This is a genomic window from Pediococcus acidilactici (assembly GCA_024970065.1).
GTDB classification, from domain to species: domain Bacteria; phylum Bacillota; class Bacilli; order Lactobacillales; family Lactobacillaceae; genus Pediococcus; species Pediococcus acidilactici_A.
Genome location: CP103908.1, coordinates 461,372 through 692,057, shown reverse-complemented (window position 1 = coordinate 692,057; position 230,686 = coordinate 461,372). Strand labels below are relative to the sequence as shown.

At 41.3% G+C, this 230,686-nt stretch carries 194 protein-coding genes, 24 tRNA genes, 3 rRNA genes, 1 other RNA gene, 4 pseudogenes, 3 riboswitches and 2 other annotated features (2 of these 231 cut by a window edge); of the genes and pseudogenes, 49 read left to right on the top strand and 177 right to left on the bottom strand.

Annotated elements, in window-relative coordinates; translation table 11 throughout:
* The 12 genes from NYR25_03230 to NYR25_03175 all read right to left on the bottom strand — a co-directional run.
* Positions 1 to 475, bottom strand: partial view of an alpha/beta hydrolase gene (locus tag NYR25_03230; GenBank protein UWF34415.1) — the 5' portion only. The gene continues 281 nt to the left of window position 1, outside the view; 475 of the gene's 756 nt are visible here — the first part of the coding sequence; it begins with the start codon at positions 473 to 475; its stop codon lies beyond the left edge, outside the window.
* 17 nt (positions 476 to 492) lie between these two features.
* Entirely contained in the window at positions 493 to 717 is a 225-nt protein-coding gene (locus NYR25_03225; GenBank protein ID UWF34414.1) for a hypothetical protein, read from the bottom strand.
* A 35-nt stretch (positions 718 to 752) separates the two neighbouring features.
* Complete coding sequence (locus NYR25_03220; protein ID UWF34413.1) at positions 753 to 2,462, bottom strand: DUF4091 domain-containing protein; 1,710 nt, start codon at positions 2,460 to 2,462, stop codon at positions 753 to 755.
* 2 nt (positions 2,463 to 2,464) lie between these two features.
* Positions 2,465 to 3,436, bottom strand: a complete 972-nt coding sequence (locus NYR25_03215) for an alpha/beta hydrolase (protein UWF34412.1) — start codon at positions 3,434 to 3,436, stop codon at positions 2,465 to 2,467.
* Positions 3,429 to 4,796 (bottom strand): glycoside hydrolase family 1 protein, encoded by a 1,368-nt coding sequence (locus tag NYR25_03210; protein UWF34411.1) that lies wholly within the window; start codon positions 4,794 to 4,796, stop codon positions 3,429 to 3,431. Before NYR25_03210 ends, NYR25_03215 begins: the two co-directional genes overlap by 8 nt.
* Positions 4,789 to 5,673: an ROK family protein gene (locus NYR25_03205; protein UWF34410.1), complete on the bottom strand. Its 885-nt coding sequence runs from the start codon at positions 5,671 to 5,673 to the stop codon at positions 4,789 to 4,791. The genes NYR25_03210 and NYR25_03205 overlap by 8 nt, the downstream gene beginning before the upstream one ends.
* 22 nt (positions 5,674 to 5,695) lie before the next feature.
* Positions 5,696 to 7,051, bottom strand: coding sequence for a PTS transporter subunit EIIC (locus NYR25_03200; protein UWF34409.1), 1,356 nt, complete (start codon positions 7,049 to 7,051; stop codon positions 5,696 to 5,698).
* Between the two features lie 23 nt (positions 7,052 to 7,074).
* The gene (locus NYR25_03195) at positions 7,075 to 9,282 is read right to left on the bottom strand and encodes a glycoside hydrolase family 3 C-terminal domain-containing protein (GenBank protein UWF34408.1); all 2,208 of its coding nucleotides are present in this window, start codon (positions 9,280 to 9,282) and stop codon (positions 7,075 to 7,077) included.
* A 242-nt stretch (positions 9,283 to 9,524) separates the two neighbouring features.
* A complete protein-coding gene (locus NYR25_03190; protein ID UWF34407.1) occupies positions 9,525 to 10,442 on the bottom strand; it encodes a dihydrodipicolinate synthase family protein in 918 nt (305 codons plus the stop codon).
* 14 nt (positions 10,443 to 10,456) lie between these two features.
* On the bottom strand, positions 10,457 to 11,965 hold the full coding sequence (locus NYR25_03185; protein UWF34406.1) for a sodium:solute symporter: 1,509 nt from the start codon (positions 11,963 to 11,965) through the stop codon (positions 10,457 to 10,459).
* 251 nt (positions 11,966 to 12,216) lie between these two features.
* Positions 12,217 to 12,948, bottom strand: a complete 732-nt coding sequence (locus NYR25_03180; GenBank protein UWF34405.1) for a sugar phosphate isomerase/epimerase — start codon at positions 12,946 to 12,948, stop codon at positions 12,217 to 12,219.
* An 11-nt stretch (positions 12,949 to 12,959) separates the two neighbouring features.
* Positions 12,960 to 13,823, bottom strand: coding sequence for an ROK family protein (locus NYR25_03175; protein UWF34404.1), 864 nt, complete (start codon positions 13,821 to 13,823; stop codon positions 12,960 to 12,962).
* A gap of 303 nt (positions 13,824 to 14,126) precedes the next feature.
* On the opposite strand from NYR25_03175, the gene NYR25_03170 reads away from it, so the two are divergent.
* Positions 14,127 to 14,816 carry an N-acetylmannosamine-6-phosphate 2-epimerase gene (locus NYR25_03170; GenBank protein ID UWF34403.1) on the top strand — a complete coding sequence of 230 codons (690 nt, stop codon included), beginning with the start codon at positions 14,127 to 14,129 and terminating at the stop codon, positions 14,814 to 14,816.
* A gap of 124 nt (positions 14,817 to 14,940) precedes the next feature.
* Here NYR25_03170 and NYR25_03165 read toward each other — a convergent pair whose 3' ends face one another.
* Positions 14,941 to 22,194, bottom strand: coding sequence for a bacterial Ig-like domain-containing protein (locus NYR25_03165; GenBank protein ID UWF34402.1), 7,254 nt, complete (start codon positions 22,192 to 22,194; stop codon positions 14,941 to 14,943).
* 171 nt (positions 22,195 to 22,365) lie between these two features.
* Positions 22,366 to 22,527: a KxYKxGKxW signal peptide domain-containing protein gene (locus NYR25_03160; protein ID UWF34401.1), complete on the bottom strand. Its 162-nt coding sequence runs from the start codon at positions 22,525 to 22,527 to the stop codon at positions 22,366 to 22,368.
* A gap of 563 nt (positions 22,528 to 23,090) precedes the next feature.
* Between NYR25_03160 and NYR25_03155 the strand changes: the two genes are divergently transcribed.
* Positions 23,091 to 23,903 (top strand): MurR/RpiR family transcriptional regulator, encoded by an 813-nt coding sequence (locus NYR25_03155; protein UWF34400.1) that lies wholly within the window; start codon positions 23,091 to 23,093, stop codon positions 23,901 to 23,903.
* 91 nt (positions 23,904 to 23,994) lie between these two features.
* On the opposite strand, the gene NYR25_03150 is transcribed toward NYR25_03155, so the two are convergent.
* From NYR25_03150 to NYR25_03125, 6 genes are all read right to left on the bottom strand, one after another.
* Positions 23,995 to 24,804, bottom strand: coding sequence for a DNA/RNA non-specific endonuclease (locus tag NYR25_03150; GenBank protein ID UWF34399.1), 810 nt, complete (start codon positions 24,802 to 24,804; stop codon positions 23,995 to 23,997).
* Positions 24,805 to 24,894: 90 nt separating this feature from the next.
* Entirely contained in the window at positions 24,895 to 25,602 is a 708-nt protein-coding gene (locus NYR25_03145; protein UWF34398.1) for an amino acid racemase, read from the bottom strand.
* Positions 25,603 to 25,607: 5 nt separating this feature from the next.
* Positions 25,608 to 26,864 carry a carboxylate--amine ligase gene (locus tag NYR25_03140; GenBank protein UWF34397.1) on the bottom strand — a complete coding sequence of 419 codons (1,257 nt, stop codon included), beginning with the start codon at positions 26,862 to 26,864 and terminating at the stop codon, positions 25,608 to 25,610.
* A complete protein-coding gene (locus NYR25_03135) occupies positions 26,864 to 28,387 on the bottom strand; it encodes a UDP-N-acetylmuramoyl-L-alanyl-D-glutamate--2,6-diaminopimelate ligase (GenBank protein ID UWF34396.1) in 1,524 nt (507 codons plus the stop codon). Before NYR25_03135 ends, NYR25_03140 begins: the two co-directional genes overlap by 1 nt.
* Before the next feature lie 18 nt (positions 28,388 to 28,405).
* Positions 28,406 to 30,286: an asparagine synthase (glutamine-hydrolyzing) gene (asnB, locus tag NYR25_03130; GenBank protein UWF34395.1), complete on the bottom strand. Its 1,881-nt coding sequence runs from the start codon at positions 30,284 to 30,286 to the stop codon at positions 28,406 to 28,408.
* Between the two features lie 327 nt (positions 30,287 to 30,613).
* Positions 30,614 to 30,697, bottom strand: a tRNA-Leu gene (locus NYR25_03125).
* A 239-nt stretch (positions 30,698 to 30,936) separates the two neighbouring features.
* Between NYR25_03125 and NYR25_03120 the strand changes: the two genes are divergently transcribed.
* Positions 30,937 to 31,101, top strand: a complete 165-nt coding sequence (locus NYR25_03120) for a hypothetical protein (GenBank protein ID UWF34394.1) — start codon at positions 30,937 to 30,939, stop codon at positions 31,099 to 31,101.
* Between the two features lie 115 nt (positions 31,102 to 31,216).
* Here the strand turns inward: NYR25_03120 and NYR25_03115 are convergent, their stop codons facing one another.
* From NYR25_03115 to NYR25_03100, 4 genes are read right to left on the bottom strand one after another with little or no spacing between them, the layout of a single operon-like run.
* A complete protein-coding gene (locus NYR25_03115) occupies positions 31,217 to 31,495 on the bottom strand; it encodes a heavy metal-binding domain-containing protein (GenBank protein UWF34393.1) in 279 nt (92 codons plus the stop codon).
* On the bottom strand, positions 31,495 to 31,713 hold the full coding sequence (locus tag NYR25_03110) for an AbrB protein (protein UWF34392.1): 219 nt from the start codon (positions 31,711 to 31,713) through the stop codon (positions 31,495 to 31,497). The genes NYR25_03115 and NYR25_03110 overlap by 1 nt, the downstream gene beginning before the upstream one ends.
* Entirely contained in the window at positions 31,710 to 31,913 is a 204-nt protein-coding gene (locus NYR25_03105; protein UWF34391.1) for a cytochrome aa3 quinol oxidase, subunit IV, qoxD, read from the bottom strand. The genes NYR25_03110 and NYR25_03105 overlap by 4 nt, the downstream gene beginning before the upstream one ends.
* A 1-nt stretch (position 31,914) precedes the next feature.
* Positions 31,915 to 32,733, bottom strand: a complete 819-nt coding sequence (locus NYR25_03100; protein ID UWF34390.1) for a Cof-type HAD-IIB family hydrolase — start codon at positions 32,731 to 32,733, stop codon at positions 31,915 to 31,917.
* Positions 32,734 to 33,215: 482 nt separating this feature from the next.
* Here NYR25_03100 and NYR25_03095 point away from each other — a divergent pair, with 482 nt between their 5' ends.
* Positions 33,216 to 33,875 carry a deoxynucleoside kinase gene (locus NYR25_03095; protein ID UWF34389.1) on the top strand — a complete coding sequence of 220 codons (660 nt, stop codon included), beginning with the start codon at positions 33,216 to 33,218 and terminating at the stop codon, positions 33,873 to 33,875.
* A 235-nt stretch (positions 33,876 to 34,110) separates the two neighbouring features.
* Entirely contained in the window at positions 34,111 to 35,820 is a 1,710-nt protein-coding gene (locus tag NYR25_03090; protein UWF34388.1) for an amidase family protein, read from the top strand.
* Positions 35,821 to 36,137: 317 nt separating this feature from the next.
* Here the strand turns inward: NYR25_03090 and NYR25_03085 are convergent, their stop codons facing one another.
* Together NYR25_03085 and NYR25_03080 are read right to left on the bottom strand one after the other, a co-directional pair.
* On the bottom strand, positions 36,138 to 36,494 hold the full coding sequence (locus tag NYR25_03085; GenBank protein ID UWF34387.1) for a DUF2089 domain-containing protein: 357 nt from the start codon (positions 36,492 to 36,494) through the stop codon (positions 36,138 to 36,140).
* A gap of 326 nt (positions 36,495 to 36,820) precedes the next feature.
* Positions 36,821 to 37,282, bottom strand: coding sequence for a universal stress protein (locus NYR25_03080; GenBank protein ID UWF34386.1), 462 nt, complete (start codon positions 37,280 to 37,282; stop codon positions 36,821 to 36,823).
* Positions 37,283 to 37,407: 125 nt separating this feature from the next.
* Between NYR25_03080 and NYR25_03075 the strand changes: the two genes are divergently transcribed.
* Positions 37,408 to 38,238 (top strand): NAD(P)H-hydrate dehydratase, encoded by an 831-nt coding sequence (locus tag NYR25_03075; GenBank protein ID UWF34385.1) that lies wholly within the window; start codon positions 37,408 to 37,410, stop codon positions 38,236 to 38,238.
* A 104-nt stretch (positions 38,239 to 38,342) separates the two neighbouring features.
* On the opposite strand, the gene NYR25_03070 is transcribed toward NYR25_03075, so the two are convergent.
* From NYR25_03070 to leuS, 8 genes are all read right to left on the bottom strand, one after another.
* Positions 38,343 to 39,062, bottom strand: a complete 720-nt coding sequence (locus tag NYR25_03070; protein UWF34384.1) for a 16S rRNA pseudouridine(516) synthase — start codon at positions 39,060 to 39,062, stop codon at positions 38,343 to 38,345.
* A gap of 10 nt (positions 39,063 to 39,072) precedes the next feature.
* Positions 39,073 to 40,755, bottom strand: a complete 1,683-nt coding sequence (locus NYR25_03065; GenBank protein UWF34383.1) for a polysaccharide biosynthesis protein — start codon at positions 40,753 to 40,755, stop codon at positions 39,073 to 39,075.
* Positions 40,756 to 41,114: 359 nt separating this feature from the next.
* Positions 41,115 to 42,422: a PTS cellobiose transporter subunit IIC gene (gene celB / locus NYR25_03060; GenBank protein ID UWF34382.1), complete on the bottom strand. Its 1,308-nt coding sequence runs from the start codon at positions 42,420 to 42,422 to the stop codon at positions 41,115 to 41,117.
* A 14-nt stretch (positions 42,423 to 42,436) separates the two neighbouring features.
* Positions 42,437 to 42,745 carry a PTS lactose/cellobiose transporter subunit IIA gene (locus NYR25_03055; protein UWF34381.1) on the bottom strand — a complete coding sequence of 103 codons (309 nt, stop codon included), beginning with the start codon at positions 42,743 to 42,745 and terminating at the stop codon, positions 42,437 to 42,439.
* A gap of 14 nt (positions 42,746 to 42,759) precedes the next feature.
* The gene (locus NYR25_03050) at positions 42,760 to 43,065 is read right to left on the bottom strand and encodes a PTS sugar transporter subunit IIB (GenBank protein UWF34380.1); all 306 of its coding nucleotides are present in this window, start codon (positions 43,063 to 43,065) and stop codon (positions 42,760 to 42,762) included.
* Positions 43,066 to 43,079: 14 nt separating this feature from the next.
* Positions 43,080 to 44,483, bottom strand: a complete 1,404-nt coding sequence (locus NYR25_03045; GenBank protein UWF34379.1) for a 6-phospho-beta-glucosidase — start codon at positions 44,481 to 44,483, stop codon at positions 43,080 to 43,082.
* Positions 44,484 to 44,596: 113 nt separating this feature from the next.
* Positions 44,597 to 45,490 (bottom strand): MurR/RpiR family transcriptional regulator, encoded by an 894-nt coding sequence (locus NYR25_03040; protein ID UWF34378.1) that lies wholly within the window; start codon positions 45,488 to 45,490, stop codon positions 44,597 to 44,599.
* Positions 45,491 to 45,769: 279 nt separating this feature from the next.
* Positions 45,770 to 48,184, bottom strand: coding sequence for a leucine--tRNA ligase (gene leuS, locus NYR25_03035; GenBank protein UWF34377.1), 2,415 nt, complete (start codon positions 48,182 to 48,184; stop codon positions 45,770 to 45,772).
* A 123-nt stretch (positions 48,185 to 48,307) separates the two neighbouring features.
* Positions 48,308 to 48,510: a binding site (T-box leader), on the bottom strand.
* A gap of 81 nt (positions 48,511 to 48,591) precedes the next feature.
* On the opposite strand from leuS, the gene NYR25_03030 reads away from it, so the two are divergent.
* A complete protein-coding gene (locus NYR25_03030) occupies positions 48,592 to 49,227 on the top strand; it encodes a phosphatase PAP2 family protein (protein UWF34376.1) in 636 nt (211 codons plus the stop codon).
* Positions 49,220 to 49,783 (top strand): methyltransferase domain-containing protein, encoded by a 564-nt coding sequence (locus NYR25_03025; protein ID UWF34375.1) that lies wholly within the window; start codon positions 49,220 to 49,222, stop codon positions 49,781 to 49,783. The genes NYR25_03030 and NYR25_03025 overlap by 8 nt, the downstream gene beginning before the upstream one ends.
* 83 nt (positions 49,784 to 49,866) lie before the next feature.
* Here NYR25_03025 and NYR25_03020 read toward each other — a convergent pair whose 3' ends face one another.
* Both NYR25_03020 and metK read right to left on the bottom strand, forming a co-directional pair.
* A complete protein-coding gene (locus tag NYR25_03020; GenBank protein ID UWF34374.1) occupies positions 49,867 to 51,336 on the bottom strand; it encodes an MFS transporter in 1,470 nt (489 codons plus the stop codon).
* Positions 51,337 to 51,511: 175 nt separating this feature from the next.
* Positions 51,512 to 52,702, bottom strand: a complete 1,191-nt coding sequence (gene metK, locus NYR25_03015) for a methionine adenosyltransferase (protein ID UWF34373.1) — start codon at positions 52,700 to 52,702, stop codon at positions 51,512 to 51,514.
* Positions 52,700 to 52,779, bottom strand: a riboswitch (SMK box riboswitch). It overlaps the preceding gene by 3 nt.
* Before the next feature lie 94 nt (positions 52,780 to 52,873).
* Between metK and NYR25_03010 the strand changes: the two genes are divergently transcribed.
* Positions 52,874 to 53,605 carry a hypothetical protein gene (locus NYR25_03010; protein UWF34372.1) on the top strand — a complete coding sequence of 244 codons (732 nt, stop codon included), beginning with the start codon at positions 52,874 to 52,876 and terminating at the stop codon, positions 53,603 to 53,605.
* 300 nt (positions 53,606 to 53,905) lie between these two features.
* On the opposite strand, the gene NYR25_03005 is transcribed toward NYR25_03010, so the two are convergent.
* The 31 genes from NYR25_03005 to NYR25_02855 all read right to left on the bottom strand — a co-directional run bounded on the left by NYR25_03005 (position 53,906) and on the right by NYR25_02855 (position 67,782).
* A tRNA-Asp gene (locus tag NYR25_03005) sits at positions 53,906 to 53,979 on the bottom strand.
* Between the two features lie 6 nt (positions 53,980 to 53,985).
* Positions 53,986 to 54,059 (bottom strand) — tRNA-Met (locus NYR25_03000).
* Positions 54,060 to 54,087: 28 nt separating this feature from the next.
* A tRNA-Glu gene (locus tag NYR25_02995) sits at positions 54,088 to 54,159 on the bottom strand.
* Between the two features lie 20 nt (positions 54,160 to 54,179).
* Positions 54,180 to 54,267 (bottom strand) — tRNA-Ser (locus NYR25_02990).
* Between the two features lie 3 nt (positions 54,268 to 54,270).
* Positions 54,271 to 54,344 (bottom strand) — tRNA-Ile (locus NYR25_02985).
* Positions 54,345 to 54,352: 8 nt separating this feature from the next.
* Positions 54,353 to 54,423: transfer RNA gene (locus tag NYR25_02980), tRNA-Gly, on the bottom strand.
* 22 nt (positions 54,424 to 54,445) lie between these two features.
* Positions 54,446 to 54,518 (bottom strand) — tRNA-Phe (locus tag NYR25_02975).
* A 4-nt stretch (positions 54,519 to 54,522) separates the two neighbouring features.
* Positions 54,523 to 54,596: transfer RNA gene (locus NYR25_02970), tRNA-Asp, on the bottom strand.
* A gap of 4 nt (positions 54,597 to 54,600) precedes the next feature.
* Positions 54,601 to 54,674: transfer RNA gene (locus NYR25_02965), tRNA-Met, on the bottom strand.
* Positions 54,675 to 54,683: 9 nt separating this feature from the next.
* A tRNA-Ser gene (locus NYR25_02960) sits at positions 54,684 to 54,773 on the bottom strand.
* 47 nt (positions 54,774 to 54,820) lie between these two features.
* Positions 54,821 to 54,894 (bottom strand) — tRNA-Ile (locus tag NYR25_02955).
* Between the two features lie 20 nt (positions 54,895 to 54,914).
* Positions 54,915 to 54,988, bottom strand: a tRNA-Met gene (locus NYR25_02950).
* Positions 54,989 to 55,024: 36 nt separating this feature from the next.
* Positions 55,025 to 55,098: transfer RNA gene (locus NYR25_02945), tRNA-Pro, on the bottom strand.
* 10 nt (positions 55,099 to 55,108) lie between these two features.
* Positions 55,109 to 55,182 (bottom strand) — tRNA-Arg (locus NYR25_02940).
* A gap of 8 nt (positions 55,183 to 55,190) precedes the next feature.
* Positions 55,191 to 55,276, bottom strand: a tRNA-Leu gene (locus NYR25_02935).
* 31 nt (positions 55,277 to 55,307) lie between these two features.
* Positions 55,308 to 55,379, bottom strand: a tRNA-Gly gene (locus NYR25_02930).
* 10 nt (positions 55,380 to 55,389) lie between these two features.
* Positions 55,390 to 55,462, bottom strand: a tRNA-Thr gene (locus tag NYR25_02925).
* Between the two features lie 56 nt (positions 55,463 to 55,518).
* Positions 55,519 to 55,591 (bottom strand) — tRNA-Lys (locus NYR25_02920).
* Between the two features lie 7 nt (positions 55,592 to 55,598).
* Positions 55,599 to 55,671, bottom strand: a tRNA-Val gene (locus tag NYR25_02915).
* Between the two features lie 7 nt (positions 55,672 to 55,678).
* A 5S ribosomal RNA gene (gene rrf / locus NYR25_02910) occupies positions 55,679 to 55,795 on the bottom strand.
* A 96-nt stretch (positions 55,796 to 55,891) separates the two neighbouring features.
* A 23S ribosomal RNA gene (locus NYR25_02905) occupies positions 55,892 to 58,814 on the bottom strand.
* Between the two features lie 178 nt (positions 58,815 to 58,992).
* Positions 58,993 to 59,065 (bottom strand) — tRNA-Ala (locus NYR25_02900).
* A 5-nt stretch (positions 59,066 to 59,070) separates the two neighbouring features.
* Positions 59,071 to 59,144 (bottom strand) — tRNA-Ile (locus NYR25_02895).
* A gap of 80 nt (positions 59,145 to 59,224) precedes the next feature.
* Positions 59,225 to 60,801, bottom strand: a 16S ribosomal RNA gene (locus tag NYR25_02890).
* The 16S, 23S and 5S rRNA genes sit together here with 21 tRNA genes alongside, the layout of an rRNA operon.
* 439 nt (positions 60,802 to 61,240) lie before the next feature.
* A complete protein-coding gene (locus NYR25_02885; GenBank protein UWF34711.1) occupies positions 61,241 to 62,245 on the bottom strand; it encodes a flippase-like domain-containing protein in 1,005 nt (334 codons plus the stop codon).
* A 45-nt stretch (positions 62,246 to 62,290) separates the two neighbouring features.
* Complete coding sequence (locus NYR25_02880; protein ID UWF34371.1) at positions 62,291 to 63,307, bottom strand: glycosyltransferase family 4 protein; 1,017 nt, start codon at positions 63,305 to 63,307, stop codon at positions 62,291 to 62,293.
* 30 nt (positions 63,308 to 63,337) lie between these two features.
* Positions 63,338 to 64,525 (bottom strand): glycosyltransferase family 4 protein, encoded by a 1,188-nt coding sequence (locus NYR25_02875; GenBank protein UWF34370.1) that lies wholly within the window; start codon positions 64,523 to 64,525, stop codon positions 63,338 to 63,340.
* Between the two features lie 85 nt (positions 64,526 to 64,610).
* On the bottom strand, positions 64,611 to 65,384 hold the full coding sequence (locus tag NYR25_02870) for an alpha/beta hydrolase (protein UWF34369.1): 774 nt from the start codon (positions 65,382 to 65,384) through the stop codon (positions 64,611 to 64,613).
* Positions 65,385 to 65,460: 76 nt separating this feature from the next.
* On the bottom strand, positions 65,461 to 67,185 hold the full coding sequence (ptsP, locus tag NYR25_02865) for a phosphoenolpyruvate--protein phosphotransferase (protein UWF34368.1): 1,725 nt from the start codon (positions 67,183 to 67,185) through the stop codon (positions 65,461 to 65,463).
* Complete coding sequence (locus tag NYR25_02860) at positions 67,185 to 67,451, bottom strand: phosphocarrier protein HPr (protein ID UWF34367.1); 267 nt, start codon at positions 67,449 to 67,451, stop codon at positions 67,185 to 67,187. Before NYR25_02860 ends, ptsP begins: the two co-directional genes overlap by 1 nt.
* A gap of 142 nt (positions 67,452 to 67,593) precedes the next feature.
* Positions 67,594 to 67,782 (bottom strand): hypothetical protein, encoded by a 189-nt coding sequence (locus tag NYR25_02855; GenBank protein UWF34366.1) that lies wholly within the window; start codon positions 67,780 to 67,782, stop codon positions 67,594 to 67,596.
* A 215-nt stretch (positions 67,783 to 67,997) separates the two neighbouring features.
* Between NYR25_02855 and NYR25_02850 the strand changes: the two genes are divergently transcribed.
* Positions 67,998 to 70,208: an AAA family ATPase gene (locus NYR25_02850; GenBank protein UWF34365.1), complete on the top strand. Its 2,211-nt coding sequence runs from the start codon at positions 67,998 to 68,000 to the stop codon at positions 70,206 to 70,208.
* 300 nt (positions 70,209 to 70,508) lie between these two features.
* On the opposite strand, the gene NYR25_02845 is transcribed toward NYR25_02850, so the two are convergent.
* The 7 genes from NYR25_02845 to NYR25_02815 all read right to left on the bottom strand — a co-directional run bounded on the left by NYR25_02845 (position 70,509) and on the right by NYR25_02815 (position 76,349).
* The gene (locus NYR25_02845) at positions 70,509 to 71,486 is read right to left on the bottom strand and encodes a GMP reductase (GenBank protein ID UWF34364.1); all 978 of its coding nucleotides are present in this window, start codon (positions 71,484 to 71,486) and stop codon (positions 70,509 to 70,511) included.
* Positions 71,487 to 71,799: 313 nt separating this feature from the next.
* Positions 71,800 to 71,873, bottom strand: a tRNA-Arg gene (locus NYR25_02840).
* 234 nt (positions 71,874 to 72,107) lie between these two features.
* Complete coding sequence (locus tag NYR25_02835) at positions 72,108 to 72,362, bottom strand: helix-turn-helix domain-containing protein (GenBank protein ID UWF34363.1); 255 nt, start codon at positions 72,360 to 72,362, stop codon at positions 72,108 to 72,110.
* Between the two features lie 283 nt (positions 72,363 to 72,645).
* On the bottom strand, positions 72,646 to 72,882 hold the full coding sequence (locus NYR25_02830; protein ID UWF34362.1) for a preprotein translocase, YajC subunit, yajC: 237 nt from the start codon (positions 72,880 to 72,882) through the stop codon (positions 72,646 to 72,648).
* 11 nt (positions 72,883 to 72,893) lie between these two features.
* Positions 72,894 to 73,925 (bottom strand): LCP family protein, encoded by a 1,032-nt coding sequence (locus tag NYR25_02825; GenBank protein UWF34361.1) that lies wholly within the window; start codon positions 73,923 to 73,925, stop codon positions 72,894 to 72,896.
* 93 nt (positions 73,926 to 74,018) lie between these two features.
* A complete protein-coding gene (locus tag NYR25_02820; GenBank protein UWF34360.1) occupies positions 74,019 to 75,335 on the bottom strand; it encodes a DEAD/DEAH box helicase in 1,317 nt (438 codons plus the stop codon).
* A 6-nt stretch (positions 75,336 to 75,341) separates the two neighbouring features.
* Entirely contained in the window at positions 75,342 to 76,349 is a 1,008-nt protein-coding gene (locus NYR25_02815) for a Gfo/Idh/MocA family oxidoreductase (GenBank protein ID UWF34359.1), read from the bottom strand.
* A gap of 312 nt (positions 76,350 to 76,661) precedes the next feature.
* Here NYR25_02815 and NYR25_02810 point away from each other — a divergent pair, with 312 nt between their 5' ends.
* Complete coding sequence (locus NYR25_02810; protein ID UWF34358.1) at positions 76,662 to 77,042, top strand: DUF4828 domain-containing protein; 381 nt, start codon at positions 76,662 to 76,664, stop codon at positions 77,040 to 77,042.
* A gap of 24 nt (positions 77,043 to 77,066) precedes the next feature.
* Here NYR25_02810 and NYR25_02805 read toward each other — a convergent pair whose 3' ends face one another.
* A complete protein-coding gene (locus tag NYR25_02805) occupies positions 77,067 to 77,834 on the bottom strand; it encodes a 1,4-beta-N-acetylmuramidase (protein UWF34357.1) in 768 nt (255 codons plus the stop codon).
* 118 nt (positions 77,835 to 77,952) lie between these two features.
* Between NYR25_02805 and NYR25_02800 the strand changes: the two genes are divergently transcribed.
* Both NYR25_02800 and NYR25_02795 read left to right on the top strand, forming a co-directional pair.
* Positions 77,953 to 79,275, top strand: a complete 1,323-nt coding sequence (locus NYR25_02800) for an amino acid permease (protein ID UWF34356.1) — start codon at positions 77,953 to 77,955, stop codon at positions 79,273 to 79,275.
* 33 nt (positions 79,276 to 79,308) lie between these two features.
* The gene (locus NYR25_02795; GenBank protein UWF34355.1) at positions 79,309 to 79,836 is read left to right on the top strand and encodes a VanZ family protein; all 528 of its coding nucleotides are present in this window, start codon (positions 79,309 to 79,311) and stop codon (positions 79,834 to 79,836) included.
* A 191-nt stretch (positions 79,837 to 80,027) separates the two neighbouring features.
* Here NYR25_02795 and NYR25_02790 read toward each other — a convergent pair whose 3' ends face one another.
* From NYR25_02790 to NYR25_02775, 4 genes are read right to left on the bottom strand one after another with little or no spacing between them, the layout of a single operon-like run.
* Positions 80,028 to 81,953 (bottom strand): copper-translocating P-type ATPase, encoded by a 1,926-nt coding sequence (locus NYR25_02790; protein UWF34354.1) that lies wholly within the window; start codon positions 81,951 to 81,953, stop codon positions 80,028 to 80,030.
* Entirely contained in the window at positions 81,953 to 82,225 is a 273-nt protein-coding gene (locus tag NYR25_02785; protein ID UWF34353.1) for a cupredoxin domain-containing protein, read from the bottom strand. The genes NYR25_02790 and NYR25_02785 overlap by 1 nt, the downstream gene beginning before the upstream one ends.
* Positions 82,226 to 82,243: 18 nt before the next feature.
* Positions 82,244 to 82,618: a cupredoxin domain-containing protein gene (locus NYR25_02780; GenBank protein ID UWF34352.1), complete on the bottom strand. Its 375-nt coding sequence runs from the start codon at positions 82,616 to 82,618 to the stop codon at positions 82,244 to 82,246.
* A complete protein-coding gene (locus NYR25_02775) occupies positions 82,619 to 83,074 on the bottom strand; it encodes a CopY/TcrY family copper transport repressor (GenBank protein UWF34351.1) in 456 nt (151 codons plus the stop codon).
* A 152-nt stretch (positions 83,075 to 83,226) separates the two neighbouring features.
* On the opposite strand from NYR25_02775, the gene NYR25_02770 reads away from it, so the two are divergent.
* The 3 genes from NYR25_02770 to NYR25_02760 all read left to right on the top strand — a co-directional run bounded on the left by NYR25_02770 (position 83,227) and on the right by NYR25_02760 (position 86,501).
* Positions 83,227 to 84,138: an exopolysaccharide biosynthesis polyprenyl glycosylphosphotransferase gene (locus NYR25_02770; GenBank protein ID UWF34350.1), complete on the top strand. Its 912-nt coding sequence runs from the start codon at positions 83,227 to 83,229 to the stop codon at positions 84,136 to 84,138.
* Positions 84,138 to 84,983, top strand: a complete 846-nt coding sequence (locus NYR25_02765; protein ID UWF34349.1) for a DNA/RNA non-specific endonuclease — start codon at positions 84,138 to 84,140, stop codon at positions 84,981 to 84,983. Before NYR25_02770 ends, NYR25_02765 begins: the two co-directional genes overlap by 1 nt.
* A 1,245-nt stretch (positions 84,984 to 86,228) precedes the next feature.
* Positions 86,229 to 86,501, top strand: coding sequence for a hypothetical protein (locus tag NYR25_02760; protein UWF34348.1), 273 nt, complete (start codon positions 86,229 to 86,231; stop codon positions 86,499 to 86,501).
* Between the two features lie 116 nt (positions 86,502 to 86,617).
* Here the strand turns inward: NYR25_02760 and NYR25_02755 are convergent, their stop codons facing one another.
* The 29 genes from NYR25_02755 to thiM form a co-directional block, all read right to left on the bottom strand.
* Positions 86,618 to 88,495 (bottom strand): PRD domain-containing protein, encoded by a 1,878-nt coding sequence (locus NYR25_02755; GenBank protein ID UWF34347.1) that lies wholly within the window; start codon positions 88,493 to 88,495, stop codon positions 86,618 to 86,620.
* Positions 88,496 to 88,625: 130 nt separating this feature from the next.
* Complete coding sequence (locus NYR25_02750; protein UWF34346.1) at positions 88,626 to 90,080, bottom strand: glycoside hydrolase family 1 protein; 1,455 nt, start codon at positions 90,078 to 90,080, stop codon at positions 88,626 to 88,628.
* Positions 90,081 to 90,095: 15 nt separating this feature from the next.
* Positions 90,096 to 90,431 carry a PTS lactose/cellobiose transporter subunit IIA gene (locus tag NYR25_02745; protein UWF34345.1) on the bottom strand — a complete coding sequence of 112 codons (336 nt, stop codon included), beginning with the start codon at positions 90,429 to 90,431 and terminating at the stop codon, positions 90,096 to 90,098.
* A 27-nt stretch (positions 90,432 to 90,458) separates the two neighbouring features.
* Entirely contained in the window at positions 90,459 to 91,685 is a 1,227-nt protein-coding gene (locus NYR25_02740) for a PTS transporter subunit EIIC (GenBank protein ID UWF34344.1), read from the bottom strand.
* Between the two features lie 18 nt (positions 91,686 to 91,703).
* Positions 91,704 to 92,006, bottom strand: coding sequence for a PTS sugar transporter subunit IIB (locus tag NYR25_02735; GenBank protein UWF34343.1), 303 nt, complete (start codon positions 92,004 to 92,006; stop codon positions 91,704 to 91,706).
* A gap of 407 nt (positions 92,007 to 92,413) precedes the next feature.
* Positions 92,414 to 94,336 (bottom strand): fructose-specific PTS transporter subunit EIIC, encoded by a 1,923-nt coding sequence (locus tag NYR25_02730; GenBank protein ID UWF34342.1) that lies wholly within the window; start codon positions 94,334 to 94,336, stop codon positions 92,414 to 92,416.
* A gap of 32 nt (positions 94,337 to 94,368) precedes the next feature.
* Positions 94,369 to 95,241 carry a ketose-bisphosphate aldolase gene (locus tag NYR25_02725; GenBank protein ID UWF34341.1) on the bottom strand — a complete coding sequence of 291 codons (873 nt, stop codon included), beginning with the start codon at positions 95,239 to 95,241 and terminating at the stop codon, positions 94,369 to 94,371.
* A 6-nt stretch (positions 95,242 to 95,247) separates the two neighbouring features.
* A complete protein-coding gene (locus NYR25_02720) occupies positions 95,248 to 97,089 on the bottom strand; it encodes a PRD domain-containing protein (GenBank protein ID UWF34340.1) in 1,842 nt (613 codons plus the stop codon).
* 332 nt (positions 97,090 to 97,421) lie between these two features.
* Complete coding sequence (gene ygjK, locus NYR25_02715; GenBank protein ID UWF34339.1) at positions 97,422 to 99,746, bottom strand: alpha-glucosidase; 2,325 nt, start codon at positions 99,744 to 99,746, stop codon at positions 97,422 to 97,424.
* A 454-nt stretch (positions 99,747 to 100,200) separates the two neighbouring features.
* Positions 100,201 to 101,616 (bottom strand): polysaccharide biosynthesis C-terminal domain-containing protein, encoded by a 1,416-nt coding sequence (locus NYR25_02710; GenBank protein UWF34338.1) that lies wholly within the window; start codon positions 101,614 to 101,616, stop codon positions 100,201 to 100,203.
* A 2-nt stretch (positions 101,617 to 101,618) separates the two neighbouring features.
* Entirely contained in the window at positions 101,619 to 102,737 is a 1,119-nt protein-coding gene (gene glf / locus NYR25_02705; protein UWF34337.1) for a UDP-galactopyranose mutase, read from the bottom strand.
* A 22-nt stretch (positions 102,738 to 102,759) separates the two neighbouring features.
* The gene (locus NYR25_02700; GenBank protein UWF34336.1) at positions 102,760 to 103,803 is read right to left on the bottom strand and encodes a glycosyltransferase; all 1,044 of its coding nucleotides are present in this window, start codon (positions 103,801 to 103,803) and stop codon (positions 102,760 to 102,762) included.
* Positions 103,804 to 103,812: 9 nt separating this feature from the next.
* Positions 103,813 to 104,805, bottom strand: coding sequence for a glycosyltransferase (locus tag NYR25_02695; GenBank protein ID UWF34335.1), 993 nt, complete (start codon positions 104,803 to 104,805; stop codon positions 103,813 to 103,815).
* Positions 104,802 to 106,001 (bottom strand): hypothetical protein, encoded by a 1,200-nt coding sequence (locus NYR25_02690; protein UWF34334.1) that lies wholly within the window; start codon positions 105,999 to 106,001, stop codon positions 104,802 to 104,804. The genes NYR25_02695 and NYR25_02690 overlap by 4 nt, the downstream gene beginning before the upstream one ends.
* A 27-nt stretch (positions 106,002 to 106,028) precedes the next feature.
* Positions 106,029 to 107,012: a hypothetical protein gene (locus tag NYR25_02685; GenBank protein UWF34333.1), complete on the bottom strand. Its 984-nt coding sequence runs from the start codon at positions 107,010 to 107,012 to the stop codon at positions 106,029 to 106,031.
* A gap of 45 nt (positions 107,013 to 107,057) precedes the next feature.
* A complete protein-coding gene (locus NYR25_02680) occupies positions 107,058 to 107,861 on the bottom strand; it encodes a LicD family protein (protein UWF34332.1) in 804 nt (267 codons plus the stop codon).
* Positions 107,848 to 108,972, bottom strand: a complete 1,125-nt coding sequence (gene wecB, locus NYR25_02675) for a UDP-N-acetylglucosamine 2-epimerase (non-hydrolyzing) (protein UWF34331.1) — start codon at positions 108,970 to 108,972, stop codon at positions 107,848 to 107,850. The genes NYR25_02680 and wecB overlap by 14 nt, the downstream gene beginning before the upstream one ends.
* Positions 108,959 to 109,705, bottom strand: coding sequence for a WecB/TagA/CpsF family glycosyltransferase (locus tag NYR25_02670; protein ID UWF34330.1), 747 nt, complete (start codon positions 109,703 to 109,705; stop codon positions 108,959 to 108,961). Before NYR25_02670 ends, wecB begins: the two co-directional genes overlap by 14 nt.
* 5 nt (positions 109,706 to 109,710) lie before the next feature.
* Positions 109,711 to 110,376, bottom strand: coding sequence for a sugar transferase (locus tag NYR25_02665; GenBank protein ID UWF34329.1), 666 nt, complete (start codon positions 110,374 to 110,376; stop codon positions 109,711 to 109,713).
* Between the two features lies 1 nt (position 110,377).
* Complete coding sequence (locus tag NYR25_02660; GenBank protein ID UWF34328.1) at positions 110,378 to 111,166, bottom strand: tyrosine protein phosphatase; 789 nt, start codon at positions 111,164 to 111,166, stop codon at positions 110,378 to 110,380.
* A 2-nt stretch (positions 111,167 to 111,168) separates the two neighbouring features.
* Positions 111,169 to 111,915 carry a CpsD/CapB family tyrosine-protein kinase gene (locus tag NYR25_02655; GenBank protein ID UWF34327.1) on the bottom strand — a complete coding sequence of 249 codons (747 nt, stop codon included), beginning with the start codon at positions 111,913 to 111,915 and terminating at the stop codon, positions 111,169 to 111,171.
* 9 nt (positions 111,916 to 111,924) lie between these two features.
* A complete protein-coding gene (locus tag NYR25_02650; GenBank protein UWF34326.1) occupies positions 111,925 to 112,707 on the bottom strand; it encodes a Wzz/FepE/Etk N-terminal domain-containing protein in 783 nt (260 codons plus the stop codon).
* A 15-nt stretch (positions 112,708 to 112,722) separates the two neighbouring features.
* Positions 112,723 to 113,841, bottom strand: coding sequence for a beta-lactamase family protein (locus NYR25_02645; GenBank protein ID UWF34325.1), 1,119 nt, complete (start codon positions 113,839 to 113,841; stop codon positions 112,723 to 112,725).
* A 327-nt stretch (positions 113,842 to 114,168) separates the two neighbouring features.
* Positions 114,169 to 114,882 (bottom strand): matrixin family metalloprotease, encoded by a 714-nt coding sequence (locus NYR25_02640; GenBank protein UWF34324.1) that lies wholly within the window; start codon positions 114,880 to 114,882, stop codon positions 114,169 to 114,171.
* A 136-nt stretch (positions 114,883 to 115,018) separates the two neighbouring features.
* A complete protein-coding gene (gene recQ, locus NYR25_02635) occupies positions 115,019 to 116,773 on the bottom strand; it encodes a DNA helicase RecQ (protein ID UWF34323.1) in 1,755 nt (584 codons plus the stop codon).
* A gap of 522 nt (positions 116,774 to 117,295) precedes the next feature.
* Positions 117,296 to 117,973: a thiaminase II gene (gene tenA, locus NYR25_02630; GenBank protein UWF34322.1), complete on the bottom strand. Its 678-nt coding sequence runs from the start codon at positions 117,971 to 117,973 to the stop codon at positions 117,296 to 117,298.
* The gene (gene thiE, locus NYR25_02625) at positions 117,955 to 118,635 is read right to left on the bottom strand and encodes a thiamine phosphate synthase (protein ID UWF34321.1); all 681 of its coding nucleotides are present in this window, start codon (positions 118,633 to 118,635) and stop codon (positions 117,955 to 117,957) included. Before thiE ends, tenA begins: the two co-directional genes overlap by 19 nt.
* The gene (gene thiD / locus NYR25_02620; protein UWF34320.1) at positions 118,625 to 119,446 is read right to left on the bottom strand and encodes a bifunctional hydroxymethylpyrimidine kinase/phosphomethylpyrimidine kinase; all 822 of its coding nucleotides are present in this window, start codon (positions 119,444 to 119,446) and stop codon (positions 118,625 to 118,627) included. Before thiD ends, thiE begins: the two co-directional genes overlap by 11 nt.
* A gap of 5 nt (positions 119,447 to 119,451) precedes the next feature.
* Complete coding sequence (thiM, locus tag NYR25_02615) at positions 119,452 to 120,246, bottom strand: hydroxyethylthiazole kinase (protein ID UWF34319.1); 795 nt, start codon at positions 120,244 to 120,246, stop codon at positions 119,452 to 119,454.
* 146 nt (positions 120,247 to 120,392) lie between these two features.
* A riboswitch (TPP riboswitch) is annotated at positions 120,393 to 120,498 on the bottom strand.
* 144 nt (positions 120,499 to 120,642) lie between these two features.
* On the opposite strand from thiM, the gene NYR25_02610 reads away from it, so the two are divergent.
* On the top strand, positions 120,643 to 120,867 hold the full coding sequence (locus tag NYR25_02610) for a CsbD family protein (protein UWF34318.1): 225 nt from the start codon (positions 120,643 to 120,645) through the stop codon (positions 120,865 to 120,867).
* A gap of 325 nt (positions 120,868 to 121,192) precedes the next feature.
* On the opposite strand, the gene NYR25_02605 is transcribed toward NYR25_02610, so the two are convergent.
* From NYR25_02605 to NYR25_02595, 3 genes are all read right to left on the bottom strand, one after another.
* Positions 121,193 to 121,792 (bottom strand): lytic polysaccharide monooxygenase, encoded by a 600-nt coding sequence (locus NYR25_02605; protein UWF34317.1) that lies wholly within the window; start codon positions 121,790 to 121,792, stop codon positions 121,193 to 121,195.
* 149 nt (positions 121,793 to 121,941) lie between these two features.
* Positions 121,942 to 122,736 carry a TMEM175 family protein gene (locus NYR25_02600; GenBank protein ID UWF34316.1) on the bottom strand — a complete coding sequence of 265 codons (795 nt, stop codon included), beginning with the start codon at positions 122,734 to 122,736 and terminating at the stop codon, positions 121,942 to 121,944.
* A gap of 15 nt (positions 122,737 to 122,751) precedes the next feature.
* On the bottom strand, positions 122,752 to 123,564 hold the full coding sequence (locus NYR25_02595; GenBank protein UWF34315.1) for a LicD family protein: 813 nt from the start codon (positions 123,562 to 123,564) through the stop codon (positions 122,752 to 122,754).
* Between the two features lie 123 nt (positions 123,565 to 123,687).
* Here NYR25_02595 and NYR25_02590 point away from each other — a divergent pair, with 123 nt between their 5' ends.
* Entirely contained in the window at positions 123,688 to 123,834 is a 147-nt protein-coding gene (locus NYR25_02590; GenBank protein UWF34314.1) for a hypothetical protein, read from the top strand.
* Between the two features lie 39 nt (positions 123,835 to 123,873).
* Positions 123,874 to 124,242, top strand: a transfer-messenger RNA (tmRNA) gene (gene ssrA / locus NYR25_02585).
* 214 nt (positions 124,243 to 124,456) lie between these two features.
* On the opposite strand, the gene NYR25_02580 is transcribed toward ssrA, so the two are convergent.
* Entirely contained in the window at positions 124,457 to 125,611 is a 1,155-nt protein-coding gene (locus tag NYR25_02580) for a site-specific integrase (GenBank protein UWF34313.1), read from the bottom strand.
* A gap of 648 nt (positions 125,612 to 126,259) precedes the next feature.
* On the opposite strand from NYR25_02580, the gene NYR25_02575 reads away from it, so the two are divergent.
* The 4 genes and pseudogenes from NYR25_02575 to NYR25_02560 all read left to right on the top strand — a co-directional run bounded on the left by NYR25_02575 (position 126,260) and on the right by NYR25_02560 (position 131,038).
* Positions 126,260 to 126,490, top strand: a complete 231-nt coding sequence (locus NYR25_02575; GenBank protein UWF34312.1) for a helix-turn-helix domain-containing protein — start codon at positions 126,260 to 126,262, stop codon at positions 126,488 to 126,490.
* 154 nt (positions 126,491 to 126,644) lie between these two features.
* Entirely contained in the window at positions 126,645 to 127,010 is a 366-nt protein-coding gene (locus tag NYR25_02570; GenBank protein UWF34311.1) for a hypothetical protein, read from the top strand.
* A 438-nt stretch (positions 127,011 to 127,448) separates the two neighbouring features.
* Entirely contained in the window at positions 127,449 to 129,014 is a 1,566-nt protein-coding gene (locus NYR25_02565; GenBank protein UWF34310.1) for an AAA family ATPase, read from the top strand.
* Between the two features lie 848 nt (positions 129,015 to 129,862).
* Positions 129,863 to 131,038, top strand: a pseudogene (locus tag NYR25_02560) (IS256 family transposase).
* Positions 131,039 to 131,141: 103 nt separating this feature from the next.
* On the opposite strand, the gene NYR25_02555 reads toward NYR25_02560, so the two are convergent.
* Positions 131,142 to 131,642, bottom strand: coding sequence for an AlwI family type II restriction endonuclease (locus NYR25_02555; protein UWF34710.1), 501 nt, complete (start codon positions 131,640 to 131,642; stop codon positions 131,142 to 131,144).
* Between the two features lie 92 nt (positions 131,643 to 131,734).
* On the opposite strand from NYR25_02555, the gene NYR25_02550 reads away from it, so the two are divergent.
* The gene (locus NYR25_02550) at positions 131,735 to 132,235 is read left to right on the top strand and encodes a recombinase family protein (GenBank protein ID UWF34309.1); all 501 of its coding nucleotides are present in this window, start codon (positions 131,735 to 131,737) and stop codon (positions 132,233 to 132,235) included.
* On the opposite strand, the gene NYR25_02545 is transcribed toward NYR25_02550, so the two are convergent.
* Positions 132,151 to 133,101: a magnesium transporter CorA family protein gene (locus NYR25_02545; GenBank protein UWF34308.1), complete on the bottom strand. Its 951-nt coding sequence runs from the start codon at positions 133,099 to 133,101 to the stop codon at positions 132,151 to 132,153. The genes NYR25_02550 and NYR25_02545 overlap by 85 nt on opposite strands.
* A gap of 845 nt (positions 133,102 to 133,946) precedes the next feature.
* Between NYR25_02545 and NYR25_02540 the strand changes: the two genes are divergently transcribed.
* Together NYR25_02540 and NYR25_02535 are read left to right on the top strand one after the other, a co-directional pair.
* On the top strand, positions 133,947 to 134,477 hold the full coding sequence (locus NYR25_02540) for an MFS transporter (protein ID UWF34307.1): 531 nt from the start codon (positions 133,947 to 133,949) through the stop codon (positions 134,475 to 134,477).
* A 152-nt stretch (positions 134,478 to 134,629) separates the two neighbouring features.
* Positions 134,630 to 135,964 (top strand): NAD(P)/FAD-dependent oxidoreductase, encoded by a 1,335-nt coding sequence (locus NYR25_02535; GenBank protein ID UWF34306.1) that lies wholly within the window; start codon positions 134,630 to 134,632, stop codon positions 135,962 to 135,964.
* 42 nt (positions 135,965 to 136,006) lie between these two features.
* Here NYR25_02535 and NYR25_02530 read toward each other — a convergent pair whose 3' ends face one another.
* From NYR25_02530 to NYR25_02510, 5 genes and pseudogenes are all read right to left on the bottom strand, one after another.
* On the bottom strand, positions 136,007 to 136,618 hold the full coding sequence (locus NYR25_02530) for a dihydrodipicolinate synthase family protein (protein UWF34305.1): 612 nt from the start codon (positions 136,616 to 136,618) through the stop codon (positions 136,007 to 136,009).
* Between the two features lie 234 nt (positions 136,619 to 136,852).
* Positions 136,853 to 137,467, bottom strand: a complete 615-nt coding sequence (locus NYR25_02525) for a repA (protein ID UWF34304.1) — start codon at positions 137,465 to 137,467, stop codon at positions 136,853 to 136,855.
* A gap of 35 nt (positions 137,468 to 137,502) precedes the next feature.
* Complete coding sequence (locus NYR25_02520) at positions 137,503 to 137,667, bottom strand: replication initiator protein A (GenBank protein ID UWF34303.1); 165 nt, start codon at positions 137,665 to 137,667, stop codon at positions 137,503 to 137,505.
* 54 nt (positions 137,668 to 137,721) lie between these two features.
* Positions 137,722 to 138,570 (bottom strand): IS3 family transposase, encoded by an 849-nt coding sequence (locus NYR25_02515; protein ID UWF34302.1) that lies wholly within the window; start codon positions 138,568 to 138,570, stop codon positions 137,722 to 137,724.
* A gap of 67 nt (positions 138,571 to 138,637) precedes the next feature.
* Positions 138,638 to 139,567 (bottom strand): annotated as a pseudogene (locus NYR25_02510) (IS30 family transposase).
* A 221-nt stretch (positions 139,568 to 139,788) separates the two neighbouring features.
* On the opposite strand from NYR25_02510, the gene NYR25_02505 reads away from it, so the two are divergent.
* The gene (locus tag NYR25_02505) at positions 139,789 to 141,453 is read left to right on the top strand and encodes a glycosyltransferase family 8 protein (GenBank protein ID UWF34301.1); all 1,665 of its coding nucleotides are present in this window, start codon (positions 139,789 to 139,791) and stop codon (positions 141,451 to 141,453) included.
* A 608-nt stretch (positions 141,454 to 142,061) separates the two neighbouring features.
* Here NYR25_02505 and NYR25_02500 read toward each other — a convergent pair.
* A pseudogene (locus NYR25_02500) lies at positions 142,062 to 142,991 on the bottom strand (IS30 family transposase).
* A 118-nt stretch (positions 142,992 to 143,109) separates the two neighbouring features.
* Between NYR25_02500 and NYR25_02495 the strand changes: the two are divergent.
* The 4 genes and pseudogenes from NYR25_02495 (at position 143,110) to NYR25_02480 (ending at position 146,247) form a co-directional block, all read left to right on the top strand.
* Positions 143,110 to 144,279 (top strand): metallophosphoesterase, encoded by a 1,170-nt coding sequence (locus NYR25_02495; GenBank protein UWF34300.1) that lies wholly within the window; start codon positions 143,110 to 143,112, stop codon positions 144,277 to 144,279.
* A gap of 11 nt (positions 144,280 to 144,290) precedes the next feature.
* Positions 144,291 to 144,527, top strand: a pseudogene (locus NYR25_02490) (asparagine synthetase B).
* Positions 144,528 to 145,154: 627 nt separating this feature from the next.
* Positions 145,155 to 145,736 carry a transposase gene (locus tag NYR25_02485; GenBank protein UWF34299.1) on the top strand — a complete coding sequence of 194 codons (582 nt, stop codon included), beginning with the start codon at positions 145,155 to 145,157 and terminating at the stop codon, positions 145,734 to 145,736.
* Between the two features lie 316 nt (positions 145,737 to 146,052).
* The gene (locus NYR25_02480; GenBank protein UWF34709.1) at positions 146,053 to 146,247 is read left to right on the top strand and encodes a transposase; all 195 of its coding nucleotides are present in this window, start codon (positions 146,053 to 146,055) and stop codon (positions 146,245 to 146,247) included.
* Between the two features lie 449 nt (positions 146,248 to 146,696).
* Here NYR25_02480 and NYR25_02475 read toward each other — a convergent pair whose 3' ends face one another.
* A complete protein-coding gene (locus NYR25_02475; GenBank protein UWF34298.1) occupies positions 146,697 to 147,527 on the bottom strand; it encodes an AraC family transcriptional regulator in 831 nt (276 codons plus the stop codon).
* A 224-nt stretch (positions 147,528 to 147,751) separates the two neighbouring features.
* Here NYR25_02475 and NYR25_02470 point away from each other — a divergent pair, with 224 nt between their 5' ends.
* The 4 genes from NYR25_02470 (at position 147,752) to NYR25_02455 (ending at position 152,043) form a co-directional block, all read left to right on the top strand.
* Positions 147,752 to 149,026: a PTS transporter subunit EIIC gene (locus NYR25_02470; protein ID UWF34297.1), complete on the top strand. Its 1,275-nt coding sequence runs from the start codon at positions 147,752 to 147,754 to the stop codon at positions 149,024 to 149,026.
* 14 nt (positions 149,027 to 149,040) lie between these two features.
* Positions 149,041 to 150,540, top strand: a complete 1,500-nt coding sequence (locus NYR25_02465) for a glycoside hydrolase family 43 protein (GenBank protein UWF34296.1) — start codon at positions 149,041 to 149,043, stop codon at positions 150,538 to 150,540.
* Between the two features lie 199 nt (positions 150,541 to 150,739).
* Complete coding sequence (locus NYR25_02460; protein ID UWF34295.1) at positions 150,740 to 151,486, top strand: transposase family protein; 747 nt, start codon at positions 150,740 to 150,742, stop codon at positions 151,484 to 151,486.
* Positions 151,480 to 152,043, top strand: a complete 564-nt coding sequence (locus NYR25_02455; GenBank protein ID UWF34294.1) for a transposase — start codon at positions 151,480 to 151,482, stop codon at positions 152,041 to 152,043. The genes NYR25_02460 and NYR25_02455 overlap by 7 nt, the downstream gene beginning before the upstream one ends.
* 58 nt (positions 152,044 to 152,101) lie before the next feature.
* Here NYR25_02455 and NYR25_02450 read toward each other — a convergent pair whose 3' ends face one another.
* From NYR25_02450 to NYR25_02435, 4 genes are all read right to left on the bottom strand, one after another.
* Positions 152,102 to 152,650 carry an RloB domain-containing protein gene (locus tag NYR25_02450; protein UWF34293.1) on the bottom strand — a complete coding sequence of 183 codons (549 nt, stop codon included), beginning with the start codon at positions 152,648 to 152,650 and terminating at the stop codon, positions 152,102 to 152,104.
* 128 nt (positions 152,651 to 152,778) lie between these two features.
* The gene (locus NYR25_02445) at positions 152,779 to 154,170 is read right to left on the bottom strand and encodes an ATP-binding protein (GenBank protein ID UWF34292.1); all 1,392 of its coding nucleotides are present in this window, start codon (positions 154,168 to 154,170) and stop codon (positions 152,779 to 152,781) included.
* Positions 154,171 to 154,829: 659 nt separating this feature from the next.
* On the bottom strand, positions 154,830 to 155,765 hold the full coding sequence (locus NYR25_02440) for an NADP-dependent oxidoreductase (GenBank protein UWF34291.1): 936 nt from the start codon (positions 155,763 to 155,765) through the stop codon (positions 154,830 to 154,832).
* Positions 155,766 to 155,940: 175 nt separating this feature from the next.
* Entirely contained in the window at positions 155,941 to 156,552 is a 612-nt protein-coding gene (locus NYR25_02435; GenBank protein ID UWF34290.1) for a hypothetical protein, read from the bottom strand.
* A gap of 759 nt (positions 156,553 to 157,311) precedes the next feature.
* Here NYR25_02435 and NYR25_02430 point away from each other — a divergent pair.
* Positions 157,312 to 158,454 (top strand): ArgE/DapE family deacylase, encoded by a 1,143-nt coding sequence (locus NYR25_02430; protein ID UWF34289.1) that lies wholly within the window; start codon positions 157,312 to 157,314, stop codon positions 158,452 to 158,454.
* 83 nt (positions 158,455 to 158,537) lie between these two features.
* On the opposite strand, the gene NYR25_02425 is transcribed toward NYR25_02430, so the two are convergent.
* On the bottom strand, positions 158,538 to 158,870 hold the full coding sequence (locus NYR25_02425) for a hypothetical protein (protein UWF34288.1): 333 nt from the start codon (positions 158,868 to 158,870) through the stop codon (positions 158,538 to 158,540).
* 100 nt (positions 158,871 to 158,970) lie between these two features.
* Positions 158,971 to 159,105: a hypothetical protein gene (locus NYR25_02420; GenBank protein ID UWF34287.1), complete on the bottom strand. Its 135-nt coding sequence runs from the start codon at positions 159,103 to 159,105 to the stop codon at positions 158,971 to 158,973.
* Positions 159,106 to 159,658: 553 nt separating this feature from the next.
* On the opposite strand from NYR25_02420, the gene NYR25_02415 reads away from it, so the two are divergent.
* A complete protein-coding gene (locus tag NYR25_02415) occupies positions 159,659 to 160,282 on the top strand; it encodes a MarC family protein (GenBank protein ID UWF34286.1) in 624 nt (207 codons plus the stop codon).
* Between the two features lie 204 nt (positions 160,283 to 160,486).
* On the opposite strand, the gene NYR25_02410 is transcribed toward NYR25_02415, so the two are convergent.
* The 9 genes from NYR25_02410 to NYR25_02370 form a co-directional block, all read right to left on the bottom strand.
* On the bottom strand, positions 160,487 to 160,960 hold the full coding sequence (locus tag NYR25_02410) for a hypothetical protein (protein ID UWF34285.1): 474 nt from the start codon (positions 160,958 to 160,960) through the stop codon (positions 160,487 to 160,489).
* Positions 160,961 to 161,011: 51 nt separating this feature from the next.
* Positions 161,012 to 162,418, bottom strand: coding sequence for a Fe-S cluster assembly protein SufB (gene sufB, locus NYR25_02405; protein UWF34284.1), 1,407 nt, complete (start codon positions 162,416 to 162,418; stop codon positions 161,012 to 161,014).
* A complete protein-coding gene (locus NYR25_02400) occupies positions 162,411 to 162,851 on the bottom strand; it encodes an SUF system NifU family Fe-S cluster assembly protein (GenBank protein UWF34283.1) in 441 nt (146 codons plus the stop codon). Before NYR25_02400 ends, sufB begins: the two co-directional genes overlap by 8 nt.
* The gene (locus tag NYR25_02395; GenBank protein UWF34282.1) at positions 162,848 to 164,023 is read right to left on the bottom strand and encodes a cysteine desulfurase; all 1,176 of its coding nucleotides are present in this window, start codon (positions 164,021 to 164,023) and stop codon (positions 162,848 to 162,850) included. Before NYR25_02395 ends, NYR25_02400 begins: the two co-directional genes overlap by 4 nt.
* A 1-nt stretch (position 164,024) precedes the next feature.
* Entirely contained in the window at positions 164,025 to 165,098 is a 1,074-nt protein-coding gene (locus tag NYR25_02390) for a SufD family Fe-S cluster assembly protein (protein ID UWF34281.1), read from the bottom strand.
* Entirely contained in the window at positions 165,067 to 165,843 is a 777-nt protein-coding gene (gene sufC, locus NYR25_02385) for a Fe-S cluster assembly ATPase SufC (protein UWF34280.1), read from the bottom strand. The genes NYR25_02390 and sufC overlap by 32 nt, the downstream gene beginning before the upstream one ends.
* Positions 165,844 to 165,857: 14 nt before the next feature.
* Positions 165,858 to 166,445: an anaerobic ribonucleoside-triphosphate reductase activating protein gene (nrdG, locus tag NYR25_02380; protein UWF34279.1), complete on the bottom strand. Its 588-nt coding sequence runs from the start codon at positions 166,443 to 166,445 to the stop codon at positions 165,858 to 165,860.
* A gap of 10 nt (positions 166,446 to 166,455) precedes the next feature.
* Positions 166,456 to 168,606, bottom strand: coding sequence for an anaerobic ribonucleoside-triphosphate reductase (gene nrdD / locus NYR25_02375; protein UWF34278.1), 2,151 nt, complete (start codon positions 168,604 to 168,606; stop codon positions 166,456 to 166,458).
* A gap of 520 nt (positions 168,607 to 169,126) precedes the next feature.
* Positions 169,127 to 169,867, bottom strand: coding sequence for a glucose 1-dehydrogenase (locus NYR25_02370; protein ID UWF34277.1), 741 nt, complete (start codon positions 169,865 to 169,867; stop codon positions 169,127 to 169,129).
* Between the two features lie 268 nt (positions 169,868 to 170,135).
* Positions 170,136 to 170,227, top strand: a riboswitch (TPP riboswitch).
* A gap of 88 nt (positions 170,228 to 170,315) precedes the next feature.
* On the opposite strand from NYR25_02370, the gene NYR25_02365 reads away from it, so the two are divergent.
* From NYR25_02365 to NYR25_02355, 3 genes are read left to right on the top strand one after another with little or no spacing between them, the layout of a single operon-like run.
* Positions 170,316 to 170,891 (top strand): ECF transporter S component, encoded by a 576-nt coding sequence (locus NYR25_02365; GenBank protein ID UWF34276.1) that lies wholly within the window; start codon positions 170,316 to 170,318, stop codon positions 170,889 to 170,891.
* Between the two features lie 11 nt (positions 170,892 to 170,902).
* Entirely contained in the window at positions 170,903 to 172,330 is a 1,428-nt protein-coding gene (locus NYR25_02360; protein ID UWF34275.1) for an energy-coupling factor ABC transporter ATP-binding protein, read from the top strand.
* A complete protein-coding gene (locus NYR25_02355; protein ID UWF34274.1) occupies positions 172,314 to 172,967 on the top strand; it encodes an energy-coupling factor transporter transmembrane protein EcfT in 654 nt (217 codons plus the stop codon). Before NYR25_02360 ends, NYR25_02355 begins: the two co-directional genes overlap by 17 nt.
* 158 nt (positions 172,968 to 173,125) lie before the next feature.
* Here the strand turns inward: NYR25_02355 and NYR25_02350 are convergent, their stop codons facing one another.
* A complete protein-coding gene (locus NYR25_02350) occupies positions 173,126 to 173,428 on the bottom strand; it encodes a rhodanese-like domain-containing protein (GenBank protein UWF34273.1) in 303 nt (100 codons plus the stop codon).
* 132 nt (positions 173,429 to 173,560) lie between these two features.
* On the opposite strand from NYR25_02350, the gene NYR25_02345 reads away from it, so the two are divergent.
* Complete coding sequence (locus NYR25_02345; protein UWF34272.1) at positions 173,561 to 174,940, top strand: C69 family dipeptidase; 1,380 nt, start codon at positions 173,561 to 173,563, stop codon at positions 174,938 to 174,940.
* A 109-nt stretch (positions 174,941 to 175,049) separates the two neighbouring features.
* Here the strand turns inward: NYR25_02345 and asnS are convergent, their stop codons facing one another.
* Positions 175,050 to 176,441 carry an asparagine--tRNA ligase gene (gene asnS, locus NYR25_02340; GenBank protein UWF34271.1) on the bottom strand — a complete coding sequence of 464 codons (1,392 nt, stop codon included), beginning with the start codon at positions 176,439 to 176,441 and terminating at the stop codon, positions 175,050 to 175,052.
* Between the two features lie 59 nt (positions 176,442 to 176,500).
* Positions 176,501 to 176,748 (bottom strand) — a binding site (T-box leader).
* A 567-nt stretch (positions 176,749 to 177,315) separates the two neighbouring features.
* On the opposite strand from asnS, the gene NYR25_02335 reads away from it, so the two are divergent.
* Entirely contained in the window at positions 177,316 to 178,104 is a 789-nt protein-coding gene (locus tag NYR25_02335; protein UWF34270.1) for a glucose-1-dehydrogenase, read from the top strand.
* Between the two features lie 191 nt (positions 178,105 to 178,295).
* Here NYR25_02335 and NYR25_02330 read toward each other — a convergent pair whose 3' ends face one another.
* The 3 genes from NYR25_02330 to NYR25_02320 form a co-directional block, all read right to left on the bottom strand.
* The gene (locus tag NYR25_02330) at positions 178,296 to 178,820 is read right to left on the bottom strand and encodes a PadR family transcriptional regulator (GenBank protein ID UWF34269.1); all 525 of its coding nucleotides are present in this window, start codon (positions 178,818 to 178,820) and stop codon (positions 178,296 to 178,298) included.
* Between the two features lie 21 nt (positions 178,821 to 178,841).
* Positions 178,842 to 179,378 carry a phenolic acid decarboxylase gene (locus NYR25_02325; protein UWF34268.1) on the bottom strand — a complete coding sequence of 179 codons (537 nt, stop codon included), beginning with the start codon at positions 179,376 to 179,378 and terminating at the stop codon, positions 178,842 to 178,844.
* Between the two features lie 807 nt (positions 179,379 to 180,185).
* Complete coding sequence (locus NYR25_02320) at positions 180,186 to 180,866, bottom strand: YjjG family noncanonical pyrimidine nucleotidase (GenBank protein ID UWF34267.1); 681 nt, start codon at positions 180,864 to 180,866, stop codon at positions 180,186 to 180,188.
* A gap of 162 nt (positions 180,867 to 181,028) precedes the next feature.
* Here NYR25_02320 and NYR25_02315 point away from each other — a divergent pair, with 162 nt between their 5' ends.
* Entirely contained in the window at positions 181,029 to 181,568 is a 540-nt protein-coding gene (locus NYR25_02315) for a hypothetical protein (GenBank protein UWF34266.1), read from the top strand.
* Between the two features lie 221 nt (positions 181,569 to 181,789).
* Here NYR25_02315 and NYR25_02310 read toward each other — a convergent pair whose 3' ends face one another.
* From NYR25_02310 to NYR25_02275, 8 genes are all read right to left on the bottom strand, one after another.
* Positions 181,790 to 183,469 carry an oleate hydratase gene (locus NYR25_02310; protein ID UWF34265.1) on the bottom strand — a complete coding sequence of 560 codons (1,680 nt, stop codon included), beginning with the start codon at positions 183,467 to 183,469 and terminating at the stop codon, positions 181,790 to 181,792.
* Positions 183,470 to 183,702: 233 nt separating this feature from the next.
* Entirely contained in the window at positions 183,703 to 184,023 is a 321-nt protein-coding gene (locus NYR25_02305; GenBank protein ID UWF34264.1) for a hypothetical protein, read from the bottom strand.
* 245 nt (positions 184,024 to 184,268) lie between these two features.
* Positions 184,269 to 186,086: a glutamine--fructose-6-phosphate transaminase (isomerizing) gene (gene glmS, locus NYR25_02300; protein UWF34263.1), complete on the bottom strand. Its 1,818-nt coding sequence runs from the start codon at positions 186,084 to 186,086 to the stop codon at positions 184,269 to 184,271.
* A gap of 255 nt (positions 186,087 to 186,341) precedes the next feature.
* Positions 186,342 to 187,703 (bottom strand): phosphoglucosamine mutase, encoded by a 1,362-nt coding sequence (gene glmM, locus NYR25_02295; GenBank protein ID UWF34262.1) that lies wholly within the window; start codon positions 187,701 to 187,703, stop codon positions 186,342 to 186,344.
* Between the two features lie 102 nt (positions 187,704 to 187,805).
* Complete coding sequence (locus NYR25_02290; protein ID UWF34261.1) at positions 187,806 to 188,702, bottom strand: CdaR family protein; 897 nt, start codon at positions 188,700 to 188,702, stop codon at positions 187,806 to 187,808.
* Complete coding sequence (gene cdaA, locus NYR25_02285; GenBank protein ID UWF34260.1) at positions 188,703 to 189,554, bottom strand: diadenylate cyclase CdaA; 852 nt, start codon at positions 189,552 to 189,554, stop codon at positions 188,703 to 188,705. It abuts the gene before it with no gap.
* A gap of 167 nt (positions 189,555 to 189,721) precedes the next feature.
* Positions 189,722 to 190,621, bottom strand: a complete 900-nt coding sequence (gene murB / locus NYR25_02280; protein UWF34259.1) for a UDP-N-acetylmuramate dehydrogenase — start codon at positions 190,619 to 190,621, stop codon at positions 189,722 to 189,724.
* Between the two features lie 66 nt (positions 190,622 to 190,687).
* Complete coding sequence (locus NYR25_02275) at positions 190,688 to 191,605, bottom strand: Gfo/Idh/MocA family oxidoreductase (protein UWF34258.1); 918 nt, start codon at positions 191,603 to 191,605, stop codon at positions 190,688 to 190,690.
* Positions 191,606 to 191,678: 73 nt separating this feature from the next.
* Here NYR25_02275 and NYR25_02270 point away from each other — a divergent pair, with 73 nt between their 5' ends.
* Positions 191,679 to 192,215, top strand: coding sequence for a 3'-5' exonuclease (locus NYR25_02270; GenBank protein UWF34257.1), 537 nt, complete (start codon positions 191,679 to 191,681; stop codon positions 192,213 to 192,215).
* Here NYR25_02270 and NYR25_02265 read toward each other — a convergent pair.
* The 7 genes from NYR25_02265 to NYR25_02235 all read right to left on the bottom strand — a co-directional run bounded on the left by NYR25_02265 (position 192,208) and on the right by NYR25_02235 (position 198,797).
* Positions 192,208 to 192,714, bottom strand: coding sequence for a GNAT family N-acetyltransferase (locus tag NYR25_02265; protein UWF34256.1), 507 nt, complete (start codon positions 192,712 to 192,714; stop codon positions 192,208 to 192,210). The genes NYR25_02270 and NYR25_02265 overlap by 8 nt on opposite strands.
* Entirely contained in the window at positions 192,704 to 193,177 is a 474-nt protein-coding gene (gene tsaE / locus NYR25_02260) for a tRNA (adenosine(37)-N6)-threonylcarbamoyltransferase complex ATPase subunit type 1 TsaE (protein UWF34255.1), read from the bottom strand. Before tsaE ends, NYR25_02265 begins: the two co-directional genes overlap by 11 nt.
* Positions 193,178 to 193,870: a uracil-DNA glycosylase gene (locus NYR25_02255; protein UWF34254.1), complete on the bottom strand. Its 693-nt coding sequence runs from the start codon at positions 193,868 to 193,870 to the stop codon at positions 193,178 to 193,180.
* A gap of 416 nt (positions 193,871 to 194,286) precedes the next feature.
* Complete coding sequence (locus NYR25_02250; protein UWF34253.1) at positions 194,287 to 194,931, bottom strand: hypothetical protein; 645 nt, start codon at positions 194,929 to 194,931, stop codon at positions 194,287 to 194,289.
* On the bottom strand, positions 194,921 to 196,237 hold the full coding sequence (locus NYR25_02245; GenBank protein ID UWF34252.1) for a HAMP domain-containing histidine kinase: 1,317 nt from the start codon (positions 196,235 to 196,237) through the stop codon (positions 194,921 to 194,923). Before NYR25_02245 ends, NYR25_02250 begins: the two co-directional genes overlap by 11 nt.
* Positions 196,238 to 196,318: 81 nt before the next feature.
* Entirely contained in the window at positions 196,319 to 196,969 is a 651-nt protein-coding gene (locus NYR25_02240; protein ID UWF34251.1) for a response regulator transcription factor, read from the bottom strand.
* Between the two features lie 37 nt (positions 196,970 to 197,006).
* A complete protein-coding gene (locus tag NYR25_02235; protein UWF34250.1) occupies positions 197,007 to 198,797 on the bottom strand; it encodes an acetyltransferase in 1,791 nt (596 codons plus the stop codon).
* A gap of 407 nt (positions 198,798 to 199,204) precedes the next feature.
* Here NYR25_02235 and NYR25_02230 point away from each other — a divergent pair, with 407 nt between their 5' ends.
* From NYR25_02230 to NYR25_02220, 3 genes are read left to right on the top strand one after another with little or no spacing between them, the layout of a single operon-like run.
* Positions 199,205 to 200,077: a Cof-type HAD-IIB family hydrolase gene (locus NYR25_02230; protein ID UWF34249.1), complete on the top strand. Its 873-nt coding sequence runs from the start codon at positions 199,205 to 199,207 to the stop codon at positions 200,075 to 200,077.
* 19 nt (positions 200,078 to 200,096) lie between these two features.
* Positions 200,097 to 200,666 (top strand): hypothetical protein, encoded by a 570-nt coding sequence (locus NYR25_02225; protein ID UWF34248.1) that lies wholly within the window; start codon positions 200,097 to 200,099, stop codon positions 200,664 to 200,666.
* On the top strand, positions 200,653 to 201,213 hold the full coding sequence (locus NYR25_02220; protein UWF34247.1) for a GNAT family N-acetyltransferase: 561 nt from the start codon (positions 200,653 to 200,655) through the stop codon (positions 201,211 to 201,213). The genes NYR25_02225 and NYR25_02220 overlap by 14 nt, the downstream gene beginning before the upstream one ends.
* 333 nt (positions 201,214 to 201,546) lie before the next feature.
* Here NYR25_02220 and smpB read toward each other — a convergent pair whose 3' ends face one another.
* The 9 genes from smpB to rpoN all read right to left on the bottom strand — a co-directional run bounded on the left by smpB (position 201,547) and on the right by rpoN (position 212,088).
* The gene (smpB, locus tag NYR25_02215) at positions 201,547 to 202,014 is read right to left on the bottom strand and encodes an SsrA-binding protein SmpB (GenBank protein UWF34246.1); all 468 of its coding nucleotides are present in this window, start codon (positions 202,012 to 202,014) and stop codon (positions 201,547 to 201,549) included.
* A 15-nt stretch (positions 202,015 to 202,029) separates the two neighbouring features.
* The gene (gene rnr / locus NYR25_02210; protein UWF34245.1) at positions 202,030 to 204,381 is read right to left on the bottom strand and encodes a ribonuclease R; all 2,352 of its coding nucleotides are present in this window, start codon (positions 204,379 to 204,381) and stop codon (positions 202,030 to 202,032) included.
* Positions 204,382 to 204,526: 145 nt separating this feature from the next.
* Positions 204,527 to 204,763 carry a preprotein translocase subunit SecG gene (gene secG / locus NYR25_02205; GenBank protein UWF34244.1) on the bottom strand — a complete coding sequence of 79 codons (237 nt, stop codon included), beginning with the start codon at positions 204,761 to 204,763 and terminating at the stop codon, positions 204,527 to 204,529.
* A gap of 130 nt (positions 204,764 to 204,893) precedes the next feature.
* Complete coding sequence (gene eno / locus NYR25_02200; GenBank protein UWF34243.1) at positions 204,894 to 206,216, bottom strand: phosphopyruvate hydratase; 1,323 nt, start codon at positions 206,214 to 206,216, stop codon at positions 204,894 to 204,896.
* Between the two features lie 68 nt (positions 206,217 to 206,284).
* On the bottom strand, positions 206,285 to 207,040 hold the full coding sequence (gene tpiA / locus NYR25_02195; protein ID UWF34242.1) for a triose-phosphate isomerase: 756 nt from the start codon (positions 207,038 to 207,040) through the stop codon (positions 206,285 to 206,287).
* Between the two features lie 84 nt (positions 207,041 to 207,124).
* A complete protein-coding gene (locus tag NYR25_02190) occupies positions 207,125 to 208,327 on the bottom strand; it encodes a phosphoglycerate kinase (GenBank protein UWF34241.1) in 1,203 nt (400 codons plus the stop codon).
* A gap of 128 nt (positions 208,328 to 208,455) precedes the next feature.
* Complete coding sequence (gap, locus tag NYR25_02185) at positions 208,456 to 209,478, bottom strand: type I glyceraldehyde-3-phosphate dehydrogenase (protein ID UWF34240.1); 1,023 nt, start codon at positions 209,476 to 209,478, stop codon at positions 208,456 to 208,458.
* A gap of 67 nt (positions 209,479 to 209,545) precedes the next feature.
* On the bottom strand, positions 209,546 to 210,577 hold the full coding sequence (locus NYR25_02180) for a sugar-binding domain-containing protein (GenBank protein UWF34239.1): 1,032 nt from the start codon (positions 210,575 to 210,577) through the stop codon (positions 209,546 to 209,548).
* A 185-nt stretch (positions 210,578 to 210,762) separates the two neighbouring features.
* On the bottom strand, positions 210,763 to 212,088 hold the full coding sequence (gene rpoN / locus NYR25_02175; protein ID UWF34238.1) for an RNA polymerase factor sigma-54: 1,326 nt from the start codon (positions 212,086 to 212,088) through the stop codon (positions 210,763 to 210,765).
* Positions 212,089 to 212,162: 74 nt separating this feature from the next.
* Here rpoN and NYR25_02170 point away from each other — a divergent pair.
* Both NYR25_02170 and clpP read left to right on the top strand, forming a co-directional pair.
* Positions 212,163 to 212,234, top strand: a tRNA-Arg gene (locus NYR25_02170).
* Positions 212,235 to 212,625: 391 nt separating this feature from the next.
* Positions 212,626 to 213,228 (top strand): ATP-dependent Clp endopeptidase proteolytic subunit ClpP, encoded by a 603-nt coding sequence (gene clpP / locus NYR25_02165; GenBank protein ID UWF34237.1) that lies wholly within the window; start codon positions 212,626 to 212,628, stop codon positions 213,226 to 213,228.
* Positions 213,229 to 213,294: 66 nt separating this feature from the next.
* On the opposite strand, the gene NYR25_02160 is transcribed toward clpP, so the two are convergent.
* From NYR25_02160 to NYR25_02105, 12 genes are all read right to left on the bottom strand, one after another.
* The gene (locus NYR25_02160) at positions 213,295 to 213,570 is read right to left on the bottom strand and encodes a hypothetical protein (protein ID UWF34236.1); all 276 of its coding nucleotides are present in this window, start codon (positions 213,568 to 213,570) and stop codon (positions 213,295 to 213,297) included.
* Positions 213,571 to 213,666: 96 nt separating this feature from the next.
* On the bottom strand, positions 213,667 to 216,495 hold the full coding sequence (locus NYR25_02155) for a glucosaminidase domain-containing protein (protein ID UWF34235.1): 2,829 nt from the start codon (positions 216,493 to 216,495) through the stop codon (positions 213,667 to 213,669).
* 268 nt (positions 216,496 to 216,763) lie between these two features.
* Entirely contained in the window at positions 216,764 to 217,693 is a 930-nt protein-coding gene (gene whiA, locus NYR25_02150; protein ID UWF34234.1) for a DNA-binding protein WhiA, read from the bottom strand.
* Positions 217,694 to 217,704: 11 nt separating this feature from the next.
* The gene (locus tag NYR25_02145) at positions 217,705 to 218,706 is read right to left on the bottom strand and encodes a YvcK family protein (GenBank protein UWF34233.1); all 1,002 of its coding nucleotides are present in this window, start codon (positions 218,704 to 218,706) and stop codon (positions 217,705 to 217,707) included.
* On the bottom strand, positions 218,703 to 219,590 hold the full coding sequence (rapZ, locus tag NYR25_02140) for an RNase adapter RapZ (GenBank protein UWF34232.1): 888 nt from the start codon (positions 219,588 to 219,590) through the stop codon (positions 218,703 to 218,705). The genes NYR25_02145 and rapZ overlap by 4 nt, the downstream gene beginning before the upstream one ends.
* 186 nt (positions 219,591 to 219,776) lie before the next feature.
* Positions 219,777 to 222,620: an excinuclease ABC subunit UvrA gene (gene uvrA, locus NYR25_02135; GenBank protein ID UWF34231.1), complete on the bottom strand. Its 2,844-nt coding sequence runs from the start codon at positions 222,618 to 222,620 to the stop codon at positions 219,777 to 219,779.
* A gap of 12 nt (positions 222,621 to 222,632) precedes the next feature.
* Positions 222,633 to 224,636, bottom strand: a complete 2,004-nt coding sequence (gene uvrB / locus NYR25_02130) for an excinuclease ABC subunit UvrB (GenBank protein ID UWF34230.1) — start codon at positions 224,634 to 224,636, stop codon at positions 222,633 to 222,635.
* A 131-nt stretch (positions 224,637 to 224,767) separates the two neighbouring features.
* Complete coding sequence (locus tag NYR25_02125; GenBank protein ID UWF34229.1) at positions 224,768 to 225,397, bottom strand: HD domain-containing protein; 630 nt, start codon at positions 225,395 to 225,397, stop codon at positions 224,768 to 224,770.
* A gap of 644 nt (positions 225,398 to 226,041) precedes the next feature.
* The gene (locus NYR25_02120; GenBank protein UWF34228.1) at positions 226,042 to 227,766 is read right to left on the bottom strand and encodes a phospho-sugar mutase; all 1,725 of its coding nucleotides are present in this window, start codon (positions 227,764 to 227,766) and stop codon (positions 226,042 to 226,044) included.
* Positions 227,767 to 228,010: 244 nt separating this feature from the next.
* Positions 228,011 to 228,934 carry a thioredoxin-disulfide reductase gene (gene trxB, locus NYR25_02115; GenBank protein UWF34227.1) on the bottom strand — a complete coding sequence of 308 codons (924 nt, stop codon included), beginning with the start codon at positions 228,932 to 228,934 and terminating at the stop codon, positions 228,011 to 228,013.
* Between the two features lie 192 nt (positions 228,935 to 229,126).
* On the bottom strand, positions 229,127 to 230,002 hold the full coding sequence (galU, locus tag NYR25_02110) for a UTP--glucose-1-phosphate uridylyltransferase GalU (protein ID UWF34226.1): 876 nt from the start codon (positions 230,000 to 230,002) through the stop codon (positions 229,127 to 229,129).
* A 22-nt stretch (positions 230,003 to 230,024) separates the two neighbouring features.
* Positions 230,025 to 230,686: the 3' portion of an NAD(P)H-dependent glycerol-3-phosphate dehydrogenase gene (locus tag NYR25_02105; protein ID UWF34225.1), read on the bottom strand. The gene runs 355 nt beyond the window's last position; 662 of the gene's 1,017 nt are visible here — the last part of the coding sequence; its start codon lies off the right edge, out of view — the gene reads right to left on this strand; its stop codon occupies positions 230,025 to 230,027.

Genomic DNA, 230,686 nt, shown 5'->3' with positions numbered 1-230,686 from the left:
CAAAATACGCCCAGCCGCATTTAGCGTATAGGAAGCTAGATGTGCGATCACTAACTTGGGTAAACTTTTGGGGTTCTAGCAATCCCGATAACGACACAAACTTTTTAACTTGCTGCTTTTTTAAAACCGGCTGCACTTGATCCATCTTACGAATCTTTTTATTTTGCAAAGTTAAAACATATTCACTGCTTATTTGCGCCCCAGCTGAATCTCCGCCAATGGTGACCTTGGACCAATCAATTTGTTTTCCGTATTTTTGCTTGGTTGTCTGAACAGCTTGGTTGATCTGTCTAACTGGTGTCGCATGATGACTTTCTGGTGCAAGAGCGTAGTTAATATTCACCACGACTTGGTTAGTATCCGCGCTCAAAAGTTTTAGATAATCCTGACAATCGCGTTTATCCCCGCCGACATAGGCACCACCGTGCATCCAGAAAAGCACGGGCCTTTTACTAGCATTGGGCGGTAAGTACACGTCCATGGCGCTCCTGTTCAAGTGCTTTCCGTACTTAACGTTTTTTGCACCGTTAGCTCAGCCGTTTTTTGCTTGAACCTTTTGGGCCGGGGGTACACTTGATGTTTTTTGGACGTATCAAATTGTTGCCGGGTTAATAAACTAATTGGTCGGGGCGTTAACGCGTTAATTAGCATTGCTCCGCCAATTAATAAAATTAACAAAGCTGGTATTATGATTAACAGTCGTTTTATCCATCGCATAATTGGTATCTTCCATTTTCACTAGGATTATTTTCTTAAACGTCGTTATTGATTACCGCAATTAATTCATCCCTCATTTGCTTAAAATCGTCCGCAGTTTGCCTAAACAATTTTGGCGCTGCACAATGGCTATCTTCCATCCATTTCCGAGAATCCGCTTCCCCAAAAAAATGTTCTAATATTGCCGTGGTCCTTGTTTCATCCTTAGCCTTTGCAGACTTGATTAAACTAAAGTCCTCGACCGCCCGTTCCAACTGCTTATAGCGCAACGATAATAATAAATGACCGTTTTCCCCGGGATATACCAAACAATTGTCCCCAATCGGCAACGAACTGGTGTTGTAACGAATATCTTCGCGGGCGTTGCTTGGCCAGCAGTTAAACGCCCACCGTAACAAGCCATTTACCGGTAAGAATGCCGTCAACGTACCTTGCAACCGGGTTTCCAATAACGGGCTGTGCAAGAAGGTGTTGGGGTGGTCTGGGTAATTGCAAATATAATACTGGACTTCCCCAGGATGACTGGCCTGCAATTGACTGCCGAATTGACTAGTACAATAAAACGAAGTTGCCAAGGTATCTACTAGCGGAGCTAATTCGTTTAGGATCGGCTCCTTATCAAAAGCAACCTTAACCTTGAGATCTGGCACCATTTGCTTCAACGCAGATAACGCATCCTTAAATTCTTTTAACTGTGCTTGTTTAGGTTCGTCCGCAATTAGCCGAACTTTTTTCCAAACTTGCAAGTCCTTTAAATGATCACAAAGTGTTATAACATAGTTCGTTAAATCTGCTACGTTATCGATAAATTGCATTGTTCCCGTAACTTCGTCTAGATAACGAACCACTAAATTTTCTGGGTAATCTTTAATGGTTACCTGTGGAAAGAACGGTGGTTTCCAAACTCCTAGTAAGCCAAAAATTTCAATCTCTTGGTCAACACCCCATTTAGCAAAGCTAGCAAGGTAACGATCCAAAACGGTAAAGTCACATTTCAATTTACCTGCGGAGTCTTTGCTGACCTGGATCATCGAATATTCGTACAGGTTTGCGGGGTAGTCCTTGACAATGTAGTTAAACCATCCCTTCCAAGGAATTTCACCCGCAATCACCGTTACTGTTTTTTGTCCAATTTGCGCTAGTTTTTCGGCCATTTCATCAATTAACGCAAAGTGCTGGTCGCCCCACATGGGTACGTGGAACGTGCGGGCTAAATTAGAGGGCTGCTGCCAGACATCGAGATGAAAGTCCTTTGCCGGATTGGGTGATAAGGCAAAATTAGCCACCACGATTTGGAGTTTACTTTCGACTACCAAAACTTCTGATCCAGTTAGGCTAGTTTGGTATACTTTAATTTTTACGGGATAGTTTCCTGCTTTTAAATCTCGGTTAATCGGAATTTCTACATAAATCGGGGCCCACTGGTTTCCTGGATAGGTATGACTGGCCTCGCTTAAAAGTTTATCGGCATAGGCGACGTCATCCTTCCCCAAATAATATTCCACAAAATTAGATATCAAAGGTAACTCAGTTTCAAACGCAATACGGTACATCGGAGTTTCCAAATCGTCTGGAATTGAAAACTGGGTGCCTAACGTATAGTGATTACGGTGTCCGTCGTTAAGCAACAGCATAAATGCTGCTTTACTGTTTTTGAAACTATGCACTTGTGCAATGGACGGCGGAAGTGGTTGGTTAAGCGCAGTCGTCGGCCGCCAACTTTCGTCGGTGATGATACTTTTCATTATTAATTTGCTCCTTCCCCCATTGTTAATTTACTTTGTAGTCGTTGCAGAATCGTTGCATTAAAAATTTGCGGCGCCACCTCGTGAAGTTCCGTAAGGTTAAACTTACGAACGATTTTATACCGGCTACGATCTTGCCAAACTGGAAAATACTCTAAGAGAATTTTTTTATTAGCTACGTTACGCATTAGTTCGCCGACCGGCATGGTTAAAACATCCGGATACTCCGCCGGCTTAGACGTCTTCTGCCAATTAATTTCCATCCACTCGCAGCATAAGTCAAACCACCGGGCAAACCGCGGGTCATTTTTTTCCACTGCCGCTGTCCCCAACGAAAGTCCATGCTTACCTTCTTGAAAAACGTGGGCCTCAAACAAAACGTCGTGTTCCTCTAAAGCTCGCAGGTACAACAACGAATTTTCCACCGGTACCACATTATCTTGAAAGGTGGTAAATAAAAAGGTTGGCGGAGTCGTTGCGGTAACTTGCTGGTCTAAGGAAGGGGCTTGCACCTGCATTACCTCGACAAACGAATCTAAAATTGCCGGATAGCCTAAAACACATAGGCTAGGCTTTTCGCTTAGCATTGTCGACGTTGCCGCCGCTAAATGCCCACCTGCAGAAAAGCCCACTACCGCGATTTTATCCACATCAATTGCAGCGTCCGAAGCAATTTGTTTAATCTGTCGTAAAGCCAGTTGGCCATCATTTAAAGCTGCTTGAAAATTGCGAAATTCTCCCACGTGATAACGTAATACTGCGGCATGGTAGCCTTTTGCCAAAAAAGCTAAAGCCACCGGTTCAGCTTCCCGTTCACTGCAAAAACTGTAACCGCCTCCCGGAATTATTAAAATTAGCGGCTGGGGAGCACTTAAATTCGTTTGTAAATACACCGTCATTCCCGTATTGGCTGACTCGTCAAATACGTAATTACTTTTTTTGATAATCGGAACCCCCTTCCTTAAATTAATCAACTATTCCGTTATGTTCAATTACCCGTTGGTACCAATTAAAGCTATCCTTTTTATAACGCGCTAAATCTTTAAGCTCGTCGTCGGTCCGGTTAACGTAAATAAAGCCGTAACGTTTCTGCATCCCTTCGTGCGTGCTAATTAAATCAATTGCACTCCATGGACAATATCTGATCACTTCAACGCCGTCTTGTATAGCTAATTCCATTTGTTGAATGTGCTGTTTTAGGTAATCAATTCGATACTGATCATGGATTTGATGGTCTTCCGTAAGTTCATCATGCGCGCCGATCCCATTTTCGGTAATTAACACTGGCAAATGGTAGCGGGAGTAGATTTCGTTCAGGGTAAACCGGAATCCTTGAGGATCGATTGGCCAGCCAAATTCAGTCGATGGTAAATGCTCGTTGGTGACCGTTTGGAAAAACCCTGGAATCCCAAACCCCGATTGTTGGTCAATTTTATTTTCTTTAGCAAAGTATGCCGCAACCGTCATGGTGTTGTAGTAGTTAAAGGCAATGTAGTCGCACGTCCCCGCCGCTAAAATCTCCCGGTCGGTTTCCGTAACCACTGGCGCAGCTCCAATGCTTTCTAAAATATGCCAAGCATTGTGGTTATAGCGCCCGTAAACTGCCACGTCTAAGAACAGCCAATTGCGTAGTGCACTCATGTTGAGCGCTGCTAACTGGTCTGCCGGACGGTCAGAAGCAGCGTAAACACTAGCGATGTTGGGTGCTGGACCAATTTTTCCTGGGTAACCGTGTTCGTGATAATGTTTGGTTACTAATGCCTGAGCAACAAGCATGTGATGATTTTCCTGGAATTTTTCACGCATGCTTTTTTGGCTAGTCCCAATTACCGAACCAGCAAGTGCCATTACGTTTTGCTCGTTTATCGTCTGCCAGTACTTAACGTCTTGACCAAAGTTTTCAAATAAGACGTCACAGTAGTCCGCAAATTGCTGAATGGTCTTCCGATTTTCCCATCCGCCAGCTTGGTCAATTTCCGCAGGTAAGTCAAAATGAAATACCGTAACAATTGGTTCAATCTGATTTTCCTTAAGCAAATTAATTAGGTTACGGTAAAATTTAACGCCTTCTGGGTTCACTTTTCCGTTAGGCATGACCCGACTCCAGGCGATTGAAAAGCGGTAGGCCTTTAAACCTAATTCTTTGAAAAGCTTTACGTCTTCAGCAAACCGGTGGTAGTGGTCTACTGCAACCTTGAAATCAGTGGTCCCTGCTGGAATGTCCTTTACATCTTGGACGGAGGGTCCCTTTCCGTCAGCGTTCCAACCGCCTTCAACTTGGTAAGCACTGGTGGAAGCTCCCCACAAGAAATTTTCTGGAAATGTTTTAGCCATAATTAATTACCTCCGCAGCCCCAATTAAATTGGCATCCGCCTTAAAAAAAGCGTCCGCGATGTCAATTTGTTTAACCGTCTTCTTAATAATTGGGGACGTATTTAAGATTTGCTGGTATGCTTCCTGAACTTTTTCGATTAATAGGGGCTGACTGCTAATGCCGCCACCAATCACAATTTTTTCTAAATCCAATACGGTTTGTAAATTAAAACAGATTTGCGCAACCCCAAAACAATACTCAGCAAATCGTTGGTGCGCATCCGCATTAGTTTGCTGGTTTAGCTTAGCAAATACGGCAGGTCCGTCCGGCTCGATATTTAAAATTTCTGCAAGGTCCTCAACCAAGTTAACGGCGGATAAGCCAATCCCAACAAAAGAGTCCCCTGATTGAACGCGTCGATCCCGCATCATGAAACTTAATTCACCTGCTTGGTGATGGCTCCCTTTGTACAAGGAGCCGTTCAAACAAATGCCTAATCCAACCCCGGTCCCCAAAATGAGTGCAGCTCCGTTATGGATTCCACGTAAGTTGCCGTGCCACATTTCTCCCAAAGTTGCCGCCTTAGCGTCATTTTCCACAACGACCGGCAAATCCGCCATCTTACTTACGACGTTTTTCAAGTTGATTTGGTCAAGATATGGAATTGCCCCGCCAAATCGCACGGTGCCATCATTTTCGACGGTACCCGGGACGGCAAGCGCAATTTGCTCAAGATTGGTTGAAACTCGATAACGTTTGATTAAATCTTCAAGTAAAATTTTTAACTCTAAATAAGTATTGGGAGTCGGGAATTTGTGTCGGTCACTAACCGTACCGTCGGCTACAATCCCCGCTTTAATACTGGATCCCCCAATATCAATACTTAACTTTTTCATCTGTCTTCTCCACGCTTTTAAACTATTCGGTAACTGCTTCCGCTGCTTCCGCTTCTTTTTCTGCTTCAGTTTCAGTTTGTTCTTTTTTTGCGAGTTCCATTTCTAAGCGGTATTCTTTGTTGTCCGCAACCTTAATGAATGGGTACCACATTAAAATTCCAATCGCCATACAAATCACCATTAGGATGGTGTAGTTTAGACCCCCTGAAAATGGCATCTTAACGAAAGTTGGTGTAGTCCATGGGAGTAGCGACATCGTTGGGTTAAGTGAAATTGGTAAAATAGTGGTCGTTAAGCCCCAGGTTACAAAGCCCGCAATTAATTGCGTAAATACTTGCGGAATAAAGAAGAGCGGGTTCAAAATAATTGGCATCCCGAACATAATCGGTTCTGAAATATTAAAAAGTGATGGAATAAATGCTAATTTACCTAATTGCTTCATCTTGGTTGACTTACTGCGAATCATTACAAAAGTAACTAAGCCCATGAATCCCGCTGCGTACATTCCCATGTAAATTACGGAAGGTAACAAGTACGGTAATTTTTGACCATGTTGGAAAGCCGTGATGTTACCAACGATCATGGTCATGCTAACTGCGCCTAAAGGTCCTTGTAAAACAGCGTTGTGGATTCCGAAGAACCAGAAAATTGCTAAGAGTTCCATTATCAAGATAATTGAAAGCGGGCTAGCAACTAAGGAGTTCAACGGAGCGTTAATTGCGTCAACGAAGAATTGGAAGATGGTTCCTGATGGCGTCAACCCAAACAATACCCGAACGATGAATACTAGTACGAAGATGATGGTAACAACGAACACTGGGGATAAAGATTGGGTAACCATTGGCGGAACGCTTTCGGGAAGCTTGATCATCAAGTTCTTTTTGGAAAGGGCTGCGTAAAGTCGGGTGATTACCAATGCTAAAATCATTCCGATAAATAGCCCCTGTCCGCCTAAGTAATCAAGTTTTAATGCTCCAATTGCTTGACTAGTCGCGTGGCCGCTCTTCATTACCGTGGTGGTAACCGATTGCGGCATTAACATGATGAAACTGGCTAACGAAATTAATGAAGCATTCCGTTCGTTAGTTTTCAATTGCTTCGCGTAAGAAAAGGCTAAACTGTACACTACGTATAGCGAGAAAACTCCGGTAGCCCCATTAGTAATCGCTTCGACATGTTGGAAAATCCCAATCTTAGTTAAAAATTGAGTCCAACCCGGAACCGGAAAGTTCCCGATAATGGTGATTAACGCAATTCCCAACGTGATTGGACTGGTCCGAATAAATCCTTCCATTAGGGCCGCCAGGACTTTATTCTTTTGTAATTTTTCCGAAATTGGTAGTAGCTTGTCGTTTAAAAACTTCTCTAAATTGTTCATTTTTGATACTCCTTTACTTAAGTTTAGTTTAATTTCAAGTCAATATCTGCGGTTTCTCCTAAAATATCAAGTTGGAACTGGTATTGGACGTGTTCAAGGTGTTTTTGGCCTTGGTTGTCAAAGTAAGCTAACTCCTCTACTGGCAATTCAAAATCAACCACCTGTTTACCAGAGCCTGAAAACTGAATTTTAACGGTTTTAATTAATCGTTTGACCGGCTGAACAATTTCTGCAGGAAATTGCTTAAGGTAAATCTGGGCAACCACATCCGCAGTTCGTTCACTAAGATTTTTTACCTCAAATTGGCCTTTTAAATTACCCGCCTCGTAAGATAAATTCCGCCATTTACCGACAAATTTTGCGTAACTAAGCCCGCTACCAAATGGATATAGGGGTTCGTTACTTTCATCAATATATTTGGATACAAACCGTTCTGAATGATTAGTTTTACCTAACGGACGACCAGTAGGAGTTCTTGCTAGATAAATCGGAAGTTGGCCTTCGCTCCGCGGAAAAGTCATTGATAATCGAGCTGAAGGACTTGCTTTACCAGATAGTAAATTAGCAATCCCCACGCCTCCCATAATTCCGGGATACCAAGCTAATAGCAAACTATCAAAATATGGTTCAACGTCAGTTAAAACGAGTGGGCGTCCAGTATAAATGATTCCAACAATCGGTTTGCCTAGCTTAGCAAGCGCTTGAATGAGTTGCTTTTGTTTCGCTGGTAAAGTCAAATGAGCTTTAGCGGCACCCTCCCCACTTTCCAAAAAGTTTTCACCAATGGTTAGCACTACAACGTCCGCCGTGGCTGCTTGTTTTTCGGCTTGCTTTAAAAGCATTGCTTCATCTTCAATTGGTCCATTCACCAGTTCAAGGCCCTTTTTCAAGGGTCCAAAGGGCGCATAAGAGTCAAATAGGTTAAATCCGCGGCTAAATGATAGCTGTTCGGGCTTAAATACTTGTTGAAGCCCTTCTTTTAAAGAAACTACGTCAGTAGCTTTGCCACTTACCGAGGCCCAAAAGCCAAGGGTCAGTTTGCTTTCCGCGTACGGCCCAATCACCGCAATTTTTTGATCTTGTCGTAGTGGTAAAGCGCTTTTATTTTTTAATAAAACACAGCTTTCCTCAACTAGTTTGGTGGCCAGCGCGCGATCTTGTTGGGCAAGTACTTCACCAGTAGTAGGTTCATCCAGCCCCCGGAAAGGATTCTCAAATAAGCCTAATTTGTTTTTCAAAACCAAAATTCGCCAAACTGCTTCATCTAATAGCTTTCGCATCTCTGGATTCTTGAGGAGTTTTGGTAATCCATTAGCGTAAGTTGCAGTCATCATGTCTAAATCGACTCCCGCACGTAGCGCTTTTTGTGCGGCATCTTCGGAATCTGTTGCATAACCATGAGCCACCAATTCTGCAACTGCTGCATAATCAGCGTCAAGTACTCCATTAAATCCAAACCGTTTTCGTAAAATTTTTCGATTTAACCACTGGTTACCAGTCGCGGGTACCCCATTTAATAGGTTAAAGGCAGTCATTACCACCTGGGCCCGGGCTTCAATTGCGGCTTGGTAAGCTTGTAAATATTCGTTGTAAAGTTTTTGTTCGGAAAGCTCAACGGAATTATATTCTCGACCGCTCTCTGGTGCACCGTATGCCGCAAAATGTTTGATACAGGCGGCAACGTGGTTTGGTCCAATTTTTCCGCCGTTCATATCTCCCTGGTATCCATGAACAACGCTGCGTCCAAATTCTTTAGCTGTGTAAACGTCTTCCCCAGGCGATTCCATTACCCTTCCCCAACGCGGATCCCGAACCAAATCTAGCATGGGCGAAAAAACAACGTGAAGACCATTTTGGTAACTTTCTTTTGCAGTTACCGCTGCCGCTCGTTGAATTAAATCAAAGTTATACGAGCCTGCTTGTGCTAACGGCATCGGAAAAATCGTCCGAAATCCATAAATAATATCTGACATAAATAATAGCGGTATCCGATGACGACTCTTTTCCAATACTTCCGTTTGCAACTGTTTTAGTTTTTGGTGGTCGTTGACGTTGTAAATCGAGCCAATCTCGTAATAATTAAAATTGACAGGAAATCCTAAATCAGTTTTAGGGCCGGTACTCATCACCCCACTTTCCACAAATAAATCACCGTTTAACTGGACGGTTTGACTAACCTTTTCTTCATCGCTTAAATCATTGAATAATTTTTTTAATTCTGCTTCCTTCAAATGACTGCCTCCCATAAGTAATCGTTTTCAATCCTCTTATAGTTGCAGTATAGTTGATTTTATTTTCAAAATATATCAGTAAAGTAGCGTTTATATCAAAAAAGTTCATCATAAATAAAAACCCCCTATATTTTTAGATTCCGCTCCTTTAACCACTTTATTAACCTATCCTTCGTTTAGCCAAAACAAAAAGAGTTAGGAATTTTTCCCTAACTCTTTTATACAAAAACCTCGATTAGCTTCTAGCCAACGTATTTTTCAATCGCCTTATCAATATTTTCCCGTACTTGGGTAACTCGATCCATTTCGCTTTCTTCAACGTGTGGTAATGGATAACGGGCGCGGCCCACAGCAACCCCTCTTTGCGCCAGAATTAACTTCATTACGTCGTAAAGATTTCCTTTAAATGAAGTTAATTGTGAAATTAAATCATTGACGCATAACTGAATTTCCAACGCCTTATCTAATTCGCCTTCTCGTACACAGCGGTCAGCTTCTAAAAGTAACTCTGGATAAACGCCGTACGTTCCGCCAATTCCAGCATCTGCGCCCATTACACGACCGCCAACGAATTGTTCATCAGGGCCGTTAAAAATGATATTTTCTTTTGGAGCACGTAGTTTCCACATGTTGATGTCCATTACCGGCATGGAAGAATTCTTAACCCCGATTACCTGTTCCTTAGCCATCATCTTCTTAAATAGGTTCTCAGACAGTGCGTATCCAGTTGTTTGGGGAATGTTATAAATGATGAAATCAAGGTTGGTTGCCTCCATAATACTTGTCCAGTACGCTTCGATTGCGGGTTCTGGTAGTACAAAGTAAATTGGTGGAATAGCTGCCAACGCATCAACGCCCAATTGTTCCGCATGTTTAGCCAACTCAATGCTATCCCGGGTTGAAGGAGCGGCAACGTGGGCAATGATCGTCATTTGCCCGCCAACTGCTTCCATTACGTTTTCCAAAACTAGCTTCCGTTCTTCCACCGTTTGATAAATACATTCTCCCGAAGAACCGCCCACGTAAAGTCCCTTCACTCCCTTTGCCAAATAATATTTAGCAAGCTTTTGCACCCGTTCTGGGCTAACGTTGCCTTCATCGTCATAACATGCGTAAAATGCTGGAATGATTCCTTTATATTTATCAAGATTTTTTGTCATTTTAATTACTCCTTTTAATTTTTGAGATTAACTTTTTGATCAATCGTTTTAAACGTCAAGCCGGTAATGTCATGTTGATGTCCCGGTTTAAGAAAACTGAAAAGATATCCTAAAATCATCGCACCTAGGAAACCAACTACACTAACAAAGAGGGCGTTGATTCCATGGGTTTGAATAAAGTAGCAAATTGCCGTAGTGACAATCATGCCAAGGGTTGCACCAAAGCCGTTTGCCCGTTGACTGACGATACCTAGAGCAAAGATTCCGGCAATTGGTACGCCGAAGAGACCGAAGAGCGATAAGTAAGTATCGATCATGTCCGAGCTATGAAGCTTAATCAGTACTAGCGTTACTAACAACCCAAAAATTCCACAAATTAGGATACTTAGCCGTGTGATCCGCATACTCATTCGGTCACTTTTATCTTTCATGAACCGTTTTTGGATATCGGTTACCAGACAAGCCGCAGTACTATTCAAACTGGAAGCAATCGTGGCTTGCGAAGCCGCAAAAATCGCCGCAATAATTAATCCAGCAACTCCCGCTGGAATTTCAGTTAATACAAAATATGGCACCAATGCGGAAGTATTAAATCCGGTCGGTAAACTGCCTCCGTGTTGGTAAAAACTGTAAATCACGGTTCCCATTCCGTAGAAGAGTGGAATGGTGATTAACGATAGCAATGCGTTAGTCCAGATTGACTTAGCAATGTGCTTATTATCAGTCGAAGTAGTGTACCGCTGAACTACGTCTTGACTGGCCGTATATTGGTACAAAGTGTTGAAGATCTGACCCAACAGGATGATTGGCACTGTCGACTTAGTAACGCTCCATACAAAATCAGCCTTAGTTAGGATTTTCCCTTTATTGACGGCATCTTGCGCAACGGTTTGCAGTCCCCCGTGGGTTCCATGAACCGCGAAGAAAATAATTAAAACCGCGCCCACTAGTAGGAGAATTCCTTGAATCACGTCGCTCCAAATTACCCCTTCCATTCCGCCATGGTATGTATAAACGATACACAGGATGGTGATCAAAGAGGCGATCAGGTACGGGTTAATGTTGATAATGGATTGCAATGCCACGGTCGGTAAATAAATTACGATTGCAATCCGTCCAATATGGAATAACACAAACAAAATGCTGCTAAACACCCGTAAAAACGGGTTAAACCGAAATTCCAAATATTCGTAAGCCGTGGTCACCCGCAACTTTGAAAAGAATGGAATATAATACTTAATTAATACCGGAGTGATCAAAAAAATCGCTAAATTTCCAAAAGCATAAGCCCAGTTGGTCAAAAATGACTTTTCTGGCGTTGACATGTAGGTAATCGCACTTAAAGTTGTCGCGAAAATACTAAATCCCACCGCCCATGCCGGCACGTTGCTGGTACTTGCCTTGAAAAACTCTTCTGAATTCTTTGAACTTTTCTTACTGAAACTTAAACCAATTACTAACATAATGATTAAATAAGCAATTAAAACCAGCCAATTTAAAACACCGAATCCTTGTTTAACCATATTACGCAGTACCTACTTTCTACGAATTCCAAATTAAAAATTTTCACGTAGTTTAAGTAGCGGCATCCATTAGTCAGTAAGTCTGGTCCCCTCCAGAATTAACGACCAATCTTTTCTAATTGCAATAAAAAATGCCACAAAAACTCGCACTACATGATGTGGTAGTGTGAAACCTTTGCGGCAGTTGAATTCGCATTAATAACTATTACAGGTAGTGATTATAAACTGTTTCCCGTTAAATGTAAACCCTTTCAAAGAATTAAATTTACTTTTTGGATTTCTTCATCTAATTCTTCTTCATTAGCAATTGCGTACTCCAGAAATACCGGCACTTCAGGAGTTAATGCTTGTATCATAGGCTGCCAATCGGTGGTCCCTTCCCCCAACCGAACCGTCGTTAAATTGGCAACGTCCTTCAGATGAAACACAGTAATCCACTTTTTCAATGAATCGAATGCCAGATGCGGAGTCTCCTTTATCCAATACCAGTTTCCCGAATCAAACGTATAACCCAGTTCAGGAACTAGCGCCAACAATTTAATCAGGTTGGCTTCAAAAACATTTAACTGCCCATCCTGATTTGGTTGATTTTCTACCGTTAACACTCCTGAATAGGCGCGCAAAGCTTTTTGCAGCTTCGCCAAGCTTGGAGCCGCCGTATTCTGACAATTTCCTAAACTGATTTTTAACCCTTGAATTTGAAATTCATTTGCCAACGCTATGTAATCAAAAATATTTTCGTTTAACTTTCCTTCCGTAAATAACGCTTCCGGGATTGAATAGTAAAATTGCCAATGATTTTCTTCACATAGCCGCTGAATCGCAGCTAGCTCCTGATCACGGCCATCTTCTTTAAAAAATTCGCCCCGAACTTCAATCGCGTCAATTGGTTTACCCACCAGTTGTTTTAAACATTCGAATTGGGAATTTCCATTTTCAAGTTGGTTCAAAAATACTGCGGTATTAATCGATACTTTTTTCATTTGTTTTCTCCTTATTTGTCTCTAAAAAATGGAACAACTGCTCCAATTAGTTGTGCTTGGTTCCCTCGTTGTGCAATTTTTAACGTGGTCTGGTTGAAATCCGTTGGCAACAACGTTGGTAATTGAGCGTTAAGTAAATCAATCAAGTATTGTCCTTGCGCAGAAACTGCGCCACCAATTATAATTTCTTCCGGGTCAAATAAGACGATTACTTCCGCAATTCCTCTCGCCACTTCTTTAGCCCACCGTTCAATAATTGATACATAAGGTACCTGCCCCTGCTTAGCTTTTTCAAAAGCCTCAATTACCGTTATTCCTTTATCTGCTAATTGCCGTTCTAAAACCAAGGTCGAAGCCCTTTGTTCATAATTCGTGTTAGTCTGTGGATCAAATAACGTATAACCAATTGAATTGCCCTGCCCATGGGCTCCGCTAATAATTTTTCCGTTACGATAATGTGCCCCACCAATTCCCGTACCTAACGCCATACAGTAGACATCATGATCCGCTAAGTTTCCGGTAAAGACTTCTCCTAAAAGAGCGGCATCAACGTCATTAACTACGCTGACTGGTAAATCAGTTTGGGCAGCCAGGCTTGCTCTGATAGGAGTGCCAATGTAGTTAGGAATGGTTGGTCCCGCATATTGAATACCGCCATCCTTACCAACAATCCCCGCTGTACTAACGCCAATTCCTGCAAGCGAGACGCGATTCTGAATTGCTTTACTAACTTGTAGTAGCGTTTTTAAAATATGCCCGTCCCGATTTTGTTCTGTATTAACTTTACCTGAATCTGCAAAATTTAAGCGTTCGTCAAGTACCGCATATTTAATAGTGGTTCCCCCCACATCAAATGCTAAAAATTTTTTGTCCATCTCGGGTTCCTCCAATTTATTCAACACTCTTGATAACGATTTCATATTACCACCCGTTTATAATTTTCACAATTAAAAAAAGTGAAAATATTTTTAATTACCATAACAACAGCATTCATAGCTCTTTTTGAAAACAATTATCACATTTATCTATTGCAATATTTTTTAACTCGCGCTATATTTACTGCGGTGGTTGAATTAGCAATTAACTATTACAAATTAATTTTTATTCCAAACCCCATCATTTATAATTAGCGGTATATTTTAGGAAATTAAATTTGATAGAAGTGAAGTGTCAGTATAATGAAAAATAGATTTTTAGATGCTGTCAAAGGACAGTTAATTGTTTCTTGTCAAGCGTTACCAGCAGAACCGCTCCATAGTTCCTTTATTATGGCACGGATGGCGCGAGCTGCTAAGATGGCTGGTGCCGCCGGTATCCGAGCAAATTCGGTAGTGGATATCCAAGCAATCCAGGATGAAACTGGTTTGCCAATGATCGGGATTGCCAAGACAGACTATCCAGATTCTCCAGTATTTATTACCCCCACCATGAAAGAAATGCGGGCAGTTGCGGCTACTGGGGTTGAAGTTGTCGCTTGCCAAGTCACTGGACAACCCCGTCCACACGGCGAAAAGCTTGCTGACATCGTCAAACAATTTCGGGCTGAATTTCCAAACACCCTTTTGATGGCCGATACTGACATTATGGAAAACGCCCTGCTGGCTGATGAATTAGGTTTTGATATTATTGGGACCACGATGCGCGGTTATACCCCGGCTTCAAAGGGTTTGAACATTGCCGACGACGATTTTGCCTATCTCAAAGAACTCTTACAAAAGGTGCACCATCCGGTGGTTGCTGAAGGAAAAATCGACACTCCAGCAAAACTAAAACGATGCATTGAATTAGGTTGTCATTCGGTAGTGGTCGGTGGCGCCATTACTCGTCCGTTAGAAATTGCGAGTCGTTTTGTAGATGCAATCAATTAATTAGTTTTAAAGAAGATTATTTTAACGTTAAAAGAGACGGGATTCCCCGCCTCTTTTTTTAATAAAAAATGATGAACCGTGATTTTGTAAGACCACGATTCATCATTTTTTGTCTACCCACGAGTTATCCCCGGGGCTTTTTCCTTTTAATTCCAAATGCTAAGCCCATCAAACCAACTAATAAGCCTAAGATGCCTACTAGGCTGAGTTCATCCTTTACCTCACCTGTTTGAGGCAATTTTCGAGCAGTCGTTTTATTTGCCGGTTCACTTTGAGCAACCGACCTCTTTGGTAAAAATTTAGTTTCTGTAGGCTTATTATTATTTCGTCCTTGTTTAACAGCTGGATTTGCTGGCGTTTCCGGAACGTTTGGCGTTGGAACAAAATTATCATCAGTTTCTGAATTGTTATCCGCAGTATCGTTAGAAGCATTACTTGAAGAATCACTTGAAGTATTGTCTTCTGGATCATCATTTGATTTTGGCGTGTCCGGCGTTGGTTGATCGTTATCAGATCCCTTTCCAGCAATCACGTGGACCACGACCTGTTTGCTTACCACGTTGCCATAAGCATCTGTATAAGTGTACGTTACTACGTAATCACCGGCTACGTTTGGATTTACTTTCCCTTCAACCGTTACCTCACTAAAATCAACTAAATTACCATTTGCATCCGTTGCCCCGTCAAAATTGTCTTCCGCCTTCCAGCTCGCATTAGCATCGCCAACTATCGTACTATCATGAGCCGCAACACTTGCTTGACTGTCAACCACGTGAACAACTACGGTCTTATCAACTTGGTTGCCATACGCATCAGTATAACTGTAGGTTACTTCATAATCGCCTGGTGTGTGCGGATCTACATTACCTTTGACCGTCACGTCCTTTAGGCTAATTGGATTACCTTCCGCGTCTTTTGCGCCATCAAAATCTTCTAACGGATTCCACGTACTATTGGGACCCGCAATAATGGTAGTATCGTGGCCGTCCACCGTTTCTTGACTAGCAGTTACGTGGACCGTCACCGTCTTGCTGACTGTGTTGCCGTACGCATCGGTGTAACTGTAAGTTACTTCGTAATCTCCAGGTGTTTGTGGATCTACATTGCCTTTGACCGTAACATCTTTTAAGTCAACCGAATGTCCTGCAGCATCCGTCGCTCCGTCGAAATCTTCTGCTGGATCCCACGTACTATTGGGACCCGCAACAACGGTTATATCGTGGCCGTCCACCGTTTCTTGACTAGCAGTTACGTGGACCGTAATCGTCTTGTTAACTGTGTTGCCGTAAGCATCCGTGTAGCTGTAAGTTACTTCGTAGTCTCCAGGTGTTTGTGGATCTACATTGCCTTTGACCGTAACGTCCTTCAAGTCAATTGGGTTACCTTCGGCATCCGTTGCTCCATCGAAATTATCCGCAGGATTCCACTTACTGTCTGGTCCGGCAATTAATGTACTATCATGATCGTCTACACTAGCTTGGCTGGCGTTTACGTGCACCGTCACCGTCTTGCTAACTGTGTTACCGTAAGCATCCGTGTAACTGTAGGTTACCTCGTAGTCTCCAGGGACTTGCGGGTTCACGCTACCTTTGACCGTAACGTCCTTCAAGTCAACCGGATTTCCTTCAGTATCGGTTGCTCCATCAAAGTTGTCTGCTGGATTCCACTTACTGTCTGGTCCGGCAATTAATGTACTATCATGACCGTCTACACTAGCTTGGCTGGCTTTTACGTGCACCGTCACCGTCTTGCTAACTGTGTTGCCGTACGCATCCGTGTAACTGTAAGTTACTTCGTAGTCTCCAGGGACTTGCGGGTTCACGCTACCTTTGACCGTAACGTCTTTTAAGTCAACTGGGTTACCTTCGGCATCCCTTGCTCCGTCAAAATTATCCGCTGCAGTCCATTTGCTATTTGGACCAGCGATTAGGGTACTATCATGACCGTCTACACTAGCTTGGCTGGCGTTTACGTGCACCGTAATCGTCTTGTTAACTGTGTTACCGTAAGCATCCGTGTAGCTGTAAGTTACTTCGTAGTCTCCAGGGACTTGCGGGTTCACGCTACCTTTGACCGTAACGTCCTTCAAGTCAACCGGGTTACCTTCGGCATCCGTTGCTCCATCAAAGTTGTCTGCTGGATTCCATTTACTGTCTGGTCCGGCAATCACCGTACTATCATGACCATCTACGTTAACTTGGCTAGCAATCACGTGGACCGTAATCGTCTTGCTAACCGTGTTACCGTACACATCGGTGTAACTGTAAGTTACTTCGTAGTCTCCAGGGACTTGCGGGTTCACGCTGCCTTTGACCGTGACGTCCTTCAAGTCAACCGGGTTACCTTCGGCATCCGTTGCTCCATCAAAGTTGTCTGCTGGATTCCATTTACTGTCTGGTCCGGCAATTAATGTACTATCATGACCGCCTACGTTAACTTGACTGGCGATCACGTGGATCGTAATCGTCTTGTTAATTGTGTTGCCGTAAGCATCCGTGTAGCTGTAAGTTACTTCGTAGTCTCCAGGGACTTGCGGGTTCACGCTACCTTTGACCGTAACGTCCTTCAAGTCAACCGGGTTACCTTCGGCATCCGTTGCTCCATCGAAATTATCCGAGGCAGTCCATTTGCTATTTGGACCAGCGATTAAAGTACTGTCATGACCATTTATACTTGCTTCAGACTTAACCACGTGGACCGTAATCGTCTTGCTGACTGTGTTGCCGTAAGCATCCGTGTAACTATAGGTTACCTCATAGTTTCCCGGCACTTGCGGGTTCACGTTGCCTTTGACCGTGACGTCCTTCAAGTCAACCGGGTTACCTTCGGCATCCGTTGCTCCATCGAAATTATCCGTAGGATTCCACTTACTGTCTGGTCCGGCAATCACCGTACTATCATGACCGTCTACGTTAACTTGGCTGGCGTTTACGTGCACCGTAATCGTCTTGCTGACTGTGTTGCCGTACATATCGGTGTAACTGTAGGTTACTTCGTAGTCTCCAGGTGTTTGTGGATCTACATTACCTTTAACCGTTACGTCCTTTAAGTCAACCGAATTTCCTGCGGCATCCGTTGCTCCATTAAAATTATCTGCGGGGTTCCATTTACTGTCTGGTCCCGCAATCAATGTACTATCATGACTGTCTACACTAGCTTGGCTGGCGTTTACGTGCACCGTAATCGTTTTGCTAACTGTGTTGCCGTACATATCGGTGTAGCTGTAGGTTACTTCGTAGTCTCCAGGAACTTGCGGGTTCACGCTACCTTTGACCGTAACGTCTTTTAAGTCAACCGGATTTCCTTCGGCATCCGTTGCTCCATCAAAGTTGTCTGCGGGGTTCCATTTACTGTCTGGTCCCGCAATTAGCGTACTATCATGACCGTCTATATTAACTTGGCTGGCGATCACGTGCACCGTAATCGTCTTGCTAACTACATTGCCATATGCATCCGTATAACTATACGTAATTTCGTAATCGCCGGGCACCTGCGAATTTACGCTACCTTTGACCGTAACGTCCTTCAAGTCAACCGAATTTCCTTCGGCATCCGTTGCCCCGTCAAAGTTGTCTGCTGGATCCCACTTACTATTTGGTCCTGCAATCAACGTACTATCATGACCATCTACATTAACTTGGCTAGCAATTACGTGAACCGTAATCGTCTTGCTAACTGTGTTGCCATATGCATCCGTGTAACTGTAGGTTACTTCATAATCGCCAGGAACTTGCGGGTTCACGTTGCCTTTAACCGTGACATCCTTCAAGTCAACCGGATTACTTTCAGCATCGGTTGCTCCATCGAAGTTATCCGCAGGATTCCACTTACTGTCTGGTCCCGCAATTAACGTACTATCATGGCCATCTACACTAGCTTGGCTGGTAATTACGTGGACCGTCACCGTCTTGCTAACTGTGTTGCCATAAGCATCTGTATAACTGTATGTTATCTCGTAATCTCCAGGTGTTTGTGGATCTACACTACCTTTAACCGTGACGTCCTTTAAGTCAACCGGATTTCCTTCGGCATCCGTTGCTCCATCGAAATTATCCGCGGCATTCCACTTACTGTCTGGTCCAGCAATCACCGTACTATCATGACCGTCTACGCTAACTTGGCTAGCAATCACGTGGACCGTCACCATCTTGCTAACTTCATTACCACAAGCATCGGTATAACTATAGGTAATTTCATAATCACCTGGAACTTGCGGATTTACGGTTCCCTTTACCACAACATCAGAAAGAGAAGCCCCACCTTTAAATTCATTGGTCGCTCCATCAAAATTGTCTGCGGGATTCCACTTACTATTTGGTCCTGCAATGATGGTACTATCGTGAGCGTCTATGCTCGCTTGACTTTCGTTTACGTGTACAATGACTGTTTTACTAGCCACGTTGCCATAAGCATCCGTGTAACTGTAGGTTACTTCGTAATCTCCAGGTGTTTGCGGGTCCACATTACCTTTGACCGTAACGTCTTTTATGTCAACTGGGTTACCTTCGGCATCCTTTGCTCCGTCGAAATTATCTGCGGCAGTCCATTTGCTATTTGGTCCAGCGATTAAAGTACTGTCATGACCATTTATACTTGCTTCAGACTTAATCACGTGAACCGTAATCGTCTTGCTAACTGTGTTGCCATACGCATCCGTATAACTGTAGGTTACTTCGTAGTCTCCCGGCACTTGCGGGTTCACGCTACCTTTGACCGTAACGTCTTTTAAGTCAACTGGGTTACCTTCGGCATCCTTTGCTCCATCGAAATTATCCGCGGCGGTCCATTTGCTATTTGGTCCAGCAATCACCGTACTATCATGACCGTCTACGTTAGCTTGGCTGGCTTTTACGTGAACCGTAATCGTCTTGCTAACTGTGTTGCCATACGCATCCGTATAACTGTAAGTTACTTCGTAGTCACCAGGGACTTGGGGGTTCACATTACCTTTGACCGTGACGTCCTTCAAGTCAACCGGATTTCCTTCGGCATCCGTTGCTCCATCAAAGTTGTCTGCTGCGGTCCATTTGCTATTTGGACCAGCAATTAGCGTACTATCATGACCATTTACGTTAACTTGGCTGGCTTTTACGTGAACCGTAATCGTCTTGCTAACTGTGTTGCCATACGCATCCGTATAACTGTAGGTTACTTCGTAGTCTCCCGGCGCTTGGGGGTTCACATTACCTTTGACCGTAACGTCCTTCAAGTCAACCGGGTTACCTTCGGCATCGGTTGCTCCATCAAAGTTGTCTGCTGCGGTCCACTTACTGTTGGGCCCCGCAATTAGCGTACTATCATGACCGTCTATATTAACTTGGCTAGCAATCACGTGGACCGTAATCGTCTTGTTAACTGTGTTGCCATACGCATCCGTATAACTGTAGGTTACTTCGTAGTCTCCCGGCACTTGGGAGTTCACATTACCTTTGACCGTGACGTCCTTCAAGTCAACCGGATCGCCTTCGGCATCCTTTGCCCCGTCAAAGTTGTCTGCTGAATTCCACTTACTGTTGGGTCCTGCAATTAGGGTACTATCATGACCATCTACGCTAGCTTGACTGGCAATTACGTGGGCCGTAATTGTTTTACTAACTATGTTACCTGAAACGTCTGTATAACTGTAGGTAACTTCATAGTCTCCTGGGGTATGAGGATCTACTTTGCCTTGGACCGTGACGTTTTTTAAGTCAACCGGGTTACCTTCAGCGTCGGTTGCCTCGTCAAAATTATCCGCTGCAGTCCACTTACTATTTGGACCAGCAATTAATGTACTGTCATGACCATTTATACTTGCTTCAGACTTAACCACGTGGACCGTAATCGTTTTACTACCATGGCGACCGTACGCATCCGTATAGCTATACGTGATATCATAATCACCCGGTGTTTGCGGATCCACCGTGCCCGTAACCGTAATGTCTTTAAGGTCAACCGGTGCCCCAGTCCCATCCGATGCTTCGTCGAAGTTATCCGCTGGGCTCCATTTACTATTTGGCCCTGCAATGATGGTACTATCGTGGCCATCAATAATTACTTGTTCTGAAATAACGTAGGTATCCGGTGAAGAAGGTCCTTTAAAATCAAGATTATGAGATGTATAAAGCGTGTTTCCGTGCGGGTCCTTTTCAGTTCCCCCATTTACCGCTACCCACTTATTACGAGTTCCGGGAAAATTGGGTTCTGATAAATCAGCATCGATAAGGCGATTTTTTGAGCCAATGATAATAACGCGTAGGTTACTCATCTCATTTAACATTTTCGTTGAATTCCGCACTTTAGTCATATCAAAGCTAGAGATGTCTAATCGCTCAACTCCCACAAGGTAAAACATTCTTTCCATGTTGGTCACTTTTGACGTATTCCAACCAGAAGTGTTTAACTCTTGCAATCCGCTACAACCATAAAACAAAGTCGACATATCGGTTACGTTTGCGGTGTTCCAGCCAACAAGATTAAGACTTTGCAATGAAGCGCATCTATAGAATACACCCTTCATGCTAGTTACCTTAGAGGTGTTCCAATTGGATACATCTAAATTCTTTAACTTGGATACTTTGCCATCACCACTCAACATAGCAAACATTGACGACAAATCCGTTACTTGTGATGTATCCCAGTTAGAGACGTCTAGAGTAACTAATTCCGTACAACCTTTAAACATTGCACTCATGTTCGTAACCCGCGAAGTATCCCAATTATGGACGTCAATTTTTTCTAGCGCGCTATCCCCTTCAAACATGTAATTCATGTTTTCGACTTTGCTCACGTCAAAATTCTGCGCATTTTCTACGGTTTGTAATTTAGTTAGCTCATTAAAAAGCGCTCTACAATTGCTTCCAGCAACCACTTTTCCATCGAAAACAATCGACTTAATTAGCCGTTGATAATTGAACCATGGATTTTGGTTAAAACTGGTAACACTCTGCGTATCCGCAAAGGTTCCGGCACTGAAATGCAGTACCCCATTTTCGTCGATATACCAAGTACTTGTCCCAAATTGGCCACTTGGGGTTTGACTTTTTACCCGTGTTTTAGTCTTGGTAACGTCGCTTGATTGTTTTACATTCTTAGCATCGTCATTTTTTGTCGAACTTTTTTCCTTCCCATCGGAAGTTGTTAAATCGTTTTCAACATTTGATGAATCGACCGCCTTTGAAGTTGAACTTTCATTTTCCTTAGTCGACGGGTTTTCTTTATGATTTTCCGTAGTCGAACGGTCCGTCGTTGAAACCATTGGATTATCATCATTATTAGTTTTATTCCGGTTGTCGTTAACGTACGACTGGCCAGCTTGTTCGTTGTCCGTAGTTTTAGCTGCATTCGAGTTCGGAGTAGTTGTTGCCGTACTTTTATTTTCGGTAGTGCCTTCGTTCACATTACGCTTATTATCAGCATTTGCGGTTGTTGCCGTTTGCGTGGTTGCGGACTGGTCTGGATTATTTACTACATTAGCCTGTTCAACCGGTTTTTTCGCTGATGTAGCATCCTCAACTGGAGTCGGCTTTGCTTCCGGCGCATTCGTTGTAGTTGATTTTGCACTAGTACTCTAGCTTGGCATTTCGGTAGTAGTTTTATTTACCGTATCGGCTGCCGCATGAGTACTCACCAAACCTGTGCCAAGTGCCACGCTTATAACCGTTAAACTGCAAAAAATCCACTTCTTACCATCTTTGTACATTTTGTAATGTTCTTTGCGTTCCTTATTCATTTCGTTCCTCCAAAAAGACTTTTCAATGCTGTTTTAACTAGTGCTTAACCTACTCTCTTTGTATTCCATTTTAATAGCCCAAATCTTTTACACGGTTGGGGTCATCCATACCTCGATTCACCAACTAAATAAAAAATTTCAGTAACTTGTTTTCGCTTATCAACCCAGTCTTTTCACTAGTTTTTCCTAAACATACTATTTAAAATGGCAAACTTAAATATTTACTAAGAATATACACTACACCCGTTAAATTGTATATAGTGTAAAAATATTAAATAAGTTTTTTTGTACCCCTTTTGTAGTTTATATTTTATAATTTTAATTCGAGTATTAATTTTACCCGCTAGAGATAGGCTTCGGTTAAAAATCGCCAAAAATATTTATGCGTATCATTAATATTTCATTAAAGATAAAAAAATGGTACAAATATTAGCTTTTTGCAAACTCGTCATAGTTATCTTCAAAAACATTTTTCTGTTTTCTATAAAGAACTAGCCTTTTATCATCATGAAATAAAAGCGTATAATTAAAGCTATTAGCAAAGATCCATGAGGAGGTTCTCAATGAATATTCTTGAGACGGTGGAACAAAAATATCCTTCGTTATCGCGCCAAGAGCGTAAAATTGCGTTAAAAGTAATCCAACACCCTTCCCAAGTAAAAAAGATGAACATTGGCATTCTCGCCAAAAAAGCTGAAGTTAGTACCGCTACCGTGACCCGTTTTGTCAAGAAAATGGGGTGCCAAGATTTTAGTGAGTTTAAACTAGGTTTGGCAGAGGCAACCTCCACAATTACGGAGGACGTAAACAATGCCCCCTTGCCTGATCAAGTAACCAACTTTTATAACCAAATGATCACCGGAACGTGGAAAAAAATTGACCAATCTGCTTTAGACGAAGCTGTACAATTGATCAAAAATGCCCCCCGAATTTTCGTTTTCGGTTTGGGCAGCTCGGGATATAACGCTCAAGAATTATCACAGCGGCTCTTGCGTATGGGAATTAACGCATTTGCTCCGGCCGATAGCCATACAATGTACATTACCAGCAGTATTATGCAAAGTGATGACTTAGTAATCGTGCTTTCAGTTTCCGGAAACTCGGCAGAAGTCAACGAGGCCACTAAGCTAGCTAAGGAGCACAATCTTAAAGTCATTGCGATTACCGCGTTTGATGATAGCCCCCTAGCATCCATGAGCGATTGTAAATTATTTGTTCAATACAGTGATTTTGTGGACAATACCCGCTTTATTAACTCTCAACTAGGAATTGTCTATGTGATTGACGTCTTATCGACCATGCTCTTGCACGACCCAGACTACAAGCAGCATTACCAACAAACCGTAGAAGCAATTTTAAGTCGTAAGTTACGTTAATTCGCCAATTAATTTAGCTTAAACAAAAAAGGTAAGGAACTAGAATTCGGTTATGAATTCAATTCCTTACCTTTTTAAATATCAGCTAGTTTTAATTTTGGCTAACCGTCATGCTTCGGTCAACCCGGGAACGCCCGGTCGTGTAGTCAAACCGGACTCCCGGTTGAACGTTCCAAATGAAAACGTTGAAATTAAGGCTACCATCCGTCGAGATTGCTTCAGAATGGTAACCGATCGGCATTAAGTCGTTGCCTTTAAATACCGTAGAAACCCGATAAATTACCCGTTTATTTTTCGCTAAAGCGTCGCGTACTCGCTCTTCAAAAATCTGCATTGTTTGTTGGTTGCTGAAGGCAGTCTGCGTAGCTAAGTTCTTTGGATTATCTAGGGAACCAAATTTACGGGGATTAAAATTACCGTTTTGGTCAAACTTACCTGTTACCGAATAGGCTAATAGGTGGCCCCGGTTTTGAATTTCAACGCTACGTCCGTTGATTCGAACCCGTTTTTGGTGCCAACCGGTTGGATTCCAGGTTTGGCTAGTTCGGGTGTTCGACTTTACTAAATTAGCCCGGCTTAGATATCCAGTTGCTTGGGTCGTCCGGTTCAAACGGTCCAAATTACCATAATCAATCCGGTTGGTCTTCCAATCTTTCGGATTTAACGTACTCCGGTTATGGTTGACATATATGTAAGCCGGGTCCCCTGATTTAAACGTTAATTGTGATAGCTGGCTATCGGTCACACTTTTGGTTGTCTGCGCATTTTGGGGCATTACTTGGTTAAGCAAGTTGTTCGTTACTTGATGAACGTCATTGCCCTTTAAAAACATCCCCAAGATAGCCACAATTAAAACTAGCCACCAGTTATTAGAATTTCTTCTTTTCTTTCGTTTACTCATAATTCCCCCATTAATTTCAAAACAAAAAAAGTTGGGGTTGGACATCTTAATCTTCCAGCCTCAACTTATTTTATTAAATTACTTTTTGGTTTACTTTCGCAACTTCAAGGCTAATTCGATTGAACGATCCACCAGCACTGACTGTGAATCGACTACCGGATAAGAATGGTTATGGGCCATTTCTTGCGCGTAAGAAAGTTCCGTGCAACCTAAGATAACTACTTGGGCGCCCTGTTCTTCCGTCATTAACCGTAAAATCTGGTAGAACAGTTGGGCATCCACTTTATTTTGGGCCTTGATATCATCAAAAATTAACTTGCTTGTTAAATCCTGAATTGCAGCGGTTGGTTTAATGACTTCGTAGCCTTCCGCAAGTAATTCCCGGTCGTAAATCCCGTCCGTCGTGGTACCCGGGGTGCCAATAATACCGATCCGTTTAGCAGCCGGAAACTCCTTTTTAATTTGCTTAACCGTTTCACGCGGCATGTGCACAATTGGAATTGTAGTAGCCTTTTGCAACTCGTCATAAAAATAATGGGCTGTGTTGCAAGTAATCACGAAAAAGGCGGGATTCAACTGACTTTGTTGTTGAATATCTTCCAGCAAGTCGGGATACGGGTTGGGCTGCGAATGGTCCATTAAATAAGTGGAGCGATCCGGAACCGTAGCGTGATTAACTAAAATGTAGTTTAAGTAATCCTGATCCCGGTGCGCCGGTGTGCGGGCGTTCAGCAACCGGATGTAGCTTTCGGTTGCGGGCGTGCCCATTCCCCCAATAATTGTGAAAAAGTCCTTCATTCCACTTACCCCTTGTTTTCTTTAAAATACTTTCGGAAATTCTTGACGTAGTTATGGTTCATCCACCAAATTAAAAGACTGCGTTTGAAATTCATGTCTTCGTCATAAACCGCGGTAAATCCATACTGGTCGCGATTAATCAAATCAAGTGCCGCCTTTTTTTCTTCATTATCCTTAGCATATTTCTTGAAAACCTTAACTGGCACCCCTAGCCATAGTTTCCGATTTTCAATGACGTCGTTAGCGTAAACTGGCTCCATGTCTGCCAAAGTGTTGTTAGCATAATCGTCAACCACCCAGCGAGCCAAGTTATAGCCATTTAAAGTAACGAAGAAACTACTCCGTCCTTGGCGAATGTTGATTTCAAATAGCTTAAACTTACCATCACGATGGTCATACTTCATATCAAAGTTCGCGTACCCCACGTAGTCAATGCTTTCCAAGAAGTTTTTAACGGTGTCGTAAATTTCTTGGTTGAATTCGGGCAAAATGGCCACGTAATTACCAATTGCGGATGGCGCCGGATCTTCTAGCAACGGATGTCCTAAGCACATCATCTTTACGTGATGGTTTTGGTCAACGTAGGCGTTGAGCACCCGCATGTTGCTATCATCTCCCGGGATAAAATCTTGCAAAATCAAATCGGAAGTGTAGCCATTGTCGTAAATTTTAGCAATCACGTCGTCTAACTCGGCCTGAGATTGAATCCGGAAGGCTTTCTTTCGGCCTTCAAAATGAATATCTAACCATTCAACACTATCGGCCGGTTTTAAAGCCACTGGGAAACCAAATGGTGAAGTGAACGTTTCGCCGCTTTCGTATTGGGCCTTCGTGATGAACTTGGTTGCTGGATAAGGCAGATCATATTGATCACAAATTGAATAAAAACGTTCCTTATTATTCAACTGTTTCAATAAGTCATAATCAATGTATGGGCAAACAAAGGTCTGCGAAAGTTCTTCCTTATGTTTAGAAATTAATTCCGCGTAACCGTCGCCCATCCCTAGTAGGATCACCTTTTCATCCGAATCTTGGTATTTTTTTGCAATTTTTCGCATTGATTCGATAAATACCGGATCTTCAGAAAAACCAGGAATAATTTCAACGTTCACAATGTTAGTAAACCGGGTCGGTGCTAGCGTAGCACTAGCATAAGCCTGCACCCGTCTTCCCGTGATTTCATAAAAAGCACGAGCCATTCCGTAGGCGTTAAAGTCACTCCCTAAAAGAATTGGTGTAAAGTTGTTTACTGGTCTTTCCATTAACTGATTCCCCTTTTCACTTCTTGTGCAACGCCCATATCCGTTGGCCAAGGTGTGTCAACTCCCCGCACTTTTTGGTACGGATCTTCGCCCTTTCCAGCTAGCACGACGATGTCATGAGGGCCGCTTTCTACAATTGCTTGACGGATCGCTTCACGACGGTCCAGCACTTGATGAACTTCAACCGTTCCAGGCTCAATATGGTCCATGATTTGGGCAATGATGTCTTGCGGATCTTCGAAGCCCGGATCATCGGTCGTCAAATAAGCTACGTCAGCCTGTTCACTAAGAGCTTTACCAAATCCAGCTCGACGTGAAATCCCCTTATCGCCAGGGCTTCCAACTACCACGATAGCTTTTCCGTCGTGGTATTGGTGTTTAACGAATTTAAGTAACGCCCGTAAGCTCGCGTAGTTGTGCGCATAGTCGACAAAAACGACGCCATGTCCCGGAATTGCCAAATACTCCATGCGACCCGGAATCACAATTTCGCTTAACGGTGTTAGCGCCGCGTCACGGTCCGCACCCGCAAGTGCAGCAGCGATAATGGCGGCCGTCGCGTTGCTTTGATTATAATCTCCCGCCACGTTCAAGTCGTATTCTCCCGTAATTGGCAGAACTTGTTTAGTAGAATTTGTGGCTGAAATGGTAAATCGATTATTAGTTAAATCGTCTTCCGCATTCTTAATGGTGTAATCGACCCCGCCATTGGCAGGATCTGCACTAAATAAGTAAATCTGCTTCGGATCCGTAGTAGCTTTTGCAGCTCCATATACGTCCTCAAAGCGGTTGGTATCCGCATCAATAATGCACCTTTTAGAGTTCACCATCAACTGTAATTTGCAGTGGAGGTAATCTTCAAAATCCTTATGCTCATTGCGGCCAATATGGTCTGGCGTGATGTTGAGAAAAATTCCACAATCATACTTTAACCCGTAAACCCGATCACGCAAGTACGCTTGTGAAGAAACTTCCATGACAAGGTACTTCATTCCATTATCCACGGCCTGACGCATATCGTGGAATAAATCCATCGATTCTGGCGTCGTTAAGTCTGACTTGAATTGATCCTCTGGACGAGGACCGACAATTCGATCAATGGTCGAAAATAGGGCCACTTGTTGCGGATACTGCTGGTTCAAAATTGCGTGGGCAAAATATGCCGAACTGGTCTTCCCCTTCGTTCCGGTAATCCCAATGATAAACAAATCATTTTGCGGGAATCCGTAGTAAGTAGCCGAAAGAACCGCCATGGCTCTCGTAACGTTGGTTACAATAATTGCAGTCATGCCGGTTCCTTCAGGATATTCGCGTTCCGCTACGTACGTGGTGGCACCAGCTTTTCGGGCAGCTTTCAAATACGCTGGTTTAAAGTTTCCCTTACAAAAGAACATGTCTCCAGGTTCTACTTTTCGCGAATCATAAGTAATTCCTGAATTGACAGTCGTCGTTGATGATTCAATTTTTTTCAATAGGTGATGTTCCGCAAGTACAGTTCTTACGGTACCTAACTCTAACTTCATCTGCTCATCCCCAACTAACTATTCTTGCGTCTTGTGTACTAATTCCACGGTCTTCGCAGTGGTATCTTCTGGGAAGTAAACTTCATACCAGAGGATGAACGTATAAATCGTGAAGATCTTTTGCATACTTGATTTACCGTTAACGTGTTCTTCTAAAATGTGCATTAACGCTTCTGGTTTGAAGAACTTCTTCGCAACGTCGGAATTAAAGGCTTCTTCAATCCGTTTACGGTACTTGTCTTCCTTGATCCAGTTAGCAATTGGGGATGGGAAACCAAGTTTTTCCTTCTTTGCAACTCGTTCTGGTAGTTCAGCTTCAGCAGCCCGACGAAGGGAAACCTTGGTTTCATCCTTATGAATCCGGGTTTTAATTGGCATAGTTGCGGCAAATTTAGCGACTTCCCGATCAACCAACGGAGTCCGAACTTCAAGCGAGTTCGCCATACTCATCCGGTCAGCCTTATGCAAGATATCAAATGGCAACCATGTATTGATATCGAAGTACTGCATTTGGGTCATTTCGTCCTTACCCCGCACTTCATCGAAGATGTGTTGGGTGTAAGCACCTGAATCGACGTTAAGTTCAGGTTTAGCTAAGATTTCACTACGTTCTTGTTGGTTAAAGACGTAGTTAACCCGGTAGTAGCGTTCACTTAGTGGTTGTGCTCCCCGCATTAAGAAGCGCCGACCGTGGAAACGCGGTAATCCTGAAACCATCTTAGCCAAGCCCGTCCGAATAAATTGCGGAACTAGCTTTTGATAGCGTTCGAAGGTGAAAGCTTCTAGGTAAGTGTTGTAACCACCAAAGAATTCATCGGCACCTTCCCCAGACAAGGCAACCTTAACGTTCTCACGAGTTCCCTTGGAAAGGTAGAACAGTTGCATTGCTGATGGATTAGATAGTGGTTCATCCATGTAGTACATGATGGTTGGCAAGATATCAAAGTAATCGTCACCATCCATGTACAACGGCGTATTCTTTTGGTGAATTTCTTTCGCAAATTCGGTAGAGTAGCTCAATTCACTGTATTTGGAATCTTTAAACCCTAGCGAGAACGATTGAATTGGTTTTAATTTAGCAGCTTCCGCTAAAACATAACTTGAATCAATTCCGCTGGAAAGAAAACTCCCTACTTCTACATCGGCAATCATGTGCGCGTCAACCGAATCCTTAACGATTTGACGAATCTTCTTCGCGTCGCCTTCTACCGTTTGGCTTTCGTCAATGTGATCGTAATTAAATTTGAAGTAAGTGTGCGTTTCCGTCTTACCATTCTTGTGTAAGAAGTAAGTTCCTGGCAACAACTTATAAACGTTGCGGAACATGGTTTCCTTAGAAGGAATAAATTCAAAGCTCAAATGAATTGGTAACAATTCTTCGTTAAATTCTTTTTTGAAATTAGGATGGTCCAAAAAGGCCTTGATTTCAGAAGCCCATAGGAAAGCATCGCCATCATCGTAATAGTAAAGGGGTTTAATCCCAAAATGATCGCGCGCGCCAAAAACTTCTTGTTTTTCTGCATCATAAATTACAAAAGCAAACATCCCGCGGAGCTTTTGCAAAAGTTCTGGGCCCCAAGCGTCGTAACCATGAATCAACACTTCGGAGTCTACGTCAGTTTTGAATTCGTAACCCAAGTCCTTTAGTTCTTGTCGAACCGTCTTGTAGTTATAAATTTCGCCGTTAAAAGTCAATACTTTAGTTTTAGTGTTATTTTGCATTGGTTGACGTCCGTGGGCGAGGTCGATAATTGATAATCGCCGAAAACCCATCGAAACGTGTTCATCTTGAAAATAAGCTTCATCATCCGGACCACGGTGTTTGATCCGGTCCGCCATTGATTTAATTGTGTCTTTATTGACATTAGTTTGGTTAACGTACCCAACAAATCCGCACATTTTGCAATCCCCTTTTATTCTTCAATCTGTCTATGTACTTATTTCCCTGTGTTTTGATATACCCATTAATGCCTATTTGGAAGGCGAAATATTACAGTTATATCGCTTCTCGGTAATATATAACATTTTAGCAAAAATTGCATACCAATACTACTATCGTTAACTTTTCTTAACCGGCGGCCTGCTTTCTTTGTCACTTGAATTTTTAGTCAAAAAAATAAAGTGTTTTAGTCAGCTCATGCATCGACCAAAACACTTTAATTTAAATTATTTTGCACAAAATTTGCACATCCGTCACTTTAACACCTACAAAATAAGGTTTATTTATGCCCGGAACAAGATTCGAACTTGCACATAGTTACCTATACAGCGACCTGAACGCTGCGCGTCTGCCAATTCCGCCATCCGGGCTTAACAAATTAATTCTACACTAAAGAACTCCAAAAGTGAATATCCGATTTGAATCATTTAGTAGTTATCGTTTGATAAGAATTATATTATTTTCAACGGGTATATCATTAACTGTTCTAATCACTTTTCATGTATAATACAAATAAGCAAAAAGATAAGGTAGGTAATTGCTTATGGGGGAAATCCATCTTAACTGCATTGTCCGTTGCCGGTGTTCCACAGACTTAAAGCAGCCTTTTGTGGGGAAAGTTATCAAAATGGATAACGATGAGGCCGTCGTAACGATTCTTGAATACGATCCTTGCGAACGCTATGTGGCGTACGAAATCAACTACACCACCCGGGTAAAACCGTGTGACTTACGCCCCGTATCCATTAAAGTACACCGCCCGAAGCCGAATTAATTTGGCTCTTGCAAAATTAAAAAGTGAGGCCCATTTCGTTCTCTGCGAAATCACCTCACTTTTTAACGTTTTACCAGGTTAATTAATTTCTTAAGCAACTTTGATTAAGCTATTCCTACTTATCAATCACAACTACCGTGCCGTAAGCGTGCACCACTAAAAATTTAGGGGCACCGTTTAATTCCACCACTTCGCTATTATATTTCAAGCCAATGATACCATCGCCACCACTTAATTCTGCTTTTTTCTTAATCTTTTCCTTGGATTCATCAAACAGTTGGTCAAACATGTTGTACTTATCGATATCTTCTGAAGCAAGCATCAGGCTAGCCGTTGCTTCAACGACATCTTTAATCGTGTAACCCGCATTAATTCCCGTTGTGGTAATAAACATTATGGTTCCTCCCGTCTTTTAGCTGCTTCCTTTTTTTGCTCTTCTACAAATTTTTTCATTCGGAGCCGAACTTCGATAACTGTCGTAGTGATCATTGAAAACAGGAATCCCACTACCCAGCTAATTACCAAAGGCGCACCGCTTAAATGAAAAAACTCGGTTGCAATAACTAAAATTACCGCCACCGCTAATGGTAACGTAATTCTTAAAGACTTCATTTTTTTCTCTCCTTGCGTTGTTTACCATCCGTCAGGTGTTTGGCAAAGTACTGCACGTACCAGGATAAAATTATCCCGACCACCACAATGATAATTAATTTATTAGTCTGACTCAAATCAGATAACCAAGTTAATATCATAATTATTGTTGATAGAACCAATAAAACTAAAGAAGTTCGATAATACGTTTTTTTCGGCATTTTAATCCCCCAAAATAAATTGATGAATGGCTTCCGCAACTCCGCTAGTAAAGTCCCCTTGAGTAACGTGTTTAGCCACTCGCCGAGCATCTGCAGTAGCATTGGCAACCACCACTGGCAGTCCTACCTGGCTTAGCATGGCGATATCGTTGTTATTATCACCTAGGGCCATAATTTCATCCTTTTGGATTCCTAAGCGTTTAGCCAAGGCCAAGGTTGCCTTTCCCTTATCAACACCCCCGAGGTTAAATTCCGTATACCGGTTTGAAGAAAAGGTGGCGTTTAAATCAAAATCTACGTTTGCTAACACTTCTTTGCGGATTGCTTCCCGCTTCTCAGGATCGTGATTCATCGTAATAATTTTGACGATTGGTTGGTTTTCCAATGGTGCCAGTGTTTTATACGGATATTCTTCAACCTTGACGCCCCGGCCCGTCATATATGCATTATCTTCAGGGTCAGGATTATATACGTAAACGTGGTCCAAGGTGTAGATATGAGTAGTGTAATCCAGCCGTTGCTTAACCACGTCAAAGATTTGGGTAGCTTGCTCCATGGATAATGCGTTAACTTGTAACACCTGACAACCTCTATTTTCAACAATTGCCCCGCCATTATAAGAAATTACGTATTCATCTGGTTGATCGCGCAACCCTAGCTGTTCCAGTAGTGGTTGTACCGATTGAAATCCACGTCCCGTGTTAGGCACAAATTTCACTCCCAACGCAGCGGCCTTTTTAATTGCTTGAATATTAACTTCTGAAACGCCTGTGGGTCCCACCAACGTTTCGTCTAAATCACTAACGACTAATTTTATCATAGTTCATCCTTCAATCCATTCGTTTACCTTAGATGCACCAGCACCTAATCACATTTTTTTGCTTTACAGCGTCACTTACTAGCTAAGTTAGAACGGTAGCCAAAAAGCAGCTTGGCTTCCTTAATTGATTTGATTGCTACTTAGCCTAAACGGGCGAAAAGCCTCAGTCTTCTCCGGTTAGCCAAGCATGAAGACGAATCCCTAACCCGGATCCATCTCCATACTCAGTTAATCCTCAAAGACTAACCAAGGCTTTTCGCCCTCTCCATCATATCCCACCTTGGTAGCGCTTTTCAAACCTTTCTTTAAATGGTCGACGGGGTTTATTTTTCACCCAGAACATAACCAGCAAGCAGTTTTTTTGCCAAAATTCAAGCTTGTTTTGCACCAAAATTCTTTATACAATATGTTGTGGCTATCTGGAAATCTAGCATTATTTAATACTAGATTTCGGCGGCAAAAAACAAAAAGAGGGGCATTTTATGGTGATAATTACAGCAGGAATGATTGGCGTTGGTAAGACTACATTGACAGGAAAAATTGCCGAACATTACGGAACACAAGCATTTTACGAACCAGTTGGCGATAATCCAGTTTTACCGCTCTATTATTCAGACCCAAAAAGTTACGGATTCTTACTCCAAATCTACTTTTTGAACAAACGTTTTCAAATGATCAAGAAAGCGTTGGCTGATGACAATAACGTCTTGGATCGCTCGATTTATGAAGACGCCTTGTTTACTCGTGAAAATAACAAGGAAGGTAACATTACTGACACCGAATTCGAAGTTTACATGAACCTTCTTGATAATATGATGAGCGAGTTGCAAGAGCTCCCCAAAAAAGCGCCCGATTTAATGGTTTACGCGGAAACCGACTTTGACACCATCCTCTACCGGATTCGTAAACGTGGCCGGGATTATGAACAATTCGACAACAATCCGGAATTAGAGTCTTACTACTACAAAATGTGGTCAGCATACAAGGATTGGTACGAAGAATATGACGCAAGTCCAAAGATGAAGATCGACTTACAAAAATACGATTTATCAAACGACGACAACACTAAAATTATTCTTAGCCAAATCGACCGTAAACTAAAAGAAATCCGGGTTGACGAGCCTATTCATAAGGCGATTTAAACCGGCAACCATATCACATATATACCATTATTGTGAAACATATTTTTCAACTAACAAGCGTGGTTTTATTAAAAGCTAGAAAAGCTCCTAAGCCTATTTAGGATACTTTTCTAGCTTTTATTTTTTGGTTATTTGTTTGTGAAAAATGTTCTATACCATTTTATGAATCCGCCATTGTAAACGCTACCAAATGTGTTTATAATTTAACCGTACTAAAATCAAAGGAGGAATCACCATGTCTAAACCACGCACCCGCTGGTACACCACCATTAGCATTATCGTTTTATTTTTGTTTTCCCTCACCACTACTTCGGTAAAGGCCCAAGCAAACTCTGCCGACTTAGATGGTCAATCTGCCACCAATATTACGAAGCAGCTTAAAAATCACCAGTATGATGAACAATCGCTAATCCAGTATACATATCAAAAAATTAACCAACAAAATCCCAGTCTTAATAACGTCATTTACCAAAATCCTTCCGACGCACTAAAACAACTACAGTCTTTGAAAAAAACTAATCATCAACAGCCTTTCTATGGGGTCCCCCTCTTGATTAAGGGGCTGGGTCAAGCATATCAAGGCTATCCCAACACTGACGGCCTTCCTTTCTTAAAAAAAGAAACTTACCCTACTACCAAAGCGTTCGTTAAAAAACTGCAAAAGATGGGCTTTGTAATCCTTGGTGAGACCAACTATCCAGAAATGGGCTTAATTAACATCACCAATTCTAATTTAAACGGGGTCGCCCACAACCCGTGGAACTTACTATTTAATACCGGTGGCTCTTCCGGAGGTGCAACGGCAAGTGTGGCTGCTAACGAAGTTCCGATTGCGACTGGAAATGATGCCGGTGGTTCTTTACGAATTCCAGCTTCCTGGTCAGGTGTAATTGGTTTGAAACCTACCCAAGGCTTAATTATTGGAGATTCAACCACTCCTTCAGTCGTTAACTTTGCGGATACTCGGGATATTACTGATACCCAGACCCTTTTAAAAGGTCTCACGAATCCCAAACAAATCCAAATGCTACAAAAAGTTCCTAAGAATTTGAAAGACTTGACGATTGCCTACTCCCTAAAATCTCCGGTAGGAACCCCGGTCAGCCAAGACGCTATTAATGCGGTTCAACAAGCGGTCAATTTCTTACGGCAACAAGGTTTTAAAGTTGTCCAAAAAGATAGTCCGGTTGACGGAGTGAAAATGATGCAGACCTACTATTTAGGCGCACTTGAAGACGGAGCTAACGCTAGTGAAAAATTAGGCCGACCACTGACTAGCCAAGACGTTAAGGATAAACTCGTCAGTCCGATGACGTACGCCCTTTACGAAGCAAGTCAGAAAGCTCCTAAGTCCACTACCAATACTTTCATGAAGGAATTAGCCCTCGTTCATCGCCAAATGACCGCGTTCCACAAGCAGTACCCAATTTACTTAACTCCGACAACGGCTACCACTGCGCCACTGAATAGCGATCCAGCCTACCTTCCTAAGTACGTTGATCAAATGATGAATATTAAGGATCTGCCGTTCCAGCAACAAATGCAATTGATTTACGATTCTTGGCTCCATGGCTTAACTAAGACGCCGTTTACTCAATTAGCTAACCTTGCTGGTGAACCCGCACTCAGTTTGCCAACCTACGTGAGCCCGTCTGGTTTACCATTAGGAATCCAATTACAAGGTAGCCAAGGTAGTGACGCCACGTTACTCGCAATTGGCAAAATTTTTGAAAAAGAGCACCAATTTAAGTTCTTAAACGCTAACTACCCAACTAGCGGCGCGCAATCACAGCAAACGACCACTACTAAGTCTTCTGCCACCAATTCAATGAAGCAGTTGCCCCAAACTAGTGAAGCATCCGCTAACTGGTTGATATTCGGGGGACTCGTCCTTTTAAGTAGTGGAATCATAATTAGCTACCGGGTTTATCGCCCGCGTCGTTAGTTTGCCTTAGAAAACTGAATTCTAAGTGAAAATTTAGTGCAAAATTAACGTTAAAGCTATTTGTTATAAATCAAGTACTATCACCATAGTGCTTGATTTTTTATTTACTATTTTGAGCCTTGATTTTATCAAATTCCTTTTTTGTCTTAACCTTTGTTTCTTTGAATTGCTCATCCCATATCTCTAATAATAAGCTTTCACCAACAATCATTATGATTAAAAATCCCCAAATATCTTTGGTACCCCCTGAAGTCAGATATTGGTAAAACATAAATACTGCAAAGGCTATCGGTAAGATAGCACCTAAGTACTTTCTTTTAATGTTCCTGCTTAAAATATACTGAGCAGCTACTATAAGTAACGGGATAATGACATCTAATGTCTCTGAACTCATTTTTTAATTCCTCTTCTCTTAACGCTAATATTTTTTCTGCAGCCTGTAATGATATTTCGTCTTCAATAACCAAATTCATTATTTGTTCTTTAAAGCCTTTTTTATTCTCATTATCATCAAGCATTTTTATCTTTTCTATTAACTGATCAGTTTTGGCTCGAATTGTGGGATATGAAACGTGATAATAGTGTGCCATTCTTTTTAATGATCCAGAATTTAAAATAAAAACTTTGATAAAAGCCAATTCTTCGTCACTCAAATTGCTAACCCATTTTTCCATAGACCGTTCCCCCTTTTACAGCCATTTTAATCCGCTTTATAAAAAAGTTCAAATTTTGTTTAATAAAATTAATTTATAAATAAATAAAATTAAACATTAAATTAATTTTTGATAATTAGTTGTTTTCTCCAAACAGCTTTATTCTGCTTACCACTCAACCAAGACGTAATTTCTTACCAAATACTCTACTTAGGCAGAGTAAAAAAGCTACTTTCTGGCTAATAAGATGCTGAAAGCTGGTGTTTTACTACCGAAAGAGTTTTTATTTTTAGCATATTAAAAAGCAGTGGCGAAAAATTACTTTTCCATCCCCTGCTTTGTTTTACTTAATTATTTTTTACAATGACCACGTCTGGTGCGGCATTTTCCACTACGTAACTAGCTGTGGAACCCAAAATTACTTGAGCAACCGTGCCCATCCCCGTAGCACCTAACACAATCAAATCAACGTCATATTCTTTAGGTAGCGTGTAACTTAACATTGATTTAGGACTCCCCTGTTTAAAGACGACTTCAATATCTTCTGCAGGTAACCCCTGTTGTTGGGCATCTTGTTTCAATTTTTCGAGGGTGGTTTTCCATTGATCTAGCGTATTTTGTAAATCAATTCCTGTTTCAATAACGCCAAAGCCTAGAGAAACACTTGCGGTGTTAGCATGTTGCTTTTTCATTACACTTGCAATAATTAGTTTTGCATGATTTGACTTAGCAATCTCCACCGCCCGGTTAAATGCAGCCATCGATTCTGGAGAGCCATCATAGCCGAATAAAATTTTCTTATAATCCATAATACACACCAACCTTTCAAAGTCTATTATACCAATTTAGCGCTTTCAGCATAGTTTTTTATTTGAGTTTTCCCGAATTATTTCTAAAGTACTTTGCGTTATACTAAAACCACGAGGTGATTACAATGCTTAAAATCAACCAACAAACTTTGAAAGGCCACTGGCCCGTGCGCCAGAACCAAAGCCATAAGGGAACTTACGGCCATTTGTTATTAATCGCTGGAAACGCGCAATACGGCGGTGCGGGAATTCTCGCTGCTTCAGCTGCCGTTTACGCAGGAGGCGGTTTAGTAACCTTAGCGACTGCTAAAAATAACTTTACCGCGGTTCGCGCAACTTTAGCAGAAATCATGTTGATCGATTTTACCGACTTTGATCAACTTAGCAAATCGCTGGCAAACGCAACTGGAGTTGTAATTGGTCCAGGTCTGGGAACTGATTCAACTAGCTTGAACGTTCTCAATTTCACTCTAGCCCATATTGCAGAAGGAGTACCGTTGATTATTGACGGCTCGGCAATCGATTTAGTAGCCCAACACGATTTGCAAGTTGCCCACCACCCGACAATTTACACGCCTCATCAAATGGAATGGCAACGCCTATCGGGAATTAAAATCGCGGACCAATCGGTGGATCGAAATCAAACCGTGGTAGATCAATTAAACGCCACCGTCGTTTTAAAGCATTACCATACCGAAATCTACACACCCAACGCGCCGGTTGCCCAAATAATGGCTGGTAACCCCGGGATGGCAACTGGGGGCTCGGGCGATTCCTTAACCGGTATTTTGCTTGCCTTAATTGCTCAAGCTAACTCGGTAAATGAAGGGGTTCGCTTGGGAACCTTCTTGCATAGTTATACAGCGGACCTCATTTACGAACACGAAGCAGTGGTGCTACCCCATCGGTTAATTCGCCAGCTCCCTGCCGTTTTAAAACAGTTGACGCACCAATAACTTTTCCTAAATAAAATACCAGTGGACAGATACTTCTGCACGCCATTTCCAACATTTCTTCAATTAGTTGGTTTAACGTCAGGTTCCTGAACACTGGTATTTTATTATTCTGCAATTAATTTTTCGATTTCTTCGTCATTTAGTTCCCGGTAGGTTCCTGGTAATAGTCCGTCATCTAACCGAAGCGGGCCAAAACTAATTCGTTTTAGACTAACGACCCGCTCACCAAGACTACCAAACATTCGCCGAACTTGATGATACTTACCCTCCTTCAAGCTCACGTGAACGAGAGTTTGTTCATCCAATGCGGAATAATTAAGGATGGTTAACTCCGCTGGTTTTAATTGGGTACCGTCTTTTAAGACGATTCCTTCGGCAAACTGCTTAACTGCCGCATCGGTGATTTGGCCGGTCACCACGGCTTCGTAAGTTTTTTGGACGTGTCGTTCGGGTGCTAACAGTTGGTGAGCTAACGGACCGTTATTGGTAATCAGTAATAACCCTTCAGTATCCTTATCAAGGCGGCCCACTGGAAAGAGATCCTTCCGAAAATCAACTTTATTAAATAAATCCATCACCGTCTTTTGCTTGCGGTCTTCCGTAGCGGTCACCACGCCAAGGGGTTTATTCATCATAAAGTAGAAGTACTGCTGATAAGTAATCACTTGTTCTCCCAAGCGAACTTGGTCGACTACGGGGTCAACCTTCACACGCCCGGATTTAGCCACCACGTCATTAACAAAAACGGCCTTTTCCTTAATTAATTTCCGAATCTGACTTCGAGTACCTACATTCATATCGTGCAAAAACTTATCAACTCGCACAGGATCCCCCCTACTTAATTTTAAGCATTCTTCGTAAGCCCGCGGCGCGCCCGCCGATAATTTCATCAGCTAAGCGACTTTTAAGGACACAGACTACGTAAAAGAGCCCGCCTAACGCAGCCGCCACTAAAATCACAATCAGCGCTTGAACCTTATTAGCCGGATTCATCACTAGATACAACCCGTTGGTCACTACAAACGCAATGAAAAAGGTCCCAAAAGAATAAGTAATAATTTTCCCGATAAAGCCATTGATCTTATCATAATCTAACCCGTATTCCCGGTTAATATGGCGTAAGATCAACCAATTAACTACGGCAAAACCAATTGCGGTCGAAATTAACGAACCCACCGCTGAAAAAATGGCTACCATTGGGAATTGAAAAATAAATTTAACGATCATCCCCACCACAAAATATTTCACGGCTAAGACGTTTTCGCCAATCCCCTGCATCACGGCAGAAATTACCGTAAACAATCCCAAAACGATTGCCACGTAAGAGTTGAACTGTAGAATTGCGGTGCCTACGTCACTAAGATGATAAAACAAAGTGTAGGCCGGTTGGGCAACTGCCGCCATTCCTAGAGCGGACGGAATCATCAAAAAGGCAAACAGTAAAATCGAATCCGCCACTTGCCGACTAATTTCCGCCCGGTCTCCCCGGGTCTTGGCTTCCGATAAAATTGGCACCGACGTAACTGCTAGCGCAGATGCCAGCGAAATTACAATCATTACTAATTTGTTAGCGTTAAAGGCAAAAATCGCAAACATATTATTTAAAACGGTGGCCGAATAGTCGCTGACCGACCGCATAATCCGAAAGAAGGTGTATTGGTCAATCAATTGGAAAATTGTAATTGCTGAACCAATGATAATAAACGGAACTGCCTGCGCGATAATTTCTTTGTACAAACTAGTTGTCGAAATTGCCAAGCCATTCACACTATGCTGGGATAAATATCTTAACCGCTTGCGATACTTAACAAAGTACCCAATCAACACAAGCAAACCGCCCAATGCACCAATAAAGGCGGCAAACGTGGATTGGGCCACTCCGTAAACCCAATCACCATGATTTTTGTACATAATTAAGTACGCGGTTACCAACATGTAGGCTACCCGCGCTAGTTGCTCAATAAATTGAGATACCGCCGACGGACCCATTTCCTGATACCCCTGGAAAAATCCCCGGGTCAAACTCATCGTGGGAATTACCAAAACGGCCCACGCCAAGGCATGGAGCACGGTAGTTACGTTTGGGTCCCCATCATTTAAAAAGGGCGCCCCAAAGAACAAAATTGCCGCGCAAACAACACCGGTTCCTACCGATAGTAGTAACCCCCTCTTATACAAACGCTGACCTAGCGCAAACTCGTTAATTGCGTTGTAGTGGGCCACCTGTTTGGAAATTGCGGACGGGATTCCGGCAATCGCCGCAATCAAAAAGAAGCTATATATATTGTAGCCCTTGGTATACAGAGCATTTGCTTGATCACTATAGACCCCGAACCAAATTACCCACGGGATAATATAAATCGCACCTAAAATCCGCGAAAAAATGCTGCCCGCCGTCATCCAAGCCGATCCTTCCAGCATCTTGGCTTTGGAAGAAGAATTGCCACTATTCTCCCTTAACGGTTGCGAGCCTAAATATTGGGATTCCGCGGTATCAAATTCAGATGGTTTATCCATTTTAAAACCTACTTTCACTAGTCAATCTACATTATTTTAATACACTTAGCGACCACCGACAATTAAATTTCAAAGACAATTACCTTTTGAATAGGAATACAAACTGAAGACAAAATCTACGTTTCATTTTCCTGAATTAAAAATGTCCCTGTCCTTATTTTTTACATCCAAATTCTGTACTAAGAATCTGTTTCAGAGTTATCCAACTTTTTCCAAAAGAAAAAGATTCTAAAGAAAAAATATTTCCTTTAGAATCTAAATCGTATGATATATCATACTCATACTTAGTCTGAAAAATTTATTATCAATATTAATTTGATTTCTTTAGTTCTAGATAAATTTTCGTAAAATTAAAAGTACTATCTACTCAACAAGTTATTTTCAGTAGCAGCGAGTTCTTCTTTTACCTTTTGTGCATCTGCTAATTTGAAAAATGGAAAATATATTGCGAAGGAAAGCACTAAAATTACCAACTGTAAGATTGCTCCCGAGATATTTCCCGTCATTAAATATCCAGAAATTATTGGGGGTGTGGTTCCAGGTGGAAGGACACCAATAGGCTTTGCTACTATTCCCATTTGCATGGACAGATATGTTATTAAAACTGTCACTATCGGCATAATTAAAAATGGTATCCACATTATCGGATTAAATACAATTGGAAACCCAAATAGTACAGGCTCGTTTATTCCAAAAAAACCTGGACCAATACTCAAACGCCCCAATTGTTTTAATTGTTTGCTTTTCGCAAAAAACACCATAGCAATTACTAAACCTAATGTTGCTCCAGATCCACCAACAAAAATCAGATAACGGAATTCTGCTGAAACAATATTCTTAACTGGTTCTCCGGCCGCTAAAGCTGTTGCATTCTCAGACGTTAATTGTAACCAAATCGGTAACATAACTGAATTAGCAATAATTGAACCATGGAGACCTATACACCATAGTAAATTAATTATCAAAAACACAACAATTGTTCCACCAAGACTTGTCCCTAAATGCGTCAATGGTTGCTCTAAGATGGTTTGAATAATACTATGAATGCTGTCAAACTCTGTAAAGTTTTCTATCAAAAGACGAATGATCCAAATAATTAGAACAACCAAAAAACCTGGAATAACTGCGGTAAAAGACTTCGCAACCGTTGGTGGCACGCCATCTGGCATTTTTATAGTTAAATTTTTTTGAACTATAATTCGGTAAATTTCAGTAGAAACGATTGCTACTAACAAACCAACAAAAAGGCCTTGGCTTGTAAAATAATTTGTGTTAATACCATTAACCACTACTTTATTAATTGTAGTAGAAAAACTAGGTGTTACTAAGAAATATGATGCTAAAGCAATGCAGCCCGACGCCAAGGGATCAACATTATAACTTTCAGCCAAACGGTAACCTAGCCCAAAAGTTACTATCAAAGCAACAATATTGAAAGTTGCATTAAAGGGTAGCATGAGCGCATTTTTTATTTCTTCATGTTGACTCAAAAAATTCGTATAAGCGGGAATAGGAAAACTTGCTAAAATCAGAAATATTGAGCCTATAATTATAAAAGGAAGCGTCAAGACCATTGCATCACGAAGTGCAGCTAAATGTCGTTCATTAGATATCTTATTTGCTCTGGGCATGATCTTCTCTTGCAAAAACACAGTAACTTTGTTCATGATTAAGTTCCTCCTTACGATTTAGTTTTATGCAAATCAATAATTTCTTTTGCAAGAATTGTAATAGTTTCTACACTCATTAGCTGGTCTTCTGCATGCATAAAAATCATTGTATAGACTAATTTTTCTCCATTTGCTTCTTTTTTTACAAAATCATTGTGGTATTTATGTCCCTTTACAAAAAATTTATTTGACTCGGCTAATTTTTGTTTAGCTAAATCAAATTTCTTTTCTTTAGCTGCATACATAGCCTCTACTGCTAAACTTTTCGCCATTCCGACATTGCTAATTATTTGAAATGCGGCTTCATAATATTCTTCCATCCTGTTCACCTTTCTTAACTCTTCAGTGCTTGTTTTAATACCTTTTCCCCGTCCATCATCCCATAAGCAGTCATATCAATCGTTTCTACTGGTATTCCTAATTTTTCCAACTTCTTACGTAATTCGCTTTGCATAAAACTAACTTGAGGACCGAGTAACAAGCAGTCAACTTTTCTATCTTTCAAAGTTAAATCAATTTCTGAGACAGGTTTTGCAAAAATATCTACGTCAATCTTCATTTCCTTTGCTGCATTCTCCATTTTAGTTACTAATAAACTAGTACTCATTCCTGCTGCACAAGCTAACATAATCGTTTTCATTTTTTAACCTCCTATTACTTAACAATTTCTCCGTTGGTAGCAATAACATCTTTGTACCAATAAAATGAATCTTTTTTCGTTCTATTTAGGCTTCCGTGCCCTTCATCATCTTTGTCTACATAAATGAAACCATACCTTTTTTTCATCTCTCCAGTTCCAACTGATACAATGTCAATGCATCCCCAAGTCGTGTAACCGATCACATCTACATGATCAACTTCTACTGCTTTAATCATTTCTTTGATATGCTCTTTCAAAAATTCAATTCGATAGGTGTCTTTTATTCGTCCATTTTTGTCAGGTTGATCAACTGCTCCCAGCCCATTTTCTACGATAAATAATGGCAATTGATATCGATCGTACAGTTCATTCAAGGATAATCTCAGTCCCACTGGATCAATAGTCCAATCCCAATCAGTCTTTGGAAGAAAGGGATTCTTTCCCGCTATCTTAGGTCTTCCATTAGGATTTAAAGTAACAACGCTAGAAAAATAATAACTGAATGAAATGTAGTCAACCCTACCTTTAAAAAGTATTTCTTTATCTTCAGCAGAAACATCCAACTTCTCATTCATTCGTTGCCATTGAGCAGTACATGTATTTGTATAGCATCCTTTGCACATCACATCCCCATAGTAAAAATCAGGCATCATGAATAATTTCTTAGCTAATTGGTCCTTAGGACTACAAGTCTTTCCGTAAGTCATAGGGTACTGAAGCATACATCCAATTTTAAAATCAGGATTAATTTTATGCCCTAAAATTACTGCTTTAGCGCTTGCAATCATCATATTATGACTTACTTGTAAAATTGTTTTAGAACGATTTTCACCCTTTTCGAAAAGGATTCCTGCTTGGTGATAAGGTTCTTTTTGATTCATAGTTTCATTAATTTCATTAAATGTAATCCAATACTTTACCTTGTTTTTATAGCGTTCAAAAACAACTTGACAATACTTTTCGAAAAAGGAAATCAATTTTTTGTTTCGCCAAGAACCGTACTCTTTCACTAAATGTAGTGGGGTCTCGTAATGAGATAACGTAACAATGGGCTCAATATTATATTTTTCTAATTCTGCAAATATTTTGTCGTAAAAATCCAATCCAGCTTCGTTTGGTGTTTCTTCATCTCCATTAGGGAATATTCTTGGCCAAGATATTGATAATCTAAAGCATTTAAAGCCCATTTCAGCAAACAATTTAATATCTTCTTTATATCGATGATAAAAATCAACTGCTTCATGGCTCGGATAAAATTCTCCTTCTTCAATTTTTGGATGAATTTTTCTTGTTTTTCCGTGGGCTGCTCCTTTTTCAACATCAGCTATGCTTAATCCTTTACCGTCCTCTAGGTAACCGCCTTCATATTGATTGGCAGCTGTAGCTCCACCCCACAAAAAATTCTTTCTTAATTTCAAACGAAATCGCCTCCTTGATTTAAAGATACAATCAAGGAGGCGACTATGAAATGCATTTCACTTCACTTATAACAGCGTTTTATATTTTGCTATTTTTTTTTATAGAAAAACCGTTACATTGTTTCATCATTTTCCATTAGTAAAGAATTCGACGACTTTCTTTTGCTTTCTAATATTTTAGAATAAAATTGTTTGTGAGAAAAATTTTCTTCAAAATCGTTTTGGAAAACTAAAGAATACATAATATCTAGAATTAAATTTACCGATACATGAACACTATAATCAGCTATATTATTAAATAGATTTCCTTTTGAAGATATATACAGTACTGCGTTAGATTGTTTACTTAAACTATTTTCTCCGACAGAAGTAAGTGATAATATTGGGATATTTTTTTGCTCGCAAATATCGGCTATTTTTAAAGCTCTTTCCGTCTCACCTGAATATGAAATTATAATAGCAAGATCGTTTTCTTTCATACAACTTGCTTCGTACAACTGATAATTTAAATTTGTTGAAATAAATACGCGTTTACCAATTTTCATCATTTTCTCTTTGAAAGATTCGGCTTGATTTAAAGCAGTTCCGAAAGAGTATACATATATTGCGTTTGCTTTGCTAATCATCTTTTTCGCTTGAGCTGTATTATCATGAGATAGTAATGATAATGTATCATTAACTGTTTCATGATATAATGACCCGATTCGATTACTAATTGACATCATGCTATCTTTTTTATCAAAAGGAAAATTAACATTTATTTTTCCATATTGTTTTTCTATATATTCAAGTTCTTTTAAGAATTGCAATTTAAAACTGTCAAAACCAGTAAATCCTAACCTTTTGCAAAGACGGATAACAGTAGCGGGTGAAGAAAAGGTCTTCTCAGCAACCCAACGAGTGGATTTTCCATCCATTTGTTCTCCTAAAGAAAGCAAAAAATCAGCGATTTTTTTTTCAGTGTCTGATAAATTCTTGTGTTTTTTTATTTTATCAACTATGAGCATATTTTTATCCTCCAAGCGTCTTCAAAAGGCTGAAGTCTTTTTCTGTCAAAACACCTAATAACTTTTTATTCACTAAAATATACTATATACTTTTATAACTTATATGTGGAAAAAAATAAACCGCTTTAGTTATTGTGACTCGAATATATAAAGTTAATACTAAAAACCAATACATTCTAAAATTTATATATATATATATCAAAAAAGGGCTAGAATTTATTGCAATTCTAGCCCTTTTTCGATTCAATTGGTTTATCACAAAAGCAATGGTACTTTCCTTTATTTTGCAACGATGTTAACGATCTTATTTGGAATGACAATTACCTTTTTGATGTCCTTTTCCGCAGTCCATTGTTGGATACGTTCATCTGCTAAGGCAATTTTCTCTAATTCAGCTTGGTCAAGGTCCTTTTCAACCTCCACCTTACTCCGTACTTTTCCGTTAACTTGTAGAATTACTTGTACGGTGTCTTGTACTAACTTACTTTCATCGTAAGTTGGCCATGCTTCGTAAGTGATCGTTTCGTCATGACCCATGATTTGCCAAATTTCTTCGGCAACGTGCGGGATAATCGGCGAAAGTAACTTCACAAGACCTTCCATATATACCATTGGTAACGCGTCTGCCTTGTAAGCTTCGTTAACGAAGACCATCATTTGCGAAATTGCGGTGTTAAAGCGCATGTTTTCGTAGTCTTCCGTAACCTTCTTAACCGTTTGGTTGTAAACCATGTCCAATTTGTGGTCGTTGATCATGGTAATCCGGTCCCGCAAATGATTATTTTCGTCAATCATTAGCCGCCAAACCCGTTCGATCCACTTCCGACTACCGTTTAAGCCTTCTTCACTCCAAGCCACGGATTCGGTCAACGGTCCCATGAACATTTCATAAAGTCGTAAAGTATCTGCACCAAACCGTTCTACGATATCATCTGGGTTAACCACGTTGCCTTTGGACTTAGACATTTTTTCGTGGTTGCTTCCCAAAATCATCCCTTGGTTAACTAGTTTTTGGAACGGTTCCTTAGTTGGTACTACCCCAAGATCATAAAGGACCTTGTGCCAGAACCGTGCGTATAGCAAGTGAAGTACTGCATGTTCTGCACCACCAACGTACAAGTCTACCGGCAACCATTCCTTAAGCAAATCTTCGTCGGCAATCTTGTTTTGGTTCTTAGGGTCCACGTAACGTAAGAAATACCAAGAACTACCTGCCCATTGTGGCATGGTGTTGGTTTCCCGCCGGCCTTTTCGCCCATTTTCGTCAACCACGTTCAACCAATCCTCTAGGTTAGCAAGTGGGCTTTCACCCGTACCAGAAGGTTTGATGTTGTCCGTAGCTGGTAACCGTAACGGAAGTTCATCTTCAGGAACCAGCGTAGTTTCGCCGTCTTCCCAATGAATTACCGGAATTGGTTCTCCCCAGTAACGTTGCCGAGAAAAGACCCAGTCGCGTAACCGGTAGTTAACCTTTTTATGACCAGCTCCGTGTTCTTCTAACCAATCCAACATTTTATCGATGGCTTCTTGTTTGTTTAAACCATCTAAGAAACCAGAATTAATGTGTGGGCCATCGCCGGTATACAGTTCCCCATCCGAACCACCTTCAATAACTGAGATGATGTCAATTTTAAACTTCTTTGCAAATTCATAATCCCGAGGATCGTGAGCAGGAACCGCCATCACCGCTCCAGTACCGTACGAAGCCAATACGTAGTCCGCAATCCAAATTGGAATCTTCTTGCCGTTAACTGGGTTAACTGCGTAACTACCAGTGAAGACCCCGGTTTTATCCTTATTCAAATCGGTCCGTTCCAAGTCGGATTTAGTCGCGACCGCTTGCTTGTATTCTTCAACCGCTGCCTTGCTTTCCAGCGTAGTCAATTGGTCAACTAGCGGATGTTCTGGTGAGATAACTAAGTAAGTTGCCCCATACAAAGTGTCGGCACGGGTGGTAAAGATTTCGATCTTTTGGTCACTATCTTCAACATCAAAGAAAACGCTGGCCCCAATCGAACGACCAATCCAGTTTTTTTGCATTTCTTTGATGCTGTCAGGCCAATCTACTAAATCTAGGTCATCGATCAGCCGGTCTGCGTAAGCCGTAATTTTTAAGATCCATTGTTTCATTGGTTTCCGGTAAACTGGGAAACCACCGCGTTCAGTCTTTCCGTTTACCACTTCTTCGTTAGCAACGACCGTACCACCCATTAAATCGGGAGCCCAGTTAACCAACGTTTCTTTTTCGTAGGCTAATCCCTTTTTATAAAGTTGTTCAAAAATCCATTGGGTCCACTTGTAATATTCAGGATCGGTCGTGTTAACTTCCCGGGACCAATCGTATGAAAAGCCAAGGGACTGGATTTGGCGTTTAAAGTTCTTAATATTGTGTGCGGTAAAGTCCTTCGGATTGTTCCCCGTCTTCATTGCGTATTGTTCAGCCGGTAATCCAAAGGCATCCCAACCCATTGGATGTAATACCTTGTATCCTTGCATCCGCTTCATCCGGGACATAATATCTGTAGCAGTATAGCCTTCAGGATGGCCCACGTGCAGTCCTTGTCCAGATGGGTATGGGAACATATCTAAAGCGTAGTACTTCGGCTTTTGTTCACTTTCAACCGTTTTAAAAGTCTCGTGTTTTTGCCAATAGTGTTGCCACTTAGGTTCAATTTCTTTATGATTGTAAGCCATGTTTTCCTCCATTATTATTTACTGGTTGCTTCCGGATTAATTTAACCGTGCTTGGTAGCCGTTGCTAGGTGAATTAGCGAATTTTTTAAAATAAAAAAAGCCTAAAGACTCTCAAATAAGAATCTTTAGGACGAAAATTTCCGCGGTACCACCTAGTTTTGCTAACGCACACTCAAATCCATAACGCGGAACACGCCATCCCCTACTTAAAGTTCAAGGACAGATTTACAAAGACGAGTTCACTAAAAGTTACTCCGGATTCGCACCAACCATCCGTTCTCTGACAGTAAACTTTTAGCTACTACTTCTTTAACCAGTAATATTTAGATAGCATTATCATAACAGTAACCACCAACGATTACAACCAGATATGGTAAAATTAATCTTAATTGTTAAAGGAGAAGGAAATGCGATTTAAAAAGTTTGGTTGGTTAATTTTAAACTGGTTACCTCTACTAGGCCTGCTGACCTTAGTCATCTCGGTCAGCAACCATTGGGGTTGGATACATACATACGACCGTTACCTACAAAAAATCATTCACGGATGGCAAAGTTCGGGGTTAACCCCCTTAGTTAAAATCTATACCCAATTGGGGAACGCAAAACCCTTTATTTTTATCAGTATCGTAATCTTAGGAATGCTGCTATGGCGGGGATATGACCGCTTAGCCGCCTTCTTCCTTGCGAACGTGGTGCTCGGCAACGCAATCAACCACCTGATTAAACTCTGGATCCAACGCCCCCGACCACATTTTCGTTTAATCACGATTGGGGGGTATAGTTTTCCTAGTGGGCATTCGGTGGCCGCGATGTTGCTATTTGGCAGTTTGGTTTTCATCACTAGCCAAACGGTTCGTTCCACTAAGTGGCGAATTGTTTGGAGCTTACTTTGCATAATTATGATGCTTCTTTTGGGACTGTCACGAGTTTACCTGAACGTCCATTACCCTAGCGACGTAACGGCTGGATTATTACTAGGGTTGGTGATTTTACAAGCCACCCACTGGATATTTTATCGAAAGAAGGAATCCCAATATGCTTGATAACGCAATGCAATACAGCCACCGGTTGTTGGCAGAAATTGTGCAACCTGGCGATCAAGTCGTTGACGCAACCATGGGCAACGGCCATGACACCCTCTTTTTGGCTAACTTAGTAAAGCCACAAGGAAAGGTGTTTAGCTTTGACATCCAAGCAGCAGCCCTATCAGCGACGAAAGCGCGGTTAGAAGAACAGTTACCTGACCACCAACACGTACAACTGATCCAGGATAGTCACGACCAACTAACACAATACGTGGAGGGATCGATTTCCGGTGCCATCTTTAACCTCGGCTACCTCCCCGGTGGCGACAAGCAAATTATCACCCACTCGGCTTCTACCATTGCGGCGGTGCAACAGTGCTTACAATTGCTGAAAGTGGGTGGACGAGTAGTCTTAGTTTGTTACTACGGCCATCCCGGGGGCGCCGCTGAGTTAACTAAGCTCCTTGATTTCACTACTAATTTAGACCAACACCAGTTCACCTGTTTGCGCTACGAGTTTATCAATCAAGTGCACCAACCGCCAATTTTATTGGCAATTGAACGCCGAAAATAAATTATTTGTATAAAAAGTGGGAAAGCATCCCTCCGGCAACTTTAAAACTGTTGCAAGATACGGAATGCTTTCCCACTTTTTAGTTATTTATTTTTTAATGTACGTGGCCGACTAAATGCGTTAATTACAATTGCGATAATAATCAAAATAAAGCCGCAAATGTAGATGTTGTGCAACGCACTGTATAAAATGTCGCGCAACGTCGGTAACAAATCAGCTGGCAACCGCTTGGCAGTTTGCGGATTAATTACCTGATTCATCATCGCCATGTTAATCCGGGAATGGTGCGCAATCCCCATGTTGATCGTGCCGTTCATGATGATTCCGAATACGGACATCATGATGGTTTGGCCCAACGTTTTTGCCAAGGTATTAAACGAGGTCGCCACCCCGATTCGATCCTTCGAAACTAGTTGCTGGGAGATTACCAAAGTCGAGGTAATCGTAATCCCAAACCCAACTCCTAAAATGGCTGCGATAAAGAAGAAGGCGACGAACGGTGTCGAAGCAGGGATTACCGCTAATAAAAAGCTCCCGACGGCCAAGATGCTTAAACTAATTCGCAAAATTTGGTTAGCCTTTAGTTTAACCAACATCTTGCCAGCTAAAAAGGAACCAAAGATCCATAACACGGAGCTAGGCGTCACCGCAAATCCGGCTAGCGAAGCAGGTAATCCCAAAATTCCCTGCGTCCAAGTTGGTAAGTAGACTTCAAATCCAATCAATAATCCCGATACCAGCATAGTTGCAACGTTTTGAATAACAAACGTCCGGTCGTTGAACAAGTCGAGGAAAATGATTGGATCTTCCGCACGCCGTTCCTGCCGAATAAAGAGCGCGCCGGCCACCACGAAGATGATAAATGACAATCCCAAAATCAATTTAGAAGCGGCGCTTTCACCTAACAATTGGAAGCCGTACATTAAGCCCAATAGTGATAACATTAACCATACGCTGCCCCAATAGTCGATCTTTTTACGGTGCACACTAACTTCTTCTTTTAGGTAAAGCTGGATTAGGATAATTGTGATGATTCCAATCGGCACGTTAATAAAGAATATCCAGTGCCAACTAAGGTTATCAACGATAAAGCCCCCTAATAGCGGGGCAATGATCGAAGCGATTCCCCAAGCAGAACCGTTAAGTCCCATTACCTTCGCGCGCTTTTCCAAAGAATAAATATCCGCGATGATCGTGTTGGAAACCGGCATGATTGAACCAGCCCCAATCCCCTGTAAAGCTCGCCAAATAATTAACGTAGTCATCGAGTGGGCTAACCCACTTAACATTGAACCAATTAAAAAAATGATAATTCCAATTATAAAAACGCGTTTGCGTCCAAAAATATCAGATAATTTCCCGTAGATGGGGGTAAAGATTGCGTTCGTCAATAAGAAGATTGAAATTACCCAATTCATCAAATTAACTCCGTGCAAGTCCCCCACAATGGTTGGCATCGCGGTTGAAACGATCGTTCCTTCAATTGCCGACATAAAAGTGGCAACAAAAATCGCGACCGTGACCAACGCAACGTTTGTTTGCTTTTTCTTCATCATAACCTCACGTTTAAAATGTTCATTTTTATTTATAGTAATAATATAAAACAAGGCTGGGAAAAATTCCCAGCCTCTCCACAAATTTTTGTGCACCTTTTTAAACGATTACTTTAAAGAAACGCCATTTTAAAGTCCGTGATGCACCGGGTTTTTTCCCGTTTAAATTATTGATTTATTTTTGGAAAAATTCTTTTAATTCAGCAACCTTATCAGTCTTTTCCCATGGAAGATCCACGTCGGTCCGTCCAAAGTGACCGTAAGCAGCCGTTTGTTTGTAAATTGGCCGTTTTAAGTCAAGCATTTCAATAATGCCGGCTGGACGAAGATCGAAGATTTGCCGTACTGCCTTAGTAAGGGCTTCTTCAGAAACTTTGCCAGTTCCAAACGTATCCACCATTACTGAAACAGGTTCCGCAACCCCGATTGCGTAGGCGATTTGAACTTCCGCCTTCTTAGCTAAGCCCGCTGCCACAATGTTTTTAGCAATGTAACGAGCTGCGTAACTTGCGGAACGGTCCACCTTGGTTGCGTCCTTTCCAGAGAAAGCGCCCCCGCCGTGGTGAGCTGCCCCACCATACGTATCAACGATGATTTTACGTCCGGTTAATCCCGCATCTCCTTGGGGACCACCAATTACGAAGCGGCCGGTAGGGTTAATGTAGAAGTTGGTTTTTTCATCGAGCAATTCAGCTGGAATAACTTCCTTAATAACCTTTTCGATAACGTCTTTACGAATTTGTTCTAAAGTTACGTCAGGGTCGTGTTGGGTACTTAAGACCACTGTATCAACCCGTACCGGTTGGTCATTATCGTCGTATTCAACGGTAACTTCGGCCTTGGCATCGGGACGAAGGTAACTAATAACCTGTTCTTTACGTAACTTAGCAATCCGTTGCATCAAATGATGGCTAAGCATGATTGGCAACGGCATTAATTCCTTAGTTTCGTCAGTAGCGTAACCAAACATGAGTCCTTGGTCACCGGCACCAATCCGGTTAAGCCGGTCTTCGTGACCTTCGCGAGTTTCAAGCGAATCGTCCACCCCTTGGGCAATATCTGGTGATTGTTCATCAATGGCAACGATTACCGCACAGTTTTCCCCGTCAAAGCCGTATTCGCCACCAACGTAGCCAATGTCCTTAATTGTTTTCCGTACGACCTTTTGAATATCAATGTAAGCAGTCGTGGAGATTTCACCAACCACCACTACCAAACCCGTGGTTACGGTCGTTTCACAGGCAACCCGAGCATCTGGATCATTTTTCAATAGTTCGTCTAAAATTGCATCACTAATTTGATCCGCAATTTTATCTGGATGTCCTTCAGAAACGGATTCTGAAGTAAATAAATGTCTTTCTGACATGTTAATTCCCCCTAAATTAATTTCGGTTACAAGGATCTTTTGGATATCGAATCCTATCGGGAACACTAGTAACTTATTAAGTTTAGCATAATCGTTCTTTCTTTTAAAGTTAGGTTGACGCTTCAGGTTGTTTTGGATACGATTAAACACAGAGAAGATAAGGAGTTTTTCATGAATAAGATAAAATTACCTAAAATCAATTATCACGTTGACCGGAAAAGTTATTTACCGGCAATCTTAGCGATTATTTTAACCAGTGTTATTTGGTACTTTAGTGGTCATTTTAGCTCGGAACCTTTCAAGCATAATCTAACGGTCCAAATCATCTTTTTCTTAGCAAGTTTCATGGTCAATTTCATTACCTTTGATCAACTGACTAATAAAACTAACTTGCGCTTAATTGCTCCACTGGCCGTAATTCCAATTGCGTTCTTTATCATTTTATTAGTCAGTAAGGAGCGTTACGTTTCTCTTTTAGGATTACTAACTTTGGTGCCGTTTATTTCCGTCTTTTTACCTTTTCAGGGCAAAAACGGAGTGGGACTAATTAGTTTTGCGTTTAGCATCAGTGTTTTAAGTCCCCTCGCTTTTTTCTACATTCGAAACGCCTTTGTTAGTAGCATCTTTTTAAAAACTTGTTTGTTACTGTGCCTAGTCTTTCTAATGATTCTATTTTCTGTTTTTGTGGCCCATCCAGAACGGTTTGTCTACTTAGAAATCGGGTTACTTGTAGTAATCACCATTTTTGGCTTTGTACTATTCAAACAATGGAGCGCGTTAATCTACCCAATAATTGGTTTATTGGGCTGGTACCTCCCCCGGGTTAAGCTTCCGCGCAACTTCATTTTGTTAGTTTTAATCATTTTGATTTGTGCCACCCTTTTATTTACGGCGGGTCATTAATTTAATTAACCATTAGTAATCACAATTCTGGTTGCTAATGGTTTTTTTGTACCGTAAAACCTGCAATGGCATTTCTAAATTCAAGGTGAGTAGTTCTCTTTTATAGAACAAGTACCATAATAATATGGAAATGCTTTGCATACTAAAAAGGCGACAGCCTGCCATCGCAAAAAGGATTCTTGATTACAGTTTTACCGTTCAAACGGCGCCCAGTGTTTTTCTTTCCTGATTAGCTAACAATACACAAAAAAAGCCATTCGTTTAATAACGAATGGCTTCTTCTTAAGTCTCTTTCAAAGACGGTCCTAACGAGACTCGAACTCGTGATCTCCTGCGTGACAGGCAGGCGTCCTAACCAACTAGACCATAGGACCAATTAATTGCGGGAGCAGGATTTGAACCTACGACCTTCGGGTTATGAGCCCGACGAGCTACCAGACTGCTCCATCCCGCGATAATATTAATATAAATATGACAAAAAATGACCCGTACGGGATTCGAACCCATGTTACTGCCGTGAAAGGGCAGTGTCTTAACCACTTGACCAACGGGTCATACTTATAATAAGAACTAACGGAGAAGGAGGGATTCGAACCCTCGCGCCGCTTGCGCGACCTACACCCTTAGCAGGGGCGCCTCTTCAGCCACTTGAGTACTTCTCCAAATGGGCCTAAATGGACTCGAACCATCGACCTCACGCTTATCAGGCGTGCGCTCTAACCAGCTGAGCTATAGGCCCATACTTAAAGCGGGTGACGAGAATCGAACTCGCGACAACAGCTTGGAAGGCTGTGGTTTTACCACTAAACTACACCCGCAAAATAAATATTAAATTGTCAATGGCGCGGGACAGAATCGAACTGCCGACACATGGAGCTTCAATCCATTGCTCTACCGACTGAGCTACCGAGCCATTACGGTCCTAACGAGACTCGAACTCGTGATCTCCTGCGTGACAGGCAGGCGTCCTAACCAACTAGACCATAGGACCATAATTGCGGGAGCAGGATTTGAACCTACGACCTTCGGGTTATGAGCCCGACGAGCTACCAGACTGCTCCATCCCGCGATAATCAAAAGGAGGATGAGAGATTCGAACTCTCGCGTGGTTTGACCCACCTGACGGTTTTCAAGACCGTTCCCTTCAGCCAGACTTGGGTAATCCTCCATAATACAAATATACGTTTTACTGCCCTTACTAACAAAAATGCTAGATGGACCTTGTAGGACTCGAACCTACGACCGAACGGTTATGAGCCGTTTGCTCTAACCAACTGAGCTAAAGGTCCAAGTTCGTATATTAACCCTATCGCGGCGGAGGGGATCGAACCCCCGACCTCCCGGGTATGAACCGGACGCTCTAGCCAGCTGAGCTACACCGCGATCTATTTAATTAATAAATGTTTAAGCAACATTTAATCGGGAAGACAGGATTCGAACCTGCGACCCCCTGGTCCCAAACCAGGTGCTCTACCAAGCTGAGCTACTTCCCGTTTAAAACAATGCACCCAGTAGGAGTCGAACCTACAACCTTCTGATTCGTAGTCAGACACTCTATCCAGTTGCGCTATGGGTGCAATACAAATGCCGAGGACCGGGATCGAACCGGTACGGTCATCACTGACCGCAGGATTTTAAGTCCTGTGCGTCTGCCAATTCCGCCACCCCGGCATTTTATAAAAGTAGTAAATACTTACTACGAAGCGGAAGACGGGATTCGAACCCGCGACCCCCACCATGGCAAGGTGATGTTCTACCACTGAACTACTTCCGCATGATCGATATGCCGACTAGAGGATTCGAACCTCCGACCCTCTGTTTACAAGACAGATGCTCTGCCAACTGAGCTAAGTCGGCATTACCTTTATATAATGCCATATATTCAATTATATATCACAGCACTTTTAGTGCTATGAGCCGTGACAGGCTCGAACTGTCGACCCTCTGATTAAAAGTCAGATGCTCTACCAACTGAGCTAACGGCTCAAGATAATGGAGGATACAGGGCTCGAACCTGTGACCTCCTGCTTGTAAGGCAGATGCTCTCCCAACTGAGCTAATCCTCCATAATTAGCATGGCAACGTCCTACCCTCGCAGGGGGCGATCCCCCAACTACTCTTGGCGTTAAGAAGCTTGACTTCTGTGTTCGACATGGGAACAGGTATATCCTTCTCACTATCGTCACCACACTCTGTGCTAACTTGCGTTATCACTTGAGAAAACTTTTGTCCTCTCAAAACTGAATAATATCTACATTTTCTTTCGAGTTACTTGCCACGTTCTACTTGGTTAAGTCCTCGACCGATTAGTACTAGTCCGCTCCATGTATCGCTACACTTCCACTCCTAGCCTATCTACCTGATCATCTCTCAGGGGTCTTACTTGCCCGAAGGCAATGGGAAATCTCATCTTGAGGCGAGTTTCACACTTAGATGCTTTCAGCGTTTATCTCATCCACACATAGCTACCCAGCGATGCTCCTGGCGGAACAACTGGTACACCAGCGGTGTGTCCATCCCGGTCCTCTCGTACTAAGGACAGCTCCTCTCAAATTTCCTACGCCCGCGACGGATAGGGACCGAACTGTCTCACGACGTTCTGAACCCAGCTCGCGTACCGCTTTAATGGGCGAACAGCCCAACCCTTGGGACCGACTACAGCCCCAGGATGCGATGAGCCGACATCGAGGTGCCAAACCTCCCCGTCGATGTGAACTCTTGGGGGAGATAAGCCTGTTATCCCCAGGGTAGCTTTTATCCGTTGAGCGATGGCCCTTCCATACGGAACCACCGGATCACTAAGCCCGACTTTCGTCCCTGCTCGACCTGTCTGCCTCGCAGTCAAGCTCCCTTCTGCCTTTACACTCTGCGAATGATTTCCAACCATTCTGAGGGAACCTTTGGGCGCCTCCGTTACCTTTTAGGAGGCGACCGCCCCAGTCAAACTGCCCACCAGACACTGTCTCCCGCCACGATTAGTGGCGCGGGTTAGAGGGTTCATACAACGAGGGTAGTATCCCACTTGCGCCTCCTCCGAAACTAGCGTTCCGGATTCTACGGCTCCTACCTATCCTGTACAAGCTGTACAAACACTCAATATCAAGTTACAGTAAAGCTCCATGGGGTCTTTCCGTCCTGTCGCGGGTAACCCGCATCTTCACGGGTATTATAATTTCACCGAGTCTCTCGTTGAGACAGTGCCCAGATCGTTACGCCTTTCGTGCGGGTCGGAACTTACCCGACAAGGAATTTCGCTACCTTAGGACCGTTATAGTTACGGCCGCCGTTTACTGGGGCTTCAGTTCAAAGCTTCGCTTACGCTAACTCATCCCCTTAACCTTCCAGCACCGGGCAGGCGTCAGCCCCTATACGTCATCTTACGATTTTGCAGAAACCTGTGTTTTTGATAAACAGTCGCCTGGGCCTTTTCACTGCGGCTGATCTTGCGATCAGCACCCCTTCTCCCGAAGTTACGGGGTCATTTTGCCGAGTTCCTTAACGAGAGTTCTCTCGCTCACCTTAGGATACTCTCCTCGACTACCTGTGTCGGTTTGCGGTACGGGTAGTTAAACTCTAACTAGAAGCTTTTCTCGGCAGCGTGACGTCAGGAACTTCGTTACTTAAATTTCACTCCCCATCACCGCTTGTCCTTAAGAAATCAAGCATTTGACTCGACTTCAGACTCACGGCTTGGACACCCACTTCCAATCGGGTGCATTCCTTAGCCTCCTGCGTCCCTCCATTGTTCAAACAAGTTTAACTAGTACAGGAATCTCAACCTGTTATCCATCGCCTACGCCTCTCGGCCTCGGCTTAGGTCCCGACTAACCCTGGGAGGACGAGCCTTCCCCAGGAAACCTTAGTCATACGGTGGATAGGATTCTCACCTATCTTTCGCTACTCATACCGGCATTCTCACTTCTAAGCGCTCCAACAGTCCTCACGGTCTGCCTTCGTCGCCCTTAGAACGCTCTCCTATCACGCCACCTAATGGTGGCATCCACAGTCTCGGTAATATGTTTAAGCCCCGGTACATTTTCGGCGCAGGATCACTCGACTAGTGAGCTATTACGCACTCTTTAAATGGTGGCTGCTTCTGAGCCAACATCCTAGTTGTCTATGCAACTCCACATCCTTTTCCACTTAACATATATTTAGGGACCTTAACTGGTGGTCTGGGCTGTTCCCCTTTCGACGATGGATCTTATCACTCACCGTCTGACTCCCGGACATAAATCGATGGCATTCGGAGTTTATCTGAATTCGGTAACCCATGACGGGCCCCTAGTCCAAACAGTGGCTCTACCTCCACGATCCTAATTCCGAGGCTAGCCCTAAAGCTATTTCGGAGAGAACCAGCTATCTCCAAGTTCGTTTGGAATTTCACCGCTACCCACACCTCATCTCAGCACTTTTCAACGTACACGAGTTCGGTCCTCCAGTGCGTTTTACCGCACCTTCAACCTGGACATGGGTAGGTCACTTGGTTTCGGGTCTACATCCGCATACTAATTCGCCCTCTTCAGACTCGCTTTCGCTTCGGCTCCGTCTCTTCAACTTAACCTGGCATACGAACGTAACTCGCCGGTTCATTCTACAAAAGGCACGCCATCACCCATTAACGGGCTCTGACTTCTTGTAGGCACATGGTTTCAAGAACTATTTCACTCCCCTTCCGGGGTGCTTTTCACCTTTCCCTCACGGTACTGGTTCACTATCGGTCACTAGGTAGTATTTAGCCTTGGGAGATGGTCCTCCCGGATTCCGACGGAATTTCACGTGCTCCGCCGTACTCAGGATCCTGAACTGAGGGAGTTTGATTTAACTTACGGGGCTATCACCCTCTCTGGCTGGCCTTCCCAGGCCCTTCAGCTATCAAGCTCTTTGGTAACTCAAATGTTCAGTCCTACAACCCCAAGAAGCAAGCTTCTTGGTTTGGGCTGTTCCCGTTTCGCTCGCCGCTACTCAGGGAATCGAATTTTCTTTCTGTTCCTGTGGGTACTGAGATGTTTCAGTTCCCCACGTTTACCTTCACACATCCTATGAATTCAGATGCGGATAATAGTCGATTAAAACTATTGGGTTGCCCCATTCGGAAATCCCCGGATCAAAGCTTACTTACAGCTCCCCGAGGCATATCGGTGTTAGTCCCGTCCTTCATCGGCTCCTAGTACCAAGGCATCCACCATGCGCCCTTCCTAACTTAACCTAACTTTACCTACGGTAAAGCGATTAATTGAGTATTGCGATTATTTTGAACTAATCTTGTTTAACTCTTTAAAATTACGCGGTTTTCTCTCGGTTTAATTATGATTAATTAAAATTAGAAAATTATAGATATTATTCAGTTTTCAAAGAACAAAAGCAGAACAACAAACGTTGTTCAATGGAGAATAGCGGGATCGAACCGCTGACCTCCTGCGTGCAAGGCAGGCGCTCTCCCAGCTGAGCTAATTCCCCATGTATGGGCCTAAATGGACTCGAACCATCGACCTCACGCTTATCAGGCGTGCGCTCTAACCAGCTGAGCTATAGGCCCGATACGCATGTGTTTTGAGAGTAGACCTCTCAAAACTAAACAAAACTTTGACTCGTGTGCGGTTCCGTATTATTCCTTAGAAAGGAGGTGATCCAGCCGCAGGTTCTCCTACGGCTACCTTGTTACGACTTCACCCTAATCATCTGTCCCACCTTAGACGGCTAGCTCCTAAAAGGTTACCCCACCGGCTTTGGGTGTTACAAACTCTCATGGTGTGACGGGCGGTGTGTACAAGGCCCGGGAACGTATTCACCGCGGCATGCTGATCCGCGATTACTAGCGATTCCGACTTCGTGTAGGCGAGTTGCAGCCTACAGTCCGAACTGAGAATGGTTTTAAGAGATTAGCTAAACCTCGCGGTTTCGCGACTCGTTGTACCATCCATTGTAGCACGTGTGTAGCCCAGGTCATAAGGGGCATGATGATTTGACGTCGTCCCCACCTTCCTCCGGTTTATCACCGGCAGTCTCACTAGAGTGCCCAACTGAATGCTGGCAACTAGTAATAAGGGTTGCGCTCGTTGCGGGACTTAACCCAACATCTCACGACACGAGCTGACGACAACCATGCACCACCTGTCATTCTGTCCCCGAAGGGAACGCCTAATCTCTTAGGTTGGCAGAAGATGTCAAGACCTGGTAAGGTTCTTCGCGTAGCTTCGAATTAAACCACATGCTCCACCGCTTGTGCGGGCCCCCGTCAATTCTTTTGAGTTTCAACCTTGCGGTCGTACTCCCCAGGCGGATTACTTAATGCGTTAGCTGCAGCACTGAAGGGCGGAAACCCTCCAACACTTAGTAATCATCGTTTACGGCATGGACTACCAGGGTATCTAATCCTGTTCGCTACCCATGCTTTCGAGCCTCAGCGTCAGTTACAGACCAGACAGCCGCCTTCGCCACTGGTGTTCTTCCATATATCTACGCATTTCACCGCTACACATGGAGTTCCACTGTCCTCTTCTGCACTCAAGTCTCCCAGTTTCCAATGCACTTCTTCGGTTGAGCCGAAGGCTTTCACATTAGACTTAAAAGACCGCCTGCGCTCGCTTTACGCCCAATAAATCCGGATAACGCTTGCCACCTACGTATTACCGCGGCTGCTGGCACGTAGTTAGCCGTGGCTTTCTGGTTAAATACCGTCACTGGGTGAACAGTTACTCTCACCCACGTTCTTCTTTAACAACAGAGCTTTACGAGCCGAAACCCTTCTTCACTCACGCGGCGTTGCTCCATCAGACTTGCGTCCATTGTGGAAGATTCCCTACTGCTGCCTCCCGTAGGAGTCTGGGCCGTGTCTCAGTCCCAATGTGGCCGATTACCCTCTCAGGTCGGCTACGCATCATCGCCTTGGTGAGCCGTTACCTCACCAACTAGCTAATGCGCCGCGGGTCCATCCAGAAGTGATAGCAGAGCCATCTTTTAAAAGAAAACCAGGCGGTTTTCTCTGTTATACGGTATTAGCATCTGTTTCCAGGTGTTATCCCCTGCTTCTGGGCAGGTTACCCACGTGTTACTCACCCGTCCGCCACTCACTTCGTGTTAAAATCTCATTCAGTGCAAGCACGTCCTGATCAATTAACGGAAGTTCGTTCGACTTGCATGTATTAGGCACGCCGCCAGCGTTCATCCTGAGCCAAGATCAAACTCTCATATTAAAATGATGAGTCTTTTTCAAGCTCATTAATTGTTTGTTTTTGCGAATTGACTTCGCATGTTTGTTCTCACTAAATCATATTGATTTGCGAGTCCTCACACGATTGTTTGTCAAAATTTTGTTCAGTTTTCAAAGGTCTACCATCGTTGTCAGGTCAACGTTTGTAACGTTTTTGACAACTATTTAAATATATCATCATGAGAATCAATTGTCAACAACTTTTTTTAAATTGTTTTATTTGAAATCTCACTCGCCGGTCAAAAACACCAGCTCATATATCTTAACATTAAGCATCAAACCTTGTCAACAACTTTTTTGAATCGAGATTTTTATCGAATCGCTCAATGCCTTGATGCGCCCTTACCGAAGAGCACTTAAATATAGTATCAAGATTACCAAAACAGGTCAAGACTTTTTTTAAAAAAAATAAAAAAACGAGCTTATTCGCTCGTTTCTTTAGGCATTATTCGATTAATTCGGTTAGGTTTGGTTACTGTCGCAAACATCCCTGCAAACATTCCAAAATAGTAAGTCAACAATCGCCAGATCATCATTGCTAAGACAAGCTTACTACTATTACCTACAAATTGGGCAAAGATGACGCTAAAGCCGTACTCTGCACCTCCTGCACCTCCAGGAATGGGAAATAGCGAGATTACCATGAAGATTAATACGTGTAAGCACGTTACCATAATTATATGCACGTGCGTCTTCCCTAACGCTAGTAAAATGAAGTACGGGATTAGGTAGTAAAACAGTAACTGGAAGAAGGTCAATAAAGCTACTTTGGCCAATAAACGCCATTGGGACTTCATCCGGACACTCTCTAAATAGAAAGTATCCACCTTCGCATCAATTGAGGTCTTCCACCTTAGATATCGTTCAGGTCTAGCAAAACGTTTAATAGGTATAAAAATCAGATCAACCATCTTTTTGGTAAAGTTGTGCCAGTACATGACTAATAACAGCCCCACAATTACCGCTAAATGGATTAAAAAGCCAAATAACACGAACCAAGAAAGAAACTTAATCTTATCTTCCAAATATTGGAACCCAATCAATAGGCTGAAAAGAAAGTTCAATACAACCATGGTCTGAAAAACGACGAACTTCATTAATAGAACTGAGCTTGCACGGCCACCTTCAATCCCGCTTTGCATAAGGGCCACCAATTGTGCTGGTTGCCCGCCGGAAGAAAATGGCGTTAACCCGTTAAATAGCTGTTCAATTAACGGAATACGAATTGCGTCTTTCCAAGACAGTCGGTCGCCATTGCTTTCTACCAATACTTTGGTTGCTACGGCTTCAAAGCCTAAATACAAAATAATACATAAGAGGGCGACCAAGAGCCAGCCCAAATTTAGATTTAAAATATCATGCGAGACTTGGTGCAAATTAACCCCACGCAACGAATAGCCAAAAATTACCAATCCGGCCAAAATCATCACGACAAGGACAATTTTGTTTTTCCTTGTAATAATGATTCCCCCCTATTTAAGCAAAGATGAGTAGTATTTAAGCCAAATCTCTGCCAAATGATCTTCTGAATACTCTGCCGAAGCTTGGTCTGCACGCCGTTGGTATTCCCGCAGTTGTGCCGAATCCTGAACTAACGCGCTCAATTTTTGGTCCATTTCGGCGTAATCAGCCGCTGCGATATAGTATCCCTTAATAATTGAGTGGTATAAATCCAAATCTCGTAACATCACCGGTGTTCCACAGCTAAAGGCCTCAAGTACCGACATTGGAAACAGTTCATTAAAGGAAGGCAATAAAAATAAGTCTGCGGCGTTATAGTATTCCACCAACTTATTTCGATCCACAATCCCGGTAAACTTCAGGTTTGCTGGTGGATTGTCGACCACCTTTTTCAAATCCGCGTAACCGTCCGTCAATCTGCCAAACGAAAAACCACCTGCCCAAATAAAGTACATCTCCGGATGTTGTTGAGCAAGTTTGATAAAGTCTTTAACACCCTTGCGCTCTTGAACTTGGCCAATACCTAAAATCGTAAAACGATCCTGCACCCCTAACTGCTGCCGAATTTGTTGCCGTTGTTCAGCATCGTATTGGTAGAATTCATCCTTACGAACAAAATTAGGTATGTAGGTGATTATTTCCCGACTAATCCCGTACTTAACCAACTGGTCAATAAAGGTGGGGTTCACTACGACAATCTGGTCCATTCGTTTATAAAACGCGATGATGTACTTATAAAATAGCCAACGAAAGGGTTGGGGAATCTTTAAACTTCCCTCGATGGTCTCCGGAAGGAAATGGACGTACCCCACTTTGACGCCCCTCTTCTTAGAAAAGGTCGACACAAAAAAACGGGGATCAATCGTGTGATAATGACTAATGTCCGCTTGTGTAAAATGATTAATTGATAAATCAATTTCTTTTGGAAAATGCGTCTTCAACAAACGAATCAATTCTTCATACGCACTACCAACTCCCTGTCCTTTAACCTTACTGGCGGACGAAAACATGTTCACCTTAATTGGCATAACCTAACTAACCCCTAACGTTAAACAAAATTATTCCAGTTCAGACTCCTTCTTTGAGCCATGTTCTAAATCGGCATGAGCGCTGATTGCACTATTATAGTAGTCCACAATCTGCTTACCAAAGTAATCTGCAGAAATTTCGTAAAGTTTCTTTTCCCGTGGACGCGGATCATTAAATTCATCCGGGTGTTCGATATATTGTTTAATTGCTTGTACCAACTGTCCCTCTGTATCGAACACTTTCCCTAATGATGGATCATCTAATAGCTCATCCGTATATGGCCCTGATTTAGCCACCACTTTTAAGTGTGAAGCCATTGCTTCGATATACGTCAAACCTTGGGATTCCGAGTCAGAAGCTGAAACGAATAAATCAGCCGCTTGGTAATAACGGTACACCTGGTCGTTATTAATTTCTCCCGTAAATTTGACGTGCTTTTCGAGTCCTAAATCGTGAACTTGATTTTCTAAACTCGTCCGTGCAGGACCATCCCCCACAATCAATAGTTGTGCGGCGGGTACTTCTTTTAAAATTGCTGGGAAGCAATCAATCACTTCTTGAATATTTTTTTCGTACGCTAACCGACTCAACGACAGTAAAACTGGTGTCTTAGCATCATACCCTAACGCTTCCCGACACTGTTGGGGATCACTGTCTTTTTGGTACTGCTCTAAATTAACCCCTGTCGGAATGATGCGTGTAGGCACTTGGATTCCATAACGTTGGATTGTTCGCTGAACCCGTTCACTAGGGGCAACGATGCCGTCAATGTGATAGCAAAACGCCCGGGTCATCTGTTTAACGTGGTACGGCTTAAGCAATTTTCCGTTAGCTACGTAATGCAGATAGTCTTCATACATGGTGTGATAAGTATGAATTACCGGAATTTTTAACGCCTTGGCAACGAATTTTCCCATCCAACCTAAGGAAAATTCCGTCTGGGTGTGGACAATATCCAAGTTTAGCTCCTTGGCAATCTGAGTAGCGCGAATAAACCCGCTGATTGCGATCCGACGGTCAGTAAACGAAACAAACGGAATACTAGTAAAGCGAAAAACGTTACGTTCATAAACGTTTGTATCGACTTTTGGATCCGTCGTCGTGAAAATATATACTTGATGTCCCTGTTTTTCTAACTGATCACGTAACGTTTTAATTGACGTTGCTACCCCACTAACTTGTGGAAAATAGGTGTCAGTAAACAGTCCAATATTCACAGCGAATCTCCCTCTTTGTCCTAATTAAACTACTTTCTCTAATTATATTGGTTTAAAAAGCGATATGCAAACAGCTACCATTACCTTATAAAAAACGTAAGACTAGCTGATTAAACTGGGCTGGCTCTTCTGCCATTGGAATGTGTCCCACATTAGGCATTATCTCTACTTCTATCCGAGAATTGAGTTGCTTGAGTGCCGCTCCCATTGCGGGATTAAAGAAGGGACTCTTTTCTCCCAAAATGAACAATACTGGTTTAGTCGCAGCTTTTAACACTGGCCGCCAATCCCTTCTAGCGTGTCCCTTCACTAAGGAACGATTTTTAGGCTGTGAAAAAGGATACTTAGAATCAATCGCTTTAGAGTTTTTATAAACGTATCCTTCAATTCGTCGGTATGCTGGCCGCAAAATTGGCTCACTCATTAATTGTTCAAAATTAGCTTCACTTAGATTTTTAAAACCATAGGGCCATTGATTGTCGTTCATCATCTTAGGTGATTGGTCAACAAAGATAGCCTTGCTAACAAAATCCCATCCTCGAATCGATAAAATATTCCACAATACGGCTGCTCCCATCGAGTTACCAATACATATTGGTTCCTTAATTTCTAACGCATCCACTAACTGAAGTACTTCATCGGCCAAATCGCCAATCTTTAAGTCGTAATCCACCCGGTCTGAACGTCCGTGATTAAGATAGTCTAGCCGGATAACCCGGTAACCATGTTGCAAAAAGAAGTTCACTTGGCCCGACCAAATTTCCGTATTGCCACCAAATCCTGTTAAAAACAGGATGGGAATCCCTTCTCCTTGATCTTCATAATAGATGGTTTCCCCAGTTTTTAATGTAAATTCCATACGTTACTCCTTATCCTATATAAACAAAAAGGAACCGCGACCCAATGGTCAACGGTTCCCAGTTAACTTATTCAGCTTACTTGTTATTAACAGTTTCTTCAACTAACTTAATTACATCTTCGTTAGTTTCCGCTTCTGTGATAGCCTTTTCAGCTAACTTCTTCATATCGGTCGTGCTTAACTTCTTCATCAATGAACGAGTCTTCAAAATTGAAGTAGCACTCATTGAGAATTCATCCAAACCAAGACCCATTAGAATTGGTACAGCGATTTGATCGCCAGCCATTTCACCACACATCCCGGTCCACTTGCCTTCCGCATGGGAAGCATCGATCGTTTGCTTGATCAAACGAAGAAGGGATGGGTTATATGGTTGATAAAGATAAGAAACCTTTTCGTTGCCACGGTCTGCAGCAAATGAATATTGAATCAAATCATTCGTACCGATACTGAAGAAATCAACGTACTTAGCGAGCTTATCAGCGATCATTGCAGCAGCTGGGATTTCCATCATCATTCCGACTTGGATTTCACCAACCTTAGTACCTGCATCGATCATCTTTTGCCGCTCGTCGTCGTAAATTGCCCGTGCCTTCTTGAATTCAGCTACTGTAGCAATCATTGGGAACATAATTGCTAACTTACCGTATGCTGAAGCCCGAAGAAGAGCCCGCAATTGGGTCCGGAATAAATCAGTTCGGTCTAAGCTAATCCGAATTGCCCGGTAACCTAAGAACGGATTCATTTCTTCAGGAAGTGGTAAGTAAGGAAGGTCCTTATCTCCACCAATATCCATCGTCCGGACTACAACTTGCTTACCGTTCATTCCTTCAACAACTTTTTTGTAAGCTTCAAATTGTTGATCTTCAGAAGGTAATTCAGAAGCGTTCATGTACAAGAATTCCGAACGGAACAAACCAACTGCTTCACCGCCGTTGTCTAGTACTCCTTGTAAATCATCCGGAGTACCAACGTTAGCAGCTAAGTCGAAATGAACCCCGTCTTTAGAAACGGTCCGTTCATTCTTCAATTTTTCCCATTCAGCTTTTTGTGCCTTGAAATCTGCACTCTTTTGTTCGTATTCTTTGATTTCATCATCGGAAGGATTGATCAGCGCATCCCCAGTTAAACCATCGACAATCATCATGTCACCTTGCTTAACGCTGCTAGTAGCCTTTTCAGAGCCCACTACGGCAGGGATTTCCAAGGTCCGCGACATAATGGCCGAATGTGAAGTCCGTCCACCAATATCAGTGATGAAACCTTTAACGTAACGACGATCCAATTGGGCCGTGTCACTAGGTGTTAAATCGTGAGCAACAATGATGACTTCGGAGTCGATCAAAGCTGGGTTTGGTAATTCAACACCAAGCAAGTGACTCATCAACCGTTTAGTAACGTCACGAATATCTGCCGCCCGTTCTTGCATATAAGCATTGTCGGTCATTGCTTCAAACATCGTGATGAAGTTGTCAGTCACTTCTTTAGTAGCTTCTTCAGCGTTGATAGTATCATTTTTGATCTTATCTTCAATGTTACCGATCAACTCTGGATCTGAAAGAATCGTTAGATGAGCTTCAAAAACTTCTGCTTCTTCAGCTCCAAGATTTTCAGCAGCTTTAGCTTTAATAAGGGTTAGTTCCTTTTTAGACTGTTCTAAAGCATCATGGAGACGATTAATTTCAGCATCGACATCCGTAATAGTCTTCTTTTCGAAAGAAAGATCGGGATCCACCATTAAGTAAGCTTTAGCGATGGCAATCCCATCGCTAGCTGCTATACCCTTTAATGTCCCAGTCATTATTCGGAAAGTCCTTCTTTCTTCATTGTGTCTTCAAGTGCGGCGATTGCTTCAGCTTCGTCGTCACCATCAGCAGAAATTGTAACGTCTGCGCCTTGGCCAACACCAAGTGACATTACACCCATGATTGACTTCAAGTTAACAGACTTGTCTTTGTATGTTAATTGAATGTCTGAGTTGAATTTACTTGCTGCTTGTACCAACAATGTTGCTGGACGAGCATGAATACCTGTTTCTGCAATTACATGAAAGTCGCGTTTTTCCATAATATATTTCTCTCCTTAGTAACACTAAATTTTGCTATAAATGAAGTTGCTTATCGCGTCATCCATTTACAAGCCTTTGACAAGATAATATCAATTTACGAGCTTTAAAGCAAGCCCTTACATAAAACAAAAATCAACTACCTTACTGATTTTTGTTATTCTCGTAGCGGTAAGTAATTGTCCCGCCACGTTGGGCTTCACCGATCAACTGCTTTCGTTCCGGAAAATCCATAAAAACCGGTTGGAATTCTTGGAACTCTTCGGCCGTGATCGTTAGCTCATCGAGTACCCCATCTTTTAAATCATTTAAAAGCTTCAAATAATCACGCATTTCAACACCTCATTTAGCTTATTTATTCTATACCTTTAATCTAATTTTTACAATACTGGCGCCTCTAGAATAAGTTTTTTCATTTTTGAGGCAAACGTCTTGCACAATTTAATAGAGCGTGTATAATTTAGTTATGGTCAATATTGGTCAAACATTTTTTGACGTACTGGCTGACTAGTTTCTTTCATGACTTCATTATAGAAGGGAGACAGCACATGCTTTGTCAAAATTGTCATAAGAACGAAGCAACCATTCATTTATATACTAACATGAATGGTCGAAGGACAGAGGTTAACCTTTGTCAGAATTGCTATCAACTTTTGAAGAACCAACAGCTTAATAACAATAATAATGGAAATGGAGGTGCGCGTATGGCACAAGATCCATTTGGATTTGGTAACTTAGACGACATTTTCCGTGCAATGCAAGGTGGTAACGTAAGTCGTCCAGAAGATATGTATGGACAACAAGTTCCCCCTACTCAAGCAGGCCGCGGCGGTGGAAACAACCCCAACGGCGGTAACGGAAGCTCTCTTCTAGGCCAATACGGTTTAAACTTAACAGATTTAGCAAAACAAGGAAAGATCGACCCCGTAATCGGTCGTGACAAAGAAATTGAACGCGTTATTGAAATCCTAAATCGACGGACCAAGAACAACCCGGTTTTAATTGGTGAAGCTGGGGTTGGTAAAACTGCGGTAGTTGAAGGACTTGCACAACGAATCGTGGAAGGTTCTGTTCCACAAAAATTAATGAATAAGCAAATTATTCGTTTGGACGTCGTTTCATTAGTTCAAGGCACCGGAATTCGTGGTCAATTCGAACAACGGATGCAGGAATTAATGAAGGAAGTTCAAAATAATCCGGACTTAATCGTCTTCATTGATGAAATTCACGAAATTGTGGGTGCCGGAAACGCGGAAGGTGGCATGGACGCCGGAAACGTTTTGAAGCCTGCCCTTGCCCGGGGTGACTTCCAGTTAGTCGGTGCCACCACTTTGAAAGAATTCCGGGATATTGAAAAGGATGCGGCGCTTGCTCGGCGGTTGCAACCCGTTCAAGTCGACGAACCTAGTGAAGAAGAAGCCATCAAGATTTTGAAAGGTATCCAAAAGAAGTACGAAGATTACCACCACGTTCACTACACTGACGACGCGATCGTGGCGGCGGTTAAGTTGTCTAAACGGTATATTCAAGATCGTTACCTGCCTGATAAGGCAATCGACCTTCTTGACGAAGCCGGTTCAAAGAAGAACTTAACCATCAACGTAGCGGATCCGGAAACCATTCAAAAGAAGATTGACGAAGCCGAAGCGGAAAAGAAGAAGGCGCTGGAATCGGAAGACTACGAAAAAGCAGCCTACTACCGTGACCAAGTTTCTAAGCTAGAAAAGAACAAGGATGGCGCAACCAATAAGGAAGATGAGCCAACCATTACCGAAGAGGATATGGAAAAGATCATCGAATCAAAGACGGACATTCCGGTTGGCGACTTGCAAAAGCAAGAGCAAGAACAATTGCAAAACCTTGCTAGCAACTTAAAGGCGCACGTCATTGGTCAAGACGAAGCGGTTGATAAAATTTCCCGGGCAATCCGGCGGAACCGGATCGGGCTTAACGGAACCGGGCGGCCAATTGGTTCGTTCCTCTTCGTTGGCCCTACCGGAGTTGGTAAGACTGAATTAGCTAAACAATTAGCTGACCAACTCTTTGGATCCAAGGATGCCATGATTCGTTTTGACATGAGTGAATATATGGAGCCACATTCAATATCTAAATTGATCGGTTCGCCTCCAGGGTACGTGGGCTACGAAGAAGCTGGCCAACTAACTGAACAAGTTCGGCGGCACCCTTACAGCTTGATTCTGCTTGATGAAGTAGAAAAAGCTCATCCAGACGTGATGCACATGTTCTTACAAATTCTTGACGACGGTCGTTTGACTGATTCACAAGGTCGGACGGTCAGCTTCAAGGATACGATCATCATCATGACTTCTAACGCTGGATCAGGCGACGTTGAAGCCGACGTTGGTTTTGGTGCGGCAATGCAAGGTAAGACCCATTCCGTGCTCGACAAACTTGGCAACTACTTCAAGCCGGAATTCCTTAACCGGTTTGACGACATCGTCGAATTCCACGCGTTGACTAAGGATAACCTAATGCAAATCGTGGACTTGATGATTGCCGACGTTAACAAGATGCTAGCAACCCAAGGATTACACGTCAACGTCACTAAACCAGTTGAAGAACGCCTTGTGGAACTTGGATACGATCCTAAGATGGGTGCTCGGCCATTGCGGCGGGTCATCCAAGAACAAATTGAAGACCGCATCGCGGACTACTACCTCGACCATCCAAGTGAAAAACAATTAATTGCTCGCATTAAGGACGACAAAATCGAAGTTGCCCCTGACGATAAAAAGTAATTTGTAATAACAGTTAAAAATGGGACTAGAATTTCACTAATGAAATTCTGGCCCCATTTTTTGTTGGTTTGTTCGAAACGTGCTTCCTGCCCCAGCTTCTTCCAGTTAACTAAAATAGGGCATCAATCGCTAAAAACGCGATTAATGCCCTAATTCCTCACTTTTCTGCTGCATAGTCGAAACGTGCTATGAAACCCAACTTTCTCCGGTTAACCAAATTAAGGCGCCGATTGCCTAAACCGCAATCAACGCCTTCACTTCGTTAATCCTCAAAAGCTGCCCGGGTTTCAGAGCACTCTTTTATAATATATCCCCATTAAAAATCGAATTCTTCACAATTACGTAGTCGACCTTTCTAATTGATTCCAAATCGCGGCCTCCCGCGTATGAAATCGCCGACTGCAAATCTTCACGCATTGCCTTCAGCGTGTCCGCTAAATGTCCGCGTTGGTGAATCCAAATCTTCTTTCCTTCGACATTTTTAGCTTCACCCTTTTGGTATTGGGAAGCACTACCGAAGTATTCCTTGTAGGTAACGCCGTCTTCCACCTTGGTCTCCCCTGGTGATTCGATGTGTCCTGCAAACAACGAACCGATCATCACCATGGTTGCGCCAAAACGGATTGATTTTGCAATGTCACCGTGGTTCCGAATTCCCCCATCGGCAATCAGTGGCTTACGAGCAACTTTTGCACACCAACGTAACGCTGATAGTTGCCATCCTCCGGTCCCAAATCCAGTTTTTAGCTTGGTAATGCAAACCTTACCTGGTCCAATTCCAATTTTAGTTGCGTCAGCACCGGCACTTTCCAATTCACGAACCCCTTCAGGAGTCCCCACGTTTCCGGCAATCACAAAACTTTCTGGTAATTTTTCTTTAATGTAATGAATCATGTCAATTACGGTTTGCGCATGCCCGTGGGCCACGTCAATCGTAATGTAATCAGGGACTAAGTTCTTAGCAGCTAATTCGTCGATAAAGTCGTATTCGCCGTCTTTAACACCCACGCTAATGGAAGAAATTAATCCCTTCGCCTTCATCTTTTCCACAAAAGCCAACCGGGTTTCTGGTTCAAAGCGGTGCATGATGTAAAAATAGCCATCCGCCGCCAATTTTTCCGCAATTTCTTCGTTGATAATGGTTTGCATATTAGCAGGTACCACCGGCAACTTAAACGTATGCTTGCCCAACTCAACCGTTGGATCACATTCACTACGGCTGCGAACAACACACTTAGCTGGAATTAGTTGAATGTCTTCATAATCAAATACTTTCATTCTGGTCCCCTCGAATTGATTAAATTAATGGCCAATCGCCACCAAGCAATAATATACACTAACTTTATCAACAAAACAAGTTTAAAAAGTTCGTTTTTCAACCAGATAATCCGTTATTAGATTTCCTGTCACCCAACAAATCCGCCATTATGCGAATTATTCGCTACTCCCTCACGCATTGCCAGCATAATTTTGCGCAAACAAAAAAGCACCCAACCTTTACGGTGTTGGATGCTTTAGGATGTGCACCTAGTCTTGGTTGGCACTTTTCTCCAAAATCCCTTTGTTATCAACGTTTCAAGCCATAAGTAAATGTCCCCGGCGAGAATCGAACTCGCAACCTATCGCTTAGGAGGCGATTGCTCTATCCAGTTGAGCCACGGAGACCTAACAATTTAGTATTACATGAATTTTAAATTCTGTAAAGTTGCCCAATAAGATTGTTTAACAAGTCTCTGCAGTTGTCATTTACCTAGTCTCAGACAATTAAAAAAACCGTCCCCAATTATTATTAGATTTTGTCTAACAAATTATGGACGGTTCTTCATTCCTGAAACTAGTTCAGAATGATGCTTGGAAATGAAAGACTTTCAAATCCTTGTCACCTAGTATTGTAAAAAGTTAGCCAGGTAATTTAGCCTTTTCAATGTTTTTCTTATCCAAGTCTTCGTATTTAATCCCCGTTACACTTTCCATGCCCTCGCGTGTAACAATTAGTTGTTTACCAAACTTCCGAATTGTGCCCGCTGGAAAGCGTTCTGGATACTTGTTGTAAATTGTCCGCACGTAATCCTTTTGCTTGCCCCACATTAGGCTAGCTTCCCGACTTCCGATTAATTCATCTGTGTTAAGGTCAATTTTTAAATTTTTTGACATACTCATTCCTCTTTTCTCTGCATTCAAACTCGCAAAATATCTTGTTATCTAAAGGGTAAATCTTGTTTATCCTTATATTAGCAAAAAAACCGTTATATGGCTTGTAATAGGCTCAAACTTAATCTTTTTTAAAATACTAGCTACTCCCCCCTATGTATCACTAGATAATAAACAAAAACGGGCATACTGTATTTTACCACAAAGAAAAACATCAAGAACAACTAAAATAATAAAAAAACCCCAAACCGGCTCTGTTCACCCGATTTGGAGTCTTTAGAGGAGGTTAAGCTTTTTTAGTTGCTTCGCTCATCCGTACTACAACCCGACCATGCAAATCGTGTAGTTCCTCCGAACGCGAATTTGCAACACTAGCCGGATCAATTTCAATTAAAATTGAGTTTTCATAGACTTTTCCAACGGTTCCTGCAAAACCGGTTGGTAGCAGATCAGTTTTCTTGACCGTCACTTCGTCGCCTACATCAAATGGTTTCTTTTCGTCAACTTTTTCCTTATCCGCCATTATTTTCTCCTTTAATTCCCTGCATTAATATTTTCACTTTCAACTTGGCTGTTGCTTACGTTAGCAGCTCCGTTGGCCGATAACGCCGCAGTGCCGGTTTCAGCGTGCTTTAATCCGAGACCCTTTCTTATGAAATCAGTCACCCGCTGTAATTCAGTATGGGAAACAATTTCCATCGATTGTCCATTGACCATTTGACCACTGCCTTGCGCATGAGTCTCTTCAATGTTCTTCGATGCGGTCCGGTAATTCTTCGCCAAGTCCACTAAGTTACCAAACGTAAAGTCGGTTTGGGTTTCGTTAGCAATCGAATCGATAAAATCTTTATTAAGCAATGCAGAAACCGAACTGCTCTTGCCAAGGATAGCAGTTAATACTGCCCTTTGTCTAGTCTGACGCCCGTAATCATTTTGCGGATCGTCATAACGCATCCGGGAGTAGGCCAACGCCTTTTTCCCATCCATGTGGGTTTTTACGCCCTTCTTAAAGGTGTAACCTTCATACGTAAAGCTGAGCGTTGGAGTAATGTCAACCCCGCCAACTTCGTCAACAACCTTTTGCATTCCACCCATGTTAACTAAAACATAGTAATCAATTGGGATATTGAATACGGATTGTACCGCTCGAATTGCGGTCCCCGCTTGTCCAAACGCGTAAGCAGCGTTGATTTTAGACGGTGATTTTTCTTCGTAACCCGGGATGGTCACTCCTAAGTCCCGCGGGATACTAGTAATCGTTGTCTTATTTGTCTTGGGATTAATCGTGACCACCATCATACTATCGGTCCGTCCCTTATACGAACGACCGAGGGCTCCGGTATCCGTTCCCATCAACAAAATCGAAATCGGCTTCTTGTTAGCAACTAAATCGGCGGTATTCCGTTGTTTCTTGATCCCAGCACTACTATAAGTGCTGTCGACCGCATTTTTGACATTCTGGTACTTACGCACCCCATAGAATATTCCACCAAGCAAAATAATTGCTAAAACAATTAAAATTGTATTGCGCACCGTGTGCGACGCTCTTTTACGTTCTCTACGCATAAAATTATACCCACCTTTCAACAGTGACTATATTACACTATTTCAGGCCCTTTTTAACTAAAAAATTGATAATTAAGCAAAACTAAATAATATTTATTTTGATTTTTTGGCGCGGGGCTTACCCTTGCGTTTTAAATGCTTCTTCTTGCCCTTTTTCTTCGGCTTAGCTGGCGCATTTGGCGTCGCCTTAGCCTCTGCTTTACGGGTTTTAATGTTCCGGGAAGTTGCTTTTGGTGAGGCTTCTTCAACCACCGGCGCCTCCGCAGCTTCTTCTCCAGCTGCTCGCTCAGCAACTTGCCGTGCTTTTGTGGCGGTCATAATCTGACGGTTGGCAATTGCCAATTTTTCCGCCGGTTGGTCCAACTCCCGCAAGATTTTCTTTAAGTTTCGAATATCGTGATCGTCTCCCAAACTAATCACGAATCCGGCTTGGCCCATGCGGCCAGTCCGGCCGACCCGGTGAGTGTAGGTAGTGGCATCCCGCGGAATGTCGTAGTTAATTACGGCCGGGAGGTTTTCAATATCCAAGCCCCGGGCTGCAACGTCAGTCACCATCAGTAAGGAAAGTTCCTTCTTCTTAAACCGCCGCATTGCCGCAGCCCGGTCAATTTGTACCTGGTGCCCCGCAATTTTGCCGACCTTAACGCCTTCGTGCTTCAAAAGGGCGGTAATTTTTTCCATCGTTGCTACGTGGTTAAAGAATACCAAACCTTGGAACTTCTTTACCCGACTTAATTGGCGTAAAATTTGTGGTTTATTCTTCGGCGAAGCAGTTATCCAACCGTGTTGCACCGCACCCCGGGTCTGATCTTCGGCCCGAACGTCAATCACTTGCGGCGTCACGCCAAACCACGTTTGCAAATCATCTATTGCAAGGTCATTAGTTGCCGAAAAGAAACTCAATTGGACGTCACTAGGCAACTGATCTTCAATCTGACGCACGTCTTCAAGGGCTTCCCCCGTCAAAATTTCGTCAGCTTCATCAATCACTAGGCTTTGGATATCCTTAACCTTTAAGTGCCGCTCGTTGATTAAGGTCAACACTCGTCCGGGAGTTCCTACGATAATCTCGGGCTTCTTCTTTTTCAACCGTTCAATCTGGCGTTGCACGTTCGCCCCACCGGTGATGGACGTCGTTTTTAAATTAATTAGACTTGCCCATTCGCGAAAAACGTCGGTAGTTTGAATCGCCAATTCTTGGGAAGGCGCCAAAACCAACAGTTGGGGGCCGTTGCCCGGAATTACTTTTTCCATTAATGGCAAAGCAAACGCCAAGGTCTTTCCGGAGCCAGTTGGGGAAAGTCCTAAAACTGCTTCCCCCGCCCGGAGCGGTTCGGCAACCCGCTCTTGAATTAAAGTTAGCTGCTTAAAGCCCTTTTCTTGAAAATGTTGTTGAAATAAATCGTTCATGAAAGTTTAGTCCTCTTCTTTTTCATTGGTAAAGTATATCTTACCATTTTGCCGGAGGTTGTAGAGCAACTTATTGACGTTTCGACTCAAAGTTAGCCATTCTTGGTAATCTTTTTGGTTTTCGGGATCGTCCGGGTGGTTAATTACCCGTGCAAAGTCGGTTGCTTCAGCAATCATCGGGTTGTCATCCGGAGTTGTGCTAATCAATTCCTTGTCTCCTGATGCATTCAAATATTCAACCCGGTTTAGTTCAGCCGCGTTATCCATCACAATCGTGTCTTTCAATCCGTAAATTTCGGAACCAATTTCCGAATTAACATTCTTTCCAACATTTAAAACCACGTCATATTCTGGGTAGCGTAAAATTGCGATTCCCTTGCCATCGGCGCCGGTCCGTAGCTTTTGATTAAAGTACGCCACTTCGTCCGGCATCCCAAACCAAACCATCGCGTCGTACGCAAGATAAACACCTAAATCTTGCAGGGCCCCTCCCGCAAACTTCAGCGAGAAGATGTTCGTTTCGTTGCCCGCTAAGTAACTGTCGAAACGACTAGAATACTTCGCGTAAGTCAACGTTGCACCTTGAATTTCGTCCATTTCGGCAATCTTTTGGGTAATCGCCTTAAAGTTTGGCTCGTGAATGTGGCGAGCCGCTTCGAATAGTTTAGCTTGCGGATGCTCCTTTAAAACTTTGTCCAACGCCATCCATTCGGTTGGGTTAGCAACGATTGGTTTTTCCACCACCGCCACTTTGTCAGCTTCTAGCACTTGTTTCGCTTGGGCAAAGTGCAAGCTGTTTGGTGAGGCAATGTAAACAGCATCAACTTCGTCATCGTTAACCAAGTCAGTGATTTGGTCATAAAGCTTAGTTGCCCCATTCTTATCCCCAAACTCGTGTGCCTTCTCGAGAGTCCGCGAATAAACCGCTGTCAATTTCCATTCTTTGCTAGCATGGGCAGCATCCACATACTGCTGGGTGATCCAATTAGTTCCAATAATTCCAAATTTAATCATGCTGTTTTCCTCCTTATATATTGTTAACTCTATTCTACATTAATTAAGGTAAGTTATTCAGTGTTGAATTGCAAAAATGTTTCCTCGCCATTACTTTAACGAATCGTTTTTATTAATTGGCGGAAATTTACCGGCATAAAAATCACTACCCTTAATAAGCGCTTACATTAATCGTTACAAGGTGCAATATTACAAAACGATTTCGATTACTTCAATTCCTTAACAAGTGCTAAAAACTGAGCCGTTTTACTACTTCGCCCACCTAAATAATGTTATATTTAAGTGGACAATAAAGAGAAGGAGTATGGGCGTATGAACTGGCAAAAAACAGCACTTGGTGACCTTTTTTCATTAATTCGTTTCGATTCTAAAAAAACCGATAAAACTGAAGAAACCGTCAGTCCGTTTTTCTTTGCCGGGACCTGGTTGTACCACGAGCCCAATACTAACCGCGAACACGAATTAAAAATTTTACCTAATTACGACGTCTACCTCGACGGTAAGTTGTTGAAAACGGTGGTGGAAGATTTAGATAGTTATCGAATTACTTTTATCGACCGTTTTGGCTACCACCTCGTCGTCAAGGCGAACGAATACCGCCCCATCAGCGTATACGATGAGGCGAACAACGAAACATACGCAATTGTTGATGCAGAAAAAGAGCCCGAGGATCACCCTGAAGCAGAGGAGTGATTTTCGAGCTCTTTTATTTATAAACTAATATTTTTGCCATTCCCGTCGGTCCCCATTAAAGTAAGACACTGGTAAATCAATTTTCCGGTGGTCAGTTTTAAACGTTTGCTGGTCATCATATTCAACAAACTCCACGTGCTGATCGGCCTTCTGGGCTTTCTCCGCTTCTAGCCAGAAGCGACTTTGCTTAACGTACTTAGGGTACAATTGCCGCCGAATTTCCGGGGTGGTTTTAATTACCACCGGTTGACCGTAGTAATTCGCTAATTGGCGCACTAAATCAGCTAAGATTGGCCCCTGTTTTTTCCAGTCTACCTTTTCCGCCGTATCATCCCCATAGTAACTCACCCGAATCACCACTGGTAATTGTCCGGTATTGCTTTTCACCTTCCGACTAATAAAGCGGAGCTGCTTAACCGCGCTTTTTTCAAAACTAAAGTTATGCACCACCCCGACTTTAAGGTTGGTAGCTCGTAAACGGTCGTAGTTCGTGTTGAACGAATCATCAAAATAAGTGGCGCCGGTCGTGGCGTTTAAATAAACAAATTTAACTTTTTGCTTAGTTAGGTCTTGAAAATTAACAATGCCGTCTTCTTGGTCAATCACGCATCCACGGATCGAATATGGCGAAAGGACCCGTTGTTCTTGCTGTTGGACGTGCAAAAAGATTGCCCAGCCTCCCGCAATTATCAGCGCTAGCGCGACTACGATGGAAAGAATCAGCCGACGCTGTCGTTTAACGGCTGCTTTTGCAAACCGGGGACGCTGAGCCGCGCGCAGATTTTGTTTCATCGTGCCGCCTCCTCATTGTTGAATATTGTACACTTATCCCCTATAATATTCGAATTATCATTAAAAATATTTTCAGAAAACACGAACGTTAATCGTAGCGTTCGTTTAGGGGGTTTTTATGAATAATTCAAGTTCAAAACAGCTGCAAAAAAACATCGGTTTATTTGCAGCTTTTTCAACCGTAATGGGCACGGTAATCGGCGCGGGAGTCTTCTTTAAAGTAGCCAGCGTCACCGCCAGTACCCAATCCGCGGGGCTTAGTTTACTAGCTTGGCTAGCGGGGGGAATCTTGACTATTTGCGGTGGACTAACCAGTGCCGAACTTGCCGCAGCCATCCCCGTGACCGGAGGCGCAATTAAGTATCTCGAAGCCAGTTACGGCAAACTGACCGGTTTTTTAATGGGCTGGGCACAAACCTTGATCTATTTTCCGGCTAACATTGCCGCCCTTTCGATCATCTTCAGCACCCAGTTAATTAATTTATTGCACTTATCCAATAGTCTTTTGGTCCCCATCGCCATGCTTTGTGGTGCGTCGGTCACCGGAGTTAACCTGCTGGGCGCTAAGCACGGGGCGCGGTTACAATCGATTGCCCTGATTGCCAAATTAATTCCCTTAGTCGTGATCGTTATTTGGGGACTGGGTTCCAGTAGTCCGGTGCACCTTAGCCTGCTGCCAGCAAACAGTCACTTTTCCCAAACCTTAACCGGATTTAGCGGCGGCTTGCTAGCTACCCTATTTGCTTACGACGGATGGCTTGGAATTGGCGCAATTGCTGGCGAAATGAAAAATCCCAAGCGTGACTTACCCTTGGCAATTGGACTAGGTCTTACCGGGATTATGGTGGTCTACTTGGTGATTAACTTTATCTTTTTGCGAACCTTACCAATCCACGAGCTTGCTGGCAACCTTAACGCTGCATCCGTCGCGGCCACCCACCTGCTAGGTAACCTCGGTGGTAAATTAGTTACCATCGGAATTTTAATTTCGGTATATGGCGCACTAAATGGCTATACGATGACTGGAATCCGGGTACCTTACGCAATGGCTTTAGAAAATTCGTTGCCATTTAGTCGGGCGTTACGCCGCCTTTCCCGAACCAGCGTGCCCTACGTAGCCGGTCTATTACAATTAGTAATCGCCCTTTTGATGATCAGCGTGGGTTCTTTTGACTTATTAACCGACATGTTAATTTTTGTAATGTGGATTTTTAACGTTTTAATCTTTTACGCGGTGATTAAGTTACGCCACACCCAACCTGAATTAGAACGACCATACCGGGTGCCACTTTATCCGCTATTGCCAATTGTGGCGATCCTCGGTGGGGCTTTCGTATTGGTCATGACCATTATCAACCAACCGGTTCTAGCAATTACCGGAATTATTATAACTTTGTTAGGAATCCCCGTATTTCTTGCGACCAATCGTGCTAATCGTTAAGATAAATGCATAACTAAATTAGGAGGCTAACTAATGTTTATTATTAAGTACATCCCTTTTCTTGGCCTCGCGTTAGTCATTGTGATTGGCTGTTTGATTGCTTACGAACGTCGCCCTTCGCTGGACCGGGCCGTAGTTTTTGGTAGTTTAGCGGTGTACCTGGTTTGTGTAGCGTGGCTCTTATTCACCCCCGGACAATACTTCTTTGATCCGTACGCGTATTACGCCCGCTACTTCTACTGGCACCACGCTAAAATCATTTACTACCCTTCGGCATTGCGCTCGATGGGCTCGTACATGAACATCGTAATGACGATTCCAGCTGGCGTTTACCTCGGAATTTTATTCCACCGGCACCTAAATTGGCTGGGCGTAATTCTCTGCGCAGGCCTAGTCGGGATTTTCAACGAAGGTAACCAACTAATTTTGGACATGATCATTAACATCCAACGTACCGTGGACATTACCGACGTCCTCACCAACGCGACTGGAGTAGTGATTGGCTACCTTGCCTTTTACTTCTTGGTTCGTCCGTGGTTGAAGAATACTAGTTTTGCCTAATTACTCGATACCAAAAAGAGCGTGGAACAAAGGTTGGTAGTTTGCAAGCATAAAAAAACGAGCGTTATGCCTAAATTTGGCATAACGCTCGTTTTTTGGTTAAGCGAAATAAAATAACTTTTGGCGCACGTTTCGACTTTATTAAAGTCAAAACGCCAAAATAATTTTTAGTTTTTTCTCAGCTTCTTTTATTATGCCGTCGCCGACTTCGGCGCAATTTTCGTCCGGTTCAAGAGTACCGAACTCGTAACTACGGATAGTGAACTAAACGCCATTGCTAAGCCTGCTAATTCAGGACTGAGGATAATTCCAGCGAGGTAGAAAACGCCGGCCGCCACCGGAATCCCCAGAACGTTGTAAATGAACGCCCAGAAGAGGTTTAACTTAATCCGGTTAAAGGTCTTGCGGCTCAATTCCAACGCTTTTGCAACGTCACGCAAATCGTTTTTCACTAGTACAATGCCACCAGACTCAATTGCAATGTCGGTTCCGGAACCCATTGCGATTCCGACGTCTGCGGTACTCAACGCGGGAGCGTCATTGATACCATCCCCGACGAAGGCAACCTTGCCGGTCTTTTGGAAATTCTTTACCCGTTCGGCCTTATCCCGTGGAAGGACTTCGGCAATTACCGTGTCGATGCCGACCTGCCGCGCAATCGCCTTGGCCACCACGTGGTTATCCCCGGTTAGCATGACTGGTTGTAACCCTTGGGCCTTTAATTCGGCAATGGCCGCCTTAGAAGTGGGCTTGGGTGCGTCTTGGATGGCAATTAAACCCATCACCCGGTTGTCTAGTGCCACCACGACCACCGTTTTCGCCGCCTTTTGTAAATCCATCATCGCATTTTGCCACTGCTCGTCGATGGCAAGGTCATCCAATAACTTTTCGTTCCCTACTAAAGCAGTTTTGCCGTTTAGCTGCGCTTTTACACCCTTGCCTTCCACGGCCGTAAAGTTAGTGACCGGAGCCGGAGCGATGTCCGCTTTTTGCGCCGCCTTAGTGATTGCGGTCGCTAAGGGATGTTCGGAAGATTGTTCGAGGCTAGCTGCCACCCGTAAAACCTGGTCACGGTCGCCAACCACGTCGGTCACTTCCGGAGTACCGTTAGTAACCGTGCCGGTCTTATCAAAGATAATGGTTTTAACTTCGTTGACCTTTTCCAAAACTTCACCGTTTTTGATTAAAATTCCCATCTTAGCACCCCGGCCAGTACCGACCATTAACGCCGTGGGGGTTGCCAAACCAAGGGCACATGGACACGCAATTACCACGACCGAAACCGCGAAGATCAACGCGTGGGCTAGCGTAGCCCCGAGAAAGACGTACCATACTAAGAAAGTCGCGATTGCCAAGATCAAGACCACCGGCACGAAAATATCGGAAACCCGGTCGGTCAAATTCTGGATTGGAGCATGGCTGTTTTGGGCCTTCTTCACCAATTCAACAATTTGCGCCAACATGGTGTCGTTGCCAACTTTGCTAGCTTTAAAGACGAAGGTCCCGGTGTTATTAATCGTCGAGCCAATCACGTGGTCGCCAGCCTTTTTAGTTACCGGCATGCTTTCCCCCGTCACCATTGATTCGTCAATCGTCGAGGAACCCGATTCAATCACTCCGTCAACGGCAATCTTTTCGCCCGGCCGTACCCGAATCTGGTCGCCCACGGCCACTTCGCTGAGCGGCACCTTGACGTACTTTCCGTTGCGGAGCACTTCGGCTTCCTTAGCTTGCAAATTAACCAGCTTTTCGACCGCTTCCGAAGCATTGTTCCGCATTTTTTCTTCAAAAACTTGGCCCAATAGGACGAAGGTGGTAACGAATGCCGCACTTTCAAAGAAGACCGCTTGGCCGGTAATCATCGCGTAAATGCTGTAGAAGTACGCCGTCGCGGTCCCGATTGCCACCAGCGTATCCATGTTGGAATGGTGTTTTTTAAACGAGGCCCACGCACTTTGCGCAAATGGGCGGGCGGACAACGCCATAACCACGGTGGTTAAGGCTAACATTGTCCAGTGGCCACCGGGAAGCATGAACCCCCATGGTTTTAAGATCATTTCGAGCAACATTGGTAACGAAAAAATTAACGAAATCCAAAAACGAGTTGTAATCTTCATTACTCAATCACCACTTTCCCGCTAAACATGTCCATTCCACAGCTAAACGGGAATTCCCCCGCGTGGTCCGTATTGACGGTGACCGACTTGGTTTCGTCAAGCGGTAACTGCTCTTCAAAACCTAGTTGCGGAGAATGCACCACGTCCAAACAACCTTGTGGGCTGGTCCGCCGAAAGTTAATTTGTGCGGGAACTCCCTTTTGGAAATGCACTTCGGCCGGTTGATAACCACCGGCAACCGTAACGTCAACAACTTGCATTTGCTCTTTCATTTAAATAACCTCCCTTAGCTATTTAACTTCGACTTTGCCATGGAACATATCCATTCCGCATGCCCACGGATATTCGCCAGCCTTGCTGGTATCGATTTTGATTGGCACGGTTTGGTTTTGCGGTAAGGCTTGGTTAATCCCAAAGTCCGCGAAAACCACCCGGTCCAAACAGCTTGACGGATCCTTCCGGGTAAAGTTTAGAACTGCCGGAACGCCCTTTTTCAAAACAATCTTTTCGGGAGAATAACCCCCGTTGACTTCTACATCAACCGTCTGGGTATCGCCAGTAACTTCCGCCACTTCCGATTGGGCTTCGTGTTTACCGAAGAACCACCAAACGATAAAACCAATTAGCGCTAATCCTACTATTAAAACAATCAATCTCGTCATCATCTAATCCCCCTCTTTCATGGTGCAAGTTTCGTCACAATCCGTTTCCGGAAGGCAATTGCATTCCACCTTTTCTGGCGCGGTGGAGGCTTTTTGTTGCAATAACTCCTGTAAATTGCTAATATCCTGCTTACTTAAGGTAGTCTGGGCAACTAAATTGGTGATTACCTGCCCCTTCTTCATGTTGCACATGTGGTCAAAGAGCTCGGTGGTCGTTGCCTCCATCGCCTGTTTTTCGGCAATGGTGGGATGGTAAATAAACTTCCGACCCAGCCGTTCGGTACGCAACGCGCCCTTGGCCACTAACCGGCGTAATAGCGTTTTGATGGTGGAAGCCGTCCACTTTTTTGATTGCTGCATCAAGTGAACAATTTCCGTGCTCTTCGCCTCGCCGAGCGTCCAAACAATCCGCATAATTTCCCATTCGGCGCCGCTAAGTTCCGTTGCGGTATTTTCCATCGTGGCATTCCTCCCTTTTACGTTTACATTTGTAACCTTCATGATTAGTATAAAAGGCAGGTTTACATTTGTCAACATAAAAGCTCTTTTCTTCCCGTGACCCGCTATAGTATTCTATTAAAGGGGAAAATTTAACAACTGGAGGAGCTTTTATGCCAAAGTACCTAAAATGGGGATTAATCATCCTCTTTTTTCCAATTTCATTGAGTTATTATGCCTACCGGTGGAGTAAAGACCGCCTTTGGGCAAAAAGTAATTATCCACGAGTCTTTTCGGGACTAACCGTCTGGGCAATTTGGCTGATGCTTTTAGTGATCGCCCAAAGTACATCCTTTGCCACTGCCGTATCATTACTGGGGTTTGCTGGTTTGATTTCATTCGTAATTGCCCTGATTATTGATTTATTTCATAAGAAATCAGCCCGGTCCGCAATTGTTCCCGTAATTTTGAGTGCCGTTTTATTTGTGGGAGCAGCGCAGTTTATCCCGGATACGGAGTCTAGTTCATCCGCTGCTCAAGTAGAAAGCACCCACGTGGTCCACAAAGTGGCGCGCAGTGACCAAAAAGATTACCAAGCCGCTAAGGCAAAGCACGCCGCACTCGTTGCCCAACTAAAAAAGGTTAAGCACGAGAACGCAACCTTAGCTAGTGAGAAAGCGGAGGCCACCACCGCAATCGCCACTTCCAAAGCCAAGCGCGAAGAAGCTTCCTCACGCTCGGCCGCGGCAAGCATAGCAGCCGCAGCACGCGCCGAGAGTGAAAGTAAGGCAGCCGCGGCCTCATTTAAAAAGGCGGCCCAAGCACAACAAAAAGCGGCCGCAGCGCAAAGTCGGGCCGCTGCCCAACAAAGTCGCCAGGCCGCTCGGCAACAATCCGCAGCACAAGCAAATGATGACGAAGGCGATACATACACCGGAACCGCTCAGGACATTATTGGTAACGTTAATTCCCACATTTACCACGTCCCTGGGCAAGCTGGTTACCACATGAATTCAGCTAACGCAGTTCACTTCCATTCCGAAGCGGAAGCCCAAGCTGCAGGTTATCGAAAGGCGTTGAGATAATGAAATTAAAAGCAAAATTACTATTAGTAGTCGTGCCATTTTTGATGGGTAGCGTGGTTTACCACCCTACTCCAACGGTTCAAGCAAAGACCGTGGTGAAGTACACCCATCCGCACCGCAAAGCCACCCATAAACTTCAGAAGGAAAACCGGGAGCTGAAGCAAAAGATTGCAAAAGCACAGGCTAAAAATGGCCGGCTCACCAAACAACTAAACCACAAGAAGAAACAACTTCATCAATCGGCGGCTACCAAACAAACCGATACCGCTAACCTTGCCAAGCTAAATTATGCTGGGCAACAGGAAGTCGTCGTTAACCACAATCAGCCGAAGTTTTCCAAGGCTGATCTATCTACCGACAAAGGGGCTTGGCAACGTTACGGCAACCTTGACCACCTCAACCGGGCGACGGCTGCCAACGCCATGCTAAACCAATCCTTGATGCCCACCGCCAAACGCGAACCGCTAACCGTAAACCCCACCGGTTGGCACAATAAGCGGATTGCTTCGGGATGGTTATATAACCGTAGTCACTTAATTGGCTACCAATTAACCGGCCAAAACAATAACTTAAAAAACCTAATGACCGGAACCCGTTCATTGAATTCGCCAGAAATGCTTGCGCATGAAATGGACATCGCCTACTACCTAAAACAGGACCCTAAACACTACGTTCGTTACCGCGTCACCCCCATTTTCAACGGCAACGACTTGTTAGCCCGCGGCGTCCAAATGGAAGCCCAGTCCATCGGCGACAACGACATTCATTTCAATGTCTTCATCTTCAACGTCCAAGACGGCGTGAAGTTGAATTACGCGGATGGGACTAGTTCGGTGGAGAAATAGGTAGAATTTAAGGCATGATTTTATAATTTTTATGAAGAAATTTTATTATAAAGAGAACTATTTTAGCTTTAACCTTGTTCCTGGTAGTTTGTATACCTTTTTTACATATAACCAACACTCGGTTTCTGCTAAAACCATCCACGTTACTTCCGAAAAAGAATAAAAAAGCGTTAAAAAATATACTAAAAGAGTCAAAGTATCACCAATTAAAGGACTTATTCTAAACTCTAAAGATGTCACAGTTCAAATTACCGTTAAAGGTAAACAAGGAATTACAGATAAACAAACCGTTAAAATGCTTAACTTGATGTTGCCAAAATGTATGGGAGCTGTTAAAAAGGCTGATTTTAAGGATTTTAATAATATTAGAGTAGGAGGGAAAATACGTAGTAAAAACAAATACTAATCCTCAGAAATTAAAAAGTGTATCTAAGAAAGATTTAAAATATCAATTTAATAATTTACCAGAATACACTTCAAATTTTCGGCAAATGAAATCTTTAGCACGTTTAAATTAGTAATAGAACAGTAACTAATGGGAGCTTCTTTAAGGGATAGCGGTATGGCACTTGCTATTATAGATAAATTGACTAAGCTATTTAGCACTAAAGCGTAGCTCAAAAAAGGAATTCATTAATACTAATTCTTGCAGACATAGTTCTTTGTATGACTGAAATTACTTTAGTAGACCCTACGAATGGATCAACGACATATACAAACCAGCACATAACACAGAAATAAAAGGTGTTAACACATAAATGAAAGTTATAATAAGAGGTATACGAGTAATGTAAAAGTTATTTATACTGTTTATCCTAGATTATCTGACAAAAAAATATTAATAAACCAAGTCCAAATTTAGATAAACTTTTAATCATGATGAAACAGTCTTCACGTATATTGATAATAAACTTGGAGAAGATAAATATTATATACATCTAAAATCGAATACTGCTAATAGTAAATTATAATACACTGTTTACGAAGGAAAATAATGGTATATTCTGTTTTAAGCGGATGTAAGCTAATAGCAGTGCCTTTGCAATCTCGAAACCAAGCGGGAACGATTATTCACATGAAGCTATTATAAACCAGTTAATCAATAATCTTGAAGTATTCGCTTACAGAAAGGCAGAGTTGGTGTTTGTAATATCAGCATTTAATAAAGTGAATATGGACGTGATTCTGCCTACGGAGATATAATTTTCAAAGTTAATAACTAAAACACAGAAATGGGGTATTCACATGGATAAATTTTATATCGACAATGTTGAAATTTTCGGTGACATTATAAAACATACTAAAGAAAACGTCACTTTTTCGCATGATGCTCAAGGACGCACTACTAGCCAGGTATCTTCTCACAATTTAGTTATGGTAGTAATCAATAAATTATCAGAAACTAAAAAAATAAAATTATTTTCAGATGGTAATTTACATGACATAAATGTACATGGTCACGTTTTTAAAGGGCGAATTTTTCTATCAGAAGATGGTAAAACATTACAGATTAGATAAAGTCCAGCTTAATTACGTATTTTAAGTCAAAGTTGTCTCAAAAATAGCTGCCGTTAGCAATAAAACTCTGATTGCTAACGGCAGCTATTTTTTACTATGCAAATTAAGTGTACGTTTTATAACATCCCCTTAATCCTCCCCAAGAAGTCCTCGTAACTCGTGCTTCCGACCAATTCAGCAATATTCTTTTCTTCCGTCATCACGTCCGATAACCTATCAAAAATGTTTCTAAACAACTTAGAATCTTCTTTTCGCACAGCTAAAGCGAATACTAGGTAAACGCGATTCGTTCCCCAAGTTAGCCCGTTAGGATTGATATAAATGAACCCCTTGGTACTATGCGCTTTCATGGTTAACGAATGAGGAATTGCTATTTTGCCAAATGCCGTGGACGACATTTGTTCCCTATCCAACAAATCTTTTTGGTAATCTTGGTCGGTTACTTTAGCTTGGTAAAAGGCATTGGCAATATGCTCAATAACGGCTTCCTTCGTTTTCAATTGTTGACTAATCGTGAAGAAGCGTTGGTCGAAGAATGTTCCAATTTGGCTATCAAATGCCCTCCGCCGCTTTTCATTACCAATTTCATCAATCTTATTTTTCAGCATGCGATTATCATTTTTCGTAAAGAATGGCGAAATTTGTACACTGGGTACTCTGGCTGAAATTGTATCTGTAAAGGCAATTAATAAATCAAGATCATTTTCTACTGCAGACTCTGTGGTGACGACCTTTGTAATTACTAGTTCACTACCAAAATTCTTCTCAATTTGATCAACAATTGATAGAAATTTCCCCTGATAATCTGGAATTAAAATTGTTGTCCTTAGCCGTTCTTTATCTTCGATCTGTTTTGCAATGGCATTTCCAATATGCATAGCAATGTAGGCAATCTCGTTATCAGGAACCGGCACTCCTACATAGTTTGCAATCTTATGAGATATTAGCACCGCACATTCGTAGACAGTAGGGCTTTGAGCCTTCATTTGATTAGCCATCGGATTTTGTATGCTTTTCCCGTCTCGCAACCGTTGAATTAACCGGCTAACGTGAATCGCAAATTGATTTATAAAATCAGGTCCCGTCAAATCAATTTTATAAATGCTCTTCACGTAAGCAAGAATGACGCGAATTAAGTGTAATGAACTTTCTGAAATACTGTCTTTCATATCAATCGTCCATCGGGAAACCGAACCATCAATGACCAGCCCCAGACTTTCTAAGTCATCTTTAGAAAAATGAACGTTTGTCTGACTGTTTTCAACTTTCTTTAGTAAATCTTTGGCAAAGCGACTACTTTTCCAGTAAAAATCATCTAGCTGTGGTTGCGTTTGATACCCGTCTCTAATCCGCTGAATGGCAATTACCACGTGCAAAACAATGTTATTCAAATCAAAAGTATTCAAATAAATGTGGTGTTCCTTTACACATGCTTGCGTAATCATGTACAGTCTATCTAAATCAATTGTAGGAAAGTTACTTTGAATAATTGATTTACTAACAAAATTTCCGTCGCTTTCTTTATATAGCATGTCTGAAAGCATGTGTCGCTTATCTTCTTCGCTACCAGAGATAGAGAAATAATCCCCTCGCTGTTTCAAAGTTAAGCCAAAATTTTTCGCATATTTTACGGCCGCTTTAAAATCAAGTTTTAAATTAGATTCACTAGCAAAAATTTCTTCAGCTAGGTCGTACACATTTACCGGCGCATCGTTGCTTAGCAATCTATTGAGTACGTAAAAAATCCGTTCCCGCTTAGTAGTTGGGATTTTGGAACCTTTTGATTCCGGTTGTTTTTCACTAATTTCTCTAGTGCCCTCATATTTGTAGCCCAACTTTGAAGAAACCACTGGGTGATCTGCTGATAAATTTTTATAGTACTTTTTAACACTTCTACCCGACACATCCAAAAAAATCGATAGTTCTTGAACACTATGCCATCCCGGCTTGGTCATGAGGTACCGGAGCATTTCCTCTTCTCTTTTTGTGGACATCATTATATCCCCTAATCATGAACATTAACTATGCTTAATTTAAAAACTTACCAATTAAAACGTGGCTTTCTACGCAAAATTTCGCGAAAAGCATTCAAAATTGCCTAATCGCGAAATTATAATTTTTTAACTAAAGCTCTTCGCCATTCGTAGCGATAACTTTCTTGTACCAAGTAAAACTATCTTTTTTGTACCGTGCGCCAGTTCCGTTCCCTTCATCATCTAAGTCTACGTAAATGAAGCCATAACGCTTAGACATTTGTTGAGAAGAACAAGAAACGATGTCGATAGGCCCCCATGCACAATACGCAATTACGTTAGCCCCGTCATGAATTGCACGACCAACTTGTTCAATATGTTGTCTTAAATAGTCCACCCGGTAATCATCATGTACTTTTTTGTCTTCAGTTAATTCGTCATACATCCCAATTCCATTTTCCGCAATGATAATTGGCTTACCGTACCGATCCGCATACTGCGAAAGCGTGTTGTAAAATCCTTGAGGGTCAATTGCCCAACCCCATGGGGAAGCCTTCAAATATGGATTAGGTGTAGTATCGTTAACTTCATACTTGTTCTTAGTGGAATCAACCATTTGAGAGTAGTAGTATGAAATCCCTAAGAAATCCATTGGGTTCTCTTTGATTAACTTCATTTCTGCATCGGTAATCGCCAACTTGATGTCGTGATCCGCAAAATAATTTTGGGCAAATTTGGGGTAAGCTCCCTTAAACTGTACGTCGGTAAACATGTATTGCATTCGATTATGTTGTAACGCTAATACGACGTCAGCCGGTTTCGCCGTCGCAGGGAAGACGGTACCATCAGCAATCATGGTTCCAATATTTAAATTAGGATAATTGAGAGTTTTAGCGTAGCTCTTAATCCAAGCCGCAGCCACCATCTGGTTATGAGTTGACTGGTATAAAGCTTCTGCTAAATTATCGTACTGGTCCGCTGCCACCCCCACGGATAACCATGGTTCGGTTTGGACCATATTAATTTGGTTAACTACAATCCAGTACTTAACCCGGTCGCCAAACCAATCTAGTAAAGTCTTTCCGAATTTCTCAAACATCGGAATCACATCTTTGTTTGGCCAACCGCCATATTTAAAAGTGATGTTAAGCGGAGTTTCGTAATGGTTCATCGTGATGATCGGCTCAATGTTTTTATTTAAAAGATAATCAATCATCTTTGAATAATGCTCTAATGCCGCAACGTTAGGTTCTTCGTCATCCCCGTTAGGAAAAATTCGTGACCAATCTAAGGAAGTTCGAAAGGTCTTAAATCCCATTTCACTCAATAAATCAATATCACTCTCATACGTATGGTAAAAATCGATACCGTAGCGCTTAGGATAATAGTGTTCCTGGTCGGTCACTCCTGCTTTGGCTTGTGCTAACGTCATCCCTTGTACTTCTATTTTTTGAATTTCTTCATTAGAAAGCCCTTTTAAAAAAGGTTGGACATCTGAGGAGTTTAGTCCTTTACCATCTTCACGATAAGCACCATCTGCTTGACTAGCTGCTTGAGCTCCTCCCCACAAAAAATTCTTTGGAAAATACGAGTATTGGTTTTTCATAATAAAATTCCTTTCTTATCTTTTTCCTTCTTTACGTTCAAATATGTCAATTAATTTCTTGGATAAATTGTATTCGCTCATAATGGTCATTACCGTATCTTGAGCATGGGTAAACAGCACTGAATACTCTACGGCATCGCCTTCCGCTTCTTTTTGTAGTTTCTTAGTTTGAATACGGTGTGCAGCCACCAATTTTTGATTGGCTTTTTCCATAAGTTCTTTAGCAGCGCTATAATCACTCTCTGCTACTTTATCAAGCGCTTTTGAAATAAAATCCCGCGCGTCTCCCGCTTTAATGATGATCTCCATCGTTTCCTTTACAGATTCATTTGAAGTTTCTTTATCAATCATATTAACCAATTAACCTTCCTCAATTTTTTAATTATCTTCTTGGACCAAATTGTTGTCGTAAATTTTAAAAAATGGATAATAAATCATTCCTGATACAAAGAACAAAATTGCTACTAAAAGAATTGCACTGATAGCTGGACTTACTAACCATGTCACAAAAGGAAATGGAATATACCACATTTGCATTAACGAGTGTGGAATTGGTGAAAGCCCCATTTTAAGCCAAAAGTAGGTTATCAATGGAAGAACTATCCCATTAATCCATAGCGGTACCATTAAGTAAGGATTCCAAGCAATAATACCGAAAACAACTGGTTCATTAATATTAAAAATTGATGGCAAAATAACTGCTTTCGATAGCGCTTTAGTTCTCTTAGATTTTCCCCATAACAACATAATTATGACTAAAGGCAAAGTACAACCAATACCACCAATCCAAGGAAAACTAAAAATAACTTCATGCGTGTAAATATGTAAATTTTGAGCGCCATTTGAAAATTTAGTAGCATTGTCAGCTATTGATGCAAACATAATTGGTGACTCTACTCCAGCAAGGACCCAGCCTGAAATTCCCATTGAGTATATAAAACAGTCTAAAAATAGAATAAGGGTAAATCCCCACCAAGTATCAAAAGATGACGATAAAGGTGAAAGCAGTAGCTGAACTATCTTGTATAAATCGAAGTGAATTACATAAGATAGCAGCCACCCTGCTCCAACCACTATCATAATTGGTAACATTGAATCAAACCATGAAATAATAAAATCTGGTAATGCAGTATCCTCATTAAAAAAGCTAAACTTTCCGAATGCCCCCATTATTAATGCCACAAATCCACCAACAACTAATGCAACAAACATACCTCCTGCTCCTAATTCAGAAAATTGATACGATATTATCGAACTAGTCTTATCCCAAGTTGGATTAGCAAGCATTAAGAACAGAGCGACCGATGATAAACCGGCAATTATTTTCTGGTTACTCAACTTCTTTTGCTCCATCACGTTATACGGAAAAAGGAAAGCAACAAAGATTGAAGTTAGTCCGAATGTAAAACTGCTAATAGGCGATAGATTTGGCCACCAGTCAAAAAAGTTCTCTGGAATATCAAGTAAGGTAATCAGTGATCCTACAAATATAAAAGGCAAGACTTGTAGGATTGAATTTTTAATGGTTAAAACCCATTCGTTATTAGCCACCTTCTGCGCACGCGGAGCAAATCCGTTATTCAAGGCATCCATAAATTTATTCATTAAGCTACCTCCATTTAGTTAAACTTCCGATTTGATATGTTCAACAGCCGCCGCCCCATCTAAAATTGAATAGTAATCTGGCTTCATCAAAATCGTAACGACCTTGTCAGGTACACTTTTTTGAAGCGCTTCGAATTCTGATTTCAAATGTGGTCCCACCATTAAAACATCAATATCGCTAGCGTAGTCATTAAGTTCTGCTTCGCTACGTGCTTGAATTTTATAGTCTAATCCTGCTTTTTTGGCAGCTTTCCGCATATTTGCCGCCATAAAGCCCGATGAAGCTCCCGATCCACACACTAATAACACGTTTAAACTCATAATAAATACCTCCATGAATGATTTCTTTTTACGCTCTTAGAATAAAGTCCTTTCATTATTGTTTAAATTTAGCTTTTTCACCGTGAGGGGAAGTTTTATGTCCATTTAGATTACGGGATTTTCTTCCTAAAGAGTTGCCAAATGTTCACTCACCTCTTTATCAAATTTTAAATATAACGGGACCTTAACCGCATCCATGCTGCGGGAAATCATCCCTCCTAAAACTTAATTCTATGCAAACAAAAAAGTATGCTTCCCAAAAATATTGAGAGCATACTTTAGCTGTTAAAATTATCCTTGTATTTTACTTAAAATTAATAATGCCATTCAGTCTTTCTAAATATCTCTATTTCTGATATTATGCAATCCTCTGAAGCAATTTACTAATAACCAAAACCGTTTGGCACCTAAATAATACCACCTGCCATTTGTCTGTTGATTTGGTCCTCAGTCAAATTCTTCTTTGTAAAGCCTAATACTAATGCAGTGACAAATGAACCTAGGAGAATGCAGCCAACATAAATAATTGGATGGTTACATGAAATCGGAATTACAAATACCCCACCGTGAGGAGCTTGTAATGTAATACCATAAGCCATACATAGCGCCCCGCCAACTGCCGCACCAATAATATTAGCCGGGATAGTATGCAACGGATCACCGGCCGCAAATGGAATGGCTCCTTCCGTAATGAAACTAGCCCCTAAAACGTAGTTAGCCTTTCCTGCTTCGCGTTCTTGGATACTAAATTTACGTCGGAAAAGTGTGGTCGCAATTGCGATTCCTAACGGTGGGACCATTCCGCCGACCATCAAAGCTGCTGAAGGACCATAAATTTTGGAAGCAAACATCGCTAAACCGAATGCCGAAGCCGTCTTGTTGATCGGACCACCCATATCCGAAGCCATCATGCCGGCCAACAAGGCTCCCATAACTGCTGCATTAGCGCCGTTCATTGATTTTAACCAGGACGTCAACGCATTAATTAATTCTGACATTGGGGTGTTCAGTATAAAGAACATAACTAGTCCAACAATCAACGTTGCCAATAATGGGTTAAACAATACCGACATCAGTCCCTGGTAAGTGTGTGGAATTTTACGCGTACGTTTAACAATAAACCGCATTACATAACCGCCTAAGAACCCGGCTACCATTCCACCTAGGAAGCCTGAGCCGCCATTCACGGCCATCATCCCACCAATCATCCCTGGGGCAAGACCTGCTTTATCTGCAATCGACCAGGAAATAAATCCAGCTAGAATAGGTACGTAAAGCTTAAATGCGGCATTTCCACCGACTTCGTTAAAGAATCCAGCCCAGATATTGTACTGACTGCTGCTAGGGTCCGAAGCATAGATTCCAAACATGAATGAAATAGCGATAAATATCCCACCCACTACGACAAATGGAATCATATAAGAAACCCCACTCATAACGTGCGTATAGAATTCGCGTGCGATTTTCTTACCCACAGATAAGTTTTCTTCTTCGGGTTCCGTCGTTGTTTCTTTAATCACTTTATCTTTTCTTTCGGCCCGACCAGTGACCATCTTCGTTAATGCTTCATCTACCACGCCGCTTGGAGAGCTAATAGCCTTTTTAACTGGCACATCAACGTAAGGTAAATCGCCAAATACACTGGTATCAACTTTAACGTCATGGGCCACCACAATCGCATCTGCCTCAGAAACATCCTTTGGCGTCAATTTGTTTTCAATCCCGGTTGATCCATTAGTTTGAATCTTAACACGCATCCCCCGTTCCTTGGCTTCATTAGCTAAGGCTTCTGCGGCCATAAAAGTATGCGCAATACCAGTCATACAAGCACTAATTCCAATTAAATATTTACCAGAATTTTTGCTGACTTCATTGACCGTAGTCTCCGCCTCTTGTTGGAGCAACACGTCGAGTATTTCTTTACTAGAAGTAGCAACTAATAGCTTAGCTCTAAAAACTTCATCCATGAGAAACGTGGAGATCTTGGATAGCATTTTCAAATGCTCATCTGATGCTGCTTCTTCGGCAACAATCATAAAGACCAGGTTAACTCGATCTTCACCCCACTCAATCCCGTTGAGATCCTTTAATATCGCAATGCTAGCCTTATTTACAGCCTTACTACGAGCGTGGGGAATCGCAACGCCATACCCTACCGAAGTAGATATTTCATTTTCTCGTTTAAAAATCGCTTTAGTGACATCTTCACTATCATCAACTACTCCACTTTCAGATAATAGTTGCACTAATCTTTCTATCGCCTGATCCTTAGTTAGCGAGTCGTTAGTGACACTAATATTTTTTACGTCTATCAATTCGTCAATCTGCATTCTCTTCACCTCCATATTTAAAATTTTTTAAACTAAATGTTGTACAAACCTGCTTTACCAGTCGAACCAAATAGATCCATCTTACCTTCTACAACTTTTTGTGCTGCTGTACGGGCCGACGGGAATAGTTGATCTGGTTCGTAAGCGTCTGGTTTTTCTTTTAAGTTTTTCCGGAGTTGTTTAAAGAATGCGGTTTTCATATCTGTTGATAAGTTAATTTTGGCCACGCCATGATGATATGTCTTCATGATTTCTGAATCTTTATTGTCTGAACCACCATGTAGAACTAATGGAATATCAACGGCTTCATGAATCTTTTCTAACAGATCGATGCGTAACTCTGGCTTTTCAACGTGAGAATAGTGGCCATGACGCGTTCCAATCGCAACAGCCAATGTATCAACACCAGTTTCTTCGACAAACTTGCGTGCATCCTCAGGATCAGTGTAGAGAATTTCGTTGACACCATTATTTTCGGAACTTAATTCATTGCTGCCAATCGTACCCAACTCGGCTTCTACGGACACTCCTACTGTATGCGCAGCTTCGACAACTTTTTTAGTAATGGCAATGTTGTTCTCCCAGCTTTCCGCTGAAGCATCAATCATTACTGATGTATAGCCATTATGGATGCCTTTCATACAATCAGCTAAGCTCCCACCATGATCAACATGAATAGCCATCGGAATCTTTGTACGATCAACAGCTTGACGGACATATGCAATAAAGTTTTCGCCAACTAAACCGATTTCATTTGGGTGGATTTGAATAATTGCCGGTGCATTCTTAGCTTCCGCTGCAGCGATGATTGCTTCCACAAATTCACTATTCGCAACGTTATACGAACCAACTGCAAATTCATTCTTGTAAGCTACGCCTAATAAATCTTTCGCATTGTATAACATAATAATTTACTCCTTTTTTTCGTTCCAAATTTTTATAAATTCTTCTTTACTACTTGTATCAATTAATTTATTTATATAGCCAATATTTTTTGTCTTCTGATAAACCTCATTGAAGAAAGCTTCGTCAACTTTTAAATTAGCATCCGGGATATACATAATGATTAATCTAACTTTTTGGGTGCCCCATAAAATTTCATGACTATTAATACCGACAATTACTTTTGAAGAGGTCTCCGAACCCTTCAAAAACGGATGCGGTAAAGCAACTCGATTACCAATATCAGTACTAGACATCGATTCTCGTTCCAAAAAATACGGACACAAATTCTGGTATCCAGATTTTTTTAAAAGGTACTTAATAGCTGCATCTGCATCTTTAACGTTCATATGATAGTAGTCCATATTTTCAATCAAGTGATTTGTACCAATTAGATCAATGGTTTTCTGGATTTCAATTATGTTTTGCGATTCAAGACTACGCGTTACGTGCACCACATTGTTACCTTGTAGTGTTTGCGCTTCTCCAACCTCAATTATCAATTGACAACCTGATAATTCTTTTTCTGTCGGTATATAGGTTAGTGTTTTAACTTCTAAGTTCGGAAAGCGGGTTTTCAGCTTATATCTAAATAATTCAGCTTCGGCGCTCTTGCCCTTGTATATTAACAATGCATTTATAGCCTTCTCTTCAATCTCCAACAAAATTAGCTGAATTCGCATCGCCAGGTATGCCACTTCCGAGTCTGGAATCTTAATATCTAAGTCTTCTTTTAAAAGCGCGTATAAATAACAAGCTATTGAATAAGCGTAAAAGTATTCTCTTTTTGTCTCTCTTGAATAAGGATTGAAAATTGGAATACTTTCGTTTAACGGATAAAGCAGCCGGAAGATATGATTGCTAATTTGCCTGTAATAGTTATCATTTGAGTAAATTGGTAACTTATAATACTGTTCAACTTGCTTTAGGGCATTACTAATTTTCCGCTTTTTCCCCTCCTCAGTCGGTATTGCATATTGATTAGGAATATTTATCGGGAGGGCTAATAAATAGCTTGCTAAGGCTTCTATCTCAGCTTGATCTTTAATCACAATTGGTTGAGCACTTAATAATTCTTCTGCAACCATATACTCTGCATACTTTTTTATTGTCTTATCTGCCTTCAGTTCGACAATTCTTTCACCATTTATCCACCTTCTTTTAAGAATTAAAACATGGCATAAAATCTTCACATATACCATAAAATCCATAGACACGTTTTTTGAAGAAAACACTTTATCAAGAACGTCACTTTCAGTTCGTATATCGGACTGAGTAAATAAGTTTTCAACAAGTTCTTGTAGTGACTTAGTAATATTTTCTTTAGTAATTTGGTTGAGCGGCAAAAGCAATTCGAGTAGTAGCCGCTTCTGCCCTTCCTCACCCTTAATTCGAATCCCAGTAAAAATCTTAGAATCGATTTTAAGTTTCAGGTTACTTTCGGTAATCTTTTTAAAAAGTTCTTGGACCTTTTTTCTAATTCCTTCAGGCGAATAGTTCACTTGTCTTGCCAATTTATCAAACGAAGTATATTCCCGAACGTTCATAAGATTAAAAGCAAGGACAAATAGCAGATTGTCTTCTTTTCCTAATAAGCCAGATTTTAACGCATCGTTGTATGGTTCTTTTTGGATTCGGTAACCTTCATTAGACGAAATAATTAATGAATTAGCTGTTCCCCCGTTTAAATTACGCACATAATTACGTACGCTTCGCTCGGTGACCCCTAATATATCGGCTAGTTGAGTTGCAGTTATATAGTCATCCTGTTGTAGTAGGACATCCAATAAAGAAGCCATATTTTTGTTCATGTTATTCCCTCCTTTCTTATTTGAATTACTCAACATCGTCAGTATACCTTTTTGTTAACCGCTTACATTTGCACTGTTTTTTCCTACCCCCTGAAAAAATTTCCTCTTCAAGTTAAACGATGTTCAGTTGTTAGTAGCTTGAGCGTCAATTCTCAAAGAGCATTCTGAATTCGTTAATCAAATACTTAAACAAATCCTTCGTTAGTTGGTTTTAAACTGCTTTGTAAATAGGATATATGATTTTATTACGCATAATAAAAAATCCAGATTCTCAGGCTTCACCATCCTAAGTCATCTGGATTTTTGTTTGTCTACTTATTCTTTAACCTGTCCTACTTAAAATACTGCTGCGACGACGTTTGGTCATCACCTAAAACATTGCGGTGCAACATGTAAAATACCCCCGAAGACCAGGAGAAGTTTGACGAATTCAAACCATCTCCGTTTAATGGGTTATAGTTTTCACGAATTGGTCCACTTCCCGTTAATCCTTCGGCGTGGTCGAATAGCTTTTCGGTTTGTTTAAGTGCCTCAGAATTGTAGTTATAATTCTGTAATCCTTCAATACCAAACATCGCTTGATCCAACCAAACTGGCCCTCTCCAATATTGAGTTGCCGTGAATTTTTTGTTATCCCGAGAAGTAGTTGGGAAAGGCATGTAAGTGTTAAACATCTTTTTGTTCATTAGAACTTGTTTTACTTGATCAGCCTGAGCACTCGTTGCAACCCTTGCCCAAAGTGGAATCATTCCTTCCGGACCTTTACCCCGATTTGAAAGCAACAAAGTCGAACCATCCTTGTTACTTTGCAAGTCGTAGAAGAACCCGGTTTTCTTATCAAACATTTTAGACTGAATTTTATTCTGTAATTGTGAAGCTTCGGCAGTATATTTTTCAGCATCAGCGGTATATCCTAGTTCGTTGGCAATCGCCGCTAAAAATCCCTTGTCAGCGTACAAGTAAGAATTCAAGTCAACGGATTCTTGGTTAACTGAATATCCAACAACTTTACCCTTGCTGTCCTTATCTGGATAAACTTTAACACCTTTATCGGCTTTACCCACTCCAGTAGCATCAAACCTTACCGCATTGTCCATTCCAGATTCCCAAGCGGAAGCAAGAATTACTTCTTCTTTATTAACAACTTTCTGATTGTGCTTATTCTTCTTGTAATGCAATGGATCGACCGTCGCGCCGTATTCAGCTAAACCGTCCTTATTGTAATCCCTATTGGAGTACCACCAATCATGGTAGGCAACCAATTTAGGATACATTTCCTTCAAAAAAGCTTTATCATGGTTTGATTTATAAACTTGCCAAACTGCCCATGAAGCTAATGGTGGTTTGGAATTACGTTCATTCCAGTTAATTCCATCCCCGCCTCGTTCCTTATTCTTGTTGTAGAAGATTGCATCGGGAATCATCCCGGCATCTTGCGGACGCACCTTATCTTTTTTAGTAATTTGATAATCGAATAACGCCTTAATTGAACTTTCCGCTAACTCTGGGTCAAACTCTGCCACAGCAGCGGCATGTTTCCAGGAATCCCATGCCCATAAGCCTTCGAACCACTGGTCAGACATCGAAGGAACGATTCTATCATGCTTTAGTTCTCCAGCTGGACTTATCCAATTGGTTACTAAAGTTTCCATTCCTTTAACTGCCGCTCGATCATACTTGGCTTTGTTAGCAACTTCCTTCTTACTTTTATCTTTTTCAGTTGTCTTAGTGATATAGTTATTCCACCGATTTTCATTTTGTTGGAAGAGGGTATCTACATTTGCAAAATCATCATTGGCCTTTGCTATTTCAGCATCAGCCTCTTTTTTTGTAAAGGTATAAGATTGGGTAGATTCTAAGCTTTGACTTTCGCCTGGTTTAACGGTAAGAGTTTTATTTAAACTACTCTTGTATTTGTCGCCCTTGATACTAGTTTTAACTGGCGCACTGTAAACCACGTTAAACTGATTACCAGCGGTGGTCATATAATAGTTATCGTTTCTAACTTTCGAAAATTTGATCTTTACTCCGTTAGTACCTCCCACCAATCGTTGTTTAAAATTAACCGTTTTCTTTTCCCGGGTCTTTAATTTATTAATAATGTCTCCCGTCCAGTACGCTTTTAAACTTAGATTAGTCTTGCCAGTATTTTGAATGTTCGTCCTAACCATTGCCGTACGGTTATCAGTAAAGATTAGGTCTAAAGTAACCGTCAAATTTTTAAATTTGTAAACCTGGTTCAAACGACCTGGATAATAGTTAAAACTTCTCTTAGCGTCCGCAAAGTTAAATTCTTTATTAGTTTTTGCGTTGATAATATGTAGCTTAGAAATTTGGTGCGACAAATTGACTGGATATTCTTCAGCTATAATCATGGGTCCCGGAAAACCACCATACGTCGAAGATACCCCTTCTTTTGGCAAATAATAAGCATGCCAAGCTCCTTGATCTGAAAAAGATGAGTACTTATTGGTAGATACTTTTTTGTTCTTTGAATAGAAATTTGCGGTCGGATTGCCGCTTATATCCAAGACGTTTTTGTAGTCTTCTACCGTGTCAGCTTTAACAAAATATCTGTTCTCGCTTAGTAAAATTCCGACACTTAGCCCACACACTACGCCTAAAAGGCATTTTTTTATAAGACTAGAATTAATCATGTATTACCCCTCCCCGTAAAAACGTCAATATCTCTTAAAAAATTGGAAACATAAGCTTTTTTAATAACAGCATATTTATCCCCATTTGCAATTAGAACGGCGATACATCATTACATAACTTCAAATTTTTATGTTTTAACACATACTGTTTGTCAGATATAACAGTATCATTAAAGCGCATACATTTGAATGATTTTTTGTGATTCTGTTTAATTACTTTTAGTGATATTTTATGAAAATAGCTACCAGGAATACACCATTTGTTTTCAGGAATTTGGTAAATATAGCCTAACTTCCCAATAAAAAAGTCGTCAATCATTGTAATTGACGGCTTTCTTTGATATATAAATATACTTCATAAATCATTAGATATTGATTCCCTTATTAGCTAAATTAACAGGAGCTATTAATAATATACTTTCTTATTACTCCCGCAATTTGATTTAATACCCACTTATCGTTTAATCATGTTCTTCGCATCTTTAATTACTTTTGTCTTTAGTACAACTAATAATACAAAATAAATAACTACGCCAGCTATTACCTCGATAATTAACATTAACCAATTATTCCCCAACTTATTATCTAAGAAAAATACGGTAAGGAACATAATTAAACCAGCAAATAAATACTTAAAAGTATCAGCAAATAAACTACGATACTTAATTTGTTCTCTAACAACAAACAACTGATATGCAGTAACCGCCAATTCTGATAGTACGGTTGAAAGAGTTGCCCCTAAAGCGCCCCAAGCCAAAATAAATGGGATGTTAATAACTATATTAACAACTGCTCCTATAATAACTGACTTAGTGAATGCTCCATTTTGATTCGTTGGCAGTAAATATTGCGTTCCCAGTGCATTACTCCATGCAATTAACAAAATAACTACCGATTCAAGCATCATCAATGGGATTACTGCCATAAACTTGTCTGTGAAGAATAATGGAACAAACTTTGGAGCCACTGCAGCCACTCCAAACATCATTGGCACTGACATTGCAGTTACAAAAGAAAAACTGTTATACAAAAACTCCTTGGTTTTCTCAACCTCACCCTTCATAAACGCATTGGCAACGTGAGGAAGCATTACCGTTCCAGTAGCTGTTACTACTGCAAGAACCATCTTAATCATTTTATCTGATTGATCGAAATAACCTGCTGATTGAACAGAAGTCATCGAACCCAACATGGTCTTGTTAACTACCAAGTAAATTTGAGTAGCAATTTGTGGTACAAATAATACCAACGAAGGCTTTAAGTGTCGCCAAATTCTAAGTTGCTTAAAATCAATTTTTCCAATATAACGCCCCAAGTTAGGAAATAAGGTTAAGTTACCAATAAGTAACGATAGTGACAAAATTAATATATATATATATAAATCGCTATACGATTTGACAAATAAGAAAATGCTAACTAGCGTTAAAATTTTAACAATTAAATTTCGTAACACTGTTACCCCAAAATTTTCCATTCCCATGAAAAACCATGAGATATCAAAGGCAGCAGCGATAATTGAAACCGACTGCGCAAAATAATACGTATGATAACTACCTGTAAACATCAAAAATACTAAAAATGCGGCATAAGCCAATATAATTGTCATTACCCGCATTAAAAATATTTCGTAGAATGTTTTCGTTAATTTATCTTTATCATCACGCACATACGCAATCTGTCGATTCCCATACAAATTCACTCCAATACTTCCAAACAAAATAAAATACTGAATAATTGAATTTGTATACGCATTAATCCCTACTCCAGTCGGTCCTAAAACCCTGGCTAAATATGGAGTAGTAATTAGAGGAACTAGCAGAATAAATACTTGATAAGCAGCATTATAAAGATAATTCTTAACGACTTGCATATTTATTTTTCTCCAAATTCGTGTTCAACCGTCTGTAAAGCAGCCATAATCGTTTGATCCATGTTGTAATAACGGTATTGACCTAAACGACCACCAAACAATACACTTGGTGCTTTTTCCTTAGCTAACTCAACATACTTGGTATAAAGCTCTTTATTACGTTTGTTGTTAACTGGATAATATGGTTCATCTCCACGCTTCCAAGTCTTTGGATATTCGTGAGTAACCACTGTTTTGCCCTTGTTACCCTTACCGAATTCAAAATGTTTATGTTCAATAACTCGAGTATATGGAGTTTCAGCATCAGTGTAGTTAACCACCGCGTTACCTTGATAGTCATCAACATCCATTACTTCAGTTTCAAAACGTAAACTTCGATATTCTAGTTCGCCCAATTCGTAATCAAAGAATTGATCAATCATTCCAGTAAAAATAATTTTTGCCCCGGAATTTAAGTATTCTTCTTTGTGATCAAAGAAGTCTACACCAGTTTCTACTTCAATCAACTCATGATCCAACATTTTTTCGATAATTTGGGTATATCCGCCAATCGGAATACCTTGGTATGGATCATTAAAGTAATTGTTGTCGTATGTAAATCGAACTGGTAAACGACGAATAATAAAGGAAGGTAAATCGGTTGCTGATTGTCCCCATTGTTTTTCAGTGTAACCTTTAACTAACTTCTGATAAACATCAGGACCAACCAACGAAATCGCCTGTTCTTCTAAATTTTTAGGCTTACCATCAAGTTTGACGCTCTTCTTTTGTTCCTCAATCTTTGCCTTAGCTTCGTCAGGAGTGATAACTCCCCAAAGCTTGTTAAATGTATACATATTGAACGGCATGCTATAAATCTCACCATTATAATTAGCAATCACCGTATTAATGTAATTGTTAAAATCAGCAAATTGATTTACGTAATCCCAAATTTTCTTCATACTAGTATGGAAAATATGCGCACCATATTGATGAACTTGAATTCCTTCAACTTCTTTAGTGTAAATATTTCCCGCAACGTGATCGCGCTTTTCAATCACTTTAACTTTATGTCCTCGCTTTGCCGCTTCGTGGGCAAAGACTGAGCCAAAGAGGCCAGAACCTACAACTAAATATTCCATTGTTCTCCTCACTAAAATAAATTTACATAATTAAAGCTTTCTTCAATCTTGTATAATATTCATTTTCGTAAAACAGTTTAATACTACTTTTAAGATAATCTTGATTAAATTTCTCTCTATTTTCTATCATCCAGTTAATTTTATCTGCCAAATCTAATTCATTATTAACTTGTGCTAACCTACCATTCTCTTTATCTCGGATAATGTCTTCCGGTCCAGTAGGGCAGTTGGAAGAAATACATGGTATTCCTCTACTTAATGATTCAAGAAGTACCATGGGCAATCCCTCAAAATTGCTAGGTAACACTAATGCATTGGTATTCGTAACAACTTGCCAAGGATTTGTTTGCCAACCATACCACGTAATCTTATCGTCTAATTTTAATTTTTTTGCTAATTTCTTACACTTATTCAAATCTTCCCCATCTCCAACAACATCCAGCTTCCAATCGTATTTTACTAGTACAAGTGCTTTTAATAAACTTTCAATGTTTTTTTGATGGTTATACTCAATTCTTCCAATATAAAGTAATTTATAATCATTCTGGTTATTATATTCAATCTTACCTTTAAATATTGGAATAGGATTATAGATAATATTTATCCTTTCAGGTTTTATACCTATTTCTCTTAGTTGATTCTTTATACCCGAACTTATTGCAAGATGGTAATCGGCCTCAGGTAAATATTTTGCGTTAACTGTAGTGGTATTAAATAATGAAAAATGAATCCAAGAATATATCGAAAATTTTCTTCTTGTAAATTTTCGATATACACTTGCCACGTGTATAATATTTGTACTTATAGCAATTAAGTTATCAACTTTTGGATGTAATGTTAAGAAAATAAACAACATAATTGTCCGTATAATGTTATTTTTACTTTTAATTATATGTACCTGCTCCACCTCTAAATCTTTTAGCCATTGAGTGTCTCCAGGTTTACCGAGTAGCAATAGTTGCATATTTATATCTTTATCATTTTTAAAGCGTTGCAAAACGCCTTTTAAAACTGTTTCTGTGCCACCTTTCCCCGTTAGCATTGGGGCAACTATAAGATTGTTCAAAAAATAACCTCACTTTATCTTGTATAACAACGATAATCCGAGCATTTTTACGAAATTAACCTTGTTTCCAAGAAATAACTTAATTTTTTTCTTTTTACTAAATGGGTACGTCATATGCTTAAAATCAATTCCAAATGCACTGTTATACTCTTTTATTGATTTTAACTTATCAAAAAAATTATCAGTATTATCTTTTCTAAAAATATTAATCAAAAGCATATCCAAAGAATACGCGTTAATATTATTTCTGAAAATATATAACATTTTTTTATCAGAAGTTAACTTTCTTCCTAAATCATACAGTAATTTTGCTTGCTTTCTTAATACATTAAATCTCGTACTATCATACTTTTTAAAAAGTGAATTACCATTTTCCATGTAATAATTATATAAAACTGAAGATGTTACTTTAATTACAGGCATTTTATTTAGTAACTCTAAATAAAATTGAAAATCTTCCCCAATTGATATGTTTCGAAATCTAACATCGCCAATAAAATTTCTTTTAATTATTTTATTAAATGTAATAGGTAAGAGATTATTTTTGAAAATATTATCTAAAAGATTAAAATTAATTACATCCGTCGGGCAATTTTGCATTCTTGTAGTACTAATAATTTTCCCATATTTATTTAAATTATTTTTCCCAAAAAAAAGTATATCTATCTTTTCATCTTCACTTACAGTATCTGCTAGCTGCTGTAATGCCCCCTCCATCAACTCATCATCTGCGTCGATGAAAAATAAATATTTTCCTTTTGCCCGTTCTAATCCTCTGTTTCTAGCAACTGAAACGCCACCGTTTTTCTGTCTAATATAACTAAATCTTGAACTCTTATTAGTCATATCTAAGCAAATTTCTTTAGTATTATCTGTGGAGCCATCATCTATAATAAGAACTTCATAATTTTTGTAGCTTTGCTTATTAATTGATTGAAAAAGACGATCAAGATATTTTTCAGCATTATATACTGGGATAACTAATGAAAATAAAGGTTTCATACATAGTTCTCCAAACTAGTTTTTTTATCCAATTTTGCCATATCCTTTGATTTAGATATTTTCAGATTATCCATAAAAAGAATTGGCATCATAAAATCAAAAATCGCATTTTGCGCATTATCCTGCGTAATACCATTTATCCAGATAATAAATAAGATAAAACTAATCAAATAATTACTATTTAGTTTCTGCTTTCTAACACCGCGCATCCAAATGAGTACATATACAATAAATATTAGTATTCCTCCTAGGAAAAATATCCTAGTATATGAACTGTCGATGTAGAAATACCCTAATATAACATTCTTACCTTCCAATCCACCATTACCATTTTCGGCAATTACTTGTCCGAATAGTTTAGGAGAGAAATAATTAAATAGCTCATCTTGTAAATACAACCTATCACTTGCTATTGAATTAACAATCCCTCGCAAAGGCGAATTATTAGATATTATTTTACTTACAAAAACAGAGAAAAAAGCTACTATAGGCATTATTACTATTCCTATATTAATTAGTTTCTCTTTAATTATAGGGTGTAATTTATTTACTAATAATGCTAAGGCTAGTAGTATTATAGAAAGTGCATCATTACGCGAATTCGTATACCTTAAAACTAACAGTGCGGTACCAACTAAGATTGCAGCTTCCACATACGAATTGATCTTGTCTACAGACACAACAAATAAACAACAGATAAAAAAAATGTATGAAGAAAATGTGAGCGGATAAATAAGTCCAAACGATTGTCGCATATATCCACCCCTAATGTAACTAAGATTATCTATAAATCCTAATTTACTCATTAGAAAAATGAAGAAAATCAGAGCAATACTTGTACATAAGGACACTTGAAATACTTTTTTATTTTTAATTCCACTAAAACCAAAAACAACGCTTATAAATAATAAATATTGGGTGTTTCCAGTTTTTTGAAAATTTAACACCGCAAATAATGTAAAAATCAAAAACACAAGCCATTGATCCAAGCTACGTTTGAAGAAAAAAGTAGCTATTACTACCATTAATGCTGCAGATAGTAGCACTACCTTATTCATCCATCCACCTGTTAAATAATATTTATACATTGAAACTTGCAGAATACCAAAAATTATGACAAGTTGATAAAGTAAAATAAGTATCCATTCAGCTAACTCAGGTTTATTTGGCTCACTTTCATAAGTTATCTTTTCCAAAAGAAAACCTCCATACACAATAATTTGCTATGTAAGTTCGTTAATTGCTCGCTCTGTAAAGAAACCAGATCTTACTTTTTTAGCAAATTCAATTACGTTTTTTTCAATTATATCGATATCTTCTATGTTATTCAAAACATCATCAATTTGATCTAGTGACTTAATAGTAACTCCCAGCTTATTATCCATTACAAATTTAGCAAGTGCAGATTGATCCCACACAATTATTGGCATTTCACTAGCCAAATACATTGAAGCTTTATGAGGGTTATTAAATTTTGTATAATCGTCCGAGCTTTTAATACTATTACCGTCCCATACTAGTCCAAAGCCATTTTCTACTACTAGCTTTCGAACTAAATTTTCAGGTGTCTCAACACCTCTATAGGTAAAAGCTCCTTTTCCCTTTATATGATTAATTCCAAAAACATTAAAGTTATTGCCAATAGATTTATCATACACAAATTTTGACTTTTCTAAATTTCCAGCAAAATAAATTTTGTTAGTACTAATTTTTTTATCTTCATCTATCTGGTCATCAACTAAGTAATCAAATAAACTTAATAAAATTATTTTAGATTTACATCCATTTTTCACAAGCCATTTTTTCATACTCTCATTATGAGCAATAACAAATTTATATTTATTAAAAATATTAATTTCCCTTTTTACGTACTTGTCCTCAAGTTTATTTCTTAGCGAAGGTATATCGTGTATCAGAATAGCACTTCTATCGAATGTGTTAGTTATTGTATCCGTAATTATAAAATCTGCATATCTTCCCATATAAAATGGGTATTGTACAAGAAATAGACTTTTTTCATCTATTTTTGAAAGCTTATTCAACATATTTTTTCTAAAAAATAATCTTTTTTCCCACTTTGTCTGTTCAGCATCAACATATATACTCAAAAAACCGTTTTTATTTAAAATAGATGCGATGTCAGATTGAGCTTTAGAGCCCGCATGATTAGCTTCACTATGGATAGCTGTAAGGTAATATTTCCCCAAAAAAAAACCTCCAGGTATTATTATTGATACTTTTAGCACATAAAACTAAATTATAGTCGACTTATGATGATTTTTGTCTTCCGGAGGTGTCATATAATCTCCGTAGAGCTCAGTTAAATACTCATCACCAAATTCAGGTCCCATGAAACTGGTGTTCTCAAATTTATATAACTTGCCTTTCCCAAAAATTTCCCTTCTAAACATTTCCTTTTCTTTATAGGAACCCATTATATTTAACCAGTAATCTCCCTCACTTTCCTTAAATTTCATTAATTTAGAATTAAGTCGATTATACAGTTTGTTTAAATTCAAGAATTTACTAAAATGTACTTTTTTACCAATTTTCATCAATATTCTTTCTCTGAAAGGTCTATTTTTTTTAGTAAAGTCAATTCTATCAATATTATTCAAACTAATTAAGGCCCTAGTCCAAAGTAAACTCAGCAAATGCATTTTTTTTACTACTGGTTTATCAGGAACATAATCCAAAGGAAATATATCGATCCATGCAGGCACTACCTGTTTTTCTACACCTGTTTCAATTAAAACATCAATAGAATTATCCACTAATTTAACAAATGCATATTTATAACTAGAATCTACGGTGTATGTTTGTACATTCAATCCAGGATAGCTGTTATTCAATAAGATTTTCTTCATTTTTTCGTAATCTTTTCTTGGCATACCAAAATCCATATCATCATCCCAAGGTATAAAGCCTTTATGACGTACAGCTCCTAATAGTGTCCCACCAATCATAAAATACCTAAGATTATATTTTTTACAAAAAATAGCAAAATTATTAGCCAAATCAAGTTCTAGAACCTGTAAATCTCTAATTTCTGCCATTTTTCAAATGTTCCTCCAATACATCTGCAATTCTTACACTTGCATTCCCATCGCCATATGGATTCTTTGCATTACTCATACGCGTATATTCTTCTTCATTGTTAAGTAGGCTTTCTACTTCTCTTTTAACATTTTCCTCATCTGTACCAACGATTTTTAACGTTCCAGCTTGTACCCCTTCAGGACGCTCAGTTTCAGTTCTCAAAACAAGTACTGGGGTGTGTAACGACGGAGCTTCCTCTTGTACACCTCCAGAATCTGTCATAACTAGGTAACATTTCTTTATAACGTTATGAAAATCGATTACGTCCATTGGCTCTACAAGATGTACCCGTGAGTTACCTTTTAAGTACTTATCCACTATGTTTCTCACAGCAGGATTTTTATGTACAGGAAAAACAAATTGTAGATCATTATGTTCATCTAAAATGCTATTTACCGCTTTAAAAACATTTTCCATAGGCTTACCAATATTTTCTCTTCGGTGCATCGTGATTAGTATGGTCTTCTTATTTTTGTCCAATTTATTAATAACATTATTAGTAAAATTATCAGAAACTGTATATTTCAATGCGTCAATTGCTGTATTTCCAGTTACGTAAATCTTATCCATTGAATGATTTTCTTTTTCCAAATTTCTTTTACTCAATAAAGTAGGCGCAAAATAAAAATCGCTCAACACATCAACACTTTGGCGATTCATTTCTTCAGGGAACGGTGAAGAGAGATCCCATGTTCTAAGACCAGCTTCTACGTGCCCAATTTTTACTTGATTATAGAAAGCAGCCAATCCTGCCGCAAAAGTCGTTGTTGTATCTCCGTGCACAAGCACAACATCAGGTTTTTCATTTTTAATAATCGGGTCAAGCTTTTTTAAAATACTAATAGTTATATCACCTAATGTTTGTGATTTTTTCATAATATCCAAATCGTAATTAGGCTTAATTTTAAATGTCTCTAAAATAGGTACTAACATTTCCTTATGTTGTCCAGTTGTAACAACAACAGTCTCAAAAGTATTTGCTCGTTGCTCCAGCTCTTTAATTACTGGAGCCATTTTTATTGCTTCTGGTCGTGTTCCAAAAATAACTAATACTTTATTTTTTCGCATTAACTTTCTCCTTAATTATTCTTCCTATAAAAATTGTATTGCCCACAAAATATCTTTTAAAAAGCCTCTTAGGTTCTTGTGAAACTCTATATAACCATTCTAAATTAGATTTTTGCATCCACTCTGGAGCTCTTTTAATTTTTCCCGATAGCACATCAAAGCTTCCACCTACACCCATAAGTACAGCATGGCTCTCATTTTTTAATAAAAAATCAATAAAATACTCTTTAATCGGTGAGGTAATACCAATAAAAACTAATTTTGCTCCTGATTGATTTATTTGTTCAGAAATTTGCGGCCATTCACTTTCTTTGAAGTAACCATCTCGATAACCTGCAATACGCAAATTTTTATATTTTTTTTCTAATTTTTTCACCATCGTGCTCACAACTTCATTCTTAGCACCAATAAAGTATACAGGGTATTTCTTTTTGTTGGCTAATTCTAATAATTCTTGCATTAAATCAATACCCGCAACTCTTTCAGGAAGAGGTTTACCAAGTAGTTTTGATGCTAATATAACCGAAGCACCATCTGCATTTATTATTTCAGCTTCTTCACAAATTTTTTTTAATCTTTCGTTATTATTAATCTCATTAATTTTATCTGCATTAACTCCAAGGAGGTGCAGTCCTTTATCTAATTGTATATTTTCATCAACTAATTCAACTGTTTCCTCCATACTAATACTATCAAATTCGATATCAAATAAATTCACCTTATTAGAATCCATGTACCTTAATACGCTCCATTCGGCTTAAAAATTATCGCAACTGTCCTGAATAAAATGCTAATATCAAATAAAATCCCGCTATTCTCAATATAATTCAGATCCAGTTCCACCATTCCATCAAAATCTACATCATTACGGCCACTAACTTGCCATAATCCTGTACAACCAGGTTTTACAGCTAACCGCTGACGATCGTATTCTGAATATTCCGCAACTTCCCGTTCCAGCGGCGGACGTGGTCCAACTAAGGTCATATCGCCAACCAATACATTCCACAATTGAGGAAGTTCATCCAAACTGTGTTTGCGTGTGAACCTTCCCACTTTAGTAATTCGGGGATCGTGTTTTATCTTGAACATGGCCCCATCGACCTCGTTTTTTTCAAGTAAATCTTCTAGCTTTTTATCAGCATCGACGATCATTGATCTAAATTTATACATTTTAAAAGGCCGCTGACCCTTTCCCAATCTTATTTGTGAATAAAAAATTGGTCCCCGATCCTCGGCCTTAATTGCTAGGCTAATTATTAAAAATAATGGGGATAACAAAATTAAACCTGCACCACTTGCAATGATGTCTATTGCTCGCTTAAAAAAATGATAAATAAAACGTCGATTTTGATATTGCTCATCAACCACTATCTTTTTATTTTCTGTCATTTTAATCTCCATTTTAGAACAACCAGAACCTCTTTTTCTTTCTTTTTTTAGCTTCCGATACGTGCAGTATATCGTCCGTGGCAATCGCGTCCCCATTTACGATTGCCTTTGCATTGTAGTTAAAACTTGTTGCCTTTCTTTCAGTAGTCTTCTTCGTTAATTTATTAAATGCGTCCCGCATTAAGAAACGGCGCCCCTTAAAATTGTGGGCGTCGGACGCGAAGATAAAACCTAAGTTAGCGTCAATGAAGCGTTGCGTTAGTTCTTCGACGCGGTCGCCAAACACGCCTAAGTAACTGCTGCTGGTCAATTGTGACAAACAACCCATTTCGATGAAATCATATAACCGATCCGGATTCTTTTGAAATCCGTGATTTCGCTCAGGATGGGCCAGCACCGGAGTAATACCCCGGGCAATTAGCTCAAAGACCATGTCTTCTGCGTACTCCGGAATTCCGCTGTGCGGAAATTCGAGTAACAGATACTTACCTGCTTCATCCATAAATAAGATATCGTCTTGGTCAATTGCATCTAGCAATTCACCAGTCAAATGCACTTCTTGCCCCGGAAAAACCGTTAACGGAATCCCTGCGTTGTCTAGTTCGGCTTGAAAAGCATTTGTTTTAGCAATAACGTCTTTTTTATGATTGGTGTACATTCCGTCCATGTGGTGCGGCGTCAACAAAATGTGCGAAATCCCTTGTTTGACCGCTTCACGTGCCATATCAAGCGCCATCGGTAGATCTTTCGCACCGTCGTCAACCCCTGGCAGAATGTGACAATGTAAATCAATTAAACCCATGATTACTTATCATCCGTTCCATAATAACCACCATAGTAGCCACCGTAATAGCCACCATAGTACCCCGTTGATTTTTCAGCAGATGCCCGGTTCAAAATAGCACCCAAAATATTTGCCTGAACCGTTTCGAGCATTTGTTTAGCGTGCCGAACGCCCGCTTTGTCCGCGATTCCTTGTGGCACTACTAAAACAGTCCCGTCCGCACGTGCAGCCAAAACTTGTGCGTCGGTAACCGTATTTACTGGCGGTGCATCGATAATAACTAAGTCAAATTTAGTGGTGAGCACCCCTAAAAGGTTGACCATCTTGGTCGAACCTAAAAGTTCGGATGGGTTAGGTGGAATTGGACCACTCGGCATTACGGAGAGATTATCTACTACCGTGCTGTGAATCGCATCATCCAAGCTACCCGTTCCAGCCAATAAATTACTTAATCCAACCGCGTTACTGGTCCGGAAAGTCCGGTGTACAGTCGGACGGCGCATATCCGCGTCGACAATTAACACACTTTTACCTTGGTCAGCCCAGGTAACTGCTACGTTGTTGCTGACGGTCGACTTTCCTTCGGATGGTGCTGAAGAAGTAAAGACGATTGATTTTAATTGCTTATCTACCGACGAGAATTGGATGTTTGTCCGCACCGTCCGAAATTGTTCAGCAATTGTGGAAGTGGGATCATTATAGGTAATCAAACCGACCCCGTTTTTTAGACTTTCATTATCTAACTTTGGTTTCTTCTTAAAAAACATGCTTATCACCTAGACCCTTCTGCGCATTCTAGTTTCGCCATCATCGCGACGTTTGTTTCCACCAATCTTAGGAGCAATTTTTCGACGAATTTCATTTTCGTCAATCTCACTAATAATTCCAAGACCCTTCAAACCAAGTTCGTCAGTAAGGAATTCTTCAGAGGTAACCGTCCGGTCGCTAAATTCACGTAAGAACGCGAGGCCGACCCCGAGTAAGAAACCAATTACGATTCCAGCTGCGATGTTAAGCTTCGTCCGTGGGCTAACTGGATCATCGTCTGGAGCAGCTTTAGAAACGATCGAAACGTTGTTGATGCTCATGATCTTTACAACCTTACGCTTGAAGACCTTAGCAGTTTCGTTTGCCATCTTAGCTGCCGTATTCGGGTTGGTACTTTTGGCATTAATTGAGAAAACTTGGGAGTTTTGTTGACTACTGATTGAAATGGAGCTCTTTAAGTTATCAACGCCGCTCTTGTAACCAGGTAGACCGGTTAACTTTGCGTCCGCTTCGCGTAAAACCGTTGGACTAGTAATAATGTCTTTATATGTATTAATCATTTGCACGTCGGCTTGGGTTTGTTGTAATTGTGCGCCCGCCATGTCATCCGACAGCTTCCGATTAACCAAGATTTGAGTGGTTGCACTGTACTTAGGCGTCATTACAAAGAACGTCATTAGCGCAGCCAGTAAAGTAATAATAAACGTGCTAGCAAAAATTAATCCAATATGTTTTCGAAGTATGGCTAAGATTTGGCCGATACTAATCTGTTGTGTTTCTGCAGTTTCCATGAAATCCTCCGAGAGTTATCTTAAGTAGTCAAACATATTTGTTGAAATTGATGCGAGATTATCTTCCCCGTTAACGTAATTACTAAATAGGAAGGTTCCCGTCTGGTCCTTCAAGTTCCATTCTACACGATTACGCCCGCCCGCGATTGATTGGGCCAGGCTTAATGAATCGCCGTCGACGGAAAAGCCGGCTGCGTGCCCCTTCGCATCCTTGAAAACTTTGTCTAAGGTTGCCGAAGAAACGTAATCGCTATTGAAGAGATAATTGAAGAGTTGCGCCATGTCGCCAGGCGAACTAACCAGCTGGTCTTTGCCAAGCCGGTTGATTGCTTTGGTGTCCAAATCGTCCAACGAAACTTTCGTACCGTTAAGCGAATTGTCACTCTTATAGTAATCAACCGTTTTATTCTTCAAACCAAATTCGGTCTGGTCAAGTTCAAGTTGATCCAGCAAGTCTTCAATGACCGCCCGGTAACTTTGACCGGTCGCCTTTTGAATAATTGCTGCTTGTAAAATTGAATTAACTCTTGAATCCGAATATGTACCTTCACTTGCTGAATCATACGCAGCCTCAGAATTAACCTTTTTAATTAAGTCCTTTGCTGAAGCATTGGCCGTAAAATTAGAAGCTGACAGACCCGAAGTTTGGTTCATAACTTCCTTAACGGTGATCAAATCGGCGCCGGCAACGTCCTTATCATACTTTGCCAGTTTGTCGTTTAACTTCACCTTACCAGTATCAATCAAGTGCATGATGACCGCGTTATTAACTGCGTCTTGTATTCTCCCCATCACAAAACGACTGTCCCGCGTCATCGTAATTTTGTTTGCGTGGTTGCCATAGCCACGTGAACTAACGAGAATTTTCTTACCTGTATTTAATGCTGCTGAACCATTATATTCGCCGTTGTTTAAAATTGAATCGAGGTTGGAACTTTTCGATACTTTAAGCAAATCGGACGAAGATGATGTGGTACCTGAACTACTTGCGGAGTCGGATTTTGACCCCGTGTACTTTTCGATAAAGTGCGTAGCTAGAGAATCCTTATTGACTAAGGTTAACCCGAAGCCGGCGCCCGCGAAGACGACTAAAGACCCTACTGTAACCCCTAACCACGTTAGCGTTTTTTTCATACAGTATCTCTCCATTTTCAATAAGTCACAATTTAATCTATCATTTAACAGGGTAAGTTTCAACTAAATCGCACCCAAGCGGGTACGTTGTCACTTAATTTACTTGGTTTTGTAACTCGGTTGTAATCTTTTGTAACAAAAATAAAGTACAGAATCGTCATCTTAAACCAGCTCATTTAGCACCGGGCGCATCGCATTCTAAGCTAGTTTAGACAACGACAGCCATTATACACAAAAAACGACTGGAAGAACATATCCAGTCGTTTTTTAATTGCCTAAAAAAGCCCTCATCTCAAGGGTTAAGCCTATTAAATTTTTTCTTGCAGACTACTGATTTTCATCCGTCTGCTTCCCATAAATCGACCGTAAACCATTCAAGTCTTGTTCGCTTAAACCTTGTTGCCCGCGGTCAATGGGATACATAATTGAGGTTAAACTTTGACTGTGGTCTAAACCTAAGGCATGGCCAAGTTCGTGAAGCGCCACCGATTGAGAAACCGAGCGGTCGTAGTAAGTGTTTAATTTGGCCGAAGCATGGTTAGCAATTCGGCTGACGACCCCCTGCTGTTCAATTACGTCAGGTCCGCCCACTCCTAATTCAATGGTGTGGTCCTGGCTTTCCGGCATTGCCTTTTGATAAACGCCTAACGTTACGTGGTTAAGCCAGTTATGCATTTGCCCAGGTTCTAATTCCACGATTCCCGTCTGGTTATACTGCTTGATTGCTTGCTGAAAAACCTTTTGCACATTTTCCGGTGTATTCGGCGCAAAACTGTAGTAATAGGTCTTCGACAAATTCTTTCCCTTCACTACCGATTCGACCGGGGTTGCTTTTCCACTCGCCTGATCCGCCTTAGTTGCCTTATTTTGGTTAAAGTTCCAGTTGGAGTCAATCACTGAATCTAGACTGGTCGCTACTTTATTAATTCCCGTGCGGAAGGTTTGCTGAACGCCGGCAGGAATTGTCACCACGTCGCTTTTAATCAACCACGCTGCAATCCCAAAAATCAACAGCCATCCCCAAAATGTTCTAAAACGCAAAAAGCATCCTCCTAGCGCGATTAGTTTAAGTTAAATAACACATCGCTTTCCAATCCGATTGAAGATTTTTACCTTCCTGTATTTTAAAACGATTTAGGTCCTAACTAACCAAAAATTGCCTCACCTTTATAAAAAACTAAGCTTCTTGGTAATTTTGCAAAACTTTGAGGAACTGTTCGCCATATTTGGCTAATTTATTTTCCCCAATTCCCTTAACGTCTAACATTTCATCCAACGTCTCCGGAAGCACCGCGCACATATCGCGGAGGGTCTTATCCGAAAAGATTACAAACGGTGGAACGTGTTGTTCTTCGGCTAAATCACGGCGTAGCTGACGCAACTCTTCAAATAAGGCGTCGTTAGTTGGCAATGATTTTTCAGCCCTGACCGCCACCTTGCGGGTTACCCGTTGCTTGCCCCGCAAAATATCTAGCCCGGCCGCAGTATTTTTCAAGACGGGATACTGGCCGCCTTCCATCGCGACTATCCCCGAAGCAACTAGGTAATCGATCAACTCGGTAACCTGCTTTTTGGTCTTTTGCTTCATTAGACCGTACGTCGATAACTTTTCAAAATGAAACTGCTTGACGCGCTGGTTTTGCGAACCGGTCAATACGAGTGCCACCATTTCTTTTCCAAAGCGTTCGCCCATTCGGTGCATGCACGACAAAACTTGTTGAGTTTCAATGGTGATGTCTTGCGCTTCGCGAGTGTCTAAACAGTTCCCGCAGTATCCACAGTCCGGACCATCTTCATGGAAGTAATTTAAAATGTAGCGTTGCAAACACATCTGGGTGTTGCCGTACTGACTCATTGCCTGAAGCTTCTGGTATTCGACTTCCTTACTTTCCTCGTCCCGTTCCGAGCTTTCAATGTAATAATGTTGAATTTGCACGTCCCGTAGTTTGTAAAGGAGGATTGCTTCACTAGGCAGGCCGTCCCGACCGGCGCGCCCCGCTTCTTGGTAGTACGCTTCGATACTGCCAGGAATCTGGTCGTGGATGACAAAGCGGACGTTACTCTTATCAATTCCCATCCCAAACGCGTTGGTGGCAATCATTACCGGTGCCCGGTCGAAAAGGAAGTCCTCTTGGTTCTGGCGCCGCTCCGCCTTACTAAGTTGCCCGTGATACATCGTCACGTTGAACTTTTTCTTAGTTAAAATTCGATGAAGTCGCTCCACTTCCTTAACCGTGCTGGCGTAGATGATTCCGGACTGGTCCTGGTTTAACTTGAGATAGTCCATTAAGAAGCGGTCGCTATCCTGGTTTTTAATCACTTTAAACGCCAAGTTTTCACGCGCAAAGCCAGTTTGAACCTGTTCGGTAATTCCTAAGCGTTCCTTAATGTCCGTGGCCACCCGCGGAGTCGCTGTCGCCGTCAGCGCAATGATCGTCGGACGAGTTGGCAAATGTTGCACTAAGTCAGTCAGGTTTAGATAACTAGGCCGAAAATCATGACCCCACTGTGAAATACAATGGGCTTCGTCAATTGCCAACAGATCGATCGGTAAGGAAGCCAGCTGGTCAAAGTAGTCGGAATCTAACCGTTCTGGCGAAATGTACAACAATTTCATCTGTCGATTACGTGCGGCCGCAAAGCGTTCGTTAATTTCCATGTAATCTAACGTACTATTAATGAAGGTTGCGGGAATGCCGTTGTCCACCAAGGTGTCGACCTGGTCCTTCATTAGCGAAATGAGCGGTGAAACCACGAGGGTCAATCCCGATTGCATGAGGGCCGGAATTTGGTAGCAAAGCGACTTGCCGCCCCCGGTGGGCATGATTGCCAAGACGTTTTGCCGGTGAAGCACGGCGTCGATGACGCGCGCTTGCCCCGGCCGAAAGGTGTCGTAGCCAAAGTTAGATTTTAAAACGGTTTGTGGATCCATCGAATGCCTCTTTCTTTTTGTTGATAGTAGTTAAGTATAGTATGAATGATGAGAGAGTGAAAGCTCTCGGGTAAGGATCGAGGATTAACGTAAACCAGCCATTAATCGTGGTTTTGACGATTGATGGCTGGTTTGGGTTAACCGCAGAGCCTTGAGGGTTGAAACTCGTTTTCAATTGAGAGAACGGAAGCCCCTGGGGTAGCTTGTGAGGATTAGCAGAAGTCAGTGATTAAGCACGGGCTTAGTGCTTGATTACTGGCTTTGGCTAACCGGAATAAGCTAGGGGCTGGAGTTCATTTCAAATGAGAGAACGGAAGCCCCTGGGTAATCTTTGAGGATTAGTTTAATTTTGGAATTAATCGCGGGTTTGGCAGTTGATTCCAAAATTGGGATAACCGGAGAAGATTGGTAGCTGGAGTTCGTTTCGATGATGCCGCAGAGAACGAACCCCACCAAAAAAGCGGAAATCCGCAACGCATGATTTCCGCCTTCAACTTGAAGTATGCTAGTTTTAAAGTCTTTTTATTTCCACCGATACTTCCAATCCTTTTGCGAATACGCCTGTTCCCAAAAATCATACTCTAATTCACAACTACGCAAAAAGCGGTGGGTAATTTCCTCTTTACGTTGGGCACTTAATTTAGGCGCGGCCTCGTCCAGCATCGCAAATAGCTGGGTGACCGAATCGTCGCCAACATCTTCTTCGTCACCTTGGTAGAATTCAATCCACGGCAGGAAGGGATTGTCGGATGCGGCGTTTTCCACAATCGCTTGACTGATTTCATTGTACGTCCACGGACACGGCAACACGACTGCCGCGATGTCTAACAAATCTCCTTCGCGAACTGCCGTGAATAAATGCTCCGTGTACAACGCAGTTAACGGCCGGGGTTCAGCATGTTGGTGCTCGGCTAATTCAATGCCGGCGATGTCGCATAAAATCTGATGGGCCGCCGACTCATCCGCAAGCGAATATCGAATTTGTTCGCTGAAAAAACGCATCCGTTCCGTGGTTTGACTTTTCACCAACGCCCCGGCAAAAACCTTCGCGAAGGCGTTCAAAAAGCAGGTGTCCTGCTCCACGTATACCGCTAAGGCTGCGCTCGGAACTTTGCCCGCCTGAATCCCCTGCACAAACGGATGCTGTTGAATGTCGTGTAAAATTGGTTGGGCAGCTTGCTTTATTTCTTCGGAAAACATGCTGTACCTCCTGCTTGAGCGACTGTAGCTTTAATTTCAGCAATTTGCTGAGCCGGATCGGTCATTTGAATAAACATGCTGATGGCCGCAATTCCGGCGGCGCCAGTTGCTACCGTTTCAGCAACGCGTTCCAGCGTGATTCCACCAATCGCAACTACCGGGAAGTTACTCATCTGGACTAATTCACGTAATTTAGCCACCCCTAGGGCACTCCCGGCATCCGCTTTGGAGTTAGTCTCGTAAACGGTCCCGGTTCCCAAGTAGTCTACGCCGTTTAACTGGTTGGCAGCCGTGATTTGCGCCGCGGTATTGCACGAAAGGCCCACGATCATTTGGTCGCCAACTCGTTCTAAGACCGAAGTAATCCGTTCGTCTTTTTGTCCGACGTGGATCCCTTCCGCCCCGACGGTCAACGCTAAATCTACGTCGTCATCAATAAACAGCGGAATCTGATATTTTTGAGTAATCTGGTGACAAGCCCGAGCTAGTTCAACCACTTCGTCACGACTAGCGGTTTTTACCGCCCCCTTGTTACGAAACTGAAAGGCAGTGGCACCGGCTTGCACAATTCGTTCCACCGTCGGTAAGAAGTCCGCCTTGCTAGCCACATCCTGGGTGCCAGCAATAAAGTACGCTTGTAGCATTGTTGGATTAAATTTCATTTTCAACCTCCCGATATGCCCAGTGGTTCAACGGGCCGTGCCCGTGTCCCACCTGAATTCCGTCACTAATCGCGGCGTTAATAAAGGCTTTGCCAATTTGTAGGGCTTGTTTTAAAGATTTGCCCCTCGCAATTTCCGACACGATCACTGATGAAATCGTGTCGCCCGTGCCGTGGGTGTTGTTGGTTTCGTAACGGGGGCTAGCTAACTCTAACTCGCTACCGTCCGCGAACAGAACGTAATCGCGACTTTCTGCTGAATCACTAAAATGACCGCCCTTAATCAAGACGTTTTGTGCGCCCAGTTCCTGCAACCGAACAGCAGCCGCTTTGGCATCCGCGTTATTTTTAATCGGCATTCCCGCTAATTTTTCAGCTTCGGGAAGGTTCGGGGTAATTAAGTAAGCCAGTGGCAACAACCGGGTCCGCACCGCTTCGATGGCTTCGTCGCTCAGTAGTTTTGCGCCCCCCTTTGCAATCATCACCGGATCCACCACTAAAGGTCCAAAATCATACTTTTGATAGTTTTCCACAACCGCGTCAACAACTGCCGAATTAGCCAGCATCCCCGTTTTCGCAGCTTTAATATCTAAATCTTCGGCCAACGCCGCAAACTGGTGGTCGATAATGTGACGGGGCATCACCGCCACGTCGGTCACCCCAAGCGTATTTTGGGCGGTCACCGCGACCACCACGCAGGTTCCAAAAACTCGACGTTCCTGCATCGTTTTCAAATCCGCTTGAATTCCAGCTCCACCGCCGCTATCCGTTCCGGCAATCGTTAAAACTTGCGCTGGCTTTTTTGTATCCATGTCAATCATTCCTCAACTTTCATTCTTTCTTCAACTTGGGCAACCGTGATGTTTGCTAATTCATCCATCAACCCGTTCAAAAAACTTCCTGGTAAATACTGGTCGTGCAATTTTTCGGCAACCCGTTCACCGGCGCACGACAAGGTTAAACTTGCGTTAATTGCCGCCTGCAACGGCGTTGGTCCGACCGCACAAAATGCCGCTGCCAAACTCGAAAGTAAATCTCCCGAGCCCACCACTGCTGGTAAAAGCCGGGTTTGGTTGTGAATCTCGACCACCCGGGTTCCGTCACTAACGTAGTCGGTCGCTCCACTCGCAATCACCACGTTATGGTACTTTTGTGCGCAAGCCTTCACGACTTGGTGCGCATCCCCGTCGCCATTTCCCGCATCAATTCCACGGGTTTGCCAATCAACTCCCGCTAATACGGCAATTTCACCTAAATTACCGCGAATCACGTCGAAGTGGTACTTTTTCAACAACCGGAAGTTTAATTGCTGGCGATACTGGGTTGCCCCGACTGCAACTGGATCCAAAACGAGCGGTTTTTGTTGATCGTTCGCCGCTTGACACAACGTTTCGATGTCCGCCCAGCCTTCCCGACGCACTGCTCCAAGATTAATGGTCACCGCAGACGCCAAGCGGACCAGTTCCTCGGCTTCGCTTTCCTCTTCACTCATGATTGGGGAAGCCCCCACCGCGTTTAACCCGTTCGCTACTAAAAACGGGGTCACAAAATTGGCGTAGTTAACCACCACCGGATTAACCTCTCGAATTCGCTTAATTCCTTGTAAATCCATTTGATCAGCTCCTCATTCATATCTCCACCAAGCAATGTACCGAAGGCGATCTTTCCCAACGAGCTAACGTTGCCGATTGCCGTCAGCATTTGTTAATTCCTGCCCATCGGCAACCAACAAAAAAACCACCCTTGAGAAGGATGGTTTTCGCCCAATAAACACTTTCCTTCGCAAGTATCAACTTACAGGTTCAAAGGGATCACGCTGCACAAGCGCATCTCAGTTCTTCTAAGAACACCCCTAGTGTAGATATTATTTTATTTGAATATGAATTCGGTTTCATAATACGCCTTTTAACCCCCTTGCACAAGTCCGTGAGCATATAAATTCACTTTTAAGGGCGACCCTTGCTAAAATAAAGATGTACCAAAAATATTCAAAGGGGGATTAATATTTATGGATAAAGACAGAATGGAAAACACTAAGGACAAAGTTGCAGGTAAAGTACACGAAGGTGCTGGTAAGTTAACTGGCGACAAGAAGGAAGAAAGCAAAGGCAAAGCGCAAAACATGGCGGGCAAAGTTAAAGACAAACTTGCTGACGTAAAGGATTCCGCTGCCGGCGCAATGGAAGAATTAAAGGACAAGTTAGACAAGAACGACGACAAAGATCACGAATAATTTAAAAACCGCGCTTGCGGTTTTTTGTTTGGCCTAATCACATATCTGAAAACTAATTCCTACCAGCCCATCATTCTAGAGTTCCTTCACCCAATTCAATTTTCTACATACATTTTAATGAAGCGTTTTTTCTAATGGTACTCAATCCCCCGAATAAAAAACGGTTAAAATTATTTAGAATGATAGAATCAACCGCACTAAGGAACTGGTTTACTCCAACATAACTAAAAACCCCATCAATCACCTAAACCGTGATTAATGAGGGTTTTATTAATGTTCACCAGCTATCCGACTTTGGACCCACGTTTGTAACATCTTTCGTGAATTATTGAATATTAACGTCTGAAACTTGATAGAAAGCATTTGCCGTATTTGCAATATTCCATACACTTAACATTACGTGGTATCCCTTTTGGTCTGGAATGGTAACCTTGTGCGTTACTTCGGTTCCTGGGGTTGCCCCGTGATCGTTAAAACTAGCAATTTTCTTGAAATCACTGAATTTTAACGGTTTGTTCGGGTCCCAGCCAGGTTTGGTAATGTAGTAATCCCACGTACTTGTACTATGAGGAGCGGTTAGATGCCAGGTAACATCAAGTGGCCCACTCTTAATTGGGGTCTTGTACCAACGGTCCGCAGTTTGCTCGTCTAATTGAGAAAACTTAGCAAGCCCCGCACTCGCAATTTTACCATCGATGAAGGTGTTTTTCGGTGCTTCGATACTTTGCGGTTCGTACATTACCGGCCCAATATTTTCGTTCAATGGTTTACCAGGAAATTGGCTACTTCCTAAATAAGCTCGACCGCCAGGATTAGTAACAAATCCGTGGGCAGAAGCCTTGATTGCGCCTAATCCTAACACAACAACTACAATACTAGCGACAACTAAAACGTAACGTATAAATCGGTTTCTTGACTTTACCATAATACATCCCTCCTTGTATCTATAAGATAACATGGTGAAAAAATCCGTTCCACAAAAACGCTTTCATTTTCGAGCTAAAAAATAGGAAACCTAAGCTCGGCAATTAACCAGCCTTGATTTCCCAACAAACCGTTAAATTAATTAACAAATTACCCACGGCGGTGATTACTCCGGTTCGCTAAATCCGGATAGCTTTGAAACAGCTTGCGCAACTCAGCCTGCATCTCTGGATCGTTGCGTTTGCGTCCCCGCCCCCGATATTTCTTCATGATTTCGCGTTGTTTCTTCCTTAACTCATGTAAATCAACGTTATTCGCACTCAAGAACTGATCCTGTTCAGCTTCCGGGAGTTCCGTAACGTCTTGGAAGTCCGTATAATCGTGCCGGGTCACCACAAACGAAAAGACCGGAATTGCCAAGTAGATAACCACGGCCCACTTCGGATAAAAATAGGCTAACACTAAGATTAGCACGCTCGCAAAGCCGAGGAAGTTGTTGTGGTTATCGTAAATTTTATGGAATATCCGTCTCATTTCGTGGTGGCTAGTGTACTTTTGTTTGATAACTTCATAGCTGAGCCACATAAACAGGATGCTGACGATCATGGTCAACACACCGTACGCCATTACGGTAGTCCGATTAGTGTCATAAATAATAACTTTGGTAAAAATTGGCGTCAGGCTTAAGAACGCCAAAAAGGTAAATTCCTTAACGAAAACGCGATCGTTCATGGTGTCACTGTCCTTGAACAACATCGCGTGTTGGTACCAAATATTGGCTACGAAACAAAAACTAATAAAGAAAATACCAATGCTTTTCCCAAATTGTAAATACTCACTTAACGCATCGTGTTGGGGTAACGGCAGCTCCAACACCATGATGGTGATGATAATGGCGATTACCGCATCACTAAACGCATCCATTCGTTCTTTCAACTTTTTCAATTGCTCTTTTCATCCCTATTCCACGTGCTTGCCATCGATGATCACAACGTCGATGTGCTTTGCCACGCGATTTTTTTCTGGAGGCAACTCCATGTAGTCCCCGTACATCCGGGTTAAAATTTTATCATAATGCTTGGGGATGGCAACCTCAAGATTTTCAAACTTATGCTTGGTTAACTCGGTGAGTTCCCGCTGGCTCAAAACCTCTTTATCGTAGGCGTATTGGGAAGCGTAGTTCTTATAATGGTGAAACGGTTCGTGATTATACAACCGCATGATGTTTTCCCGGCGTTCCTTTAACTTTGCGACGCTCATGAAGAGGTCCAAACTCTTGTCCTTAGGATCCTTACGAAACGGCGTCTTAATGACGTTGTACCCTAGGCGAAGTAGAATTGCCGTATCCGCGATCTTGAACCGGTTATAAACCGCTTGGCGAATTTCAGGTTGGCGAGGAACCTTATCAAACGGAAAAATATCGATAAAGATTCCCTTCCGCGCGTCGTTGACGTTATTTTTTTCTTCAATATAAGTATTGGTATCTAAAATCTTCATATAACTAAACGCAAAATTAGGATCCGTATCCGCAGTTTGCATAAAGTAATGGGTATGTTGGAACTCAACCGGCGCCACGGTTGCAAATTTATCATAATTTTCCCGGGTCATCCCCAAGTCGACATCGTCGTCCCACGGAATAAATCCATCGTGTCGAATTGCGCCCAGCAACGTACCGCCAATTAACATATATTCAATATCATACTTATCGCAAATGGCCGTAACCACTTGCAACATCTGCAACTGCACCCGATGCAGTTCTTCAATTTGACTCATGGCGTCCCTTCCTTTCATCTTCTAGAATAATTGTTACATTTAAGGATTGGTTAAGCAATAGGCAAAGAAGTTTGATTTTTTTGGGGAATGTAATATGATAATGGCAGACGGGAGGGAGTTTTTATGAAACCAACACAAAACAATCTTTTAGGTTATCTATTGAAGAATTTACAAAATTCAGAATTAGTTGAACGCCTTTTACGCAACTTGCAGGGCCAACAATTGGCTTACCGCCCCATTCCGATTGAAAATGACAAGAAACGTCGGTAAAATAGAACGTATGTTATAATATTTATGTAACATGATTTCGGGGTCGTTATGGATTCGACAGGTATGGGTCGAACTGTAACTGCATTTCGTAGGTTACGTCTACGTAAAAACGTTCAGTTTAATTATAACTGCAAAAAATAATAACAATTCTTACGCTTTAGCTGCCTAAACAGTAGCTTAGCGTGATCCGCCTAGTCTCGTCCACGGGCTAGTAACGGGTCTCAAAAAGAGTGGACTTGCGCTTAAGGATTGGTCTGGATGCTTAAGAAGAGGATTTACAGACTAGCGTTTTAATGAGGCCCTGACATACGGCAGCTTAATTCGCGAATTTAAATAGTATGGATATGAATGTAGAGGTTACAGTGGCGACATGCTTGGACGCGGGTTCGACTCCCGCCGACTCCATTTTTGCTATTCCTTCCCGTTGTATACAGCGTTAAAACGTTGATATGACGGGATTTTTTTGTACTTCTAAATATTCATGTTTTGCTTAAAATTGCACAGAATTGACCTAAAACTTAGCCAAAAGCTTAGCCAATTTTTTTGGTACTTATTCCTATTATGGCAAGGTTTAAAGCACTTATTTTTTACAAAAAATTCTATAAAGCTTAGCCAATTTTAGTTATTTGGCCTCAACGTAATCTTCAAATCTCTGCAAAGCTGCTACATTCTGTTGTTCTGTCGTATGAGTGTACACGTCGAGCGTAACGCTACTGTCTGCTCTTGAGTGTCCCAATCTCTGTTGAGTCTCCTTAAGACCTACTCCAGACTGATACAGTAGTGAGGCGTGTGTGTGCCTAAACCCGTGAATTGAGATGTGCTTGAGTCCCGTGGCTTTAATAGCTTTATTAAGCCATTTGGTGGGGGTATTCATGGAGCGAAAATGATTTCTATTGCTTGCGAATACCAACTGACTAGTATTGTTAGTATTGAACCCCATCCCCAGAAAAGTCTCACGTTGAATACCCTTCCATTGCCTGAGGTATCGCATGGTACTGTCATCCAAGTCGATTGTACGGCGTCCAGCCCTACTCTTTGGGGGTTGCACGATTAACTTACCACCTAACCCTTGCGTAAGAGTCTTGTTAACCCGTAACGTGTTGCCTTCAAAGCCGATATCCTTCCACGTTAGCGCCAGTAATTCCCCTTTCCTGATACCTGAATAAGCCAATAATCTGAACATGGTGAATTGTTCTACGTCCCTTTTGGGGGTCATATAGTCGAAAAAGGTATTCAGTTCGTCTCTAGTCCAAAAGTTTTCTAGCTTCTCTCCTGCCTGTTCCTGTACTCGTGGCATTGTTACCAGCGTGCAAGGATTTCGACTCACATATTCAGCTCTAAGAGCGTAATCAAAAACCATAGAGGCGTAATTTAGCCATTTTTTATAAGACTTTGCTTGCAGAAACCACCTGTTAACAACCTTCTGGCATTCATTGGGTGTGATTTGGTCAATAAGCATGTCGCCAAAAGCAGGCAGTACATGAATATTAATAATCCGTTGGGTCTTCTCTAGCGTTGACTCACGTACGGTTAAGCGGTACTGTTCCATCCATTCTGTGCAAACATCCCTGAAAAAGCGTCTCTCATCCTCCTGTAGTCCTCTTTTTTCGATTTCCAATTCTAATCTACTCAATACGATGGAGGCCTCTTTCCTCGTCTTAAAGCCACGTCTTCTCGTGGTCTTTTGGTGTCCCGTTAGAGGATCAACCCCTGCATATACTTGAAATTCATATCTAATTTTTCCTGTTTTTGTTGTGTATTTTTTAATTTTTGCCATTTTTATTTTCGCTCCTGTGTTGCTTGCGAGGCTCACATTTTTTGAAAATATTGGGATGACCTCCCGTGTTGCAGAGCCAGACCCGCAACAGCTACATGTTACATTTAAATCTTTATTTAGGCAACTCAAAACATAAATTTAAGAGATTTCACAATTTGTTTGTGAGATTTCTTTTTTATACATATTATCTGCAGAGGCATAGAAATGTATCTGATTGATATTTTTTGTATTTTCTTGGCATTTTCTCGTTTTTTTTATACATATATAGACATGGGGATATTTTTTTTAATTTTTTTACTCGAACCGACCAGTTTTTCACTATGTTATCTATGTAAGAGATTAAATGAAATTGCATTAAATTGATATTTTTTTAGTAAAAACCATTATTTTCACCCCATATTAGGAGTGTAAGGAAAAAAATTAAAAATTATTCTGTAATTTGTTTGTGAGATTTAAGTGTCTTATACATATTAACTATGTACAAGACCATTTATGTTTTAATTCCATCGAATTGCATAGAATTGATAATTAATTTTAAAAACTTGGCAAAATCCCTCATTTTTATACATATTAAGAAGTGTGAGGGGGAGCAATCATACATAGCCATATATTTAGATGGCTTAAAAAATAATTGGAGGATATACACATATGGAATTAACTCAGATAACTGAAAATAAGGAACTGATGAAACAACTAGCCATCATGTTCAACCCTACCCCTCGATATATGAACAAGAAAGAGGCATGTAAATATATGGGGGTCTGCTATAGAACTCTCCAGAAAGCTATTGCCGAGGGACTGCCTTCCGTTCTAATTGGAGGTGTACTCCGCTTCGACCGCCTAACAATTGACGAATATTTAAAAAATAACCAGATTTAAATAAAAAAATACGCTTGCGAGGCTTATTGTACACAGAATCACTGAACTAAATAAAATGAATATTTTATACCAAATAAACACCCTACAAACGTTGATATGACGGCATTTTTGAATTTTAAAGCTATCAAAATGCTAAGTAATTGGAGGAATTACTATGAATAACGAACGAGAACACTTCACGGGAGCAGTCATAGGTTTTAATATATACACAAATGCTAACGACACTAAGCAAAGACCTGTAATCTATCTCAGAAATGTAAGTGGTTCTAAACATCATTTTGATTTTGCACATCTAACTTACACTAAGGATATGCGGGATAACATCGGAATGTTAAAAAAATATGATTGGATAGAGTTTGATGCCCGTATTAAGCAAGTTAATCACACCATCCCCCTAAAGCCAGAGTTGTTAAACCCGACTAAGACAGGACTTTTGAGACCTTCACGTAGTTGTAAACCTATCTCAGAAGGCAAAACATTTAACATGATTAATAACTATTTAAAATATCGTACGGCATAGACATAATAATTAGATAGCTTCAGGAGTTATTCATATGTGGGCTTTGCATGTGGATAACATAACTAATAGTAGTTATATATTAGAGTCGTGAATCACTACGGTATTAATTAATGATAATGATGTAGTCCCAAATTAGGATTACATGTTAATTATTCTAGTAATTATTAAGTTAGCTACTAGTTGTCTTGGACTTTTCATTTTGAAACCCACAAAATGAAAAGATTCTTCAAATTCCATTCTGGAATTGTGCCCCATGACTATAAATCCTTGACGGTAAAATAGTCAATCACTTTATATATAAGAAACGACTAAATTACCGTGAAGCAATTATATATATTTAATATAGATAAATTGACTTAAATTAATTAAAAAATGGTACAGGTCTTATATAAGGTATCTAGCAAATTTTAACGAAAAAAACAAAATAGAGGTGTGTGTATGAGCAATGGAACCGTGAAGATGTTCTTATGCGTAGGCAACGCAGGAACTGGAAAAACAACGGCAATAAATGATGTACTAAGAAATATTGATGATAATGATGTATTTCTGACTACACCTAACAAAACAGCCAGTAGCAGATTGCAAGGTAGTATTAAACGTGTAAATAAGTTATTAAAGGTAAGGGTTAACTTTGGTAGTTATAGCACTAATAAAGCAAGTAATATAATTATTGATGAATTTGGGAAGATGGCGAGCATTACCTTTGAATCCTTACTAATGCATGTTAATAACCAAAAAGAATCAGGACAAGATGTAAATATTTATTGCTATGGAGATAGCCACCAGCAACCAGCAATCAATAAATCAGGTGCTTTGGATGCACTCTGGATGAAAAATGAACACAATAAACAAATATTTGATGATAATGATGACAAGAATTTTAATGGTCTAATGAAACAACTATATAAGAATATAAAAGATGGTACATTTCTTGATGTAGTTGATGACTGGAAAATTTATATTGATAGCATTCAGGTTAGAGTATTGAGAAAAAACTATAGAATGGATGCCGTTACTAGTTGGAATGCTAAAGATTTTAATGAAGAATTTTATCAGGAATTAAGAAGTGAACATTCATTTAACCATAATTATCAAATGCACCTAAAGCAATGTTTTAATGATGGGTGGATGATAATAAGCCCTGATTACAAAAGAATCAGAGAAGCCAACGATAAGTTAGAAGATGGAAATATAATTCCAATTGAAGACTTTCCCTTTGTCTCACCAAAAAAGAAAGACTCTGAAATCTATCTCAATCCCTTTAATAAATATTTAGAAAGATTGAAAAATACTATCCCAGATATTCCAACTATTGATAAAGAATCAGTTGATCCTGACTATTGGAATTTCATGTGTGGAAGTGTAACAGATAACATACAAGGTATGGAATTTGATAAAGTATGTTTCTATATGGGAAACCGACCAATTCCCCCCCAAAGTCATGATTTTTATACAATTAATAACCTTCATACTGGATTAACCAGAGGCAAGAAAGATTGGATGTATATAGGAAAATTAAGTTATTTTGACCAATTATTAAGTACGCCTCGTAGAGATGCATGGGAACAATTAGAATTAGATAATAATAATAGAGCACTGGAAGAAGTTGTGAAGAATGTAACAAAAGAATATTTTGGAGACCCTAACATTAATCCATATAGTGACTATAAGGAAATTATGAATAAGTGGAATATTAAAAAAGGTGTTTGGAGTAAATCAACTTTTGCAATTGAATTGAAGAAGAAAATTAAAAAAGATAAATTAGATATTCCACTGTATTTGGATTGGGCTACGAATATTACTAATAAATCTAAACAAGTTGGTAACTCTTTAGGCGGTAAAAATAAGACTGGTAAAGGTAAGAACCAAAGTATATACAATAATTTATCAAATGAATTAAAGCAACAATTACCGAAAGATAGAAGCGATAGAACTATTACAAGCAAGGATTTTTCAAAAAAGTATGGAATGACAAAAGAGCAATCCAGAAAATTAAATAATTAATTGCTAATGGTGGCAGATTTTTAACCACCATACATACAGCCTAATTCGGTAAATTGCCGAGTCAGGTTTTTGCCACTTTTGGCAGAACAATATACTTAACCGTGGAAAATATTTTTAACAAGAAAAGTCGATGTGGTACCTTGTGTATATATTTGAGGTTGCGAGGCATTAACAGAATTTTCATCTTTTTTCTAAATCACCCCCCGCCCTATTAAATAGGCATTTCCATCGATATTAATTTTTAAAAAATCATATTTCTATGTTTTAGTTGCCTCAATCTTCCTACACCTATCCAACTATATAGATATTCATTATTGTGTATAAACATTCAATATATGCATAAAAAAGTCCTAGCGATCAGCTAGAGCCACATATATTTTTTATTTCGTTTTTTATTTTAATTTTGAGATTGCAAAAGTCTTGACCTCCCACCACAAGCGAGCAACTAGGCACAAGCATAAACGCATCATCTATATACATATCATGTATATCAGCAACACAACATACCAACTATAAGGTGAGCACATAAGTAACTAGGTATAGACACCAAGGCAAACCACAAGCAATGACGGAGCCACCAGCGACAGCATAGGACAGACAGCCGAGCCACTCAAGAACACTAAGACTATAGACCACAAGTACATGACACAAGACACACACGTACGACACCACACACAAGCATAGACACATATATAGTAACCACTCATACAGTAGCCATATAAGACACATAGGAGAGCGTAAAATATCTTGTGTAAATACATAAAAGATTTCTGAATTGTATAGAAATAGGGAATGCCTTTCCTTATGATATTTAGTAATCACAGAAAACATCACAGGAGGCATTCCCCATGAATGAACTTACCACAGAAATTATCGCTGCACTAGCCCAAAAGCAAGATTTGGACGAAGTTTTTCGTCACCACCTCGAAATTGCGATTAACCAGCTGCTTCAAACCGAATTGGCAGAGTTTTGAGGTTACGAACCCTACTCATACGCTGGGATTAACACTGGTAATAACCGCAACGGCAGTTATGAGCACTCGTTTGATACGAAGTACGGCCAACTTAACTTAACCATTCCTCGAGATCGCAATGGCCGGTTTGAAAATCATACCTTGCCAGCCTACGGTCGGCATAGTGATAATTTAGAAACAACGGTCATTCAGTTGTATGCCAAGGGAATTACCACTGCTGAAATTGCCGAACTCATTGAGAAAATGTACGGTGTTCACTACTCCAAAGCCACGGTTTCCAACATGACTAAAGCCGTCAATGAACAGGTTCAAGCTTTCCAGCAACGTCGACTGGCTTCACAATATGCGGCCATCTTCTTAGATGCCACTTACTTGCCATTAAAGCGGGATACCGTTCAAAAAGAAGCCGTTCATCTTGCGATTGGCATTCGTCCAGATGGTACGAAAGAAGTGCTGAACTACCAAGTGGCGCCAACGGTATCGACTGGCATCTGGACTGAACTGCTGGGAACCTTGATCAAGCAGGGCGTTAAAGATGTGCTGTTGTTTGTGGCCGATGGGTTAGTTGGTTTGGATGAAGGCTTGAATCGGCATTTCCCTAAAGCCAAACGACAACGTTGCCTGGTTCATGTTGGGCGGAATCTGATGAACAAAGTTCGCGTAAAAGACCGCAAGGCCGTGATCAGTGACTTTAAACAAGTTCACCGGGCCGCCAACCGTAAAGCAGCCGAACTGAAACTGAATGAGTTCGCCAACAACTGGCATCAGACCTATCCCAAATTAATCAAAGATCTGCTTAAAATGCCGAATTTACTCACTTTCATGGACTTTCTACCAGCTATCCGGCAATCACTATACTCCGCTAACCTGATTGAGAACTTTAATAAGCATCTCAAGCGCACCACCCACCACAAAGAACAATTTCCAACGGAAGATTCACTGGATCGCTTACTGGTTTTTCAGTTTAATGTCTATAACGAGAAGTCTCTGAAGCGGATCCACCGAGGGTTCAAAGGACTCCAGGACACCTTGGAAGCATCATTTATTTAAGCTAGATACATATTATATGTACGAAGGCATTTCATTTACACAAGATTCTTGACGCTACCAGTATAGTCCCTAGTCTGATAATATTTGTTGTATTTTTCTGTATTTAGTTATTCGATGATATCGAGGCTAATATGTCAGCCTTCCAATCAGCGTCGAAATCAGTTTCGATTATTGGTTTATATGAAGTATCTACGGCATCCCAAATAACCTTTTCGTTTACACCTTTATCATGTAACCATTTAATCAACGTATCAATTGTCAGAGGATATATGGTTGCACGAACAGAGCGATGTTGGACAGCGGTTTCCTCTAAATCGGTTGCAGCCACAGAACGCCAAATATTTTTGGTGTTCTTATCAACAGCGTCAGTAATGAAATATGTTTGAACCGGAACAGTGCGACTAGCAGAAAGATTGACGGTATGCCTAAGTACTGGTTCCCACGCCCCACGTTTAATGGCATTCTTATCCATCAGTGTTACTTCAAGAAATAAAGTATGATCCTTGTATTCTATTATAATGTCACCAGAATTTTCATCTTGCTTCTTCTTTTGTCCTCCTGCTTGTGCCACAGGTAATCCTTCTGAACCCAGCGTAAGGTTCATTGACTCTCGCAAACTATACTTTTCCTCTGAAATGTAACACCAGGCAACCGCAATTTGAAAGACTGGTCCATCTGATTGAACCCAATGACACATTGATCGTCATAAAGTTAGATCGTTTTGCTCGTAGTACTAGAGAAGCATTGAACTTAATTGATGACTTATTGAAAGAAAAAATAATGATTAAGGTTTTAAATTTAGGAACGATAGATAACACCCCAATTGAGCGTATGATTGTCAGAACTTTGCTATCGGTCGCGGAGGTGGAGCGTGATATGATTATCGAGCGTATGCAAGCCGGTAAAATATTTGCAAGGCAACACAATCCCAACTATAAGGAGGGTATACCCAAAAGAAAAGAAGATAGCTGGAATATGGCTATCTTTGAATATTCTAACTCTCATACTGTGAAGGAAGCCGCTGAAGCTATTAAATTATTGAAAGGAATCAGCCTTTTAAAAAGTCAACAAAGCACTTCTGCTTTAAATCATATTAGGGTATCACAAATACTTTACAAATATTTTTTGCGTCGCAACCAAAACCAGCAAATTAGGCTTAGTACAACAGAGATAATCAGCACAGCAAAAACACCATAAGAAGATTTTTCAAACGGGACATGGACATTGATTCCCCAAAAGCCAAAAATAATCGCTGGAATAGTCAAAACGATTGATATCTCTGTTAGAGTTTTCATAATCATGTTAAGCTGATACGAAATCATATTGGTTATCATATCTTCCAAATCATCCAAATATTGGCTATAACCTAAAATAATTCTATCCATTGTGTCGCTTGTATCGTATATCCCACCAATTATTTTTTTGGTGGTAAAATCAATATCATTAATAGTTGTGGATTTTTTTTTAATGAAATCCAGCGCTTTGTGATTAGCGCCGTAGGTTGTTGACAAAGCTATCATGTATTTTTGAAGAGTCAATAAATCACCAAACGTTGGTCTGAGTGAACCGGACGTTGATATTTCTGAGTCTAAATCATCAATTTTTTCCTTGACTCCACGAAGATGGTTAAGCATCACATGGAAATCTTTTTGTATGATCTTTAAAAGTACTTCCTCTATGAAATTATTGACATCACGTAAAACCATATTGGATAAGAGTTCGGGAATGAATTTTAATTTTTGTTTTGTAAAAATTATCAACTTATTTTTAAATACCAAGAAAACAATAGATGTCGTCAGATTATGTAGATGCCCACCTTCATGTACCTCGGGAAACAAAAAACTTACGAGCAAACTTTTTTCATCGTTCCGATCTATCATCGTGTCATATGCAACTTGATCATCAAACGTTAGTATATTGCCTATTTCAAGGTCATATTTATGTTCAAAAGATTCGATATATTCTCGTTCGTCACCATAAACATAAACAACGGAAGAATTTTTGATATTTGATTCTGACGAAACTAATAATGTATCTTTTGTTAAAGAATAAGTTTTCAGCATTGTAATCCTCCTGCTTTATATTTTTCTCAAAAATAAATGCGTAATTATTGTGAAATAAATACGTTATCAGTTTTAAAAACATTTTGTCTTATGTATGATAACCTGCCAAAAATTTTATCTCACACATTATCTAGACAATCTTGTCCCCAGCTTCTAATGTATTATCTAATTTATAATTATAGACCCTAATTTAAGGAATGTTTTGGTAACCACCTAGGATCATAGTTAACTCATAGCAAAACTCCTGGTATTTTACTTAGAAGTCGATAAATTAATTGGACTGCTTTATGGTGGTAAGTTATGACGTATTTTAACACCTTTAATTATAAGGCACAAAAAAGCGACACAATTGTTAAGTTATGACGTAGTTTATATATTCATTTAGCGGACATTAACCCATTTATTAATAAAAACTGGACTTAGAATGCGTTTCTCAAACGTCAAAACATGAAAAAACGCCTATTTCTAGGCGCTTTTTACGATTATTGTTGTAAAGTTTGTTGAGCTTTTTTAGCTCTTGGCTTTTTCAAATCTGGATTATCCTTTGCACCTGAAGATGGAAAGGGGACTGCTTCTTCTGCTTATGGTGGTCTAGGCCTGGCTTTAGGTAATAACGGATTTAACGTTATCGGTGCTTTGTTCCTTAGCCAGGTTCGACTAGGATTTATAGTCTTTGGTATATTCACATTTGCTGGCGTATTAATTACAACTTTGATTGTCCATGAGCCTTCTAATTTAGATGAAACCTCAACTAAAAAGAAAGAAAAGTTTTCTTTAAAAAATGTAAAGTTAATTTTTCCTTCTTGGCAAATTGGCGCGACTACTACCTAGCTCTTATAGGAAAAATGTTTCAGGGAGTTGGAAACTTTGCAATTACAGGATACATTTTATATATAATGACCGACTTTCTTCATCGTGGTAATCAAACTCAATCTTCTATCCAACTTGTTAACATGATTATGCTTATTTTTGGCATTTTGATGGGATTAGTCGCTGGGCCACTATCTAATAAATTTAAAATACTGAAATTACCAGTAGGTCTCTCAACTATCTTATTAGCAATTGCAGGTCTCTCCCTGTTCTTCTTAAGAAATAATACTGGTATTATTCTTTACGCCTTAGCTGCCGGTTTAGGAATGGGCTTATGGAACGCACTTGATAATTTATTAAACTTAAAAGTTATCCCCGATCAAAATCGTGTTGCATTTTTCTTAGGTGTTTACAACTTAGGTAATACAATTACACAAGCTATCGCACCCGTTTTAGCCGCTGCCGTCATAAGTCTTTTTGGTTATTCTGGAATTTTTATTGTTTCATTTATTTTTTCCTTGATTGGTGGTATTTCAATGCTATCGATTAAATCATTAAAACGTTAGTAAGATATTTTTTAGCAATCCTTATTTAAAGTTAAGGATGGCTTTTTGTTCTCTTCAGTTGCAATCGCTTGCAACTCGCACCTATCTTCTGCTATGCTCGTGCCAACAATGGTAATTGTTTATTCACCTAAATTTAGGATGGAGGTAATTAAATGACTGAAAGTTATCAATTTGATGTTTTGTACTTAGGCGCGGGGCATGGTGCCTTCGACGGGGCGGTTCCACTAGCTAATAGTGGTAAAAAAGTCGCCATTATCGAAGCGGACAAAATCGGGGGAACTTGTCCAAACCGTGGATGCAACGCGAAAATTACGCTGGACAACCCGGTTCAACTTTTACGCCACCAAGAACGCCTTGATGGCATTGTAAATGGTGACTTAAAGCTGGATTGGACTGCCAATGTAGAACATGAACACGAAGTCATCGACGGCTTGCCGGACATGATTACTGGTTTACTCGACTCTGTTGACATCGAAATTATTCACGGTCGTGGAAAATTTGTTGATGCTCACACCATCGAAGTGGATCAACAGCGCTACACCGCTGACAAAATCGTGATTGCAACGGGGCTACGTCCCCACCATCTAGATGTTATGGGCTCAGAACTTACGCATGACAGTACCGATTTTATGAGCCTCAAACAGCTTCCTGAAAATATCGTAATTATTGGCGCGGGCTATATCGGCATGGAATTTGCCACGATTGCCAATGCTGCCGGCGCGAACGTCACTGTACTTTTACGCCATAATCGGGCGTTGCGCAAATTTAATCAAGATTACGTAAAACAAGTCATTGCCGACCTCGAAAAACGAGGGGTGAAGTTCATTTACAACGCTCAGGTGGATCGTTTTGAGGAAGACGGTTCTCATTTTACCGTGTCTTATAACGATCACGAAACCCTCACCACCGACTGGATTTTGGATGCTACCGGACGAATTCCTAACATCGAAAACATCGGATTAGACGAAGTAGGCGTTAGTTACAATGCTAACGGGATCGAAGTTAACGATCATCTTCAAACTAACATTGATAACATCTATGCTTCTGGTGATGTGCTTGATAAAGAACAGCCTAAGCTCACCCCGACTGCGATCTTTGAATCTAGTTATTTAACCCAACTTTTCACAGGAAAGACTACTGACGCAATCAACTATCCGCCCATCCCAACCATTGTCTTTACCTCACCACAAATCGCACAGGTTGGTATTAGCGTCGAAGAAGCTCAGCAAAATCCTGATTACACCATTAAAACTAATCATCTTCCTGACGGATGGTTCCGCCAAGTTGATAAGGAAACAATTGGTGATAACACCTTGATTTACGATCAAGACCATCATCTTGTAGGAGCAGCTGAAGTTAGTGAACATGCTGCCGATGCAATTAACGTTTTATTACCAGCAATTGAGTTTCAATATACAGCTGAACAACTAGGCCGCATCGTACCTCTCTTCCCTACTTTGGGAGCGGACGTCTGGTCACAGATTTAAAAAAACGCTGAGCCTCTTTTAAGGAGACTCGGCGTTTTTTTATTATTTAGTAAATTCAGCAATTGCATCATCAATATGTTGCCGTACTACCTCAACATGATCCATTTCATCATCTTCTACATGTGGTAAAGGATTACGTGCTCGTCCTACACTTACCCCACGTTTAGCTAAGATTAACTTCATCACATCATATAAATTACCTTTAAATGATGTCAATTCTGAAATTAAATCATTAATTTTAAGTTGAATTTGAAGAGCTTTTTCAAGGTCATCCTCACGAACGCACCGATCCGCTTCCATTAACAATTCTGGATAAACACCATAAGTTCCACCTATACCTGCATTGGCCCCCATTACGCGTCCACCTACAAATTGTTCATCTGGCCCATTGAAAACAATATTATCTTTACCAGCACGTAATTTCCACATATTGATATCCATTACTGGCATGGATGAATTCTTAACCCCAATAACTTGTTCTTTTGCCATCATACGTTTAAATAAGTTTTCTGATAGTGCATAACCGGTTGTTTGCGGAATATTATATATAATGAAATCTAAATTAGTTACTTCCATCATGCTTGTCCAATATGCTTCAATTGCGTGTTCAGGTAATCCAAAGTAAATTGGTGGGATTGCAGCAAGGGCATCCACTCCAATACTTTCAGCATGCTTTGCTAACTCGCTTTGAATCTCATTTCATGTTTTACGTTCTTATCCCTTTCTATATTTTATATTGGTGCTATTGAAAAGCCAATTAAGGCGTTTATTTTTGTGTTTCAGCCATTTTTATAGATTAAACGGATAATTTTAGTCGTTTTAACTATAAAATTGCTTATATGGCATTTTATAGCTTTTAACGACTATTTACATTTTTTGCATTTCTAATTAATTCAGATACTCCGTCCCTAAGTCCATTGATAAATTATTCTTCGCTATCTGGTTTGTTGAGTGTTCAAGCTTGTATTCACGTTGTAGTTTAGAACTACCGTAATTTTCAAACATATTTTTCATAGTGATATATAAATAGTTCTCGTAATTTTTAATCTGTTTATCGTCGCTTCGCAAAGCATTAAAATACCGACGCAAGGTTTGTGTGATCTTGGTTTGTAATTCTGGTTCATGATCTAAGATAAAAAATAGATGATGATCTTTGTGTAAATCTTGGACATCTCGTCTAGCATTTAGAATAATCCCAATAGTTTTTTTAATGATTTTAGGATTATTATTTGCCCATAGACTAATTAGTCGTATTGTTTCTGGTTCAAATGGAATAGGGTTATTATCTTCTTCTGTCAAAAATTCTTTTGCATGTTGTACTAGGTCTTGATTTTGTTTTTCAATTTGAGCATTTGAAAAATTAGCAGTGGAAAAATCTAGCTGTGCAGTCTCTTTATAGTATCTATTAGTATCTAAGTTATTATATTCTTCTTGATTAACTGCAGAATTTGCAGTTCCGCTTGTACCAAGGGTTTCAGCCGTTTTATTAGAAAAATCAGGCATTTTATAAACATCGGTTGCTGTAAGATGGAGTTGTCCTAAATAAAGCCGATTAGGCAAATTCTTTTTTGCTTTGGATCAAACCCCACACTTTCTTGTCGTAACAATCCAAATTCTTCTAATTGCTTTTTAATAGAAATTACTTTGTGTTCTGAACAATTAAGTAATTCTTTTAGTTCTAAATTGGTAAATATAAAAAACACTTTATTATTTTCAGGTACTGTACCCTGTCAAGTTTGCACTTTAAATAATAAAAATTAGTTGGCCTTGCCAAAGCGATATTCTGCTGCGGTAAAGTCATTTCTTTTCGCTGAGATAAATTTCTCGGTAAAATATGTAATGCCTTCTTTGACTTGTTGTTTTAGTTCTACCAACGTTTGAGCTTTAGGAAGATGAGCTATCCAAATTGCTTTGAAATCAGCCCACCAGTGCTCGATTACCGCATTATCTGCCGGTGTTCCCGGAGCTGAGTAGCTATGCTGTGCATTGTTAATCACTAAATACTGGTTGAATGCTTTTGAGGTATATGCTGCTCCACGGTCAGTATGGATAAGCGGAGCTAATGCTCCTTCATTTACTCGTGCCCTTTCAAATGCTTTAATAGCCCCTTCCGCGGTTTCAGTAGGTGTAATTAACCAACTTACTGGATACTGGCCATATAGATCTAATACCACATGCAGTCGAACCTTATTAAGCCGTACTCCATATGTTATTTCTGTGGTATCCGTAACCCAAACTTGATTAGCTGCTGTCTGATTGAATTGTCGCTTGAGGATGTTTTCAGCTTCATAAGCTTGCTGAGTCTGGATACGCTTGCGAGTCGGCTGACGATAGTCAGCCTTGATTCCATGTTCCTTCATTATTCGAATGATACGTTTCTTATTCACATTGTAAGAAATTTGTTGGCTCAAATTGATTAACCTAGTCATCTTGTCATAGCCAACACTTTGCTTATGCTCATTCTCTAACTGCTTAATTAATTGAAAAATCTCTGACTCTTCGATTTCGCGCTTACTTGGCTTATGTTTGAGCCATTTATAGTAAGCCTGCCTTGTTATTCCAGCTGCTTTGGTTAATTCACTAACTGAGTAGCCTTCGACTATCATTTCCTGAATCGCTTGATATCGTCCGGTCGTTTCACCTCCCGATTTTGTATTTCGGTAGATTGCAAATTTAATTCGAATTTTTGGACAAATTTGTCAGCATAACCTGATACGGTGTTTGCCAGTCGAGTATTTTAAGCGGTCGCTGGTTAATTTGGAGTAACGTCGTCGTTAAATCTTGAGCACTAATGTGCTCAAAACGAGTCCCTTTAGGATAAAAATAACGTAAATTCCGATTAAAGCGTTCATTACTACCACGTTCAGCTGGAGTATAAGCGTGGCAGTAATAGGTCTTAATACCATATTGTGATTCAAGTGATACTAGCCCACTAAACTCAGTGCCACGGTCCACAGTAAAGCTGTGCACCGGACCATTAAAAGTGGTTAGGAACTTAGTTAGTGCTTCATTAACAGTCGCTGTCGTCCGATCTTTTAACCGGTATGCCCAAAGGAACCGTGATTTGCGATCGATTAAAGTTAATAAAACTGCCTTACTATGCCCACGAGGACCAACGACTGTATCTAGTTCAAAGTCGCCGATGCGCTTACGTTGATTAATCATCATGGGACGCTGTTCAATTGATCGCCCCAAAGATTGATTATATTTGGATCGTTGGTCAACGTTACGCCGTTGGCGTACGCCATGTTCAGGTAGATCATTCAAGGAGAAACCAATTCTCCCCTGATTTAGCCAATTATAAATAGATTTAGTAGCTAGTTTAAATTCGTGAGCAATCATTCCTGGTGACCAGCTTAGACGTAAATGGTTGAGAATTTTTTGCTTTAACTCATCGCTCAGCTTAGTTTTCCGACCACATCGTGATCGCTTGTATTCGGCATCTGTTTATGCTAATTCAGCCTGATAAGGTTGACATCGAGATAATTCATAAAAAATTGTTGACGGTGATCGGTTCAGCCGAACGCCCATTTGGATATTGGACAGCCCTAGTTCACAAAAGGTTTCGATTTTAATTCGTTCGGAATAGGTTATACTAGACAAAAGATCAGCTCCTAAAAGATGGGTTTGTGGTAAACACCATTTTAAAGGAAGCTGATCTTTTTTGTCCGAACAGCGTTCGGATTAATTTTACAATTTACTATTATACAGACGGAGAATAGCGTTTGCAAATATTTTGATTTCCTTATCAAAACTATTGCATATTACTTTACTTAATTTTGAATAAATTTATATAATGGGCATATAAATCAAAAAAGGGGTGTATGAATTTGAAAAAAATTAATATCTTATTGGCAGCGGACCGTAATTATGCTGACCCACTATGCATTACCATTAAAACTGCTTTAGAAACCTTAAATTCAGCAACCCGGGCCCATTTCATTGTTTTAACTAACAACCTTGGTGACCAAACCCGGGCACTGTTAGACAAATTGATGCATAATTTTCATACCATTGAGTATTTAAATCTTGACGACGAACGTTTTGATTTTTGCCCAACGAACCAACACATCAATAAAACCGCATATTTTCGAATCATCGCCCCTAAGCTACTAGCTTCACGGCAGATTGATCGACTAATTTACTTAGACGTTGACGTTTTGATTCGAAAGGACCTAACCGAACTTGCCGAAAGTAATTTAAATGGTAATACCGTGGGTGCGGTTATTGATACGGGACAGGCTTTTGCATTGCATCGCCTAGGTGTCGATCCCGTGGTTGCCGCAAGTAATCTATATTTCAATTCCGGAATCATGGTGATCGATGTTGCCCGGTGGAACGCCCATCGAATCACAGAAAAAACTTTGGCATTTATTAGAAATCATGCCGACCGAATTATTTTCCACGACCAAGACGCGCTTAACGCCGTGTTAGCTGGGGAAGTTCAATTTCTTCATCCAAAATGGAATTTACAAAACTCGATTATTTTCAGAAAACATCGGCCAATCAACCAGGGGTACGCTGAACTAATCGACGAAGCCATTAAGGAACCTAGCATTGTTCATTTCACTACTCATGAAAAACCGTGGAAGGACCTCACCGTCCATCCTTATTTAGATGAGTATCACGAAGAACTTGGTGAATTGGAAATGCATCGTGGAGTGATTAACGTTATCTCAGCGGCAAACTCGGCCTTTATTCAACCGCTTGCCACATCTTATATTTCGATTTTAGAAAATGATCCAGAACACCAATACAATTTCTTCTTGTTACCCGATCACCTGACTGATCGCGACATGATGTTATTGGGAAGCATCATTGCCCGGTATGACAACGCGACGATTAAAATTGTAGAAGTTAACGAAGAATTACTAGCTAACGCGGTAGAAAGCGACCGAATCGTCAAAACGGCCTACTACCGCATCCTAGCTCCCGCATTGTTGCCATCCATCAACCGGGCAATCTACCTCGACTGCGACATCATTGCCAACACAAGTTTGCATGAATTATGGCAAACCAACTTAGAGGGCAACGTAATTGCTGCCGTAGAGGATGCTGGATTCCACGACCGGTTGGAAAAAATGGGAATCACTAAGGAAAATGAAAAGTACTTTAATTCGGGAATGATGTTAATTGACCTTGTCCGTTGGCGGGCGAAGTCAATCACCCAAAAAGTGTTAGATTACATCAACCAAAACCCCGAAAAATTACGTTTCCACGATCAGGACGCGTTGAACGCCATCCTTTACAACGATTGGCTACACTTGCATCCCCAATGGAACGCCCAGTCCAACATTGTAATGGAAACCATTTTTCCACCGCGGACCGAATTGTTGGAACCTTACGCAGAAACACGTGAAGATCCTAAGTTAATTCATTTCTGCGGACACGTAAAGCCTTGGCACGAGAATTGTGAAAATCCTTACGCCGAGGTGTACCTGAAGTATCACGAAATGGTTAGCAACCAAGGTGAGAAGGTTCGCGGATAAGCTCAGTCAGGTTGGTTACCAACTTAACCACTAGCTTTTTCAAAACTTATTTTATTGCTAACCATTTAAAGTACCTTAAAAGTGGTAATCCTCCTAATCCGATTATCCACTAAAAAATAGGGGCTAGAGATTAAAAATCTCTGGTCCCTATTTGGTGCGTTAATGTTGAATTTTAAGGGCTCTAAGTCAACAAGTGTTGCTGAAGGCAATTGAAGAAAATCAATTCATTCACGAATTGGTTTTCTTTTTTAGTTTTAAATATAAATTCAATATATATACGATCTCTCAAGTGCTGCCAATTTCTATATCCATAAGCCGTGCGTTGAATTTGTTTAATTTTACGAATAGTGCCTTCAATACGACCATTTAATAATGGTGAATATAGAGCATATACGATTGATTTAACGCGTGTTTTAAAAGTATTAAGTAGTGTACGAAGATATGGAGTAGTGGTCTTGGTTCTAAGCAGTTGTAACAATTTTTCTTTATCTTGATGCCGAATGGCATCAGCGATGGATTGAACAGCAAAGTAGACTTCAGAAAAATCTGAATTAGTACTAATACCCTCGGAAACAACTTGTTCAGAAGTTAAACGGTAGATTGCAAATTTAATCCGAATTTTTGGACAAATTTGTCAGCATAACCTGATACGGTGTTTGCCAGTCGAGTATTTTAAGCGGTCGCTGGTTAATTTGGAGTAACGTCGTCGTTAAATCTTGTGCACTAATGTGCTCAAAACGAGTCCCTTTAAGTTAAAAATAACGTAAATTCCGATTAAAGCGTTCATTACTACCACGTTCAGCTGGAGTATAAGCATGGCAGTAATAGGTCTTAATACCATATTGTGATTTAAGTGATACTAGCCCACTAAACTCAGTGCCACGGTCCACAGTAAAGCTGTGCACCGGACCATTAAAAGTGGTTAGGAACTTAGTTAGTGCTTCATTAACAGTCGCTGTCGTCCGATCTTTTAACCGGTATGCCCAAAGGAACCGTGATTTGCGATCGATTAAAGTTAATAAAACTGCCTTACTATGCCCACGAGGACCAACGACTGTATCTAGTTCAAAATCGCCGATGCGATTACGTTGATTAATCATCATGGGACGCTGTTCAATTGATCGCCCCAAAGATTGATTATATTTGGATCGTTGGTCAACGTTACGCCGTTGGCGTACGCCATGTTCAGGTAGATCATTCAAGGAGAAACCAATTCTCCCCTGATTTAGCCAATTATAAATAGATTTAATAGCTAGTTTAAATTCGTGAGCAATCATTCCTGGTGACCAGCTTAGACGTAAATGGTTGAGAATTTTTTGCTTTAACTCATCGCTCAGCTTAGTTTTCCGACCACATCGTGATCGCTTGTATTCGGCATCTGTTTATGCTAATTCAGCCTGATAAGGTTGACATCGAGATAATTCATAAAAAATTGTTGACGGTGATCGGTTCAGCCGAACGCCCATTTGGATATTGGACAGCCCTAGTTCACAAAAGGTTTCGATTTTAATTCGTTTGGAATAGGTTATACTAGACAAAAGATCAGCTCCTAAAAGATGGGTTTGTGGTAAACACCATTTTAAAGGAAGCTGATCCTTTTTGTCCGAACAGCGTTCGGATTAATTTTACAATCTACCAATTAGGAGAATAAAAATCGTGAAAATCAAATTTCTTACTAAAAAATTTTTTAGAACGAGACTATCTGAATTTATCTCTGTTCAAACTGATAACTTTTTGAGAAAATTAAAGCCGAGACCGTTTTTTACAGAATATATCGAGCAAGTTTTCAGAAAGAACGTTGAACCTAACTTTAGCCAAAATTGCTTGACTTTATCGGTTTTAACGGACACTCATGAAAAAGCTGTTTCCAGTTCATCGTACTATGGTCTCAACGGTGTAAGGCATATTATTGAAGCCAATAAGGCTTGCGATTCATTGCCAGTGGATTACAATATTCATTTAGGCGATTTGATCGACGGTAGTGATAAGCCAGAGATCAGTCGAGGATTGTTACAATTCACGATGGAAAATTACCAAAATAGCCAGCGTCCTTTTTATGTGCTGGAAGGTAATCACGATGAAAATGATAAGTATGATGAACACAAATTTATTACTTCAGCCTCATTTAGACGTGACGACTACTATAATTTGGTAACGAAACATGATTTCGAACAACCTGAGATCAAACGCTTGAGTCTCGGTTCCAAAGTTGCTTGGATCGATAAAGGGGATATTCGAGTAATTTTCTTGAATACGAGCGATATTCCCTATATCCTAAATGGCGGGACCAAGAAGTACGACTTCAAAAAAGTCCGTGGTATCCGCGAGCAACAGATCGAAGATTTAATATCTATTTTAGAAAAGACAATTGATAAGCATGTCGTAGTTTTTGGTCATGCTAATTTGATCAGTCAAAGTGGTCGTTCAGCTTTGAACTTCAACGGTGACTTAGTTCAGAAGATTTTTACTAGCTTTAATAATAAGGATTCTGGACAACTTAAAAATGAATTATCCGATGATTTTGGAGTTAATGTTCGCTATAACTTTACTGATACCGGTATTTCGACCATATCGAATTACATTTGTGGACACATGCATTATGAAAAGTACTACAAAGTTAATGGGATTAATCATATAATATTAAATTGTTCGGCCTTAATGGGTAAAAAACATGGCCTAACGACTGATTATAATAAAAAATGGGATCGCCGATATAATGAGATTTCCGAATTAGCTGGATATTTCATTAATATCAATCCCGACAAAATGTTGCTCCAAATATTTGGATATGGTGCAGCAACCAGATTCGTAAGTTTTGAAATTTAAGGAGAATTAATATTTGCGGTATCGTCGGTTTCGTAGACAAGAAGATTGCTGACAAAAAGCCAGTTATAGAAGCTATGATGGATACGATCAAACATCGTGGTCCAAATAGTTCGGGGGAATTAGTTAATGAGGATACGGCGCTAGGATTTCGTCGATTGAGTATCATTGATATCAACAGTGGTATGCAACCTATTTACAATGAAGATAAATCAAAAGCAGTAATTTTTAACGGAGAAATTTATAACTACCCCGCTTATCTTGAGTTTCGTCGTTTAAAGCATAGCACTAGGGAGGCTTAGATGCCTTTTTTTGTTATCAAAAAGGGCCTAGTACTTTTGGAATGGAAATACTTTCCAACACCAAAAATTCTAGACCCAATTAAATTGGGGCCTCGCAAGCATATTTTTTTATAAAACATAGCCAAAAGCTTAGCCAATTTTTGAATTAGCTATGTAAAACTTTGGTATATCAACGTTTGTGAGCAGTCGGGTACAAAACCCGCCGACTCCATAAGTTAGAAAAAGCTGGTACACAGGAACGCTTAAATGCGGTTCTACAATATCTGTTGTTGGTAATAGAGTTATCTATTGCTGATGACAGATTTTTTGTATGCTTAGGTATATAAAAACCGGACACTCACTGTCCGTTCAAAAAAACCAACCACCACGAAGATTCTCAGAAAGAAGCGAATGTCCTTATGTGTAATGATACTACTAAGCTTTTGTTAGGTGTAAATGATAATCATATAAAATTAAAAATGGTGTTCGAAAATATGATAGAGTTATTCGCTTGGAAGACACTTTAGACTACAAGCCGATGGCTTGTCCCAAATGTGACATTATGAATGATGGACAGATTATAGGTATGGGTGGCGATTGACCACCGTTCGCTTTGCTAAATCTCTTGGAAATGATACCGTCTTGAAGTTAAAGCGGAGATACTTTCGCTGTAAAGAATGCCAAACTAATTTTCTAGTACAAACCAATCTAGTTTCCAAACACTGCACAATTTCTAACCCACCCCGTAAAGCTTACCTAGAAAAACTTGCTGAACCAGTGTCTTTAAAACATATTGCTAATGAGCTCTCGACATCTGACTGTTTTATTGGACGCCAACTATTACAAGCTGAACGCGATTTTAAACCAAACTTTCACTGGCTTCCAGAAGTAATTTTGATGGATGAAATCAAAAGCACTAAAACCGCTACCGATGCTATGAGCTTCGAATTCATGGACGCCAAAACTCATAAATTAATTGATATTCTTCCATTTCGAACTATCCAACGGCTGGAAAAATACTTTAAACGTTATGACCAAGCAGCCAGAGAAAATGTCAAAATTATTGTCACAGATATGAGCTATACTTACCTGAAGCTGACGAGAACTATCTTTCCAAAAGCAGTTGTCGTCGTAGATAAGTTTCATATCGTCAACGCCCTTAATCGGGAGTTTAATTAAGACTAGAGTTCGCATAATGAAAAAATTTGCCCCATCTTCTCGTGAATTTAAAACACTTAAACGCTATTTGGAAATTATTGCTGGTGCCTCATAAACAATTAGATTTTCAACGATTCCGTAAATGGACCTATTTCCCTTACTGGATCACCGCCAAAGATATTGTAGATCGGTTGTTAAATCTGGATCCCATCCCCAAGCAATCTTACGATGTCTTAAATAAACTTCAGGCTGCACTTAAACACAAAGATTGGAACAATTACAATGCATCCTTTTGGAACACGGAGGTTGTTCTGAAGAAATGCTTAGTACGCTTAAAATGCTTCAAACACATCATGATGAAATCCATAACACCTTCAGTACACAACATTTAAATGGACCTTTAGAAGGATTAAATAATAAAATCAAAGCTATTAAAAGAGCTGGTTTTGGCTACCGAAGTTTTTTTAGTTTAGGATTAGAGTACTTTACGTTTTCCGCGTACATAACTAAAAAAGCCCTAATCACTCCGTGATTAGGACTTTCAAAATTTAATTCACCAACAATAGTTGACGAAAAGCCATTGTTTATTCAAAGACTATTTGTGATAAAAATGAGTAATTTTAAATTTTTAAAACACCTAAAAATTATTTTAGTGCTGATCAGTGTGCCGTGATTTATTTAAAGTTTGATCATTATTGAAATAATTTTGTGTGGCATATTGACACATGTGCCTCATTACTTTTCCACCAATAACGCCGTTGCCCGTCTTAAAATCTCAAGTTCTTTCTTAAATCGCTAATTCTTGTTGATTAGGGTTTGTTCATTAGCCGAAAGGAGTTTGATATTATTTAGATTAACCTGCTTAATTTACCTAATGCCAGTAAAAATACTAACATTATATTACTTAGCTAAAAATGCTGAATGATTAGTTATATGTAGCAGCCCAATGGACACTTTCTATTCAATTGTTATCATAAGAAGTCACAATAAATAATTACGAATCACTTGACTCGGGTGAAGCAAATGTTCGCTTCTAAATTCAGTAGGGGCCATTTTATAGTACTTTTTAAAAGCTCGTAAATAGGCATCTGCCGAACTAAATCCCACATTCAAAGCAATATTTTCAATGGAGTCATTATTTTCCAATAGTTTAACCAAAGATAAGTCCACACGTAGAGTATTAATGTAATCTTTGAACGATATCCCAATATTTTCATGAATTAAACGAGAAGTATATGCATAATTATATGAAAATTGTTCTGCAACATCTTTTAATGTAATTTCTTCTCTAATATGTTGTTTAATAAATTTAGTTAATTCAGTATTAAATTCTCGGTTACCCACTTCAGAAACAGGAACCATATACTTTTCACATAAAACACTTAACAGCTCCAATGATAGCGCATTCATTTTGATAATATTAAGTCCGGATAAATCATGATATAAATTCGTCATCCTTAACATTATATCAATCATCTTTTTGTCAGTCTGATAATTATTATTTCCAATTAACGAATCAAAGAGAAAACGATTATAGTAATCACCGTTAGTCCATTTCTTAACAAACTCATAATCAACTAATCCTAACGTATAAAAGCCATCATTAGTTACTCCCTCTAAAGAATGTGGTACATACGAATTAATTAATAAAAGTGTGTTGGGCTTTATTGAAAAAGAATTAGAATCAATGTGATAGATAATATCTGAGTCTAAATTATAAACAATTTCTAAATTTTCATGCCAATGTAACGGGTACGACCGTCCCTTCCAGGAACGTTTATATGGAATCATTTGAACAGGTAAATTATCCAATTCATTATTAAATTCATGTTTTAAAATTTTCTTTCACCTCTTTATGTAGAGTAACTCTTTAATACAAAAATTTATTATACTTATTCTAATTTAGAAATAAGTAATCCATCAAGTAAAATTGTACATGATCAAACGTAAAAAAAGCGGTTACATAAAATAAGAAACTGCATTAAAATTACTTTAATCATTAGCTAGTGAAATTCAAATATATGGGGTGTTTCTTTATGAAGACAAACATATCGAATTTATTTAATCGCTTAGATCCTTTTTTAAATAAACTTGGTCAAAACAACTATTTGCAAACACTTAGTAACGCAATGGTGGCTCTAATGGGGCCTCTTTTCATTGGATCAATGGCTATTCTTTTAAATGTTTTTCCCATTGATTCAGTTCAATCATTTGTAAAAAATATTAATCTTTCACCTATACTAAATGTTGCTAGTACATTTACCATAGGCGCTATGGCTCTTTATATAGTATTTTTAATGGCAAAGACGTTAGTACATACTTTTATGGGTAATGACGATGACGGAACTATGGCAGGTGTCATTGGATTAATGTGTTTCTTTTTTGTAACTCCTACGGGAACCTTGAAAAATGGCAGTATTTACTTAACTACTACTTGGACTGGTGCACAAGGCGTTTTTTCCGCAATAATTATTGGATTATTTATTGGTAGAATCTACGTTTTATTCAAGCAAAATAGTTGGACCATCAAAATGCCTGCAGGCGTACCGCCTATGGTTAGCCAAGTATTTGAATCGTTAATCCCTGCAATAGTACTTGGAACCTTCTTTATCATTGTCGCTTGGCTTTTTTCATTAACCTCTGTTGGCAGTATGCATCAATTTATTTACCAAGCTATCCAAACTCCATTAAAGCATATTGGTGGTAGCCTTGGTGCAATGATATTAGTCAGCATTCTACAACAATTACTTTGTTTTTTTGGATTACACGGCACAAATATACTCATGCCTATTATTCAGCCAATTTGGATGTCTATGGATATGGAAAACCTTACAGCATTCCAACATGGTCAACCTTTACCAAATATCATTGGACTAGTATTCTTCTATACAGTTACTTTTAGTGCCAGTCAAATAGGATTATGTATTTTAATGAACTTTTCAAAAAGCAAGCGTTATCGAAATCTAGGTCGCCTTACTATCATACCTTCACTTTTTGGTGTAAACGAGCCCACTATTTTCGGGCTTCCAATTGTAATGAATTTTAAATTAGCAATTCCACATCTATTCTTAAACTCATTAGAACTTATATTCTCTTATTTTCTAATTAAAGTAGGTATCGTTTCCAGATTCATGGGAACACAGGCAGTTTTTGGTTTACCCTTAGGATTTCACGCCGCAATTCAGGGAAGTATAAGTATTATCCTTCTTCAGCTCTTTCTATGCTTAATTGTACAACCTATTGCCTGGTATCCATTCTTTAAGTCACTGGAAAAGGAAGACTTAAAAATGCAAAGAGTTAATAATAGTTAAAAAGGGGAAAACACATGAAATATTCAAATCCCATTATCCGTGGCTTTAATCCTGATCCCAGTATTTGTTTTGATGGAACTTTTTACTACCTGGTTACATCAAGCTTTGAGTTCTATCCTGGACTCCCCATTTACCGAAGTAAAGACCTTGTTAATTGGGATCACATCGGTAATGTTTTAGAAAATCAGCAATCAGTAGATATTCACAATGTTAAAAACTCTCAAGGTTTATTTGCACCTACCATTCGTTATTATCAAGGTACTTTTTATGTAGTTTGCACCAATATTACACAAGGAAACTTCATAACTAAAACAAACGATCCTTCTCAAAAATGGTCAGAACCAGTATTTATCGATTGTCCAAATGGAATAGATCCTTCCCTTACTTTTTACGAGAATAAATGCTATATGCATTTAACTACATCTTCGAAAAACAGAGACTATTCGTCGATTATTCTATTTGAGATCAATCCTACTAATGGTAAAGTCTTATCCTCCTTTAAAACAATTAGTAATGGTTGTGGTGGTAAAGATGTTGAGGCACCACATATTTACTTTGCACATAATTATTTTTACTTAGTATTAGCAGAAAATGGCACTCGTGAAGGACATATGGTCACTATTCAACGCTCAAAAAATATTGGAGGACCTTACACAAGTTGTCCTAGTAATCCAATTCTAACAAATAGAAATAAGCGTGGAATTTTGCAAAATGTTGGTCATGCAGATTTCTTTCAAGATGTCAATAAAAATTGGTGGTGCGTAGCTTTAGCCTCACGTCAAATTCATCATCTCACTTTACTCGGACGTGAGACTATTCTATTACCTGTTAATTGGAACGGAATTTGGCCATTAGTGAATAACTCTTCCTACGCAACTATTGATGTAGAAACAAATTTAATTAGCTCTAAGCAACTATTACCAGAGTTATTATTACAAAATCAATTTACTGAAAAAAATATTCGGACGTTAGGTCTTTCCACAAATTTTTCTATCAAAAATAAGTCTCTGACACTGCAAAATCATAATGTTTCCATACAAACTCCTATTACAGAACCAATATCTTTTGTCTCTGTATCTCAAGCAGAATTTAACGTTATATTTACAACCACTTTAGACTTAACAAAACTAAGCAATGGCGATTTTGGTATGATTATCTACAAAGACGACCATCATTTTTTAAAAACATATATCTCAAAAAATGAAAAACTATGCTCAGCAAATATTAATGGTCTGTCTTTAGATATAGAGATTACTAAACCTAGTGTTAAAATTACTAAGACGGAATTAATTGAGTTCAAATTATGTGGAACTCAAGATCAGTATATTCTTTCAATTAACGATATTACTTCCGGCAAAAAGAACACTCTCACAAAAGTAACCATTGCTACTAATCACTTTACAAGTGAATTAGCAAATTACAGCTTTACCGGTGTGCAATTAGGACTTTTTTCAAAATCAAAAATTGGTGAGACAAACTTTGATAAAGTTGAACTCATTTACAACAAATTTTAATACTAATACCTTTCTTTCAGATACTACAAAAATCACCTTATAAATTATAAGGTAAAACACCCTAAGGGAACTAGATTTTATATCTAACTTTCTTATGGTGTTTTACATTTATCGGGCTCTACAATAACCAGTGTTGATGGACAATAAAAAAGGACATATCCTCATCCTTAGTGCTACAATCATGTCGACGAAAACCTAATTGAAAGCAGATGATAATACGTCCCATACTGTCATTATACAAGATAATGTCCTTAAAAGTGATTCCAATATTAAAATTTTAAAGGTGCTGGAAGAATCTAAAATATTTCGTATTATTGGTAAGTTAACCTATCGGTTAACTACCTGTAGCTATTGCCATCAACACAGCATGGTAAAAAACGGTCTTAAAACAGTCTACATACGCGATATTCCGTTCAACAATAAACCCGTTATTATTCAATTAGCCAAACAACGCTTTCTATGTTGTGCTTGCCATCACTTTATTATTGCCCAAACTAAGTTAGTAGATAAACATGCCCAAATATCCAAACGCTTAAGAATAACTATTATTGCTAAGTTAGTTAAAGACACTTCTGTAAAAAATATTGCTCAAGATCTAAATTTATCCCCCAACACAATTAATAGACAAATTACCAAGATTCATAACGAGTTTATTCATCCATTTGGAACCTTACCTGAACATCTATCATTTGACGAAGTACGTACTACCAATCATCAAATGAGTTTTTTGGCTATAAATGCCGAAAATGGGAATATTATTTCTTTACTGCCAAATCGTATTTCTAAAAATATCATTGATCACTTCGAACGATGCTATAGCTTATCCAGCCGTAAGGCTGTTAAATCAGTTGTTCTTGACTTCAATTCTAGTTATCACATTTTTATTAAACGACTTTTTCTAATGCTCAAATTATTGCCGATCGATTCCATCTTATTCAAATGTTAAATCGTGTAACTACTCAAGTTAGAATCGCTACTATGCGCCAATTCCAATGGAACTCTAGAGAATATCGGCTTTTAAAATACTATTGGCATTTATATTTAAAACCATTCAATCAGCTAGAATCGAAAAATCCTACTTGGAAATCACATTTAAAAGATCGTTTAACTTCTGAGCAAGTTGTTTCCGAGGGTATTAGTACTAATTCAGATTTTTCTGAAGTCTACTTTGCTGTTCAATCCATCGCTGATGCCATTCGGCATCAAGATAAAGAAAAATTGTTACAGCTGCTTAGAGCCAAGACTACTAATCCATATCTTCGTACACTACTTAATACTTTTAAAACACGCGTTAAATCAATCGTATATGCTCTATATTCACCATTATCAAATTGTCGTATTGAAGGCACTATTCGTAAAATCAAACAAATTCGACGCACAACTTATGGATATAGAAATTGGCAGCACTTGAGAGATTGTATATATATATGGAATTTATATTTAAAACTAAAAAAAGAAAACCAATCCGTAAATGAATTGATTTTCTTCATCAACACTTGTTGACTTAGAACCCTTAAAATTCCTATTGTATAGCATTATCGTTTTTTTTGCCCATTCGTTTTTATACAATTTTTTCATTTAATTCATCAACTAATATGTCAACAAAAGTTGCTTGTTGTGTACATTTCTTAAAAAAGTTTTGAATGCTTTCTACTTTTTCGAAATCTATTAGCGTTAGTTTTTGTGCATTACGAGATAGTTTACTATTCCTACTTGCTTGTTTACACGACTTAAATAAAAAATCTGTCTTCTCTTTATACCATTGTTTTTCTTTTTGATAGGTCTCATGCACATCTTTATTTAATTCTTCCTGTGTGGAAAAGGGTTTCATATACGGTCTTTCTTTATGCATACACATCCACACTTCCCAGCAACGAGATGACAGAATAAATTTGACTTTTTTATTTTTTTCTTTCATTCTTTTATATTCTTCATATATTTGTTTAGACCTAATAACAATTTCTTTTGGAGATGGATTAGCACCGAGATCAGCATCCAAAATAACGAAAAATAAATCTTGACTATCTTTATTTTTTCTCTCGTTCCTTAGTTGTTTAATAAAATCACTTTTTTGCCTATACGTGTACATTTTTAATTGCCAGTTAGCCATACTTAAACGTCTCTTAAATAGAAAATCAAAATAGTTTATCTCACATGACACTCCTCTACGTTTCGAACTTTTTGCAGAATCTTCTGGGACGAAAATATGTATAATAGGGTTTACACACCTTTTAGCCATTAAAAGAACACCTCGGGTATCGCACCGAATCTACCTTCCAAATAAAGGTTAATCCAACTATGATTATTATAGGTAATTCCTTTAAAGTCACTTAATGAGTACATGTTAGATTCCTGCTTTTTTCTACTTTTTTCAACAAAGTTAATCTGCTCCATGGCCCAATCCTTGGGATTTAGAAGCAACGGATTTTGCGTCGTAATAATAAATTGTGAAAATTCATTATTATTTTCTGGTTTAAACTTCTCTAAAATTGCTTCTTGTATTTTTAAATGATATTTACTGTCAAATTCATCTTTTATAAATAAATGGTTATTTAATAATGCGTTCGATAATTTAAGTGATTCGCCTATAAAGCGTTTCGTCCCGCTGGATTCAACTTTTAACGGAAAATATTCTTTCTTTGTGCCTGCTTTATGCAAAGTTTCAACAACTAAAAATTTTTGTTTTTTTAACATATCAACCAGTTTAGTTCTATTAACTAACCCTTCACCATCCTCATCTGATGTGAAATCATCTTCTTTGGCCGCAAGGGTACTTAAAAATTCACCAGTTAAATCATGTATCTTAAAATTAGAAATTGAAAAATCAAAATCATTTAGCGTTTCTAAAATGCGTTCTTTAAATTTTGAATCTTTCTGTATTTTTTTTATAAATTCATCTGACTCACCTTCTCTATTTTTAACTAACGAGAAGCCATCTGCAATTTCATTATAAACTTGAGCTATCAATGCATACTCATAAGAATCAATTTCAGTCTTATAAAATTCAGCATTAATATCATTCAATAAATAAAAGAATAAAGAGTTGAATTTTATATTTTCTTGAGAAATTTTTTTTAGTATATTTTCTATTTCTTTAGAACTTTCTTCAAAATTGATTTCACTACTATCGCGTTTAAATAAATTAATTTGTGCAGATAAATTTGTTTTTTGTACTTTTTGGTAGCTTAACCTTTCAGAAAGTACAATATTTGATCTAACGTCATACTGTAGAACGTATTTCACTTTTGAACTCCGTAGTTTCCCTTTAAATTTAAAAGGTATAATGAAGTTCACTTCAAAATTGGCCGCAGGGTCTATTTTTTTTTCTGATAAAAGGAAAGGATAAATATTTATACTACTCTGACTACTACTGGCAGTTTTAAATTCTTGGTTAGACGCTATCAAATCATGAATAAACTGGAAGCCCTTAAGAAAGTTAGATTTACCGGAAGCATTTGATCCATATATAAATGCTCCGTTTAATATAACTCTCTTTCTTCCCTCAATATTATGATATGTATAAATTGTATTATCGTGTAAACGTTCAGCTCTATTTATTGGAAAGTCTAAATGCAAAGTAATTGGTTCATTTATAGAGTAGAAATTAGATATTTTGACTGATGATAACATTATCAAACCACCCTTTCAAATAGATGTTCTATTAATAATACCACATTCCGTCTAATTCAACGTAACTATAACGTTAACGATTCTGTAAACTAGTCTGTTAAGCTATAATTTTTATTTAATTTACTTAAAGTGCTTAACGTTGCACCTATAATTACATACCTTTGTTTTAAAACATCAAAAAAATAAATCCTTGGAAAATATTGTAGTTAATTTTTTTATTGTTCAAAGTACGAATTTTCTGGTCATTACTTTAACTCGTATTTATTCTAATACTATACAGTGTGTTCAGAATGTTATATATGTTGCTTACTTACCTCATAAGGTTATCTAATTGGCGCGCGTGTACTTCTCCTTTAATACCAAAAATGAATAATTTTATTACTCTGTTACTAACTCTTTAAAACAATTTTCCCATTAAGTATAAATTATTATTTAAAACTGAACTAACGAGAATATACCTTAGAAATTCAAAAAACACATACAATCCCTCAACTCGTCTTAATCATATACTACCTCTAAAAGCAGAAAATAATCCTAGGTAGTTTTAGAAAAAATAGGTCCATTTTATTTATAAAAATACTAAAAAGTAAGCAAAATGATTTGATATTAGTATTCTAGTTTTTCGAATTCATTAATAATAAATAGTTGTAGTTAAGCTTTTACCCCACGTTAATAACAATCTTCCCCCGCGCATGGTTCGTTTGGCTACGTTCGTGTGCGGCTCGAAGACCATCTTCCGTAAGCGGGAACGTGCTATCAATGATCACCTTAACTTCGCCCTTTGCCACTAAATCACCTAATTCGGCTAACTGTTTGCCATTAGGTTGGAGCCACCAGGCCGTTGCTGAAGGATGCGCTTCTTGTTGCTGTTGGGTAGGATGTCCGGCAATCGTCACTAACTTACCAGTTGGTTTCAAAATTGCTAAGCCTTCATCTGAAGCATTAATTGTGTCAAAAACGGCGTCGTAATCTTGAAGGACGTCTTCGATCTTGTGTTCATGGTAGTCGATCACTTCATCAGCCCCTAAGCCCTTCAAAAATTCCGCGTTTTTAGCACTGGCAGTAGTGGCCACGTAAGCACCTAAATGTTTAGCAATTTGGATCGCAAAAATACCCACGCCGCCGGCTCCGGCTTGAATTAAAACTTTGTCGCCCTTTTGCACCTTTAAACGGTCTACGATTACCTGCCATGCGGTGAGCCCCGCCAATGGGATTGCCGCTGCTTCTTCAAACGAGACGTTGGCTGGCTTCAGCGCTAGTTTATCTTCCTTAACCGCCGCGTATTCCGCGTAGGTTCCCTTCGTCCCATCTTCATAGATGTCAGGACGGGCAAATACTTCGTCGCCAACTTTAAAATCCTTAACGTCCTTACCAACTTTGGTAATCACGCCCGAAAGGTCCCATCCCAAAACCACTGGAAATTGCCAATCGTACATTTGCTTCAAAAGCCCCATACGCGCTTTCCAGTCAATTGGGTTAATGCTAGTATTCTTGATCTTAACTAAAACTTCGTCGTTCGCAATTTGCGGAATCGCTAATTCCTCTTCGTGAAGTTGGTTAACGTCCCCGTATTCTCTAATCGTAATTGCTTTCATCGTCATTCCTCCTCAGCGAGTGTAACTTATTTTTTTAGGTATGTTTTACATTGTACCTCTTGTAAAAAGTAAGTTGTATAGAAAATGCTCAAAAGTATATGATGACAACAATCTATTATCGTGGGCAAACAATTCTAATCCCTCAATTCAACAAGATGACAAATAAGAAAGTTAGTTAAATATCAAGTTTATAATCAGGCGCAGCTAGCCCCCATTTAAACAGCTTCTTCATATAATCATCATGTCTACTTAAACGTCCGTTAATATTTCTATACCAACCATGACCATTTTGATCTGTAAATAAAATAGAAACTGCTGGTCGTTCTCCACCTGAAGCACTACCTTGAGTAGGCAATTTAAGTTCGGTTATACCGTTAGGTACGTTTTGTTTCCATACAAAATATCTGTCCGTAACTTTAGTTCGCATGTTTTCAAATGCACTCTTAATGTCCTCAAAATTACCTTCTCCCCTATTACTAGTTGAAAAAATAAAAACATTATAAATTGGCAAATCTGATTGGTTAGAAATCTTCACACGATATAAAACGTTATTCCTAACGCCCACATCAGTCATCTTTACTTCACCATTAAGCCAGACACCTACTTTATTGGATTGTTCTTTCAATCTATCTTCTTTTTCTTGCTTATATTTTGTCTTTATAATTTCAAAATTTTTATCTGACTCAATTTTATTATGATATGAAAAATAAACATTAAAAAATAGTCCTAAAACAGTGGCAATGCCCGTTAGAATTTGTATCCATTGTTGTATTTTCATTTTGTCCAATTAAAAACCTCCAACTTCACTTAAGATAGACACCATAGAAATTATGAATGATTTAAATAGTTGATGTAAAAATCCAAATATAAATATTATTAATTTCTACAACAATATATATTAAGACTTCTTCTGCTTAGAATTTAATTGTTATATTTAATTTAGAAATAACAAGCTCGTTCTAAAATATACCCGCATATTTAGTTTACATTTTAATCCTGTATTCAACAATTCGCCTGTTAAATTTAACCACACAAACTGCTAAAAATATTGAGGAAGGAAAATTATATTATCATCTAAAAATATAAAGAGTTTTAAGAACAGCAAAATAAAAACAACGCCGAACCAATCAACAATACCTTTTAAATCAACATATGAGTAACTATAACTACTATGAATTTTTTGTTATTTAGTTGTGTAAGTGCAAGTTATTTGTTTAATGTACGTTTTACATTTCATTATCTACAAGAAGTACGTTTATGATGAAGGCTCATCCAAGTAATGATCAAGCTCATATCACTTTTTCATTACTCTACATTAACACGGCTTTTCAAAGGGATTAAATACATAAAATTAAGACCATTAAAAGGGTTAGTTTTGGTTTCCAAAGTTTCCTTGAACTTAGAATTAGAATACTCTACGTTTTCTGTCAAACATCAGTCTAGAGTATATGATTTTTGGACATATTTATCATATTTTTAAAAGTAGATTTTTACATTAGAAAGTAGTAATCTTTTCCAATAATAAAGGGAAAGGTGTGATAAAAATATGCTTTCAGAAAATCAAGAATATTTAAAAATTTTAGCTGATTTAATTAAAATTAAGTCCGTTAATGACCACGAATTAGAGGTCGCAGAATATCTAAAAGATTTATTCCAGAAAAATGATATTCACTCCGAAATTCTCCCGCTTAAAGGTCAACGTGCTAATTTAGTTGCTGAAATCGGTAGTGGTGCTCCCGTCCTCGCCGTTTCGGGGCACATGGACGTTGTTGATCCCGGAAATTTAGCAGCGTGGGATAGCGATCCATTTACGATGACTGAAAAAGATGGCAAGCTCTTTGGTAGAGGAATTACAGATATGAAGGCTGGTTTAGCGGCTTTAGTAATCGCCATGATTGAATTGAAAAAACAAGGATTACCTAAAAAAGGCACCATCCGCTTGCTTGCAACTGCCGGAGAAGAAGTTGGTGAAGAAGGTTCCGCAGCCTTTTACCGTGACCACTATATGGAAGACGCGGACGGTTTGCTGATCGCCGAACCTTCCTCAACTTACGGCACTACTTCCGAACAAAAGGGTTCTTTTGATATTAAATTTACTTCTAAGGGTACTTCTGTGCATAGTTCGACACCTGAAAAGGGTTATAACGCCCTAGTTCCTTTGATGCAACTACTAAATGAAGCTAACGAATATTTTGAAACAATCCCTGCTGGAGAAATGGGCCCGGTAAGATTCAACATTGATGTTTTAAATGGTGGAAATCAGATTAATTCCATCCCTGATTCAGCCACGGCCTTAATCAATGTTCGGACCATTCCAGAATATGATAATGACCAAGTAGCCAAGAAGATTGAAACATTGGTTAAAACCTATAATGACGCCGGCGCACAAATTAGCACGGAAACAATCATGAATGAGTTCCCAATTGCGACGAGTCCTTCAAACCAATTAGTTAAAACTATTCAATCAATCGGTAAGGAATACGCTGGACGTGAGATTGTCGTAGCTGCTAGCCCGGGGATTACCGATGCTTCTAACTTAGCAAAGGATAAACCAAACGATTTTCCTTTTGCAGTATATGGCCCAGGTGACGGCTCACAACATCAAGTAAATGAAAGTTTACCTAAAAAGATGTACTTTGATTTCATTGAAATCTACCAAAAATTGTTTATGAAATTCCTTGAAAAATAATATTATTTGAAGTTGGAGCTCCGTTTAGTTTCCAAATAAAAAAGTTCTAATCGCCAAGCGGTTAGAACTTTTTTATTATCATCCTATTCTTCATTCAGCGCATCCTTAAACCGCGCCTTCAATTTATCCTCACTATATTTAAGCAACGTTTCTGGGGCGATATCAAATTTACTACTAATAATTAATAGTTGGTCCAAAACGTCGGCAAGTTCTTCCGTAAGGTTGTCGCGCAGCTGCTCCGCGTTGGGCTGCGGTTCCCCAGGATGGTCCCGGCCAATTTTGATGGCCCGAATTGCTCGTGACAACTCCCCCACTTCTTCAGTTAAAAAATTAAGGCGCACAAACGGGGAAAGCTGATACCAATTCCGTTTTTGATAAAAATTAACTAGCCATTCTTGATGTTGATTAACTCGCAAAATCCTGCCTCCCTAAAAAATGTTGCATCTAGCATAGCATAACTTTGATTGGGGTGGTGGATTAAGGGATGGATTGCATAGTAAAAATCTAATTCCATGATTAGATTCCCAATTCCCTTTTCAACGCTTCGCTAGCAACCCGCGATACGTTAATATTTTGTTCTTTAGCCATTTCGTTCGAGTATTCTGGAACGGTAATCGTCTTTTTAACGGTTTTAGAATTCTTTTTAGCCATTTGCTCATATCACCGGTAATGTAAACTAACCGATCATTTTTATTTAACTTCCAATTACATCGTAGAATGGGTGTTTGCCTGCGTTAATCATGGAAAGAATTTCAAGTTTGACGGTGTTTCCTTAATCACCTTTAAAGCTTTACAAATTGCCGAAATCAAGGAATTTGAAAGCAAACATTCTCATTATCGTCCTTATCAATAAGTAAAAGAGGCTGTGACAAAAGGCTCTAAATAAAAAACGGTTCATGAAGTGAAACTTCATCATGAATCGTTTTTATTTTGCGTTTTGACTTCAATAGAGCCAAAACGTGCGTCAAAAGTCAGTTTGTTCCGCTTAACCAAAAATTGACATCATGTCCAATTCAGGCATAATAGTCAATTTTCAGTTAATGCTCGCAAACTACTCAACTTTTGTCCCACTCTCTTTTACTTTCTCTACGTCATTATCCTTCATTCTTCTCCCGAAAAATCACCAAACTTGGCATTTCCCCACCTAACCCATATAATTAAAAAACAATCATTGCATTGAAAACGTTTAACAAGGAGGACGACCATGCATTTAGTTCAAGCATTTTTACTTTCATTCACCGCATTTTTTGCAATTATGAACCCCTTTGCTAACTTGCCGATGTTCGTCAGTTTGACTGCTGATAACAGTCGCAAGGAAATCAACGCGATTGCCCGGCTGGCTTTTATCGTGGCGACCGTCATCGTAGTGTTGTTTGCCTTTCTCGGAAATTACATCTTCACCATTTTTGGCATCAACCTTGCCGCGCTTCGCATCATGGGCGGGATCATTTTGGGATTGATTGGTTACCACATGATTCAAGGTAACGTTTCGCCGATCCAGCACGATCCCGAGAAATCCGTTAAGGATTCCGTCAACAGTAGTAACACCAACGTCGCGATTTCTCCGCTAGCCATGCCAATTTTGGCCGGCCCTGGAACCATTGCTACCACCATGAACTTGGCTAGTGGAACCAACCCCTTCATCGTCGTGGCCGCGTTCGTTGTTTTAGCAGTCATTGCCTACTTCATTTTTATCTACGGTGAACAAATCATGGACAAGCTGGGCAACAACATCATGAACGTGATCACCAAGTTAATGGGGCTGATTTTAGCAACCATCGGCGTCAAAATGCTGATTGTGGGTGTGCAAGCCGCCTTCCATCTTTAAGATAAAAAACAATACAAAGGGTCAACGCATTTTTTCAATACTAGTTTATAAGTAAAAAAGAATGAACCTAATTATGTTCATTCTTTTTTGGTTTATTAAGATAACCCAATAAAGCGTGTATTGTTGTTGACAAGCAACATTTAGTATTACGTAAGTACGTTTTAATACTTTTATCTTAAACAAATTCACAAAATTTTAAATACATTATTTTTTATTATAAGCCTCACCAAAATTACTGATATAGTCAGCTGTAATTTTTGTTAAAGGCTCTCCAATAGCTTTTTTATAATTATAACCTAATAATTGAAGAGTTCTTAACGTGTCTGCATTCAACAAATTAACTAAAGTATCTAAAGAATTTTCACTACTTTCATCATTTTCCTTGTCTGAAAAATCCTTAACTACTTGTATTACATTAACCACAGTATTATGCAAACTTTCAATATCTTCATCACTTATAACTACTCTTTCCAACCTTGACTTATATTCTCTAGATATGCGTTCCAGATCATTTTTATTACCTAATAAATCATTTATCAATTGATCATACTCTGTTATTTGCTTTCTTAAGTCATGATTCGTCTTAATTTGCCTAATTTTACCTGAAATTCTATCTACAGTCACTTCAGTTGTAGCCTTAATAAAGGCTTCGTTTAAGCTTTTAATATTATCATCCATAATTGTCAGCATTCCTCTCATAATTTGATCTGAACAAATGGCTCAGTTTGTTTATCCAATGCTGCCCTCCATCTGAAACTTAATCAACCGGTCTAATTCCACGGCGTATTCCATTGGTAATTGCTTAGTGAAGGGCTCCAAAAATCCCATAATAATTAACTGGGAGGCGGTCGCTTCGTCTAATCCCCGACTCTTCAAGTAGTACAGTTGGGCTTCAGAGATTTTCAAAACGTGGGCCTCGTGTTCAATCGTGCCGTCGCTCGTTTCGATGTCGTTAACCGGGAAAGTATCGCTGGCACTGTCTTGGTCCATCAAAATCGTATCGCACTCTACGTGGGACTTAGCCCGTTTGGCCGCCTTAGTGTACTTAATCAATCCCCGGTAGTCCGCCCGACCGCCGTTATGGCAGATTGCTTTTGAAACAATCGTGCTGTGGGTATTCGGCGCTAAATGGATCATCTTGGCGCCGGTATCCTGGTGCATGTTGGCACCCGCCGCCGCAATCGACAGCATTGAACCGGTGGCGCCCGCGCCCGTTAGGTAAATGCTGGGGTATTTCATGGTGACCTTTGAGCCTAAATTGCCGTCGACCCATTCCATGGTGCTATTTGCTTCGGCCTGGGCCCGCTTGGTTTCTAAGCTGTACACGTTCGTTGACCAATTTTGAATCGTTGTGTAGCAACAATAGGCATCCTTTTTAACGAACACTTCTACAACCGCGGCGTGCAGACTATCCTCCGCGTAATTCGGTGCGGTGCATCCCTCAACGTAGTTAACGCTGCCGCCTTCGTCGACGATAATTAGGGTTCGTTCAAACTGGCCCGTCCGACCCGCGTTAATTCGGAAGTAGCTTTGGATCGGCACGTCGGCATGCACATTTTTCGGCACATATAAAAAAGTTCCGCCCGACCAAACGGCGGTATTCAAGGCGGCAAACTTATTATCGCTTGCGGCAATTAATTTACCAAAGTACTGTCGGACTAGTTCCGGATGCTGTTTCAAAGCTGAATCAGTATCCATAAAAATGATTCCCTGACTTTCTAAGTCCTGTTTAAGGTTGTGGTAAACCGCTTCGGATTCATACTGTGCCGCCGAACCGGCTAAGTACTTTCGTTCGGCTTCTGGAACCCCAATTCGTTCAAAGGTAGTCTTGATTTCGTCGGGCACGTCCTCCCAGTTGCGAGCAATGTGATCCGTTGCCCGCTGGAAGTATTTAATTTCGTTCAAATCAATCTCACTAAGGTCTGGCCCAAAGCTCGGCATGGGCATGGATTGGTAAATTTGGTAGGCCTGTAACCGCAAGTCTAGCATCCATTGGGGCTCTTGCTTCGCCCGCGAAATGGCCTGGATGGTTTCCTCGTTAATCCCGACCCCGGTTGAAAAGACCGGCTGGACGTCATCCATCGGTCCCCATTCGTCCTTAAAATTTCCTGGTTGCGTTGGACTGACTTCATCCATCAAAAACTTCCCCCTTCTCCTTTAAACCTTCTGCGAGTGCATGCCACGCTAAGGTACCGCACCGCACCCGCGTCGGAAACTGGTGCAAACTAGCAAAAGCTGCTAAATCCCCCAGCTGATCGGAATCACAATCCTTTTGTAACACTAAATTTTGGAAATTTTCCCAGAGTTTGCGGGCATCCGCTAACGTGCGGCCGTTTAATTGCGCAACCATCATACTTGCCGATGCCATGCTGATCACACAGCCCGTCCCCGTGAAACCCAGTTGCTGGATTCGTTGTGCGTCAACTTCGGCATAAACCGTAATCTCGTCGCCACATTCGGGATTGCGCAACGCCCCGACACAATTTGCGTGGAGTACTTTTCCATAGCCCACCGGGTTTTTAGCGTGATTCAAAATAATTTTTTGGTATAACTCTTGTAAATTGTTCATGATAAAATTCGTCCCACTTGTTCTACCGCGTCCACTAAGCGTTGCAGATCGGCAACCTGATTTTCAAAGGTAAAGCTCGCCCGCACGACGCTACTAACGTTCAAAGCCTGCATTAATGGTTCCGCACACAGGTGTCCGGCGCGCACGGCCACTCCCGAAGCATCTAAAATGGTGGCCACGTCATGGGCGTGGTGTTTACCGACGTTAAAGCTAACCACTCCCACCCGTTGTTGATAATCTAACGGGCCGTAAATTTTAACTTCCGGCACTTCCTGGAGTTCGGTAAGCAAAAACTGCATTAAGCGTGCTTCATGCTTTTGGATAGCGGTAAAGTCCTGTTTTTCCAGATACTTCACGGCCGCTCCTAGCCCTAATACGCCAGCAACGTTGGGGGTCCCTGCTTCTAAACGGATTGGTAACGGCTGAAAAGTTGCCGAAGTTGGCGTAACCAAGTCCACCATTTCGCCGCCAAAACGGACCGGTTCCATCTCCTCTAACTGAGCTAGCTTGCCATAGAGCACCCCAATCCCCGTGGGACCAAACATTTTATGCCCGGAGAACGCGAGAAAATCAGCGTCCATGGCGGTAACGTCAATTGACAAATGGGCGACCGCTTGGGCAGCGTCCACAACTAAGACTCCATCATACTGATGGACTAGTTGGGCAACCTTTGCCACGTCAACCACCGTCCCCAGCACGTTGGAAACCATCGTAAGCGCAACTACCTTGGTATGCGTATTGATAAGCTCTGCTAATTGAGCATAATCCAAGTTACCTTGCGATTCCATTCCCACCATTCGCAGGCGTGCCCCAGTTTGGGCAGCCACCCGTTGCCAAGGCACTAGGTTAGAATGGTGTTCGAGTACACTGACGATAATTTCGTCACCCGGCTGCAACCGCGGCTGTGCATAGCCGAAGGCAACCTGGTTTAACGCGTCGGTAGTCCCGCTAGTAAAAACGACCGACTCTGGTTGGGGAGCATGCAGCCACTGGGCGATTTGTTCGCGAACCGCTTCATAAGCGCTAGTGACCCGGCCCGCAAGCTGATAAATTCCCCGATGGACGTTAACCTTGTTAAACCGGTAATACTCGTCAATTACCGCTAAAACTTCCTCTGGCATGGGGGTGGTCGCCGCGTTGTCCAAATAAGTTAAGCCTTGGTAATCCGTCATCTTAGCCAACCTCCCCGTTGTGCAAACGCCAAATCGGTTCCATAAAGTTATCAATCAAAATTTGCTTTGCCGTCGCCATCGGCAGCCCCCGACTTTGTAAGTAGTAAAGTTCGTCTTCGTCATACTGGCCGACACTAGCGGCGTGGCCGGCCCGGACGTCGTTTTCGTCAATCACTAAGACCGGGTTAACGCTTCCTTTAGCATGCGGTTCTACGGTCATTAACCGACTTTCCTGGTCCGCGTCCGCATCACTGGCCCCATGATCAATTTGGCCAATACTCGTAAAGTTGACCCGGGAATTTTCGTACAAAACTCCCCGCATGTTGATTCGACTAAAAGTGTGTTGGCCCAAATGTTTAATTTGACCGCGGATGCCTACCCAGTCATCTTGGTAGCCGTAACGCGCCAAGTTAAGGGTTGCCCGACTGCCGGTTCCAGCAAGCGTTACGTTTAAATCACCTAGCAGCTGGCCCTTCGTTTGCGGCCACAAGGACCAATCGAGGTTAGCATCCCGAGCACTCACAAAATCACCTAGCAATAAACTTTGAGTAGCCTGGTGACTTTGCGTGTCGGTGATGAGTGTCAAATTACTTTCGTCCGCTAAGGTTCCCCCAATCAAACAGTTGGATTGGGGCACTTCTCCCGCTAAATCTAGCGTTAACTTCGTGGTCAGCCGACTATGGTCCCCTAAATCAAACCAAACTGTCCATTCCACGGGAAGAGCTGACTCCGTTCGCAAGGTTAAGTTTAGCGCTGGCGAAATCTCCGCATGGGCCGGCAAACTGATTACCACACCCTGCAATGGGTCTTGCAAGTGTTGCTGCACAAATTGGTTGTTCGTAGAAGCTAGTAATTGGGTTAGCCCCGTTAGCTCCGTTGTCGAACCATTAATGCGCCGGACCGCGCCCCCCGCTGCATTAATGGCTTGCAAAGCTTCCGCGTTGGCCTCCCAGTCCCAAGCGGCGCTGGAAGAATCCGGCAAGTTAAAAGCTGCGGGGTCATACCGAATTCCTAAAATCCGGGGATAGCTTGCGGTCGTCGTTTTATTCAAGGGGATCGCCATGGCTGGTTTCACTTCCTAACGTTTCCTCTAATTCAGCGTAGCCAGTCTTTTCCAGATCCGTAGCTAGTTCGGGGCCGCCGCTTTTAACAATCCGTCCGTCCATCATGATGTGCACCACGTCAGGCACCACGTAGTTCAACAGGCGCTGGTAGTGCGTGACCATTAAGCAGCTAAAGGTGGTACTGCGCATTGCGTTGATCCCCTTCGCCACAATTTTGAGGGCGTCAATATCTAATCCGGAATCAATTTCATCTAAAATGGCCATCTCGGGTTGCAACATCATCATTTGCAGGATTTCGTTACGCTTTTTTTCACCACCGGAAAAATCAGCGTTGAGCCCCCGGTCCGCATATTCCGGATTAATTTCTAAAAATTCCATGTTAGTTTTAAGCTGTTTTAAAAAAGGCAGCACGGCAACCGGTTGGCCTTGGTTACGCGCATTTAACGCTGCGTGAATAAAGTCGGCGTTGGAAATTCCCGCGACCTCCATCGGATACTGCATTGCTAAAAAGACTCCCGCCCGGGCCCGTTCGTCCACGCTCATTTCCGTGATGTCTTGCCCGTCTAACCAAATTTGGCCATCTACAATCTCGTAGAGCGGATTTCCCATAATCGTTTCCGAAAGCGTTGACTTCCCAGTCCCGTTAGGTCCCATCAACGCGTGAATTTCTCCTGGATTAATCTGTAAATTAACCCCGTTTAAAATGCGCTCATCACCCGCATTGACCTTTAAATTTTTAATTTCTAGCTTACTCATCAAATTCTCCTATCTTAACGAAGCAATTTATCCCAAATGACGACTTGGTTTGCGGCTAACGATTTAGGCACGTCGATAATTCGTTGGTTGGAACTTCCCCGAAATTGGAGCGTTAAATCTTTTTTAGCTTCTAAAAACCGTCCGTCCACCAAAATATCTAGTTCACTTAACAATTCCAATTTATCGTAAGATTCCTGCATCAGTTCGTCCCAGGTGTAACCGGTCCACGACCAAATGTCCTTGTCGTGCCCAAATTCTTGGCGCACCCGCCGGACTAGCCGCAAGCAAACCTGCGTGTTTAAGAAGGGTTCCCCGCCTAACAAGGTCAGCCCCTGCACGTAGCTCTGCCCCATGTCTTCGATAATTTGGTCTTCTAATTCCTGCGAATAGGGGCGTCCATAATGGAAATTTTGCGCCGCCTTGTTGTAGCATCCCGGACAGTTGAATAAACAACCCGAAACGTACAAGCTGCAGCGAATGCCTTCCCCGTCAACCATGTTGAACGGCTTATAGTCGGCAATGTATTCTAAACTGCGGTCCTTCGCCAGCCATTCTTGCGGCTGGGGATTTCTCGGTGACCGTACTCGTCGTTGTCTAACCACGTTTTCACCCCTATTCCATATTTTTAACCCGTGATGAAATTTCTTTGTGCCGTCCGTGAACCATTGGCCGAATCATTGGGTTTCCTAAGTAACCACAAGTCCGTTTAACCACGTCACAAGTTTTGGGGTCACGGTTCCCGCATTGCGGGCATTCAAAACCGCGGGCCGTGGGTTTAAAGTCGCCGTCAAAACCACATTTATAGCAGTGGTCGATCGAAGCATTTGTTCCTAAATAGCCCACGTGGTCATAAGCCCAAGTCCAAACCGCTTCTAAAGCAGCCGGATTTTGCTTTAAATTCGGGTACTCACAGTAGTGAATAAAGCCACCGGCCGCGTACTTCGGGTACTCCTCTTCAAAAGTAAGTTTTTCAAACGGAGTCGGATTTTTCCGGACGTCGTAATGGAAACTGTTAGTGTAGTATTCCTTGTCGGTAATGTCCTTGATCTTGCCGAATTTTTCAATATCATCCTCACAGAAGGTATCCGTCAGGGATTCGGCTGGCGTGGAGTAAACGCTGAAATGATAACCGTACTCTTTTTCCCAAGCTAGGCACTGTTCGTACAGGTACTTCACGATTGAAACCGTGAAATCGTGGGCCTCCTGATTATCTTCCCAATCTGGACCGAAAAAGGCAGTTCCCACTTCGTACAATCCAATGTAACCTAACGATATGGTCGCCCGCCGGTGGTTAAACAGTTGGTCCACGTCGTCACCGTCCTTGAGGCGGACCCCAAAGGCACCGTGCTTATACAAAATCGGCGCGTTTTGCGGTTGGGTATCCCGGCAACGTTTAATCCGGAAAAGTAAGGCTTTTTTCGCCAACGCCACCCGGTCTTCCATAATCTCCCAGAAGACTTCCCGGTCGCCCTGGGCTTCAATCGCAATCCGTGGCAAGTTGACGGTAACGACCCCTAAATTCATTCGGCCGCTATTAACTTCTTCGCCATCGGCGTTTTTCCACGCTTGTAAGAAGCTCCGGCAACCCATGGGCGCCTTGAAGTTCCCGGTTAATTCCACAATTTTGTCGTACATTAAGACGTCGGGATACATCCGCTTAGTTGCGCACTCTACAGCCAACTGTTTGATATCGTAGTTGGGATCTTCCGGATTTAAATTTATCCCGCGCTTAATTGAAAAGACCAACTTCGGGAAAATTGCGGTCCGGTGCTGCTTACCGAGCCCCTTAATGCGGACTTTTAAGATCGCCTTTTGAATTTCCCGTTCGATCCACGAAGTTCCCAGACCAAATCCCACCGTGGTAAACGGCGTTTGTCCGTTGGATGAAAACAACGTGTTAACTTCGTACTCTAACGCTTGCATTGCGTCGTAAATATCTTTCTTGGTTTTTTCTTTAGCAAAGGCCTCCCGTTGTTCGGGGAGCACCCACTTTTCGGCTTCCTTCAAGTGCTTTTCGTAATTTAATTTTGCGTAAGGCGCCAACATTTCATCCGTCCGGTCTGACGAACACCCTCCATATTGGCTCGATGCCACGTTCGCAATAATCTGCGACATTTGGGCGGTTGCCGTTTGAATCGACTTAGGTGACTCCACTTCCGCATTTCCAATCTTAAAACCATTCGCTAGCATACTCTTGAAGTCAATCAAACAGCAGTTGGTCATTGAAGTTAGCGGCGAATAGTCCAAGTCATGAAAATGAATGTCGCCGCGCAAGTGGGCCTTTGCTACGGTTTGCGGCATCATCGTTAACCCAAATGATTTGCCGACCATTCCGGCCGTTAAGTCCCGCCGAGTACTGAAAATGTTGCTATCTTTATTAGCATTTTCGTGAACTACCGTATCCTGTCCATCAAATAACTGGCTTAATTTATTTTGCGGGTCAATTGCGGTCTGCCACTTGGCTTCATCGGCTTGCCGATATTCAGCATATTTTTCCCACAAGTCGTCCCGTTGATAATCATGAAGAATTGCTTTAAAAACCGCCCGAATTTGTTCTACCGTTAGTGGCGACGCCATTTGCGTTAACTGCTCTAAAATTGCTTGCGTAATATTTTGCCGTTCAACCTCGTCCGTGGTTAATTGATCAACCACCAGCGCGATTTTATAGGGGTAAAATTGCATCCTTTCCCCATCTGCTTTAACTACTTGTTTTTGACGTAATTCAGTCCAAGCGTCGGTTGCGATTGCTTGCGAATTGATCATTTTAACCACCCGTCCTTTTCTAATTTTTTATTCCAATCTCGTTCAATTCTCGCTATAATAAACAGCGTTATTATTTTCTGTTTATTTAAAGCTGTTTGATATTCGAAACTGGCTTGATTGGTTTCTCTTCACATCATAGATTACTCCGATTTTGCAAAAAGATAAAGGTTGAAAACACAAGATATATGTGCTTAACGAACGATCAACCACTATATATGGTGTATGTAACGCATTTTAAAATAACAATCAAAAACCTGGTCATCGCAGTTTAGTTGCGGACCAGGTTTTTAAATTTAAATTGTTTTTCGTCACAAAAGCATGGAAAATAATTTTGCTTCACGACCATAGCTGTGACTAAGAAGCACATTATAAATTTATTTTTTAAATTGACTACCCACCCACGTATATTTCTCCACTCATTACTAATATTACTACCACTAAAAAACTGGTCCAAATAGGCTTAACCTCCTATTTGAACCAGTTTTATTAATCCATTATTAAATTGAATAGCGCGCTAAAACTATTGTGCCGTGTATCCGCCGTCCACCACAAATTCCGAACCAGTCGAGAAGGAGGATTCGTCAGAAGCTAGATACAGCACCATGTTGGCAATTTCTTCCGCAGTGCCTAGGCGGCCAACCGGATGTAGTTTCTCCAAGTCCGCTCGCATTTCAGGATACGCATCCACCATTGGGGTGTGGGCGTATCCCGGATGTACCGAATTAATCCGGATTGGGTAATGTTTCTCCGCACAGTACAATGCTGCTGATTTAGTAAGTAAACGCACCCCACCTTTTGAGGCGTTATACGCGTACAGGTTAGAAATCCCAATCAGGCCCGCAATCGAAGCCATGTTGATAATCGAACCCCCCTTTTCCTTCATGTGCCGAATACCATGCTTCACTCCTAACATGATGCCGTCCAGGTTGACCGACAAAATCTTATGCCACTCGTCAAGTTCAATATTTTCAGCATCGTCAAAGGCTAAAATTCCCGCATTATTAACCAGAATATCTACTTTCTCGAATTTATCAATTGCCGTCCTAAAAACGGGTTCCCAATTATCTTCCACCGCAACGTCTTGTTTGACGAAAACGGCCTTATCTTCGCCAATTTCCTGCAAAGCACCGCTCGCACCCGCGACGTCAACGTCCGTAATCACCACTTTTGCACCTTCCCGAACAAAAAGTTTGGCACAGGCTAGCCCAAAACCTTTTACTCCACCAGTAATAATCGCAACTTTTCCGTCTAGTCTACTCATTTCATTGGCCTCCTAAACCTATTTTATTCGGCGCATTTCCTATCAACCTAAGCATAAACCTACCAATACCAATTTGCAATCGTTTTCACAAATCCACCTATCGCCCCTGTTATTTTTTCGGTTAGGTCCCCTGTCATATCTAACGTTAAGAATAACGCGATCTCACCAATTTGTTCCCCTAATTTTCAGGTAGACCATTTGCAGCCAAGTAACCGCTTTACAAGCCGATTACAAAATGCTACGATTGCTTCATAGTAAAAACTTAAAAACAACAATGCTGGGGTGCCGTTTTGGCTGAGATAATACCCATTGAACCTGGTCTAATTAGTATTAGCGTAGGGAGATATTGGATAATAACAGCCAGTTTTTCGTTGCCGAAAAGCTGGCTATTTTTCTGGCTTCTTGTTTCTAAGTAAATTTATCAATTTACTGAGGAGGTTTTTTAGTTATGAATACTAAAAAAGCAAACTGGAATTACTCGTTACGAGACGTAGTTTTTATTGTGTTAATCGCGATTTTTTGTGGGGTGATTTTTTTTGCCACCAACTTATCGTACAGCCTTTTAACAGCGGGGTTGGCCGCAATTGGTCTCGGCCCGTTAGCTAACGACTTGTTGCTCGGACTGTGGATGATTGCCGGACCTTTAGGAATCATGCTTACTCATAAAATTGGTGCCAGTATCATCGCGGAAACCTTAGGCGGTCTGGTTGAAATGCTTTTGGGCGGCCAGTTTGGGGCTAGTGCAATTCTTTCCGGACTCGTTCAAGGAATCGGGAACGAACTTGGCTTCACCTTCACTGGCTACCGCCATTACGACAAACTGGCCTTATTTTTGTCAACCGTCACTAGCACCATCATTACCTTCGGCTGGAGTCTTGCCCAAGAAGGTTACGCCGCTTACCGTCCAAGTTTTCTAATTATTTTATTTATCGCTCGGTTTATTTCAATTGGATTCTTCTGTGGTGTTTTAGTTGCCTGGATTAACCGACTGGTAGACCGTTCGGGCATTATGCGGCGGAAGTAAGGAACCCAACTATGGAAAAAGTCACAATTGATAATTTAACTTTCAAATATCGGCAAGCAACTCAGCCGATTCTTAAACAACTTAATTTTCACTTAACTACTGGCAGTTTTAACGTTTTGTACGGTCCGTCGGGTGGCGGAAAATCTACCCTGCTACGGATTATTGCGGGGCTGTACCCTCACTTTGCGGGAACAATTATCCAAGGAACCGTCAAACTGGAAGGAAAGGACGTTCCCGCTTGGCAACCCGCGGAGCTGACCCAAAAATTGGCGTTGCTCTTTCAAAATCCACGGGAACAATTTGCCATGAACCAAGTCGAAAAGGAATTCATCTTCACCTTGGAAAACTTGGCTATTCCCGCTGATGAAATTGACGATTTAATTACCCAAGCGCTTAGTCAAGTGGGGATTGCTCACTTGCGCCACCGGCAACTCGCCACCCTTTCTGGCGGAGAACTGCAAAAAGTCGCCCTCGCGATTACTTTGGCAACCGGCAGCGATTTAATTTTACTTGATGAGCCATTTGCCAACGTTGACCTAAAATCTCGCAAAGCCCTCATCAAGCTTCTAAAACAGCTACAGATCCAAGAAGGCAAGACGATTTTAATTGCCGACCACGATCTCAACGACTACGCGGAAATTTGCGATCACTTATACCAACTTGATCACCAACAAGTTAGCTTAATTACCGATCCACAACCGATTTTTGCGCGTTACCAGTTATCCACTCGCACGACGTTCCCGATTCCTAGCGCAAACGCCGCTGCAATCCTGAAGTTACAAGATTTTGGGATCGAAAACGGGGGCCGGTATCTACTTCAAGCCGTCCAAACGTCCTTCCCCAAGCAACACTTAATTTTGCTTACTGGTGAAAATGGCTCGGGAAAATCGACGTTATTCGAAGCAATTGCCCGACTTCATCCCTATCAGGGCAAACTTTTTTACGATAATCGGCCGCTTTCTCAGTTCAACGCGCGAACTTGGGCCAAGACTGCTACGGTGGTCTTCCAAGATTCCGAAATGCAATTCCTTAAAATGACCGTCACGGAAGAAATCGACCTAAGCTTACAGCACGCCCGGGCACCCCAATATTGGACTGCCGACCGTATCCAGGACTGGCTGGAACGTCTTAATTTAACGGGGTTACAAGAACAGATTGTTTATCAACTTTCGGGTGGTCAAAAGAAAAAGCTCCAAATCTTAACCATGTTAATTTTAGGCAACCCACTCGTTTTGCTTGATGAACCTTTGGCCGGCTTGGACTTAGCTTCCGTAAGGGTGGTTATGCAATTAATTCAAAAAGCTGCCCAAGTACAAAAACAAACCATCGTGATGATCAGTCACCAATTGACTGGCTTACCAGAATTTTTCGACTATCATTTGGCATTGACCGATCACCAGCTTATTTATCAGGAGGAGCTAAATGGATTCATCAGTTAAATTCATTTTAATTCTGGCAATTAGTTTTGAAATCGCCTTTGTTAAAAGTGTTCCCGTTAACCTAGTGATTATCATCGGCGGGTTAGCCTACCTGCTTTGGAAACGAATTGCGGTGCGCAAACTGGGACTGCTTTTGGTAATCCCGCTGCTTCCTGCCGTAGCAACCTGGGTTTCGTTTTATTTAAACGGGTCTGGCAACGCGGTGCGGACCGCTTGGATAATGGCTACCCGGGTTTACGCCTACATTGTTTTGGGTGGGGCATTTTCCTTTACCGCGACCGTCGAAAGTCTGTTAGGTTCCCTCGAACAAAATTGGCATTTGCCTACCAAATTCGTTTACGGGTCGCTAGGCGCCTTTTACTTTATCCCACGGGTAAAGACAGCCGTCCAACAAATTAAAACCGCAGCCATGATGCGTGGGGAAGTTTTACACGTCTGGTCCCCCACAATCTTTTTTAAGGCAATTTTACTATCGCTGCGCTGGTCGGATAACTTGGCAATTGCCATGCATTCTCACGGCTTTAGCGAAAACCAGCCACGTACCCACTACCAAACTTACGCCATTCCCCGCTGGAACTGGGGCGCCGCTGCGGGAACTTTTTTAGTTTTACAAGTACTGGTTTGGCATTTTAGATAGTAAATCAGGTGTTGGGCCTTTAGTAAAGCCCAACGTGCTCCAAAAATTAGTTTATTCCGCTTAAAAAAATAGACCATTATGCCTGAATTTGGCATAATGGTCTATTTCAGTTAATGCTCAGAAATTCCCCGACTTTTGTGTCCCGCGTTTATTCTTACCTAGTCTTTTTCCACTTTTCCTGGCCAAGCTAGCATTCCGCCGGCTACGTTGGTTGCATCAAAGCCTTGGACTTCGAGTACCCCGCACGCGTTTGCTGAACGTCTTCCCGAACGGCAGATCACGTAGTATGGGGTCGCTTGGTCTAATTCGGCTAACCGGGTGGACAGTTGGCTTAAGGGAAAATTACGCGCCCCCGCCACGTGCCCAGCCGCAAATTCGTCCGGCTCCCGCACGTCCAATAAAACAGCGGTAGTTAGCGGATATTTTTGGTAAAAATCTTCCATTGCAATTGTTTTAACCATTGCTTAACGCCCCTCATGTTAGTTTAAACTGTATATTGACCATGATAGCATTCCCTTTTCTAACTGAATAGTGATTGCCTATTTAGCTAATCGTGCTACCATTACATTAAAAATCAATTGGAGGACAAGCACATGTTGAAAACTTGTACCACTATTTTAGTCGGTAAAAACGCTAGCCTGACGGGTTCTACCATCATTGCCCGTAACGAAGACGGCGCCGATGATTCTAACGCCCAACGGTTCGTGGTTGTTAACCCCGAAGATCAGTCCCAACCCTATCATTCTGTCCATAGTGATTTAACGATTCCCCTTCCCGACAATCCGCTCCGCTACACTGCCACGCCCGATGCCGACCCCACGTATGGCATTTGGGGTGCTGGCGGCATCAACAGTAAAAACACGGCGATGACCGCTACCGAAACCATTACTACTAACGCCCGAGTACTTAGCGTGGATCCGTTAGTCGAAAAGGGACTTGGCGAAGAGGATTTTCTTACGCTAGTTTTGCCGTATATCGAGACTGCCAAGGCGGGCGTCTTGCGCTTAGGTAAACTTTTAGAAGAATACGGCACTTACGAATCCAACGGAATTGCCTTTGCCGATCGCGAAGAAGTTTGGTATATGGAAACCATCGGAGGCCACCACTGGGCTGCAATCCGAATTCCCGACGATGCCTATGCAATTGCGCCGAACCGCTGGAACATCACCGATTTCGATTTTGATTCAGCTGATTGCCTAGCTTCTGCGGATCTCCCGGAACTCATTGTCAAAAATCAACTTAATCCGGATCAAAAAGGCCTTAATTTACGGCACATTTTTGGTAGCGCCACGATTAAAGACCGGTACTACAATAACCCCCGGGCTTGGTACGTCCACCAATTTTTGGATGCTAATTTTGTTGGGGAGCCTACCGACCAGGATTTGCCCTTCATTAATCGCGCAACCAAGAAAATTTCCGTGGAAGATTTGAAGTTTCTTTTGAGCTCACACTATCAAGAAACGCCCTACGATCCTTATGGTGAAACGGTGCCTGAGAAACATTTTCGGCCAATCGGCATCAATCGCAATCTAGAAACTCACATTCTAGAGCTACGCAACCAAGTTCCCGATGAAATCGCGGGAATTCATTGGCTAGCTTTTGGTCCCAACACGTTCAACGCCATGGTGCCGTTTTATAGTAACGTCACGGATACTCCGGCTTGCTACCGCGATACCCCAACGGTAGTGAATACCAACTACATGTACTGGATTAGCCGAGTGCTTGCTTTAATTGGAGACGGAAATTTTGCCCTCTACCAAGATTTACAGGAAAACTTTGCCCAAACGGTACTCCAAAACGTGCTAAGAATGCAAAAAGAAACGGATCGCCAAGCCGCGCTCACGGAAAAAACTTTAACGTCCGCTAACCAAGCAATGGCTGATTTCACCTTAGCCCAAGCTACTAAACTGCTTAACGATGCAATCAACCTCGGTTCTCGCAATATGAAGCTGCGGTTTTCGTTGGGGGATTAGGATGCCACCCGTGTGCAGCCACTAAAAACAAACCTTATATTCAAAAAGCCCTGAATCCGTCATCATCTGACTAAATTCAAGGCTTTTTGCTTACTATTAACGTTTTGAATTAGAAGCTAGCGTTACCCGGGGTCCGTGGGAATGGGATAACGTCGCGGATGTTTTCCACACCAGTAACGTACATCAATAATCTTTCGAAACCAATTCCAAATCCGGAGTGTTCCGTTTCCCCATATTTTCTTAATTCAAGGTACCACTTGTATTCTTCAGGATCCAAGTTAAATTCCTTAATCTTTTCGTTCAACTTAGCTAGCCGTTCTTCACGTTGGCTACCACCGATCAATTCGCCAATGCCAGGTACTAATAAGTCCACTGCGGCAACCGTCTTGTGGTCTTCGTTTTCCCGCATGTAGAAGGCTTTGATGTCGCGTGGGTAATCCGTGATGAACACTGGTTTTTGGTAAACTTTTTCACTCAAATATCTCTCGTGTTCAGTTTGGAGATCAATTCCCCATTCAACTTTGTTTTCGAATTCTTGGTCAGCAGCTAACAACTTGTCGATTGCTTCTGTATAAGTAATTTGAGCAAAATCGGCGTCGCGAGTTGCTTCCAAGCGGGCCCGTAATTCTTGGTCCACGTTTTGGTTCAAGAAGTCGATTTCATCGGAAGCATTTTCCAAAATATAGTTAATCACGTACTTCAACATGTCTTCGGAAATGTTAATCACGTCTTGTAAGTTAGCGAACGCCATTTCTGGTTCAACCATCCAGAATTCAGCGGCATGCCGCGTAGTGTGTGAATCTTCCGCACGGAAAGCCGGACCAAAAGTATAAACATCCCGGAAAGCCAACGCAAATGCTTCCGCGTTCAATTGGCCACTAACCGTTAAATTAGTTGGTTGCTTGAAGAAATCCTTAGTAGAATCAACCTTGCCTTCTTCGTTCTTTGGAACGTTGTTAAGGTCTAAAGTAGTTACCTTAAACATTTCACCGGCACCTTCCGTATCACTAGAAGTAATCAACGGAGTGTTAACGTAGACAAAGTTATTCTTTTGGAGGAATTCGTGGATGGCAAAGGCTGCCAACGAACGAATCCGGAAAACTGCGTAGAAAGTATTGGTCCGGGGACGCAAATGTGCTTGTTCACGTAAGAATTCCGGTGTGTGGTGCTTCTTTTGAAGTGGGTAGTCACTGTCTGAGTTACCTAAAACTTCAATTTCAGTTGCGTGAATTTCAAACGGTTGTTTAGCTTTCGGAGTATCCACTACCGTTCCGACTACTTTTAAGGTAGTGTAAATGGGAGCTTTCTTAATTTCTTCGTAGTTTTCCAACCCATTTTCCATGATTACCTGCACATTTTTAATGCAGGAACCGTCGTTAATTTCCAAAAAGCTAATTTTCTTGGAAGAACGGAGCGTCTTTAGCCAACCCGTTACTTCTACTGCTACATCTTCATCATGCGTTGCTTGCGCATAAAGTGATTTAACCAACGTATTTTCCATTAAAAATCCCTCCATTGTCTTCGTAAAAAGTCCGCCAATAAAAAAGTCTTTCATCCCGTAACAGGGACGAAAGACTTCGCGGTACCACCCAAAATTCGTTTAAAAATAAACATCTCTAAAAGCACATCTAAAATATGCTTTCCAAACGATAACGTATCGGTCACGTCTAGACTTACTGGACGCTTAATCGTTCAGCCTAGAAACAAAGAAGATGTTTTTCTTAAAAGAATAACTTCTTGAGCTTCCACCATCCTCAATTCGCTTTAAGTTACGGGCTTAAAATACTTGTTCTTCTTACGGTTTTTGATTATATTCAATTAGCTAGCTTCAAGATTAGCATAGAAAATTATTTTTGTAAATTGGGATTTCGTTGTTTTCACGCCTTTAGTATGCTATTCTATGCTCAAATATTTTCTCGAAACGGAGTATTCCATTATGATTAGTTTCGTATTGCTTTTAGCAATCTGTCTCATCCTGGCGACCGTTTACGTAACCTGGCTTAAAAACGGCCGAAATCTCCACCTCGATTGTCATTCGCCACTCTTAATCCCCAAAGTATTTGGCTTCGGGGTAACCTTTAACCCGAATAATTTCTTTGGACTAAGCATGATTATTATCATTATTTTGTTAATTTTATTGCCTTTAATCCAATCACTCCACCTTTTTTAAAACTCATCGACCCTATAAAATCAAACCCGATTTTATAGGGTTATTTTGTCTTTGTGTATAGCGACAATCCCCCCAAAATATTAAGCTACACATAAGGTAAGCAACGCCAAATCGTTTCAGTTCCCTTACTGTGATTTCTGATGTTATCATACGTTACGAACATCAAGAATTTATTTTACAGTTATGTTCTGGGGGGATAGTAAATATGCTATATAAAGATTTAAAAGGAAAAGTTGCCGTGATCACTGGCGGCTCAAAAGGTATCGGCAGCGCGATTGCTGAACGCTTTGGGCAAGAAGGTATGCACGTCGTTATTAATTACAATTCTGATAAAGATGGCGCCAACGCCGTGCGGGATCAAATTAACGCAGCCGGCGGTGAAGGCGTGGTCGTGCAAGCTGACGTATCAACCGAAGAGGGTGTTAAACGCCTAGTCGACACGGCCGTCGATCAATTTGGCGACCTAGACGTTTGGGTCAACAACGCGGGGATGGAAAATCAACAACCAACTGCGGAATTATCGTTTGAAAGTTGGAAACGAGTGCTCGACGTCAACCTAAACGGCGTGTTTTTAGGTTCAAAAGCGGCTATTAATTATTTTCTTTCGCATGATAAGCCCGGAAATATTATCAACATGTCTTCCGTTCATGAGAAAATTCCGTGGCCAACTTTTGCACACTACGCTGCTAGCAAAGGCGGCGTAAAGCTGTTCAACGAAACGATTGCGATGGAATACGCCGACCGGCACATCCGGGTAAACGCAATTGGCCCCGGTGCAATCAATACGCCCATCAACGCAAAAAAATTTGCCGATCCTGAACAGTTAAAAACCACTACCAGTATGATCCCCATGCAACGAATTGGAGATCCCGAAGAGGTCGCGGCTGCGGCAGCATGGTTAGCTTCCGCTGAATCAAGTTACGTCACCGGAATTACCCTCTTCGTCGATGGCGGGATGACGCTTTATCCTTCCTTCCAAGGTGGTAAAGGTTAATTAAAAAAGGTATTAAAATAACAGCACTGAGAGTTCGCAAACTTCTCAGTGCTGTTTTGGTGACAACGTTTTTTAAGAACCAAAAATCGGTAGCTACGCCCAAATTAGGCACAACTACCGATTTTTGGTTAGTGCTCGCAAGCCGCCCGAATTTTCCTACGTCTACCTACTTGTAAAGCTGCTTTTTCGGATTATTCGATGTGCTTTTTTAGCCAGGATAAATGGGATGCTTCCCTTTCAACCGCCCGGGACAAAATTAAGTAATGTCCGTAATTTTCCTCAATCGCGGATGGTTCTTCGAACAGTAATTTTTGCCGCTGCTTTAAGTGGGCCACTTTTTGTTCGTGAAGGTCCGCCGCCTGTTTTAAAATTTGCTGCAAAAGGGGATCGTGTCGGTCAGCGATAAAGTACATTTTAAGTGACGTCAGTTCATCATTTTTGGCCGTAATCGGGGTAGCGAGCCATTCCCGCAAATCCATTTGGCCCTTCTTAGTTATTGCGTAGTTAATGACTTTCCGATTTTGTACATCGTTAACCACTTCAATTTGGCCTTCGTCCGTCATTCGTTGTAATTCAGGGTACAACTGGCTGTGCGAAACCGTCCAGAACTCGCTAATTTCGTTCTTAAATTCCGCAATCATATCTTTTCCAGACATAACCCCATTTTTATTTAACAATCCTAAAACAATGTACGGTAAAACTCGTGGTCGTGGCATGCGAACTCCTCCAAAAATTAATTACTTGTTAATTCGCTTGTAGTTTTCATCAAAATACTTTCCGTTGCGAATGTCGCTGGTAATGCCATCGTATGGTTCTTCAGAAATAACGTCTTCGTTATTTTGTCCAGCATCACCCATGTAACTAATTTTAGCAAATTCTGGAACAACTAGTTTAGGATAAGTTTCGTATTTTTCACGAGATTCTTCCATTAAATCAATGTGTTCATTTTGGAAAGTAACCGTGATTTCAGGATGTTCTTCAACCCACTTAGGGAAGAAAATGGTTCCGTGCAACTTACCTTCGTTTGGCATGAAGTCTAGCGCCACGTCCGTTCCGGTTGGTTCCGTCCAAGTAATCTTGTAAACACCTTCCGTCAACATTACGATGTCAGCTTCTTGGTCCTTAACCCAACGGCCGGCAACCATTCCCCCATGAATTCGGTAATCTACCGTATGGTCATTTTTAGCGTACCATTCGTATTCCCAACCATTATCGTATGTGTAAATAAAGTGCGTTCCTAAAAAGTCTTCTAAAGTTTTAAATTGTTTTTCCATTATTACTTCACCTGCTTTTGAATGTTGTGTCGTTATCTACAAAAGCAATTATATGACGTTATCGACACAAAAGTCAACGCGAAATTTTTAAAAATTTAAAATGGCATTTAATTTAGATATTTTTCTTGCTCTTACTATCCCGTTTGTCAGAAAACTTTGCTTTGGACTTTATTACTAAATTAGTATTTTTATGAGAGTTAACAGGTAAAAGCTAGCAAAAAATAAAATCGTCATCCTTACGCTAAGGTACAAAAAAACGCCCCCAGATCCGGCGGCGCAAAGCTTTGTTTATTAAAATTTTATATTCTAACCATTCTTTTTTCTTAATAATACTAATTCGTGAAGGCATTTAGCAAAATTTAGAAGAAGGAGAACGGTGCTTTTCCCTTAAAAGCACTATTCAACTGAACATACTAAAATTTAAGTATAGGGAAGTTGAAATGGTGGCTAAACTTCATAGAAAGTGGGGTGATGCCTATGATTAATATGTATTGTTCCACCAAAAAGGAACGGTGTGTCGGTATTTCAAGCATTAACCCTAGCAATTAGTTTTGCTTTGTTAGTCATCGAAATCCTAAAATTTAATCAAAAAAATAACCGTCCAACTCTGACAAAGTTTCGGTTATTTTAACTTAAACGTAGTCACCGTCTTACACGGCTCTAGATTGGGGACGCTATGAGGCTCAACTCATAACTTCTTTTTCATCCACAAGTACATATCATTTGAATTTTGTTCATCAAATTATTGGTCAATAAATAACTTTGGTGCAAATTTGACAGCTAAGTTTGTAGTTTCTTCAACCGCTCTTACAACATTAATTCCCGCAACTGGTCATAAGAATGTGCCACCGCGGTTGGCTTGATTGGCGCATCCACCGCGATTTGTTGGGGGTTGTACCAAATACTTTTGAGTCCGGCTTGGTTGGCCCCTAAAATGTCGGACTGCAACCGGTCGCCCACCATTGCGGTATTCTGGAAACTCATATCCGCATATTTATGCTTAATTGGCGCAAAGAAGCGTTCATCAGGTTTAGCATAACCAACGTCTTCTGAAATAAAGCAGTCGGTAAAGTATTGGTCTAACTTGGAACCAGCGAGCCGACTCAGCTGAGTCTTCTTAACCCCATTAGTTCCCACCATCAACTGAATTCCTGCCGATTTCAAATCCCGCAACAATGCTTGCGCGCCCTCAAATTGGTAGTAGCTAGTTGCCAACCGCTGGCGGTATTCCCGTTCAGCAGCAACTCCATCGCCATCCACCCCGAGTGCCGCAAAGGTTTTCGAAAACCGGGTTTTCAACACTTGATCCCGCGGCGCACCTTGCTCGATTGCTTCCCAGACCTGCTGGTTAATTTTTGTGTAGGTTGCCAATCCGGTCGTCAAATCTTGCACGCCATATTTACGTAAGACTTCGGTAGCTTTGATACGTTCACCCTTCTTAAAATCCAGCAAAGTATCGTCTAAATCAAAAATCGCGTATTTTAACATTCCGGTACCCCTTAAATAATTTTTCATCTATCGTAACGTATCCTTTAACATTTAGCAAACAAACGTTTGTGTAAATACTTTAAATTTACTATAATTGTTGATGTTGTTGAAATTATTAAACGTAATTACGTTTAACGGGTTTATTATGAACGGATATAAGACATGGCTAAAGCAAAGAAATTCAAACGTCCCAGAATCTTTACTAAATCTAACTTAACCGTAATTGTTTTGGCAATTCTGGGTTTTCAAACTTACCCTAGTTTTACCAATCAACAATTAGATATTCATTCGAATACCGATTACTCTGATGGCGAAAACGCCTCCAACGAAACCACCTTGATTGAAAACCAAATTGCGGATAGTTTTAACGGTCGCCTACCTTTTCAAGTTAACTTTACGGACTCCCAGATTATTATTCGGGTCCCTAAGTTAAACTTGTTTGATTTCACTCAGCTTTACGCGCCCAACATGGTCCATATTCTGAAGAAAATCCAGGGCGACACGCTTCCCCGTTCGCTAAAGAAAATTCGGCTAAGCGTCGGCGACCAAACCCAAGTTTTCTCAATCAGCGCAATTAAAGAGGCTAACTTTAGTACCGAAAAAATTAAGGAATTCAGTCAAGAACAATGGGGCCAAATTTCTAAGCAAACCTACCAAGATTACTACCAAAACTACGTCCTCCCCAAAATCACTCGTAAGTAATAAAAGTGCGCGTGACGAACTTGAAAACTTTACTGTGTCCTAACCCAAAAATGCTGAGAGCAGGGCAAAGTCGGGTAATTTACGAGCATTAACAAAAAAATCGACCGTTGCCTAAATTGGCATAACGGTCGATTTTTTGTTAAGTGGAGCAAATGATTTCGTTGACGCTTCAATAAAATCAAACGCTCAAATCAACTTTTTAGTATTGTTAATAGATAATTCTAACGGAACATTGTCCGGGTCGCCTTCAAAAGCACCTTTGGATTCTTCTCGTAGTGGTGCACTGGGGTCATTTTTTCTTCAGGAATTCCTAAGAAGTGGTAGACTGCCCGTTGCGCCGCCCGGAACGAGTATTGTTCGGTAAAGACCATGTCAAATGGCATTTCTGCGAATTGGCTGACAAACGCCAAGTTTTTCGAGTGCTTTGGCACTACTTCGGGACGGTCTCCGACAGCCCGCGTATTGAACAGTGCACTAGCGTACGGCATGTAAACTGGAATTACGTTAATGATGCTATCCATGATTTCCTCTTCATGGTAAACAATGCTATCCGTTGCTTGGTCAACTTCCGCCAAATGACCTAGTAATTCTTGCAGCATTTCTTTTCCGGTCATTTCAATTACCGGCTTGTCCACATAATCCCCATTTTTACGTGGGAACATGAAGTAGCCCCAGAAGACCGTTTCGTTTTCCTTTTGGGCATGGAAATGCGGTTGGTGATGAACCACGATGGATAACAAGTTATTACTATCTACCCAAGTGTTTAAGGCATTTCCCGGTTCTTGTTGGGTAATCCGGCTAATTTGGTTTACCAAGTAGTGGTTCTTCGTGGTAACCGTAAAGCTCATCCATTCACTTTGGGCACGGTCGTTAAAGAACTTGTCCGGATTACCTAGATTATAGAAGTGTTCGGTAGCTTGTTTCCACAATGCTGCACTAGGAGCGTATTCCATATTTTCCTTAATTGGGGTGTTGAAATCACCAATCGATGAACTATCGGTAATCGCGCCGTTGATATCGAAAACGAGGTCATTTTCGTCAACTGGGATTGTGCCGGTCTGCTTATTTTCCCCTACGTCTTCGTACTCTAAGCCAGTAACGACGATATCATCGCGCAACGGAGTGTCCTTGAATTGGAAGGCGGTGATCTTACGATTGTTGATAAAGGTAACCCCGTGGTCGCTCAAATACTTGCGCATCGGTAGGATGATACTTTCATATTGGTTATATGGCGTTCTGGTAACCCCTTCAAGGGTGTTGATCCGACTAAATTCCAGAATCATCCGGTTCATGTAACGCCGCAATTCCATTGCGGAACTTTCCTTCTTAAACGCAAAGGTAGTTTCCCACATGTACCAAAAGTTAGTGGTGAAAATGTGCGGACTATCCTTGAACCATTCCGCGATGCTGACGTCGTTAAGCTTTGCTTCCTGACTTTCGGGCATCATCATTAATTTGGTTAATAGCTTTCGGTCCTGATTATTAAATTGCATATGCGAGTAATCGTCCGCACCGCCATTATTCCGGATTCCGTTACGCTTATCCATTAACCGGGCCACGTCATGGGTTGGATGCGCATGGTCAAAGTTTAAAATGTCATCCGTAACCGATTGCCCTGGGTGATCCAAAGACGGCACGCTCCGCAAAACGTCCCACAAGTTTTCGTAGGTTTCTTCATTAAGCATCCGACCGCCCTTGGCTAAAAAGCCCCGGTCGTTAGATAGCCGTTGGTTGCCGTACTCCGTCTCGTAGTCGGCAACCGCCGCACCATCGTTAGCGCCGTGTTTATCGAGACCGAACATGGTAATTTGATTACCACTCCAACCACCATCACGAATCAAATATACGCCGGCAGCTAAATTTGCAACTCCTGTACCAATCATAAACGCTTTTCTCATCATCGATTCCCCCTTGTGGAACAAACCTGATTATTCTTATATTTAAATTCAAGAATAGATTAACACGAAAAGCGAATTTTTGCGAGCGTTTACACTTGCGAATAAAAAATATTTTTTTCGGTACCAAAAAAGGACTGCAAAAACCAAAAAATGCTTTCCCAGAATTAAGAAATTCCAGAAAAGCACTTGGGCTACTTGGCTTGTACAATGCAAAATAAGCCTTAAGAGCCAATCAGTTACTCTTTATTAGCACTGATATGATTTTCGTGTAAAATCGCGTTGAAGTCCTTCATAATCCGGTCGTCTTTTTGCCATTCTTCCCACGAAGTCATGTTTTCGTCGGGCATTTCGTAGCGTTCCCCGATGTATTTTTCATAATTAATTACGTGCTGTGAATGCGAAATGTTTAATTGCATGATCCGCACTGATTTAATATAACCTCGTTCGGCCGCTAATTCAGCACGACCATTCATCATCATGTTACCAATTTCAATGTATTTAGTGCCATCCAAACGGGTAATTTCCTGAATCAAGGTAAATGTTTCGTTACTCTTCATTCTCTCGCCTCCAGTTACCTAGTATAAAGTGCGCAACTGGCTTCTGTCTAGAATTATCGTAATAAAAAAGGATCCGGACTTGTACGAGTCGGATCCAGCATAAGAGAGAAAGAGAATTGATTGTGCAGGTAGGAGATGCGCCACTACCTTACGACATTAATGTTAGCGCTTACACATAATAATGTCAACCTAAATTTCAAAAATATTTAAATTAAAATTTAGGCGACCGCACATCCCTTTTCCTCCTATTCTACCGTGACACTTTTAGCTAAATTACGTGGCTGGTCAACATTGTAACCCCGTTGTAAGCATGCGTAGTAAGCCAATAATTGTGCCGCAATAACGCTAACCAGTGGCATCAACATTTCGTCAACGTCAGGAAGGATTACGTCATCCGTATTTTTAGCAAGGCTTTGACTAGCAAAGGTAATTACCTGCGCTCCGCGTGAGATTACTTCTTCTAAATTACTCCGGGTGTGGTCGGCAGTCTTTTCTTGAGTGATAATGCCAATGACCGGTGTTCCTTCTTCAATTAGGGCAATTGTGCCGTGCTTCAATTCACCAGCTGCAAAGCCTTCTGCTTGAATATAAGAGATTTCCTTAAGCTTAAGGGAAGCTTCTAGTGCTACCGCATAATCTAACCCCCGGCCGATGTAAAATGCGTTACGAGCTTCTAAAAGGGTGTCCTTAGCTAACTGTTCGATAGCTGCCTTTTCATCCACCACCGTTTGAATTGCGTTTGCCACCATGCTTAATTGTCCTGCAATGTCAAAATCAGTTGCCGCATTGATTTGCTTCATCCGCCCCATCGCTACCGCTAGGAGTGCTTCTACGGCAATTTGCGCGGTGTAGGCCTTGGTCGACGCTACCGCAATCTCTGGACCCGCTTCTAAGGTTGCCGAGAATTCTGCTTCGCGCGCCAACGTTGAGTTAGCCACGTTAGTAATCGTGAGACTTGGCTTTTGCCATTCATCATTTACCCGGACTAAAACTTGCCGACTATCAGCCGTTTCACCACTTTGACTAAGGAAGATGAAGAAGGCATCTTTTTCAATAATTGGATTGTCGTAGGCAAATTCGGATGCTAGCACCACTTCCGTTGGCACCTTGGCAAAGCGTTCCAATAACTTCTTGCCCACTAATCCAGCATGATAACTAGTTCCCGCACCCACAATGTAAATTTTACCAGCTTGGTTAAGCTTGTTTAACATCGCTTCATCAAAATGAATTGCGCCTTCAGGATCAAGGTACTTTTCTTCTATACGCCGGATTACGGCTGGTTGCTCGTCAATTTCTTTTAACATGTAGTATGGGTAAGTTCCCTTATCAGCATCAGCTTGGTCAATGTCAACTTCAAAAGGATCCCGTTGAATTGCTTGACCATCCGCATCAAATAACTCCACTTTGTCAGGGGTGATTTTAACCACGTCACCATCGTGCAACTCCACAAACCGTTTCGTTACGTTGATCATTGCTAAAGCGTCGCTGCAAACTACGTTAAAGTCGTCGCCAACCCCAATTAACAGCGGGCTCTTGTTCTTAGCTACAAAGAGGGTGTCCGGCATTTCCCGGTCCATTAAAACGAACGCGTATGAAGAATCCTTCAACAAGCTCAAAGTTTTCTTGAAAGCATCCATGGTCGATAAACCTTCTTTAGCGAAGTGGTCAACTAATTGAACTACCACTTCGGTGTCGGTATCACTTTGGAAAGGCACGTCCGCTAAGTAAGTTTGCTTCAATTCCTTAAAGTTTTGGATAACCCCGTTGTGTACAAGGTAAAAGCGGTTGTCTGCTGAAAAATGTGGGTGTGCGTTAGCCACGCTCGGAATTCCGTGCGTTGCCCAGCGCGTGTGCCCAATTCCGGCACTACCGTTCACGTCGGCGGTAAGCTTATCTTCTAGGTTTTGAATCTTCCCCTGTGCTTTAACTAGGTAATCCTTACCTTGACCATTATTCACGTAAATTCCCGCAGAGTCATATCCCCGGTACTCTAATTTTTTTAAACCATTTACTAAAAGATTGGTCGTATCTGCTCTACCTGTTACTCCAACAATTCCACACATAATCTCCGTTCTCCTAAATCCATCTATTTATTTTTATATAATTGGTATAATTAACGATTCTTAATATATTACCGCTTAAGGCGATTGTCAAACATTATTTTTCATAATTGGTATATATCAAATGTGGGAATAGGTATAGCACAAGGGGTTAGGGCCCTTAAATTTTTTTACCCCCAACCTATTTTATTAGACAATCAAAAACGGGCTGGAGATTTTCTCCGCCCGTTTCGTTTTACTACAATTTAATTATGGCCATTAATCAACGCCAACTTCGCTCTTAACTACCGCAACAATTCGGTCAACGTATTGGTTAACCGCTTCTTCAGTAGGAGCTTCCGCCATCACCCGAAGCAAGTCTTCGGTTCCAGAAGGGCGTACTAATACCCGGCCTTCGCCAGCCATTTCGTCTTCAACCTTCTTGATGATGTCCTTGATGGCTTGGTTTTCAAGCGCTAATTTCTTATCTTGGACCCGTACGTTAACTAACTTTTGAGGGTACGTAGTTACTTCAGCAGCTAATTCGGAAAGTTTTTTACCAGTTTGCTTAACCACGTACATTAATTGGATAGCCGTAAGCATGCCATCCCCGGTAGTGTTGTGGTCTAAGAAAATAATGTGGCCAGATTGTTCCCCACCAAGGTTATAACCATCCTTCAACATTTCTTCCACTACGTAGCGGTCACCAACTTGGGTTTTAACCGAATGCATACCGTGTTTTTCTAACGCTTTGTACATTCCGAGGTTACTCATTACGGTCGTTACCACGGTGTCTTCTTTAAGACGACCCCGTTCGCTTAAAAACTTCCCGCAAATGTACATAATCTTGTCGCCGTCGACGATATTTCCCTTTTCATCTACCGCGATACAACGGTCACCGTCCCCATCAAAGGCAACTCCCATATCCGCGCCCTTTTCAACCACGAATTTTGCTAGAGCTTCTGGATGGGTCGAGCCGACTCCCGCATTAATGTTTAAACCATCGGGGTTGGTTGCCATCGTTTCAAATTCAGTATTTAAGTCAGCAAAGATTTGGGAAACGTAGCCGCTAGTAGCACCGTTAGCAGCGTCCACCGCGATATGTAACCCTTCTAGGTCGTCGGGAATCGTTTGTTCCAAGAAAGCAGTGTAATTTAACCCACCTTCAGGGTAATCCGTTACAGAGCCCAGCCCCTTAGCTGATGGCCGTGGAAGGTTATCTTTTTCCGCATCTAAGAGAACTTCGATTTCAGCTTCTAATTCGTCAGATAACTTGTAACCGTCCGAACCAAAGAACTTAATTCCGTTGTCTTCTACCGGATTATGGGAAGCCGTAATCATCACTCCGGCGTCAGCTTCTTGCTTACGAACCAAGTAAGCAACCCCGGGGGTAGTAACAATTCCCATATCCATTACTTCGATCCCTACCGATAAAAGACCTGAAATCAAGGCGTGTTTTAACAATTGGCCAGAAACCCGAGTATCCCGTGAAACTAGCACGCGGGGCCGCTGGTCGGCATCTTTGGCGTGCTTAGTTAATACGTATCCGCCAGTTCTTCCCAATTGGAAAGCTAGTTCTGGTGTCAACGTTTCGTTTGCAATCCCACGAACTCCATCTGTACCAAAATACTTCAATTTCATTATTGAAAATCTCCTTTTTTGCAGCAAGGCTCCGAAAGCCCGCCGTCAATCTCTTTTAACTCATTATCTAAATTATAAAATCAGCCCGTTAAGCTAACCTTGTTACTGAAGGTCCGTACTACCATCCCCGCTGCTACTGTCAGTAGACGAACCATCGTCGCTGCTTGCCGAACTTGAAGAACTTGCCTCACTGCTGGAAGAAGCGGCGCTACTTGCTGATTTTTCCGAACTGCTAGAAGAGGACGTAGCTTGACTGTTTACTTCGTTAGATTCCTTAGCTTTTTCCGTCTTTGACTTAGAAACTGGAATCGTCACGTTTACCGATTGTGGAGTCAACACTACGTTTACAATGTTACCGTTTGAGTCCAAAGCTTGCAACACGGAACGTGCAGAAATATCCTCTGTCGTGTTGCTAGGGACGTTAACGTCGGCAACCACCTGACTAATTCGGTCAATTTCCGATGCCGATCCCGTCGCTTGAACCGTCGTTACCGAAGTCTTCACGTTTCCCATTTCATAGCCTTCCTTCACCATGTTAGTGTCGTAACGATAACGAATTTCGAACTTCTTCGTCTTCCGATGGGCAATCGTAATTTTCGATTTTTCTGGTTGGATTCGGTAGCGAATATCTTTGCCAAGTCCTTCCACTTGGTATTTAACCGTATGCTTGCCAGGGGCATAGTCCTGCAGCGCGAGGTATACCTTAAAGTTACGGGTGTTGGTTAAGGTGGTAATCATTGCACTTGAACCGGTCAGCGTAATCTTAACCCGTTCTTGATACCCACTAACTACGTACTTACTTGAGTCCACGTCTAAATCTACCGGCATGGTAATTGTGGCCGTCTTGGTGGACATCAACGCGGTTTTATTCTGCGTTGCGTCGGTCCCGGACACCCGCGTTGAAGTGAGGTGATCGGTCTTCACGTACGCAAACAACAGGAGAGCCAAAACCAGCGCAATTAACCGGTAACTAAAATTTTGGGTAAAAAACTTTTTCATTTAGTGACGCCCCCTTTTCCCTTTAAAGAAGGCCGAAATATTTTCCGTAACTGAAGTAAAGAACGGCGTAGGCCCTTCATCACTAGTAATTAATTGGGTCCGGAAATAACGTAAGTAGGATTCTTGTGACATATCGCGCAGTAATTCGCCATCCTTCATAATGGAAACTTCACCAGTTTCTTCCGAGACCACAATCGTAAGCGCGTCGGTAACTTCACTCATCCCAACTGCCGCCCGGTGCCGTGTTCCAAGTTCCTTAGGAATTAAATTGCTTTGTGATAACGGCAAGTACGCTGCCGCAACGGCAATCTTGCCATTTTTAATAATCACCGCGCCATCATGTAACGGGGTGTTGGGGATAAAAATGTTGATCAACAGTTCTCCCGAAACGTCGGCGTCCAGCGGAATTCCGGTTTCGATGTAATCGTCCAACCCGGTTTCCATCTGAATTGAAACCAACGCCCCAATCCGACGCTTAGCCATGTACTGAATCGCTTTGTCCAACGCCTGGATCATCTTTTCTTCAGCCTCTTTTTGCGAATGGTTCTTTGCAAAAATCGAGCCGCGTCCGAGGTGTTCTAGTCCCCGACGGATTTCTGGTTGAAAGATGATCACCATCGCAATTACTCCCCAATTGATGACCTGATTCATAATCCAGTAGACCGTACTTAAGCCGATGTACCAGCTTCCCGCCATTATTATAATAATGACGATAATTCCGCGAAATAACTGTACCGCCTTGGTTCCCCGCAGCAGCATAATCAATTCATAAATTACAAACCAAACCACGAGTACATCAATAATATTGATGACGTCGCTCCAAGTTAACAACTGGGACCAATTTATGTTCATACCTGTCCCTCCAAATTCATATTCAGGGATAATTATACCAGAGAGAATATAAAGTGACCTCCTATTTGTTGCGGGGGGGTAATTTATCACACATTCACGCTTCAAATGTGCATAACCGCATTTCAGCCGCTAGCCAAATCGGAGGTCACTTCGTTTAAATATTTAATTTATTTTTCTTCACCAATGATTCGAACTTCGGTTTCCAGTTTAACTCCAAACTGCTTGAATACCGTTGCTTGCACGTGATGGATCACGTCTAGATAATCGGTTGCCGTAGCGTTCCCGATGTTAATAATAAATCCGGCGTGCTTTTGAGAAACTTGGGCACCACCAATTGTAAAGCCTTGCAAACCAGCTTCGTGAATTAACTTTCCGGTAAAGTAACCGGTTGGCCGCTTGAATACACTCCCACATGACGGATATTCAAGGGGTTGCTTGGAAGCACGCAACCGGTTCAATTCATCCATCCGGGCCCGAATTTTGGTTTGGTCACCAGGCCGTAGCTTGAACGCTGCCGAAATTACCACATCGTGATAATCCTGCACGCTACTGTGGCGGTAACCAAAATCTAACTCGTGGTTGTTGAGCCGCTTGACTTTGCCTTCTGGCGTCAACACTTCGGCGCTTTCCACAATCTCGCTAATTTCACCGCCGTAAGCTCCGGCATTCATAAAGATTGCCCCGCCTACCGAGCCTGGGATCCCAGCGGCAAATTCAAAACCGGTCAGTCCCGATTGGTAAGCTACTTCGGTGGCTTGGATTAGGGCCGCACCTGCTTCCGCAATTACCGTATTGCCGTTGACCTGGATATTATCCATCTTAGTTAAAATCAAAACTAGTCCGCGAATCCCACCATCGCGCACAATCAAATTGCTCGCATTTCCAATCACCGTTAGGGGTGTGGCGGTTTCTTTAGCCCAAATCATCAGTTGTTTGGTTTCAGTAACCGACTTGGGAAATACTAGTAAATCCGCTGGTCCACCCGTTTGTGTGTTGGTATATTTTGATAACGGTTCGTTTTCGTAGACCTTAATTTCTGGAAATGCCGCGGTTATTGATTGATCCATCTTACTTTTCCCCTCTTACCTCATTTACATTATGAATCCTAACGATTCACCGAAAAATCTCTTTGCTTATTTTATCACTTTCATACTCTGGATTAAACGGTCACACAGCGTATGGGCTTGAATGGCCGAAGCGGGTGATACCGGGTTCGGACCACCGTTTTCTACCGCCCGCAAAAAAGCTTCAATCAACGGCGCAAATCCCCGCGTCACCAGCATTTTTTGCCAATCCGGCGTACTTTGAATCGTCCGTTGTCCGTCGTGATCGGATGTCAACGTTTGTAAATTTTCCACCCGGTCGACACCGTGATTGCTAATCATTTCTGCCACTTCGGTATTCGCGCCAGCGCGCAAATCAATCTGCGCCGTGCCGGAAGTAAAACCATTAGTTAGTTCGACCTTCGCCCAAACTAGCCGACCATCTTGTTCGCGTAGCCGTCCATCCACGTATTCTACTTTTTTCGATCCCATCAAAAATTGAACTAAGTCAATTACGTGGATCATTAAATCATAGATGGCAAATTGAATACTTTGGTTTTCCGCCACCCGCGTTTTAGTTGCCCGAACTAAATGTGGAGTTCCTAACTGTCCTAGCGTTTGGTGCAGCGGGGCAAACCGTCGATTAAATCCACAGGTTAATAACACGTGGTGGTCTGCAGCAATTTGGTAAAGCTCCTCCACTTCGGCCAAATTTTCCGAAATTGGTTTATCCACATACACATGAATCCCCCGTTGCAAAAACTTTTTCACAATCGTGTAATGGGTGGTAGTAGCGGTGTGCACAAAAACTGCCTGTACATTTTCGTCAAGCAAATCATCCATCCGGGTCGTGGCGTGTTGAAACCCATATCGCTTTTGCAAGTGGTGCAACTTATCAGCTTGCCGGCTAACCAGGTACCATTCAAAACGATCCTGCAACTGACTGTCCACTGGCAGATATGCCTTCTGGGCGATGTTTCCTAATCCGATTACCCCAATTTTAATCATTGGAAAAACTCCTTTACGCACTAATCTTTATTCGTTAAACTTGACTTAAAATAATATAAGGACAGTGATATTTTTGAACTTTGTTGCCATTGATTTTGAAACTGCCGCACCTGCGCGGGCTAGCGCATGTTCGATTGCGTTAACGGTGGTTCAAAACGATCAAATCACCGACGAACTGTACTCTTTAATTAATCCGGAAACCAAATTTCACTGGCGAAACGTTCAAGTACATGGTATCCATGAGGAAGACGTGCAGGACGCGCCCACTTTTCCAGAGCTGTGGCCGATTTTACAGCCGTTCTTCACTCCTGACCAACTAGTCGTGGCCCACAACGCCAATTTTGATAACAGCGTCTTAAAGAAAACTCTGGAGCGTTACGAGCTCAACCGGCTACCGTACCAAACCTTAGACACTTTGCGAACATCCCGCAGTTTCTTTCCTAATTATCCTAACCACAAGCTCAACACGCTCTGTGACAATTTAGGAATTGAATTAGAGCACCACCACAACGCTTTAGACGATAGTTTGGCTTGTGCGAACATCTTGCTATACGAGAAGAAGCAATTCGGCGCAGACGCCATTAGCAGCTTTATCCGTAAAGTTAGCTAAGCTTGCGTGCCATCCGTTTCAAACTCCGGCCCTGGTCATCCTTGATCGGGGCTTTTTTAGTTGTAAAGCCCATCTTTTCGTATAGGTGGATGGCCGGCTCGTTATCCGTCAGGACGTCTAGCCAAATGGTCGATAGGTCGCTATAATTTTGGGCCCAGTACAACGCTTCATCAACTAGCAAGGTGCCAATGCCATTGTGCCAATATTTTTTAAGCACGCCGACTCCCAACTCTGCCTGCCCTTTTTTAGCGTCCGTTTCCACAATCGTTAGCAAGCCGATTGGAGTCTCCCCCAACTTTGCCAACAATAAAAAGTTAGTCGGACTTTGCTGAATTAACGCTAAATTTTGTTGCACTAATTTGAGTTCGAGCCGGTGAATAGTGGGGTCAAACTCAATTGAATCCGTCTCCGTTTCTAATTGGTCAATTAGCTCCACGGTGGCTTGGGCGTCTTCAGGGGCTCCCTCCGTTAGGTAAACTTCGTCTTCCCTATTGGCCATTAATTTGATCCTCAAGGAATTTTTCAAATTGCTGGTACCGTTCACCATTCGGTTCGATAGTCAGAAACCGTTGCGTATTATCATGATTGCGGTCCAAACCAATCTTTAAATATTCTTCGGGCAAATATTCCTTAATAAACTGGGCCCATTCAATGACGGTAACCCCGTCGCTTTCAAAGTATTCTTCTAAGCCAATGTCGTCGGCATTGCCGTCTTCCAACCGGTAGGCGTCAATATGGTATAACGGCATGCGTCCGTCATGATATTCGTGAATGATCGTGTAGGTGGGACTTTTTACGTAACGTTTAATTCCCAAAGCCTGGGCAATGCCCTTCGTTAAGGTGGTCTTTCCCGCTCCGAGATCTCCGTCTAACACAACCACATCGTTAGGATGCAGAAGTTTACCAATCATTTTGCCAAATTCAATGGTCATTTCTTCGTTTCGTAATTGATAAGTTTGCATTTATTTTTCCTCTTCTACGTGTTCTGGTAGTTGCCAATCAATCGGCTTTTCCCCCATTGCTTCCAGTGCCGCGTTGGTTTTGGAAAACGGCTTGGAACCAAAAAAGCCCCGGTAAGCCGACAATGGACTGGGATGTGCAGATTGAATAATAATGTTTCTGGACTGGTCAATTAACTTGATCTTGTCACGCGCAGCCCGCCCCCACAAAATAAAGATCACCGGTTTTTCACGTTCCGATAACCGTTTAATTGCCGTGTCGGTTAACCGTTCCCAGCCGTGACCTTGATGTGAAAAGGCCTGGCCGTTGCGCACCGTTAATACGGAGTTAAGCAACAGCACTCCTTGGTCCGCCCATTTCTTCAGGTATCCGTGTTGTACGGGTTTGACTCCTAAATCATCCTGTAATTCCTTGTAGATATTTTGTAAAGACGGGGGTACCGGCACTCCCGGGCGCACTGAAAAACTTAGTCCGTGCGCTTGGTGAGGTCCATGATATGGATCCTGCCCCAAGATGACTACCTTCACCTCCGAAAAGGGCGTCCATTCGAACGCTTGGAAAATGTGGTACATATCGGGATGAATATTTTGGGTTGCGTACTCCTGCTTTAAAAATTGGTGGAGATTTGCGTAATAATCTTTTTCAAATTCACTTTCTAAAACCTGTTGCCAATCGTTATGAATAATTGTTTTCATACCTCAATCTTCCTCGAACAATTTGTTACCTCTATTCTAACTGATTTTTCCAAAAAATGGCGGGGTTCATGTTAGAATCGCTAAAACTATATAAAAAATATATAAACGGTTTTCCACAAGCATTTTAATTTTATCAGGCGCTATGAAAATGCAGGTAGTTCCTCAAAATCTAGATATTAAACAATATAATGTTTCATAGCCGCTAATGATAACGTTTGATGAAAGTTTACCAACGTATTGTTAAAGGGTATTTCGTCCAAAATTTACGTTAATAACTAAAAAACAATCTTCCAGCGAAGATTGCTTAAAAATAACTTTCTTACCAAGAATAGAAAGCCTCCTTAAGAAGGCGAACTACTAAATTAAATAGGAATGCCCAATCAATTAAACTATCCTACATAGGAAACCGATGTTATTTAGCTACCAGTGTTGCTAATGTTAGTAATTGAGATGTTTGTCTGACTTCGCCGTACCTGATAGGTAATTTGATGCGGATACGTCATTACAAAGGTATTTTTATTAATTTGCTTTTGTTGCTTCATTTTTATCCCTAACTGCTTATTAAAGTTTTGTGCTATTTTCCCTAAATCAGCTTTAGGGGTCAAGCTATCCGATGTCCAATTGAAATTCAAAATCAGTTGCATATCTTTTTTTATTTCAAAGTCAAACTCGCTTTCGTCACTTAAACCTTGTACCAACCAAGTTGTTACTGCTTTTCCTGTATTGTCGTAATAAACTTTCGGTTGAACTCTAATAATAGACAAGTGATCAATGGGACCAACTATGGAAGTGGTTTTTGTAATCAATTCATCAACTTGGTGTGGGTTAAGCTTAGGACTATCATTTAAAAAAACAGGTTTTGTTTGGCTCGTCAATCGGATAACCTGACTGCGACTTAGCTTTTCTGTATCCTTGCTAACTGTGTAATCAATTATTTGAGCCTGTTGCTGATAAAAATGTTGGCTACTACTTTCAATCCAACAATAGAAGCCCAAAGCCCCTAAACCTAACAAAAGCAAAAATACCAGAAGTGAAATGAAATTTTTACGCTTACTCTTCATTAACATTTACCTCTCTTGGTATGGTTATATTCACCCTAGCGCCTCCGGTTTTTGTATTTCCAATCGTAATACGCCAATTTAGACTAGTCACAATCTGACGAGTTATCGCCAAGCCTAACCCTAGATGATTGCCCTCATATTTCTGTCCCGAAACAAACGGGTCAAAAACGCGGTTCATCATTTCTGTATCAATCCCTTTTCCATTATCAACAAGCTGAAGTTGATATGTATCTTGCAAAAGGCTTCCAGACACCTTTAAACACCCCTCATTTTCAGGTAGCGCTTGAATCGCATTATCTAATAAGTTAATCATCAGCTCTTTGAATAACGCTTGATCAATTTGGAGTTTAGAAGCAGCCAAATCTAGTTTGAACTTAAAATCTTTATCGGTTTTTTGCTTTATCCCCGTAATCATTTGCTTAATCATGCTTGCTAAATCTTCAGTTGCATAAGTTTCCCAATGTGGTTGAGCGTGTTCGTATTGAATTAATTGTTTCAGCCGAGACCCTAACTTTTGTAGCCGACTACTCTCTTCAATTATATAATTTAGCGCCTCCTGCTTTTCGTGCTTATCCATTTGGTCACGTTGCAACAATTCTGCATAACCCAAGATAATTGTTAAAGGCGTATTAATTTCATGGGTTAAGTTACGGGAAAACTGTTTTTGTAATAAGGCTTGTTCTTCAGCTTTTTCCAAATTGTGTTTAATTGTCATTGCCATCAAGTTATAGGCTTTAGTTAAATCTGCTAACTCATCATCCCCAGTGACTTTTAAAGGGACAAATTCATGGTTGTTTAATTGGAAAAGGCGACTTGACGACTTTAGCAACCGGATTGGTTTTAGCATTCGTTGCATGACAAAATAGGTCAACAACAAGTTGACCCCCACACTAATTGTTAGGTATAACCAAATTTTTTGAATCAATTGATTTCGGTTAAATATGATTGCATCTATTTTTGACAAGGAAGATATGTAGTAAGTATGTTTTTTAAATTCGACCTTCAAGCTAGCTACCACGTAATTACTTTTACCAGTCAGAAATTGAACTTGTTGTCGATCAGTATCCTTTAACGAAATTTTTTTACCAGCATGATCTTTAACCCCCTTTTCGTAAATAGGTTCGCGTTTTTCACCAGATATAACCACGCTCGTATGCGTCACCGTTGCCAAATTAATTATCTGCCCCTTGGTTAAACCTTGATTTTGTTGCTGGTCGCTTTGCCAAAGCTGATTCGCCACCAATCTGTTAGTGGCAATCACCGCTTGTTTTGCTCCCAACACTTCTTGCTGGAAACTATCATTCACAATTAATCCCCCATTAATTAACAAAAGCATTGAGGTCAAAAATGTGATTACCAAAAATATTTTCATTGATAATTTCATCATCTACTCCAATCGATAACCATATTTGTATATAGTTTTTAATTTATTATCTAAGTTGAGCTTTTTTCGTAACCTTTGTACGTGTAGATCAACCGTTCTCGTTTCAGAAAACTCACCTGCAAAATCCCAAACTGCTTGGTAAATTTTTTCGCGGCTCAGACTAATTCCTCGATTTTTAACTAAGTAAATAAACAACTCGTATTCCTTTTGAGTTAATTTGATGTCTTTTCCGTTGCTTTTAACATTTTTTTTGGATAAATCAACCGTAAAATCTTCATAAGAAAGCTCTTTGCTTCCTCCGTAACGACGACGTAAAACTGCTTCCACCCGTGCAGCCAGTTCATCCAAATGAAAGGGCTTCGTGATGTAGTCGTCAGCCCCTAGTCTGAGCCCTTTAACAATGTCATCGACCTCTGTTTTCGCCGTCAGAAAAATCACCGGGATTTGTTCCTCTTTGAATACGGGAAGCAATTCGTACCCATTAACTTGTGGAAGCATAATATCTAAAATAACTAGATCAATTGGTACCTGATCCATCCATTTATTAGCTTGGTTTGCATCTAAAGCCTGATAGCATTTGTATTGGTCAACTAACCCCGTTTTTATTAGTTGATTAATTCGTGGGCTATCTTCCACAATTAATATTGAATACATTAGTTGACCTCCTTCGTTTGTAATCCGAAATTTTTATTTAACCTTTAATACTGTCACGAATGAATTTAGCATAACCACTTTGTCCATCTCCATTAAGATGAATTTCATCGCTATAAAACCATTCCGGATGTTTTTGACCTTCACTATGCCAATCAATGATGACAAGGTTATCATATTTTTTACTAAATGCCTTTAATTCTTGATTAATTGAGTTCGACCATTGAATCGTAGGGGCATACATGTTTAACCAATACACGGTGCGCTTCTTACCAACAATTTTAAATGTCTCTGCGACCGTTTTATCAGTAATATATCCATTAGTACCTAAGCCTACTAATATTTGGTTAGGCAACTGATTTTGCTTCTTATATTTTTCAAGTAAAGTTGGTAAAACAAATGCCTGACGAGACTCAACTGCATCAACGTAATTATGCTTAAATACTTGTTTTAAAGCTGGAGAGGCTCCCAACATGACGGAATCACCAATGGATAAAGTTGGACGATCAGCTGGATTCCCCGCCTTTGATCGCGCATTTTTAATAATTAAATCCGACTTATCTTGCTCTTTTAGTTGGTGCTGATTTTTATGCAATGCTGAAGCTAAGTGATAAGGAGCCTCGGTAGGTTTCGAGGTAGTTAATAAGCCAAAGGCAGTGATAACTATTAAGCTTGCTAATAAAACTCCCATTGGTTTGTTAAATCGTCTTTGCTCCATTAAAGGTTCATTAAGTTTAAAATGTAGAATAGGTTGTTCTAAAAAACCATACGAAATTTCAGTAATAAGAAGGGTAATCACCAACTCAATTCCAATCAATAACCATTGATTATTTAGGTGTAGTAATCGTGTACAGAAAAAAATAACAGGGTAATGATAAATGTAGATACCGTAACTTCGTTTTCCTAACCACACTAGTAAAGGAAAATTAAATAGTTTTTGCCAAATGGTGGGGGTAACTATTAACTGAATCAACCCCACCGTTAAAAATGTAAATAACACCATGGTAAAGCGGTAAGTAACTGCTGATTGGCCATCTGCAGTAGTTACACACCAAATTGACAGCCCTAAAACAATTAGCTGAATCAGCGCCTTAATCAATTTACTTTGGTCTGAATAACGATAACCTAGTATATCAATTTCACGATCGTAGCTAGCAAGCCACGTACCGAATAAAAAACTAAATATCCTTGTATCGGTTCCATAATAAATCCTCGAAAAGTCTAAAGTTGTGAATACAAAGCTAAGGTAATATAAGAGCGCCGCCCCAGCTAACGTACCAAAAAATACTCTTTTCATTTTCGAGTTGATCAGATAATAACCAATCATGAAAATAATTGGCCAAATCAAATAAAAATTAAGTTCCACTCCCAAAGACCACATATGGGTAAACGGAGATTGTTGGTTTAATTGGTCAAAATACGAAACGGAGTGATTGATTTGCCACCAGTTATTATAGCCAATTAATGTGCTTAAAAATTGGTCTTTAATACTTTGCAAACGCGAACGCATAAATATTGTGGCAATTACTGTACTCATCAAGACCATCATAATCATTGCGGGATAAATCCGTTTAATTCTTTTTATGTAGAATCTTCCAAGTGAAAATTGTTGCCTCAAAGCCTCATTTTGTGATGTTTTCATCATTAAAAATCCCGATAAAGCAAAAAACAAATTAACACCTAAAAATCCACCCTTAAACCCATTAATTCCAAAATGATATCCTAGGACCAACAGAACACCTAGTGCCCTTAGCCCATCCAACGCAGGTACGTATGTAAAATACGACGGACGTTGTTTTAATAATTTAGTTTTATTTCTTGTATTTTCCATTTTAGCAAGCCTCACAGTTCATTTAATCTCCGTTCTATCTTAAGGATTAAATGTATCTAGCTTGTATCAAAAATAAGTCCCCCGATAATTTCGATAAATAATAACTAAATTGAAAACAAGTTAGGTTTTACCCAATCTCAGCTTATATTTTTAAACGTTCCCCCCTTAATAAAGCTATAAAGATCGTTCAGTTAATTACGTGCACGTTTAACCAAACCGCGTCATCCTCATCAAGACCTGAAGAATATCCTACCGAATACACTCCCAAAAGCAGAAGACAAATTAACGCATTGAAAATACTATTTATCATCCTCACGAATGAAAAGAATACTAATATGTCCAGCTTGTAATGCTCGACATTAATTATGTTAAAATTAGGATAAATATATGGATTGGATGTGCTTAACATGATTTCAGTAATTGCTTCAGATATGGACGGAACGTTACTCAACGAAGAAATGCAAATTTCTCCGGGAAATGCCGCAGCAATAAAGAAAGCGCAAGATGCCGGGGTACATTTCGTCGTGGCAACGGGTCGCGAATACCGTGAAGCGAAACCCCTTCTAGAGACTTACGGGCTTTCAGTACCGCTCATCACCCTTAATGGGGCCGCAATTTTCGATACCGAAGGCAAAATTCTCGATGAAGTTCCGATTACCAAGCCTAACGCCCAGTTGATCATGCACCAGCTGGAAAAACGCGGACTCTACTATGAAATCACCACCAATCAAGGAGTGGTTTCTAACAGCCGGACCCGGCGAATTGAAACCGTCTCCCACCTTTTAGAGACCGTTAACCCGGATACACCATTTAAACTTGCAGTTGCTATGTCATCTGCCCGGGTAGAGTTAATGAATATCCGGTACGTAGATGATTACCAAGTGCTACTTGACGATCCGAAAATTCAAATTTTAAAGCTGGTTGCGTTTGGTCAAAACGGACAAAAAGGTTTACAACCCGTCCGGGAAGCTATCCAACAACAGGTTGACGTAGCAATTTCATCGTCGTTTGAAAATAACATCGAAATCAACAGCCCCCGCGCACAAAAGGGACTTGCTGTACAAAATTTTGCGGATCAACTTGGGATTCCAATGTCCCAAGTGATGACGATTGGTGACAACCTCAACGATGCGTCCATGCTACGTGTCGCGGGCGTTAGCTATGCCATGGGTAATGCAATTCCAGAAATCAAACGCTTGGCCAACCACCTCACCGTAACTAATAATGAAGACGGGGTGGGCAAAGCCATCCTGGAACAGCTTGCCCAAAATCAACAATAATTAAAAAGAGGCTAAGCCGATGCAGAGATTCTATCTAAAAAGTCAAGGGCTAGAAAATAAAGGTGCTACCACGGTTAGCGATGAAAACCACAATGCCAAGTACCTTTTAGTTGGCAAATGGGGCATCAAGCGTGATGCCCTTTCCGTTTATGATATGCAAGGCCAGCTTCTCGCTGAGCTTAAGCAAATCGCGGTAGGACTATTACCAAAGTTCCAATTATTTTTAATTAATCACGAAGTGGGAACGGTGACGACTCCCGTAGGCTTTATTCGCGGGCTTTTGTATGTTCATAACCTTCGTTGGATTATTATTGGAGATACCGTTACCTGCCACTTTAGGGTTTTTCATGGCTTAACTAAAATCCTTGAAGTTAATCGGGTCCAAATCAACGGCAGTGCGTATATTGAGTTAAACGTTTTTGTTGAATCCAATACGCCGTTGTTTATTTGTTTAGCGGCGATTCTCGACCGCTGGATTCAAAAACGCCCACCACTTCGGGAGCCTAAACTAGTTCGAACTTGGAAGATTGAGTCAGACACGGCTGGCTATAATAATTTTTCGAAGGAGAATTCTAATGCAAATCACTAAAGCCACTACTGAAGACATGCCCCAGGTTGTCGAGCTGCTCAAAATCATTCTCGACGAAATGGAGCTGCCTTTTTACTTGAAAAACGATCCTCAAGAAGTTACTAAACTATTCGTAGCAACTTTTCAAAGTCCCTTGTATCAAGAAGCTGCCGACGTGGTTGTCGCTAAGGTAGATAATCAAGTGGCGGGAGTTGCCTTTGGGTACCCCGGCGCCAACGAAGATAAACTCAAGGACGAATTCCAAAACCATTTTGACCAGGTTGCCCTCGCTCCTCAACCAATCTATGAAGAAGCTGAAGCCGACGATGACGAATGGTACTTGGATTCCTTAGTAGTCAACCCTAATTTTCAAAACCGCGGAATTGGTACTAAGTTGCTCAACGCCCTTCCCGAATATGCAAGGGCGCGTAATTTAAAAATGGTGGGACTACTAGTTGATGATTTAAATCCCGATGCAGAACGCCTTTACCGGCGGATTGGTTTCCAACTTGACCACCGGCAAATCGTTTCTGGCCACCACTATCAACACTTAAAAAAGGAAGCTTAGTCTTCGCAAGTCATTATTAAAATCTTTGAAAATAAAGAGTGTGGAAAAAAACTAAAAACCCTTTTCAAAATTGAAATTTGTTTTGGTGGGTTACCTTTAATGGAGTCAAAAGTCATTTTTTCCGCTTAAACCCCAATCGACCACTATGCCAAATTCAGGCATAATGGTCGATTTTTAGTTGGAATTCACAAATTATCGGATTTTTGTCCCCTTCTTTTCATCACCTTGTTAAGTAATGGTGGAAACAAAAAATAGCTGCGGATCATCCCCCTCGATGGGTGGGTTATCCACAGATATTTCTTATTATTCAACTTATCAACAAGCGCGACCCGTTTAACGGTTCTTCAACGCGCGTTCAATTTCACGTTGTTGGTCACGTTTTTTCAAAGTTTCTCGTTTATCGTATTCGTGCTTCCCTTTAGCAACCCCGATCAGTACCTTCGCAAAACCATGCTTAAGGTAAACTTTTAAAGGTACAATCGTGATTCCTTTATTTTGGCTAGCCTCTTGTAACTTTTGAATTTCTTTTTTGTGCAACAAAAGCTTCCGATTTCGCAACGGGTCGTGATTAAACTGGTTACCTTGCAAATACTCGCTAATTTGCACGTTCATCAAGATTGCTTCGCCGTGGCGAATTTGCACAAACCCGTCTCTGAGGGTAATTCGGCGTTCCCGAACCGATTTAATTTCCGTTCCGGTCAACGCGATTCCCGCTTCCATCGTACTTAAAATGGAATAATCATGGCGAGCCTTTTTATTTTGGGCTAAAGCTTGATCCTTTACCTGTGGTTTTTTAGCCATACGAAACCCTCCTCTTTATTTTTTGCGAGAAGTATTCTTAGAAAAGCGTTTGACGTTTTTGTCTTTGTAGAATGGTTTGTTGTTCGAATTATTGGAACGTTGCCCATTTTGCCGGCGATTCCGGTTACCGTTCCGTTGACCACCCTTATTACGGTTAAAGGACTGGCGCGGCGGTAACTTAATTTCGCTAGTTGGCATTTTTTCCGGATGCAACAACTCAAAGTCCACCTCGGCTTGATCCTTTTCTACCCGCATCAACTTCACCGCTACTGGTAAACCAATTTGGAAGGTTCGGTGGGTGTTACGGCCCACTAGCGCCATTTGATTTTCTACGTACTCGTAGTAATCATCCTTCATGGTACTGATATGAATTAGTCCTTCAACGGTGTTTTCCAATTCAACGAAAAGCCCAAACTTCATTACGGAACTAACCATGGCGTTAAATTGTTCACCAATGTGGTCGCCCATGTATTCAGCCTTCTTCATGCTGTCAACGTCGCGTTCCGTATCGATTGCCCGCCGTTCAAGTTGGGAAGTATGTTCCGCAATTTCTGGAATAATATCCGCATACTTTTCTTGGGCAGCTTTTCCAGTGCCATCTTCCGCGTAGTGGCGAATCAGTCGGTGAACAAACAAGTCGGGATACCGCCGAATTGGCGAGGTAAAGTGGGTGTAGTACTTCGCTGCTAACCCAAAGTGACCTAATGATCTAGCGTCGTATTTCGCTTGCCGCATGCTCCGTAATAGCATGACCGAAATCATGGCCTCTTCCCGAGTTCCCGCAACTTTCTTAAGAACGCTTTGCAGCATCTTCGGTTTGAGGTCCTTAGTACTTCCCTTAACCACGTGACCAAAGGTTGATAAGAATTCAAAGAAGGTTAACATCCGTTCGCTATCTGGGGTTTCATGAACCCGGTATAGGAATGGCACGTGGGCATCGTAGTAATGCTCTGCCACCGTCTCGTTAGCCGCCAACATGAAGGATTCAATCATCCGTTCTGAAGTTCCCCGCTCCCGAACCTTAATATCGATTGGGTGACCATTTTCGTCGACAATGATTTGTGCTTCGTTGTCGTCAAATTCAATGGCTCCGCGTTGTTTACGCCGCTTCAAGAGCAACTTGTGCAACTTGCCCATCATTTCAAACATTGGCACTAAATCTTGGTAACGCTCGATGGTTTTCTTATCGCGTGCTTCCAAGATTTTGTTAACGTCGTTATAAGTCATCCGAGCGTTGGACTCAATGACGCTTGGGTAGATTTTATGGCTTAACACTTCGCCATCCGGACTGATTTCCATTTCACAAGTCATCGCTAGCCGTTCCACGTTAGGATTTAAGGAACAAATCCCGTTAGAAAGCTTCCGTGGTAACATTGGGATTACCCGGTCCGTCAAATAAACACTGGTACTGCGCCGGTATGCTTCCTTATCAAGTGGGGAGCCTTCCTTAACGTAGTGGGAAACGTCCGCGATATTAACTAACAAGCGGAAATTCCCGTTATCCAATTTTTGCAAACCAACCGCATCGTCAAAGTCTTTCGAATCATCGCCGTCGATGGTGACCACCACTTCATCAGTTAAGTCCACGCGGCCTTGCTTCTCAGCATCGGTAACGTGGTCTGGGATTTGGGCGATTTCTTCCTTAACATCATCTGGAAATTCAGTCGGCAATTCGTGTTGGTAAACAATCTCCAGAATGTCTACTCCTGGATCATCACGGTACCCAATCGTCTTTTCCGCAATCCCTGCAATTAATTTAGGAGCGTTGGGCTTTGGATATTGGGTGACCTGTGCAGTAATCACTGCCCCGTCTTCGGGTTGAATGCCACCTTCTAGCACGTCAAACTCGTAGTTGGACATCTTCTTATCTTTTAAGTTAATGTGTCCGAGCACGTTATGAGCAGGGTCTGGAGCGAATTCAAATTCTCCTACAGCTTGAGTAAGGTGCCGTTTGGTAATTTTCTTAACAATTCCCTCGGGGCCCCGGTCGTCCCCTTTTTTAGAAGGGCGTACGATTTTTACATCGACTTCATCTAAATTAAGCGCGTAGGCGGTGTGTTCTTCACTGATATAAATATCAGGGATTTCATCGTCTTCTACCGCTACAAAACCAAAACCGCGGTCATTTGCCCGAAAGGTTCCGTGAACGAGCAATTGGTTTTGTGGACGGGCAATTTTAAACTTGTCGTCCGCCGTAATTTCTACTTTATGAGACCGTTCCAACGAAGTTAATTCCTTAACTAGTTCGTTGAATACGGATGCTTTTTCTAAACTAAGACCCTTAAATAATTCTTCCGCGGTGAATTTTTGTGTAGGCCGTCGCTCCAAATAATTAATAATTGAAGCTTGAAGTTTACTTGATTCCATTACTTACCTCTATAAATTCATAGTATTAAATAAAAAAGCTAAAGACAAAACCATGCTCGATTTTGTCTTTAGCCATTCCTAATCCGTCCCAAAAATGCCTTAGGACTTCGCTAAATGCAATTTTTTTTGTTAGATACGATCGCTTTTAATGGGCCGATACGTAAACCATTGCAATGGTGATAGCAAAAAACAAGAAAAGCAAGACTGCCGTTACTCTTTGCATGAACGCTTCAAATCCACGTGACTTTTGCTTTGAGAATAGGTCACCAGCCCCACCTGTCAATGAAGACATCGCATTATCAGTCTTTGCCGGTTGCATCATAACCGCAATGATTATGACCACTGACAGAATCAATAGAATTGTCATCAATAGTGAGTACACAAGATGACCTCCTTTGTATTCTAAATAAGTTCTAGTATTAATTTAACATACTTACGGGTGAATTCCAATTTAAACAATAAAAAAAGGATGGACAAAATGTCCATCCTTCTTTTAGATCACTCGAAACGAATTACTTGTTTGTAATATCTTCGCGTGCTTGTGCACTAAGGTTGTAGAATGAGTGGATACCCTTGTATTCTGCAACGCCTTCGAGTTGGTCTTCGATCCGCATTAATTGGTTGTACTTAGCAATGCGGTCTGTACGACTCATTGAACCAGTCTTGATTTGACCAGCGTTTGTAGCAACAACCAAGTCAGCGATTGTTGTGTCTTCTGTTTCACCTGAACGGTGAGATACGATAGCTGTGTAACCAGCTTCCTTAGCCATTTCGATAGCTTCCATTGTTTCTGTAAGTGTACCGATTTGGTTAACCTTGATAAGGATTGAGTTAGCAGCACCCATCTTGATACCTTTTGCAAGGTATTCAGTGTTTGTAACGAAGAAGTCGTCACCAACAAGTTGAACTTTCTTGCCAAGTTCTTTTGTGATGCTTGCCCAGTCTTCCCAGTTGTTTTCGTCAATTGGGTCTTCGATTGAAATGATTGGGTATTTGTTTACTAAGCCTTCAAGGTACTTAACGAATTCTTCAGTAGTGAATTCTTCACCAGTTGACCAGCGAAGCTTGTACTTCTTGTCATCGTCGTTCCAAAGTTCTGAAGCAGCAACGTCAACGGCGATTGCTACGTCTTTACCTGGCTTGTAACCAGCTTTTTCGATCGCTTTGATCAAGTATTGAAGAGGTTCTTCATTGTTAGCAAAGTCAGGAGCGAAACCACCTTCGTCACCAACTGAAGTAGCTTTGCCGTCAGCAGCTAAAAGACTCTTCAATGCGTGGAATGTTTCTGAACCCATCCGGATAGCTTCCTTAACAGAAGGAGCACCAACAGGCATGATCATGAATTCTTGGAAGTCCACTTTGTTATCTGAGTGAGCACCACCGTTGATAACGTTCATCATTGGTGTAGGAAGAACGTGTGCGTTTGATCCGCCAATGTAGTTGTAAAGTGGAATTTGGAGTTCGTCAGCAGCAGCACGAGCAACCGCTAAAGAAACACCTAAGATAGCGTTAGCACCTAACTTACCTTTGTTAGGAGTACCGTCTAACTTGATCATTGCCTTGTCAATTGCGATTTGGTCAGTTACTTCAAAACCAACAATTTCCTTAGCAATTGGGCCGTTAACGTTAGCAACAGCCTTTTCAACACCCTTGCCTTCGTAACGGTTCTTGTCGCCGTCACGAAGTTCAACAGCTTCGTGTTCACCAGTTGAAGCACCTGAAGGAACGATTCCGCGACCAAAGCCGCCGTCTTCTGTGTAAACTTCAACTTCAACAGTTGGGTTACCACGTGAGTCTAAGACTTCGCGTGCATAAATATCAGTAATAAGTGACATTTTAATATCTCCTCACATTTTATAATCTGCTTATGCAGTTACCATTATATTATATTTCTAGAATTAAATTAACCCTGGTAGTTAACTAATTGTAGGAATGATTCTGGATCGAGTGAAGCACCACCAACAAGGCCACCATCGATGTCTTCTTTGCTCATCAATTCAGCGATGTTTGCAGGCTTAACACTACCACCATATTGGATACGAACTTTGTCAGCAACGGTTTGGTCGTATAACTTAGCAACCGTTTCACGGATTACGTGGCAAACTTCTTGTGCTTGGTCACTTGAAGCAGTCTTACCAGTACCGATTGCCCAGATTGGTTCGTAAGCAATTACGGTATTAGCAACTTGTTCAGCAGACAAGTCTTTAAGTGCGTTAGTAACTTGGCCAGCAACCCATTCGTTAGTTTCACCAGCTTCGCGTTGTTCAAGCGTTTCACCACAGCAGATGATTGGCTTCATGTTGTTCTTGAAGATTGCCTTAGCCTTCTTGTTGATGTCTTCGTCAGTTTCTTTGAAGTATTGACGACGTTCTGAGTGACCGATAACTACGTAGTTAACGCCCATTTCAGACAATGCTTTTGGACTAGTTTCACCAGTAAAAGCACCTTCATCTTCGAAGTAGCAGTTTTCAGCAGCAGTCTTTAGTTGTTCATCTTTAGAGAACCATACCAAAGCGTTCAAATCAATTGCAGGAGCAGCGATTACTGATTCTACAACTGAAGCATCTGGTAACTTACCCTTGATACCTTCCAAGAATTCTTGTGTTTCTTGGGGGTTCTTATTCATTTTCCAGTTTCCAGCAATAATTGGAGTACGCAAAATAAAACATCCTTTCTTAATCACAAAATATGTAATCGAACGGGATTAGCAATCCCCATGGATTCCCGACCCCATTCAAGTTAATTATTTGTTAGAAATTGCAGCGATACCTGGAAGTTCTTTACCTTCAAGGTATTCAAGTGATGCGCCACCACCAGTTGAGATGTGTGTCAATTGGTCGCCAACGCCTAATTGCTTAACAGCAGCAGTTGAGTCACCACCACCAACGATGGTTGTTGCGTCTGATAGAGTTCCTAAGAACTTACCAATTTCAAGAGTACCCTTAGCGTAGTTGCTCATTTCGAATACACCCATTGGTCCGTTCCATACAACGGTCTTAGCGTCTTTAAGAACGTCCTTGAATTCAGCAACTGACTTAGGTCCAATATCAAGGGCCATGTAACCGTCAGGAATGTCGCCTTCAACAACTTTGTGAGGAACATCGTTGTCAAATTTTTCAGCAACAACACTGTCTACAGGAAGAACGATCTTGTCGCCACCCTTAGCAAGGATTTCTTTAGCAACGTCAATCTTGTCAGCTTCAACAAGGGAGTTACCAATGCTCATGCCTTTTGCAGCGTAGAATGTGTATGTCATACCACCGCCGATGATAACTTTGTCAGCTTTGTCAAGTAAGTGGTCGATAACACCAATCTTGTCAGAAACCTTAGCACCACCTAAGATTGCAACGAATGGGTGCTTAGGATCGTCAACAGCTTCACCTAAGAACTTGATTTCCTTTTCCATTAAGAAACCAGCAGCAACTTTCTTGCCTTCTGCCTTCATTGCTGTAGCAACCCCAACGTTTGATGCGTGTGAACGGTGTGCTGTACCAAATGCATCGTTAACGAACATGTCGCCAAGTGATGCCCAGTACTTACCTAATTCAGGATCGTTGCCACTTTCCTTCTTGCCGTCAAGGTCTTCGAAACGTGTGTTTTCGAATAACAATACGTCACCATCGTTCAAACCGTTAACTGCGTCTTCTAATTGTGCACCGCGAGTTACGGGAACAAATGTAACTGGTTTGCCAAGCAAGTCTGAAAGACGTTGTGCAACTGGACGAAGAGTCAATTCCTTCTTGTCTTCTTCCTTCTTGATCCGACCTAAGTGAGAGAAGAGGATTGCCTTTCCACCATTTTCAATGATGTATTTGATGGTTGGTAGTGCGGCTACGATACGGTTATCGTCACCGATCACACCATTTTTAACTGGCACGTTGAAGTCAACGCGCATCAAAACTTTCTTGCCTTTAACATCTAAATCTGAAACTGTTAATTTAGCCAAGATAATTCCTCCTTTTAAGTGAGCAATAAATTATTTTTTCTTAAAAAAAGAGACGGAGGAAGTGACCTCCCTCCGTCTCCAAGACCGATTAGACGGTTTGAAATCTACAAATATTTAAGAATTTAATCTTAAAGAGTAGCAAATTTCAATAAAGTACGTACCATTTGGCAAGTGAAGCCGTATTCGTTGTCGTACCAAGCAACAGTCTTAACTAATTGCTTGTCGCCAGCCTTTGTAACTTCTGTTTGTGTTGGGTCGAAGATTGAACCGTAAGTTGTACCAATGATGTCGCTTGATACTACTTGGTCTTCGTTCCAACCAAATGATTCGTTGCCTTCTGTATGCTTCTTGATTGCAGCATTAACTTCTTCAGCTGTAACATCCTTGTCAAGAATTGAAACAAGTTCTGTTAATGAACCGTCAACAACAGGAACACGTTGTGCATGTCCTTGTAATTTACCGTTCAATTCTGGGATAACAAGGCCGATAGCCTTAGCAGCACCAGTTGAGTGAGGAATTGTGTTAGCTGCAGCAGCACGTGCAGAACGGAAGTTTCCACCACGAACAGGGCCGTCAAGGATCATTTGTGTACTTGTGTAAGCATGGATTGTTGTCATTGTACCAACTTCAAGACCAAATTCTTTGTTCAAGAAGTATGCCATTGGTGCCAAGCAGTTTGTTGTACATGAACCAGCTGAAACGATGCGGTCGTCAGCAGTTAAAACGTCATCGTTTACGTTGTAAACAACTGTCTTAAGGTCTGAACCAGCAGGAGCTGAGATCAATACACGTTTTGCACCAGCGTCTAAGTGAGCTTGTGACTTTTCTTTTGATGTGTAGAAACCTGTACATTCAAGTACGAAGTCTACGCCGTCTTCCTTGACCCAAGGAATGTTTTGAGCTTGAGGTTCTGCGTAAACGTGGTACTTCTTACCATCAACAACGATAGCGTCATCTGTTGCGCTAACTTCGCCAGGGAAAGTACCATGTGTTGAATCATATTTGAGCAAGTGTGCTAATAATGCAGGACTTGTCAAATCGTTGATAGCAACTACTTCGATATCATTTGACTTTGCACCCAATTCGTGGATACGACGGAATGCCAAACGACCGATACGTCCAAAACCATTAATACCAATCTTTACAGTCATACTAAGATTTCCTCCTTTAGGAATCTAAAAAAATAATTTATTTTAAAAAGTTCAGTCACAATTGGCCTCACTTTTTTAAAATCACGTTTGCGGCACCCTCATCAGTAATTAAAATCGTCTGATGGGGTGCGATTTTCATGTATGACTCAATCGCTTGAGCCTTGTCATGACCACCGGCCACGGCAAATACATGATTGAAATGCTGGACGTCCTGTAATTGGAGTCCAATGCGGTGAACCTGGTATAAGATTCGTCCTTCCTTGTTATAGAAAGAACCGAATGCCTCCCCCACGGCCCGTGCCTTTCGTAGATAACTCTTAATCTCGGAATTTACTCCGCGTCTTTGAGCCATCACGTCGGCCCGGCCAATCCCGTGGATGGCGACCCCCGCGTGAACAATCAAGTCCAACACCGGCCTTACCGTTGGTTCATTTAATAACGGGTGATATGTGCTTTCGCTGAGTTGTTCCGGAATGTATAATGACTTGGCTTCCCCTGCGGTCTGCTTTGCCATCGTGGCAGCTACTGAATTAGCCTGCTTAGAAACTGACTCACCAATGCCGCCCCTTCCGGGAACAAAAATCAACTGGCGGTGCTGCGAAAGCTCTGGTTTGAGCTTCGTTGCTACCGACGCCATCGTCGATCCGCCCATCACCACTATAGTATTATTACCCTCCGGCAATAATTTTGCAAGTGCATCATTTAGGACAACGCCTAGTTGCTTGGAAACGACCGTGCTCTCCGCTTGATCCCCGCGGACAATGAAGCAACGCTCGATATTTAACCGTTCCGCTAATTGTTTTTCTTGGCTAGTTAAGCCCAAGAATCTATTAGCCACCGGTTCCAATCCGTTCATAACCCGACGCCCTTCGTCCGACAATGACATCCCCGCTGGTGAGGTCTTCAACAGCCCTTGCGACTTTAATACGTCCGTCTGGGACCGTAAGACCCGTTCGCTTAGATGTAAGTGTTCGGATAAAACACGCCTACCAACTGGAGCCAACAAGTCGATTGATTTCAAAATATCAAATCTCTGTAGAAACTCGCTGATTAAACCCGGGACAACAGACTCTAATAAATCCATTTCATTATCATCCATGTTATCTCCTGTATGGGACTTTATTTGTCCAGCTGTGTCATAAAACGACCCAACAACTTAAAAATAAATGGCACACAACCATAAGAAATAATTCTTGTTGCATACCTCACTTACAAATCAAATTATAACAAGCTCCCCATAATTTTGCAAATATGCCTGCCTAAATATCCCATTTAATTTTGAGCTTATTTTTCGAGATAGCGTTTTCGTTTCGAAGACGATGGGATTCCCAGGGCTTCCCGATATTTAGCAACCGTTCTCCGTGAAATTGCCACCCCCTGGGCTTTAAGTTGTTTTTCGATTTTAGCATCTGAAATGGGCTTTTCCTTATCTTCTTGATCGATAATCGCCTTAATCTTTTGTTTGGCCGCATCGGCGGAGACGTCGCTAGTTTGGTTAACGGCGTTACTAAAGAAGGACCGCAATTCAAAGGTGCCAAATGACGTTGCAATATACTTTCCATTAACTGCCCGAGAGACCGTAGATTCGTGTAAATGTAACTTATTGGCGACGTCGCGTAGCATCAACGGACTTAGTTCCTTACTCTTTTGTAGGAAGAAATCCCGTTGCCGTTCAAAAATCATCTTGCCCACTCGTAAGATGGTGTCCTGTCGTTGAGTCAAACTTTTAGCGATCCAATCGTACTCCCGTTTTTTCTCATTCACGTAGCTATTAACCTCGGTATCAGCCTTTTGGCGCAATTGGTCAAAGTACTCTTGTGAAAAACTCACCCGGGGCCGCGAAGCTTTGGACTGAATTAGGCGAGGCTCGCCATTTTCCAACTTAAAAATCAAGTCAGGCGTGATATACCCGCGATCTTGCTTACCAAAGCCTGCTCCCGGGTTGGGGGTCAAAGTCCGCACATAGTCAAACACTTCTTGTACTTCTGCCATCGTAATGTCGTAACGTTGGGCGATTTTTTCCCAGTTTCGGTCTACTAAATCGTCAAACGATTCTTCTAATATCATGTACGCCATTTCTGGGGAACCTTCATCGTTTTCAGTTTGTAGCATTAACGATTCTTGGAGGGTCCGTGCGCCAACTCCGGGCGGATCCAATTGCTGCAAAAGCGTGACCGCATCCATAATCGCAATGTCATCAGCTTGCGTTTTTTGCTTGATTTCGGCCTCCGTAATCCGCAAATAACCGTTTTGGTCGACGTAATCCAATAAAAAGAGTACTAACTTCCTTAAAGGCGTGTCCCGCATGGTTAAATGAACCTGATCTAATAGGTAATCAAATAACGACTGTTCCGTATCACTAGCAATTTGGTTCATAAAAGTCTCGTGCGTGTCGGAATTTTTCGACACCTTGCTTAGTGGTCGTTCCGCAGCGATTTCCACGGTGATCAGCGGGTTGTCCATTTCCTTTTGTTTTAAGAAATTTTGCAGTTCTTCGGCGTTATATTGCAGCATTTGGATTGACTGCTGTAGTGTTTGCGTCATTGCCAAGCGCTGCACTTGCTTTTGCTGCTGCGTTTGGTTCTGCGTAAATCCTTGCTTCATTACCATAAAATTTTTCTCCGTAATTCTATTATTTTTAGCTTGTTTTTTTTGCTGACATAATGTAAAATTTATTTTGTTAAGCGCCGTTAGTGTAATGGATAGCACGTGAGATTCCGGTTCTCAAGATCGGGGTTCGACTCCCCGATGGCGCATTTTTTAATATTCCGGAACTTTAAACATCGTAATTGCGAAGAATCGCAATCCTCAATATCTGTCGTTAGTAATCTAGGTGATTGCTGGCGACGGATATTTTTTTATAAACAACTTACCATTTTGATAAGCCTTCTTTTACGTTGATTATATACTAGTAATAGCGCTTTATCCATGATAAAGCCGCATTTAGTATTCTTCCATAGAATTTGGTAAGCCTCGTTTGACCAATCTTAAAGCTGTTCTAGCCTTTCATTCCCTAATCAACACTTTTCTGTATTTAATTAAGATGAATAAGCAAAAACATTTGACCTTTTTTGACCAATGAGATAAACTAAAGCCATGGTTAGTAATTAATACTAAATCTTTATCCGAAAAGGAGGCTACTAAGTTATGAACTTGGTTCCAACCGTTATTGAACAATCATCACGTGGCGAACGTGCTTATGATATTTATTCACGACTATTAAAAGATCGGATTATTATGTTATCAGGTCCAATTGATGATGATTTGGCTAACTCAATCATTTCTCAATTACTATTCCTTGATGCACAAGACTCTGAAAAAGATATTTACCTTTACATTAACTCTCCTGGTGGGGTGGTTACTGCCGGTTTGGCAATCTACGACACGATGAACTTCATCAAAGCTGACGTCCAAACCATCGTAATGGGAATGGCAGCTTCAATGGCCAGTGTCTTGGCTTCTTCTGGTACAAAGGGCAAACGTTTTGCTTTGCCGCACTCGGAAGTAATGATTCATCAACCTTCTGGTGGTGCACAAGGTCAACAAACCGAAATTGAAATTGCTGCTGAACAAATCTTGAAGACCCGGAAAGAGTTGAACAAGATCTTGGCAGAAAATTCTGGTCAACCACTTGAAAAAATAAACCTTGATACCGAACGGGATAACTACCTCTCTGCTCAAGATGCAGTTGATTACGGTTTGATCGACGGCATTATGGAAAAGAACGCCAGCCTCAAATCAGGCAAGTAATAAAGCGTTGATAACGTAAAAAAGCTTGGAAATCTAATTGATTTCCAAGCTTTTTTTGCACTTTAATTAATTTCCTAAAGCGCTGACCATCACCTTGTAACGAAACTCATACCATTCCTCGGCCATTTGAGCTTCACCTTCGATCTCTTCTTCTAGCGCTGAAAAACGGCGCTCCACGTCGGCGTTAGGGAAAATATAGTGTTCAGGGTCTTCCTTACTCTTCATTTCTAACCAACCCCAAAAGTTATCTTCAATTAAATAACCGCCACTGGATAACGTTTTAGTAATTGTACCCATCCGGCCGTCCCATAACTGAACAAATTGATACTCTTTATACCGCATTCTTGTTCCACCCCCATCGCTTATTAAAGAAGAGACTGTAACTTTACGTTTCAGCCTCTTCGATCATACGTCTATATTAAATTTTATCTACAGAAATTACAACGAAATTGCTGAGTTCAAGCCGTCTAATTTGTAGAAACCGTAGTTATTAATGCAATTAACAATGCTGCTTACGTAAGTAGGTGCAGTTGCGTAACCGCCAGCTTTGATTGCCTTAACTGATTCAACGTAATTATGTGCGTGGTTAGAAAAGGCGTTGGCGTATTGTGGCCGCGATTCTAACTTCTTAGCGTAGTCTGCAATTGAGTCTTTAAATGAATCGTATTTTCTAAATGCAGCTGAAATAGTTACTGTCCGACCGTTAATAACTTCTTGGGTGTTCTTGGTGTAAGTTGCACCATGCCAAGTGCTATCCGCTTTAATTCCAAAGAGGTTGTGTGCTTCCTGTGCTAATGTGGAAGAACCATACGCACTTTCAACAACTGCTTGTGCCATTGCAACGGAAGCGTACAAGTTATTGCTTTGGCAAACGCTCATTACGTCCGCCACGATGCCGTTAACAAAGTTAGTTTGGGCAGCAGTCCAGTGTTGGTTAGTGAAGTGGTAGTTACCCGCATTGTTATTTTGGTTGTTGTTATGATTGTTATTATTGCCATTGTTGTTAGATGCGCCAGGTACGTATACGTCACCCTTATTGATCCAACTAATAACCCGGTCTAACAAGAGCCGGTTGCCGTTGATTTGGATAACTTTGTAAGTCTTCCCCTTTACACCATTGTAAATGTTTTGACCAGTTGCCCAACGTTTTGCGGTTTGCTTAATGGTTACGTTTGTACCAACCCGGATCGTACCGTCGTTATTATTGGCATTATTATTGTTATTATGGTTGTTATTTTGTGAACCATTTGATGAACCAGGAAGGTGAACGTCACCCTTATTGATCCAACTAATAACCTTATCCAATAATAGCCGGCTACCGTTCATTTGAATAACTGTGTAAGTTTTGCCCTTTACACCGCTATAGATGTTTTGGCCAGTTGCCCAGCGTTTGGCATTGTTGTTGATGGTAACCTTTGAGCCCACGTGAATGGATTCCGTGTTGCTATGATTATTATTGTTGTTGTTATTGTGGTTTTGGTTGCCTGAATTATTAGAGTTAGAACCTGGAACATGGACGTCACCCTTGTTAATCCAGCTGATAACCTTATCCAACAAGAGTCGGTTGCCATTGGTTTGGATAACTTTATAGCTCTTGCCTTTAACACCATCATAGATGCTTTGGCCAGTTGCCCAGTGACTAGCATTATTGTTGATAGTAACCACGGTACCCACTTTAATATCTGCATTATTAGAGTGGTTATTATTGTTGTGGTGGTTACCGTTAGAGGAACCTGAATTAGAGCCCGCCATGTAAACGTCGCTATCGTTGATCCAGCTAATAACTTGATCTAACAATAGTTTGTGTCCGTTAGTTTGGATAATCTTGTAAGTATGACCCTTGACATCATTGTAAATCGACTGACCAGTTGCCCAGTGGGATGCACCATTCTTGATGGTTACCTTATCACCAACGTGGTAAGTTTGCTTGTTTTGGTCACCATGGTTATTGTTATTAGAGTCATTTTGGTGATTGTTGTTTTGGTGGTTATTATTTTGGTTATCGTTTTGGTGGTTATTTTGACCATTGTTATCGTTGGCAGCATTGTCATCACCAAAGCCGTAAGCCAAATCATGTGCAAATTGTTCCTTAGTAATTCCGTGAGTGCCTAAGTAACCGTATGGGTCCACGTGGTTGCCCCAAACGTGTTCGGTAACCCAAACGTGAGACTTGATTCCAGTGTATTCGTCACTATCTAACGTGGTTGGAATGTTCCATTTCTTTGCAGAGTCCCGGAGTAAGTTAACGTAAGTCTCGTAATCCTTCTTGAATTGGCTATCTGAGTAAGTTTGCGCTAATTCGACTTGAACAGGAGCATTTTCGTTAGCCCATTTACCAGCACCCCAAGCAACGTATCCTTCGTCACCCACGGCGTATACCCGTCCACCATCACCGACGATGTATTGTACGTAGGTTTCACTACTATCCCATTCACGTTTTTCGTAAATAGCAACGTCGCGCGCAGATGAATATTGACCAACGGCGTGAGCAACAATAATCTTATTGTTAGTCTTTTGGTCACTACCTTCGTTTTCAGCTAACCGATATGTATTATCGATTGTGTAATTCTTTGAAGAATTGTCATTCTTCTTTTCAGCCGTTTTAGTTGTCTTAGCATCTTTTTGAGCAGCTTGAGAAACTGCACTAGAATCAACCGCAAACTTAGCAGCTGCCGAACTTGCGTTTACTTGCGCTGCTGAAGAAGTTGTTTGCTTTGCAGCACTCGATTGCACAGTTGTTGAAACTGCTTTTTTACTTGCTGCCGAGCTTGGAGCTGCCGAACTAGCTACGTTTGCGCTGGTTGCCACCGTTTTTTTGGCTGCTGAAGAAGCAGGAACTTCTTTAGCTGCACTAGATACAGCCTTTTTAGCCGCTTTAGCTGGTTGTGCCGCTGAAGAAGTAGTTGCTTTAGTCTCTACCTTCACTGCATCAGAGTGTGGTGCTGGCTTAGCAGCAGCACTATCTACGTTGCTCTTAGCAGCGGATTGAGCCGCACTCTTAGCAGGAGCTGCTGATTGAACAGCAGCTGAACTAGCCTTAACAGTTGCCGGCTTTGCCAACGTAACTTGCTTTTCGTTGACCGGGGCCGTCTTGGTCTGTTGATCAAGCTGGCTAGCGGAATTAGTGTTGGCTTGCGCATCACTATCCGCATGTGCCTTTTCAGCATTAGTATTGAGCGCTACCAAACCCAAACTAGCTGTAGCAATACTTGCAAATGCCCACTTCTTCCCCGACTTAAACATCTTATAATGCTTTTTGATTTCCATATATTAACTACTCTCCTATATCCAAACCTTTTCGGCGTTGATTTATATATCCCCTTAAGAATAGCACATCTGCTTCTTAAAGCGTTTTACAGTATAGTTACAAAGTCCGTAGTGTAGCGCTTTTGACACATTTTGACCTAAATAAAAAAATCCGCGCAGTTAGCAGTTTTTCTGCCATTCTGCACAGATTTCAAGCATCTGTATATTCATTGTCCTTCTATTAAACAATGCAAAGATTGTTAATTGATACTTTTACCAGCAAAAATCTTTACGCACGCAACTTTTCTGCGTACTGGTTAATTTTTCGTAAGCGGTGGTTGACCCCCGATTTAGAAATCGGTCCACCAGGTACTAATTCACCAAGCTCCTTCAGACTAACTTCCCGATGAGCTAAGCGTGTTTTGGCAATGTCCCGAAGCTTGGGTGGCAACTCATCGAGTCCCACTACTTCGTCAATGTATTGGATGTTATTGATTTGCTTCATCGAAGCGTTCGCCACTTTGTTCATGTTGGCGTTCTCGCAATTTACCAAACGGTTAACCGAATTACGCATATCCCGCATAATCCGCACGTCTTCAAATTTCAACATGGAATTAGTCGCGCCAATTAGCTGAAGAAAATCCGCAATGTGTTCAGCTTCCTTCAGGTAAACAATGTAACCACTTCGGCGCTCCGTAGTCCGCGCGTTAAGGTGATACTGGTTAATCCAATCCGCAATCATTTGATTATGAGCTTCGTAAAGCGAATAAATTTCCAAATGGTAACGACTGGTTTCAGGATTATTAACTGACCCTCCGGCTAAGAAGGCGCCTCGCAAATAGGATCGTAACTCCGATTCCGTCGCTAAAAGGCCTTCTGGAACAGTTTCATTGATTTGAAAATCGTCCTTTAAAATTGATAAATCGTTAAGTAATTGCTGTGCCCCCGTCCGTAAACGAACGATGTATAGGTTGTTTTTCTTCAACTTCATTTTTCGGCGCACGCTTAACTCTGCTTCTAAGTGATAGAAATTTTTTAGTAAGGAATAAATCCGCCGTGCAATGGCCGGATTCTCCGTTTGGGTGTTAAGCACTAGTTGTCGATTGTTGATCCCAATCGAACCGTTCATACGAATCAACGCCATTAATTCGGCTTTCGCGTTATGTTCGTGGACTTCTAAACTAGTCAGCTCTTTTTTTACTTCGCTGGCATAAGACACGATCGCACCTCCTATGCTTGTTTCTTAATTGGGGTACTGCAGATGTGCATTAACTCGTCGACCACTTTTTCACCATCGTGGAAAGCGCCGCCGTCGCGTAATTTCAAAAAGTTATCCGAAATTACCCGCACACCTTGTTCCCGTAATCCCTTGAAATTGTGAATTACTTGCCGTGAAACCTCGTCATACCGGTTGAAATCCATGTAAGATTCGGGAACTTTTTCAGTGTTGACTAACACGGTGTCGACAAAGTTTCGGCCCAAATGTTGGTTCAGCACGCGCACGTGGTCGGCATCGGTAAAGCCAATGGTTTCACCCTTCTGGGTCATAATATTACAAATATAGACGATCTCCGCCTGGGTCGCCAGAACCGCTTTGCGAATGTCTTCAATCATTAAATTAGGCAAAATGCTGGTAAACAAACTCCCCGGGCCCAAAATAATTTCGTCAGCCGCTTCGATAGCTTCCAAGGCTTCGGGCACTGCACGTGGTTTTTTATGTTCACTCCAAGGGTTGTTTTCGACCCATACTTGTTTAACATCTTTGTGTGCCGCGGTAATTTCTGATTCACCCGCTAAGCTAGTACCATCCGTAAATTTAGCGTGCAGCACTAAAGGTTCTGCGCTTGCCGGATAAATATGCCCGTCGATTTGAAGCATTTGCGACAATTCCCGAATTGCCGGGTCAATTCCGCCCCGCATTTCAGAAAGTGCGGCAATAATTAAGTTACCAATCGCATGACCAGCAAGGAAGTTATCCTCGCTTTTAAAGCGGTATTGGAAAATATCCTTGAGTTCCGGCGCCATATCCGACAAAGCCACCATAACGTTTCTGATGTCCCCCGGCGGAACGACGTTGACGTAATCCCGGATAATTCCTGACGAACCTCCGTCATCCGCCACCGTTACGATGGCGGTCACGTCCGCACTGCGCTTGTGTAACTCGTTTAAGATAACCGGAAGACCAGTGCCGCCCCCAATTACCACAATCTTAGGTCCTTTGATTTTACTCATGAGCGATTTACCGTTTCCTTTCGCTTATTTACATCTCGATGAGAAATGTGAGTAACGTAGTGTTTAGCTAAGTCATTTCCTAACCGCTCCGCAATTGCTACCGAACGATGTTGTCCACCGGTACAGCCAATTGCGATTGTCAAATTCGACTTTCCCTCTTTTTGATACCCTGGCATTATGTCCATCAGCAGTTTGAGATAAGCTTGGTAGAATTTCTCCGTTGCCGGTTGATTCATTACGTAATCGTAAACTGGTTGATCAGTCCCCACTTGATTTTTTAGTTCAGGCACGTAATACGGGTTGGGCAAAAAACGGACGTCCATGGTGATATCAGCGTCAATTGGCAAACCGTATTTAAACCCGAACGAAACGACCTCGATGTGGAACTTCGGAACCGTCTTATTAGTTGAAAATTGGTTAAAAATTTTACTTCTTAATTCACGGGGCGTTAATTTGCTAGTGTCAATCACCAGTTGGGCCTCCGATTTGATTGGGGCAAGCAGTTCCCGTTCTTTGCGAATTCCATCCGCTACCCGACCGTCCATTGCTAACGGATGAGCCCGTCGGGTTTCTTTATAACGCGCAATTAACTCTTCGTTAGTGGCGTCCAAGAATAAGATTTCCCGATTAATTCCCGTAAGCGCTTGGGTATCGGTCAACATCGTAATCACTTGTTCATAAAATGCGTCTGACCGTAAGTCAACCGCCAAAGCAACCTTGGTGATGTTGCCATTTTCTTTAATTAGTTCCCAAAACTTTGGTAACAGTGCTAACGGCATGTTATCAACGCAAAAGAAGCCCATGTCTTCAAAACTTTGCATTGCGACGGTTTTTCCGGCACCGCTCATTCCCGTTACCACTACCAATTTCAATGATTCGTTCATAATGATTCCCCCATTCCAAGGTAACAACTTTCTCAGTATAACACATCCGGGCGTGTCATTTTTTAAATGATACCACGAAAACTTGACGACCACCAAAAACCATCGTCAAAATCCCCCGGGATACTACTAAAAAAGCGGAAACCTAACCAATCAAATGGTCTCATTTCCGCTTAAGATTTGATAAAATTAATTTTTCTGTAACTTGCGATCTCGTTCTAAAACAGGTTTCAAATATTGACCCGTATAGCTTTCGGCCACTTCCGCAATTTCTTCGGGAGTTCCGGTAGCTACGATTTGTCCGCCACCGTCGCCGCCTTCTGGTCCTAAATCAATTAGGTGATCTGCCGTTTTAATAACGTCTAAATTATGTTCAATTACTAAAACGGTGTTGCCGTTATCCACCAAACGCTGCAAAACATCTAACAACCGCTTGATGTCATCGGTATGCAATCCGGTGGTTGGTTCATCTAAAATATAGAAGTTCTTTCCGTTAGCTTTTTTATGCAATTCAGCAGCTAACTTCATCCGTTGCGCTTCGCCCCCGGAAAGGGTGGTTGCGGATTGCCCTAAGTGCACGTATCCTAACCCAACGTCAATGATGGTTTGAAGCTTCCGCGCAATTTTAGGAATTGGAGCAAAGAACTTAGCGGCTTCTTCAACGGTCATATCCAAAACTTCCGCAATGTTCTTGCCCTTGTACTTAACTTCTAGGGTTTCAGAGTTGTACCGGGTTCCATGACATACTTCACAAGGAACGTAAACGTCCGGCAGGAAATTCATTTCGATCTTCAGAATCCCGTCACCCTTACATGCCTCACAACGACCGCCCTTTACGTTAAAACTAAAGCGGCCCTTCGTGTATCCACGTAGCTTAGCTTCGTTAGTTTGCGCAAAGAGTCCCCGAATATCGTCAAACACACTTGTGTAAGTTGCCGGATTGCTCCGGGGAGTCCGTCCGATTGGGGTTTGGTCAATGTTAATAACCTTTTCAATGTTCTTGATCCCGCTAACCGACTTATACTTCCCTGGCTTTTCCGAATTCCGGTTAAGTTTTTGTGCCAAAACTCGTTTCAACACCATGTTTACCAAGGTAGACTTGCCAGATCCTGACACACCGGTAACGGCGATAAACTTCCCTAACGGAAATTTCACGTCGATGTTTTTCAAGTTGTTTTCTTGCACACCCTTTAGTTGGATCGCCAAGCCGTTGCCATCCCGCCGTTCAGTAGGTACCGGAATCGACTTCTTACCAGCTAAATACTGTCCGGTAAGTGATTTACGACTACGTTCAACTTGTTTAGGGGTACCGGCAGCCATTACTTCGCCACCATTTTCTCCGGCGCCCGGACCAATATCAATTAAATAGTCCGCCGCCCGCATGGTATCTTCGTCGTGTTCTACAACAATTAACGTATTTCCCAGATCCCGCATCTTTTTCAAAGAACTAATCAAGCGATCATTATCACGTTGATGTAACCCAATTGAAGGTTCATCCAAGATATATAGCACTCCGGATAAATTCGAGCCAATTTGGGTCGCCAAACGAATTCGTTGTGCTTCACCCCCGGAAAGGGTCCGCGCCGACCGGCTTAAGGTCAAATATTCCAACCCAACGTTCCGTAGGAAGTTTAGTCGATCCCGAATTTCCTTCAAGATTGGTGTCGCAATGACGGTATCCTGTTCTGAAAAATGCAGTTTTTCAAAAAAGGCACTGCAACGGTCAATTGGTAAATCAGAAACTTCGCCGATGTGTTGCCCGGCAATCTTAACTGCTCGCGCCTTCCGATTAAGTCGGTAACCATGGCAAGTTTGGCAAGTTAATTCGCGCATGTACGACCGCATTTGGTCACGCGTAAAGTCGCTATTAGTTTCCTGGTAACGGCGGTTAATGTTGTTGATAACTCCTTCGAACTCGGTATCAACGTCCCGAACGCCTCCAAAGTCATTTTCATAGTGAAAATGGAATTGTTTTCCCTTGGAGCCGTATAGGATTAGCTGCTGGTCTGCCTTAGGTAAATCTTTAAACGGCGTATCCATGTCAATTCCAAAACTTTCCGCCGCCTGTTCCAGTAATTTTGGATAATATTGGGAACTAATTGGGTTCCAAGGAGCCAAAGCCCCTTCCCGCAACGTTTTGTCTTGGTCCGGAACCACTAAGTCCATATCGACTTCTAGCTTAACTCCGAGTCCGTCACAATCGGGGCAGGCACCAAACGGAGCGTTGAATGAGAACAACCGGGGTTCTAATTCACCAACCGTAAAGCCGCAAATTGGACATGCGTAATGTTCCGAAAATAAAATCGGGTCGCCCCCAATTACGTCGGCAGTTGCGTATCCCTTGCTTAGCCGTAACGCTGCTTCAAATGAATCAAAGAGCCGCGAATGGATTCCTTCCTTAACCACCACGCGATCAATCACCACGTCGATGGAGTGCGCTTTGCTCTTTTCTAGTTCCGGGACTTCTTCTACGTCCATGGTTTCACCATCGACCCGCACCCGCACAAAGCCTTCCCGCTTAATGCTAGCGAACACTTTTTTATGTTGGCCCTTTTTAGCGCGCACAATTGGGGAGATGATTTGTACTTTAGTTCGTTCAGGAAGTTCCATGACCCGATCCACCATTTGTTCAACCGTTTGGCTGGTAATGATCGTCCCATCGTTTGGACAGACGGGAGTCCCCACCCGCGCCCAGAGTAAGCGCAGATAGTCGTTAATTTCCGTGACGGTTCCCACCGTAGAGCGGGGGTTCTTCGAAGTGGTTTTTTGGTCGATTGAAATTGCCGGACTCAACCCGTCAATCGAATCCACGTCAGGCTTGTCCATTTGCCCCAAAAATTGCCGGGCGTACGCCGACAAACTTTCCACGTAACGGCGCTGGCCTTCCGCATACAGCGTATCAAAAGCAAGTGAACTCTTTCCTGAACCAGATAAACCAGTCACCACCACCAATTTATTTTTGGGAATGGTAACGTCAATATTTTTTAAATTATGTGCTCGCGCACCGTGAATGATAATCTTATCATTTACCAAACGGAATTCCTCCTAATCAATCTGGGCTTTTAATTCCAATACCGTATCACGCAGATTAGCAGCGCGTTCAAAATCAAGTTCTTTAGCTGCCGCCCGCATTTGGTCTTCCAGACTTTCAATCATTTCTCTTTGATCCTTACGATCCATATCCGCAAAGTCCACGTCCAAAAAGTCGTCCTTTTTGCCCGCGTCTTCCGTTTCCGTAGTTGCCGAAATTAATGAACGAATGTCTTTTTTAATCGTGTGCGGGGTAATCCCGTGTTCCTTATTATAAGCTTCCTGAATCGAACGCCGCCGCGCAGTTTCGTCGATGGTTTCTTTCATGGATTGAGTAACGTGGTCGGCATACATAATAACGTGCCCGTGTTCGTTACGGGCCGCCCGTCCAGCTACCTGAATCATGGAACGAGTGTTACGTAAGAAACCTTCCTTATCAGCATCTAAAATTGCCACCAGCGAAACTTCCGGAACATCAATTCCTTCCCTAAGCAAGTTAATTCCGACCAAGACGTCGTACTTGCCCAGTCGTAAATCGCGAATAATCCGGGTTCGCTCCAGCGTCTTTACGTCACTATGCAGGTAGGCCACTTTGATTCCCATATCCTTCAGATAATCGGTTAAATCTTCGGCCATCTTTTTCGTCAAGGTAGTTACAAAGACCCGTTCGTCTTTTTCCACCCGTTGGTTAATTTCACCAAGCAAATCATCCATTTGGCCCATGATTGGCCGCACTTCAATAGTTGGATCCAATAATCCAGTTGGTCGAATAATTTGTTGTACCACGTGATCCGTCCGGGCGGTTTCGTAATCTCCGGGGGTCGCGGACATGTAAACTACTTGGTGAACGTGCTTTTCAAACTCTTCAAGCTTCAACGGTCGGTTATCTAACGCGCTTGGTAACCGGAATCCATAGTCAATTAATTGTTGTTTCCGAGCCCGGTCCCCGTTGTACATTCCCCGAACCTGTGGCATGGTAACGTGTGATTCGTCAACTACCAATAGGAAGTCGTCTGGAAAGAAATCCAGTAGCGTATACGGTGGTTCACCAGGCTTCCGGCCGTCCATGTGCCGGGAATAGTTTTCAATTCCGTTGGTATAACCCATTTCTCGCAACATTTCGATATCGTAAGTGGTCCGTTGCTTCAGTCGTTGCGCCTCTAACAACTTACCCTGGCCTTCTAATTCCGCAAGTCGGTCCTTTAATTCCGCTTCGATTCCTTCGATAGCGTGTTCCATCCGGTCTTCATTAGTCATAAAGTGGGTCGCCGGGAAAATGGTGATGTGGTCACGATCACCAATAATTTCTCCAGTTAAGGCATCCATCTCGCGCATCCGGTCAATCTCATCGCCGAAGAATTCCACCCGAATCGAGTGGGCTTCGTTAGCCGCTGGGAAGATTTCCACCACGTCGCCGTGCACCCGGAAACGTCCCCGTTGAAAATCAATGTCGTTTCTTTCATATTGAATATCAACTAATTCTCGAAGTAATTGATTACGATCAATCTCTTGCCCCACGCGTAATGATAACGCCTGGTCGCGATATTCACGCGGGTCCCCTAACCCAAAAATACTGGAAACCGAAGCCACTACAATCACGTCGTTCCGTTCCAATAGCGAGCTCGTTGCCGAATGCCGTAGCTCATCAATTTCGTCGTTGATGGACGAATCCTTTTCAATATAAGTGTCACTAGAAGGTACGTATGCTTCGGGTTGGTAATAGTCGTAATAACTAACAAAATACTCAACTGCGTTATTTGGGAAAAATTGTTTGAATTCACCATACAATTGTCCAGCGAGCGTCTTGTTGTGTGATAAAATCAGCGTCGGCTTGTTGACCTGCTGAATTACGTTTGAAATGGTAAAAGTCTTTCCAGTTCCGGTTGCACCCAAAAGGATCTGTTCTTTTTCACCCTTCTGAATTCCGTCAACTAGTTGTTTAATCGCCGTCGGTTGGTCCCCAGTAGGCTGGTACTTAGAAACTAGTTCGAACTGCCGATTTTCCTCGCGTTCAATCATTATTTTTCCCCCATTCACACAAAAAAACTGAGATGAACCCCGTTAGGTTCTGGCTCTCAGCCATTTGATTATTAACGTTTGAGTTACTGCCACTATTCTATCACACCGAACATACTTTCGCTATTTTTTTGCTATTGAATAATTGTACGGCTGATTTTTTCTAATTTCAGTTGGTCCGTGAACTCTTCATTTAACAATTCGGGTAAAACTTTTTCGAGGAAGTATTGCACGCTCGGCATCTTTTTATACTTAACAATCGTGGTTAAACTTTCCTTATAGATGTCAGTATAAACGTCTTCCGGATTTCCCTTTTGGATTTCACCAAACGACTCGTAAAGCAAGTCGATCTTATCCGCTACTGCCAAAATTTTACCTTCAATCGTGTCATCCTTGCCTTCTGATAAACGTCGTTCGTAAGCGTCTTGGAATTCAGCAGGGATTTCGTTTTTAATGAAGTTATCCTTCATTGAATCTTCTACATTTGCCAACATTTTGCGTAAATCGGCCGTCGCGTACTTAACCGGCGTCTTGATGTCGCCGATGAACCGTTCGTTATAGTCGTGATTAAGGGATTTTTCATAAAGTAAACGCCAATTAATTTGGTTTCCCGCATGCTCTTCTACGTCACCTAAAAATTGGGCGATTTCCGCCACTTTAAAGGAATGTTCTGCGACCGAGTGCTTCTGATACTTAAAGAAGCCCGGTGCCCGATAGATCGTTTCTAAATTGCTTAAACTCTTAAAAAATTGATGCATCCCCATAAAAAATTCCCCCTAAATAAATTTAAATTGTTAACATACTATCACAAATAAACTGGAATGTGAAAGTTTTCCCCCGGGGAACAAACTTGGCTTAGCAAACCCATTTAAAACAGCTGAAAACTAAAAAAGATCCGGCCGTTAGCCGAATCTTTGTTTATCGAGTTATTAAATTGATTGTTGGATTTAAACGTGCTCCGGTACCCAAATTTCTCCGGTTAACCAAGTATCGGAACCAATCGCTCAAAACGCGATTAGTCCCGATATTCAGTTAATTCTTGTGCTTGACTGCCTTTTAGTCAAAACGAATTCCGGCCAGCAATTTTCTCCGGTTAACCAAATTTTAGGTTCGATCGCTCAAACCGCGATTAAACCTAAAATCCAGTTAAACTTACGCTTCACTGCTATATAGCCGAAACGTGCTCCGGCACCCAGTTTTCTCCGGTTAACCAAATATCGGAACCAATCGCTCAAAACGCGATTAGTCCCGATATTCAGTTAATCCTTGTGCTTGACTGCCTTTTAGTCAAAACGAATTCCGGCCAGCAATTTTCTCCGGTTAACCAAATTTTAGGTTCGATCGCTCAAACCACGATCAAACCTAAAATCCAGTTAATCCTCAAAAACTACCCGCTGGCCTCCATTCTCTAGTTTATCAACCCATCAATCGCCTTTTCATAGTTTTCGATCTTCTTCAAGGTTGCTTCTTCGCTTTCGCCCACTGCTCCGATGTAGAACTTAATCTTTGGTTCCGTTCCGGATGGACGAATTGCAATCCATGAGCCATCTGCCAGCTTAAACTTCAAAACGTCCGCTTTTGGTAGCGAAATTGGTGAAGTTTCGCCATTATCTGCGTACTTAGTTTGACTTAAGAAGTCTTGGGTTTCAACCACCGCAACGTCGTCAAAGTGATCTGGGCGTTCTTCACGAACTTTTTCCATAATTGCTGCCATCTTCGCTTTACCATCCACACCAGGGAAGTCTTTTGAAATGGTTTTTTCTTCATGGTAGCCGTACGTTGTGAAGAGGCTTTGCACCCCATCATAAAGGGTTTGACCCTTACTCCGGTAATAAGCGGCAATTTCTGCCAATAGCACAATCCCTTGAATAGCATCCTTATCCCGGACAAACGGCCGGACAAGGTAGCCGTAACTTTCTTCGAACCCAAACATGAAGGTGTGTTCATTGGTTTCTTCATAATGTTTGATTTGATCGGCAATGTACTTGAATCCGGTCAAAACGTCAATCATTTCTACGCCGTGAGCTTCCGCAATCCGGGTTGCCAATTCACTAGAAACGATGGATTTTACGGCTGCAGCGTTCTTTGGTAAATCTCCCGCTTCGTCATGGGCAGTTAAAATGTATTCTAACATTACCGCCGCGATTTGATTTCCGGTCAATAATTGATAATCGCCACTTGGCAAACGAACGGCCGCTCCTAGCCGGTCTGCGTCGGGATCCGTGGCAATTAACAGGTCTGCCTGTTGCTTTTTACCTAACTCGATGGCTAAGTCAAAAGTTTGGGCAAATTCTGGATTAGGGAACGGTGTGGTACCAAATTCAGGATCCGCAATGGCTTGTTTAGGAACCATCGTATAATCTTTGAAGCCCGCATTTTCAAGGGCACGGCCGCCAACTACCTTTCCAGTTCCGTGAAGTGGTGAATAAATCAACTTCATATCTGCGCCATATTTTTTAATAAGGTCGTGGTTAATAGAAACCGTCTTTACTTGTGCAAGATATTTTTGGTCAATATCTTCGCCGATCAAGGTCATTAAGTCCTTTTCACGAAGTTGACTTTGTGTTAAAGCTTTTACGCCAAAAATATCGGTAACTTTCCGAATGTATTCGGTAATCCGGTCTGATTCCATTGGTGGCATTTGTCCACCATCCGGACCGTAAATTTTATACCCGTTATATTGCTTAGGGTTGTGACTAGCCGTAATCATAATACCAGCGTAAGTATTTAATTCCCGAACCGTAAAAGAAAGTTCTGGAGTAGGCCGCATACTATCGAACACGAACGTTGGAATGTCGTGGTTGCCTAAAACGCCCGCAGCTTCTAAAGCAAATTCTTGCGAATGGTAACGGGAGTCAAAACTAATTGCTACTCCCCGTTGCTTGTCTTCGGGAGCTAGTGTGTCCATGAAGTTAGCTAAGCCTTCCGTTGCTTGGCGAACCGTGTAAATGTTCATCCGGTTAATCCCCGGGCCCATTACCCCCCGCATTCCAGCAGTACCAAATTCCATTGGTGCGTAAAAAGCTTCTTTTAGCGCTTGTGGATCCTTTGCTAATTCTTTTAGTTCTTGTTTTAAGTTAAAATCTAAATCGGCAAAATCTTGCCATTCTTTAACTGAATCTTCCCAGTTCATTCAAAAATTCCTCCTCGGTGTGAGTAACTTAATTTTTATTATACAATACGATTAGTCACTCAGAAAGCGTTTTACCCAAAATCGCACTCTGTCGTTAACTCTAATTATAAAGTACAGCTAATCCATAAAAAAGTTTTTAATTATTAAACCAATCAAGCTCACCAAAAAAGCCTCCAGAAACCAAGGTCTTCCCTAGCTTCTGGAGGCTTCGTAATTTTTTTAAATGGTTAATGACTTCACACTTTTAGGATAACGATTGAATGTATTCGTAAGCCTGTTGTCCAGCCGTACCACCTTCACCAACTGCCGTAGCAACTTGGCGAAGGTTTTTCTTCCGTACGTCCCCAACTGCTAAAATTCCTGGAACCTTGGTATGCATCAAGTCGTCAGTTGGAATCCAGCCGTTTTCGTCTAAGATTCCTAAATCCTTGAATGGTGCGGTCATTGGCTTAACCCCAACGTAGATAAATACCCCCGCAGCTTCAATAAAGGAATCTTCACCAGTTTGGTTATTTTTAACCTTCACGCCGGTAACTTTATCATCACCCACAATTTCGGTTACGTTGCTGTTCCAAACAAATTCCATCTTGGGGTTAGCAAACGCCCGATCTTGGCTGATTTTTTGCGCCCGGAGTTGGTCCCGCCGGTGAATAACGGTAACTTTTGAAGCCAATTGAGTTAGGTAAATTCCTTCTTCAATCGCTGAGTCACCACCGCCGACCACGATCAAGTGCATCCCCTTAAAGAAGGCTCCGTCACATACCGCACAGTAGGAAACTCCCCGGCCACTAAATTCTTCTTCACCAGGCACGCCCAGCTTTTTATATTCTGAACCAGTCCCAATGATGATGGCTTTTCCAACAAATTCTTCGCCCATGTCGGTCTTTACTAATTTAGTTGCCCCATCGTCACGAATTGATTCAACGCTGCCGTAAGCGTACTCTGCGCCAAATTGGGTGGAACTTTCGTACATTTCCTTCGCTAAGTCAGGTCCTAAAATCGACTTAAATCCCGGATAATTTTCAATGGCTGCCGTGTTATTCATTTGACCACCATAAATTCCACGATCAAGCATTAGCACCGACAAATTAGCACGCGATGCGTACAAAGCTGCCGTCATCCCGGCTGGTCCCGCACCGATTACTATCACATCATATTGCTTTGCCATAATAATCCTCCATATCTGATAATGAATCCACTATACACTTACTTTTAATAACTGTCCATTGTTCTGTATTATAATCACTAATTTAAAAAATACATTTTTAATGCTCAGCAAGTTACCAAGCAACCTTTTGCTAATAAATAAAGGAGACCGGGACCAAAAGTCCGAGCCTCCCTTAAATAACGTATAGTAATTTTATTTGAGCGTTTTAGCTAAATCCTTAATGTAGGCCTTAAGTTCATCCTTAGTTTCTGGATGCTTCAAGCCATATTCGATGTTGGTCTTTAAGAAACCAAACTTGTTACCAACGTCGTAACGGTCCCCGTTAAATACCTTAGCAAATACCCGTTGCTTCTTATTTAACGTATCGATTGCGTCGGTTAATTGAATTTCGTTACCTTCACCAGGTTTTTGGTTTTCTAGAATATTAAAGATTTCTGGAGTAAGTACGTAGCGACCAATAATCGCTAAGTTACTTGGTGCTTCATCAACTGCTGGTTTTTCCACAAATTTAGAAACGTTGTACAAGCCCTTTTCCACTTCTTCAGATGGATCAATGACCCCGTACTTCGAAACTTCATCATGTGGGACTGGTAAAACAGCCAATGTAGAAGCGCCAGTATCTTCAAACGAATCAACCAGTTGCTTAGTTAGGGGAACCTTGTCTTCCATCAAATCGTCACCTAACATAACGACAAATGGTTCGTTACCAACGAATGTCTTCGCAGTTAAAACCGCGTCCCCTAAACCACGGGGATGACTTTGACGCTTGAAGTACATGTTCAGACCGGTGGTTTCTTCAACCATCTTCAACATTTGCTTCTTGCCCTTTGCCTTTAAGTTAGCTTCCAATTCAGGAACCGCGTCAAAGTGGTCTTCAATTGCCCGTTTACCTTTTCCGGTAATGATCAAGATGTCTTCGATTCCAGATTTCCGTGCTTCTTCAACGATGTATTGAATCGTAGGCTTATCCACGATTGGCAACATTTCCTTAGGCGAAGCCTTGGTTACTGGTAAGAATCGGGTTCCTAATCCCGCTGCTGGTATGATTGCTTTACGTACTTTTGTCATAAAAACTCAAACCTCCAAATATTTACTCTAATTCTGATTTTCCATCCCGGTGCATAAGGTCATCAATGACTTCTTTAACACCTTTTTCATTATACAACACATCGTAGATGGCTTCAGTAATTGGCATCTCAATGTGTTTTTGTTGGGCCAATTCGTAAGCTGCCTTAGTAGAAGGAATCCCTTCGATGACCATCCCCATCGTATCGATAACTTCTTGCAACTTCATTCCTTGACCAAGCTCGTTACCAGCCCGCCAGTTTCGAGAATGCACACTCGTAGCCGTAACGATTAAATCACCAACCCCAGATAAACCAATAAAGGTCAGTGGCTTAGCCCCAAAGGCAACGCCTAACCGTGAGATTTCAGCTAACCCACGGGTAATAAGGGCTGCTTTAGCATCGTCCCCATAACCAAGGCCGTGTAAAGCACCCGCACCGATTGCAATGACGTTTTTCAACGCCGCACCCATCTCTACGCCGATGATGTCGTCATTGGTGTAAACACGGAAGTAATGGTTCATAAATAATTTTTGGACCATTTCAGCACTTGCTAAATCAGCACTTGCCGCCGTTACCAACGTCAAGTCTTGCTTAGCAACTTCTTCGGCATGACTTGGGCCAGACAAGACCACGATCGCCTTCCGGTACTGACTTGGAATTTCTTCTTCCAAAACTTCGGAAAGTC

Coding starts and splice junctions, on each gene's coding strand:
- NYR25_02660 (UWF34328.1), bottom strand. CDS start 111,166: ATGGGTTTAATTGATTTACATTGTCACATTCTGCCAGGGGTTGACGAC.
- NYR25_03210 (UWF34411.1), bottom strand. CDS start 4,796: ATGGCTAAAACATTTCCAGAAAATTTCTTGTGGGGAGCTTCCACCAGT.
- NYR25_03050 (UWF34380.1), bottom strand. CDS start 43,065: ATGAAAACGATTATGTTAGCTTGTGCAGCAGGAATGAGTACTAGTTTA.
- NYR25_02465 (UWF34296.1), top strand. CDS start 149,041: ATGAAATATTCAAATCCCATTATCCGTGGCTTTAATCCTGATCCCAGT.
- NYR25_02800 (UWF34356.1), top strand. CDS start 77,953: ATGAATAATTCAAGTTCAAAACAGCTGCAAAAAAACATCGGTTTATTT.
- uvrB (UWF34230.1), bottom strand. CDS start 224,636: ATGATTGAACGCGAGGAAAATCGGCAGTTCGAACTAGTTTCTAAGTAC.
- NYR25_02305 (UWF34264.1), bottom strand. CDS start 184,023: ATGAAGAGTAACGAAACATTTACCTTGATTCAGGAAATTACCCGTTTG.
- NYR25_02845 (UWF34364.1), bottom strand. CDS start 71,486: ATGAAAGTATTTGATTATGAAGACATTCAACTAATTCCAGCTAAGTGT.
- NYR25_03095 (UWF34389.1), top strand. CDS start 33,216: ATGGTGATAATTACAGCAGGAATGATTGGCGTTGGTAAGACTACATTG.
- NYR25_02545 (UWF34308.1), bottom strand. CDS start 133,101: ATGCTGAAAACTTATTCTTTAACAAAAGATACATTATTAGTTTCGTCA.
- NYR25_02645 (UWF34325.1), bottom strand. CDS start 113,841: ATGAAAAAAACGCTAACGTGGTTAGGGGTTACAGTAGGGTCTTTAGTC.
- NYR25_02580 (UWF34313.1), bottom strand. CDS start 125,611: ATGGCAAAAATTAAAAAATACACAACAAAAACAGGAAAAATTAGATAT.
- glf (UWF34337.1), bottom strand. CDS start 102,737: ATGGAATATTTAGTTGTAGGTTCTGGCCTCTTTGGCTCAGTCTTTGCC.
- thiM (UWF34319.1), bottom strand. CDS start 120,246: ATGGATTTACAAGGAATTAAGCGAATTCGAGAGGTTAATCCGGTGGTG.
- NYR25_02445 (UWF34292.1), bottom strand. CDS start 154,170: ATGTTATCATCAGTCAAAATATCTAATTTCTACTCTATAAATGAACCA.
- NYR25_03145 (UWF34398.1), bottom strand. CDS start 25,602: ATGAAGGACTTTTTCACAATTATTGGGGGAATGGGCACGCCCGCAACC.
- NYR25_03105 (UWF34391.1), bottom strand. CDS start 31,913: ATGCCGAAAAAAACGTATTATCGAACTTCTTTAGTTTTATTGGTTCTA.
- NYR25_02555 (UWF34710.1), bottom strand. CDS start 131,642: ATGAACCTTACGCTGGGTTCAGAAGGATTACCTGTGGCACAAGCAGGA.
- NYR25_02795 (UWF34355.1), top strand. CDS start 79,309: ATGTTTATTATTAAGTACATCCCTTTTCTTGGCCTCGCGTTAGTCATT.
- NYR25_03185 (UWF34406.1), bottom strand. CDS start 11,965: ATGGTTAAACAAGGATTCGGTGTTTTAAATTGGCTGGTTTTAATTGCT.
- celB (UWF34382.1), bottom strand. CDS start 42,422: ATGAACAAAGTTACTGTGTTTTTGCAAGAGAAGATCATGCCCAGAGCA.
- NYR25_03080 (UWF34386.1), bottom strand. CDS start 37,282: ATGGATTATAAGAAAATTTTATTCGGCTATGATGGCTCTCCAGAATCG.
- rnr (UWF34245.1), bottom strand. CDS start 204,381: ATGGAATCAAGTAAACTTCAAGCTTCAATTATTAATTATTTGGAGCGA.
- NYR25_02570 (UWF34311.1), top strand. CDS start 126,645: ATGAATAACGAACGAGAACACTTCACGGGAGCAGTCATAGGTTTTAAT.
- NYR25_02330 (UWF34269.1), bottom strand. CDS start 178,820: ATGCCACGACCACGAGTTTTACCGTACATTGTTTTAGGATTGTTAAAT.
- trxB (UWF34227.1), bottom strand. CDS start 228,934: ATGGCAAAGCAATATGATGTGATAGTAATCGGTGCGGGACCAGCCGGG.
- NYR25_03085 (UWF34387.1), bottom strand. CDS start 36,494: ATGGAAAAATGGGTTAGCAATTTGAGTGACGAAGAATTGGCTTTTATC.
- NYR25_02755 (UWF34347.1), bottom strand. CDS start 88,495: ATGTCCACAAAAAGAGAAGAGGAAATGCTCCGGTACCTCATGACCAAG.
- NYR25_02825 (UWF34361.1), bottom strand. CDS start 73,925: ATGCGTAGAGAACGTAAAAGAGCGTCGCACACGGTGCGCAATACAATT.
- NYR25_02250 (UWF34253.1), bottom strand. CDS start 194,931: ATGAAGAGTAAGCGTAAAAATTTCATTTCACTTCTGGTATTTTTGCTT.
- NYR25_02835 (UWF34363.1), bottom strand. CDS start 72,362: ATGTCAAAAAATTTAAAAATTGACCTTAACACAGATGAATTAATCGGA.
- asnB (UWF34395.1), bottom strand. CDS start 30,286: ATGTGCGGATTTGTTGGGTACGTTAACCAAACTAATGTCAATAAAGAC.
- metK (UWF34373.1), bottom strand. CDS start 52,702: ATGTCAGAAAGACATTTATTTACTTCAGAATCCGTTTCTGAAGGACAT.
- NYR25_02290 (UWF34261.1), bottom strand. CDS start 188,702: ATGAAAAAGTTTTTTACCCAAAATTTTAGTTACCGGTTAATTGCGCTG.
- NYR25_02450 (UWF34293.1), bottom strand. CDS start 152,650: ATGGCTAACTGGCAATTAAAAATGTACACGTATAGGCAAAAAAGTGAT.
- NYR25_03150 (UWF34399.1), bottom strand. CDS start 24,804: ATGAGTAAACGAAAGAAAAGAAGAAATTCTAATAACTGGTGGCTAGTT.
- cdaA (UWF34260.1), bottom strand. CDS start 189,554: ATGAACATAAATTGGTCCCAGTTGTTAACTTGGAGCGACGTCATCAAT.
- NYR25_03170 (UWF34403.1), top strand. CDS start 14,127: ATGAAAAATAGATTTTTAGATGCTGTCAAAGGACAGTTAATTGTTTCT.
- NYR25_02345 (UWF34272.1), top strand. CDS start 173,561: ATGTTGAAAACTTGTACCACTATTTTAGTCGGTAAAAACGCTAGCCTG.
- NYR25_03110 (UWF34392.1), bottom strand. CDS start 31,713: ATGAAGTCTTTAAGAATTACGTTACCATTAGCGGTGGCGGTAATTTTA.
- sufC (UWF34280.1), bottom strand. CDS start 165,843: ATGAGTAAGCTAGAAATTAAAAATTTAAAGGTCAATGCGGGTGATGAG.
- NYR25_02750 (UWF34346.1), bottom strand. CDS start 90,080: ATGAAAAACCAATACTCGTATTTTCCAAAGAATTTTTTGTGGGGAGGA.
- thiE (UWF34321.1), bottom strand. CDS start 118,635: ATGAAATTTAATCCAACAATGCTACAAGCGTACTTTATTGCTGGCACC.
- NYR25_03155 (UWF34400.1), top strand. CDS start 23,091: ATGAATATTCTTGAGACGGTGGAACAAAAATATCCTTCGTTATCGCGC.
- NYR25_02535 (UWF34306.1), top strand. CDS start 134,630: ATGACTGAAAGTTATCAATTTGATGTTTTGTACTTAGGCGCGGGGCAT.
- NYR25_02225 (UWF34248.1), top strand. CDS start 200,097: ATGCAGAGATTCTATCTAAAAAGTCAAGGGCTAGAAAATAAAGGTGCT.
- NYR25_02810 (UWF34358.1), top strand. CDS start 76,662: ATGAACTGGCAAAAAACAGCACTTGGTGACCTTTTTTCATTAATTCGT.
- NYR25_03225 (UWF34414.1), bottom strand. CDS start 717: ATGCGATGGATAAAACGACTGTTAATCATAATACCAGCTTTGTTAATT.
- NYR25_02650 (UWF34326.1), bottom strand. CDS start 112,707: ATGGAAACTGCAGAAACACAACAGATTAGTATCGGCCAAATCTTAGCC.
- NYR25_02355 (UWF34274.1), top strand. CDS start 172,314: ATGGATTCATCAGTTAAATTCATTTTAATTCTGGCAATTAGTTTTGAA.
- NYR25_03010 (UWF34372.1), top strand. CDS start 52,874: ATGAATAAGATAAAATTACCTAAAATCAATTATCACGTTGACCGGAAA.
- NYR25_02220 (UWF34247.1), top strand. CDS start 200,653: ATGCAAATCACTAAAGCCACTACTGAAGACATGCCCCAGGTTGTCGAG.
- rapZ (UWF34232.1), bottom strand. CDS start 219,590: ATGAACGAATCATTGAAATTGGTAGTGGTAACGGGAATGAGCGGTGCC.
- NYR25_03175 (UWF34404.1), bottom strand. CDS start 13,823: ATGGACAAAAAATTTTTAGCATTTGATGTGGGGGGAACCACTATTAAA.
- NYR25_02785 (UWF34353.1), bottom strand. CDS start 82,225: ATGAAAGAGCAAATGCAAGTTGTTGACGTTACGGTTGCCGGTGGTTAT.
- NYR25_02540 (UWF34307.1), top strand. CDS start 133,947: ATGTTTCAGGGAGTTGGAAACTTTGCAATTACAGGATACATTTTATAT.
- NYR25_02410 (UWF34285.1), bottom strand. CDS start 160,960: ATGGATGATAATATTAAAAGCTTAAACGAAGCCTTTATTAAGGCTACA.
- NYR25_02565 (UWF34310.1), top strand. CDS start 127,449: ATGAGCAATGGAACCGTGAAGATGTTCTTATGCGTAGGCAACGCAGGA.
- NYR25_02395 (UWF34282.1), bottom strand. CDS start 164,023: ATGACGGATTACCAAGGCTTAACTTATTTGGACAACGCGGCGACCACC.
- NYR25_02590 (UWF34314.1), top strand. CDS start 123,688: ATGAAACCAACACAAAACAATCTTTTAGGTTATCTATTGAAGAATTTA.
- NYR25_02400 (UWF34283.1), bottom strand. CDS start 162,851: ATGAACAATTTACAAGAGTTATACCAAAAAATTATTTTGAATCACGCT.
- asnS (UWF34271.1), bottom strand. CDS start 176,441: ATGGAAAATACGTTGGTTAAATCACTTTATGCGCAAGCAACGCATGAT.
- NYR25_02125 (UWF34229.1), bottom strand. CDS start 225,397: ATGGGGATGCATCAATTTTTTAAGAGTTTAAGCAATTTAGAAACGATC.
- thiD (UWF34320.1), bottom strand. CDS start 119,446: ATGGATACAAAAAAGCCAGCGCAAGTTTTAACGATTGCCGGAACGGAT.
- NYR25_02325 (UWF34268.1), bottom strand. CDS start 179,378: ATGGAAAAACAATTTAAAACTTTAGAAGACTTTTTAGGAACGCACTTT.
- NYR25_03180 (UWF34405.1), bottom strand. CDS start 12,948: ATGAAAAAAGTATCGATTAATACCGCAGTATTTTTGAACCAACTTGAA.
- NYR25_02350 (UWF34273.1), bottom strand. CDS start 173,428: ATGGTTAAAACAATTGCAATGGAAGATTTTTACCAAAAATATCCGCTA.
- tsaE (UWF34255.1), bottom strand. CDS start 193,177: ATGCAAACTTATCAATTACGAAACGAAGAAATGACCATTGAATTTGGC.
- NYR25_02235 (UWF34250.1), bottom strand. CDS start 198,797: ATGGAAAATACAAGAAATAAAACTAAATTATTAAAACAACGTCCGTCG.
- gap (UWF34240.1), bottom strand. CDS start 209,478: ATGACTGTAAAGATTGGTATTAATGGTTTTGGACGTATCGGTCGTTTG.
- NYR25_02255 (UWF34254.1), bottom strand. CDS start 193,870: ATGAAAACAATTATTCATAACGATTGGCAACAGGTTTTAGAAAGTGAA.
- NYR25_02315 (UWF34266.1), top strand. CDS start 181,029: ATGGCTAAAGCAAAGAAATTCAAACGTCCCAGAATCTTTACTAAATCT.
- NYR25_02760 (UWF34348.1), top strand. CDS start 86,229: ATGGATAAATTTTATATCGACAATGTTGAAATTTTCGGTGACATTATA.
- NYR25_02805 (UWF34357.1), bottom strand. CDS start 77,834: ATGAAACAAAATCTGCGCGCGGCTCAGCGTCCCCGGTTTGCAAAAGCA.
- NYR25_02310 (UWF34265.1), bottom strand. CDS start 183,469: ATGATGAGAAAAGCGTTTATGATTGGTACAGGAGTTGCAAATTTAGCT.
- NYR25_02335 (UWF34270.1), top strand. CDS start 177,316: ATGCTATATAAAGATTTAAAAGGAAAAGTTGCCGTGATCACTGGCGGC.
- NYR25_02735 (UWF34343.1), bottom strand. CDS start 92,006: ATGAGTTTAAACGTGTTATTAGTGTGTGGATCGGGAGCTTCATCGGGC.
- NYR25_02830 (UWF34362.1), bottom strand. CDS start 72,882: ATGGCGGATAAGGAAAAAGTTGACGAAAAGAAACCATTTGATGTAGGC.
- NYR25_02145 (UWF34233.1), bottom strand. CDS start 218,706: ATGAGTAAAATCAAAGGACCTAAGATTGTGGTAATTGGGGGCGGCACT.
- NYR25_02745 (UWF34345.1), bottom strand. CDS start 90,431: ATGATTGATAAAGAAACTTCAAATGAATCTGTAAAGGAAACGATGGAG.
- NYR25_02160 (UWF34236.1), bottom strand. CDS start 213,570: ATGCGGTATAAAGAGTATCAATTTGTTCAGTTATGGGACGGCCGGATG.
- NYR25_02155 (UWF34235.1), bottom strand. CDS start 216,495: ATGGAAATCAAAAAGCATTATAAGATGTTTAAGTCGGGGAAGAAGTGG.
- NYR25_02505 (UWF34301.1), top strand. CDS start 139,789: ATGAATTTGAAAAAAATTAATATCTTATTGGCAGCGGACCGTAATTAT.
- NYR25_02420 (UWF34287.1), bottom strand. CDS start 159,105: ATGGCTAAAAAGAATTCTAAAACCGTTAAAAAGACGATTACCGTTCCA.
- NYR25_02765 (UWF34349.1), top strand. CDS start 84,138: ATGAAATTAAAAGCAAAATTACTATTAGTAGTCGTGCCATTTTTGATG.
- NYR25_02515 (UWF34302.1), bottom strand. CDS start 138,570: ATGATAGTCGAAGGCTACTCAGTTAGTGAATTAACCAAAGCAGCTGGA.
- NYR25_03200 (UWF34409.1), bottom strand. CDS start 7,051: ATGAACAATTTAGAGAAGTTTTTAAACGACAAGCTACTACCAATTTCG.
- ptsP (UWF34368.1), bottom strand. CDS start 67,185: ATGACTGGGACATTAAAGGGTATAGCAGCTAGCGATGGGATTGCCATC.
- NYR25_02365 (UWF34276.1), top strand. CDS start 170,316: ATGAATACTAAAAAAGCAAACTGGAATTACTCGTTACGAGACGTAGTT.
- glmM (UWF34262.1), bottom strand. CDS start 187,703: ATGAAATTGAAGTATTTTGGTACAGATGGAGTTCGTGGGATTGCAAAC.
- NYR25_02320 (UWF34267.1), bottom strand. CDS start 180,866: ATGTTAAAATACGCGATTTTTGATTTAGACGATACTTTGCTGGATTTT.
- NYR25_02605 (UWF34317.1), bottom strand. CDS start 121,792: ATGGTAAAGTCAAGAAACCGATTTATACGTTACGTTTTAGTTGTCGCT.
- NYR25_02855 (UWF34366.1), bottom strand. CDS start 67,782: ATGCGTGATTATTTGAAGCTTTTAAATGATTTAAAAGATGGGGTACTC.
- NYR25_02695 (UWF34335.1), bottom strand. CDS start 104,805: ATGAAACCTTTATTTTCATTAGTTATCCCAGTATATAATGCTGAAAAA.
- NYR25_02275 (UWF34258.1), bottom strand. CDS start 191,605: ATGATTAAAATTGGGGTAATCGGATTAGGAAACATCGCCCAGAAGGCA.
- NYR25_03190 (UWF34407.1), bottom strand. CDS start 10,442: ATGACAAAAAATCTTGATAAATATAAAGGAATCATTCCAGCATTTTAC.
- galU (UWF34226.1), bottom strand. CDS start 230,002: ATGACAAAAGTACGTAAAGCAATCATACCAGCAGCGGGATTAGGAACC.
- NYR25_02815 (UWF34359.1), bottom strand. CDS start 76,349: ATGATTAAATTTGGAATTATTGGAACTAATTGGATCACCCAGCAGTAT.
- NYR25_02430 (UWF34289.1), top strand. CDS start 157,312: ATGCTTTCAGAAAATCAAGAATATTTAAAAATTTTAGCTGATTTAATT.
- NYR25_03075 (UWF34385.1), top strand. CDS start 37,408: ATGCTTAAAATCAACCAACAAACTTTGAAAGGCCACTGGCCCGTGCGC.
- NYR25_02790 (UWF34354.1), bottom strand. CDS start 81,953: ATGAAGATTACAACTCGTTTTTGGATTTCGTTAATTTTTTCGTTACCA.
- NYR25_03090 (UWF34388.1), top strand. CDS start 34,111: ATGTCTAAACCACGCACCCGCTGGTACACCACCATTAGCATTATCGTT.
- recQ (UWF34323.1), bottom strand. CDS start 116,773: ATGGATCCACAAACCGTTTTAAAATCTAACTTTGGCTACGACACCTTT.
- NYR25_02775 (UWF34351.1), bottom strand. CDS start 83,074: ATGGAAAATACCGCAACGGAACTTAGCGGCGCCGAATGGGAAATTATG.
- NYR25_02360 (UWF34275.1), top strand. CDS start 170,903: ATGGAAAAAGTCACAATTGATAATTTAACTTTCAAATATCGGCAAGCA.
- nrdD (UWF34278.1), bottom strand. CDS start 168,606: ATGATCAATTCGCAAGCAATCGCAACCGACGCTTGGACTGAATTACGT.
- NYR25_02725 (UWF34341.1), bottom strand. CDS start 95,241: ATGTTATACAATGCGAAAGATTTATTAGGCGTAGCTTACAAGAATGAA.
- NYR25_02230 (UWF34249.1), top strand. CDS start 199,205: ATGATTTCAGTAATTGCTTCAGATATGGACGGAACGTTACTCAACGAA.
- NYR25_03100 (UWF34390.1), bottom strand. CDS start 32,733: ATGATAAAATTAGTCGTTAGTGATTTAGACGAAACGTTGGTGGGACCC.
- NYR25_03020 (UWF34374.1), bottom strand. CDS start 51,336: ATGAAGAAAAAGCAAACAAACGTTGCGTTGGTCACGGTCGCGATTTTT.
- NYR25_03135 (UWF34396.1), bottom strand. CDS start 28,387: ATGAAGTTAGAGTTAGGTACCGTAAGAACTGTACTTGCGGAACATCAC.
- NYR25_02780 (UWF34352.1), bottom strand. CDS start 82,618: ATGATGACGAGATTGATTGTTTTAATAGTAGGATTAGCGCTAATTGGT.
- NYR25_02440 (UWF34291.1), bottom strand. CDS start 155,765: ATGAAAGCAATTACGATTAGAGAATACGGGGACGTTAACCAACTTCAC.
- NYR25_02730 (UWF34342.1), bottom strand. CDS start 94,336: ATGCAGATTGACGAATTGATAGACGTAAAAAATATTAGTGTCACTAAC.
- NYR25_02680 (UWF34332.1), bottom strand. CDS start 107,861: ATGGCAGAAATTAGAGATTTACAGGTTCTAGAACTTGATTTGGCTAAT.
- NYR25_02415 (UWF34286.1), top strand. CDS start 159,659: ATGCATTTAGTTCAAGCATTTTTACTTTCATTCACCGCATTTTTTGCA.
- rpoN (UWF34238.1), bottom strand. CDS start 212,088: ATGGTAATGAAGCAAGGATTTACGCAGAACCAAACGCAGCAGCAAAAG.
- glmS (UWF34263.1), bottom strand. CDS start 186,086: ATGTGTGGAATTGTTGGAGTAACAGGTAGAGCAGATACGACCAATCTT.
- NYR25_02820 (UWF34360.1), bottom strand. CDS start 75,335: ATGAACGATTTATTTCAACAACATTTTCAAGAAAAGGGCTTTAAGCAG.
- NYR25_02575 (UWF34312.1), top strand. CDS start 126,260: ATGGAATTAACTCAGATAACTGAAAATAAGGAACTGATGAAACAACTA.
- NYR25_02655 (UWF34327.1), bottom strand. CDS start 111,915: ATGTTTTTTAAGAAGAAACCAAAGTTAGATAATGAAAGTCTAAAAAAC.
- NYR25_03025 (UWF34375.1), top strand. CDS start 49,220: ATGCTTGATAACGCAATGCAATACAGCCACCGGTTGTTGGCAGAAATT.
- clpP (UWF34237.1), top strand. CDS start 212,626: ATGAACTTGGTTCCAACCGTTATTGAACAATCATCACGTGGCGAACGT.
- NYR25_03205 (UWF34410.1), bottom strand. CDS start 5,673: ATGAAAAAGTTAAGTATTGATATTGGGGGATCCAGTATTAAAGCGGGG.
- sufB (UWF34284.1), bottom strand. CDS start 162,418: ATGGATGAAGTCAGTCCAACGCAACCAGGAAATTTTAAGGACGAATGG.
- NYR25_03115 (UWF34393.1), bottom strand. CDS start 31,495: ATGTTTATTACCACAACGGGAATTAATGCGGGTTACACGATTAAAGAT.
- murB (UWF34259.1), bottom strand. CDS start 190,621: ATGGATCAATCAATAACCGCGGCATTTCCAGAAATTAAGGTCTACGAA.
- NYR25_02880 (UWF34371.1), bottom strand. CDS start 63,307: ATGCCAATTAAGGTGAACATGTTTTCGTCCGCCAGTAAGGTTAAAGGA.
- NYR25_02610 (UWF34318.1), top strand. CDS start 120,643: ATGGATAAAGACAGAATGGAAAACACTAAGGACAAAGTTGCAGGTAAA.
- NYR25_02265 (UWF34256.1), bottom strand. CDS start 192,714: ATGGCCAATAGGGAAGACGAAGTTTACCTAACGGAGGGAGCCCCTGAA.
- NYR25_02370 (UWF34277.1), bottom strand. CDS start 169,867: ATGAGTAGACTAGACGGAAAAGTTGCGATTATTACTGGTGGAGTAAAA.
- eno (UWF34243.1), bottom strand. CDS start 206,216: ATGTCACTTATTACTGATATTTATGCACGCGAAGTCTTAGACTCACGT.
- NYR25_03065 (UWF34383.1), bottom strand. CDS start 40,755: ATGGATAAACCATCTGAATTTGATACCGCGGAATCCCAATATTTAGGC.
- NYR25_02740 (UWF34344.1), bottom strand. CDS start 91,685: ATGAATAAATTTATGGATGCCTTGAATAACGGATTTGCTCCGCGTGCG.
- leuS (UWF34377.1), bottom strand. CDS start 48,184: ATGGCTTACAATCATAAAGAAATTGAACCTAAGTGGCAACACTATTGG.
- NYR25_02670 (UWF34330.1), bottom strand. CDS start 109,705: ATGGATTCTAATAAGGTGAATTTATTTGATATCGAATTTGATAGTATT.
- NYR25_02525 (UWF34304.1), bottom strand. CDS start 137,467: ATGCCTGATTTTTCTAATAAAACGGCTGAAACCCTTGGTACAAGCGGA.
- NYR25_02180 (UWF34239.1), bottom strand. CDS start 210,577: ATGGATGATAATGAAATGGATTTATTAGAGTCTGTTGTCCCGGGTTTA.
- tenA (UWF34322.1), bottom strand. CDS start 117,973: ATGTTTTCCGAAGAAATAAAGCAAGCTGCCCAACCAATTTTACACGAC.
- wecB (UWF34331.1), bottom strand. CDS start 108,972: ATGCGAAAAAATAAAGTATTAGTTATTTTTGGAACACGACCAGAAGCA.
- NYR25_02455 (UWF34294.1), top strand. CDS start 151,480: ATGTTAAATCGTGTAACTACTCAAGTTAGAATCGCTACTATGCGCCAA.
- NYR25_02665 (UWF34329.1), bottom strand. CDS start 110,376: ATGGAGATTAAAATGACAGAAAATAAAAAGATAGTGGTTGATGAGCAA.
- NYR25_03160 (UWF34401.1), bottom strand. CDS start 22,527: ATGAATAAGGAACGCAAAGAACATTACAAAATGTACAAAGATGGTAAG.
- NYR25_02240 (UWF34251.1), bottom strand. CDS start 196,969: ATGTATTCAATATTAATTGTGGAAGATAGCCCACGAATTAATCAACTA.
- NYR25_02885 (UWF34711.1), bottom strand. CDS start 62,245: ATGATTTTGGCCGGATTGGTAATTTTTGGCTATTCGTTGCGTGGGGTT.
- NYR25_02120 (UWF34228.1), bottom strand. CDS start 227,766: ATGAACTGGGAAGATTCAGTTAAAGAATGGCAAGATTTTGCCGATTTA.
- NYR25_02770 (UWF34350.1), top strand. CDS start 83,227: ATGCCAAAGTACCTAAAATGGGGATTAATCATCCTCTTTTTTCCAATT.
- NYR25_03055 (UWF34381.1), bottom strand. CDS start 42,745: ATGGAAGAATATTATGAAGCCGCATTTCAAATAATTAGCAATGTCGGA.
- NYR25_02720 (UWF34340.1), bottom strand. CDS start 97,089: ATGAACAAAAATATGGCTTCTTTATTGGATGTCCTACTACAACAGGAT.
- NYR25_03040 (UWF34378.1), bottom strand. CDS start 45,490: ATGCTCATAGTTGATAAAATAAAAAAACACAAGAATTTATCAGACACT.
- NYR25_02595 (UWF34315.1), bottom strand. CDS start 123,564: ATGAGTCAAATTGAAGAACTGCATCGGGTGCAGTTGCAGATGTTGCAA.
- ygjK (UWF34339.1), bottom strand. CDS start 99,746: ATGATTAATTCTAGTCTTATAAAAAAATGCCTTTTAGGCGTAGTGTGT.
- smpB (UWF34246.1), bottom strand. CDS start 202,014: ATGGCTAAAAAACCACAGGTAAAGGATCAAGCTTTAGCCCAAAATAAA.
- NYR25_03220 (UWF34413.1), bottom strand. CDS start 2,462: ATGAAAAGTATCATCACCGACGAAAGTTGGCGGCCGACGACTGCGCTT.
- NYR25_03030 (UWF34376.1), top strand. CDS start 48,592: ATGCGATTTAAAAAGTTTGGTTGGTTAATTTTAAACTGGTTACCTCTA.
- NYR25_02470 (UWF34297.1), top strand. CDS start 147,752: ATGAAGACAAACATATCGAATTTATTTAATCGCTTAGATCCTTTTTTA.
- NYR25_02870 (UWF34369.1), bottom strand. CDS start 65,384: ATGGAATTTACATTAAAAACTGGGGAAACCATCTATTATGAAGATCAA.
- NYR25_02860 (UWF34367.1), bottom strand. CDS start 67,451: ATGGAAAAACGCGACTTTCATGTAATTGCAGAAACAGGTATTCATGCT.
- NYR25_02480 (UWF34709.1), top strand. CDS start 146,053: ATGCTTCAAACACATCATGATGAAATCCATAACACCTTCAGTACACAA.
- NYR25_02710 (UWF34338.1), bottom strand. CDS start 101,616: ATGCAAGTCGTTAAGAATTATCTTTATAATGCTGCTTATCAAGTATTT.
- NYR25_03140 (UWF34397.1), bottom strand. CDS start 26,864: ATGGAAAGACCAGTAAACAACTTTACACCAATTCTTTTAGGGAGTGAC.
- NYR25_02850 (UWF34365.1), top strand. CDS start 67,998: ATGCTTTGTCAAAATTGTCATAAGAACGAAGCAACCATTCATTTATAT.